This is a genomic window from Sphingomonas aliaeris (assembly GCF_016743815.1).
In the GTDB taxonomy this organism is placed as follows: Bacteria; Pseudomonadota; Alphaproteobacteria; order Sphingomonadales; family Sphingomonadaceae; genus Sphingomonas; species Sphingomonas aliaeris.
In genome coordinates this window covers 1,902,720-2,133,405 of the sequence record NZ_CP061035.1, presented here as the reverse complement: position 1 = coordinate 2,133,405, position 230,686 = coordinate 1,902,720, and the positions used below count along the sequence as shown (strand labels likewise).

Here is a 230,686-nt window from a genome sequence, read left to right as displayed (position 1 = left end):
CGTCACCGACCCGGCCGTTGACCTGGCTCCGCTGGCGGCTGCCAGACCGCGTGTTGCGTCCGCGATCATCGTTGTCGGGGGCGATGAGATTCCGCGTGGCGTGTTCGCCGCGGCCTTGGTCCCGTTCCTGGGTGCAAATTTGGGGAACGGGGATCTTTCGCGACTTGCCGGCAGCGTAGCCGCCGCCGCCCGTGACGCCGGCTATCCGTTCGCAAGGGCTTGGATCGAACCGCAGTCAATGGCGCAGGGCGTCCTGCGTGTCAGCCTGGAAGCCGGCACGCTGTCCGCCGTCCGCGTGATCGGCGCCCACAATCCGCTCGCCGATCGAATGCTTACAAGGGCGCTGGTAACAGGGCGCGCCGTTCGCCGCGCGCAACTGGAACGGGCGATCCTGTTGATCGGCGATATCCCCGGGCTTTCGGTGAAGGAAAGCCGGTATATCCGGCAGGATGGGTTCGGTATTCTTTTGGTCACGATCGCCGAGGATCGGGCCAGTCTGTATGCACAGATCGACAACCGCGGCAGCAAGGAGGTCGGTCCGCTGCGGACGACGCTGCTTGGCAGCCTTCGCAGCGTTCTGAGATCCGGTGACGAACTAGGCGTGGTCTCCGCGCAGACACCTTTTCAGCCGTCCGAATTCTTCTTTCTCCGGGCGCGCTATTCCACGCCCGTGAACGCAGACGGCGCTGTCGTGTCGATTTCCGGTTCCTACGGACGCGCGCATCCTGGCGGAACGCTGCTGCCGTTGCGGGTGATCGGAAAAAGCTATGACGGCAGCCTGTCCTACACAGTGCCGCTGCTTCGCGATCGTCGTCGCTCCATCTGGGCGAGCCTCGATCTGCGTAGCCTGCAAGGTCGTCAGACGCTGCTCGACAGTCCCTTGCGAAATGATCGCCTGACCACTCTCTCCGGCGCGTTGAACGGCAACGGCCGATTGGGGGGCGGCGTCCTTCGTGGCAGTGTGACAATCGTTGCGGGGTTGCCGTTACCGGGCATGACGCACGAAGGCGATCGCCGCATCTCGCGTAGCGACGGCGACGCACGTTTCGTCACACTGAACTACGATCTGGAATGGGCCACGCGCCTGTCTGAGCGATTAAGCGTAGCGCTCACATCGCAGGCGCAGATCGCTTCCCGACCATTGCTTGCCACGACGGAGATCGGCGTTGGGGGCCGGTGTTCGGACGCGGATACGATTATGCGGAACGCACCGGAGACCAGGGCATCCTGGGTGGGGCGGAGCTACGCGCAGACTTCGGCCGGCTCGCGCCCGGCGTGGTGGATCGCGCGCAAATTTACGGCGCCGTCGACGGAGGGTATGTCGGCAACCTTCGCAACGGCCCCGGGGGCGGCTCGCTCCTGTCCACGGCCGCGGGCTTACGGATCGGCCGCGGGCGGATCGACGGGATGCTGGAGGTCGCACTGCCGATCAACCGCGATCGCTTCGACACGAAAGATCGCCGCCCGCGCATCTCCTTCCGCTTGTCGCGGATATTCTGATGCGACCCAAGGCTTTCCGGGCCGCGTTTCAGGCCGCGCGCTTTTCGTCCTGGGCGATCCTGTTTGCGATAGCGCTTCTTGGATCCTATTTGTCGTTCGGAAGCGTGGGATCGGCGCTGGAACGCGCGATCTCGCCCGCCCGGTTCGCGGCGTTCGATCGCCCGCCCAGCGGCAAGGTCGTCATCGTCGAGATGGACGCGCGTAGCGTTGCGGCGATCCGGCGATGGCCGTGGTCGCGGTCGAACTATGCCAAGGCCGTCGATCGCCTCCGCTTGGCAGGTGCAAGCTCGATCGTGTTCGACGTCGATTTCTCGACGCCGTCGGATAATGCTGGCGATACCGCCTTCGCGGCTTCGCTGGCCCGCGCGGAGGGCAGGGTGGCCCTGGCCACTTTCGGGCAGAGCGAAAGTTCGACCGATCAGCGGATCATCGATGCCCTGCCGATCCGGAAGTTCCGGCCACACGTCGCATTGGCTTCGGTCAACATCGCGCCCGACCCGGACGGACAGGTGCGCGCCATGCTTTATGGCACCATGACCGATGGAACGCCGCGTCCGTCGCTTGCCGCCTATATCGCGCAGCGATCCGGCAGCGCGGGGACCGAGTTCGCGATCGACCTTTCGATTGATCCTGCAACGATTCCGCGACTCAGCCTGATCGACGTCATCGAAGGCAGGTTCGATCGTTCGGCGGTGCGCGGCCACGATATTCTGATCGGGGCGACTGCGATCGAAATGGGCGATCGGTACGGAACGCCGCAATGGGGTGTGATACCCGGCGTCGTAATCCAGGCGATGGCCGCGGAGACATTGCTACGGGGGGTGCCGCTCACCGGTTCGGCGTTGACCCTGTTCGTCGTCGGCATGATCGCAACCGGGTTGATCGTCGCGTCCCGCTCGACCGGAATGCTGGTTGCCACGGTTGGCGCGCCGCTGGTCCTGATCGTCATCGCGGCATTGGTGGCGCAACATTGGCTGCTCATTACCTACCCGCTGGTCCCGCCGCTCGGCATGATCGCCGTGGCTGGCATGATCTGCGGCCTGCGCGAGGCTGCTGCACGGTTCCGGCGCCAACGCACGATCGACGAGGCCACCGGGCTGCCGAATAAAAAGGCGATGATCGCGGCAGGGGAGATGGACGCGTCGGCGACGCTGGTTGTGGTCCAGATCGACAATTACGATAGTCTGCAGGCGGTACTGGGCGCCGGTCCGAGCGACGACCTGATCGTTCGCGTCTCCGAGCGGCTGGCGCTGATCGCCCGCGACCGCGCGGTGTTCCGAACCGGGGACCGGCAACTCGCTTTCCGTTTGCCGGCGGATCATTGTCTGGACGACACGCTCGAGGGTCTGCGGATCGTGCTGCGCCAGCCTGTCGAGGTGGCAGGCCGCCGCGCCGACGTCATGGCGTCGGCCGGCGTCGCCTCCGGCACCGATGGCGTGGGAAGCCTGCTGCTCGACGCGGTGATTGCCGCCGAGGAGGCCGTCAGGCTCGGCAAGTTCTGGCATGACGGCGCGCGAGACGGGGCCGGGCGCGACGCCGACATTTCGCTGATGGGCGAATTGGATGATGCGCTCCGCACCGATCTGATCGAAGTCTATTATCAACCGAAATACAGCCTGCGCGAAGACCGAATCGCTAGCGTCGAGGCGTTGGTTCGCTGGAAGCATCCGGAACGCGGGTTTATCGGCCCGGACCTATTCATCCCGATGGCGGAAAAGACGAACCGGATCGAAGCGATGACGCTCTATGTGCTGCACCGCGTCGTCAGTGACCTTGCGATCTGGCGCATCGAGCACCCTGACGTCACCGCAGCGGTCAACATATCTGCCAAACTCCTCTCCGACACAGCCTTCAACACCGCCGTCGAAGATATTCTGAAATCATCTTGCGTACCGACCTCGTCTCTGATCTTCGAGGTAACCGAGTCTGCCGCGATGTCGGACCCGGCACGCGCAATCGCAGCACTCAACCGGTACCGGGAACTGGGCGTCGCCGTGTCGATGGATGATTATGGCACCGGACAATCCACGCTGACCTACATTCGACAGTTGCCGCTGAGCGAGTTGAAGATCGACCGCAGCTTCGTCCAGCACGCCTCCCGCAACGTGAACGACGCGGTTCTCGTTCGATCGACGATCGAACTGGCTCATAAGCTTGGGCTGAAGGTCGTCGCTGAGGGCGTAGAAGACCTGGAGTGCCTGACGTTCCTGAAAGCGTGCGGCTGCGACCTCGCCCAGGGGTATCTCATATCCAGACCGGTGCCGATTTCCGCGCTCACCGAAATGCTGTCGATACAGATGCGTTTCGCGGCCTGACGATCGCTTGTCGTCCTGTTTTCGGGAGAAGAATGGTGGACGCACTTGGGCTCGAACCAAGGACCCGCTGATTAAGAGTCAGCTGCTCTACCAACTGAGCTATGCGTCCATATCCGGGCGGTGTCATTGGCGCTTTGGAGGGCGCCACCGCGTTCGGGGAGGGCGCGAACTACCATCGCCGGGCGGGAATGCAACCCCTTTTTTAATGATTGCGTACCGCTTTTCATCACCAGCGGTTGGTCTGCCGGTTTTGCCGGTCGATCGACATCAAAATGCCGAGACACAGCAGGACGGTGAGCTGGGCCGAGCTGCCATAGCTGATAAAGGGCAGGGGAATGCCCACCACCGGCGCAAGGCCCATAACCATCGACATGTTGATCGCGACGTAGAAGAAGATCGTCGCAGAAAGCCCCGCGGCGGCAAGGCGTGCGAAACGGCTTTGCGCGTTCAACGCGACGCTGGCGCCCCAGAAGATCACGGTTAGAAAAGCGATGATCAGCGCAACGCCGCCGATCAGCCCCCATTCCTCCATCATCGTCGCCAGTGCGAAGTCGGTATGCCCTTCGGGCAAATAGTCCAGATGGTTCTGCGTGCCGTTCAGGAAGCCCTTGCCGAAGACCCCGCCCGACCCGATCGCGATTTTCGACTGGCTGATATGATAACCGGTGCCCAGCGGATCGCTTTCGGGATCCAGGAAGATCAGGATACGGTTCCGCTGGTAATCGTGCAGCACGTAATTGAACACCAACGGCACCATCGCCCCCAGCGCCAGCGTACCGCCGACGAACAGGCGGATCGGTACGCCGGCCAGGAAGACGACCGTAACACCGCCCGCGGTGATCATGAGCGCGGTGCCGAGATCGGGCTGCTTCATCACGAGCGCCGCGGGTATGCCGATCAACAGCGCCGCGGGCCAGATCGCGCCGAAGCGTCGCGTTTCCCCGGGTGGCAGTAGATCGTAGAACTTGGCGCAAGCGAGCACGATGAACGGCTTCATGAATTCGGACGGTTGCAACCGGATGAAGCCAAGGTCGAGCCACCTCTGGCTACCGCCGCGCACCGCCCCCAGAAGCTCGACCAGGATCAGCGCGATGACCAAGCCGGCATAGACAGGCAATGCGACACTGCCCCAGAAATCCGCCTTCACCCGCGACAACAGGATCGCGCAGCTCATCAGCACCGCGAACCGGATGCCCTGGTTGAAGGCCCAGGGTTGCCAGCTGCCCCCGGCGGCCGAGTAGAGGACGATCAGTCCGAAACCGCCGATCGCCGAGACGAGGAAGATCACCTTCCACGGCAATTGCGCGAGCGGGGCGGGAACGAAGTTACGGCTGCTCATCGTGGTTCCGGTGATCCCGTGGTCTGCGCGATGCCGTTGCCGGTCGCGGTATCGTGCGCCTGCGCCTCTGCGGTGGCGTTGGCGGCGGCGGTCGCAGCCTCGACCGCCGGCGCGTCGGTCGGTGCGCCGGCATTCTGTTCGGTGGCCAGCCCGACCGCCGGAGGCGGTGCAGTGGCAGCGGCGCGGTAAGCCGCCGCCTCTGCGGTAGCGCGCGTCGCGATATCACCGCCCCAAGTCGGCTCGACCTCCGCCAAGGATGCCAGCGCGCGCTCGCGATCGAACATATAGGTCATGATGTCACGACCGGTGAGCGGCGTATCCAGATTGGCAACCGTATGGCCGTTATGCTCGAGCACCACCGCCATTGCGTATTTCGGCTTATCTGCGGGTGCAAAGCAGACGAACAACGCGTGATCGCGCATCTTGAACGGCAATTGCGAATTCTTCAGCACCCCGCCGGCCCGCTCCGACATTGTGATGCGGCGCACCTGTGCGGTGCCGGTCTTCGCCGCCAGCGCGACGCCGGGCACGAGCATCCGTGCTCGCCCGCCCGTGCCGCCCTGATTGACCACGCCGAACATCGCCTCGCGAACGACGGCCAGATGCTCCGCCGAATAGGGCAGGGGCTGCGGGTTCGGCGCCGGGCCGCTCATCAACAGGCGCGGGATCAGGTTCTTGCCCGATCCGATCCGCGCCGCCATTACCGCCAGCTGGAACGGATTGGCCAACACGTAGCCCTGTCCGATCGAGGCGTTCAGGGAATCCGCGATCGTCCAACTCGTCTTGTACTTCTTCTGCTTCCACGCGCTGTCCGGCATCGTGCCATAGCGCTGCGATCCGAACGGAAGATCGAACTTCTGCCCCATGCCCAGCGTCCGTGCGACGGGGGCGATCGCGTCATATCCTACGCGGCGCGCCATCTCGTAGAAATAGATGTCGCAGCTTTGCATCACTGCATTCTTCATATCCAGCGGACCGTGCCCGCCGCGTTTGTGGCAATGAAATACGCCGGTGCCCAACCGCATGGCACCCGAACAATTGACGCGCTCGCTCGCGCTCACGCCGGCATTCAACAAAGCCAGCGCGTTCATCGGTTTGACGGTCGAACCGGGTGGATACAGCCCCTGCAGCGTCTTGTTCATCAACGGCACGTGGTCGTTGTCCGACAGCATCTTCCATTCGAGATGGCTGATACCGTCCGAAAAGAGGTTGGGATCGTAAGCCGGCATCGACACCATCGCCAGGATGTCGCCGGTGTCGCAATCGATCATCACGACAGATCCGCTATTCGTACCCAGCCGACGTGCGGCATATTCCTGCAGGCCCGCATCGATGGTCAGCCGCGCTGTCTTGCCCGGCACGTCGGGCCGCGTCTCCAGCTCCTTGACCAGTTTACCGCGCGCGGTCACCTCGACCCGCTTCGCACCCGGCGATCCCCGCAGCGACGGTTCCAGCGTCTTCTCGAGGCCATCCTTGCCCAGCTTGAAACCGGGCGTGACCATCAACGGGTCCTTCGTTTCGCGGTACTGGTCGGCCGACGCGGCGCCGACATATCCCGTCAGATGGGCGACCGCCGCGCCCGCTGGATAGTTGCGCGAAAATCCACGCGTCGGCGCGACCCCCGGCAATTCGGGCAGACGTACACTGACGGCCGCAAACCGCTCCCAGTCTAGATTCTCGATCACCTGCACAGGCTGGAAGCCCGCCGCATGCTTCAGATCGATATTGATCCGCTCGATCTCCTCGGGCGGCAGGCTCAGGATCTGGCCCAGAACCGCGAGCACGCGATCCTTGTCCTCCAGCCTGTCGGGGATGATATCGACGCGAAAGTCGGTCCGGTTGTTCGCGATCGGCGCACCGTTGCGGTCGACGATCCAGCCCCGCCGGGGCGGTACCAGCGTCATGTTGACGCGGTTGCTTTCCGACATCGCCTGATAATGCTCGTTCTGCGCGATCGACAGCCACGCCATCCGCCCTGCCAGCATCAGCCCGACGCCGCCCTGCGCAACGCCAAGCATCACGGCACGACGCGAAAAGCTGTATGATTGCGATTGTTCGGTAACGATCCGCATGGGTCGATCTATGCGCTCTCGCGCTTCTCATCAAGCCAGGCGCATAGCCGCGAGACGACGGGAAATAGCATGATCGTAATGGCGACCTGGACCAACAACACGGTGTCGACGTGCGCGGTGATCGGCGTGGCGAAGAACCTCCCGGTGATCAGGCAGAATGCGATCGCGCCCGACGCGATCAGCCAGTCCTGCCAGAAATCGCGGAACATCAAACGTTGTTCGATCAGGTCGATCGCAAAGAAGCACAGCATCCACAGCAGCATCGAACTGCCGAGCGGCTGACCGCTCAACAGGTCGTCGAACAGCCCGAGCGGCAGCGCAGCCCAGATGTGGAAATTGTCCGACCGCATCAGCCGCCAGCCGAGCAGCATCAGCAGCCCCATCGGCGGTAATACCGGGATCGTCGCGACTAACGGCCAGATCGTCACCAGCGAACCCAACATCACCGTCAGAGCGGGCAGGGCGCGCGACAGCTTGCCGGCGGGCGCGGGATCGAACGGGCCCCGGCGCGGCTGCGGATGGGGGCGCTTCATTTGCCGGCCGGGCGCGATGGGGCGGGAGACGGCGTGGGCGAGCGGGCCGGGGAGGGCGACGGCGTCGGCGATGCTACCGGCACCGGCGTCGGTCCCGCGGCGGGCGGTGGAGGTGGCGGGGGCGGCAGGAAGATGTCTTGTACCAGCGCGAAGTCCAGCGTGTTGGGTCGTGCGAAGCTGCGGGCACGGGCGCTATCCTGCCCGCGCTCGATCACGCGAGCCACCGGAATGCCCGGGGCATATATTCCGCCATTGCCGGACGTGACGAAAACGTCGCCCGGCGCGAGCGAGACGTTCGACAGGGTCCCGGCATTGATCTGCAACAGCCCGTCGCCGCGTCCGTCCGCAAGCGCCACCAGGCCATCGCGCGTGCGGCGTACGGGAACGCGGCTTTCGGCATCGGTGATCAACAAGACGCGCGACGTGTTCGGCCCCGCCTCCAGAATTCGGCCGATCAAGCCATCCGGGCCCCGCACCGGTTGCCCGACCTTGACGCCCTGCCACGTGCCCGCGTTCAGCGTCGCCGTTCGCCGCGTGCTGGATGCAGAGGAATTGACCAGCCGGGCGGCGACGATGGGAACGGCGACGCGTTCGCGGATCTGCAGCAACGCCGTCAACCTGCGATTGTCCCGCGCCAACGTCCGCGCGCGCAGCAGCAACGCCTGCACGTCGTTCAGTTCGCGGCGCAATTCGGCATTCTTGTCGACGGTCGCGAAATGCTCCGAAATGCCTTCGGGTATCGCCGCTATCCCGCGACCGATCCCCGCTACGCCCGAAGAAATCGGCGTCGTGATCTCGGCCAGCGAGGCGCGCATGGCGGCGAATACAGGCGGGTTCATCGTGGCGAAGGCAAGCAGCACCACCGCGACAACCGCACCGGCGACCGCGATGACATATCCCAGGAACAAACCGTATTGCGCCCGTCGCGAAAACCCCGGGCGCCGGTTGCGAGACGGCGCCATTCTATCCCTTCACAAGCTGCGCGATCGAGATGGATCGGGCGGGTTTCGGTGTATCGACGCGTCCTATCATGCGGTGCCGGTCGCTGCGATCCGCATCGCGGGCAATTCCGACACCGGCAATCAGGCGCTGTGCAGCACTCCCCGGAACATCGGATCTTCCAGCGCGCGGCCGGTGCCGAGCGCGACGCAGATCAGCGGATCGTCGGCGATCGTCACGGGCAAGCCGGTCTCGTCGCGCAGAACTTCGTCAATGCCGGACAGCAATGCGCCGCCGCCTGTCAGGACGATGCCCTGATCCACGATGTCCGCCGCCAATTCCGGCGCGGTATTTTCCAGCGCGATCCGGACGCCTTCGACGATCGCCCCGACCGGCTCGGACAATGCCTCGGCGATTTGGCCCTGATTGATCTGGATTTCTTTCGGCACGCCATTGACCAGATCGCGACCCTTGACGTGGATGGTCAGGCCGATGCCATCCGCCGGCGGCTTCGCAACGCCGACCTCCTGCTTGATCCGCTCGGCGGTGGAATCGCCGATCAGCAAATTGTGATTGCGGCGGACATAGGAAACGATCGCCTCGTCCATCTTGTCGCCGCCAACACGTACCGACGTGGTGTACGCCAGACCGCGCAGGCTCAGTACCGCCACTTCCGTCGTGCCGCCGCCGATATCGACGACCATCGACCCGATCGGCTCGGTCACCGGCATGTCCGCACCGATCGCGGCTGCCATCGGCTCCTCGATCAGCCACACCTGCGACGCGCCGGCATTGGATGCGGCGTCACGGATCGCGCGGCGCTCGACCGAAGTCGATCCCGACGGCACGCAGATGACGATCTGCGGCCAGCGCAGGAACGGCTTCTTGCCGCCGTGCACCTTCCGTATGAAATGCCCGATCATCTGCTCGGCCACGTCGATATCCGCAATCACGCCATCGCGGAGCGGGCGGATCGCCTGGATGCTGTCGGGCGTCTTGCCCATCATCAGCTTCGCGTCCTCACCGACCGCCTTGACCTTCTTGACGCCGTTGATCGTCTCGATCGCCACGACGGACGGTTCGTTGAGCACGATCCCGCGCCCGCGAAGATAGACGACGGTGTTCGCGGTGCCGAGATCGATCGCCATGTCGTGCGACATCAGTCTGAACAGGCGCGAGAAGAAAGCCATGAATCGTTCCGTTATTGGCCGCGCCCGAACACGCGATCGTGCGAAGAGGCGGCAGTGCGCGTAGATATCTTGCGCGAAACGGGTAAAGCACGGCGACCTGGGCATGGGTTCCACGCTCAGGTTTGCCGTTCAGTTCCGGGTCGCGGGAAGCCGTCGCTTGGTCTAGAGCAACCCCCATGTCAATACGACGCCTGCCCGAACATCTCGTCAATCGCATAGCTGCCGGTGAAGTGGTGGAAAGACCCGCCAGCGCGCTGAAAGAGCTTGTCGAGAATGCCGTCGATGCGGGCGCCCACCGAGTCGATATCCGCCTTTCTGGCGGCGGGATCGACGGGATCGAGGTGATCGACGACGGTTGCGCCATGAGCCCGGATGACATGGCACTCGCGCTCGAACGCCACGCCACCTCGAAGCTGCCCGATCATCTGCTGGTCGATGGCGCGATCGAAAACGTCGCGACGCTCGGATTTCGGGGCGAAGCGTTGCCCTCGATCGCCAGTGTCGCGCGGCTGACGCTGGAAAGCCGGGTGCGCGGGGCGGAGGGCTGGGCCCGCATCGTCGACAATGGCACTCTGGTGTCGGAAGGTCCCGCCGGTGTGCCGCCTGGCACGCGCGTCCGCGTCGAGGGCTTGTTCGAACGAGTCCCGGCGCGCCGCAAGTTCCTGCGCACGTCCCGCTCGGAATATGCCGCCTGCCTGGACGTGGTGAAACGGCTCGCGATGGCGCGTCCCGACATCGCCTTCTCGGTCGATCATGACGGTCGCCGCGCCTTGCAGGTCGCCGCGGGAGACAGCCTGCCGCAACGGGTCGCCGCGCTTACCGACAAGGGCATGATCGACAATGGTGTCGCGGTCGATCTGCAACGGGAAGGGCTGACGCTCGGGGGTATTGCAGGCCTGCCAACCTTCAATCGCGGCATTGCCGATCACCAATATCTGTTCGTCAACGGACGGCCCGTGAAGGACCGCCTCCTGATCGGCGCGATCCGCGGCGCCTATGCCGAGATGATGCCGCGCGATCGGCACGCAATGGTTGCCTTGTTCCTCGACGTTCCGGCGGACGCGGTCGACGTCAACGTCCACCCGGCCAAGACCGAGGTGCGCTTCCGCGAACCGGCAATGGTCCGCGGCCTGATCGTCAGTGGCCTTCGCCGTGCGCTGGACGAGGCCGGACATCGCAGCGTCCAGCGGCCGGGCGAGGATGCGATGGCCGCGTGGACGTCTGAACCTGCGGGGCCGGGGGCGGAGGCTTCATCGTGGCCCCCCACCGACAGGGCATCCGGATCCAACGGTCACGTCGGACTATGCCCTCTCGGAACGGCAGACACCAAACCTTTGGGACCGCCAATATTCGGTTCAGGATCGCCGCCAGCATTTCACTGCTCCTACGCCGCAGGCGCGCGCCGAACCCGCTTATGCCCCGCCGCCCGAAGTCGCCGCCTTCCCGATGGGGGTCGCGCGCGGGCAGGTTGCCAAGACCTATATCGTCGCGGAGGCATCGGACGGCCTCGTCCTCGTCGATCAGCACGCTGCACACGAACGTCTCGTCCTCGAACGCATGCGCAAGGCGATGGCCGATGGCGGCGTCGCCAGCCAGGCGCTATTGCTCGCCGAAGTGATCGAACTGGACGAACCCGCCTGCGACCGTCTCGAAGCGCGCGCCACGGAACTCAGCGATTTCGGCCTCGATCTCGAACGGTTCGGGCCGCGCGCAATGCTCGTCCGCGCCGTCCCCGCCATGCTCGGCCAAAGCGACGTCACCGGCCTCGTCACCGATCTCGCCGACGAACTAGCCGCCTTCGACGAAGCGCTCAGCCTCAAGGAGCGCCTCGACCACGTCGCCGCCACGATGGCCTGCCACGGCTCCGTCCGCGCCGGCCGCATCCTTTCCGTCGCGGAAATGAACGCATTGCTCAGGGAAATGGAGGTTACCCCGCATTCCGGGCAGTGCAATCATGGCCGGCCTACGTGGGTCAAATTATCTATGACGGACGTGGAGAAACTTTTCGGCCGGAAGTGAACGATTTAAGGGCGCGATAAGGTGCTCGGATACTGAGACTCCGCCAATGGAATGATTGGGGGACGAAGCCCATTGTGGCCATTCGAATCTCAAATCGCCGGTGAATAATCTTGGGTTGAACACAACGGTCATGCCGGCCTTTGAACCGAGGAGGGCTTCCGCATCGCCCTAATGGCATAGACATAAGACACCGCCGCCGCACCCGCGATAGCGGCGCCCCGAAGGTCATCCGGGACAATCAAGTAAGCGGCGTAACAGAGGACAGATCGCAATACGAAGTGGGTAAAGCCCGCCGGATCGTCAGCACCCCATCCAGGAGGAACCCAGACAACGCCTGAAAGAATTGCAAGTCCTAGAATGAGGAGATCAAGCTCGCCAGTCGCTCGGGCGGCGATTATGACGAGCGGGACGAGCAGCCCGACGACGGTGATAAAACGCATAAAAAGCCGGGCGATAGGATTGTCGTTTCCTTCCCTCCACAGGCCCAGCTTTCCACGAAATTTGTCGATCGCAATAGCGATGGGAACGGGAATCGCAGCGGCGATAAAAGGTGCAAAGTAAGGCAGCGCGTCACCAAAAGCGTATGCGGCGACGGCGAGTATCGACCACGCAATGAGCCCGCCGGCTGGCATAGCCGTCGTGCTTGTCGCCAAATAATCCCGCCGGACATCGGCGAAGGGCATCGTCGAATAGTTTCGCATCCCATTAGATCCTGACTATGTCGCCAACGTTGGATGCTGGCTTCGTTAGTTGGCGATATGATGGTACATGAACGATACGAAAGCTCGGCGCCAACAAACGCGAAATTTCCGCTGTCCACCATCCTTGGCGATTTTTGCAACGATACTAATAGGTAAAGACTGGTACAGTTGCGCACGGCAATACCAAAAAGCTGTTCGGGCGGTGAGGATCATCTGTCGATAGCTGCGCACCGCGATGACACACCGTCCGGCGTTCAGCGTAGGGAAACCTTTTCCTGTCGGCGCGTTTTGATGGACAAGTCCTCAGGTAACGAAGTGAATTCCCTATGAAGAGCATCGCCCCGCTTATCTTCGCACTTATCCCGCTCGCAGCCGTCGTCGGCGCTTGCGTCGCCGTACCGTAAGCAAGGTGCTTGTCTTCGATCGAAGGCGAACCCCACCGACAACCAAAGGCCATTCGGATAGCTCCGGATGGCCTTTTCGTTTGCACCCGCCGCAATCATCCAAACAAAAAGGCCGCCCGGATCGCTCCGGACGGCCTTCTCGTAAACGGATTCGAGAGCCTCAGGCCTGGGTCTGCTCGGCAGGTTCGTCGTTCGACGAAACTTCGGCCGTCGCGCCGGGTTCGGCGTTCGGGTCGTAGGCTTCGACGAAGCCGGCCTCGTCCTTTTCGAACATGGCTTCCATGACGTTGACGCCCTGGGCCTGCATCTCGGCCTCTTCAGGCGAGCGTGCGACGTTGACCTTGACGGTCACGGCGACTTCCGGATGCAGCGTGACCTTGACCTCGTACAGGCCGATCGCCTTGATCGGCTTGTTCAGCACGATCGCCGACTTGGCGACCTTGTGGCCTTCGGTTTCCAGTGCGTCGAGCAGATCGCGAACCGCGACCGAACCGTAGAGCTGGCCGGTGTTCGAAGACTGACGGATCAGCGTCAGCGTGATGCCGTCGATCGACTTCGCTTCGATCTCGGCTTCGCCGCGGCGCGCCGCATTGTCGGCCACGATCGACTCGCGGTTCTTTTCGAACACCTTCAGGTTGGCGGCGTTCGAACGCAGTGCCTTCTTGTTCGGCAGCAGGAAGTTACGGGCGAACCCGTCCTTCACGGTGACGACGTCGCCGATCTGGCCAAGCTTTTCGACGCGTTCCAGCAGGATGACTTGCATGGGTCGTCCCTCCCTTACTTAACGATGTAGGGCAGCAGGCCCAGATGACGGGCGCGCTTGATCGCCTGGGCGAGTTCGCGCTGCTTCTTACCGCTCACCGAAGTGATGCGGCTCGGGACGATCTTGCCACGCTCGGACACGAAACCCTGCAACAGACGTACGTCCTTATAGTCGATCCGGGGGGCATCCTTGGCCGAGAAAGGGCAGGACTTGCGGCGGCGGAAGAATGGGCGTGCCATTGTCTATATGCTCCTTATTCGCCGTCAAAGTCGCGACGCGGGCGCTCGGAGCGCTCGGGACGATCGCCACGGCCGCCTTCACGGTCGCTGCGACGTTCGCGGTCACGATCGGACTTGCGCATCATCACGCTCGGGCCCTCTTCGAGGGCCTCGACCTTGACGGTCATGTAGCGGATGACGTCTTCGTTGATCTGCGTCTGACGCTCCAGCTCGGCAACGACCTCGCCCGGTGCATCGATTTCGAGCATCACGTAATGCGCCTTGCGGTTCTTGGCGATCTTGTACGCCAGGCTACGCAGGCCCCAGCTCTCGGTCTTCACGACCCGGCCATTGTTATCGTTGATGATCTTGGTGGCGTTTTCCGCCAGTGCATCCACTTGCGCCTGTGCCAGATCCTGGCGCGCAAGGAACACATGCTCGTACAGAGCCATGTCTCGTCCTTCGTATTGGCCGATCGCTGACCGTCCGCACCATGCGGGGGCCCCTCCGGCTGTCGTCTTCAAAACGACGGGGCGGAAAAGCATTGCGCTTTCCACCCCGACGCGGCGTCCATACAGCAAACCGGGCGGAAGACAAGCTCCCGCCCGATATGGCTTTCTACCGGTCGTGCTTACCGGATCGCGCCGGCGACTACTGCGGCGATCAGGCCGCTGGTGATCCCGACCAGCACCGCATCGTTGCCCGACTGGACGTAGCGGTAGCCGCGCGGGGGCGCCCTCAATCCGCGATACTGGCGATAGTCGATCTGGCGATAGTTGCGTGCCTGACGCTGGTTGAAGCGCTCGCCCTTGCGCCAGTTGGTGCGATATTGCGGCGTCTGCTGACGTGTGACGGTCTTCTTGACGACGGTGCCGTTGCGCTTCTGGACGACGGTCGTCTTGCGCTGCTGCTGATAGGCCTGCGCCTCAGCGACCGTGGCAGCGACTGGGCTCAGGGCGACCGTTGCGGCGACCGCGGCGAGAATGAACTTCTTCATGATGATACTCCCGAAACATCCGGCGCCGTGCTTGGCGTCCTCATCTATCTAGGAGCCGGGTGTCGCAGCCCTGTCCCGGAAGCGGCACGAATTGGTCGCAAATTGTCGCAAGCTTGCCGCGGGCCCTTCGCGTGGCTAGTCCGGCGCGCCTGATTACGGAGCGAAACCCATGCGTGCATTCATCTTTCCCGGACAGGGCAGCCAGGCCGTCGGCATGGGCAAGGCGCTGTCCGATGCCAGCCCGGTCGCCAAGGCGGTCTTCCAGGAGGTCGACGAGGCGCTGGGGCAGCATCTCTTCCGCCTGATGACGGAGGGACCGGAGGATCAATTGGTGCTGACCGAGAATGCCCAGCCCGCGATCATGGCGAATGCCATCGCAACGCTGCGCGTGCTCGAACAGGAAGGCGGCGTCCGCTTGGCCGACAAGGCCGATTACGTCTCGGGCCACTCGCTCGGCGAGTATACCGCCCTGTGTGCGGCAGGCGCGCTGGACCTTTCGACCACCGCCGTGCTCCTGAAGCATCGCGGGCGCGCCATGCAGGCAGCCGTGCCAGTGGGTGAGGGGGCGATGGCCGCTTTGCTCGGCGCCGACGTCGAGAAGGCGCAGGCGATCGCGACCGCGGCGGCAGAGGGCGAAGTCTGCACCGTCGCGAACGATAACGATCCGTCTCAGGTCGTGATTTCCGGTGCGCGGGGCGCGATCGAACGCGCGATTGCGATGGCGAAGGACATGGGCGCCAAGCGTGCGGTCCTGTTGCCGGTATCGGCCCCGTTCCACTGCCCCCTGATGCAGCCCGCCGCCGACGCGATGGAAACCGCGCTGGCCCACGCCCGCATCGCCGCACCTTTGGTGCCCGTTTTCGCCAACGTCACCGCCGCCCCCGTGAGTGACCCGGACACGATCCGCCGGCTGCTCGTCGAACAGGTCACGGGCATGGTCCGCTGGCGCGAATCGGTCCTCGCAATGAACGCCGCCGGGGTCGATCGCTTCGTAGAATTCGGCGGAAAGGTCCTCGCCCCGATGGTCAAACGCATCGCGCCGGACGTCGAAACCACCAGCGTCATCACGATGGACGATCTCGAGGCGCTCGCAAAGGGGCTGTGATGATTTTTCACGCGAAGGCGCGAAGGCGCGAAGGCACGAAGAATGCGCGATATCGAATACATTGCCGCCGATGTGATCGATATCGCGCTGCGGTTGCATCGCGATCTTGGTCCAGGCTTGCTTGAAAGCGTCTACGAACTTGTTCTGGCAGCGAAGCTGCAAGATGTGGGGTACAGGATTGCCCGTCAGGTTCCGATCGATGTCGAATTCGAAGGCATCCGGCTTAACGCCGCTTTCAAGGCTGATCTCATTGTCGATCATCTGTTGATCTTGGAAATTAAGTCCGTCGAACGCCTCAGTGGCGTTCACGCCAAACAATTGCTTACCTATCTTCGCCTGACGAAGCGCCCTTTGGGCCTCTTGATCAATTTCGGCGGCGAAACCCTTAAAGAAGGCCTTCGGCGCGTTGTAAACGGACATACGTCCTTCGCGTCTTCGCGCCTTCGCGTGAACCAAATCCACAGGAGAGTCTAATGTTCGACCTCACAGGAATGACCGCACTCGTCACCGGCGCATCGGGCGGGATCGGATCCGCCGTAGCGCAGGCGCTCGCGGCACGGGGCGCGCGGTTGGCGGTGTCCGGCTCCAATCTCGCGAAGCTCGAGACCTTTCGCGACTCCCTGGCTGGCGAACACGTTGCGCTGCCGTGCGACCTGTCCGACGGCGCGGCAGTCGACGCGCTCGTGCCTTCCGCCGTCGAGGCGCTCGGCAAGCTGGACATCCTCGTCAACAATGCCGGCGTCACGCGCGACAACCTCGTCATGCGGATGAAGGATGAGGAATGGGACACGGTGATCCGCGTGAACCTGGAGGCGGCATTTCGCCTCGCCCGCGCCGCTGCCCGCCCGATGATGAAGGCGCGGTTCGGCCGGATCGTGTCGATCACTTCCGTCGTCGGCACCACGGGCAATCCCGGCCAGGCGAATTATGCCGCGTCCAAGGCCGGGCTGGTCGGCATGTCCAAGGCATTGGCCCAGGAACTCGCCAGCCGCGGCATCACGGTAAACTGCGTCGCCCCCGGCTTTATCACCTCGCCGATGACGGATGCGCTGCCCGATGCGCAGAAGGACGCGCTGAATGCCCGCATTCCCGCCGGCAAGATGGGCGAGGGTGCGGATATCGGCGCCGCGGTCGTCTATCTCGCAAGCAAGGAGGCAGGGTATGTCACCGGACAGACGCTGCATGTGAATGGCGGCATGGCGATGATCTGACGGCATTCCGTTCAGATAGGACGACGCCTGCCCCTTGCGCCGCCTCCAACCCCGTTCTACGTGCGTTCAGGCATTACCCAAACCCCCAGCGATAGAGGGACGATACCATGAGCGAGACCGCAGACCGCGTTAAGAAGATTGTCGTCGAACATCTCGGCGTCGAAGCCGATAAGGTAACCGAGGACGCCAGCTTCATCGACGATCTGGGCGCGGACAGCCTCGACATCGTCGAGCTGGTTATGGCGTTCGAGGAAGAATTCGGCGTCGAGATCCCCGATGATGCCGCCGAGAAGATCACGACCGTCAAGGACGCGATCACCTTCATCGACGAGCACAAGGACTGATCGGCGGGCATGGGCTTCGCGGCTTCCGCGTGTCCCTCGCCCAACGACGTCACGAAGACATGATCGGCTCCCCGTCCCGGCATATCGCACAGGGGCGGGGGGCCGTTCTCATTTGAGAAGATACGGAGAACCACCATGCGCCGCGTTGTCGTAACCGGACTTGGCCTCGTCACCCCGCTCGGCGCCGATGTCGAGACGGCGTGGGCAAACATCATCGCCGGGAAATCAGGTGCCGGACCGATCACGCGCTTCGATGCGTCCGATCAAAAGTGTCTGATCGCCTGCGAAGTTAAGCCGGCCGATCATCCCTACGGCTTCGATCCCAACAAGCGCGTCGATCACAAGATCCAGCGTCAGGTCGATCCCTTCATCGTCTACGGAATCGATGCCGCCGGTCAGGCGCTCGAGGATGCGGGCCTGACCGACATGACCGAGGCGGAGCGGTATCGCGCGGGCTGCTCGATCGGGTCGGGGATCGGTGGACTGCCCGGAATCGAGAGCGAGTCTCTGGTTCTGGCAGAGAAGGGCCCAAAGCGCGTTTCCCCGCACTTCGTGCATGGGCGTCTGATCAATCTGATCTCGGGTCAGGTTTCGATCCAGCACGGGCTGATGGGGCCGAACCATGCGGTCGTCACTGCCTGCTCCACGGGCGCGCATTCGATCGGCGACGCTGCGCGGATGATCGCGATGGACGATGCCGACGTGATGCTCGCAGGTGGCGCCGAAAGCACGATTTGTCCGATCGGCATCGCCGGCTTCGCTGCGGCGCGGGCGCTCAACACCAGCTTCAACGACCGCCCCGAACAGGCCAGCCGCCCCTATGACCGCGACCGCGACGGCTTCGTCATGGGAGAAGGCGCGGGCGTCGTCGTGCTTGAGGAGTATGAACGCGCCAAGGCGCGCGGCGCGAAGATCTATGCCGAAGTCATCGGTTACGGCCTGTCCGGCGATGCCTTCCACGTCACCGCACCGGAACCCGAGGGATCGGGCGCCTATCGGTCGATGGAAATGGCGATGAAGCGGTCCGGGCTGCAACTATCCGACATCGATTATATCAACGCGCACGGCACATCGACGATGGCCGACATGATCGAACTCGGTGCAGTCAAGCGGCTGTTCGGAGATGCGATTTCTGGCCTGTCCATGTCCTCGACCAAGTCGGCGATCGGTCATCTTCTCGGCGGTGCGGGTGCGGTGGAAAGCATTTTCTGCATTCTGGCGATGCGCGATCAGATCGTCCCGCCGACGCTTAATCTCGACAATCCGTCGGAGGGCACGGAGGGAGTCGATCTGGTCCCGCACGTGGCCCGCAAGCGGGAAGTCCGCGCCGTGTTGAACAATTCGTTCGGCTTCGGCGGCACCAACGCATCTCTGGTGATGAAGGCGCTCTGAGGCCTTGCGCAAGTTCGGCTGCCTTGCCCTGTTGCTGGTGCTCGCGGCGATCGCGGGCAGTTTCGTCTTCATCCAGCAATGGGGCAGCGCGGGGCCGCTCGAGCGTAACATCTCGATCGAGATCGCGCCGGGCACCAGCCTCGCCAGCGCGGCGGAGAAGCTCGAAAAGGCCGGCGCCATCAAATCCGCCAGCAACTTCCGCCTGCTGGCCCGGGTTTTCGGCGGCGGGGAAGGGATCAAGGCAGGCGAATATCGGTTGCCGGCGCATCTCAGCCAGTCCGACATCCTGAAAATGCTGCAAGGCGGGAAGACGTTGCAGCGCTTCGTCACCATTCCGGAAGGCCTGCCGTCGGTAATGGTCCGGGATGCGGTGATGAAGGCCGATGGCATGACCGGGCAGGTCGCGGTTCCGGAAGAAGGCTCGATCCTGCCGGACAGCTACAGCTTCCAGCGCGGCGACGAAAGATCGGCGATGGTCCAGCGCATGCAACGCGCGATGACCAAGTATCTCGCCGATGCTTGGGCGAAGCGCAAACCCGGCATCGCGGTCAAGACACCGCGCGAGGCGCTGATTCTCGCCTCGATCGTCGAAAAGGAAACCGGCAAGGCGGCCGAGCGCCGCACCGTTGCCGCGGTCTATTCCAACCGGTTGGAGCGCGGCATGATGCTGCAGGCGGATCCGACGATCATTTATCCGCTGACCAGGGGCCGTCCACTCGGTCGCCGCATCCTCCAGTCGGAAGTGCGCGCGGTAAACGCCTACAATACTTATGCGATGACCGGCCTTCCTGCGGGTCCTATCGCCAATCCCGGCCGCGCCAGCATCGACGCCGTGCTCGACCCCGCGCAGTCCAACGCGCTGTATTTCGTGGCGGACGGCACCGGCGGCCATGCCTTCGCCGACACGCTAGAACAGCACAACGCCAACGTACAAAAATGGTACGCCATCAGGCGCTCACGCGGCGAGATGTGAGCTGCGTCAAGTGTCCCCGGCGCGGGGATGACCGGCTCGCTTTACCGTCCCGGCGAGGTTTACGCCCATTCCCCCGTTCGTCCTGAGCTTGTCGAAGGGCGGAGCATGGGCACAGGTGCTTCGACAGGCTCAGCACGACCGGTTTAAGATGACGCTATCCTGCTTAATCCCTCAACACATTCGCCGCACGTGCCTTGGCCTCGACATCCGCCATCGAGCCCCCGACGACCCAGCTTCCGCCCACGCACAGGACCGGGTCGAACGCCAGCCACTCAGGCGCCGTCGCTTCGCTGATCCCACCCGTCGGGCAGAAGCGGCACTGATAGAAAGGCGCAGCCAGCGCCTTCAGCGCCTTCAGACCGCCCGACGCCTCGGCCGGAAAGAACTTGAAATGAGTCAGGCCAAGGTCCAGCCCGCGCATGATGTCGCCGGCATTGGCGATGCCCGGCAGATAGGGCACGCCGCTTTCGATGATCGGTGCCGAAAGCCGCTCCGTCAGGCCCGGCGACACGATGAATTCGGCCCCGGCATCCATTACCGCCGCGAATTGCGCGGTATCGACGACGGTTCCCGCGCCGACGATCGCCCCCGGCACCTTTTTCATCTCCTGCATCGCTTCCAGCGCGCAGTCGGTCCGCAGCGTGACTTCCAGGACGCGCAAACCGCCCGCCACCAGCGCCTCGGCCAGCGGTCGCGCGGTGCCGATATCGTCGATCACCAGAACGGGGATGACGGCGCTGGTCCGCATGATCTGTTCGATACCGCTCACCGGCTATGCTCCTGTGCGAACGCAGCGGCCGCGCCGAAAAGGCCGGGCTGCGGATGGATGATCAATTTGACGGGCAGGGCTGCCATCAATGTCTGGAACCGGCCTTTCGCCGCAAAACGCTGCGCAAAGCCGGACCGTTGGAAATGGTCCTTCAGACGGAGTCCGAGCCCGCCGGCGATCACGACCCCGCCCGCGCCATGCGCCAGCGCCAGATCGCCCGCCACCGCGCCGAGGCTCAGGCAGAAACGATCCAGCGCAGCGAGCGCCAGACTGTCCGTGCCGTCCAGCGCCATCCCCCAAACTGTCTTGTCGTCCAGCCGTTGCACCGCCCGGCCCTCGATATCCGCAAGCGTTTCGTAGATCGCGACGATACCGGGCCCGGAAACGATCCGCTCGGTCGATACGCGCGTGAACGTCTTGCGCAGCCGTTTGACGAAGGCATCCTCGATCGCATCCAGCGGCGCATAATCGATATGCCCGCCTTCGGTCGGCAGCACGTTATAGCCGGTGTCGGCGCGCAGCACCTGCGCCACGCCAAGCCCCGTACCCGGACCGCAGACCGTCACCACGCCGTTCTCCGGCAACGCCACGTCCGGACCGGCGATGTGCAGCAGATCGTCAGCGCGCGCCTGCGCCACGGCATGCCCCACCGCCCCGAAGTCGTTGATCAGGCTGAACCGGTCGACCTGCAACCGCTCGGGGATGAGCGCCGGCCGGATGATCCAGGGATTGTTCGTCAGCTTGATCACCTCGCCCCCGATCGGCGAGGCGACGGCGATAGCCGCAGCACGGGGCAGGGGCCGATCGGCCCTCGCGCCGAACGCCTGCCATGCCGTCTGGAGGCTGGCGAAATCGGCCGTCTTCAGCGTGACGGGCTCGCCCAACGACACGACCCGCCCGTCATCGACCTCGGCAATGGCGAAGCGCGCATGCGTCCCGCCCAGATCGACTGCGACGACCTGCGTCACCATCCCATCGCCGCCAGCATCGCCGATCCCCCGCGCTCCGCTTCGTTCGCCGTCGTCCGCATTAGCGCGAACATCTCGCGACCCATGCCGATTGCCGGAGCAGGCGCCACGGCGAACTCGCGCGCGGCCCACTCCGCCGGATCGACAAGAGCCATTAACTCGCCCGTCTCGGCCGACAGGCGGATGATGTCGCCGTCGCGCACCTTGCCGAGTGGTCCGCCGCCCAGCGCTTCGGGACTGGAATGGATCGCGCACGGCACCTTGCCACTCGCGCCCGACATGCGGCCATCGGTCACCAAAGCGACGCGGAAGCCCTTGTTCTGCAATACGCCCAGCGGCGGTGTCAGCTTGTGCAATTCCGGCATACCGTTCGCGCGTGGCCCCTGAAAGCGCACGACCACTACCACGTCGCGGTCCAGCTCGCCGGCCTTGAACGCCGCCTGCACCGCCGCCTGATCCGAAAATACGCGGGCAGGGGCTTCGATCGTCCAGCGATCCCGTTCGACCGCACTCACCTTGATGCACGCGCGCCCGAGATTGCCGGCCAGGATCCGGAACCCGCCTTCCGCGGAGAACGGTGCAGTCGCGGGCCGGACGATGCTGTCGTCCTTGCTCTCGCCCGGATCGCGCCAGACCAGCGCATCGCCCTGCATTTCGGGCTTCGTCCCGAAATCCCCCATCGTCTCACCACCGGCGGTCAGCACGTCGCCATGCATCAGCCCGGCCGACAGCAATTCGCGGATCACGTACGGCATGCCGCCCGCATCCTCGAACTGGTTTACGTCCGCCGACCCGTTGGGATAGACGCGCGCGATCAGCGGAACGACCTTGGACAGCCGGTCAAAATCCTCCCAGTCGATCACGATGCCCGCACAGGCGGCAATCGCTGGCAGGTGGATGAGGTGATTGGTCGACCCGCCCGTCGCGAGCAGCCCGATCGCCGCATTCACGATCGCGCGTTCGTCCACGCAGCGTCCGATCGGTCGGTAATCCTCGCCCTGCCAGCCGATCTTTGCGACGCGGTGCACCGCCGCACGGGTCAGTTCCTGACGCAGCTTCGTGCCCGGATTGGCGAACGCTGCGCCCGGAATGTGGAGCCCCATCATCTCCATCATCATCTGGTTCGAATTGGCGGTGCCGAAGAAAGTGCACGTGCCCTTGCCGTGATAGGCCGCGATCTCGGCCTCCAGCAATTCCTCGCGGCTGGCCTCGCCCATCGCATAGCGTTCGCGCACCGCCGCCTTGGCCTTGTTGGCGAGACCCGTGCGCATCGGCCCGCCCGGCACCAGCAGCATCGGAAGATGACCGAAGCGCAGCGCACCCATCAGCAATCCGGGGACGATCTTGTCGCAGATACCCAGCAACGCCGCGCCCTCGAACAGCCCGTGGCTCAGCGCGATACCCGTACTCATCGCGATCGTATCGCGGCTGAACAACGACAATTCCATGCCGGGGTAGCCTTGCGTCACCCCGTCGCACATCGCAGGCACGCCGCCCGCCACTTGCGCGGTGACCCCCGCCTCGCGCGCCCAAACCTTCATCTGTTCGGGATAGCGGTAATATACGGCGTGGGCCGACAGCATGTCGTTATAGGCAGTGACGATGCCGATGTTCATCGCCGAACCCGGCTTCATGACGTCGCGGTCCTCGTCTGTCCCGGCATAGCCGTGCGCCAGGTTCGCGCAGCCCAATGTCGGCCGGTCCAGCCCATTGTCGCGCTCATGCCGGATCAGCGCCAGATACGCGTCACGCGTCGGCTTCGACCGCGTAATGATGCGATCCGTCACCGCGCCGATTTCGGCATTGAGCGCCATCGTCATTCGCTCCAGTGGATATCGACCGGCAATTCCGCATCAGCCAGCACGCGGCCGATCGGATATTTCGACGACGGACCCTGCTTGATCGCGTCCTCGATCACCTTGCGCTTGGCATCACCCGTCACGGCGATCATCAGCGCCTTGGCTGACACGATCGCCGCGCGGCTCAGCGTGATGCGAGGGACAGGCGCTTCGGCCGGCATCGGATCGGGCATGACGCCCAGTGCGCGCCGTTCGTTCGGCCCCGAAATCGCCTCGTCGAAATCCGCACCAGGGAAGATGGAGGCCGTGTGTCCGTCCGCGCCGACACCCAGCAGGCACAGGTCGAGCGGCCAGTGCAGATCCTGCATCAGCGCATCGGCCGATCGGCCGGCCGCCTTGTAGTCCGCCGCCTTGTCGCTGACGATCGGCATGACGCGTGCGCCCTTCGGCAAAAACGTCTTCGCGATCATCGTCACGTTCGACAGTGGATCGCCGAGGGGAACGATCCGCTCGTCCGTCGGGATGATTGTCACGCGCTTCCAGTCCAGCTTCGTCGCAGCTAGCTTGGCGTAAATCGGGATCGGCGTCTTTCCGCCCGACAACGCGATCACGCAAGCACCACGCGCATCGATCGCGCTTTCGATGACAAAGGCGATGTCGCCGGCAACGGCCGCCGCCATCTCCTCCGCATCGTCATAATCCCACCATTCGATTTCGTGTTCGTCGCTCATATTCCGTTCCTTTCTCCCTCTCCCCGCTCGGGGAGAGGGTCGGGGAGAGGGGCAGTGCGCCATACGGACATCCACGACACTGCCCCTCTCCCGCCTTCGCTTCGCTCGGCACCTCTCCCCGCAGGCGGGGAGAGGGAAAGTTCAATCGTCCTGCCAGGTCACGCCGTCGCGCTCGGTCAATGCAATCGCGGTCGATGGCCCCCAGGTCCCGGAAGCATAATTCTTCGGCTTCACCCCGTTCGCGTCCCAGCCGGCACGGATCGCGTCGGTCCATTCCCACTGCGCCTCCACCTCGTCGCGGCGCACGAACAGCGTCGGATCGCCCTCGATCAGGTCGAGCAACAGCCGTTCATACGCGATGCGCCGTCGCGCGCCGGCAAATTCCAGATCCATGCTCAGGTTCAACGGCACCTCGCGAAGACGGATCCCGTCGCGGTCCAGCCCCGGCTCCTTCGCCATGACCAGCAACTGGACATATTCCTCGGGTTGCAGGCGGATGATCAGTACGTTCGGCTGCAGCAACCCACCACGGCCGGCGAACATGGAATGCGGCACCGGCTTGAACTGGATCGCGATTTCGCTGCGTCGCACCGGCATGCGTTTGCCGGTGCGCAGATAGAAGGGTACGCCCTGCCAGCGCCAGTTATCGACATGCGCCTTGATCGCAACGAAAGTCTCGGTAGTGGACGGCTTGCCCAGTTCGTCGCCATAGCTTTTGACGATCTCGCCGCTCACCGCGCCTGCGCCATATTGCCCGGTGACCGTAAGATGCGGCACTTCTTCCGGCGTCATCTTGCGCAACGACCGGAAAACCTTGGCTTTTTCGTCGCGCACCGCCGTCCCGTCGAAGCGGGCAGGGGGCTCCATCGCGACCAGCGCAAGCAATTGCAGCATATGGTTCGTCACCATGTCGCGCAGCGCGCCCGCCGTCTCGTAATATCCGGCGCGCGCTTCCAGTCCGACCGTCTCGGAAATCGTGATCTGGACGTTGTCGATGCCGCGCGCATTCCACACCGGTTCGAAAAAGCTGTTACCGAAGCGCAAGGCGAGGATATTCTGCACCGTCTCCTTGCCGAGATAGTGGTCGATCCGGAACGTCCGGTCCTCGGGAAACGCACTCGCGACGGTGTCGTTGATCTCACGGCTGCTCGCGAGATCGTAGCCCAGCGGCTTTTCCAGTCCGATCCGTACGGTGTTACCGGCCAGCCCGGCGGATTCGAGGCCCTTGATCACCGGTTCGAAAAGCGAAGGAGCGGTCGACAGGAATATGGCGAGCCCGCCCGAAACGTCGCCGACCTTCGTTGCCAGATCCTTGTAATGCGCCATGTCCGTCGCATCCAGCGACTGATAGCCCAGCCGTTCCAGGAACGACTTCATCGCCTTCTCGTCCTTGCGGTCGTCCGGCAGGAATTCGTCGAGCGCCGCCTTCGCAAACTTCCGATAGCTGCCGTCGTCATGCTCCGACCGCGCCGTTCCCGTTATCGTCAGGCCGTCGGGCAGCAGGCCGTCCGCATGCAGCCCATACAGCGACGGCAACAGCATGCGCTGCGCAAGATCGCCGGTCGCACCGAACAGAAGCAGCTTGGCCACGGGATTGCGCGTCATATCGACCTCTTTCCTTGCGTCACAGGTGCCCTAACGGCCACGCGGCACAGGGACAATTGAATACGAACCGATCGCCGATTAATCAGCGATCTACCGGCGCTACAGGATTAGACCCGCAACGGGATCCAGCCCGGCCATGACGTTCAGATTCTGGACCGCGGCGCCCGCGGCACCCTTTGCCCAGATTGTCCAGCGTCGCGATCAGCAGCGCCTGACCAGAGTCCGGATTACCGCAGACCCGCAATGTCAAACGATCCGTACCGGCGTCATTCTCGATCGCGACGGTCGAAACGTCGCCTTCGGCCACGGTGATCAGCGGGAAATCGCGATACGCCTCCGCCAGCACGCCTTCGCAGACATGCAGTGTCGGGCGGCGCGGAAACGCGTGGAGGGGCAGGGGCACCTGTACGACCATGCCGCGATAGGTATCGACTACTGCGGGCGTGAAGATAGGCGCATGTTCGACCCGCGCATGCTTCTGCATTTCCGGCACATGCTTGTGCGCCAGGCCAAGCGCGTAGGCGCGGAATGCCGGCGGGACGGGCGCCGCCTGATATTCCTCGATCATCGATCGCCCGCCGCCGGAATAGCCCGAAACCGCGTTGACCGTGAGCGGCCAATCGACCGGAACCAGCCCGGCCCGCACCAGCGGCCGCACGAGTGCAAGAAAGCCGGTGGGATAACATCCGGGATTGCTCACCCGGGCTGACTCCGCGATCGCGGCCTGCTGGCCCGGCTCCAGTTCGGGGAAACCATAGGTCCAGCCGTCGCCCGTCCGGTGCGCGGTGGACGCGTCGATCACTCGGGTGCGATCGTTCGTGATGAGCGACACTGCCTCGCGTGCAGCATCGTCCGGCAGGCACAGGATTACGAAATCGGCATCGTTCAGCGCCTCGGACCGCGCCCCGGCATCCTTGCGCTTGTCGTCGGGCAATTCGATCAACGCGATCTCGCTGCGTCCAGCGAGCCGGTCACGGATTTCCAGCCCGGTCGTGCCCACCGCACCATCGATAAAGACGTTGATCGTCATTCGACCTTACCTGCTATTGCCGAGGCATTAATGTATCCGACCAATCCGCTGTCGCATGCGATGCCCCAGGCATTCGTTCCCGCAAGTTCCAGCACCTCGAACACGCCACCCGCCGCGACCTCGGTCATCGTCGGCGACGACGCATCAGCGCTTTCACGGACGATAGTGAGTTCGCGAACAGTCACGGGCATCGGTGCGGCATAATGCGGCGCGAACACACGATCCGCCAACCTTACGTCGGCCAGATCGCCGCGAACCGCATGCGTACGGGGATCGAGCGTGACCGAACGGCCGGCGAGCGCGAAGCTCCTACGCGGCGTTGCGGCGTGCTGCGGGTTGCTCGGCGTCGCCGAGGAAATGCCCGAACTCTTCAAGAAACTCTGCCCCTTCAGTCGTGCGCGCGACGAATATGTTCCGCTTGTCGGTGTCGTCACGCTGCCGGCGCAGATAGCCGAGTGCACCCAATCTATTCAAGGCGCGCGTCACGACCGGCTTCGAAACGTTCAGCGCACGCGCCAGGCCGCGAACCGTGTGCGGCCCAGGTTTGAGATATACGACGAGCAGCAACGCCATTTGCCGATTGGTCAGATCCGGTTCGCCTGAGCGTACGTAATCGACCAGCGCCGTCATCCAGGTCGCCAGCGTCGATCCGAGGGTCTTTTCGACGAGTGTTGCCACGATTTCCGTCCGATATTTGCTTGACACACGGGGAGTTGCATCGTGGTTCATAACGATCCGATCGGCATACGGTTTCAGTGCGGACGCGGAATGTTAATATTGTTGCGACTCATTCCCAGTCGCTCCCCGCGCGAGATTGCGCCCGCCCGCGGCGCTGATCCGCGGTTGATCGTTTCGGTCCGCTACCCTATGTGGCCGCTTTCGCACTCCAAAAGATCGCCCGCACCGCTATGTTCACTTTCCTGCTCGTCGTTCACGCCATTATCGCTGCCGTTCTGGTCGGCGTGATCCTGATGCAGAAGTCGGAAGGCGGCGGGCTCGGCACGGGCGGCAGCCCGGGCGGCCTCATGTCGGCGCGTGGCGCGGCGGACTTCCTCACTCGCTCGACGACGGTTCTCGCAACTGCGTTCGTCGGCATGAGCATCCTGCTCGCCGTCATCGCATCCAGCGGCCAGACGGTTACGGTCGATCCGTCGCTCGCAACCAAGCCGGTTGCTGGCAACCTGCCGGCAGCGGCTCCGGTCGATGCCGATAGTGCGGCGGCCGTCGCGGCGAACCAGGTCGCACCGGCAGCCGCGCCGACGAACAACAACGCGGTGCCGCTGGCGCAGTAAGCGCCGCTGCAACCCGGTTCGTCGTATTATTCCTTAAGCACCGGAGTCGCGCGCTTGCCGTGCGGCACCGATAGACGTTAGGCGTTTTCTCCCATGGCGCGGTTTATATTCATCACCGGCGGCGTGGTCTCCTCGCTCGGCAAAGGTCTCATGGCGGCGAGCCTCGCGGCTCTGTTGCAGGCACGCGGCTACACGGTCCGCATCCGCAAGTTCGATCCGTATCTGAACGTCGATCCCGGCACGATGTCGCCCTATCAGCATGGCGAAGTCTATGTGACGGACGACGGCGCCGAGACCGATCTGGATCTCGGCCATTACGAACGCTTCACCGGCGTGCCCTCGCGCCAGTCGGACAACATTACGTCCGGTCGTATCTATCAGCAGATCATCGCCCGCGAACGCCGCGGCGACTATCTTGGCGCCACGGTCCAGGTCGTTCCGCACGTCACCGACGCGATCAAGGAATTCGCGCAGGCGCAGAGCGACGACGTAGACTTCGTGTTGTGCGAGATCGGCGGCACGGTCGGCGACATCGAATCGCTGCCCTTCATCGAAGCGATCCGGCAGCTACGTAACGACCTCGGTCGCGGCAATTCCGTCAGCATCCACGTCACGCTGGTGCCGTACATCGCCGCCGCTGGCGAGCTGAAGACGAAGCCGACCCAGCATTCGGTGCGCGAACTCGCCGCGCTCGGCGTGCAGCCAGACGTCCTCGTCTGCCGCTGCGAACAGCCGCTGCCGGACAGTGATCGCGCGAAGATCGCTCTGTTCTGCAACGTGCCGAAGGACGCCGTCATTCCCGCGCTGGATGCGAAGAGCATCTACGCCGTGCCCGTCCAATATCATCAGGAGGGGCTGGACGACGCCGTCCTCAACGCCTTCGGAATCCTGCCCGGCCGGTCGCCCGATCTCTCGCGCTGGACCGACATCATGGATCGTCTGACCAATCCGGAAGGTGAAGTCACCGTCGGGGTCGTGGGCAAATATGTCGGGCTGCAGGACGCATACAAATCGCTCAACGAGGCGCTGGTCCACGGCGGTATCGCCAACCGCGTCAAGGTCAATATCGAATGGATCGACGCCGAACTGTTCGAAGCCGCCGATAGCGATATCGCCGCAAGGCTCGAACCGCTCCACGCCATCCTCGTGCCCGGCGCATTCGGATCGCGCGGCGCCGAAGGCAAAATCGCCAGCGTCCGCTTCGCGCGCGAGAAGGAAATCCCCTATTTCGGTATCTGCTTCGGGATGCAGATGGCCTGTATCGAGGGCGCGCGCGATCTCGCGTCGATCGAGGACGCCAGCTCGACCGAGTTCGGTCCGACCGACCAGCCCGTCGTCGGCATGATCACCGAATGGATGACCGCGGAAGGCGTCGAGAAGCGCGAAGCCGGCGGCGATCTCGGCGGTACGATGCGGCTCGGCGCCTATGAGGCGAAGCTGGACGGCAACAGCGTCGTCTCCAGCATCTATGGCGGCACGGATATCTCCGAACGCCACCGCCACCGCTACGAGGTCAATACCGCCTACAAGCAGGCGCTGGAAACCGGCGGCCTGGTGTTCAGCGGCATGTCACCCGACGGTATGCTGCCCGAGATCGTCGAGCGGCCCGATCATCCCTGGTTCGTTGGTGTCCAGTTCCATCCGGAACTGAAGTCGAAACCGTTCGACCCACACCCCCTGTTCGCCAGCTTCATTGCCGCCGCGGTCAAGCAGTCCCGCCTGGTCTGATCGCACGCGAAAAGGGCGCCCGGATCGCTCCGGACGCCCCCTCGACCCTGTGACGGGCAAGCGCTTATGCCGCCTGCGGCTCGTCACTGCGATCTTCGACAGCGGCCAGCGGCGCGCCGGTCTTGATCGCCACCGTCTTCGGCTTCATCGCCTCTGGCACTTCCCGCACCAGTTCGATGGTCAGCAGGCCATCGTTCAGGCGGGCATCCTCGACCCGCACGAAATCGGCGAGTTCGAAGCGACGCTCGAAGCTGCGGTTGGCGATGCCGATATGCAGGAATGCACCGGCGCTCGCCTCGTTCGCTGCCTTGTTACCCTTTACCTGCAACAGATTCTGCTGCGCCGTGATCTCGATCTCGTCGCGGCCGAAGCCTGCCACTGCTATCGTGATGCGATACCGGTCGCCATCGATCCGTTCGAGGTTGAAGGGTGGGTAGTTATCGGCACCCGCCGCCTGGCGGGCGCTGGTTTCCAGCATGTCGAACAGCCGGTCGAAACCGACAGTGGAACGCCGGAAAGGGGTCAAGTCGAACTGACGCATGATATCCTCCATTGAGCAATGTTCACGTCTGCAAGATGGGCGCCCGCCACGGCGCGACGCCCGGCTGCACGGCCCTGATCGGCGCCATGCGCGGCAGATTTTGGTAGCGACCCGAACGACGTCAAGATCGCAGCATCGATTTTTAGTACGCAAAAGCTGATGTTTGCCGGTGCCAAGTTTTATCGCCGCGAATTCCCACCGGTTTGATAGGCATTATTCCTCCGAATCGCCCACAGGCGGCAAAAGGGGACGACGATGCTCGCGCACGCTTGGTACGTATTGATGGCTTCCAGCGCGGCGGTTCAGCCCGTCACGCTACCCGAGAGTCAGGTTACGCCCGCGCCCGTCTCCGAACCGACCCCCACGGGCCAGGAAACGTCCGGCGACGTTGTCGTGACTGCCCGCCGCCGCGTCGAACGCGTTCAGGATGTGCCGATCGCGATGTCCGTCATCGGCGGCGAGGATATCGAGAAGACTGGCGCCTTCACCGTCAACCGCCTGCAACAGCAGCAACCGTCGTTGCAATTCTATTCCAGCAATCCGCGCAACTCTGCGATCAATATCCGCGGGCTTGGCGCGCCGTTCGGGCTGACGAATGACGGGATCGAACAGGGCGTCGGCTTCTACGTCGACGGCGTCTATATCGGCCGCATCGGCGCATCGACGTTCGATTTCGTCGATGTCGATCGGGTCGAGGTGCTGCGTGGGCCGCAAGGTACGCTGTACGGCAAGAACACAACGGCGGGCGCGCTCAACATCACCACGCGCCTGCCCAGCTTCACACCCGAAGCGCGGATCGAACTCAGCGGCGGCAATTACAATTTCGTCCAGGCGAAGGGATCCGTCTCCGGCCCACTGACCGATACGCTAGCGCTGCGCCTGTCCACCTCGGCCACGACGCGCAAGGGAACGATCTACAACGTCACGTCCGACGAATATCTGCACCGCCAGCGCAATCTCGGCCTGCGCGGCCAGTTGCTGTGGAAGGCGACGGACGTTCTCGATCTCACTTTGTCAGGCGATTTTAACGTCCAAAGCCCGGATTGTTGCGTCCAATATTACGCCCGCGTCGGGACGACGCAGCGTGCCGCGAACCGCCAATATGCCGCGCTTGCCGCCGCCTTTAACTACAAGCCGCCAAGCTTCGATCCCTTCGATCGCGTCACGGATCTGGATGCCAGCATCAACTCCCGTCAGGAAATCGGCGGCGTTTCGCTCGTCGCGAACTGGGATGTCGGGCCCGCCACGCTGACCTCGGTCTCGGCATGGCGCTATTGGGACTGGCAGCCGCAGAACGATCGCGATTTCACCGGGCTCCCGGTAACCACCGTTTCGCAGAACCCGTCGCAGCAAAAGCAGATATCGCAGGAGATCCGCTTGGCCTCCAACGGCAAGAACACGCTCGATTATACGGTTGGTGCCTTCTTCTTCAAACAGACGATCGATACGCAGGGGTCACAGGTGCAGGGGCCGGCCGCCAGCCGCTACCTGCTCAATCCCGGCAACGTTCCCGTTGGTGCCACCGGATGCGCAACAACGACCGCAAATGCTTGTAATCCCGCGGTGCTTAACGGCCTGACCTCCACCAACACGATCAGCTTTGACAATACGAGCTTTGCTGTGTTCGGAAAGCTGAATTGGGAAGCGGGAACCGGCTTCCATATCCAGCCCGGTCTGCGGGTGAATTACGACAAGAAAAGCGGCTCCTATCTTTCGGTCGTGACGACCGGTACCGGCAGCACGACGTTGAACTCCGATCAATCCGCCACGCTTGCCCCGCAAAGCTACGCGCCCAAATTCAGCGCCTGGAACGTCTCGGGCGATATCACGCTGTCCTACGATTTCGATCGCGATATCCACGGCTATGCGACCTATTCGAAAAGCTTCAAATCAGGCGGCATCAACTTGTCCGGCTTGCCTTTGAACGCGGCCGGCACCGGCGTCGATCTCAGCACGCAGACCGTGAAGCCGGAAAAGGTTGACGCGTACGAACTCGGTCTCAAAACGCAGTTCTTCGACCGCAAGGCGACACTTAACCTCGCCGGCTTCTGGACTGAGGTTCGCGACTATCAGGCGACCGTCAACAATGGCCAGTTGACCGTCATCCGCGGATACCTGGCAAACGCCGGAAAGGTCCGCTCGCGCGGCTTCGAATTCGATTCCAGCTTCCGCCCGAGCAAGCGCGTCAACTTCTACGTCAACGGCGCCTATACCGACGCGACCTACGAACGCTTCACCAACGCTCCGTGCCCGCCCGAACTGTCCGGAGGTACGGTCACGACAGGCACGCCGGGCCCCGCGGGTGTCGCCGGACAGCTTAGCCCGGTCGCATGCAACATCTCGGGTCAGCGCCTGCCCGGCATCTCGAAATGGTCCTTCTCCTACGGCGGCGAATACAACGTGCCCGTCGGGGAATCGGGCGGACAGGTCTATGTCGGTTACGACGGCAATTACCGTTCGCGCTTCTCGTCCAATCCGTCCCCGTCGGCGTACACCTGGATCGAGGGCTATTCGCTGTCCAATTTCCGCGCCGGATACCGGAAGGACGATTTCAACCTGTTCGGCTGGGTCCGCAACGCGTTCGACCAGAACTATTTCGAACTGCTCTCCACCCAGTCGGGCAGCACCGGCCTGATCGTCGGCCAGCCCGGCGATCCGCGCACCTACGGCCTGACGATCAGCAAGTCGTTCTGAACGATCTAACGGCGAGACGGGGGAGGGGTGCTCGCCCCTCCCCCGCTATAACCAGCGTACCCGCTTGAATTGCAGATATAGCCCGACGCACAGGGTCAGGATCACCGCGACCGTGATCGGATAGCCGTAATGGCTCTCCAGTTCGGGCATATATTTGAAGTTCATCCCGTAAATGCCCGCGATCGCCGTTGGAACGGCAAGGATCGCGGCCCACGCGGCAAGCTGGCGGGTGATCTCGCCCTGTCGTTGCTGCTCCAGTAGGGCGCTGACCTCGAACACCGACGTCAGCGCATCGCGCAGACCGCCGACCATATTTTCCACCCGGCGGCAGTGATCGTAGACGTCGCGGAAATACGGTTTCGCCTCGGCGTCGATGCAAGGCATGTCCAGATTGGCGAGTTTGTTGGCCACCTCGACCATCGGTCCTATGATCCGCTGGAACCGGATGACTTCGCGCCGTTGGGCGAACAGATGCGCGGTCTGATCCTTGGTCAGCGAAATGTTCATCGCCGCCTGCTCGGTCTCCAGCACTTCCTCTTCGATCGTGTCGACGATCGGCTGATATCCATCGACGATGAAGTCTATGATCGCGTGCAGCACGTAATCGACGCCCAGTTTCAACAGATCGGGTGCGGCCTCCAGGTGATCGCGCAACTCGGTATGCGCCCGCGCCGACCCGTGCCGAACCGAAATGATATGGTCCCGCCCAACGAAGATCGAGGTTTCGCCATATGCGATCTTGTCGGATACCAGGTGCGCCGTGCGCGCCACGACGAACAACTGGCTGCCATAGACATCGACCTTGGGCAGTTGATGCGCCTTCAACGCATCTTCGACGGCCAGCGGGTGAAGATCGAACTTTTCCTGCAACTTGCGGAGTTCATCCTCGGTCGGTTCCAATAGCCCGATCCACACGAACTCCGAGGTATCGCCACCGCATGGGTTCGCTTCATCGACTGATATATCGCGGATCCGCTTCCCGTCGCGATACAGATAGGCAGCTACGACGCTCAAGACGAAACCCTCATGGCAGTTGGCGACGCCTGCCTAACAAAGCCCGCGCCGTCCGTCGCGTTCGAAAGCGTCCGCCGGGGGCGTCAGTCCTGATGCTGCCGTTCGAGCGAGTCTAGGATACGCGCGCCCGCCATGAACACTGCGATCGGGCAGCAGGCGAACAGCATCCATCCGCCATAGCCCGGATATTGCTGCAGATAATGCACGCCGCGTTCGACGGCACCGAGCCCCAGCCCATAGATCACCAGAAAGGCTTCGAACTTCGTCTTGATGACGAACAGCTTGGCGAATTTGGTCCACATGACCACCGCTCTGCAAACCTTGGGCCAATGGCGGAAAACCGTCGTTTCGGGACAGGAAATAAAGTTAAGTGTAAATGAATTCGACAATCCCCAGCGCATCGAGCAGCGCGGATCGCGCGGCCTCGATCCGGCCGATCAGCGCAGGATCGCCGATATCATCGATCGCGATCGTCTCCGGCCAGTGCGCTGAAACGACGCCCGCAATCAGGTCCAGCCTGTTCTCATCGACCATGAAGCGCGGATCGATCGTCCGGGGATCCGCGACGACACGTAGGCGCAGGCAGGCGGGGCCGCCGCCGTTCGCCATGGATTGCCGCACATCGACCACTTCCAACCGCCGGATCGGGCCGTTGCCGGCGATCATCTCCTGCAACCACGTCCACACCGCGACGTTCTCGCGCGCCTCACCCGGCAGGATCAGCGCCATTCCGCCACGCTGCGGCAGGGTCACGAGTTGTGCGTTGAACAGATAGGACGATACCGCATCGGCCAGGCTCACCCGGTCGGCCGGGACCTCGACGATTACGACTTGCGGGAATTTGGCTCGCAATTCTGCATGGAAGCCGTCGCGGTCCTCGAACGCCTGCTCGTGCGCGAACAGTACGCGCTCGTTCGCCACCGCGACCACGTCGTTATGGAACGCCCCGGCCGCGATCGCTGCGACGGATTGCTGCGCGAAGATCGTGTGCGCGGGGTCGAGCTCATGGCGCCGCGCCACAGTTATGCTCGCCTCGATATGCTGCCGGGCGGGGAAGGGGCCGCCCGAAACGCCATAAACGAACACTTCCACACCCAGCGACCCGTGTTCCGCGCATAACCGCATATGGTTCGCCGCACCTTCGTCGCCGAACGGTGCCGGAACGGGACCGTGTACCGCAAAGGCCGGATCGGCGAAGGCGATCCGAAGCTGCGCCAGCGTTTCCTGCCATTCGTGGCTACGGTGCGGCATCGTGACAAGGTTCGCGACACTCAAATGGCATCGCCCGTCTGCGCTGTCCGTTGCCGGGGAAACCGTCGCTGCATTCGCCGCCCACATCGCCGATGCCGACAGCGCCTGCGCGCGGAGATGTGGCGCCGCGCGTTCGTAATCGGTGGCTAGGCTTTCCAGCCAGCGCCGGTCCGGTCGCCGGTGCGGCAGCAGGATGCCCTGCGCCAGCCCCAGCGCCAGATTGGCGCGCATCTTGGCGATCCCCTCCAGCGCCGCTGCCCGCGGTCGTGAGACCCGCCCGGCATTTCCCGTCGCCGCCAGATTACCAAGGCTTAGCCCGGCATAGTTATGGCTCGGCCCGATCAGCCCGTCGAAGTTGATCTCGACCACCATCAGAGCCGCCCGACATGCACGACGGTATCGTCGGCCGCCGCACCGATCGCATCGGCGCACGCTTTGTCCACGATGATCCCCCCTTCGGCCTGCCGCACGCACCCGAAGGCGCACCGGAACTCCGCCAGTTGCCCAAGCGCGACCAGAGCCTGCTCGCCGCCGTCTTCGTCCACCGCGATGATCCGGTCGGTCTTCGCCTCGCGGATCGATCGCACCCGGTCGGTCTTCGCCGTCATCGTCGGCCCACCATCGAAGATGTCGATGTAATTCTCGAACGCAAACCCTTCGTTTTCCAGCATTCTCATCGCCGCGCGACCGGACGGGTGAGGCAGGCCGATCGCCGCCCGTGCCGTCTCGCTCAACATCGCGGTGTAGATCGGGTGCTTGGGGAACAGATCGGCGATGAACTGGTGCCCGTGGACCGCGTTGAATTGGTCGGCATCCTGGAAATTCATCCCGAAGAAGCGTCCGGCCAGCCCGTCCCAGAACGGCGATCCGCCCGCCTCGTCGATCACGCCGCGCAGTTCCGCAAGGATCCGGTCGGCGAACCGCGCCCGGTGCTGTGCGATGAACAGATACCGGCTGCGCGCTAGCAGCAGCCCCAACCCCCGGCGCGCTCGCCCGGATGCAGGAACAACCCGCCGACCTCGCTCGACCCTTCCAGATCGGTGGCGAGCGAGAGCATGTCCGCCCGAAAAGTCCGGTGCAGCGCCGCGCTATGCTGTGTCAGATTCCCCAGCCGGTAGCTGTAAAACGGATATTTCTGTCCGACATGCGTGAACAACTGGCACGTCCCGCGCACTTCCTTCGTTGCGACATTCTCGAGCACCAGCACGAACAGTTCGTCGCCGGCCGGATCCGTGTTCGCCAACGCTGCCTGGCTCCGCTCCAGCTTCGCCGTAAGCGCGCTCCTATCCGGAGGTAAATTCGTGAAACCACCGCCAGTTAGCTTGGCCATTTCGTACAGCGCCTGAAGATCGCTGGTCCGCGCGGCGCGAATTCGAAAGGTCATAAGCGTCCTGCTTGCGCGATCCGCGCGATGGTGAGTGCGGATAAGGCGGCGCGTTCGGGCAGACTGTCGACGATCAGGAACTCGTCCGGAGAGTGGATCGCACCGCCACGCGCGCCCATCGTATCGACGACGGGCACGCCGCACGCGGCGATGTTGTTGCCGTCGCACACCCCGCCGCTATGCCGCCAGCCGATGTCGAGCCCAAGCGCGGCGCCGCTCGACTTGACCAGTCCGAACAGCATCTCCGCCCCGGCGTCGATCGGCTTGGGTGGTCGGTTGAAGCCGCCATGCACCTCGATCCTGACGTCGTGCTTGGCGGCGACCATCGCCACGGCGCTGTCGATCTGCGCTTGTGCCCGCTTGATCTCGTCCAACGTCGCCGGGCGGAAATTGACGCGCAGTACCGCCAGATCCGGCACGACGTTGTTCGGCCCTCCGCCATCGATCCGTGCGGGATTGACCGCCAGCCTCGGCCCGCGCGCCTCCGCCAGCCGCAGCGCGATATCTGCGGCGGCGAGAATTGCGTTACGCCCATCGTCCGGATTGCGCCCCGCATGCGCGCTCAGCCCCCGTACGACGATCGAGAAGTTGCCGGTCCCCCCGCGAGCGCCGGCCAGCGTACCGTCCGGCAATGCCGGTTCGTAGGTCAGGGCGGCGACCTTACCCAGCGCCATGTCCGCGATCAGCGCGGCCGACGAGAAGGAGCCAGTTTCCTCATCGGAATTGATCACCACGTCATACCCGATCCGCGGGCCGAAGGGCGACGCCTCGATCGCGGTCAACGCGCCCAGCATTAGCGCGAGACCGCCCTTCATGTCCGCCACGCCCGGCCCGTTCAACGTGCCGTCGTCGCGCATCGTCAGCGCCTGGAACGAGTGATCGACCGGGTAAACGGTGTCCATATGCCCGGTGAACAGCATCCGCACCGCCGCATCCGGACGGACGCTCAGGTGCAGGTGCCGGCCATGCTCGATCGCCGAGACTATTCCGTCCGTCCCCACGCTCTCCGCAGGCTCGGGCGCGATCAGTTGGATCTCGCCAGGCAGCACCGAGAACGCGTCGGCCAACTCCGTCGCTACCGACGCCAGCCCGGCCAGATTGCGCGTCCCGGAATTGATCGTGGACCAACGCTCCACCTGCGCCAGCATCGGCTGCGCGCGCGCCATCTCGATCAGCGTCAGTTCGGCGGGGGAAAGCTGGTCCATTCCCGCAAGCCTAGCCGCTCCGGGGCGGCGGCTCCACCCCCTGCAAAATGCATGCGCTGGTAAAGGCGTCGAAGCCCTAGAAGCTGTACACCAGCGACGCCCGGCTGGTCGTATCCGTCCCCACCCGTCCGATTGGCGGCATGCTTTCATATTGCACGCTATACGACAGCTTCGCCGCCAGCGGGCCGATCAGCTTCGCGTTCAGCGCGGTCGTGCCCGTCACCGTGCTGTTGTAATGCTGGACATAGGCGGAGGCGTTCTGCGTCAGCGACACCGCATTCGACAACTTCCAGTCGAAATCCAGCGAACCGCGTGCGGCAAGGCTGCGCTCGTGGGTCGCGTCGGTAAAGGACGTGTGGCGGAATGCCGGGCCGAGTTCCAGGTTCAGCGTCGCGCTTGGCGCCTTGATCGCCGTATAGCCGGCACCGACGGATGCCGAGATGCGGTCGTCATAGCCAAGGAACCGGTCGCTCTCATATTGTGCCGCGCCGTAGACGTAGCCGCGCGGCGAAAATTTGAAGTTCGGCTCGTACGACGCCTGATACCGCTCGCGGCTGACCAAGCCCAAGCTCTCCTGATAATCCGCCGAAACGCGAAGCTTGTGCCGCCAGAACAGGCTTTCGCGAGTCAGATCCAGCGCGCCGGTCACACCGATATTCTCGGTATTGCCGGTGGTCAGATACCCGCCGATCTGGGCGTTCCCCTTCCACAGATCGAACGGACCGGCGGCACGAATCTGCGCTGTGCGTGCCGCCTCGCGATCATGCCGCCACGTATCTGCAACCGCACTGATCGCCTTGGCGCTCTCGGGAACCGCACCGCGCGCATATTTCTCGACGATCGCCACTTCGGACGGGTTTCCGCTCGCGATCGCGGCGTCCAGCATCGCCCGGATCGGCGACGGGATTTCGGTTTCCTCGGCATTGCCGATCAGGCATGGCGCGATCAGAAAAGCGAGCAGGAAGCGGGGCTTGCGCATAACTATTTCGATAGCGTCATAACGACGGCAACGGAACCGGACGAGTCACGACGCGTCGCTCGAACCTCTCGCCTCACCGTTCGGCAAGTGATCCGCGAACGCTTCCAGCACCTGTTCGTACAAATGCCGTTTGAACGGCACGATCACATCCGGCAGCGTCGCGGGGTCGATCCAGCGCCATGTGCTGAACTCCGGATGCGCCGTCGCAATGTCGATGTCGTAATCGTCGCCCAGGAAACGGTAGAGAAACCATTTCTGCGTCTGGCCGCGATATTTGCCCTTCCACACCTTTCCGACCAGTTCCGGCGGAAGGTCGTATCTCAGCTCGCTCGGCGCAGCGGCGATCAGTTCGACTTTGTCAGGGGCGATACCCGTTTCCTCGCCCAGTTCGCGAATGGCGGCCGTTTCCGCATCCTCCCCCGGATCGATCCCGCCCTGCGGCATCTGCCACGCCTCCATCGTCGCATCCAGCCGCTGCCCGACGAACGCCTGTCCTTCGCGGTTGATTAACATGATGCCGGCGCACGGCCGGTAAGGCAGGGTATCGGGATCGGTCATGACGTCATTCCATCTTCCACGGTATCGCCACCGCGGCCCCGGCCATCAGGCCGCAGCCGCCTGTACCATCACCCGGTTGCCCTCGGCCTCCGCGACCACCGCCTTCAGCGCGGCGAGCGCGCCCGCCACGTCGCCCACCGAAGACGGTATCGCCTGGCGCAGCGTGATGAAGCCGTGGATGTTCCCCTTCGCCTCACGGAAAACGACCGGCACACCCGCCTCGGCCAGCGCTGCGGCATAAGCGCGTCCCTGATCGCGAATCGGATCCAGGCTGGACGTGACCACCACGGCGGGCGGCAGGCCGCTCAGATTACCTTTCAGCGGAGACGCGCGGATATGCTCGGCCTCCGCTGCATACGCCGCGTTGAACCATTCCATCCCCGGTCGGGTGAGCAGATACCCCTCGGCGAATTCGCTGTATGACGGATATTCCTGCGTCACGTCGGTGGCGGGATAGAAAGGCAGTTGCGCGATCACCGGCACCTGCGCGGGGTCGTCGCGCAGCGCCATCGCGGTAACGATCGCCAGATTGCCGCCGGCACTGTCGCCGCACACGATCAGGCTGGTCACCGCACGGCCGAGGTCCGCCGGGCTGGTCGCGATCCACCGTGCCGCCGCTTCGCAATCGTCCGGTGCCGCAGGCCACGGTGCTTCCGGTGCCAGCCGATAATCGACCGAGATTACAGGCATATCCATGACGCGCGCTACCTCGGCACAGAAGCTGGCATGCGTCTCGACATTGCCGATCACGAAACCGCCGCCGTGGAAGAAGGCGATGGCCGGCCCCGGCTGGCGGTTGGTGCGCGGGTCGAACAAGGTCGCCGGGATATCCCCGCCCGGCCCCGGTATCGTCAGCGAAAGCCGCGCGCCGAGTTCGCCGACCGGCGGATCTCCCAGATCCTTCATCGCGATATATTGCGCGCGCGCTGCCGGGGCATCCAACTCATGCATCTTCGGACCCGGAACGTTGTTAAGAAACGTCAGGAAGGCTTTGGTATCGGCGCGGACGAACGGCTCGGTCATGTCTATCCTCAATCCCGTTTGACTCGTCCGCCGATGGCGCGGACGTCACTCGATACCTAGGTTAGCAGGATGATCCCACTCGTCCACCACCCGGATTACGTTGCACCGGCGCCGGCCCGCAGCACCTATCAGTGGAACAAGAATGGCCTGATCCGCGATCTTTTGCAGGAGGAAGGGGGGCTGATCGACTGGCATCGGCCCGATCCCGTGCCGCTCCCCTGGCTGGAGGCGGTGCACGATCCCGACTATGTCGCGGAAGTGCTGGAAGCTCGCGTTCCCCGCGAAAAGGAGCGCCGGTTGGGATTTCCCGTCACGGCTGAGGTCGCCCGTCGTGCCCGCATGGTCCCGGGCGGCACTTATCTCGCCGCGCGCCTCGCGCTGTCGAACCGCTTTGCGGCAAACAGCGCGGGGGGCAGTCATCATGCCCTTGCGGATACCGGTGCAGGCTTCTGCGTGTTCAACGATCTCGCCATTGCTGCGGTCCAACTTGAAGCAGAGGGAATACGGACGCTCATCGTCGATTGCGACGTGCATCAGGGGGACGGTACCGCCGCCCTCACGGCAGGGCGTACCGGCATCGCTACCTATTCGATCCATGCCGCCAAGAACTTTCCAGTGCGCAAGGCACGATCGACGCTCGACGTGCCGTTGCCCGACGAGACCGGGGACGATGTCTATCTCGACACGCTACAGGCCACCCTCGCGCCGCTGCTCGACGAATTCGCGCCCGATCTCATTCTCTATCAGGCCGGCGTGGATCCGTTCGGGGGCGACCGGCTCGGGCGTCTATCGCTGACCCAGCATGGCCTCGACAGGCGCGAGGCGCTCATCGCCACGCTGGCGATGTCGCGCGGCCTGCCGCTGGCGAGCACCGTAGGCGGCGGCTACGGCCCTGATGCTCTGGAAATCGCTCGACGCCATGTCCGCGCCATCCTCGTCCTCGGCCGGACTTTCTCCGCGCTGCGAGGCCCTGATCGCAAAGCTTAAAAAGGTCATAATACTTACGCATTAGATGCTTAGCGACCTTTGCGGGCACGGAGAAACGTGCCGTCCGATAAGGTAAAGGGGTCCTATGACATATCTCTCGATCGCCGCTCGCGGCGTCACGGCGGCTGCAATGGTTTTCGCTGCTGCCCCGGCATTTGCCGACAATTATGGCTCGGGTTCGATCGCGCTCGGCGGCACCACCTACACGCAGAATTTCGACTCGCTGTCATCCGGTGTTGCAAGCAGCGGCCTGCCGCGGGGCTGGAGAGTTTCGGAAACCGGCCCGAACCAGAATTCAACGTATTCCGTTGGCACGGGCACCAGCAACACGGGCGACGTTTACAGTTTCGGGTCGGCAAACAGCGCGGACAGGGCCCTCGGTTCGCTGCGTAGCAACAATCTGTTCCCTTCCTTCGGCGCGGTGTTTTCGAACGCTACCGGCTCGACGATCACCGGCCTGAACATCGGCTATTTCGGTGAGCAGTGGCGCAATGGCAGCAATTCGCTCGACTCGCTGGTATTCCAATATTCGCTGACTTCGACGAGCATCTCGGACAACAGCGCGGTATGGATTTCGGTCGCCGCGCTGCAGTTCAGTTCGCTGATCACCAGCCCGAACGGCGCGCTTAACGGCAATCTCGGTGCGAACCGACAGGAACTAAGCACCTTGTTGTCGGGCCTGTCGATCGCCAATGGTTCCAACTTCGCGTTCCGCTGGCTGGACACCGATGTGGCCGGTAACGAAGACGGTCTCGCTGTCGACAACTTCTCGATCAGCGCGGTGACGGCCGCCGGCGCGGTTCCGGAAACCGCAACCTGGGGAATGATGATCGCGGGCTTCGGCCTGATCGGCTTCGCACTGCGCCGCCGCCCGAGCGTCCGCGTTTCGTACGCCGCCTGATTCTTTAACGGATCATGCCAACGGGAGGCCGTCGCCTAGTCGGGCGGCGGCCTCTTCCGTTGGTTACGACGCATCGGAGAGCCACGAAGAATCTTGCTGCAATGTTGGAATATAAGGGTCATCGTATCCCGCTCGTCGGCAATATGGGCAATGGAGCATTGGCGGGTCCAAACGGTGGTGCGTCGATCCCGATATCGAGTGACCTTCTGTGAACTTCGGACGCTTCCGCACGACCGAATGCTCGGTAAAGCGCTCACCGCCCATCTTCTGATCCGGTAGTAGGGGAACGAAGCGCCCCCCATTCGTTTCGAATGTCGTCGAACGACATTACACGACCCGGATGGAGCATGAATTTGAAGGCCGAACCGACCCTCTTGTGGCTCCGTCGCGATCTGCGCGTGGCCGATCAGGCTGCCTTGATCGCCGCCGTCCATGACGGTCCAGTCATCCCCGTCTACATCCTCGATGACGAAACGCCGAAGCATCGCCGAATGGGTGGCGCGTCACGCTGGTGGCTGCATCACAGCCTGATGTCCCTCGACAAGGATCTCCGCAAACTCGGGTCGCGGCTGATCCTCAGGCGGGGCAGGGCGGATACGGTCCTGACCGATCTCGCCGCCGAAACAGGGGCGAAGCGTGTGCATTGCTTGCATCACTACGAACCCTGGTGGCGCAATGCCGAGCACGCGGTGGCGAAAACGCTCGATCTGGTCTGTCATGACGGCAACTACCTCGCACCCCCTGGTACGGTGACGACGGGCTCCGGCGCGCCCTACAAGATCTACACCCCCTTCTGGCGAGCGCTCTCCGCCCACATGCCGCCGCCGCATCCCGTCGCCGCGCCGGATGCGATCCCGGCCCCGGCAAAATGGCCCGCAAGCGATACGCTCGCGGACTGGAACCTCCTCCCGACGAAACCCGACTGGGCGACGGGCTTCGTCAAGGAATGGACGCCGGGCGAGGGCGGTGCGAAGGAGCGGCTCGAAGATTTTCTCCCCCACGCCTCCGGCTACGACATCGGCCGGAATCTTCCATCCGACGAATTGACGTCGCGCCTCTCACCCCATCTGCATTTCGGCGAAATTTCGCCCGCAACCGTCTGGCACCACGTCATCGAGGCGAAGGGCGACGCGACGATCTACCTGAAGGAAATTGCCTGGCGCGATTATGCCCAGAACGTCATCCTGCAATATCCCGATTATGGCCGCGAAAGCGGCCGCCCCACGCTGGACGCGCTGGAATGGCGCACCGGTCCGGACGCAGCCTCCGATTTGAAGGCATGGCAACAGGGGCGCACCGGCTATCCGATCGTTGATGCCGGGATGCGTCAGCTCTGGACCACAGGCTGGATGCACAACCGCGTCCGAATGATCACTGCCTCCTTCCTGATCAAGCACCTCCTCATCGACTGGCGGAAGGGCGAGGAATGGTTCTGGGACTGCCTGGTCGATGCCGACTACGCGTCGAACAGCGTGAACTGGCAATGGACGTCGGGCACGGGGATCGATCCGAACATGTTCGTCCGCATCATGGCCCCGCTCACCCAGTCGGTGAAGTTCGACGCCGCCGGCTACATTCGCGAATGGGTGCCCGAACTCTCCGGCCTCGATGACGCCGCCATTCATGATCCCGACGAATCCGGACGCCGTCCGGAGAGCTACCCCGCTAAGATTATCGGCCACCGCGAAGGTCGTGAACGCGCGCTGGCCGCGGCACGGCGGACGAAATGATTACCCCTTTCGGCACGCTTGGCGTGATGCAATAAGCTGACGGCATGAACGCGGTAACACCGAATAGAGGGCGCCGCTTCGGCATGCCCAAGCGCCGCGGCGGTCCCGGGCGGGAGCGGCGCGCGTCCGTCGATTGGCTGTTGAACCGGTTCCACGGCACATTCCATCGCATCCTGGATCGTATCGATGCCGGACTGGAAGTCGGCGCGATCGAGGCGACCTTGCCGGACGGTACACGGCGCACGCTCGGCGGACGCAAGCCGGGGCCGGTCGCGATAGTAGACATGCCCAGCTGGCGTGCGATCGTGCGTCTCGTCACAGGAGGATCAGCCGGCTGGTACGTCGCTTGGGCGGCGGGCGACTGGTCCAGCCCCGACCCTGTGCCTCTGTTCGATCTGTTCATGCGGAACGCCGTGTCGCTCGGCGAAACTGCGCGGTCGGGCGGGCTGGTCCGGTTTCTCGGTCGCCTCGCGCACCGCCTGCGCCGCAACGACAAGCAGGGGTCGCGCCGCAACATCGAATTCCACTACGATCTCGGGAACGATTTTTACGGTCTCTGGCTCGATCCCGGCATGACCTATTCCAGCGCGATGTTCGACAGCGATGCGCAATCGCTCGAGGATGCGCAAGCGACCAAGCTGAACGCCATGCTGGAACGAACCGCCACCGCGCCGGGCGACACGATCCTCGAAATCGGCAGCGGCTGGGGGTCTTTCGCCGAGGTCGCCGCACGTGCCGGTCGCAAGGTTCACAGCATTACACTGTCGGCCGAGCAGAAGGCCGCGGTCGATCTGCGCATGGCGGAGGCCGGGCTGACCGCCGACGTCATGGTATCGATCACCGACTATCGCGACGTCGCGGGTCAATTCGACGCGATCGTCAGCATCGAAATGGTGGAGGCGGTCGGCCAGGAATATTGGCCGTCCTATTTGTCGGCAATCTCGAAGGCACTCAAACCCGGCGGTCGCGCCGCGATCCAGTACATCCTGATCGATGACGCGATCTTCGATTCTTATGCCCGCAACGTCGATTTCATCCAGCGGTACGTCTTTCCCGGCGGCATGCTCCTGTCCGAAAGCCGTTTCCGTGCACTCGCGGAAGGGCAGGGGCTGGAGTGGCACGACCGCTCAGCCTTCGGACTGGATTATACCGAAACGCTGAAACGCTGGCGCATCGCGTTCGACGCGGCCGTAGACGGTGGGTTCCTGCCGCCGGAGTTCGACCAGCATTTCGTGGATCTGTGGCGTTATTACCTGATGTACTGCGAGGGCGGCTTCAGAGGCGGCGGGATAGACGTAGCGCAAGTGACTTTGATAAAACGATAAAATTGATAATGTTAAGGGGGAGTATGAAGATGGCGAATGCACGTATGATCGTGGGTGTCCTCGCGGCGGTATCGCTTGGAGGATGCGCCACGATGCCGGACAGATCGGCATCCCGGGGGCCGATCCAGATCGCCTCCAATCCCGCCGATTCCGCCCGGCAGCAGCAGATCGGCGCCTCCATCCTCTTCTGGGATCAAGCCAAGCGCGACGCGACCTTCCCGGCGATGGAAACCGTCTTCCCCGGCGATATCGTCAAGCGCGGGTCACGCGTCTATCCGTTGCCGGCAGGCACGCCCTTGCCGATCGATCAAGCGACGGTCGACGGCTATATGGCCAAGTATAATACGGCGGGTTTGATCGTCCTGCAGGACGGGAAGGTCCGGCTCGAACGCTACGCACGAGGCTATTCCGCGCAAGGCCGCTACACCAGCTTCTCGGTCGCTAAATCCTTCACCTCCACGCTTGTCGGGGCGGCCATTCGCGACGGCTATATCAAGTCCGTCGAGGAACCGGTCACCAAATACATCCCCGAACTCGCCGGCAGCGGGTATGACGGCGTCAGCATTGCACAGCTCCTGACGATGACCTCGGGCGTGAAATGGAACGAGGATTACACCGATCCCAAGTCCGACGTCGCCGCAATGTATGCCCGTCCAGTGCCCGCCGGAGACGATCCGACCGTCGCCTATATGCGGACCTTGCCTCGCGCGACCGCGCCGGGGGAGAAGTGGGTCTACAAAACCGGGGAAACCAACCTGATCGGCGTGTTGGTGACCAAGGCGACGGGCAAGTCGCTCGCTTCGTATCTTAGCGAGAAGGTCTGGCGTCCGTTCGGAATGGAACGCGACGCCTTCTGGATGGTCGATCCGTCCGGGCAGGATGTCGGCGGCTGCTGCCTGTCCGTCTCGCTGCGCGATTATGCGCGGATGGGCGTTCTTGCGCTCAGCGGGGGCAAGAACATTGTCGCACCCGGCTGGTTTGCAGAGGCAACCGCGGCCAAGGCCGATGTCGGACGCCCGGGGTTCGGCTATGGATATCAGTGGTGGACCTATCCCGACGGCCGTTACGGCGCGCAGGGCATCTTCGGGCAAAGTATTCTGATTGATCCGAAGCGCCGTATCGTCATCGCGATGTCCAGCGCCTGGCCGCGCGCGACCGGCCCCGATTTGTCCGCGTCGCGGGCGGAATTCCAGCAGGCGCTGATCGACGCGGCGTCGAAATAGCAAATGGCCTGCCGGGTCGAAGTGATGCTTCGACCCGGCAGTTAATCAGCCGACCCGCTCGAAATGTCCGGTCTCGAAATCCTCGATCACCAAAGCCGCAATCCGGTCGCCGACGGTCTCGGGCGGCTTCACCGATGCAGGATCCTCACCAGGATAGGCCCGCTCGCGCATCTTGGTCCGCGTCGCGCCGGGATCGACGATGGCGGTCCGGATGCTGCTGATCCGCTCCATCTCCTCACCGTAAGACGTCAGCAAGATCTCGAACGCCGCCTTGGACGCGCCGTACAGTCCCCAATAAGCGCGCGCCTTGCGCCCGACGCTGGACGTCAGGCCGATCACCCGCGCCCGCTTCGACGCGCGCAGCATCGGATCGAACGCAGTTATCATCGCCGCCTGCGCGCTGATGTTCAGCGTCAGGACTTGCGCCAGTTCCTTCGCGTCGATGCTTGGCACCGGCGTCAGGCTGCCGAGCATCGCCGCATTCAGGACGAGAATATCGAGCTGCGGCCAGCGTTCGCCGATCGCGACCGCCAGACGGCCGATACTGTCCGTCGCCGCCAGATCCAGTGGCGCGATCGTCGCGCTGCCACCCGCATCGAAGATCGCCGTTTCGACCGCTTCCAGGTCCTTCGCGGTGCGCGCGGTCAGCACGACATGCGCGCCCGCGGCTGCAAGCGCCTTGGCGGTCGCCGCGCCGATGCCGCGGCTTGCCCCGGTAACGAGGGCGATCTGGTTCTGGAGGGGAGATCGGTCAAATTGAAATCCGTTCGGCCTGAGCGTATCGAAGCCCCGCCTTCTATCGCTGATTACGCGAAAGGGAAGGTCGGTGGTTCGACACGATCGGTACGAACGCGGCGGATGGTTAGACCATCCGCTCCGCCAGCAAGGCGAACTGATCGATCTGGACCACGTCGTCCTGATCGGTCAGCGTCGTCGGATAATCGCCCGTAAAGCATGCATCGCAGTGGCTCGGCCGGATCGCGTTGCGCTGTGGATCGCCCAGCGCCTTGTACAGCCCGTCGATCGACACGAACGCAAGACTGTCGGCTTGGATATACTTGTTCATCTCGTCGATGTTCATGTTCGCCGCCAGCAATTTGGCACGCTCGGGCGTGTCGACGCCGTAGAAGCAGGAATGCCGCGTCGGCGGCGATGCGATCCGCATATGGACTTCCGCCGCACCGGCATCGCGCATCATCTGCACGATCTTCAGGCTGGTCGTCCCGCGAACGATCGAATCGTCGATCAGGACGATCTTCTTGCCCGCAACGAGTGCTCGGTTCGCATTGTGCTTCAGCTTCACACCAAGGTGACGCACCTCGTTCGACGGCTGGATGAACGTGCGGCCGACATAATGCGACCGGATGATCCCCAACTCGAACGGGATGCCCGATTCCTGCGCATATCCCAGTGCCGCCGGCGTGCCGGAATCGGGAACGGGAATGACCAGATCGGCATCCACCGGACTTTCGATCGCCAATTGCGCGCCGATCGCCTTGCGGACGGTATAGACGCTGCGATCTTCCGAGATCGAATCAGGTCGCGAGAAATACACATATTCGAAGATGCAGGGGCGGGGGCGACTTGCCCGAACGGGCGATGCGACAGGATCTGGTCGCCCTTCACGATCACGAGTTCGCCCGGATCGATCGACCGGACGAATTCCGCGCCGCACACGTCAAGCGCGACGGTTTCCGAAGCGAAGATCACCGCGTCGCCAAGCTTGCCCATCACCAGCGGACGAATGCCGAGCGGATCGCGGCAGGCGATCATGCCTTCGGGCGTCATCACGATCAGCGAATAGGCACCCTCGACCTGCTTCAGCGCGTCGATGAACTTGTCGACGACGGTGCGATAGTTCGACGTCGCGACCAGATGGATGATCGTCTCGGTATCGCTGGTCGACTGGAAGATCGATCCACGCCGGACGAGATCGCGTCGCAGCCGCATCGCGTTGGATATGTTGCCGTTATGCGCGATCGCGAAGCCGCCGCTCGCCAGGTCGGCATACAGCGGCTGCACGTTGCGCAGCGCCGTCTCGCCGGTGGTCGAATAGCGGACATGCCCGCATGCGACGTTGCCGCGCAGCGCGTTGATGATGTCGTCGCGATCGAAGTTTCCGGCAACATGGCCCATCGCGCGGTGCGTATGGAATTCCGAGCCGTCGAAGCTCGTTATCCCGGCCGCTTCCTGGCCACGGTGTTGCAATGCGTGCAATCCAAGCGCGACGAGCGCAGCAGCGCCCTCGCTTCCGGACACGCCGAAAACCCCGCATTCTTCGCGCAGTTTATCCCCGTCTTCGGGGGTATCGAACGGATTGGTCGTCAGCATGGCGCCCTTCGGGGTGTTGCTTCGCCCGTCATATAGGGCCCCGATCCCGCTTTGTCGCGCTTTTGTAAAATTTGTCGGAGCGATCCGTCGCATTGCCCGTTTTCAACGCCTTGTAGAGGAGGATCGGCATGGCGAAGGATCACGGACCGGCGATCAAGGATGACAAGTTATACGAGGATCTGCGCCGCGACGGTGCATCGAAATCCAAGGCGGCGCGAATCGCCAATGCCAAGGCGGCCGGCACGCTGGATCATCGCGGATCGGAACTCGAGGATCGATCAAAGGACGATCTGATGAAGGAAGCCCGCAAGATCGGTATCGAAGGTCGATCGAAGATGAACAAGGACGATCTGGTGAAGGCCATCCGTAAGAGCTGATCGCTTCCCCGCCCGCCGCCGACACGCTAGACGGCGCACATGCACGATCATCGCGACACCGGGCTGTCACTCGACCCCAAATACGACTCGAACGGCCTCATCACGGCGGTGGTTTCCGATCGCACCACGGGCGAAATCCTGATGCTCGCGCACATGAATGCCGAGGCGCTTGCCGCGACGATATCGACCGGGCAGGCGCATTTCTGGTCTCGCAGTCGCGACAGGCTTTGGAAAAAGGGCGAGAGTTCGGGCAACGTCCTCACCGTCACGGAAATCCGGATCGACTGCGATCAGGACGCGATATGGATCATCGCCGACGCCGCCGGCCCCGCCTGCCATACCGGCCAACGCTCCTGCTTCTTCCGCCGCATCGATGGAGATGCTTTGAGTCCGGTCGAATGAAGACATGGTTGGTCCTTGCCGTGTCGCTGGCCGGCTGTTCCGGTGGCGGGACTGGCTCCGAACCGACGGCAAGGCCGACCAACAGCCTGGAAGCCGCCGCGATCGACGCCGGGATGATCGCGGATCCGGCAAGTGTAGACATAACAGGCTTTTATACCCGCGACACGGATCGCATCTGCGTCGTACCTGCACCGCAGGACTATAAGATCGGGATCCTCGTCAATTATGGCGACGATCTGGGTTGCTCGGGCTCCGGCACCGCAAAACGAACAGGGGGCAAGCTCGACGTCCTCTTTCCCGCGGCACCCGGCTGCGGCTTCGAGGCTCGGTTCGAGGGCGACCGCCTCATCTTCCCGGCCAAGGTACCGGCAGCCTGCGCAAAACTTTGCCAAGGCCGCGCATCGATCGCCGCGCTCGACGTAGAGCGAATAAGCGACTCCACATCCGAAGCCTCGTCATTACGCTCGCGGAGCGGACAATTTGCTGTGCGGAGATTGACGTTCACGTAAACGGAACCTATTTTACCGTCATGCCGAACGCCGCCTATGCGCCCGCTTATGTGATCGTCCCTCCCCGCGATGACCGGGAAACCTTTTCGATCTCCGATCTGTCGTCAGAGTTCGACGTGACTGCCCGCGCGCTGCGCTTCTACGAGGATGAGGGGCTGATCGCGCCCGAGCGTCGGGGCACCACGCGCGTCTACTCTCACCGCGATCGCGCACGCCTGGCCTGGATCCTGCGCGGCAAACGTGTGGGCTTCTCGCTCACCGAAATCCGCGAGATGATCGACCTCTATGACATCGGGGATGGCCGCAAGGCGCAGCGCGCGGTCACGATCGAACGCTGCCGGGAACGTGTCGCGCTGCTGGATGCGCAGAAGCGGGACATTGACGCTGCAATCGCGGAACTCAACGAATTCATCACCTTGATCGAACATTCTGAAAACGACTGAAAAGAAGGCCCAGATCCCATGCCGCAATTCACTCCGCCCGTCCGCGATACGCGCTTCATCCTCGACCATGTCGTCGGATTGCAGAATTACGCCAACCTGCCCGGCTTCCAGAATGCCACGCCTGACGTCGTCGACGCCGTGCTGGACGAAGGGGGCAAGTTCGTCGCCGAAGTGTTGTTTCCGATCAACGCCTCGGGCGACCAGGAAGGCTGCACACGCCACGATGACGGCAGCGTCACGACGCCGAAAGGCTTCAAGGAAGCATATGCCGCGTTCGTCGAGATCCGGTTGGGGCACGCTCAGCGCACCCGAGGAATTCGGTGGTCAGGGCATGCCACACGTCGTGTCGACCGCGTTCCAGGAATATATGATCTCCGCCAATATGGCGTTCGCCATGTATCCCGGCCTGACGCACGGCGCGATCGCCGCCCTGCTGGTCAAGGGCACGGACGAGCAGAAGGCGAAGTACGTACCGAAGATGGTCAGTGGCGAATGGGGCGGCACGATGAACCTGACCGAGCCGCAATGCGGCACCGACCTCGGCTTGATCCGCACGCGCGCAGTACCGAACGGCGACGGCTCCTATGCGATCACCGGCACGAAGATCTTCATCTCGTCGGGCGAGCATGATCTCACCTCGAACATCATCCACCTCGTCCTGGCCAAGACGCCGGGTGCACCGGAAAGCTCGAAGGGCATTTCGCTGTTCGTCGTGCCGAAGTTCATGGTCGGCGACGATGGCAGCATCGGCGCGCGCAACAGCCTTTCCTGCGGCTCCATCGAGCATAAGATGGGCATCCACGCCAACTCGACCTGCGTCATGAACTATGACGGCGCGACCGGCTGGCTCGTCGGCGAGGAAATGAAGGGTCTGGCCGCGATGTTCATCATGATGAACGCCGCACGCCTCGGCGTCGGGCTGCAAGGTCTGGGCGTCGCCGAAGTCGCCTACCAGAACGCGGTCCAGTACGCGCACGACCGCCGTCAGGGGCGCGCGTTGACCGGCCCGAAGGATCCGAACGAAAAGGCCGACACGCTTTTCGTACACCCCGACGTGCGCCGCATGCTGATGGAAGCGAAGGCGATGACCGAGGGTCTGCGCGCCTTGTGCCTGTGGGGCGCGGTGCAGGCGGATCTCGAACATGCCGCTCCGACGGAAGAGGAGCGGCAACTGGCGGGCGATTTGCTCGGCCTGCTCACCCCGGTTATCAAGGGCTATGGCACCGACAAGGGCTATGAGATCGCAACCAACGCGCAGCAGGTCTATGGCGGCCACGGCTATATCGCCGAATGGGGCATGGAACAGTATGTCCGCGATGCCCGGATCGCGATGATCTACGAAGGCACAAACGGCGTGCAGGCGATGGATCTGGTCGGCCGCAAGCTGGCGACGAACGGCGGTCGGGCGGTGCAGGCGCTGTTCCGCATCGTCGGCGAGGAGGTCGCCGCTGCCAAGACGAACCCGGAAACCGCCGCCTTCGCCACCGCGCTCGAAAAAGCCAATGGCGAGCTTCAGGCCGCGACGATGTGGTTCATGCAGAATGGCATGCAGAACCCGGAAAATATCGGTGCGGGCGCCTATAGCTACATGCAGATCATGGGCATCGTCGCGACCGGCCTGATGTGGCTGCGCATGACGGCGGCGGCATCTGCGCTCAAGGCAGCGGGCGAAGGCGACGCGGCGTTCCTTGACGCCAAACTGGTCACCGCACGCTTCTTCGCCGAACGGATCATGCCCGACGCCGGTGCGCTCCGCCGCAAGATCGAAGGTGGCGCGGAGTCGCTGATGACCTTGCCGGTCGAGATGTTCCTGGCGGCCTGATCATCGATCGCCGGAAGCTTCCTCCGTCCCTATGGCGGGGGAAGCTTTCGCTTGAAATGGCTCCCCCAAACTCCGCTCATTTCGAGCGAAGTCGAGAAACGGGCCGATCGCTTCCTCAAGACGGTTTCTCGACTTCGCTCGAAACGAACGGCGTGAGAGGAATTATCGGTCGCAACGCACCGTCATCCCAAGCCCTGACTTAAATCGCGCTCAGCGCCCGTCAGGCGTCTTCGTCGGCGTCGGCTTCGTGGAAGGCGCAGGTGACGCCGCGTCGGCACGCCGCCTGACCCCGGATAGCTCGTCCACGATTAACCGCGGCGCGCCCCCGACGGGTACGGGAACACGTGATCCCGGGAGTGTCTCGATCCGAAATGCCTCGGTCGTGGGCCGCGGGGCGGGGACGACTCCGATCACCTGCTGCTTCATGCACTGCGACCGGTCCGGACGGCTGAACTCGGTGCAATTCCACAACGACTTGTCGATATTGCGTGACCGGTCCCGCAGATAGCTGAACGACATTGCGGCCACCTGTGCCTGTTGCAATGGCAACGTGGTGGGCGTCTTCGCCTTGCTGCTCCAGCCCATGAACTTGCAGTGCAGGCGATCGGCACAGGCGGCTGCGGCAAGCGCGGCATAGCGTTCGGGCGGGATCGTCGGGTCCAGCGTTACGAGGAAGCTGTCGGCATCGCCGGGCGTCGGTAACGGCAGTTTGCCCGTCAACGCCGCCGCCTCGATCATCGCGTCCGCGGCTTCCGTCGCGGCGGCCCCGGTGCGGTGCGCGTCTGAATACAGCGCGAGCGCCGGGATCACCGGTTCGCTCGGCGTCAAGGCGCGGCGGAATGCGGGCGGAGTGCCCCACCAACCGGTCCAGCGGAAGAACAGGTGCGTGCGAACCTGCGCGACCTTGTCCAGGCTCGACTGCCAGTACGGCACGACCCAGTCGGTGTGGTAATGCGTGGAATAGCCGACCGGCTTGAACACGCGCCCGGTCAAGGCAAGCCTGGCGGTCTCGCGCGCACGCTGCCACGCGACGTCGGACCATTTGTGATTGATCAGCGCACCGTCGCACGTGAAGGTGAATTGGCACCCCGTCCGTCGTTCGGATCCCTGGAAGACCACGCCGCAGATCGTCTTCGGGAAGGCAGGATGTCGAACCCGGTTGATGACGACCTGCCCGACCGATCTCTGCCCGAGCGTATCGTCTCCCGCCTCGTACAGCATCGCCGTCGCCATACAGTCCAGCGCGCGCGCCTTGTCCTCCGAAGTGCCTGACAGGGCGAACGGCCGGGCGGCGGGGTTGGGATCGGTCGAGAACGGCACGGTCTTGTTGAACGCGCGCGCATCCTGCGGATCCAGATTTTGATAGGCCAGCGGCTCGACCGGCGGCAGTTCGGCTTGCGGGACGACCCGCTGCGGCACGGCCACTACGCGCGCACGCGGCTTGATTGGCGGCGCGACGGACACGACCAGCGCCGGGATGACGATCGCCGAAGCCGCGACACCCGCGAGCAATAGGCGAAGTATCGGAGCGACCGGCTTATGGATGGATTTCGACTGGGGGTTCGACATACGCGAAGGGTTCAGCGGCTATCGGGACGAAAGGGAAAGGGGGGCACATCGCCTCCTGGCAGGACGGGCGACGGCCTGTAGCCTATTCCGCGCGGAAGGGGAAACCGCCGTGATGCATCCGCACTCCGCCGAGTCGCGACAAGCGCCGGTCCGTTATTGCGGCCAGAACCCGGTCGCTTCGCACAGGTCGAAAGCATTCACCGTCTTGGTTTCGCACGCCTTGTCGCCCTTTGCGCAAGCGTTCAGCGTACGGCGATATTCCGCAAAGCAGGCGGGTGGATTGGAGGTTTCCCAGGCACTTGCCGTCCCACGGACTTGATCGACTGCGTTGCCGGCCGCGGCGTGTGCAAGCGGGACGGAGATGTCGGAGGCACTGCGCTGCCCGAAGACCGATGGCCAGACCTGAAGCAGCACCAGCACCGTCATGATGCCGATCATCGCCCTGCGCATTCGAAATTCCCCGAAAGGTGCCCGGCACCGTTTCACCGTTCATAATGGTTACCGCAGCGCAGCGATACCTGATTCTCAAGCTTTTCAGCCGGATTTCGAAGAATTTCTGGCGACATCGAACCCTCCCGGCTGGACCGGAAAGGTTCGATGACAGGCCCAAATTTAGCTCTCGGGAAGGAAGTCCGGTACGGACAGATACCGCTCACCCGTATCGTAATTGAAGCCCAGCACGCGCACGTTGTCCGGCAGGTCGGGCAGCTTCTGGAGGATCGCGGCCAGCGTCGCGCCGGACGAGATACCGACCAGCATGCCCTCTTCGGTCGCCGCACGCCGCGCCATGTCCTTCGCGACGACGGCATCGACCTGGATCGCGCCATCGATCGCCTGCGTGTGCAGGTTCGCGGGCACGAACCCCGCGCCGATGCCCTGGATCGGATGCGGCCCCGGCTGGCCGCCGGAAATGACCGGCGATGCGTGCGGCTCGACCGCATAGACCTTCAGGTTCGGCCACGACTTTTTCAGCGTCTCGGCGATTCCGGTGATGTGCCCGCCCGTGCCCACGCCGGTGATGATCACGTCGATCGGCGTGTCCCTGAAGTCGTTCAGGATCTCCAGCGCCGTCGTGCGCGTGTGCACGTCGATGTTCGCCGGATTCTCGAACTGCTGCGGCATCCACGCGCCCGGCGTCTGTTCGATCAGTTCCAGCGCACGCTCGATCGCGCCCTTCATGCCCTTTTCACGCGGTGTCAGGTCGAACGTCGCGCCATAAGCCAGCATGAGCCGCCGACGCTCGATCGACATGCTTTCCGGCATGACGAGAACCAGCTTGTACCCCTTTACCGCGGCTACCATCGCCAGCCCGACGCCGGTATTTCCACTCGTCGGTTCGATGATCGTCCCGCCGGGCTTCAGGTCGCCGGATGCTTCCGCCGCCTCGATCATGGCCAGCGCGATCCGGTCCTTGATCGATCCGCCGGGGTTCGAACGCTCGGACTTGATCCAGACTTCGGAATCCGGGAACAGCTTCGATACGCGGATGTGCGGCGTGTTGCCGATCGTCTCCAGGATCGTGTTGGCTTTCATAATACGGCCTCCATCTCTTTATCTGCGGCGTCCTGCCGCGTCGTTGGGGGATCGAACGTCTTCGCGCGGCGTATGCTCGGAAACAGATAGGTCCACAGGATCGTCACGACAATCGCACCGCCGCCGCCGACCAGAACCGCACCGACCGGTCCGAGCATCGATGCAAGGAAGCCGGATTCGGCCTCACCCAGTTCGTTGGAGGCGGAAATCGTCAGCTGCGACACCGCCCCGACACGCCCACGCATCTCGTCCGGCGTATACAGCTGGATCAACGACTGACGGATATAGACGGAGAACATGTCCGCCCCGCCGGCAACCGCCAGCGCGCCCACCGCCACTTCGAAGTCGTAGGCGGGGATGATGATATGCGCGACGCCGAAGATCACCGTCGCCGTCCCGTAGATCAGCACGGACACCAGCATTTTCGGGCCGACATTAGTCTTGAGCGGCCGGAACGAGAAGATCAGCGCGACCAAGGCGGCCCCGGCGGCCGGCGCGGCGGCGAGCCAGCTCAGCCCCTGCGCACCGACCTTGAAGATGTCGTTGGCGTAGATCGGCAGAAGGGCGTTGGTCCCCGCAAGGAAGACCGCGAAGAGGTCCAGCGTGATCGTCCCCAGCACCAGCTTGTTCTGGCCGACATATTTCAGACCGTCGACGATCTGCTTGATCGGGCGCGCGGTGGATCTCGGCGGCTGCGCGACCTTTCCGATCAGCATCAGGCACAGCAATGCCAATCCGAACAGGATGGTCGCCAGCCAATAGGCGCCAGAATGCGTCGCGGTGTGCGAATAGAAGAAGCCGCCCAGCGCCGGTCCGATGATCGTACCCACCTGCCACGAGATGGATGAAAGCGCGATCGCGGTCGGCAACACGTCGCGAGGCACAAGATCCGGCGCCAGCGCACCGAACGCAGGCCCGGCAAAGGCGCGAGCGATTCCCAGGAATACCGCTACCGAAAACAGGATCGGCAGCGACATCCACCCCTCATAGGTCGCCAAAGCGAGGATAAGCGCGCTCGCCAGTTGCAGCGTTACCGTGACCCGCGTGATCCACCGTCTGTCGAACCGGTCCGCGACATATCCGGTCACCGGCGTGCTCAGGAACAGGGGTAGGAATTGCAGCAGGCCGATCAGCCCCAGCTGCGCCGCCGCCTGCGGCATCGTCATGGTTTGGCGCGCGATCGTATACACTTGCCAGCCGATCACGATGATCATCGCATTCTGCGCGACCGTCATCGTGAAGCGCGCGACCCAATAGGCGCGGAAGTTGGCGATGCGTAACGGGTGGGGCGATGCGAGCGGCTGCGTATCCATCGCGCATGGCTTTAGTCACCCCCGATGGGCGCGGGCAATCACCGATTGGCTTGGTCGGAATAAACTTCTGTGATGGCGAGCGATTGAAGTTTCGCACAAGAAGGGCTTATACGCGCCCTTCCTCTCCCCCAGGAAACGAGGTTTCTAGCCTGTGGCCAAAGCACCCGCTGCCCGAAAGACCGAAGCGCCCCAATCCGATCCGGCGCCCAACCGCGCCCCCAATCGCGAGCGACCCGGCGAACCGCAATCCTATCGGGCGTCGAAGGACGAACTGCTCGAATTCTATAAGCAGATGCTGCTCATCCGGCGCTTCGAAGAGAAAGCGGGCCAGTTGTACGGCCTCGGACTGATCGGTGGTTTCTGTCACTTGTACATCGGCCAGGAAGCCGTCGCGGTCGGGCTGCAGTCCGCTTTGTCCGACAAGGACAGCGTGATCACCGGCTATCGCGATCACGGACACATGCTGCTCTGCGGGATCCCGCCCAAGGACGTCATGGCGGAATTGACCGGGCGTCAGGCCGGCATTTCCAAGGGCAAGGGCGGCTCGATGCATATGTTCAGCGTCGAGCATAAGTTCTACGGCGGCCACGGCATCGTCGGCGCCCAGGTGTCGCTCGGCACCGGTCTCGGCTTCGCGCACAAATATCGCCAGGATGGCGGCGTCTGCCTCGCCTATTTTGGCGACGGCGCGTCGAACCAGGGGCAGGTGTACGAAAGCTTCAACATGGCCGAGCTGTGGAAGCTGCCGGTCATCTACGTGATCGAAAACAACCAATATGCGATGGGCACCTCGGTCAACCGCGCCTCGTCCGAAGATCAGTTGTACCGTCGCGGTGAATCCTTCCGCATTCCCGGCATTCAGGTCGATGGCATGGACGTGCTCGCTTCGCGCGGTGCGGCCGAGGAAGCGCTCGCCTGGGTGCGCGCGGGCAAGGGCCCGATCATCCTCGAGATGAAGACCTATCGCTATCGCGGCCACTCCATGTCCGATCCCGCGAAATACCGCAGCCGCGAGGAGGTTCAGGCCGTCCGCGACAAGTCCGATCCGATCGAGCATTGCAAGAAACTGCTCGAGGATCAGGGTGTCGGCGAGGCCGAGCTGAAGACGATCGAGCAGGAAATCCGCAAGATCGTCGCCGAAGCGGCCGATTTCGCCGAAAGCGCGCCCGAGCCGGAGCCCGCCGAACTGTATACCGACGTGCTGGTGGAAAAATACTGATGCCCATCGAAATCAAGATGCCCGCCCTTTCCCCGACGATGGAGGAGGGCACGCTGGCCAAATGGCTGGTCAAGGAAGGCGATACCGTCAAGTCCGGCGACATCATGGCCGAGATCGAGACCGACAAGGCGACGATGGAATTCGAAGCCGTCGACGAAGGCACGATCGGCAAGATCATGATCGCCGAGGGTAGCGACAATGTGAAGGTCGGCACCGTCATCGCCACTCTGCTCGAAGAGGGCGAGAGCGCCGACACGGCGGCCGCCGCTCCGGCTGAACGCAGCGGCGAGGGCGCCAATGCGGCCCCGAAGGAAGAGCAGCCCGCCGACAAGGCGCCGAACGCGCCCGAATCCACCGTGCCGCACAAGGTCGAGACCGGCGCACGCCAGCTATACGACGCTGCGAAGCACGATGCCGAAGTTTCCGACCCCGCGATCCCCGAGGGCACGGAGATGGTCAAGATCACGCTGCGCGAGGCGCTGCGTGACGCGATGGCCGAGGAAATGCGCAAGGACGACCGCGTCTTCGTGATGGGCGAGGAAGTCGCCGAATATCAGGGCGCGTACAAGGTCACGCAGGGCCTGCTGGACGAATTCGGTCCGGCACGAGTCATCGACACGCCGATCACCGAATATGGGTTTGCCGGCGTCGGTACGGGCGCGGCGATGGGCGGCCTCCGCCCGATCGTCGAGTTCATGACGTTCAACTTCGCCATGCAGGCGATCGACCACATCATCAACTCGGCCGCGAAGACCAACTACATGTCCGGCGGCCAGATGCGCTGCCCGATCGTCTTTCGCGGTCCGAACGGCGCTGCGTCGCGCGTCGGTGCGCAGCATTCGCAGAACTACGGCCCGTGGTACGCCAGCGTTCCCGGCCTGATCGTGATCGCACCCTATGATGCGGCGGATGCCAAGGGCCTGATGAAGGCCGCGATCCGTACCGAGGATCCGGTCGTCTTCCTCGAAAACGAACTGCTCTACGGCCGTACGTTCGAAATCCCGGCGCTCGACGATTATGTCCTGCCAATCGGCAAGGCGCGCACGATGCGAGAGGGCAAGGACGTGACGATCGTCAGCTACTCGATCGGTGTCGGCCTCGCGCTGGAAGCCGCCGAGAAGCTGGCGGAAGAGGGGATCGACGCCGAAGTCATCGACCTCCGCACGCTGCGTCCGCTCGACAAGGCGGCCGTGCTCAAGAGCCTCAAGAAGACCAATCGTCTCGTCGTGGCGGAAGAGGGCTGGGCAACCTGCTCGATCGCATCGGAAATCGTCGCGATCTGCATGGAGGAAGGCTTTGACGATCTCGACGCCCCCGTCCTGCGCGTCGCGAACGAGGACGTGCCGCTGCCCTATGCCGCAAACCTCGAAAAACTGGCGCTGCTCAGCTCGGCGAAGATCGTCGATACGGTGAAGAAGATCGTTTGAGGCCATGCGACCGCCCTTTGCCCGCGCCGCGGGCAGGGGGTCAGGCCGAATAGACGTTACACTTCGACGGCGTGACGCTCGGCGAGGGGTTGTAGATCTGAGAGAAGAGGCGTCGATCGCGCACGATGAACGACGCGATGTAACGAATACGCGACGACCCCATCAGCCACGTACCGACAATCGGCTGATAATCGTAATTGACCTCGACGAACATCACGCCCGCGCCCTCCGGTGCATTTACCTTTGCGCCGGGATCCCCCATCCCGTTAGGCTGATCCTTCCCCGCATTGGCCGCGCTCCCGTCCGTTCCAGCGTTCGGCGACGTCGAGTCAACCGAGTCGTATTTAGGCCCTGATTTCAGGCCCAGGCACCGCTGCCAATGAATGCGCTGGACTGCGTCGGTGTCGTAGGATTGCTGGATATTTTCCAGGCTGGACACCGTGATCCGGCCATATGTCGTCAGTTTGATTGCCGTCCCTTGATACCGCGCCGCCTGCAGGACGTCGTTCATATCTACTTCGCGCAGTTGCTGCGTGGCAAGTGCGCTAGTGGTCCCGACGCGCGAAGCGTTGTCGGCCAGGTTGAGCGTGATCTGGCTGACCTTCAGGTTGATCAAGGCAAGGTTTGCGGTCTCCATGCCGTACAGGCCAAGCGTCAGGACGACCGGCATGGCGAAGGCGAATTCGAGCATCGCAAGGCCGCTGCGGTCACCGCCGAGGCGGCGCAGGAATTGCGGCAATGGCGCAGAAAGCAGGGAATTCAGGTGCATATCGTGGTCGCCGTAACCGTTTGCTGTGATGCATAAGGCTGGTTCTTCAGCAACGTCTGCGCCGAGATCGTCGCTGATGACGACCAGCCGAGCAGGCCGGCGACTGGGAACAGCCGGGGATAGGTCAGGCTCATCGTGTACAATGTCACGTCGTTTGCCCCGCCCTGGCCAGTCGCACCGGGATCGGCGTCCCACTGTTTGTTGCCGTTGACATCGGTGTAGCACTCGCCCGCGTTGCGCACGCCGTTGCCGTTATTGTCGATGAACGGTTCGGGCGCCACGGCGGCGAAACTGCCATAGCTTTTGCGGGTCGAGCACCATGTCCCGGCGGCAGGAGAGGCCGTGCAGGATTGGGTCGGTGTCTTGGCGACCATACTCGACATCGCGATGACCTGATTGTCGAGTGTCGAAACAAGCTGCGCGCCGCCCTGTATCGCGGAATCGCGCGCCGCTTTTTGGACTGCGCCATTCAGCACCGCCTTGGCATAAAGCTGGTACAGCAAGTCGCCGATGCCCATCATCATCACGATCATCACCGGGGTGATGATGGCGAATTCGATGATGGTTGCGCCTCGGCGATCGCCCGCCAGGCGAACGACGATCCGTTGCCAACGCGCCTTGGACATGGTCCGGACGCCCGTCACTGCGAAATCCGCAGCATCGCGACCTGCTTCGCAATCTTCTGGAACGCCGTGGTCAAGCTGGCATTGTCGCTCGCATAATAGGCTTGCCCGGGCGATGCGCAGGCCGTCAACTGGCTCGTCAGCGTCTGGCCGAAACCGACGACGAACACCGTAATGTTCCGCGACTTCGCGGCCTGACACTCCGCGACGAACCGGGCGTTGTGATAAGCAGTCAGGCTGGGATTCGTAGTGTTGTTGGCGATGCGGTCGTCATAATATTCGATGCCGTACATGCCGTAGATCTGCTCGTTGGGCGACATGTCGCCGTCCGTCATGAATACGATGTACCGGTTTGGCGCATTCCGGCCCGGCCATTCTGCCGTATCGTCCGCGAACACGCCCTTCGGCGCGATCATTCGGGTACCCCAGATCATCCCCGTATCGTGATACGTTCCGCCCTGCGGCTTGAAGTCGGTGGCGTTGACGTAGTTCGAGACCTCCGAACGGCTCATCGTCGTCAGCCGGGACACGGGCTTCCCGCACGAAACATAGCCATAGGCAATGTTATTGTAGTTGCCGAGCGCCGTATACTGTCCGAACTGGCTGGTACTGGTAGAGTCTCCATACGGATTCGCCGAATTGCCAGCATAATCAACCGACGTCGTGTTTCCGCGATAATAGACCACATCGGGCCACATCGGGCGCCACCGTGTTGCATTGGTGGTGGGAAGCCGGTCCGGGTCGAGATCGGCCGGCAAATTGTCTTGGTCGAACGTGCTCACGCCGGGCGTCGTATCCCGCTCTTCGATGCAACCCTGCCATTTGCTCGTCGCACCGGTGATCTTGCTCGGGTCTGTCACCGTCGCACCCGTGACATATTGGCTGACGTCGTAACTGACCTTCGTGTAGCGCCAGTTCGGCTTCAGCGGCTGCGTCGTGATCACGCAGGACGAATCGCTCGTTGCATAAGCCGTGGTTACCAATGTCGCTTGACCATTCGTCGTATACCCCGTCGCCGGGCTCCGGCCGGTGGCCGCCGCATCGCACGCGGCTTTGGTCACCGGTTTCTTGGTTTGCGCAGTCGCACCGCCGTTGTTCGCGTCGCCGATGATCCTGCGGCTATTATACGTCCAGTCGTTGACCATGCTGCCCGCGGGCAGGGCATATCCGGCATTCACCGTGGAGGTGTATGTCACGAACCCGTATCGCACATGCGTCGATGGATCGACGTTAGCCGCGATCGTGTCGTAGAAGTTCATCACGGCGGATCGCAGACCGGACAGCTTCGAACCGCTTACCTCTTGGTTGTAATATCCGGTCGTACCATCCGGGCGCGTATAAGAACCGATCGTCGCGCTGCAACCGGATGTCTGCGACGGCTGACAGGCCATCGAACCCGTCGTGTCGAGGACGAACATGACGTCCGTATCCGCAATGTCGTAGCGCGCTTCGCACGTCACTTTCAGCATGATCGTGGGGCTGCCGAACATCTTCATGATCGTCATCGGCACTGCGGTCGAGGCCGTCCCGGCGACCTGGTTATCCGACGTCTTCGTTGGAACGAAGGGGTAGGGATTCGTCGTGGCGGTGAACGTCGGCGTTCCCATGAATCCGCTGGTAAAGTTGTTCGCGAAGAACGTGCGCGCCTGCGTGATAGCGTTGGTGTCGAGCGCGGTGTCGTCGCTGTCTGCCATGAACTTGCGTCCCGCCAGCGCACCGGCATCGCACGCCTGTTGCAGCCGGACCTTTGTGACATAAAGTCGGCCCATATCGACCGCGGAGCCCGCAAGTCCACATAATGGGATGAGGAACGCGGCCATCATGGCAAGCGTGTTCCCCCGGACGTCGCGCCGCAGTCGCCCGAAAACGGTTCTTGGCTGATGGCTCGTCTGTCGCTGCATAATCCTCTATTTGCAGCCAGAATGGTTTCCAAATCGTGTGTCCGCAGCCATTAAAACGCTATGGAACTCAGCGACCCGACCGACATCGTCAATGCCGAACGCCTACTGGCGCTATCCTACGCCCCGGCAAAGGCGCAGCCCGGCGTCGCGGCGCTGTTTGCGCTCGACCGTACGCTCGCCCGCATCCTGCGAACGACGACCGAGCCGGTGATCGGCCAGATGCGGCTAACCTGGTGGTATGAGGCTCTGACGAAACTGGATCAGGGCAGCGCGCCGGCCGAACCCGTGCTGCGCGCATTGGCGGCGGAGGTCTTGCCGCATGGCGTCACCGGCGCACGGCTCGCCGGGCTGATCGATGCGTGGGAAGTGCTGCTCGATCCCGAAACGCCCGACGACGCCACGCTGGAACGCTATGCCACGCGCGGCACGATCCTGTTCGGCGCGGCGGCGACGCTGATCGGTGCGCAGCCGACGGACCCGATCGCGCCGGCGGGGCGGGGGTGGGCGCTGGCCGATCTCGCGCTCCATGTGCAGGAGGCCGACGTCGCCACGCGAGCGGCGGACTTGGCTCGCACCGGCCTCGACCTTGCAGCCGGCACACGGTGGAGCAGCACCGCTCGCAGTCTGGGGGCGATGGCGCATCTCGCGCGGCTCGATCTCGCGGTTCCACGCGGCCAGCCGATCCGGCGGGGCGCACCGGGTCGCGTATCGCGGCTCCTGTGGCACAGGATGACCGGACGCTAGCTTCCCCCGCGCACCGGTATCCGTTAGTTCCATGGGCGGAACGATCGAGGGGACGGGCATGTGGCGGTATCTGGTGGGTGGCATGGCGGCGTTGTTGCTGATCGCGGCCGGCGTCCTCGTCTTCAAAAGCCCCGCGCGTTCGGACTCTCCATTGCCGCCGGCGCCCGCCGCGATCGTCGGCGAGGCGGAGGAGGGGCTACCCGAAACCATTCCCGAGGCGACGGCCAAGACACGCGAGGAGAAGCGCTTCAATCGCTATGACAAGGACCGTAACGCCCAGATAAGTCGCGCGGAATATCTGGCCTCCCGCACCAAGGCTTTCGCCCGGCTGGACACGAACGGAGACGGAAGACTGTCGTTCGAGGAATGGGCGATCAAGACCAGCACGAAGTTCGCCGAGGCGGACCGGGATAAATCCGGCGCAATGACCCCCGCCGAATTCGCCACCACTGCGCCGAAGCGTCGCGCGCCACGCCCCAACACGCCGTGCCCGCCCGCGACGCCCAAAAGCAGAATCGGACGACGGCTGACCGACCCGCCCAACCGCCAGTAGGGCCTTAAGCCGCCAGCCATTCCCCCAACGCCTCGCGCGCGCGGTCGGTATACATCTTCTTGCGATCGGCCTTCTTGGTCCGGCCTGGGATCGGTGGGAACAGCCCGAAGTTCACGTTCATCGGCTGATACGTCTCTGCCTCCGCCGCGCCCGTAATGTGGTGCAGCAACGCGCCCAGCGCGGTCGCGACCGGGGGCGGGGCCAGCGTCTCGCCCTTCAACTCCGCAGCGGCGAAGCGACCCGCGATCAGCCCGATTGCCGCACTTTCGATATAGCCCTCGCACCCGGTAATCTGTCCCGCGAACCGCACGTTTGGCATGGATTTCAGCCGCAGCGTCGGGTCGAGCAGTTCGGGCGACCTGATGAACGTATTCCGGTGCAACCCGCCCAACCGCGCGAACTCGGCATTCTCCAGTCCGGGGATCGTCCGGAACAGCCGCACCTGCTCGGCATGCTTCAGCTTGGTCTGGAAGCCCACGATGTTCCACAACGTCCCGCTGGCATTGTCCTGCCGCAACTGCACGACGGCATAGGGCCAGCGCCCGGTCCGCGGATCGTCCAGTCCGACACCCTTCATCGGCCCGAAGCGCAATGTTTCGGGCCCACGTTCCGCCATCACCTCGATCGGCATACAGCCTTCGAAATAGGGCGTGTCTTTTTCCCACTCCCGGAACTCGGTCTTCTCGCCATCGACCAGCGCCTGGACGAACGTGTGATACGTCTCCTTGTCCATCGCGCAGTTGATGTAATCCTTGCCCTCGCCCTTGTTCCAGCGCGACTGGAACCATGCGGTGTCCATGTCGATGCTGTCGAAATGGACGATCGGCGCGATCGCGTCGAAGAAAGCGAGCGCGTCCGCCCCCGTCGCCGCGCCGATGCTCGCAGCAAGCGGCGCCGCGGTCAGCGGGCCGGTGGCGATGATCACGGGGCCGTCGGTCGGGATCACATCGACTCGTTCGCGGACGACGGTGATGTTGGGATGCGCCATTATGGCTGCAGTCACCCCTTCCGAGAACGCATCCCGGTCCACTGCCAGCGCGGATCCCGCCGGCACCTTGTGGATATCGCCCTCGCGCAGGATCAGCGACCCCAGCGTGCGCATCTCCTGATGGATCAGCCCGACCGCGTTGCTCGTCGCATCGTCCGACCGGAAACTGTTCGAACAGACCAGTTCCGCCAACCCGTCCGTATGATGCGCCGGCGTCTTCTCACCCGAACCACGCATCTCCGACAGCTTCACGCGGAAGCCAGCTTCCGCCAACTGCCAAGCCGCCTCCGATCCCGCCAGCCCGCCGCCGATAATCTGAATGTCATAAGTCATGCGGCGGCTCTAAGCGCGGCGCGCTATCCTAGCAACCGCATCGGGAATCCTGAAAGGTGGCAGGACCTGCTGCGCCTTCGACGCCAATTCCGGCTGTGCGGCTGCGATGCGCCGCGCCAGTATCCCAAGGCGCCGCACCGGCACTGCGGGGAACAGATGATGTTCGAGGTGCAAGAACATGTTGTAGGTCAGGAAATTGACAACCGCGGAAGACTGCGTGCGGGCAATCTCTTCGTCCGTGCATTCTCGATGCGTGATCCACACCGCGAATAGTGCCGTCAGGCACTGTGCCACGATCATCGCACCGACATGATAGAGCAGGGCCGGGGCCATCGTCGCCAAAGCGGCGCCGGTCAGCATAACATTGGAACTCAGATCGATCGTCATCCGCCGTCGCAGGCTCGCGCCGCCATGGCGCCAGGCTTCCATGTGCATGCGCAGCGGAAAGCACGGCCCTTCGAGAAGAACCTGCCATAGGGTCATTCGCCCGCACGCACCCTCGACATCCTCCGTTGTTCCCAAGTGCCGGTGGTGGCGCAGATGATTGAACGCGACCGCAGTATTCGATCCCAGCATCAGCGCACTCAGTCCGTGCAGGACAAGGCGATGTCCAGACTTGCGAAAGCCCAAATTGCCGTGGATCGCCTCATGGTTGAGCCGCAGTGCGGTAAGAAAGAACATGAAGGAAGCGATCGCCGCAAGCGGCCAGAGCCGTCGGTCGGCAAGGAGAAAACTCGCCGCCAGCCACGGCACCGGATGAAGGCATTCCACCAGTCCGTCGCGTGGTCGCATCCCGATCAGATCGCGCCATTTCACCTTCGCAAGCCGACGCCGATAGGTCGTCACAGTCTGCGGTCCCATGTCCCTTACCTCTTCGTTCCGATTGCATGTTCAAAGCAGCGGGCAGACCAAGGCTAAGGCTAAGGCGGCAGAACCATCTCGATGAACTCCTAGTCATTGGGGCTGGACTTACGTCCTGGGATCAGCCGGGCGACGCTGCCGCCCAGCTTCATCAGCGTGACCAGCGTCGACTTGGGCAGCACGCGGACCTGATCGTACCAAGTGCCGAGCGTCGACAGGAACTCATGCATCCGGCCGATCCGCTCGCGGACATGCGCCGGCGCCGTATCGTCCTTCGCCAGCCGACCGGCGAGTTCGTTCAGCAACGCGATCGTCGGATCGATCTCACGGCGTTTGCGCTCTGCGGCGATCCGCATCAGCATGTCCCACAGATCGGTTTCCGCGGTGAAATGATCGCGGCGGTCGCCCTCAACATGCACGCGCCGAACGATCGCATAATTCTGCAACTCCTTCAGCGCAGTCGAGACGTTCGACCGCGCGAGCCCGAGCGTCTCGACAATCTCCTCCGCATGGAGCGGCCGATCGCTGAGATACAACAGCGCATGAACCTGCGCGACCGATCGTGCGACGCCCCAATGCGTCCCCATCTCACCCCAGTGGAGGACGAAGGCTTTCACATCGGGATGGTCGTACAGTTTCATCGGTCTTCCAATTCTGTAATTACAGAAATGACAGTGTGCAGAGTTTCTGTCAATGGCAATCCGCGCTCGATCCGAACTTCGGTTCCGCCTAACGTGATACTATGAACCGCCTCATCCTTGCCGCCGCGCTGATTGCCGGTATCGGCTTCCAGCTCGTGAAGGATCTCCCGCCAGCCCCGATGATCGTCGCGTGGAAGGGCGCAGGCGTCGCACTTCTCGCGATCTGGGCGGGGTCGCAGGCGCGGGATCGAGACGGATGGCTGATCGCCGCCGCACTCGCGTTCGGCGCATTGGGCGACGTGTTGCTGGAAACCTCCGGCACGGTGCCGGGCGCGCTCGCATTCCTCGTCGGACATGTCGTCGCGATCACCCTCTACCTGCGCTGCCGCCGGGGTTCGATCCGCAAGTCGATCGGCACGGCCACCGGCATCGGACTAATCGTCGCGATCATGGGCTACCTCCTGACCCGCGATCTCGGCGTTGCGGTCTATGCCTTCGGGCTGGGCGCGATGGCCGGCGGCGCCCTGGCCAGCCGCTTCGTGCTCCCGCTCGTCGGCCCCGGCGTCGTCTTGTTCATTGGCTCCGACCTGCTGATCTTCGCGAAGGGCAGCGCGCTTGCCGGCTCCGCCCTGCCGGGTCTCATGATCTGGCCGACCTATTTCGCCGCGCAGGCCTTGATCGCGATCGGCGTCGTTCGCGGATTGCATGGCCATGCGCGCAGGCCCATCTCGGCACGATGAAGATATTCACGATCGGATACGAAGCCACAACAATGGCCGACTTCCTCGCCACGCTCAAAACCGCCGGCGTCCAGCGCGTGATCGACGTCCGCGCGCTGCCGCTCTCCCGCCGCCCCGGCTTCTCCAAATCCTCGCTCGCGGCGTCCCTGTTCGATGCCGGGATCGGCTATGTCCACCTCAAGGCGCTCGGGACGCCCAAGCCGGGCAGGGATGCGGCGAAGAAGGGCGACGTCGCGACGCTGAAGGCGGTCTATGCCGATCAGCTCGAATTGCCGGAGGCGCAGGTCCAGGCCGCGCAGATGCTGGAGCTCGCGCGCGAAATGCCGAGCGCCTTGTTATGCTTCGAGCGCGATCCCTGCCACTGCCACCGCACCTTGTTGCTGGAGGCCGTAGGCGAGGGGGCCGAGGTGGTCGATCTCTACACCTGAGGTTGATGCGATTTGGGACGAAAGTATCAGGGCGGGCTGCTGAAATAAGACGATCAATCCGACCAAGGTATCCATAAAGTAGCGTATAGGACGGTATAGCCCGCCGCCTAGGCCGAACGACGGGCGTCGAACAAAAACGATTGCGCTTGCCGTAAAGGCGCCGGTCCGGAAGCCCGCTGTCGCTCGCACCGCCCTCGATACGAACCGTTCGTGCTGAGCCTGTCGAAGCGCCTGTCCGCCACGACCCGCCCTTCGACAGGCTCAGGACGAACGGTTGGGGCGGGTCGCCTTATGTGTTCATGCTCCGGGCAAAGCAGCGAAGACGATCACGAAAGCTATCGCCGCATGAACCGCCGCGCCAAAACCGGACAGCCGTCGCGATCGATACTTTCGTCGTTTCGGCGCGGAAGAGTGCGCTAGCCCGCAACCGGCAACTTCACCTGCCCGTCGGCCAACCGTTCCAACGGTCCATAGGCGATCACCGTCTCCAGCAGAAGATCGCTGCCATAGATGTGCGGAAACAACTGTCCACCGCGCGATTCCTCCCATCGGATATCGCCGAACGCACCCAGATCGACCGCGGCAACGTGCAGATTATCCTGTCCTGAGAAGTGCTTGTCGATCGTCTCGGCCAGCTGGTCGCAAGTCGACAGATGGATGTACCCATCGGCCAGATCGACCGGCGCGCCCGCGAACCGGCCCGACGTCTCCAGTTCCGCCATCTGCTCGCCCGTCAGCACCTTGTACGCGGTCATCGGCAATTCGCTCATACGCCGTCCTCCGGACCGGCGGCGCTGTCGTCCGCCGTATTGGCATCGTCGTTCGGCGCGATCTCGGGCAGATCCTCGATCCCCCGCACGTCCTCCGCTTCGCCTTCGGTTTCCTCGATCCGCGCAGCCGACACGACATGCTCGTTCTTGCCGACGTCGAACAGCTTTACGCCCGCCGAATTGCGGCTGATGACGCGCAGGCTGCCCAGCGTCGTGCGGATCAACTTCGCCTGATCGGTCACCAGCATCAACTGATGCCCCTTGGCCGCCGCGAAGCTGGCCACGACCTGTCCGTTGCGCGCGATATTGTCGATGTTCGTAATGCCCTGACCACCGCGATTGGTGCGGCGATAGTCATAGGCGCTCGACAATTTGCCGTATCCGTTGGTGCACACCGTCAGGATGAACTGCTCGCTCTTCACCATTTCGTCGAACAACGCCTGATCGTCCGGCGCGCCTTCGCGTTCGGCCTTCCATGGTGCGTATTTCAGGTAATTCTCGCGCTGCTGCGGATCGGCATTCACGCGGTGCAGGATCGACAGCGAGATCACCTCGTCGCCGGCCTTCAACGTCATGCCGCGCACGCCGGTCGAATTGCGGCTCTGGAATTCGCGCACGTCGGTCGCGGCGAAACGGATCGCCTTGCCGCCGCGTGTGGCCAGCAGAACGTCGTCGCCTTCGTCCAGCACCGCCACGCCGATCAGCCGGTCGTCGGCATCCTCGCCTTCGAACTTCATCGCGATCTTGCCGTTCGACGGAACGTTGGTGAACGCGTCCATCGAATTGCGGCGCACGCTGCCCTTCGCGGTCGCGAACATGACGTGCAGCTTGCCCCAATCGTCCTCATTCTCGGGCAATGGCAGCACGGTCGTGATCTTCTCGTCCGCCGCCAGCGGCAACAGGTTGATCATCGGCCGTCCGCGCGTCGCGGCGCCGCCCTCGGGCAGGCGCCATACCTTCATGCGGTACACCTTGCCGTGGTTGGAGAAGAACAGCACCGGCGTGTGCGTGCTGGTAACGAACAGGTTGGTGACGGCGTCCTCGTCCTTCGTCGCCATGCCCGCGCGGCCCTTGCCGCCGCGCGCCTGCGCCCGGAACGTATCGAGCGTCGTCCGCTTGATATAGCCTTGCAGGGTGACGGTAACGACCATCTCCTCGCGCTCGATCAGATCCTCATCGTCGATCCCGTCGGCAGCGGCTGCGATCTCGGTCTTGCGCGGTGTAGCGAATTCGGCTCGTACCGCCGCGAGTTCCTCGCGCATTACCGCATACAGCTTCGCCCGGTTCGCCAGAATTTCGAGCAATTCGGTGATCGAGATCGGCCAGACCCTGCAACTCGTTGCCGATCTCGTCGCGGCCGAGCGCGGTCAGGCGGTGCAGACGCAGGTCCAGGATCGCGCGGACCTGAGCCTCGGACAGGCGATAGACGTCGCCTTCCTGCTTGTCCTCGACCGCCTCGACCAGCCGGATATACGGCGCGATTTCCGCGATCGGCCACGATTTCTCGAGCAGCTTCTGGCGCGCGGCGGCGGGGCTGGAGGATCCGCGGATCATCTTCACCACTTCGTCCAGATTGGTGACGGCGATCACCAGGCCGAGCAACAAATGCGCCCGCTCGCGTGCCTTGGCGAGTTCGAACTTCGACCGCCGCGTGATCACTTCCTCGCGGAACTTGACGAACGCTTCGATGATGTCGCGCAGGTTCAGCGTTTCGGGCCGGCCCCCGCGGATCGCCAGCATGTTGGCCGGGAAGGACCCCTGCGCCGGCGTGTGCCGCCACAATTGGTTCAACACGACGTCGGCCGTCGCGTCGCGCTTCAGGTCAATGACGATCCGCACGCCGAAGCGGTTCGATTCGTCGCGAATATCGCTGACGCCCTCGATGCGCTTGTCTTTCGCGGCCTCGGCGATCTTCTCCACCAAGGCATTCTTGCCGCTCTGGTACGGAATTTCGGTCAGCACGATCGACCGGCGGTCGCCCCGCGCTTCCTCGATCGTGTGGCGCGACCGCACGATGATCGATCCGCGACCCTCGGTATAAGCGGCCTTGCAGCCCGCCCGGCCCAGGATGATGCCGCCGGTCGGGAAATCCGGACCGGGCACGATCTCCATCAACTCGTCGATCGTCAGCGGTTCGCCGCCCTCCAGCGACCGGTCGACATAGGCCAGGCACGCATCGACCACTTCGCCAAGATTGTGCGGCGGAATGTTCGTCGCCATGCCGACCGCGATGCCGCCGGCGCCGTTGACCAGAATGTTCGGGAAGCGCGCGGGCAGGACGGTCGGCTCTTCGCGCGACCCGTCATAGTTCGGCGCGAAATCAACGGTATCCTTGTCGATGTCGCTCAGCAGCGCCATCGCAGCCTTGGTCAGCCGCGCCTCGGTATAGCGCATCGATGCCGGCATATCCGGATCCATCGATCCGAAATTCCCCTGGCCGTCCATCAACATGACGCGCATCGCCCAATCCTGCGCGAGGCGGGCGAGCGCCATGTAGATCGAGCTGTCGCCGTGCGGATGGTAATTGCCCATCACGTCGCCGACGATCTTCGCGCATTTGCGATACGGCCGGCCGGGGACGAAACCGCCCTCCTGGCTGGCGAACAGGATGCGTCGATGCACGGGCTTCAGGCCGTCGCGGACGTCGGGCAACGCGCGCGAAACGATCACGCTCATCGCATAGTCGAGATAGCTCGACCGCATCTCGTCCACGATCGAGATGGGGGAGATATCGGAAGGGTCGGCGAGGATGGTCTCGTCGGTCAAATTTCAGGGCTTTCGGGGTTGGTTTCAGTATCGTGACGGCTTTAGCCGAGCCGTCACCCTATGCCAACCCTGCGCGCCCGCCTGCACGCACCCGCGCGTGCGTACGCGAGAGGGGCGGCCGTCCCATCGCGGGAGCGGGCCGAACGGTACCGCGTCAGGCGGGGATCTCGGCCCCGTCCCAGGCGAAGATCCTGCCGCTGTCGGTGACCTTCAGCCCGTCGATCACGTCCAGCAACTGCACCGCCGCGCGCCCCGTCTCGAACAGCCGGCCGGGCTGCACATTGCCCTGAAACGGTTTGGACAGCGTCGTGTCGACCGTGCCCGGATGCAGCGCGACGACGATGCTGCGGTCGTTGCGCCGCTTCTCCTCGATCGCCAGCGACCGGATCATCATGTTCAGCGCCGCCTTCGATGCGCGATATCCGTACCAGCCGCCCATCTTGTTGTCGGATATGCTGCCCACGCGCGCGGACAGTGCGGCGAAGGTGGATTTCACGCCTTTCTGCCCGAGCGGCAGGAAATGCTTCGCGATCAATGCGGGACCGATCGTGTTGATTGCATAATTCCGCGCCAGCCATTCGGCATCCAGTTCGCGCATCGACTTTTCCGGGCCGCGATCGCCGTCGTGCAACAGCCCGGTTGCGATGATGACGAGGCTGGGGGGCGGGCCCTTCGCGACGGTTTCAGCCGCTGCGGCGATCGTCGTTTCGTCTTCCAGATCGATGTGCTGCGATCTGGACCTCGACCGCGCAAAGCCGTGGACGACGTCGAACGCCTCTTCCTCGATCAACGCCGCTTCCAGCGCCGCGCCGATCCCGCCCGATGCGCCGATGATGACGGCCGAGCCGCTCACGAGCGCATGAACCGCCAGCGATTCTCGCTGCTTTCGGCGGGATCGAAGGCATATCCGTCGCTGTCGAAGCCCTTCATCCCCTCGACATCGTCGATATGATGTTCGCACAGGAACCGAGCCATCATCCCGCGCGCGCGCTTCGCGTTGAAGCTCACGAAGCGCGGGCCTTTCGGGCCGGGCTCGCGGAAGTCCACCTCGATCACCCGGACGCCAGCGGGCAGCTTACCGTCCACCGCATGCCAATATTCCTGGCTCGCGAGATTCAGCACAACGCCCGATCCCTCCTCTTCCAGATCGTCCGCCAGCAGATCGGCGATTCGGCCGTCCCAATACTCGTACAGGCTCTTGCGTCGCGGTGCCCAGCGCGTGCCCATTTCCAGCCGGTATGGCCGCATCGCGTCCAGCGGACGCAGCAGCCCGTATAGGCCGGAAAGCATCCGCACATGCCCCTGCGCGAACGTCACCGCCGCATCGTCCAGCGTCTTCGCCTCCAGTCCGGTATAGACGTCGCCTGCAAAGGCATACAGCGCCGGCCGCTGCTCCTGCTCCATGAACCCCGCGAAACGATCGGCATTCAGTTTCGCCAGCGGCTTCGAAATGCTCATCAGTTCGGACAGCCGCTTTTGGCTGAGGTTCGCCGCCGACCGGGCGAGTTTCTCCGCATCGTCCGCGAAGCGCGGCGCGCTCGGCTTCACCTCCGGAACAGGCGTTTCATAGTCGAGCGTCTTGGCGGGGGAGAGCGTGGCGATCATGCGCGGCGCGTTAGCGATCCGCACCCCTGCGGTCAAAGCGCCGTCGCGACGGAGCCGCGCGCGCATTCAATCGTTGTTCAGGCGCCTTTCGTCATCTGCGGCCTCGCGTCGCTTGACCCGGCCCCGCCGGTGGCTACAGCGAAATCGTTCGGAAACGGCGCGTCGGCGCCGCCCCAGCAGGAGAGTTGCTTCGTGAACACCCGGAAAACATTGCCCCGCGCCGCTTTTGCCGCCGCATTGATCGCCACGACCAGCAGCATCGCCGTCGTGATGCCCGCCGAGGCGAAGAAGAAGGAAGAGGCGCCGGCAGGACCCAAGGTCAGCCCCGAAATCCGCAATTCGGTCGTCGCGGCGCAGGCCGCGCTGACGGCCAAGGACTTCGCCACCGCGGAAACGAACATCGCCGCTGTAGAGGCCGCCGCAAAGACCGATGACGAGCGCTATTTCGGCCAGGTCCTTCGTCTCCAGCTCGAAGCGAACAAGCTCGGACCGACGAGCACGGATGCGCCGCTCACTCCGATGATCGATGCGCTGATCGCCAACCCGTCGACGCCCAAGACCGAGCTCGGCCGCTTCACCTATATGCGCGCCAATATCTCGTACAATGCCAAGCAATATCCGGCGGCGCTCGCCGGCTATCAGCGCGCCAAGGAACTCGGCTACACGACGCCGAACCTGCCGCTGCAGCTTGCCCGCGCGAAGATCCTGAACGGGGATCCGTCGGGCGGAGCCGCCGATCTGGAAGCGATGGTCGCCGCCGAAAAGGCTGCGGGCCGGAAGCCGGACGAGGATCTCTACAAGTACACGATCACCGCGCTGCAGAAGACGACCGATGTCGCCGCGACGCAGCGTTGGACGCGTGACTGGCTGTATGCCTATCCCACGCAGAAGAACTGGCACACCGCGATCTTCGTGTTCGGTTTCCAGGGCGCCAATCAGAAGCTGATCACCAAGCGCGAACGCGTCGATCTGTTCCGCCTCTTGCGTGCTACGGGATCGCTCGCGGGTGAGCAGGAATATCTGGAATATGCCGATCTTGCCGTCGAAATCGGCGTCGCGACGGAAAGCCAGTCGGTGATCAAGGACGGCAAGGCCAGCGGCAAGCTCGCCGCGACCAACGCCAACGTCGCTCGCATCTCGGCAGACGCCGCGTCTCAGCTCGCGAAGGAAGGCTCGGCCGCCGCTCAGGAAAAGACTGCTGCGGCATCGCCGAACGGTCTCTCCGCCGCGGGTACCGGCGACTTCTACCTCGGCAACAACAATTATCCCAAGGCGATCGAGATGTATAAGCTCGCGCTCGCCAAGGGTGGCGACAAGGTGAACGTCGATGAGGTGAACACCCATCTCGGCATCGCCTATCTCCAGTCGGGCGACAAGGCGTCGGCCAAGGCCGCGTTCGCATTGGTCAAGAACGGCCTGCGCGCCCAGATCGCGCAGTTGTGGACGACGTGGGCGGACGCCCCCGGCGCTCCGACCGCCTGATCCGAGGCCAGAGAAACGAGAAGGGGGGCGGCAGCGATGTCGCCCCCTTTTTTAATCCATCCGCACCGGCCCGCTTTTTTATTCCATTCGCACCGGAATGCCGGGCAGTGCCTTCGCCGTCCGGATCGTCAGCGACGTCTTGACGCTCGCGACGTTGGGCGCAGGCGTCAGGTGGGTCGTCAATATGTCCTGGAAACTCTTCAGGTCCGCCGCGACGATCTTCAGGATGAAGTCGATCTCGCCATTCAGCATATGACATTCCCTGATCTCAGGAATCGCGGCGACATGATTCTCGAACGCTGCAAGATCGTGTTCCGCCTGGCTGCGCAGACTGACCATCGCGAATACGGTGATCGGATAGCCGAGCGCGGCGGGATCCAGTTCCGCATGATACCCGCGGATGGCGCCCGCATCTTCCAGCGCCCGTACGCGGCGCAGGCACGGCGGCGCGGTCAGGCCGACACGTTCCGCCAGATCGACATTGGTCATTCGACCATCTTCCTGAAGAAACGTCAGAATCTGTCTGTCGATCTGATCAAACGCCATTACGCAATGCTCCCCGACGGCGCGATTTTACGATCGGCCTTTCGCGATGCGCTATAATATAATTACGGGTGAACGCAATTGTCCCACATTGCAACGTCCCAAAATCTCCGGGTTTGCGCACTTGGCGGGTCAGGTTAAGGAATCGTTACGAAGGCGATCGGTGCTTTCGAACCAAGGAAAGTGATTTGCGCTTCGACGACAGCCTCGAGACGGTCCTATCGGCAGAAATGTCGTCGCCGTTCGGCGCGCAATCGACATGGCGGCAATTGGTGGATCTGATCGGACGGCGTCGGACCCCGGCCACGCCCGACGCGATTGCCCGGCTGCAGTCGATCCGGTCCGACGTGCCGGCGCTGGTCCGCGCCGCAAGTGCGCGCGCGCTGGCCGAAGCCGATCCGCCCGCCGCGCTGGTCAGACTGTTCTGCGACGAGGATATCTCGATCGCCGCCCCCGTGCTTCGCGCCGCGCGCCTGGAGACGGAGGAATGGATCGCTCTCTTGCCGGGCATGTCGTCGGCCGCTCGTTCCGTCCTGCGCCACCGGCGCGATCTTCCGGCGGACGTCGTCCGGGCGCTGGAAGTATTCGGCCCTCAGGATTTCCGCCTGCCGGCGATGATCGAGACCGGGGCCGAAACGCCGCTGATCCTGACCGACTCCCTGCCCGCGGTCGAGGCCGTGCCGGTCACGCCCCCTGAGACCGAGGCTGCTTCGGACACGGCCTTCGTCTCCGTCGGCGCGATTGCGCGTAACCTGCCGGTCTTTGCCGAGGCGCTTCGCCAAGCTGACACCGTCGAACCCGAGCAGCCGGCGCAACCCGTCGAGGAAACCGGCGACGGACCGTTCCAGATCGCGGACCTCGTTGCCCGGATCGACGCCTATAAGCGCAACCGCGACGATCATGCGCCGCATGCCGCGAACGAGGATCGGTCGGATCCGAACGACGCACTTTCGTCGCAATCGCTCGCCTTCCGGTTCGAGACCGACCCACAGGGTATCGTGCGCTGGATCGAAGGCGCGACCCGCGCCGCGTTAATCGGCACGTCGCTGGATTTCGCGACGCATCCCGGCGACTCGCGGGTCGATGGAGTGGCGGCAGGCGCTTTCCGCCGCCGGACGGGGTTTTCCGATGCCCGCCTGCTCGTCGAGGGGCGATCGGACGCCGCGGGCGAATGGCGTATCTCCGGCGTCCCCGTGTTCGAACCGGCGAGCGGGCGCTTCACCGGCTATCGTGGCACGGCACGCCGCCCGCGCATGGACGAAAGTGCGACACCGTCCCGCGCCGATCGGAAGCCGGCCGCTGAATCGCTTCGGCATCTGGTTCACGAACTGCGCACCCCGACCAACGCGATCGCGGGCTTTGCCGAGATGATCGAGACTCAATTGCTCGGCCCGGTCCCGCAGGGGTATCGCGATCAGGCCGCGACGATCCGCCGCCAGACCGCCGATCTGCTGACCGCGATCGAGGATATCGACATGGCGGCGCGGCTCGAATCGGATGCACTCGATCTTCGCGCCGATAGCGTCCCCGTTGGCGATCTCCTGCGACAGGTTGCATCGGATCTCGCGCCGCTCGCCACGCTCCGGGGCACCAGGCTGACGATCGATTGCGAACCGCACGATCTCGCCATCGCCGGGGACGAGCGCGCGGTCGAACGTCTCGTCGGCCGGGTCATGGCGACATTGGTCGCGTCGGGCGGTTCGGGCGAGACGATCGGGATCGCGGCACGCCTGATCGCGGATACGCACGCGATCCTGACCTTCGATCGGCCCAAGACGCTCGCTGCGTTCGGGAACGAGGCGTTGATGTCAATCGATGCCGAAGTCGTCGCCGAGGTCGAGGGCGCACCGCTTCTGGGCACCGGATTTGCCCTGCGCCTCGCTCGCAACCTCGCGATCGAACTGGGCGGAACGCTCTCGATCGACGCGCAGCGCTTGACTTTGCGTCTGCCCGCCGCCGTTATCACGCATGTGGAGCAGGCATCCTCTAGCTGACCGTGGACAGGTCGAGACCTCTCCGGGAGCAGGCGTACCGCGTTCCCCGCCATGTGCGCACGATATGGTGGATTGGCCGGAAGCGTTCGGCACGCGCTTCACCGTGATGGTCGACACGGAAGAGGAATTCGACTGGCGCGCGCCGCTGTCCAGCGCGAACCGTTCCGTCACGGCGATCGCCGCGCTGCCCGAGGCACATCGACGGTTCGCCGATAGCGGCATGCCGCTGACCTATCTGATCGATCACCCCGTCGCGACCGATCCCGCTGCGCTGGAGATTTTGCGCCACTTGATCGAGGACGGGCGATCCGCGGTCGGGACGCAACTTCATCCCTGGGTGAATCCCCCGCACGAAGAGGAGGTCGCACCGCACAACACCTTCGTCGGCAATCTGCCTGCGACGTTGGAAGCAGCCAAGCTCGATATCCTCACGGAGGCGATCGCCACCGGGGTCGGCGTGCGCCCCCGCATCTACCGCGCTGGGCGATACGGCATCGGCCCTGCGACGCTCCGATTGTTATCCGATCGTGGCTACCTGATCGATAGCTCGATGCGTTCGGCTTATGATTACAGCGCCGAAGCCGGGCCGGACTTTACCGCCATACCGAACCACGCGTTCTGGTGCGGCCCCGGCAACGCGATGATCGAACTGCCGTTGACGACGGTCTTCACGGGCGCCGTACGGTCGGGCGGCACGTCCTTGTATCGAACGCTCGGGCACATTCCACGCGGACGCGGCCTGTTCGCGCGAACACATCTGATGTCGCGTGTCGCGCTGACGCCGGAGGATATGCCCGTCGCCGATGCGCTGGAAGCGATCGCGGTCGCGCTGGGGCAGGGCGTTCGTCTGCTAAACTTCGCCTTCCATTCGCCATCGCTCGTTCCCGGACACACGCCGTACGTCCGGGACCAGGCCGACCTGAGACGCTTTCATCTATGGTGGGATATCGTCCTGACCGACCTGGCACGGCGGAATGTGCGTCCGGCATCGCTGGACGACCTGATACACGCCTCTTCAAAGGCCTGATCGACAGGCCTTGCGCCGAAGCGGGGCCTTCCGCTAACGCCCTTTTTGCGTGGGCCTGTAGCTCAACTGGTTAGAGCTGGCCGCTCATAACGGCTAGGTTGCGGGTTCAAGTCCTGCCGGGCCCACCATCACCCCTCGATAAAGTCGAGGTACCCCACAACGTCGTTGCTCGTTTGCAGGAACAGCCCGTCCTGCGTCTGCTCGTCCTGTTGGGCAGCCAGCGAGAGCGCTTCCGACAGCGTTCCGTACATCAGCGTCGCGGCGGTGCCGTCCTCGCCCAGATGATACAGGCGGACCGCGGCGTCCAGGGATGTGGTTCGCATCTGGCTTCTCGATTTTGGCTGGAACGGACACGCGACAGCATCGGTTCACGTGCGGAATGCTATAGCCGACGCCAATCGCCGGGTCACCCGGCCGACAGGAATACCATGATCGCAACACTCGCCTCGATGATCCTAGCTGCATCCGCGCCGCCGGGGCCGCACCGCGCGCGCAGGACGGGCAATGCCATGCCGGCGTCGCGAACGAGATCGCCGTCCGCATCACCGGGTTCCGCAGTCGTGCCGGGCAGGTGCGCGTGCGGTTGTTCGGTGGTTCGCCCTCGACCTATTTCGACAAACGGCAGGCGCTCGTGCGGATCGAGCGACCTGTGCCCAACACCGGCACGGTGACGATCTGCATCGTCGCGCCCAAGCCGGGCATCTATGCGGTGGACGTTCGCCACGACGAAAACGGCAATGGCAAGACCGATCGGTCGGATGGCGGCGGCGCGTCCGGCAACCCCCGGATCAGCTTGATGGACATGCTTTTTTCCCGCAAGCCGAAGCCTGGGGCCGTGCAGTTCACGGTGCGGACAGGGCAGACCGTCGTTCCGGTCACCGTAATGTATCTCAGCGGCGGTTCCTTCAGGCCCGCCGCGGCTGATTGACGGCGCGTTCGGGCGCGGGCAGGGGCAAAGCCGATGCTTGCTCCCCTCATCGCGATCGTCGGTTGTGACGGGTCCGGAAAATCGACGCTCGCCGCCGATCTTGCCGACGTGCTCGGTCGGGATCGTCCGCTGGAGCGGGCGTATCTGGGTCTCGGGTCCGGGGCGATCGGATTGCGGATCAAGCGTTTCCCCTTTATCGGTCCCGTGATCGAGGCAGCACTCGCCAGGCGCGGCACGAAGGCGCGGACCGAGGGGGAGAAAATCCCCGGCCTGCCCACCGCGCTCGTCATCTACGGCTTTTCGCTTTTGCGGCGTCGGCGCTTCCGTCGCGTCCTGGCGCTGCGCGAACGCGGCGTGACCGTGGTCACCGACCGGTATCCGCAGGTCGAGGTCCCCGGTTTCTACGATGGTCCCGGCCTGTCCGCCGCACGATCGGGCAGCCGCGCGGTCGGCTGGCTGGCGGCGCGCGAACGGCGGATGTACGACTGGATGGTGAGCCACCGTCCGACCCTCGTCCTGCGCCTCGCGATCGATGCGGAAACGGCGCATGCTCGCAAGCCCGATCACGATCTCGCCTTGCTCCGCCAGAAAGTCGCGGTGACGCCGTCGCTGCTGTTTTCGGGCGCGCCGATCGTCGAACTGGACGCCCGCGCGCCGTATGCGGAGGTGCGTCGCCGCGCATTGGCCAGCATCCTCCCGGTTCTCGGCTGAGGCGCGTCGATGGCTGAAGAAAGCCTTGCGCCGCTGATCGCGATCGTGGGCTCCGACGGGTCGGGCAAATCGACCGTCGGTGCCGAACTGCTCGCCTGGCTGCAGGAACGGCGCCCCACGGCGCTCCACCATCTCGGCAAGCAGACCGGCAATATCGGCCGCGCCATCGCCCGCTGGCCGATCGTGGGACAGCGGCTCGACAAGACGATAGCGCGCAAATCCGGCACCGCGCGCGATCCAAAGGGCCCGGGTCTGGCCACCGCGCTGCTGATCTACCTCTTCTCGATGCGCCGCGTCCGCCGTTTCAAGCACATGCTGGCGGACCGCCGCCGCGGTATCACGATTATTGCCGACCGCTTCCCTCAGACCGCAATTCCCGGTCCGATGGACGGGCTGGGGCTGGCCAGGGCGGGGGCGGGGGGCATCGTCGGCTTCCTCGCGCGGCGCGAACGCAAGCATTACGAGTGGATGGAAGCCTATCGGCCAACGCTCGTCATCCGCCTGAACGTCGATCTCGCCACCGCACTCGCCCGCAAACCCGACCATCGCCCCTCCTCGCTGAAGACGAAAGTCGAGGACGTTCCCCGGCTGACGTTCAACGGCGCGCCGATCGTGGATCTCGACTCCACCCGGCCGCTGGACGAGGTCATCGCAAGCGCAAAGGCGGCGATCGGGCGAGCATTGTCGCTGTGAAGGACTGGTTCGCCGACGGGGTCTTCCGCACCGTCTTGCGCAATGCCGGCCTTCTGGGATCAGGCAAGCTGGTCGGCGCCGCACTCGGACTGATAGCCTTGGCCTGCGCCGGGCGTGGATTGACGCCCGCCCTGTTCGGCGTGCTGATGATCATCCACACCTATGCGACCGGCGCCGGCGGGATCGTCAAGTTCCAGACGTGGCAATATATCGTCCGCCACGCGACCCCCGCGCTGCATCACGGCGACCGGGACCGGGCACGCGACGTGATCCGCTTCGCCTTCGGGCTGGACCTTGCCAGCGGCATCACCGGAATGGTCCTGGCCATGGCGCTGCTACCGTTCCTCGCGGGCTATTTCGGCATCGGCGCGGAATATCTTCCCTGGGCCATCGCCTATTGCCTGCTCGTCCCGACCATGACCGAGGCAACGGCCAGCGGTTCGCTCCGCGTGCTCGACCGGTTCGACCTGATCGCCGCGCAGCAGGTCGTCACGCCGTTCCTGCGTGGCGGCGGTGCAGCGATCGCCTATTTAGCCGATCTGGGGCTGGGCGGCTTCATCCTCGCCTGGTTCCTCGCCGATCTGGCGGGAGACCTCGTTTTGTGGGGGTTCGCGGTGCGCGAGTTGCGGCGCCGCGACATGCTGGATGCACTGAAACCCGGAATGTTCGGCGTCGCTCGACGCCTGCCCGAAGCATGGAGCTTCGTCTGGACGACCAACGCGGCGCACTCCGTCTATGCGGCGTGGGGGCCGCTCAGCAATCTGGTGGTCGCGACGATCCTCGGCCCGGTCGCGGCCGGTCTGTACAAGATCGCCAGCACGCTGCTCGATTCCGCTACCAAACCCGCCGATCTGCTTCGTCGCGGCTATTATCCGGAAATCATGCGGCTCGATCCCGCGACGACGCGGCCGTGGCTGCTCGGCGTCCGGGCGGGTCTGCTCGCGGGCGGCGTCGGGCTGATGGTCGTGCTGGTCGTGATCTTCGGCGGGAAACCCGTCATCTCCTTTGCTTTCGGTCAGAAATATCTCGCAGCCTATGATCTGCTCCGGCTGATGGTCTTCTCGCTCGCGATCCAGATGGCGACGTTCCCGCTCGAATCGCTCCTGTACATGGCCGGTCGCCAGCGCGCCGCCTTGATCGCTCAGGTCGCCGCGGTCCTCGTCTATTTCGCGCTTCTGGCGACGCTGACGCATCTCTACGGCCTGAACGGCGCCGGAATCGCCTTCCTGTTGGGGACGATCGCGGTATCGATCTGCATGCTGGTCCCGACCGTGATCGCCTATCGTCAGCGATCGACAATCGTCTGGCGCCCCGAGACACCGAAACCGTGAAACAGTTCCCCACGGATCGGTTGGACGCGTTGTTCCAGGCTATTCTCGTCAACGACGTCGTCGATGCGCGGGTCGACCTGCCTTCCGCCATCCGGACCGACTATCCCGCCGCTCACCTCGCTGATGGTTTCGCCATCTCGGCCCAATTGTGGCGCGAAGGGTTCGATCGCACCGAGTTGCTGGCCTTTATCGACCGCCTGCGCCGCGGGGCCGACATGGATCAGACGGACCAGTTGTGGTTCAAGCACGTCCGGGCCAAATTCAAGCATCTGCGCTTCGCCTTCGTCCTCTACGGCGCGGATCACAGCTGCCCGCGACTGTTCAAGTCGATCACCACCAGCATGGGCCTGCTTCAGGACGCATTCCGGAACGGACGACAGGACGCGATCGGGCGTCAGTCGTTCCTGCTGAAACTGATGCTGTCCCGCCCGATGCTCGCCTGGCTTAACCGTGAGGTCGATCGGATCAGGCTCGACACTGGCGCCGGGTTCCGGGACTTCACGACACGTCAGGTCGCCACGTTGCGCGAAACGCTGTCGCAGCCGACGCTCAACGGCCATCGTTTCCACGCCGCGCGGAAGATCGTCAGTCGTCAGGTGTCGTTTCACGACGATATGCGCACGATCCATCCCGCGCCCGAACATCTGATCATGTCCCGCTATCTCAGCGCCATCAACGGTCTGATGGGCAGATATCACGACGAACTGGTCCTGCGCCACGCGCTGGGCGAGCTGGACTATGCCCATGAACAGTTCGCGCTGCCCGCCGACATCAGGCATCGTTTGGAAAGGGTCGCCACGCTCTATCCTTGAGGTTTCGGCACCAGTAACTCGTTGCTGTTCGCAATGAAGACCGTGCGGTAATGCGCGCGGATCGTCGGGATGAGCAAATTCTCCTGCCAACCCGGATTTTCGCTGCGCATCTGGATCAAGGCAAAGTGGCTGCGCGCCAGCGTGGGCACCAGCGCTGCCGCTTCCTTTTGCAGCAGGCGCTGCTTGACCGAGAAGAAGTCGATGGCGCTCTGTCGTCCCGCCCAATAGCAGATCGCCTGATCGTCGCACGCCACCGGCCCGCGCGCTTTGGCGATCGCCGCGATGAACGGCCGCGCGTCTCGAACGGCTTCCTCCCGTCCGGTCAGATCGGCGACCGTCTTCGCAGCGGCGACGGGGACCAGACACAAAGCGGGGAGGGCGGCCAGACCGAGCCAGTGATACGGCACCCGCGACCGGAGAGCGCAACCGACCGGCACCGCGATCGACAATGCCACGATGGCCTCGAAAAAGGCGTTGACGTCCACGCCTGAGCCCGATCGCTGCACGATCCCCAGCGGCACCGATATCGCCAGCAGCAATATTGGCAACGCCAACCGTCCATCGCGCTTCCAAGCGGAGGCGATAGGCCGGATAGCCAGCACGACCGGCAGCATGAGGAGCAGCAGCGGACCGCCTTTCGCCGCCATTCGCGCGACCGAATAGCTCCGTGCCGGCGACAGCACGTCGGTGAAGATCGTCACGCCCCAGATCGCGAACACCGTAGCGATCGCGGCACCACCAATCACCAGACCCGTCACGATCCAGATCTGTAGCGCACGTCGGTCGTGGAACCAGAGCCAGACGGTGATAGCCGCGGGAAATGCGACCAGATTGTGTTTGACCAGCACCCCCGCCACGACCATCGCCGCTGCGGCAATAGTCGCCCCGACGGAGATGCGCTCGCCCCCATTCCGCGGCATCAGCATCACCACGGCCCAACTCATCGCAGCCTGTCCCAGCCACTGCGGATCGTTGATCGCGACGTAATTCCGCAGCAGCGTGACCGAATAGGCGGCGAAGATCATCGCGCCCAACATCGCCCAATTCCGATCGGAAAGGCGTCGGACGATCAAGAACACCGCCATGCCGTTGGCGATCTGCGCAAGTAACGCGACAATACGTCCCGCGATGATCATGTCGCCCGACAACCATCCGATCGCGCCGACGACGAAGAAAGACAGCGGCGGATAGTTGTTAGCGATCAACGCATTCGGATCGGGATAGAGCGGCCCCGCGCCCAATGCTCTTACTGCTTGCCCGGCGTTCCAGCCCTCGTTGACGTTCAACGCCGCTTGCGCGGGTATCCACCACAGATGCCCAAGCGACAGGAATGCGATCAGGACGGCAGCAAGCGCGACGAGCCACGGCCACAAGCGGGCCACAGGCAAGGGCGGACGTCGATCGTTCGAAGCTTCCATGTCACCGCCATAGCCCGAAAATTTGCCCATGAAATGCCTTGTAGCGGCCTTCCATGGTCATCGAATTGACTTATATCTTTCATCAATAAGCATAAATCGGGATCGGCTCCCGGCAACGTTGAGTTTCGGGAGCGTTACGCAACCAAAATGAGACGGAGCCGTTACGGTTCTGTGACATATTGAAAGATGCGTAATTGAAATTCGATCCACGTCCGTTCGGCGCATCCCGCCCAGCGGTCCGTCCGGTTTCTCCGGTCTCGGGAGATACGCTAAAGCGTGAGGTGGGTCGCCCCTGGCCCGCGCCGCTGCGTATCGCCACGCCTGCAGATGCGGAGACCCGCATCGGAATCATCCACAATGCGCGCGCGCGTCACAACTCACTGCGTGCGATGCCGACCGCGCTCGAAGGCTGCGAGCATGCCACGCCTAAGTCGTTCGACGAGCTGGACGCCGCGCTGGCTGCTTTCGCGGCGGCGGGCGTCAATGCGCTGATCATCGACGGCGGTGACGGAACGGTTCGCGATGTCATGTCGATTGCAACGCGTCACTATTCCGGCGTCTTCCCTCGCATCGCCATCGTGCCGTCGGGAAAGACGAACGCACTGGCCCTCGATCTCGGTATCCCGAAGCATTGGACGGCAAAGGATGCTGTCGAAGCGATCCGCTTCGGAGGGATCAAGGAACGCGCGCCGATCGAGGTCTGGCGCCCGAACGCCGCCCAGCCGGAAATGCGCGGCTTCATCTTCGGCGCCGGTGCCTTCGTCCGTGCGACCGCTCTGGCGCAGACGACACATCGTTTCGGTGCATTCAACGGTTTGGCCGTCGCGCTTTCGATCGCGGGCGCAGTCGCCCAGACGCTGTTTGGCGGACGCGACAATAGCTGGAAGCGCGGCGAGCCGATGCAACTCGCAATGGCCGGCGCTGCACCCATCGACGCCGCGCAATATATGCTGCTCGGGTCGACGCTCGTGCACATGCCACTGAAGGTGCGCCCCTTCGGGCAGCCACGCTCGGGCTTCAAGATGCTGCGGATCGAAGGCTCGCCGCGATGCATCCTGTCGGCATTGCCTGCTCTCCTGGGCGGCGGACAGCCGAAATGGCTGGGTCAGGCCGGCTATCATCGCTCCGACGCCGAACGGATCGACCTGTCCCTGAACGGTGATTTCATTCTCGACGGCGAAACGTTCGAGGGCGGTGATCTGACGCTTCGGCAGGGCGTTCCGATGCGGTTCGTCGTCCCGTGAGCGAACGTCTCGCGCGGTTCATCGACCGCGAACTCGCCGCACCAGTCGGACCGGAGATCCGCGCCGTCGCCGATGCCGTGAACGCCCGGCTTGGCGGCATCGCTGTGCTCTTTTACGGCTCGTCGCTGCGAACCGGCGATCTGGAAGGTGTGCTCGACTTCTACGTGCTGACGGAGAATGCCAAGGGAACGCTTCTCCGTCGCGCCGGTATGCGCTGGCTTTGGCCCGACGTGAGTTTCCACGAAGTCGAAGTTGGCGGAAAGATCCTGCGCGCAAAAGTCGCGACGATGCCGCTCGCTACGTTCGAACAGGCCACGCGCGGATCGTTTGTTGACACGACCATCTGGACTCGCTTCGTTCAACCATCCGCTTTGCTGTCGGCAAGCGACCCGCTGGTCGAACGTCGGGTCAAGCGCGCGATCGCTGATGCCGCGATCACGGCGGCAAGCTTTGCGGCCGTCCTCGGTCCCGAACGGGGACGCCCGGCCAACTATTGGCTCGCCTTGTTCCGGGAAACCTATCGCGCCGAGATGCGGGTCGAACCCCCCGGTCGCGAGAAGCAGATCCTCGTCTACGATCCGGCGAGATATGATGCGCTGTTGGGTATTGCCTGGGAAGCGGGTGGAATCGCATTTTCCGCTGATGCCGATTCGGTCGCGCCGTTCATCGCCTTCGCGCCCTATGAAGCGCTGACCGCCGCGTGGATCTCGCGCGTCCGGCTGGGCAAGGCGCTCAACATCGCTCGGCTGATCAAGGCGACCTTCACGTTCGAAGGCGCGGCGCGGTACGGTCTGTGGAAGGTCCAGCGTCATACCGGCGTCGACGTCGCGCTTACCCCGTGGCGCGAGCGGCATCCGGTGCTGGCCGCGCCCGGCGTGCTGTGGCGAGTGCTTCGTACGCAATCGTCTTGATCGAGCGTCCCGATCCGGCGGCCGGCTTCAACGCCCTGATCCTCGCGGGATCGCGTGGCGGCGTTGATCCCGTCGCCGAATATGCCGGCGTCACCGACAAGGCGATGATCGAAATCGAGGGTCAAACGATGCTCGCCCGCGTCGCCGACGCCCTTCGTACCGCCGGAGCGTCCCGCATCGTCGTCGTCGTCTCGTCGCCAACCGTGCGCACGCATGCCGAGGCGCTGGATCTGGAAGTCATCGATGCCGCGGCGGGGCCGAGCGCCAGCGCGGGAGCGGGCTTCGATCTTCTCGGCGCACCGTTGCTCGTCACCACGGCGGACCACGCCTTGCTTCAACCGGACTGGGTCACCCGCTTCGTCGCCGACGTTCCAGCCGGAGCGGATGTCGCCGTCCTGCTCGCCCGCCGGGACGTGATCGAACGCGACGTGCCTGATACCCGGCGCACCTATCTGAAGTTCGCCGATGGCGCCTGGTCCGGCTGCAATCTCTTCTATCTCGCCACGCCGCGCGCGCAGGCGGCGATCACCTTGTGGCAATCAGTCGAGGCGGACCGCAAACGCCCGTGGCGCATCGTACGAAAGCTTGGGCCATCGTTGCTGCTGCGCTACCTGCTGGGCAAGCTGACACTTGCCGCAGGTCTCGCGCAGATCGGCAAGCTCGCTGGGATAGAGGCGGCAATGGTCGCCAGCCCGTTCGGTCTGGCCGCGGTCGATGTCGACAAACCGTCCGATCTCGATCTCGTCAGGCGCCTGACCAGCCGACGCTGAGGCCGCGCCTCAGAAGAACGTCGTCAGCCCGTAGAACAACGCGCCGACCGCCGCCGATGCCGGGATCGTGATCACCCAAGCCGTCACGACGCTTCGCGCCACGCCCCAGCGCACCGCCGACGCGCGCCGTGCCGTGCCCGCACCGATGATCGCCCCCGTGATCGTATGCGTCGTCGATACCGGTATCCCCAGCGCGGATGCCGTGAACAGAATGATCGATCCGCTCAGCGACGCGCTGAACCCCTGATGCTGCGACAGGCGCGTGATCCGCGACCCCATCGTCTCGATGATCTTCCACCCGCCCGTCATCGTCCCCAGCGCGATCGCGATATAGCAGCTGATCGCCACCCAGTGCGGAACCTCGAAATCACCCGTCAGATAGCCGGTCGAATAGAGCAAGACCGTGATCAGCCCCATCGTCTTCTGCGCATCGTTCAACCCGTGACTCAGCGAATAGGCGGCCGACGAGATCAAGTGCAGGACGCGAAAGCTTTTCTCGGCGGTGCGCGCGGTGCTGCGATGGAACAGCCAGCTCGTGATCAGCATGATCAGCATCGCCAGGAACATGCCCAATGTCGGCGACAGCACGATCGCGATCAGCGTCTTGTTCAGCCCGGCCCATTTGATCCCGGTCAGCCCGGCATGCGCGACGCCGGATCCGATCAGGCCACCGACCAGCGCATGGCTGGACGATGACGGAATACCCTTTAGCCAGGTCACCACGTTCCAGAACATCGCCCCGACCAGCGCGCCGAAGATCACCGACGGCGTGACCAGATCCTTGTCGATCAGCCCCTTGCCGATCGTATCTGCTACTGCGTGCAAGGCCGGGAAGGTGAGGGTGAGGAAATAGGCGGCGAAGTTGAACACCGCAGCGAACACTACCGCCTGGACCGGACTCAGCAGTCGCGTAGCGACCACCGTCGCGATCGAATTCGCCGCGTCGTGCAGGCCGTTCAGGTAATCGAACGCCAGCGCCAGGGCGATCAGCGCGACGAGCAGCGGGAAAGCGAGTTGATGCATGTCGGATGTCGATCAGGAATGATCGATGACGATGCCGTCGATCTGGTTCGCGACATCCTCGAACGCATCGACGATCCGCTCCAGATGCTTGTAGATTTCGCGGTCGACGACGAATTTCAGCGTGTCGGTACCGCCATATTCCTTGAACGTCTTCTTCAGCCCCGCCGCGTGGATTTCGTCCGCATGCCCCTCCATCCGTACGAGCCGCTCGGTCAGTTCGTGCAGCCGCGCGCCGTTCGCTCCGACGTCGCGAAGCAAGGGCATCGCTTCGGACAGCACGCGGGCTGCGTCCACCACAATCCCGGCCATGTCCTTCATTTCCGGCTGGAACGTCTGCACCTCGTACAGGTTGATCGCGTTCACGGCGGCCTGCATCTCGTCGATCGCATCGTCCATCGATCCGATCAGATCGCTGATCGCCCCGCGATCGAACGGCGTCAGGAACGTCTTGCGGACGGTCTGCAGCACTTCGCGCGTTATCTCGTCCGCATCATTCTCGCGCTCCGTCACCTCGCGGATATGCTCCGCCGCCGCCGGGCCACCTTCCAGCAGGCGGGCGAGCGCATCCGCCGCCTTCGCGACCGTCGCGGCATGCGCTTCGAACATGCCGAAGAAGTTACCGGTGCGTGGCAAAAGTCGCTGAAACCAGGCGAACATCGATCCTACCTTTGATTGGGTTACTGCGGCGCTGAGGCCGGTACGCCGCGTTGCGGCGGTGAATTCGGAGGCGCCGAACGAGCGGATAAGCTCGCTCAGGTCCGGCTCCTCGACCGCACCCGCGGCTTCGGCCAGCGTGAACCAGCGCCGTTCGCGCTGATGCTGTTCTTTCCAGTTGGGAAATTCACGCGTCACCGCCAACGGGAACACGTCGACGTCGATCATCAGCGACGCGCCGCTGCCACGCTTCTTGCGGTACCGATAGGATCCGAGCGGGGTAGGGCAAACCGGCCCCGAAACGCCCGCTTCCTCCTCCGCCTCCTGCAACGCCGCGGCATGCGGTCCGATGCCGTTCATCGGATTGCCTTTGGGGATCACCCACCGCTTCGTCTCGCGCGACGTGACCAGAAGGATGCGGACGCTGGATTCGGCAGCGACCCCTTCGGTCCGATACGGCAAGGCGGCAATCTGGCGAATGAGCTAACCCCCTGGCAGAGCGACGCACCTTTAGCGCTCCCTTAGCGCCCCCTCAACGCCGATGCACGTCTGAAGACAGATCGGCGCGGAACACAAGCATCGAATGCAACGAAGAAAGGGATGGTCGGGGAGACAGGATGAAAATGCAATAGGGGGATTTCCCCTCGTGCGCCCTCAAACGATCGATTCCCCTTTGCACGAAAACGAAAGTTGCTACAGCACTTGCTACAGCAGTTGCCAAAACAACGGGGTCCCTATGAGCCTTTCAAACTACCTTGTCCAACGTGGAAAACGAGGAATTTGGCAGCTTCGCGTTCCTGTCCCGCGTCCCCTTCAAACCAGCTACGGCAAGCGCGAGCGCGTAAAGTCGATGGGAACCAGCGATAGAGCGTTAGCATCTCGTCTGGCACAACCGGTTCTTGCGGCGTGGCGAGCGGAGTGGGCGTCCTCCGGCCAACCGCAGACGGCAGGCGAGATCGCTTTGCAGCAACACCGGGCTATCTTGGACCAGATAGAGAGCCATCGGCGAAACAGCGGTGACGACGATGCGCAGGACGCGGCGATACGAGGCTGGCAGGGTGAAATGCGTAAGGTCGTTAGGAAACGCTTCGATGGCGACATGGAGAGCTGGTCTAAAATGGCTAACAGGATCATCGCGAACCAAGGCTTCGACATCCGGGCTGGAACGCCGGAATACGATGAACTGGTTGAAGCATTAGCCGACGCGACGGTTGACGCGTTGTCCGTATTCACTCGGCGCCATGAGGGGGAACCAGCCGCCGAACCGCAGAGCAAAACGTTACGCCTCGCCCTACAGCGAAAAGAGACAATAGCGCCACCAGGCGAGACGTTGCTGGAGCTATTTGACCGCTACGCAGAGCAGCGCGCCGCCGAAGGTGCAAAGCGTCCTGACGTTCTGAAACAGGACCGGAAGGTCATGGAGCAATTCGCTGATTTCGTGGGAAAAACACGACGGTTGGAGACAATCGCGCCGGAGGATGTAAGGGCGTTCAGAGACGCTCTGCGGAAGCTTCCCACGCGATGGAGAGAGCGGAAAGAGCTTGCCGGCCTTGGGATGCGTGAAGCCGCCGCGAAGGCCGAAACGCTAAGCCTTCCCCGCGTTACACTCACCACGGTGAACAAATATCTTTCCACTATCTCGCCGCTATTTACCTGGCTGATCAAAGAGCAATACAACATCACAAATCCGGTCGCTAACTTGCTGCACCAGCGGGTTAAAGGGAAGAACCCCCGCCCACCTTTCACAACCGAACAGCTGAACAAGATCCTCGCATCGCCGCTGTTCCGGGGCTTCGAAGCGGACGGGAAGGAACACAAGCCAGGGGGCGTCAAGTCGGACGACTGGCGGCGTTGGCTTCCCCTCCTAGCGATGTTTACCGGCGCCCGCGTCGGTGAGCTGGCACAGCTGCACGTTGGCGACATCGAGCAACATGAAACGGGTGTGTGGTTCGCCACGATCCGGCACGACGACGCGACGGGTCAAACGACCAAATCCGGCCACAGCCGCCCCGCTATCATTCACTCCCGCTTGATCGCCATCGGCTTCCTCGATTTCGTAGACCGCCAGAGGTCGCGTTCCGCGACGGACGGCAACCCGCAGCTCTTTCCGGAGCTGGAGGCAAACAAGCGAGACCAGATCGGTGCAAAGCCCTCCGAATTCTGGCGCGATTACCTCACCGCGATCGGTATCAAGTCCGGTCGCGACGGCTTCGGCGTGCATAGCTTCCGACATACGATGGCAGATCGCTTACGCGAGGAAGCCGGCCTCTTGGATGATCAGATCGAGGTGGCGTTGGGCCACAACCAAAAGACGGTCACCGGAGGATATGGACGCATCCGGCAGGGCACCGTGCCGCTGCTAGGAAGCATGATGGAAGGCGTGACCTTCAAAGGGGTGGATTTTACAGGGATTATCACCGGAGCGGTTTCAAAATCCTGTTGAAATCAGCTACTTACCGGAGATAATTTAGGATATAGGTCAGTATTCCTTACCTGGAACAAAAAATGGTCTCGCCATCATATTACGAAACGAAGTGAGTAATATACTGATTCTAAGATTCTTAGAGATCTCCAAAAGGATTCTTTAACGCGCGTGCGAGCGCGTGCGTGCGCCTAGCGCGCAACACGCGAACCCCTTCCGGTGATTGCGAGCATCGCGAGCATGCTCACGCGCACTCCGTGCGATCCCCGGAGGTCTCGAACACCGTCGTCTCTGAATAGGTCAGTAGTTCTTACCTGGAACAAAAAAGAACCTCGTTCCCATATTACGAAACGTAGTGAGTAATATGCTGATTCGAAGGTTCTTAGAGATCTTTAAAAGGATTCTTTAACGCGTGCGAGCGCGCGTGCGTGCGCCTACCGCGCGTCACGAACCCCTCCGGTAAGCGCGAGCATCGCGAGCCTGTTGCTTTCTAGCCTTACGTCCGGTATTATGTGCATCACCAGGCCATCCCGCTAACGGGGCAACCGCCCGCCATCCCGGCGATGAAAAAGGGACTCGACCCGACGAGTATAGTTGGGAGGTATGCGGCTCACTAAGAGGCTGCGCCCCTCCACGTCTCGGTGTTCCCCTGTCTTCGTCCCTCACTTCGTCCATCGCCTCTTGGCGTCACGGCTCCGCTGGTTTTTTCCAGTTCCTAGAGGATGTGGAGCCGCGCGTTAGGTCGTCCACCGGCGGGTTCATTCCCTACCGGGCCGGGCCTCGCGAGGCAGCAGAGATTGCCAAAGCGCTCGACGGACAGGATATCTCGGTCGCGGTGTTCTGCTGGCCGCGTCGGCACGGCAAATCGGTTACATCCGCCATGATTATCGTTTGGCGGTTCCTTACCCGCCGAACGGAGATGACAGCGGTTGTCGCGAACAGCGAAAAGCAGGTGGTTGATACCGCCTTCCGTTCTATCCGCGAGGCATTCGAACAAACGCCATTCCTCAAGAATTTGACTAAGAGCGGCACTGTCAACGTCCTGGCCGATCGTATCGAGCTGCCTTCGACGGGTTCGACCATCCAGGCGTTCAGCGCTAACCCTGCGGCACTTTGGGGCAAGAAACTGTCCTGCGCCCAGGTGTCAGAGCTTCACGCCGCCCCTCGCGGGGATGAAGTGTTTGCGGCGCTCGCTGGATCGCTTCTCGACACCGCCGGATCGCTGATGCTGATCGACAGCACCGTGTCTGCCAAGTCGTCCAAGCTCTACGAGCTTTACCAAGCGGCGACACACCAGACCGATCCGGACCACTCGATCTCATTCTCGCATATCGAGTATTCAAACCTGGACGATGCGTGTCGCAATGCGCCGCCCTGGATCAACGAAACGAAGCTTCGCAGCCTGGCGCGCCAGATGCTGCCGCATGAGTTCGCGCTGTATCACCTCAACCGCTGGGGCGACGCGGCAAGCACCCTGTTCCCTGCGGACATGCTCGCGGCCTGCACGCACGAATACCCTCTCGATCTCCCATCGCTCGCAGCAGGAAGCGCCTACGTCGTCGGGGCCGGCCTAGATCGTGCGTTCGGCGGGAGCCGGCATGGCGACCGCACGGTGACGGCCTGCGTCGTCAAGATCGTGGTGGACGATGACGAGCACCTTTATGTGCTCGATGCCAACAGCGTGTTCATGAGCCGGTTATCCGTCATTAAGGCCCGCTTCGAAGGGTATCACTGCAACCAGGACATGACCCGCGCTACCCTTGAAAGCTATGGGGCGCAGGATGTCGCTGACTGGTGCGCGTCACAACCCTACGGCTCCGGCGTCGAGACAATCCACCCGTCGCGCAAAAGCAAATACGGCGCGTTTATGGGCCTCTATCAGGCCGCCGCCGAACAGCGATTGCACATCCATCCGGTGTTCAAAGAGCTTCTAGCCGAGCTTGCCGTGTTCGAGGTTCACGCGGACGGCAAGGCAACGGATGGCGAGGCCGCTGTTCCAAAGTTCACCCATCCCAGGGGGGCGCACGACGACTACGTGCATGCGGTAGCTTGGGCGGCGCATTCCCTGCGGCACGTATCGCTGAACCCGTATGAGATCGAAGGCATCCACTGCAATGGTCGCGGACCAGATGTCGCCATGTGTGCGCTTAACGGCGGTGCGCACGTTCCATTGTGCGCTAGGTCGTGCCGGTCGATGCGCGAGGCTTCACGGCTGTTCGACGACTACGTCGATCGCCGTCCAGTGGACGCGCTCGCCTTCCCGGCGTTCCTTGCGAACAAGCTGAAAAATATCGGCGCTCATTCAATACCGCGATGAAATAACGTGTGACTCAAATGTCACATAGTGTTATTATAGGCACAGCAATCGATAGCGAGTTTGAAGTGTCTCTGTTCACCCCTGACGTTCTGCAACTGGTTCAAGGGTCGCGTCTCCGTAAGGATGAAGCGGCACGACGGCTGCGCTATTACTGGGACGAACAATCGCAGGAGACGTTGCAGCTCATCGCACGGAAATGGTCGCGCCCCGAAGATTTCCGTATCTTCTCTATCAACATGGTGCGGAAGATTGTCGATAAGCGTGCTTCGACATACCGCTTGAAACCGCGCCGTAACTTCGTCGGAATGGACCAAGCTACCGGCGATGCAATCTATCGCTCGCTCAATGCTGACGGTTTGCTGAAGAAGGCGAGCCGATATACCAAGCTCCTGAAGACGACCGTTCTGCAAGTCGGTTGGAATGAGGCTACAGGGAAACCAACGCTGAACGTGCTGACACCGAACGTCCTCGACGTTCAGCACACCGGCGATCCGGAAATGCTCACCCGGCTTATCGTCACACACGACGCAGGGAAGGCCGAAGACCGTTGGTATTCTGATTGGACCGCGACGACGTTCAACCGCCGCAACTATCGCGGTGCGCGCATCCGGACGGATGGCAATCAAGGCGGACAAAACCCCTACGGTATCATCCCGTTCGTGCCGCTGTTCGACCGCCTTCCCGACGACCAGTTCTTCCTGCCTGGCGGCGACGACCTGATCGAGGCGCAAACCGCCTTGAATGTCGCACTCGTCAATCTTTGGAGATCGGTTGAGACACAGGCACACGGCCAGCCTTGGGCGACCGGCATCAGCGCCAACGAGGTGCTACAGCTAGGCCCTAACCGCGTTATAACGCTGCCGAATGGCGGCGAGTTCGGCTTCGCCAGCCCGAATGCGCCGATCTCGGACATTCTCGCGGCGATAGAATTTCTGATGCGTCAGACCGCCGCCACGCATGATTGCGGCGCGGATGTTTTCGACCTGTCCACGTTGGCGGAAAGCGGTAGCGCGAAGCACGCGGAACGGATCGAGCTGAAAGAGGCGCGGCTGGACGATTTGGAGCTGTGGCGGCTCGCAGAGCAGCGCTTGTTCGAAGTCGTGAAGGTCGTCGTCAACACGCACGCGCCCGGCACTATCCCGCCTGGGGCAAGCCTGTCTGTCGATTTTGCCGAGCTGCAAGACCAGCTCACCGAAGCCGAAGCGCTGGATAACACGCGCACCAAGATTGAGCTTGGCCTGTGGTCTCCTGTGGACGCGCTCTTGGCGCTCAACCCGGATGGCTTCGCGGATCGAAACGCAGCGCATGCCGAGCTGTCACGCCGGCGCGATGAAAGCGCCGCCCTGGCGCTCCCCCTCTAGATCGAGATTGAACATGGAACCCGAAAACAACGCCGCCGAACTGGAAGCCGTCAAGGCACGGCTGGCGACAACCGAAGCAACCTTGAGCGAGACGGCGAAGGTGATCCTAGCAGATGTGCCGGATCATCTGAAAGGGTTGATCCCGGCCAGCCTGGCGCCTGCCGACCAGATTGCCTGGTTCAAAACCGCCAAAGCAACCGGCGTGTTCAGCAAGCCGATAGTGCCGGCAACGGACGCCGGCACCAAACCTACCATTACGCCGACGACTCCCGATGCATCGGCGCTCCCGACCTTCGCCCGCATGGCGTCGGGCTACCGCAAATAACAACCAAGAGAGGATACCTACGTGCTTACGATTTCCGAATGGGCCAAACTGAACCCCGACCCATTGACCTCCGGTGTTGTCGAAATTTTCGCGACCGAAAACCCGGTTCTGGCTGCGCTGCCTTTCATCAATATCGCCGGCAACGCCTTCACCTACAATCGCGAGGAATCGCTGCCTGGCGTCGCCTTCCGTGGCTTCAACGAGGCGTATCAGGAATCGACCGGCGTCATACTGCCACAGACCGAAACCCTGACGATCTTGGGTGGCGATAGCGACTTCGACGTTGCGCAGATCGCGATGCAGACCGGCGACAACGACACCCGCGCTATCCATGACGGGCTGAAGGCGAAGGCCGCCGCGTTGACCTGGCTGCGCACGTTCTTCGACGGTGACAGCAATGCGCGTCCGAAGGAATTCGACGGCTTGAACCGCCGCCTTACCGGTAGCCAGGTGCTAACCGCCGGCACGAACGGCGCCAGCCTCGAATTCAAGATGCTCGATGAACTGATCGACGCAGTTCGCGGTTCGCCCTCGATGCTGCTGATGAACAAGCCGCTGCGGCGCCAGGTGCGCCAGATGGCGCGGAGCCTTGGCGCGCTCACGATCACGACGGACCAGCTGGGCCGCGAACTGGAAGGCTATGCCGGCGTTCCGTTCGGATTGGTCGAGGAAGACGAAACCGGTGCGGAAATCCTCGGTTTCGATGAGACGCAGGGCACGTCCAACGTGACCAGCTCGATCTATGCGGTTCGCTTCGGCGCCGACTCCTTCCACGGCATTCAGACGAAGCCGATCGAGGCGCGCGACTTGGGCGAAGTGGACGACAAGCCGGCGTTGCGCACGCGCACCGAGTGGTATTCCGGCGTGGTGTTCAAGCACCCTCGCGCAGCCGCCCGCCTCAAAGGCATCAAAGCGGCCTAGTTTCCCCCCGCAGGCATAGGCTCGATCCCGTTGATAGGTGCGCTGGCTAGGGGCCTGCGGCGCGCACCTTAAGGGATACAGCACCGGGGCATCACGTCCCCGGCAACGGACAGTTCGGTGAGTGTCCGTGTCTCAAAACAACCCCGAAAGCCGGCGGCGCCGCACTCCTTGGTGCGTGGCCGGCACCCATTCTTACCAGGTGCTTCGATGCTTGCCGACCTTCTCCCTCTCATGACCGATCAAGTTCAGCACTGGAAGGATCCGTTGCGCGACGTGTTCGGCAAGGCGAGCGATGTTCGCGGCTTTACGGAGCATTCGGCCCGCATCGTCTTCACCCCCGGCGTCCGGCTAGGCGAGGCTTCCCGCCAGAACGTTCCGGACGCCGCTGCCACCATATGGCTGTTCGATCATCCGCGCCCGATCGCGATAGGCGATACCTTCATGCTGGTCAGCTCCGGCGACGTGCTGAAGGCCATCCGGATCGAGCGCCGCGCCATCGCTGGGGCAGCTCTCACCAAGGTATATCTGTCATGAGCGACAACACGACGCCGTTTGCCGTCCAGGCCGGTATCAACTCCTATATCGGGCTTGCCGACGCCAACACCATTGCGGCGGGGCGGCTTTTCGCGACCGGCTGGAACGCGTCAACCGATGAGACCCGCGCGAAGGCGCTTGCCACGGCTACGGCATCGTTGGACCAAATGCGATGGGCGGGGCGCCCGGTTGCCCCGACGCAGCCGCTTGCCTGGCCGCGCGTCCCGGAGCGTTGCCCGCCTGGCTATCCCCTGTCCGCGCCGACGCCGCCGGAGATCCTCACAGCCTGCGTCGAGCTGGCAATCCACCTTATCGCGAACGGGCAGCAATCGAGCGCCCCGGTGCAGATGCGCACGATAGGCGACACGTCAGTCATGTATTTTGCGACGATCGCGGATGAGCTGCCGAAGCATGTTCGCCGGTTGATCGAACCCCACCTGCGAGTTGCGTCGGCACACGTCGCAGAGGTGATGCTGTGACGGACAATATCGAACTAATCGAGGCAATCCACGTCGAGCAGCTTTACATGACGCTGCTGGCGACGATCGAGCGCTTGCGTGCTGAGATAGCATCGGACGCCATCCTAGCCGAGATCGAGCAGCCGACTGAAATCGGCGCGTTCAGCGTTGAAGCGTTGGAAGCGATCCTCGCGCCTCACCGCGAGCCAGATGCGGCCTATCTGGACGATGGCTTAGGCGGCTTCTTTGCTGCCGTGGTAGCACTCGCCGCCGCCGCTGTAGGGCATAGCGGTAGCAGCCGCGATAGCACGATGTTGGCCGAGCGAGATTTGCAGCTCGCGCTCATGCGCACCCGGTTCCTGGCGGATACAGCGCAGGCAGTTCGCGGGACGATCCAACGCATGCGCACCGGTGTAGGCGATATGGCGTCACGCGTGCGCCAGGTTCGCCGCTCGATAGGGCTTAGTCCTGGTCAAGCCGCGTCGTTAGATGCCGCGCGCCAGGCGCTGTTCGCCTATCTTGCGGATCCGGCGACCGCCGCGCCTCGTGCGATCCTATCCCGGCTATCGGCCCGCCTTTCGGGGCCGCAGCGCGCAATGCTGGAAAAGGCCATGAGGCCCGAACTGGACGCGGCGCGGGTTGAAAAGCTGCTGTCGAAGCATGCGAACAGCATGGCGACCTACCGCGCCCGCTCGACGGCGCAGCACCAGACGCACGCCTTTGCCGAACAAGGCAAGCTCACGGCCTGGCGCATTGCAGAGCGCTTCGGCATCCTTCCGCGCGGGCAACGCCGGTTCTGGCAAACCGCTGGCGACGAGCGCGTGCGCCACTCTCATGCCGCTGTGCAGGGCATGAACCGTGCCGGCGTCCCGCTTGATAAGCCGTTCGCAACACCTCTCGGTGAGTGCATGACGCCGCCGCTTGAGATCGGTTGCCGATGCAAGGCGATGTTGAGGCCATCCCTATGACCGTCCGGGTTGATCCGGCGTTTTACGAAGACCGCAGGCCAAGCGGCGAACGTCGATTGTTTCAAGCTGTCATCCTGAACGCGATACGGGAAGCGACAAACCAGTTTTACGCCGGCATCCATCCGATGCTGGAAAAGCGCATTCAGCGCCAAGCCTTGCTCTGGTTCGTTAAGGCCGGCGCAGATTTCCAAGAGGTGTGCCACCATGCCGGATTGGAACCGCAGGGCGTCCGTAAGGCGTCGCTGGCTTACATCACTCACTATAACGCAGACCCATCCAAGGCCGTCCGCCTCGCTAAACTGAACGCAAACGCCAAGCGCGTAAAAAGGCGGGCGTCTAATACCAACGCCGCGATAGTTGCGGGCCAATGCGAGATCCGACTTTGATTACCGAACCAGTTTCCTTCGATCTGGCCGTCGCTGGCCGCAATATTGACGGTCGCACTGTCGAAGCGCGCCGGTTCCGCTCGATCGGCACCGATCTTACGGAGCAATTAGGTCGAACCCCAACCGCGTCCGAACGCCTCATGCTGATGAACGCCGCGACGATCGCCATGCTGTGCGAGCAGACCGCCGCCGACCTTTTGGAAGGAAAGGAAATCGACCAGGCGAACTACCGCCGGAATGTCGACATGCTAGGCCAGCTCCTAATCAAGCTGGGGATGGCGCAGAAAAGCCGGGACATCACGAAGCGGGGGCAGGGGGCAAGCGACCCCTTTGGTGCAGCGCTGATTGAGGCAACCGCAGTTGAGCGCGAATAGCAAAAGGCCGCTATTCATCGTAGATTGCGATGAGGTGATCTTCATCATGCTGTGCCGCTGGCGACATGGCTGATCGAGCGTCACCAGATCGATTTCCCACTAATGCGGGGACGCGCTCGACGCCTAGATGACGGCTCTACCGTATCGCCGCGCCAGTTGAGCGACCTATGCGAGCTGTTCGCGCGCGACGAGCTATTAAGGCAAACTCGCGCGGATGGAGCGCGCGAGGCACTTGCGGCCTTCGCGGAGGCCGGCGACGTGGTGATCCTCACGAACATTCCAGACCGGCATCGAGATGCGCGCGTGCAGCAATTCGCCGCGCACGGCATGCATTACCCTATCCAGTGTAACCAAGGATTGAAGGGTGCCGCTGTGGCGCGCTTGGTAGGCGATCGTCCGGCGGTGTTCATTGATGAAAACGATGCGCACCACGCGGACGTATCGAAGGCCGCGCCACACGTTTCCCGGCTACAGCTTATTGCGGATCCCCGCATCGCTGATCTCACCCCGGCAAGTCACCATGCACACGCGCGCCATAACCGCTGGGACGCCGCAAACACCTATTCCGTTGAGGCTTTGGAGCTTGTTTCAAGATCAACCATGCAAGATTTGGCGAAGGCAAATCCCAACTGAGTTAAGTGCGCCAAATGCAAGCCATATGTCCCCGGTCCGAACGGGGATTGCGGAGCGAAGCTCAAAGAGTGGATGGCAATGGTAGGAGTCGTGAGGGCTATCAAACCTTCTTTGCGGAGCATATCGAAGGATACGTGCTGTTCAAGAAAGAGCGGCTCGTAAAAGTAATAACGGCCATTTTCCTGGTTCAGATAGCCACCTAAAATAGTTGGTCCAAGTTTTGGATGATCTTCAAATACCCTTAGCGTTTCCGCCCAAATTTCATTTGGCAGGGTATATTTGCCAGACGGAACAAGCCAGTGCGGGAATTCATTGGTTTCCGCCGCTTGGGGAACACTCACTGAGCGCATATTCAAATCGCCCGCCCGGTCGATGACAGCTTTCAGGCATCGTGCCTCATCGGGTCCAAACCTCCGCAAAACTTCAATGAATGCGTTTAGATGTGACTTATAATCGGAGAGGCCGGATAGCAGGAGGTTCTCCCACAGTCTGTTCAAGGTCGAACCATCGGCCTCAAGTGATGCAGAATCTGACCAGCTTGCAACGAATTTGACCGGCGCAGGCTTCAGCGGAAGCTGCAGATCCTCCGCCCGTTTCATTGCGGCCTGTATGCGCTTGGTGGTCGCCGCCTCCCGATGACCTCGGATACTATCTCCTAGCATACCGGCGGCTTCGGTGATCGGGCTGACAAGGTCGGCGATGCTTTCCCCTAATCTACGAACAGTTGGTTCGGGGATCGTGCCACTGATGCTTATTGGGAATTGGCTACCTTCGGACATCCGACCGTTGTGCCGTGCGCGCAGCGTTAACGCAATGCACACCTTAACGGCTATCGACAGCGCTTTCGGTTGAGCTAAGCCAAAATGATGTCCACCTCTGACCTCATCGCCTCCGGTGTGCTTGTTACCGGCGCACTGGCCCTTCTTTTAACCCTAGCCGGCGTCATCGTTGCCAAGACCGCGAACGCCATCAATCGCAGTTCCAGCGCGCAACAAATCGCAGTAGCCGAAAGGGAGCTGTATCTAAGCCTGGTCGAAAAGCGGTGGACGTGGATGTCCGGCTATGTCGAGGCATTCATGGAACGCCAGGGTGAATGGCAATCCGAAGCCTTTAGCAAGGCCAACAACGAACCATTCGATACGAAGTGGGAGCGTCGATTGAACGCCCTGCACCTCCAGGCCGAATGGATGTTCGACGGCGAGATAGCTCGTAGGGTCAACCTGATAAAGATGCACCAAGCGAGGGCGGCTAATGACTATTGGATGTGGGTATTCGAGGGAGACGAAACCCTGTTCGATATCAACTTGCCGGCGGACGCGAGAGGGATTGAGCTGGCGCACGAGGAGCTTGCGGAAATGATCGATGATATGAGCCGCTATCTCTATGTAGGGGATATCGAGCGTGCGAGTGCATCCGTAGCTGTATAGGGCGCGCGGTATAAACGGGACCACACGCGCCCGGCAACTTCGCTCCCTACCGTCCGGTCGTCTCCGATCCCTGCCGTCAGAACGTCAATCGTAACACTTGCCAAAGCCCGCCCACCTGTTACAACAGCTGCAACGACGGATGTAGCTAATGGAACGACTCGAATGGCGACCGGAAAGCACGTTGCATACTACCGGGTTAGCACGGCGAAACAGGGTAGAAGCGGCCTAGGTCTTGAGGCGCAGCAAGCGGCGGTGCGAACCTTCCTGAACGGCGGAAGCTGGGAGCTGATAGGGGAGGTCGTCGAGGTTGAGTCCGGTAAGCGAGACGACAATCGACCGCAGCTTCTAGAGGCATTGCGCCTGTGCCGCACGACTGGCGCTACCCTGATCGTTGCCAAGCTCGATCGCCTGTCGCGTGACGCCGCCTTCCTTATGAGCCTACAAAACTCCGGTGCGCAGTTCGTTGCCGCCGACATGCCAGGCGCGAACACCTTTACGGTTGGTGTGATGGCGCTGGTGGCACAGCAAGAGCGAGAGGCCATCTCGTCGCGGACGAAGGCTGCGTTGGCAGCGGCAAAGGCGCGCGGTGTTCGTTTAGGCGGCAATCGCGGACATGAGCTGCCATCTCATCGTGCAGCCGCCGCCAGTGCAGCGGCGCGCACAGCCAAGGCACGCGCCAGTGCCGCTGATATATTGGTGTCGATTGAGCATGCGCGAGCGAATGGAGCAACGTCGCTACGTGAGATAGCCGCAGCCCTGAATGCAGCCGGCACCACCACCCCGCGCGGGGGCAAGTGGCAAGCTTCACAAGTTAAAAGAGTTGTCGATCGTGATCAAGTTTAAGTGTTTGGTTCTATCATATAGCACATGATCAGTGAGTAGATGCACCTGATCGTCGCGCTGACGAAACGCTACATCACCTAGACCTCAAATTTTATTCTTTGTAATTATCGCTCCCCGACGGTTTCGGAGCGGATGACGCTCCAATACAGTAGAAGGCTTTGGATATGCAAAGGGAGCGTCGGAGCAGAGTTCGAGCATTCGGGCTGCTCTGGCAAGATTTCAGTCAATTTTGCTGATCATATGAATAGATTACTCCCAATAGCGCCAAGTCTCCCCAACCAGCTGCTGTCATCACCGTGGCAATGCTACAAAAAAATATCAATAGCTGGATTGAGTCGATCGCCGCTCTTATTCTAAGTTCAAATTCGATTGACTACGTTGCTTAGCAGTTGCCTAATCGAGGATGCAATTCGGTTTAGGAGCAGTTTCTACCTGCTCACTTACGCCGTCCAGGATCGATCTAACCATCCGCCCTCTCAGTTCCCGCTGAGGTTTCCGGCTGACTGCCTCACGAGCAGCCAAGATATAATCATCAGGAAAGTTTGTTGCGAAGTCCATTAAAGCATAACCCGACTGCACTGGGTCTTTTTGCCTTAATGATGGCTGCCGAGCAAGTTCCGAGATAACGGTGAAAAAGTTGGCTTTGTTCCACCAGGGTGATGCAGGCGGAAGCATCATCGAAAAAATGAACTGCGCGGTTTCATCAAGCGTGGAAAGCACCTCATCTCTCTCCGGAAAGGACGTAGAACGTTCATCAAGCATCTTCCTGACTCTATCGTTCCGTTCGTAATAGCCGAGCAAAAATGTGCACATCACATTCAATGTGAACATGAGAGGCACTTTTCTATCAAACTCAAAGGACGTAAAAACTTCGCTTTGTCGAATTAAATTAGAAAAAGGACCTTCCGCGCGCTCAGTCAACCAACGCCAATTGCTATCATCAATTCCAGGATCACGGCTAAAGACGTTAAGAGCAGCAGACTTGGAACTTTCCGAAACTTCTACACCAACCGTGTCTTCATCAGCGATATCAAAATACTCATCGTCTGGTTCACGTCGAAGAATCTCACCGCTCAACAGCCTTGCTAGAAGCATGAAATCCGAGGCCGAGTATTCAGAGGCAAGCTTCTCGATTGAGGAAAGTGAATAATAAGTTCTATTAAGACGATGAAAAACCTCCTTGAGTCTCGGATCCCCTACATCCAAATCAAAGTCTATGACTGGAACCTCATACTTTAGAAATTCCTCGCGCTTTTTGGGCGATAGATCGCTGAAGAAACTACCATTCAAGTCGATTTTGTTTCCCACAAAGTCAAGGATGGTATTTAATCGCTGCTGACCATCCACGACGGCCTGACTGGCTGTCATCGAGTCTAAATCGATGGGCCCTCGAGCTAAGAAGATCTGGGGGAATGGGTAGCCGTTTAAGATCGTGTCGATAAAGTCTTTTTATGGGCGTCTCGCCAAACCAAATTGCGCTGAAAATACGGAGACAATGTGATGCTCGAATTTCGCATCGCCGATATGAGATCCACTATTTCGCGCGAACGCACAGTATATTTTAGTTCGTTTATCATGAGATCACCTGAGTAACGTGCTAAGAGCGCTGTCTTGCTTCCAGCAAAATGCAAACTCGTTCATGTAAATCGCGATGCTTACGTTTTTAAATAGGTCGGCGTTCGCGCGACTAAGGGACCCTTGGAAAGCCGCCCAACTTCGGCTTTTGTCGGACAGGGGCATTGCGTCGATACGTATCATGCCCCTTCTCAATATCTGATCTTTGAAAAGATCAATTTCACTTTTTTCGAATGGCCGAATGGCGTTAAATCCGTGAAAGAGCGCGTGGCTTTGACTACATCCATCCATGCAGACTGGAACAAGTCTGGACTTATGCAAGCGGCATCCAAATCCGAGATTCCGGGCTCGAAAAGCCGGTCCTTGTGGACGCTGAAACCCAATTGTGCCGAGCCAGTGAATGCGACAGCCGAATAAGGAACTGCAAAATGCTCGGATATGGCCGTTCGTATCGCAAATTCTCGTTCACGATGAAAATGCAGTGAAGCCGCCCGCTCCTCGATGAACAAGCGACGAGATCGCTGTTCACGATCTTTGTAATTTCTACTGATCGCTCGCACAGAGCGTTTGAGGAGCTCGACGCTCACCCGCGCACTCTTTCACGTTTCGAGGAAAGCAGCTGCGAGTCTCGTTGATGCATCTTGGTGCGTTAGACTGCTCGCGAATCCGTTGCAATCTTCGGGTCGGCGGGCTGCGCTTTGTGGCGCACTGAGATCGAAAGCGTATGATGTCGGGAACGGTTGGACACCGTTTCGCAGCATGCTGCCGCATGCTGCCGCAGGCTGCCGCCTTAACATCGCATGCAGACCGGCTGTAACGGCCGCTGGAGACGCTGTCCGGCCATTTGGTGCCGTCACCCCATCAAAGTCTGCTCATCTCCTGTCGGGCTTTCAGGGTGAGAACGGGTGGGGGGGCAAAACCGATCCTCGACATGACGAATCACTCGGCTCTCACCACACCACTCTTAATTACTCAGCAAAACTTACGGGTTGATACAGCGCACGATACAGCAGTTGCTACAACACATCGCTGAAACGACGAGCTAACTTGCTGAAACAAAACAATATTAGATAAATGGTCGGGGAGACAGGATTCGAACCTGCGACATCCTGCTCCCAAAGCAGGCGCGCTACCGGGCTGCGCCACTCCCCGACGCGAGGGAGCGCTTAGGCGGGACTGGCCGGGGGCGCAAGGCATATAGCACGTTGCGTGACAGTTTAACGGCAGACTGGCTTATCCGGCTGCGCATCGATCACCACGGCGACCGTCCCGCACAAAGAAAAAGGGCGCCCCCTTGCGGAAGCGCCCTTCGTCCAAAATAAATCCATCGGGCCATGAAGGCCCGACAGAACTTACTTCATGTTGTCTGCCTTCTCTTCCGCTGCGTCGCGGACGTTGTCGGCAGCTGCTTCCATGTTGTCGGCAGCGTTCGTCAGAACGTCTGCAGCAACGGCGTTCGACGAGTTGTCGGCCATTGCTTCCATGTTGTCAGCGGTCATTTCCATGTTGTCTGCGACCACGTCGGCGTTGTTCACGACGGCTTCGGCCTCAGGGGACTTCGTGCAAGCAGCCACGGACATCAGGCCGGCGGCGGCGAGAACAAATGCGATCTTCTTCATGCGGTTGCTCCCAAGCATAGCAAAACTCGCGGCCAGCTCGATTGCCCCCCGCGAAGCCCTGCAAATAACGTCGTTTAACGAACCGTCAATCGCAAACTCCGATCAAGACGGTCGGGATTCAGCTTTCAGCAAGGCGCACGAGAGAATCGGTTCGTCTCATTTGCCCGAAACGGGTCCGATATCCTCCGGCGCATTGGCGACGACGGCCAGCATCGCGGTCCATGCGGCGACGTTCTGCGCCAGCTGCGCGGGATCGATGCGGTCCAGCGTATCCTCGGGCGTGTGGTGATAATCGAAATAGCGCTCGCCGGACTGGTTGAGGTCGATGCCGGCCACGCCCGTCGCCAGGATCGGCTCGACATCGGCACCACCCCGCGCCTTGTCGCGCCCCTTCACGATGCCGAGCGGGGCGAGCGCCGCGCCGACGCGGTCGCCGACTGCTTTCGCCTGGTCGGGCAAATTGGTCGTGAAACGCCAGACCTTGTCCGCGCCGAAATCCGATTCCGCCGCCAGTACGTGGCGGTCGCCCTTATGCGCTGCTGCATAGGCGTCGCCACCGAAGCCGCCGACTTCTTCCGATCCCCACCAGACGACGCGGATCGTGCGCTTGGGACGCGGCCCGTCGAGCAATCGTTTCGCCGCCGCCGCGGTGATCGCCACGCCCGCCGCGTCGTCGATCGCGCCGGTGCCGAGGTCCCAACTGTCCAGATGCCCGCCGATCAGCACGATGCCCGCCTTGGCATCCGTACCGGGTACTTCCGCGATGACGTTGCCTGATTCGTGCGTCCCAGTCTGCTGCGGGGTCAGGACGATCTTCAGCGTGACGGGTTTGCCGCGTGCGACCATGCGCGACAGATTGTCCGCATCGGCCGTCGACAAGGCAGCCGCCGGGATCGGCGCGACACCCGCAGCGAAGGTCGTCAGGCCGGCATGCGGCCCGCGGCCATGATCCGATCCGATCGACCGGATGACGATCGCGGCAGCACCCTTCGACGCGGCGACATTGGGGCCGGTGAAGCGCGCCGCGCCGAACTGGCCATAGGTCGAACCGTCCTGCGTGGCGGTCATCGCATTGGAAACGAACGCGATCTTGCCTTTCAAACTTCCGTCGGGAGCAGCCTGCAGATCGGCAAAGCTCGGGAAATAGACGATCGGGGCAGTCAGGCCCTCCGGCGGCGTCGCTGCGGAGTTACCAAGCGCAGTCAGCTTCAGTTTCTGCGGAAAAGGCGACACGATTTCCGCCGTTTCGGTACCGCGCACCCAGACGGGCATCCGGTACGTTTCGATCCGCACGTTCTTGAAACCCAGCGACTTCAGTTTCGCCACCGACCAGGTCCGCGCCCGCGCTTCCGCCTCGGTCCCGGCGAGCCGCTGGCCGACCTCCGTCGTCATCCCCTCGACGATATCGTACGCGACCTCGTCCTTCAGCGCCGCATCGCGCAGCTTCGCGACCGCCGGATCGACGGGCGTCGGCGCGGGCAGGCTGGTGCGCTCCTACGGGCGCGGCGTTGCGGACGACTGCGCTACGGCCGGAGCGGAAAGCGCGGTCCCGGCCAGGGCTACGATCATCATGGTGCGGTTCATACAAGGATTCCCTTTTGCAGCGGACCGGCCGGCGCCGGTGTTCGCAGTCAGGCTTAAGCGAACCGACGCGGCATGGCATCCCAAAAACCGGCCGGTTCACCCGCCTCGGGAAAATACGATCCTGTCCTACAGACGCGTCCTGGGGCACGGACGGATCATGTCGTTCCGGGCTCTCTTTCCAGTAATTCCGTCGTTCTTTTCCCCGCTCTGTCCGGCGTTGCGGATACCCCCATAGCGTGTGACTTTGTGTGAACTTCGGCTGCGGGCCGGCGCTGCGTGCGAACCTCCCGCGCGGGTTTGCCAATCCGCCTCGCGGCCATTACATCGCGCCCAGCTTTCCCGCACATTATCTCGACAAGAACGGAGCAATTCCCGTGGCCGCTCAATACGCCTTCGTGATGAAGGACATGACCAAGACCTTCCCCGGCGCGCCGAAGCCGGTGCTCAGCAACATCAACCTGCAATTCTATCAGGGCGCGAAGATCGGTATCGTCGGCCCGAACGGCGCCGGCAAGTCGACGCTGATGAAGATCATGGCCGGCGTCGACAAGGATTATACCGGCGAGGCGTGGCCCGGTGAGAACATCACCGTCGGCTATCTCGAGCAGGAGCCCGAACTCGATCCGACCAAGACCGTCCTCGAAAACGTCAAGGACGGCGCCCGCGCGACCGCGGACATGGTCGATCGCTTCAACGCGATCTCCGCCGAAATGGGCGATCCGCAGGACGATACCGATTTTGACGCGCTGATGGAGGAGATGGGCGAACTCCAGGGCAAGATCGATGCGGTCGATGGCTGGAGCCTCGACAGCCAGCTCGAACTCGCGATGGAAGCGCTGCGCTGCCCGCCGTCCGATTCGTCCGTCACCAGCCTGTCGGGCGGTGAAAAGCGTCGCGTAGCGCTGACCCGCCTGCTGATCCAGAAGCCGTCGATCCTGCTGCTCGACGAACCGACCAACCATCTCGATGCCGAAAGTGTCGAATGGCTGGAAAACCATTTGAAGGAATATGCCGGGGCGGTCCTGATGATCACCCACGATCGCTACTTCCTCGACAATGTCGTCAACTGGATCCTCGAAATCGATCGCGGCAAGTATTTCCCCTATGAGGGCAATTATTCGACCTATCTCGAAAAGAAGTCGAAGCGCCTCGAGCAGGAAGAGCGTGAGGAAAGCGGCCGTCAGACCGCGATCCGCAACGAGCTGGAATGGATTCGTCAGGGTGCCAAGGCGCGCCAGACCAAGTCGAAGGCGCGTATCGCCAACTTCGATCGCCTCGTCGAGCAGCAGCAGAACCGCACGCCGGGCAAGGCGCAGATCGTCATCCAGGTGCCGGAACGTCTCGGCGGCAAGGTGATCGAGGTCGAGAACGTCTCCAAGGCGTATGGCGACAAATTGTTGTTCGAGGATCTGTCCTTCACGCTGCCGGCGGGCGGCATCGTCGGCGTCATCGGCCCGAACGGCGCGGGCAAGTCGACCCTCTTCAAGCTGATCATCGGCAACGAAACGCCCGACACCGGCACGATCGACAAGGGCAGCACCGTCCGCCTCGGCTATGTCGACCAGAGCCGCGACCATCTCGACCCAAGCAAGAACGTCTGGGAAGAGATTTCCGACGGCCTCGATTACATGAAGGTCAATGGCCACGACCAGTCGACCCGCGCCTATGTCGGCGCGTTCAACTTCAAGGGTGCGGACCAGCAGAAGAACGTCGGCAAACTGTCCGGCGGTGAGCGCAACCGCGTCAACATCGCCAAGATGCTGAAGCGCGGCGGCAACGTCCTGCTGCTCGACGAGCCGACCAACGACCTCGACGTCGAGACTTTGGGCGCGCTGGAGGAAGCGATCGAGAACTTCGCCGGTTGCGCGGTGGTGATCAGCCACGACCGCTTCTTCCTCGATCGTCTCGCCACGCATATCCTTGCGTTCGAAGGCAATTCGCACGTCGAATGGTTCGAAGGCAACTTCGCGGCGTATGAGGAGGACAAGCGCCGCCGCCTCGGCGATGCGGCCGACCGGCCTACCGCGCTCGCCTACAAGAAACTGACCCGCTGACCGGGCAGGGGCCGTCGGAGCGATCCGGCGGCCCTTTTCCGCTCAGGCGCCGAGCCGCTTGGTGAAGCCCTTCAGCTTCGCATCGTTCGCCGCCTGTATCTCGACATTGTCCACCCGCGCCAGGGCAGGGCCCTCGTGCAGCAGCTCGATCATCTTCTCGACCGCCTCGTCCTCTCCCGAAACGACGACCTCGACCGCCTTGCCGCTGTTGCGGACATAGCCCGTGATGCCGAGGACGCGGGCCCGCGTCACCGTCCAGTTGCGATATCCGACCCCCTGCACCTTGCCCGTCACTAAGATTCGATGCGCCGCCATGTCCTGAATGCCTATGATGTGTCCGTCCGTGCGACCCCCGCCCGGCTCTTCCGCAACGGCTATCAGGTGCGATCGGGGGCGGAAGCCGCGGCTATCCTTTCCGTCCCGATTTCAGCAGCTTCCAGCGCAAGATGAGATCAGGCCGCGACGGGGCGTTACCGCGTGTCATCTTCGCGAAGCTTTGGTCGTCGATCGGACGCCCTGGAATTCCGATCCGGCGCTCCATTCCGGCCAGACGCCGGCCTTCGCCAGTCGCGCCCCCATGACGTGGAACAGGCCGACATCCTCGGCCGCCCCGCGCAGATCCCAGCTTGCGGACCATTCGTCGCACGTCTTGTGATAGCAGGCCATATACCCGTCCAGCCACTTCTGGCCCGCCACCCGGCCACCGGCCTTCAGATCCGGCGCACCGCCAAGCGCCATCAGCAACAGCGACGGCACGCCCTTGCGGACGACGGAGAAATGGTCGGCGCGGTAGAACAAGCCGCGCTCGCTGAACGTCTCCGGTGTGATCGTCCGCCCCTGCGCCGTCGCCGCTTCGGCCAGCAGCGTATCCAGCGTCGAATTACCTGCACCGACGAGGATGACGTCCTTCGCCGGGCCGGCGGTCTGCAGGATATCCAGCGTCAGGTTCGCCACCGTCGTCGCCAGCGGATAGACCGGATGCGTCGCATAATATTCCGAACCCAGAAGCCCGCGCTCTTCCCCCGTCCACAGCGCGAAGACCATCGACCGGTCGGGTTGCGCCCCCGCCTTGAACAATCGCGCCAGTTCCAACACGCCCGCGACGCCAAGCGCATCGTCATTGGCACCGGGGCGGATCGTCTTGCCACCCGCCTCGGGCTGGCCCTTGCCGTACGCATCCCAATGCGCGCCGAACATGACGCTCTCGTTCGGCCGCGTCCGACCGGGCAGCTTCGCCAGCACGTTGGCACTCTCGATGCGGTCGATCTGCACCGGCAGCGACGCCGCAAAGCGCATCGGCAGTTCGACCGGTTTGAAACTCGCGGAACGGGCCGCCACGCGAAGCGCGTTCAGATCCAGCCCGGCGCCCGCGAACAGCCGGTCCGCGACGTCATGCGCGATCCATCCTTGCAACGGCACGCGCCGGTCGTCCGGACCGCGAACGATGTCGTAATTCTCGCCCTGATTGGCGGACACCGTGCTCCAGCCATACCCCGCGCCGCCCGTATCGTGGACGATCAGCGCAGCGACTGCACCCCGCCGCGCCGCCTCGTCGAACTTGTAAGTCCCGCGCCCGTAATAGGTCATCCGCTTGCCGCCGAACCGGCCGGACGCATCATCGCCCGCCGCCGCTTCGAAATCGGGATCGTTGACCAGGAACACGGCGACCTTGCCCTTCAGGTCCACGCCCTTGAAATCGTCCCACTTCGCCTCCGGTGCGTTCACGCCGTACCCTACGAACACCATCGGCGCGCCGGAGATATCGATCTTCGGCGCAGCACCGACCGTCGTCAGGTTGATATCCGCCGGGCGGGCAAGCGGGACGCGCTTCCCGTCGGCACCGATCACCGCGATCGGACCGTCGCCCAACCGCGTGTGGATCATCGGGACGGTCTGCACCCACTTCCCGTCCGGCCCACCGGGTTGCAGCCCGAGCGCCTTGAAGCGCGCGACGAGATACTCGACCGTCTTCGTCTCGCCGGCCGTTCCCGGGTTGCGCCCCTCGAACGCGTCCGACGCCAGCACCTTCACCGTTTCGGACAGGCGGGAAGGGTCCGGCGAGACCGGAGCCTTCGCAGCCCCCAGCAGCGCGATCGCACTCACAGCGAGCAGAACCTTGCGCGTCATCATCGTACCCTCTTCACATACGTCCTGCCCTCGCGCGTCTCGCTGCGGAACTCGGGCAGCGTCGCGATCAGGTCGCCCAGCTTGGCGAACCCATAACTGCGCACGTCGAAACTCGACCGGTTGCCCGCGATGCGTCCCACTTCTGACACGCTGGCAAACCCCTCCGCATCGCGCTTCGCCGCTTTCCACGCATCGCCGAGCAGTTTCACCAGATCCTCTCCGACCGGCAGCGCGACATCCTTGGCCGGCGCAGTTTCCGGCTTGGCTTTCGGCTTTGCGGCCGTCGATGGCGCCGCGCCAGCCGCGCCGGCAGCCTTGGGCAATATGGCGGGCGGAAGCGGCATTTCCTCCTGCACGGCCAGTCCGGTCACGTCGATGAAGCGCGTGCAGGCCTGCCGGAACCCTTCCGGCGTTCGCGAGGATCCGAACCCATAGACCGGCAATCCTTCCTGCCGAATACGCATGACCAGCGGCATGAAATCGCTGTCCGACGACATGATGCCGAACCCTGTCACGCGTCCGCGATACAGCAGGTCCATCGCATCGACCGTCATCTTCATGTCGGTCGCGTTCTTGCCCTTGGTGATGTCGAACTGTTGCTGCGGCTCGATCCCATGCTTCAGCGTCAGCGCGGCCCAGGTCTTGAGTCCGGGTTTGGACCAGTTGCCGTAAGCCCGCCGGACGTTCACCGCGCCCAGATCGGCGAGCACCGTCAGGACGGGGTCGAGCGACGCCGGTTGGGCATTATCGGCGTCGATCAACAAGGCGACGTTGCGTGAAGTATCGTCGCTCATAGCCAACTCCCTGATCTGTCATCGGGAGCGGTATAAGGCGGGCAGGGGGCATGTCACCCCCTCCAGCGTGGCGGTTATCGCCGGCCGCGACCGTCCACGCTCCAGGCGCCGGCCCCGGCGGCAGCGAGATACAGGAAGATGAAGCAATACAGCATCACCGGTTCGCCGCCATTGACCGACGGAAAGATCGACTTCGGCGCGTGGACCATGAAATAGGCGACGGCGGACATTCCCGCGAGAACGAACGCGACCGGCCGGGTCATGAAACCGATCACGATCAGCGCCCCGCCGACCAGTTCCAGCACGCCCGCCACGGTCATCAGTCCGTTCAGCGTCATCGGAAAGGGCGGTATGCCGAAGAACTTCGACGTACCGTGGTGCAGGAAACCCAGCCCCGCGACGATCCGCAACACGGCGAGCAATTTCGGTGACCAACTGGCAGGGATCGGCATGACATCATCCTTATCGTTCAAGGAAGGATCGTTCCATGTCCGTATCGTCGGGTCAATCGTCGGCCCGGAAATCCTCCGGTGACGGATAGGCGATTGCCATCACCTCATACTCCCGTTCGCCGCCGGGCAGTTCGACGCGCCGGACGTCGCCGATCGTCGCGCCGCGCAGTGCGCGGGCCAGTGGTGCGTTCCACCCGATCCGCCCCTCGCCGGCGTCGGTCTCGTCGTCTCCCACGATCGTCAACGTGCGATGATTGTCATCTTCGTCGGCGATGGTGACGGCCGCACCGAAATAGACTTTCGACCGATCGGGCTGCTGCGCCGGATCGACGACCTTCGCAGCCTTCATTCGCCGCGCGAGGAATGCGGCGCGACGGTCGATCTCGCGCAGCCGCTTGCGACCATAGATATAGTCGCCATTCTCGCTGCGATCGCCATTGCCCGCCGCCCAGGAAATGACATCGACCAGCTTCGGCCGCTCTTCGCCCAGCAATTGACGATATTCCGCGCTGAGCACGGCATAGCCCGCAGGCGTGATATAATTGGGGCGATCCATCGCAGGCGATCTCAGCCCGGACGCGCCTTGCCCAGATACCAGCTCAGTTTGTTCGTCGCGCCCGCCGACCGTGCCTGAGCCGGGTTCATCAGATCGTAGACCACCGCATTCTCCAGCACCCGCTGTACGTAGTTGCGGGTTTCCTGCAACGGGATCATCTCGATCCAGTCGACGATATCGACCGTGCCCATCCGCGGGTCGCCGTTTGCGCGGAGCCATTTGTTCACGTTGCCCGGCCCGGCATTATACGCCGCGACCGCCAGCGGATAGCTCGCGAAACTGCCATAGACGCGCTGGAAATAACTCGATCCCAGCTGGATGTTATAGTCGGTGTTGTTGGTCAGCGCTCCGGCATCATAGGACAGGCCCAGCTTGCCGGATTGCTCGCGCGCCGTGCCAGGCATCAACTGCATCAGCCCGCGCGCGCCGACGCGACTGATCGCCGCGCGGTCGAACTGGCTTTCCTGCCGCGCGATCGCGTGAATCATCGACCAGTTCGCGGCTTGATCCGCCGGCACCTTCACGCTCGGAAACGCGACCGTCGTGTAATCCGTCAGGCCGTTCTGCGATGCGCTGCGCCCGACCATGACGCCCAGATCGGGCCGGCCGATGACCTTGGAGAATTCACTCGCCAGCGCATGGTCCGTATCGGATTTCGCATCGATCGCGATCTGGCGGACGAACAGGCTCTGGTCTTCCCACCGACCGGTGGTGCCCAGATACTGCGCTGCGCGCACCACGTCGCGATTGTAGAACGCCTTTCGTGCCGTCGCGTCGATCGGACGGGTCAGCGGGGCGGAGGGCGCGGTCAGCAACAGGCCGAGACGCTCCGTCGCCAATTGGCCGTAGAAAAGGTCTCGGTAACCGGACGCGCGGCTGAAGAACGCCTGCGCGTCGCTCTTGCGACCCGCCGCCTCGGCAGCGCGTCCGGCCCAGTAATAGCCCTTCGATTGCGACTGCGGCGTCTGCGACCCGCGGGCGTAGCGATCGTACATGCCGATCGCATCCGCCGGCCGGCCCGACTTCATCGCCGTCTGCCCGGCGAGCCAGACTAGGCTGGTATAGTCATCGCGTTCCGACAGCGGCGCCTTCGACACGTCGGTGCCAGCGGGATAGGCATCGTCGACCTTGCTCGCGATATCGTAGGCGAGCGTCGACTGGCCGTCATTCGCCGCCTCGCGGGCGATCGTCAGCAGCAGGTCGTACCAGCGGCCGACATCGCCGGGGCGGGACGTCAGCATGCGGGGACGGGCGAGCAGGGCGCGGGCGGCGGCGGGGGCGTTGCCGTTGCGGAACCACGTCGCGCGATCGGCGATGAAGCCGGGATCGTTGCCGGCGAGGAGTTCGACGGACGTTGCCAAAGTTGCCGCAGAGGGCGCGTTGCTGCGTAAGGCAAGGCGCGCCTCGAAAACCGGGCGTTTCAGCGGGCTTACGAAGAAAATCTGGCGTTGCGCCGATTGAAGTGAGTTTTGCCAGAGCAATGCGTCCATCCGCGCGTCATGGTCCAGCGGGCCGAAGGCGGAGGAAAAGTCCGCCTGCAATTTTGCCTCGTCCGTCGCGGCGAGCGGGCCCGAGACCCACGCCTTGCGCGCCGCGGCATTCGCATCGTCGCGATATCCGCCGACCGCGAGTGCGCTGGCGAAGGCGGTGCCGCCTGCGCCCGAACGCGGCGGAAACCGGCGGAAGAACGCGACCACGGTCGATGGCGACCAGCCGCCCTTGGCCAGGGAACGCTCCGCCGTGTCGCGCAGACCGGTCTCGCCCGGCCAGCCGGGATGGGCGAGCAGGAAACGGGCATAATTTTCGAACGGATAACCCGGCGTCTGGCGCAACGATTTCCACTCGACGATCGCGGCGGCAAGCGTCGCGTCCTGCGTCGGGGATTGCCCATCGATCATCTGCTGCACGCGGCCCCAGCCGAGTTGCTCCTGTCCGGCGGTCATCAGGCCGGCGGCGGTGGCGAACATCAGGGCGGTCTTGAACAGCGGTATCATGTGGACAGGATAGGTCATCGCTTCGTATCTGTCGCCCATCAAAAGCGCCGGAGCCGGCGGAATATCGCACCACAGGAGCAGATTAGCCATGTTTTCCGGATCGATACCGGCGCTCGTCACCCCGTTCGAATCCGACGGGTCGTTCGCGGAAAAAGCGTATCGCGAATTCATCGAATGGCAGATCGCCGAAGGGTCGAATGGATTGGTCCCGTGCGGGACGACCGGAGAGGCCGCGACGCTGAGCGCGGAAGAACATTTCCACGCCGTCCGCGTCTGCGTCGATCAGGCGAAGGGTCGCGTGCCGGTGATCGCCGGGGCCGGATCGAACGATACGCGCGTCGCCATCGCCAACATCCGGGCGGCGAAAGACGCCGGCGCCGACGCGGCGCTAATGGTCCCGCCTTATTACAACCGCCCCAATCAGGAGGGCATTTTCCGCCATTTCGAAGCGGTGGCGAACAGCTGCGATCTCCCGATCGTTCTTTACAACGTGCCGGGCCGGACCGTGACGGATATCGCGGTCGAGACGGTCGGCCGGATCGCCAAAGCGTTTCCCAGCGTCGTCGGGATCAAGGATGCGACCGGGATCATCCAGCGCGCCTCGGCACAGCGGATCGCCGCGGGGGCGGATTTCTGCCAATTGTCCGGCAATGACGACATGGCCCTGGCGTTCAACGCGTCCGGCGGGGTCGGATGCATCTCCGTCACCGCGAACGTCGCGCCGCGCCTGTGCGCCGAATTCCAGGCGGCGTGCGCCGACGAGGATTATACGCTCGCGCTGGATTTACAGGATCGCCTTTTCGCGCTGCACGTCGCGATGTTCACCGACGCGTCGCCGGGGCCGGTCAAATATGCGCTCGGACGGGTGAAGCCCGGATGGCCGCTGCATCTCCGCCTGCCGATGACCGAGCCGAACGAGGCGAGCCGCGCCGCAGTGGACGACGCCCTGGTAGCGGCCGGCCTGCTTTGACCCAGGCGGCCTGAGACGGCGCCGATACAGGCAGGAGAACATATATTAGACGGCGTTCGCGACCGGACGCCGTCCATCCACTCTACAAAGAAACGATTGGCATTTTTAGGAATGGGGCTGGTGCCCTGACCCCATTTGCCATCGCATCATCGCAAGGGCTGCGCACCACGTGCCGCCCCCGATGCGGGTGTTCGGAGTAGCTGAAGCGATGAATCTGCGTAATCGGTCGATAACCACCAAACTCATCGCGGCCTTTGCCGTCAACATCGCGATCGTTGGTACGATGATGATGGTCGTGTGGAACACCTCCACCACGGTGAACGAGGCCGCGACCAATTCGTCGCGGGCGCAGGAGATCCACGGGCTGACCCTGGCGTACGAGATGGCGGCGCAGCGGATGAACGCGCAGGTGCGCGGCTATGTCATCACCACTGATGATTATTATGCGGGCATCTACAAGGAGGCGAACGGCCAGATGGCCGAGGCGCTGGCCAAGATGGACGACCTCGTGACCGACCCGGCGGATCGGGCGAAGCTCGTCGAGGTGCGGGAACTGAAAAAGGCATGGGAGCCGTTATGGGCGACCCGGCTGATGACGCTGGCCCGCCAAGGCCGAAACGCCGAGGCCATGTCGATCATCCGCGCCAACAACAAGATCCAGTTGCTGGCCCCGGTTCTCAAACCCTTGCGCGCCATCCGGGCCGAGCAGCTCGATCTGATCGCCGCCTATACCGCTGAACACAATGAAGCGGTCGCCGGCAGCCGCCAGGCCATGCTGATCGGCGGGATTTTGCTGATGATTTCCGTCATCGGCCTGTGCGTATTGCTGACCCGGTCGATCGGCCATCCGATCAAGCGGTTGACCGCCGTGATGAATATGCTCGCGGTCGGCCGTTATTCGGTCGAGGTTCCCGGACAGGACCGCGGCGACGAGGTCGGCCAGATGGCGAAGGCGGTCGAGGTGTTTCGCGGGAACGGCATCGCCAAGGAAGCGGCGGATGCTGCCAAGGCAAAAGCCGATAACGACCAGAAGCTGGTCGTCGAGACAGTCTCGGAGCATCTGTCCGATCTGTCGAAGGGCGACCTTACCGCAGCGATCGTAAGCGAGTTCCCGCCGGAATATGTTGGTCTGAAAAGCAATTTCAATGAAGCGCTGGTCAAACTGCGCGACCTGATCGGTGCGGTGTCGGAAAGCGCGCGGGCGATCCGCACGGGATCCGGGGAGATCGCACAGGCATCGGAGGATCTGGCCCGACGGACGGAGAGCAACGCCGCGGGCCTGGAGGAAACCGCCGCCGCGGTGACCCAGATGGACACTCGCCTGCGCACGTCGGCGGACGCGGCGGCCCGCACCGTGGAACGCGCGGACCAGGCGATCGCGACGGTCGACGGCGGCCGGGTCGTGGCGGAGGAAGCGGTGCAGGCGATGGGCCGGGTGTCCGAAAGCGCCAAGGGAATCGATTCCGTCATCGAAGGCCTCGACAAGATCGCGTTCCAGACGCGCGTGCTGGCGATGAACGCCGCGGTCGAGGCGGGGCGGGCGGGTGACGCCGGTCGCGGCTTCGCGGTGGTGGCCGATCTGGTCTCCGCACTCGCCATGCGCGCCGAGGAGGAGGCCAAGCGCGCGCGCGATCAGTTGACCGTGACGCAGACCGATATCGGCACCGCCGTGCTGGCGGTGACGAAGGTGGACGGCGCACTGTCCGACATTTCGGGCGATGTTTCGCAAGTGCACGAACTGCTCGCCACGATGGCGACGGACAATCAGGCGCAGTCGGCGGCGATCACCCAGATCTCGTCGGCGATCGGAACGATGGACCAGTCGACGCAGCAGAATGCGGCGATGGTCGAGGAAACGTCGGCCGCGGCGCGCAATCTGGCGACGGAGGTCGGTCATCTCGCGGAACAGGCGGGGCGGTTCACGATCGGCCAGGGCGCTGGCCCTGTCTCCGCCCGCAGCAAACCGGACTATGTCACCCCCGGGGCGTATACCTCGCCGATCAAGCCGCTTCCCGCCGCCGCCATCCCGGCGCTGGTCCGCAGCGACGACGACTGGAATTCGTTTTGAAGTTCGGCCTCTTACCGGTGATTGAAGTCCCCTTCGGAAGCCCCGTCACCCCCGGATGAGCCCGGGGTGACGGGTCCTCCGAGCCCGGACCAATCAGCACGGCGCGCACCCGAAATCGTCTCGCCCCCGGTAACGTCACGGACCGACACGATATCTCGGATGCCCGCTTCCCTTCCTTCACGGGCGCGCCTACATCGCGGCTCTCTATGGCCAGACCCAAACCCGCTACATTCGAAAAGACCAAGGTCGTCGCCGAGAACCGGCGCGCGAAGTTCGATTACTTTATCGAGCAGGTGTTCGAGGCGGGGATCGCCTTGATGGGCACCGAAGTGAAGAGCCTTCGCTTCGGCCAGGGTTCGATCGTCGAAAGCTATGCCGAGGTCGCGGACGGCCAGGTCGTCCTGATCAATTCGAACATTCCCGAATTCAGCCACGGCAACCGCTTCAACCACGAACCGAAGCGCCCGCGCAAACTGCTGCTGCACGAACGCGAGATCAAGAAGATGCACGGCGCGGTCGCACGCGACGGCATGACGCTGGTGCCGCTGTCGATCTACTTCAACCCGTCGGGCAAGGCGAAGGTCGAACTCGCGCTCGCCAAGGGCAAGAAGGCGCACGACAAGCGCGATACGATCAAGGAACGCGACTGGAAACGCGAGCAGGGGAGGATCATGCGTGATCGCGGGTGAAACGCCCAAGGTCGCGGTCCAACCGAAACTGTCCACGCGTCTGGCCGCCTGGTGGCGTCGATCGATGCCGACGCGCGAAAGCCTGGAGGGCAATCGCTATCTGAAGCCGGTCGCACACCGCGTACTGGCGCCCGAATTGTGGCGCTTCACCCGCCGTTCCGTTCCACGCGGCGTGGCGCTGGGCATGGTGACCGGCATCCTGTTCCCGGTCGCGCAGATCGTGCTGTCGGCGATCTTCGCGCTACCGTTCCGCGCCAACATCCCGACCGCCGCGGCGACGACCTTCATCACCAATCCGCTGACGACGCCGCCTTTGTGGGTCGCCGCCTACTGGATCGGCAAGACCGTGCTGCGCGTCGATCAGGCGGTGCCGGGCGACCCGATCGCGAAGACGGTCGAGGCGAATACCGACTGGCTGCACTGGCTGTGGGCCGGCGCATTGCCCGCCACGATCGTCGGCCTGATCGTGGTGACGGTGGTGTTCTCCGTCCTTGGCTATGCGCTGACCGCATTCGGATGGCGGCTGTGGATCGCGCACAAATGGCGCAACCGTCACAGCCGGGCCGAGCCGCAGGGCTGATCGGCCCGGGGCGGCTCGCGCTTCGACCCGTTAGAACAGCCCTTCGATCTCACCGTCCGCTCCGAACCGGATCGCCTCCGCCGCGGGTACGCGTGGCAATCCGGGCATCGTCATGATCTCGCCGCAGATCGCGACGACGAAGCCGGCGCCAGCGGACAGCCGCACCTCGCGCACCGGCACGACATGCCCGGTCGGCGCGCCCAGCTTCGCCGGATCGGTCGAAAAGCTGTACTGCGTCTTCGCCATGCAGACGGGCAGGGCGCCATAACCCGCATCCTCCCACCGCTTTAGTTGCGCATGCACGCCCGGATCGGCGATCGCTTCCTCCGCGCGATAGATGCGCGTCGCGACCGTGTTGATCTTCTCGAACAGCGACAGGCCGTCATCATAGATCGGCGCGAATTGCGGCGTCGCGTGGTCGCACAAGTCGGCCACCTTCTCCGCCAGCGCGACGGCACCCGCGCCACCGTCCGCCCAGTGCGTGCACAACACCGCTTCGGAGCCAAGGGCCATCGCAATCTCGCCAATGGCGGCAATTTCGGCCGCGCTATCGCCGTCGAAACGGTTGATCGCAACGATGACCGGCACGCCGAACATCCGCACATTCTCGATATGCCGCGCCAGGTTGACGCCACCGCGCCGCACCGCCGCCACATCCTCCGCGCCCAAATCGGCCTTGGCCACTCCGCCATTCATCTTCAGTGCGCGAACCGTCGCGACGATCACCGCCGCGGACGGCTTCAAGCCCGACTGGCGGCATTTGATGTCGAAAAACTTCTCCGCGCCCAGATCCGCCCCGAACCCCGCTTCGGTCACGACATAGTCGCCCAGCGCCAGCGCGGTGCGCGTCGCGATCACCGAATTGCAGCCATGCGCGATATTGGCGAACGGCCCGCCATGCACGAACGCCGGATTGCCCTCCAATGTCTGTACGAGGTTCGGCTTGATCGCCTGCGCCAGCAGCACCGCCATCGCTCCATCCGCCTTCAGGTCGCGTGCGGTGACCGGGCGGCGGTCCCGCGTATAGGCGACGACGATCCGGCCCAGCCGTGCCTCCAGATCGTGCAGGTCGGTGGCCAGGCACAGGATCGCCATCACTTCCGACGCGACGGTGATGTCGAACCCGCTCTCGCGCGGATAGCCGTTCGCCGGGCCGCCCAGCGACTGAGCGATGTCCCGCAGCGCGCGGTCGTTCATGTCGAGCACGCGCCGCCACACGATCCGCCGTACGTCGATGTCCAGCGCATTGCCCCAATGGACGTGATTGTCGATCATCGCCGCAAGCAGGTTGTGCGCCGATGTGGTCGCGTGGAAATCGCCGGTGAAGTGCAGGTTGATGTCTTCCATCGGCGCGACCTGCGCATATCCGCCGCCCGCCGCGCCGCCCTTCGTCCCGAAACATGGGCCGAGCGAGGGCTCGCGCAGGCACAGCACGGTCTGCCGTCCGATCCGGTTCAGCGCGTCGGACAGCCCGACCGACGTGGTCGACTTGCCTTCGCCGGCGGGGGTCGGGTTGATCGCGGTGACCAGGATCAGCTTGCCCTGCTTGCCGGTCGCCGGCACGCGCGACAGATCGATCTTCGCCTTGAAATGCCCGTACGGCTCGACCGCTGCATCGGGGATGCTGAGCGCCGCCGCGATTTGGCCGATCGGCCGCAACGTGGCGGCGCGTGATATTTCGATGTCTGACTGCATGGCGCCATCCGTAAGCCCGACGGACGCGACCGCAAGCCGAAGCGGTGAATTATCGCTGTCCTACTCGTGACGTTCGTTCTATGTTCCCGGCATGCACTGCCATGTCCTTTTCCGCTCCGCCCTTCATCGTTTTTTCCATCAGGCGGGGGGCCAAAGAGCCGACCGTAGTGTCAACTTCGTCAATTTGTTCGAGTCGAAGTGATGGAGATTTTGCTCGCCGCGATCATCGCGCTGATCCTCGGTCTGGCGGTCGGCTGGCTGTTCGGAAACCGCAATATCGTCCATGCTCGAGCGGAGCGGGATGCGCGGACGGACGAACTGAAACGTGCGATCGTCGATCTCGCTTCGGCGGAGGAACGCGCGCGGGGCGTCGCCGATCTGCGCGAGGAACTGGAGGCGATCCGCGAGGAACGCGACATGGCACGCACGCGGCTCGCGACGCTGACGGCGCAGGCCGAGGCGTTCGAGGCGCGGATGATCGAACAGCGCGACGTTCACAATGCGCGGATGATCGAATTGCGCGAGGCGAAGGACATGATGACGTCGCAGTTCAGCGAGCTCGCCGGCAAGATCCTGACCGACGCGCAGACCAATTTCCTGAAACGCGCGGACGAACGCTTCAAACAGTCCGAGGAAACCGCCGGGCAGAATTTGAAATCGATGCTCCAGCCGGTCAGCGATCGCTTGCTGAAATATGAGGAAGCGGTCTCGAAGGTCGAGAACGAGCGCAAGGGCGCCTTCAGCGAATTGAAGGGCCAGATCGAACAGATGCGGATCGGCCAGGAAAAGGTTTCGAGCGAGGCGGCCAAGCTGGTCAACTCGCTGCGCAACGCCCCGAAATCGCGCGGACGTTGGGGCGAGCAGCAGTTGAAGAACGTGCTCGAAAGCTGCGGCCTGTCCGAACATACGGATTTCCAGACCGAGGTCAGCGTCTCGGGCGGGGACGAGGGCGGGCGGCTACGGCCCGACGCGATCGTCACAGTGCCGGGCGGCCGCAGCCTCGTGATCGACGCCAAGGTGTCGCTCAACGCCTATCAGGACGCGTTCGGCGCGGTCGACGAAGCGGAACGCGCCAAGGGCCTGACGCTGCACGCCGCATCAATGAAGGCGCATATCAATGGCTTGGGCAACAAGGCGTATTGGAGCCAGTTCGCCGATGCGCCGGATTACGTCATCATGTTCGTCCCCGGCGAACATTTCCTGTCGGCGGCATTGGAGCAGGAACCCGGCCTGTGGGACTTCGCGTTCGAAAAGCGAGTCCTGCTGGCGACCCCGACCAATCTCATCGCGATCGCGCGCACCGTCTCGGCCGTCTGGCGTCAGGAACGGCTCGCGAAGGAAGCGCGGCAGATCGGCGAACTGGGCAAGGAATTGTACGACCGCTTGGCGAAGGCGGCGGGCGATCTGCGCAAGGTCGGCGGTGGGCTGACCAGCGCGGTCAACAATTACAACGCCTTCGTCTCCAGCTTCGAAAGCCGCACGCTCGTCACCGCGCGCAAGCTGAAGGACCTCAACATAGAACCCGGCGCGCGGGAGATCGAGACGATGCAGCCGGTCGAGGCACTCGCCCGCTACGGCGATGCGCCCGCCTTGTCGGATGACCGTCCGGAGGCTGGCGGCAAGAGCGACGCCGAGCCGGCAACGGCGTAGCCCGGATGGCCCGCCCGCGTCGGCTGCGTCTCTCGCCACCATACCTCAAGCGGGTCTGGCTGGAGGCCGGTCCGGACTTCGACGCGTCGCAATATCCCTTTTGCCTGCCCATGTTCCGGGACGGCTATTTCGAGCTGAAGTTCGAAGCGCCGATCACGATCATCGTCGGCGAGAATGGTATCGGGAAATCGACCCTGTTGGAGGGACTGGCGGTATTGGCCGGATTCGACGAAGGCGGCGGTGGACCGGGCTACCGCGCCGTGGACCATTCGCGTGCCGTGGAGACCGGCGGCGGGGTGCTGGCGAACGCGTTGAAGGCGAGCTGGCTCCCCCGGATCGCGCAAGGCTGGTTCTTCCGGGCGGAAAGCTTCTTCTCGGTGGCGCGGTATCTGGATGAGATGCAAAGCGATTGCGCCAATTTCCTGTCGCACTCGCACGGCGAAGGATTCATGCGGTTCTTCGAGGAGCGCTGCGAGAGACCGGGCATATTCATTTTCGACGAACCTGAATCCGCGCTGTCGCCAAATCGACAGTTCGATTTCCTCCGCATGTTATCGCGTATCCGGGCGCAGGATCGCAGCCAGGTCATCATCGCCACGCATTCGCCCATCCTGATGGCGATGCCGGGCGCGGTGCTGCTCAGGATGCGCCCTCACGGCCTCGAACAGGTCGCGCTGGAAGATACCGAACACTTTCAGATCACGAGGGAATTCATGCGATCGCCGCACGAATTCGTATCGATGATGCTGGATGCCTGACGAGCCCGTCACCCCCGGCGCTGGGCCAGCACCTCATACGCCATCACTGCCGTCGCCACCGCGGCATTCAGGCTGTCCGCCTTGCCCAGCATCGGGATCTTGACCAGCAGATCGCATTCCGCGGCCATCTCGGCGGGCATCCCCTGCGCCTCGTTCCCCGTCAGCAGAAATGTCGGGGCATCGTATTTGGCGGCGCGATAGTCGTTCTCGGTGTCGAGGCTCAGCCCGACCAGCTGGCCCGGACCGGACCGCAGCCACGGCAGGAACTCGCTCCACTCGGCCATGACGACCGGCACCGTGAACAACGCCCCCATGCTCGCCCGCACCGCCTCGACCGAGAACGGATCGACGCATTCACCGATCAGGATCAGCCCACCCGCGCCGACCGCGTCACCCGTGCGCAGGATCGTGCCCAGATTACCCGGATCGCGCAGCCGTTCCGCCACCAGCCAGATGTCGGCGGACGTTCGGTCCAGCACGCCCAGCGCCCCGGCAAACTCCGCGAACACGCCGACCACCGCCTGCGGATTGTCCTTGCCCGACAGTTTGGACAGGATATCCGGCACCGTCTCGATCGCCTGCCCACCGCTATCCTCGACATCGAAGATCAACGTGCGGACCAACGGATGCCCGGCGCCTTCACGCGAATAGAACAGATATTCGGGAATGCGCCCGTTCTCGCGCGCCTCGGTCAGGATGCGCAGCCCTTCGGCCAGGAACAGCCCTTCCTCGCGACGGTGTTTCTTCTCGCGCAGCGATCGGATGCGCTTGATCAGCGGGTTGGAATAAGCGGTGATTTCGCGGGGCATGGTCGGGCCGATTGCTGTGGGGCGGATTGCCCCCTTATCGGCTGGCGTCGTCCGAAGTCGAGCCGCCTGTGGCTCGCCGCCCGATCAATCTTCCCCGAACTTCGCCTCGACCAGTTCGCACAGCGCGCCGACCGCTGCTTCCGCGCCGTCTCCGTCGGCGGAGATGACGATCGAGTCCCCCATCGCCGCGCCGAGCATCATCAGGCCCATGATCGACGTGCCGGTCACCGATCCCGCGCCGTCCTTCTCGACCGTCACTTCGGTCGGCTGGGTCGATGCGAGCGTGACGAACTTCGCGCTCGCACGGGCGTGAAGTCCGCGCTTGTTAGTGATCAGGACAGTGCGCTGAATGGCCATCAGGCGGCCGCCTCGCCGAGCACTTCGGACGCGACGGTGATGTATTTCCGCCCCGCCTCGCGCGCTGCGGCGACCGCGTCCACGACCTTCATCTTGGAGCGTGCCGAACCGAGCCGGATCAGCATCGGCAGGTTGATTCCCGCGATCACCTCGAACCTGCCCTTTTCCATCAGCGAGATCGCGAGATTCGACGGGGTGCCGCCGAACAGGTCGGTCAGCAGGATCACGCCTTGCCCCGAATCCACGTCGTGGATCGCGTCGGCGATATCCTTGCGGCGCGCTTCCATGTCGTCTTCGGGGCCGATCGCGATCGTCGCGATCCGCTCCTGCTTGCCCACGACATGCTCCATCGCGGTCACGAACTCCTCGGCAAGGCGTCCATGCGTCACCAGAACCAGGCCGATCATTCCAACTTCGTTCCACTGCCAGTGCTGTCTGCCGGTGCGCCCTCCAGACTATCCTGGGGCGCGGCGGCCAGATCACGATGTGCAACCGTGGGGGAAAATGCCGCGTCGCGCAACCGCCGCGCGACCCGTTCGGCGACGTGAACCGACCGGTGTCTCCCTCCGGTACATCCGAATGCGATCGTGACGTAAGATTTTCCCTCCGCTTTGTAGCGCGGGAGCAACAGCAGCAGGAGCGACTCGATCTGCTCCATCGCGGCAGGATAGGCGGTATCCTCCTCGATATAGGCACTGACATCGGCATCCAGCCCGGTTCCGGGGCGCAGGTCGGCAACCCAGTGCGGATTACGCAGGAAGCGCATGTCGAACACCAGATCGGCGTTCCGGGGCAGGCCGCGCGCAAAGCCGAACGAGGTGATCGACAGGGTCGGCGATCCCAGCCGCTCGCCGGAAAACGTCTCGCGGACCTGTTGCGCCAACTGGTTCGCGGTGAGATCGGTCGTGTCGATCAACCGATTGGCCCATCCGCGCAACGGCGCCAGCAATTCGCGTTCGCGCGCGATCCCGTCGCTTGCCGGTCGATCCAGGGCGAGCGGATGCCGCCGCCGTGTCTCGGAATATCGCCGCTCGAGTTCCGATCCCGAGCAATCGAGGAACAACGTGCCGATATCGTGCCCGTGCTGCTCGCGCAGCGTCTTGATCCGCTGCACGATGCGATCGGGATCGAAGTCTCGCGTCCGGGCGCCGATACCGATGGCGAGCGGTTGATCGTCACCGTCAGATCCTTCCGGCAGGGCTGCGCTCAGCAACCGGTCGAGCAGCAGAAGCGGGAGGTTGTCGACCACTTCCCACCCCAGATCCTCCAGGGTCCGCAACACGGTGGATTTGCCGGCACCGGACAGGCCGGTCACCAGCAGGATATCCTTCGGTTCGGCCATCAGAACAATTCCTGTGCAAGCGCCAGTTCCACCTTGATCGGGGCGGAGGGGTGATGTGGGTCGATAGCGATTTCGTGTATCTCACATCCGGCGATCGAACGCACGGACGGGGCCATCGGCATACGTTCGATCCGATCCGTCAGCCGCACGATCATCCCAACCGGAATATCGGCCATGAACGGCACCGTCAGGATTCCCAAACCGCGCACTTCGATCTTGCCCGCGATCGTATCGGGCGCACGAGCGACAAGCGCAGCGCCTTGCCGCGTCAGGATCGTGTAATCATCGCTGACCAGTATAGCGCCGCGATCGATGAGCCGCAGCGCCAGATCGGATTTTCCGGAACCCGATTGCCCCTCGATCAGCACGGCGTGGCCACGGATGGCAACCGTCGATACGTGCAGGACCTCTTGCAACGGCACGTCGGTCACCGGCGATCCGCCAGCGGCAAACGAACGACGAACCGCGCGCCGTTGACCCGATCCTCGCGCGATCTCGATCGTGATATCGCCCTGGTGCGCTTCCACGATGGTCCTCGCGATCGCGAGACCAAGACCGGAATGCTTGCCGAACTCCTCGGATGCGGGGCGCAGCGACTGGAAGCGGTTGAACACCTGTTCGCGCGCATCCTCCGGTACGCCGGGTCCTTCGTCCTCGACCGTAATTCGCAAAAGATCGTTTTCGCGGACGGCGGCGATTGAGATCACGCCGCCGTCGGGCGAGAAGGAGACGGCATTGTCGAGCAGGTTTTCGAACACACGCTCCAATCGAGCGCCTTCGCCCATCACGATCATCCGGTCGCCGTCGCTGTGATCGTAGCGCAACCGGATACCGCGCTCGACGCCACGCGCCTGGCGTTGCGCCAGTAGTCCGGCGATCATCGCGTCCATGTTCAACTGCTCGAACTTCGCGCGACTGAGCTGGCCGTCCAGCCGCGATGCCTCGGATATGTCGGTGATCAGGCGATCGAGCCGATGCACATCGTCGCGAACGATCGCCAACAATTGCGCCTGCAGGGTCGAATCCTTGACCAGCGACAGGCTCTCCACTGCGGATCGCAGCGATGCCAGCGGGTTCTTCATTTCGTGCGTGACATCCGCCGCGAAAGCCTCGGTCGCGTCGATCCGGGCGCGCAAGCCCAGGCTCATGTCGGAGAGTGCGCGCGCCAGCATGCCGATCTCGTCGCGGCGGGAGGGCAGGCGGGGCACCACCACTTCGCGCGCGCGCCCCAATCGTACGCGAACCGCCGCGCGGGCCAGCCGGCGCAGCGGGCGGACGATCGTTCGCGCAAGGAATAGTGACAACAATATGGAGACCAGGGATACGATCAGCAGGACGACGCTCAGCCTGAAGCGCTCGACGCGTACCGTCTGCGTGATATCGGTCGCATTCGCGGTCGTCATGACGATCCCGTGTCCGGCAACGAGCGCGGCGGCCGTCAGCACGGGGGTTCGATCCGGCGCCCGCCAGACGGTCGCGGAGACCACATTGCCGCTGCTTGCCGCCCGGACGTCCGGCCACGAAAACCCGTCGGCGCGTTCGCGGTACAACGGAGGACGCGGTGCGCCGACGACGGTATCGATCATCGCATCGAGGAAGCGTGCGGCCGCTTTGCCGCGCCCCTGCTTGTCGGGGTATCGCAGCACCATGTTCCGAAGCCCGAGGGCTCTCGTATCGACGGAAAGCTTCCCCGTCTGGTCGTATAGCCGCAACCGCGCACCCGTATCCTTGGAGAGCCGGAGCATGAGCGCGTCGCGGCTTTCCGGCTCGACCGACCGCAGCGCTTCGGCAATCAGTCGCGCTTCGCGACCAGCCTGCGCCAGCCGGCTGTCGAGGATCCGGCTGCGATAGGAATCGAGATAGAAGAAACCGCCTGCCAAAAGGGCCAGCGCGAAGATGTTGACCGCTAGAATGCGCGGCGTCAGCGAAACGCGCCCGGACCAGCGCAGGCTCAGTTCGTTGTCATCGTTCATCGTCGCGGGCGTCATTCCTCGGAAAATCGATATCCCGCGCCGTACAGCGTTTCGATCGCGTCGAATTCCGGATCGATCTGCCTGAACTTCCGTCGCACGCGCTTGATATGGCTATCGATCGTGCGGTCGTCGACATAGATGTCGTCCTGATAGGCAGCGTCCATCAACTGGTTGCGCGTCTTGACGATGCCGGGGCGCTGCGCAAGCGTTTCCAGGATCAGGAATTCGGTGACGGTCAGCGTGACGTTCACGCCGCCCCAAGTGACCCGATGTCGCGCCGTGTCCATCGCCAGACGCCCGCGCGCGAGTTCGCCCGCGGCAACCTCCGCGTCACCGGCCGACCCCGATTGTGCCAGTTCGGTACGACGCAGGATCGCACGGATGCGCGCGACGAGCAGGCGCTGGCTGAAAGGTTTGGCGATATAATCGTCCGCGCCCATTGCGAGGCCAAGCGCTTCGTCCAGTTCGTCATCCTTGGATGTCAGGAAGATGACTGGGGTGGACTGCTTCTCACGCAGCCGACGGAGCAGTTCCAGCCCGTCCATACGCGGCATCTTGATATCGAAAATGGCGAGATCCGGCGGGTTTTCGATCAGCGCTTTCAACGCCGTCTCGCCATCGGAATAAACCCGCGTGACGAACCCCTCGGCCTGCAGGCCTATGGATACCGAGGTCAGGATGTTGCGATCGTCGTCGACGAGCGCGATCGTTGCCGTCATCAAATTGGTCCTGCAAACTCGGGATGGCCCAACTAGTCCAAACCCCCGGACGGCTCAACACTTAGCACCTTTGGCGATGTGTTCTGGACACGCGGGCGATCGTGACGATAAGCGCAGATCAACGACTTTAAACGCACACGGACATAACCGTGGCGAAATTTTAGGAGACTTCCGTTGAGCGACCGCATTCCCACTGCCGGACTGGAATCCCAGGGCATTGAAACCCGGGCAAATCTTCACTGGAACCTGGTGACGGCGCGATTGATCGAAACTGCGGTCGCAAAGGGCGAGGGGAAGCTGTCCGCCGATGGTCCGCTGGTCGTTGAAACGGGCGCTCACACGGGCCGCAGCGCGCAAGACAAGTTCATTGTGCGCGATGCCGAGACCGAATCGGTCGTATGGTGGGGCAAAAGCAACAAGGGCATGACCCCGGAGCATTTCGCCGCGCTGAAGGCCGACTTCATGGCCGAGCTGAAGGATAAGGAGGACCTGTACATACAGGACCTGTTCGGCGGGTCGCAGCCCGAGAACCGCGTTCGTGTCCGTGTCGTCACCGAACTAGCCTGGCACAACCTGTTCATCCGCACGATGCTGGTTCGCCCGAAGGAGTCCGAACTGCGCGGCTTCGAGGCCGAATATACGATCATCGATCTGCCGAGCTTCCGCGCGGACCCCGAGAAGCACGGATGCCGCAGCGAGACGGTCATCGCAGTCAACTTCACGGAAAAGCTGATACTGATCGGCGGGACGAAATATGCCGGCGAGATGAAAAAGAGCGTCTTCGGCCTGCTCAACTATCTGCTGCCGGTCGATGGCGTTATGCCGATGCACTGTTCCGCCAATATCGGCCCGAACGGAGATACTGCAGTATTCTTCGGCCTGTCGGGCACGGGCAAGACGACGCTCAGCGCCGATGCCAGTCGCACGCTGATCGGTGACGACGAACATGGCTGGTCCGACACCGCCGTTTTCAACTTTGAAGGCGGTTGCTACGCCAAGATGATCCGCCTGTCCGCCGACGCCGAACCTGAGATCTTCGCCACCACGAAGCGCTTCGGCACCGTGCTGGAAAACGTCGTGATGGACCCGGTCACTCGCGCTCTCGACCTCGAGGATAACAGTTTGGCGGAGAACAGCCGGGGTGCCTATCCGATCGACTTCATTCCGAATGCGTCCGACGACAATATGGGGCCGGTGCCGCGTAACATCGTCATGCTGACGGCCGACGCCTACGGCATCCTGCCCCCGATCTCGAAACTGACGCCCGACCAGGCGATGTACCACTTCCTGTCGGGCTATACCGCGCGCGTCGCGGGGACGGAGATCGGCGTGACCGAACCGGATGCGACCTTTTCTACCTGCTTCGGCGCGCCGTTCATGCCGCGTCACCCATCGATCTACGGCAATCTGCTGAAAAGCCGGATCGCCAAGGGCGGTGTCGATTGCTGGCTGGTCAATACCGGTTGGACCGGCGGGAAGTACGGCGTCGGCAGCCGCATGCCAATCAAGGCCACCCGCGCCTTGCTGAATGCCGCGCTCGACGGGTCGCTCAACGACGCCGAATTCCGCACGGATCCGAACTTCGGGTTCAAGGTGCCGGTCAGCGTCCCGGGCGTCGATAGCGCCATCCTGGATCCGCGTGAAACCTGGGCGAACAAGGCGGAATATGATGCGACCGCGGCAAAGCTTGTCGATCTGTTCGTAGAGAATTTCGCGCAGTTCGCCGACCATGTCGACGAAGGCGTCCGGCAGGCTGCCCCCGGCTCCAAAGCCGCGCAACCGGCGTAATGGCGAGGCCACCGATGGGGGCCATTGCGGCGTTCCATCGGTGGCCTGCCCCGCTACCCACTACGCTTCCGAACTCCGTCGGGCCGCCGCGCCGCGCACCCTAGCGCCGGACGCCCCCTTTGGTTACATGGCACGCCACGATTCCCTTCCCCCGCACTGGAACTGGCTCTTCATGGACATCCGCCTCGGTCTCACCTTCGACGACGTGCTGCTGTATCCGGCGGAGTCCGATATCGTGCCGAGTATGGCGGACACCCGCACGCAACTGACGCGCGGGATAAAGCTGGACATCCCGATCCTGTCCTCGGCGATGGACACGGTGACCGAAGCCGACATGGCGATCGTGATGGCGCAATTGGGCGGGATTGGCGTGCTCCACCGCAACATGGACATCGACGAACAGGTCGCCGCGGTTCGCCAGGTCAAGCGCTTCGAAAGCGGGATGGTCGTCAATCCGATCACCATCGCACCGACTGCGACACTCGCCGAGGCGCAGGCGCTGATGACGCGCAACCGGATCAGCGGCATCCCGGTCGTGGAGCAGGACGGCAAGCTTGTCGGCATTCTTACCAATCGCGACGTGCGCTTCGCGGGCAATCCGTTGCAGCCGGTGGCGGAACTGATGACGCATGAGAACCTCGCGACGGTATCCACCGGCGTCGGTCAGGACGAGGCGCGGCGATTGCTGCATCAGCGCCGGATCGAGAAGCTGCTGGTGGTCGACGAAAGCTACCGCTGCGTCGGACTTATCACCGTCAAGGACATGGAAAAGGCGGTCAATTATCCGAACGCGACGAAGGATGCGGCCGGCCGCCTGCGCGTCGCGGCGGCGACCACCGTCGGCGACAAGGGGTTCGAACGGACCGAGGCCCTGGTCGACGCCGATCTCGACTTGGTCGTGATCGACACCGCACACGGCCACAATCGCGACGTTGCGCGCGCGGTCGAGCGCGTCAAGAAGTTGAGCAATTCCGTGCAGGTGATCGCCGGAAACGTCGCGACGGCAGAGGCGGCGCGCGCGCTGATCGATGCGGGAGCGGACGGGATCAAGGTCGGGATCGGGCCGGGATCGATCTGCACCACGCGCGTCGTTGCGGGTGTTGGCGTGCCTCAACTGACCGCAGTCATGGATTGTGCGGAAGAAGGCCACAAGCACGGCGTACCGGTGATCGCGGATGGCGGCATCCGCACGTCGGGCGATATCGCCAAGGCGCTGGCCGGCGGGGCATCCAGCGTGATGATCGGATCCTTGCTGGCGGGCACCGAGGAAGCGCCTGGCGAGACATTCCTGTATCAGGGCCGCGCGTATAAATCGTATCGCGGCATGGGCTCGGTTGGTGCAATGGGCCGCGGCTCGGCCGATCGCTATTTCCAGGGCGATATCAAGGATCAGTTGAAGCTTGTTCCAGAAGGGATCGAGGGACAGGTGGCGTTCAAGGGGCCGGCCAAGGACGTCATTCACCAGCTGGTCGGCGGCGTGAAGGCCGCGATGGGCTATACCGGTGCGGCGACGATCCCCGATTTGCAACAGCGCGCGCGCTTCGTGCAGATCACCGGCGCCGGGCTGATGGAAAGCCATGTGCACGACGTCACGATCACGCGCGAGGCGCCGAACTACCCGACGCGGTGAGGGTTTCTCCCCTCCCTGAAAGGGAGGGACTACTACAAGATAATTCCCCCTCCCGCTTGCGAGTTCCAGGTCGGTCATGCCCCCGGCATGACCTGAACGACACGGGGTGTCGTTCACCTGGAACTGGGCTAGGGGAGGGCCATGAACACACCTTCCGATATAGCGAGCCCTCCCCGACCCCTCCCGCAAGCGGGAGGGGGGAAGAATGACACCCTCCGCCCGTATCCAGGCCGCGATCGACTTGCTCGACGCGATCACCGCCGCCGCGCGGGACTCCGGAGCAGCGGCAGATACGATCATCGCGAAATATTTCGGCCAGCGCCGCTATGCCGGCAGCAAGGATCGGCGCGCGGTGCGCGAACTTGTCTACGCCGCGATCCGAATGCTCGGCGAGCGGCCCGAGAGCGGCCGGGCGGCGATGCTCGCACTCGCGGAAGGCGATGCGGAGATGCGCGCTCTGTTCGACGGTTCGGCGCACGCACCGGCGGCGATCGGGGCGGATGAAAAAGCCGCCGTGCGCGGCGTCGCCCCTGCGTGGATCGTGAAAAAGCTGCTCGCATCCGGGATCGCGGCGGAAGAATTGCCCGCCCTGATCGACCGGGCGCCGTTGGATATCCGCATCAACCGGCTGAAGCCCGCACCGGCTCCGATCGAGGGCGCGCAGGAAATTACGGCTGTCGATGGCGCATGGCGTTTGCCATCGGGCACGAATGTCGAGGCGCTCGAAGCCTTTCGCGAGGGCGCGTTGGAAGTTCAGGACGCGGGCAGCCAGATCGTCGCGACCGCGGCGGAGGCGTCGGCAGGCCAGCGCGTCGTCGATCTGTGTGCCGGCGCGGGTGGCAAGACGCTGGCGCTCGCCGCGGCGATGGGAAACCAGGGCGTGCTGCTGGCGACCGACACCGATCGCGCGCGGCTGTCGCGGCTCACGCCGCGCGCAGAACGAGCCGGCGCAACGATCATCGAGACCCGGTTGCTCAATCCCGGTCGCGAGATGGAAGCGCTGGAGGATTGGGCCGACAGCGCGGATTGCGTGCTGGTCGATGCGCCCTGCTCAGGAACGGGCACGTGGCGGCGCAACCCGGAAGCACGCTGGAGACTGACGCCGGACCGGATCGCACGTTTGGTACGGGTCCAGTCCGAGGTGATGACCGTAGCCGCCGCGCTGGTGAAGCCGGGCGGAACACTGGTCTATATCGTCTGCTCGCTGCTGGACGAGGAAGGGGCGGGTCAGGTCTCTGCGTTCCTTGCAGCCAATGCCGGTTGGACCATCGACACGCTGGCATTGCCCGCCGGCCGGCCGCATGGCCCGGGCGTGCGATTGACTCCCGCACATGACGCGACCGACGGATTTTTTGTCGCACGCCTTCGGCGCGCGTGCTAGCCCGGCGCCATCGTGGGTAAACTCGGAATATCTGGGCTGGAGAGCATCATGCGTTATTCTTCCGTCGCCGCTGCCGTCGGGCTTACGTTGCTGACGATGTCGACATCATTGCACGGTCAGCGCGCGGACGAGCAGATCGATCCGCGGTCGCTGGCGCTGCTGGCGCAGGGGCGTGCAGCGCAGGCCGCCGGTAATCTGGACGGCGCGACCGACCTGATCGAAACCGCGCTCGCGGTCGATCCGCGCAATCGGGCCGGCTTCGTGACGTTGGGCGACGTGGCGCAGGCGCGCGGCCTGCCGGGCAAGGCGATCCGCCTGTACCGTGAGGCATTGCTGCTGGAACCGAACGACCGGCTTGCGCTGAAAGGTCAGGGCGAGGCACTGGTGATGAAGGGCGCGGTCATGCAGGCCAAGGCCAATCTCGGCAAGATCCGGACGCTGTGCGGCAAGGCGGCATGTCCCGAGGGCACCGCGCTGGCTGCCGCTATAACCAAGGGCCCGCCGGTGCAGACGGCGGCCACAACCGTCGTGCCGGGGAAGATCCCGGATAAGCCGGTGACCGGAAAGCCCTGATGCCGGGCGGGCGGTGCCGGTTTTGCACAGCGTGACTTCGGGCGTAAGCGCGCGACACGCACCGGCGCGCTTCTTTGGCATCTTACCCCGATCCCCCGTTCGTCCTGAGCAACTGTGTTCACGCGGTGCGATATTCGGTATTGTTTTTGACCATCGCGTTGAGGGTTACGAGCAGTTTTCGCATTGTGGCGACGATGGCAAGCTTGAAGGGTTTGCCGGCCTCTCGCAGGCGGTTGGTGGTAGCGGCGAGTTGCCCCTTGCCCGAGCGCGCGATGCTGAGCGCGGCCAGATAGAGACAACGCCTGATGCTGGGCCTGCCGCCCGAGCATCGCCCCGGCCGGCTGGTCTTGCCGCTTTGGCGATCGAAGGGGGCGAGGCCAGCAAGCGCTGCGACCTGTCGACTGGAGAGGCGTCCGAGTTCTGGCATGCGTGCCAGCAGGCATGCGGCAACGACCGGCCCGACGCCGGGTGCTGTGCGGAGCAGGGCTTCGCGAGCGGCCAGATCGGGCGAGGCGGCGATGACGCTGGCAATGGCTTTTTCGATGCGCAGAACCAGGGCCTTGAGCCGTGCGACCTGCGCGACGACGAGGCGGCGCATGGCGGGATCGGCGATGCTCTCCAACTGATTGCCGAACTGGACCGCCTGGGCGACGGCAAGATCGCGCATGCGGACATGCTCGGCCAGCCTCACGGCCTCGGGATCATGGACATAGGGCGTCAGTTCGGGATGCAGTGCTGCCAGACACCGCGCGATGACGGCCGCATCGAGTGGGTCGGTTTTCGCGAGTTGTCGCTCGGCACGGGCGAAACTGCGCACGCGTGCCGGATCGAGGAGATAGGCTGTAACGTCCATCCGATCGAGCAGGATGGCGAGCTTGCGCTCGTAACCGCCCGATGCCTCGAAGCCGATCCGCAGGCACGCCGTACCGGCAAGCCGGACAAGCTTGCGGCCGAGTGCGGCAATGCCGGTCTTGGTATTGGGTACCCGCCAGAGCATTCCTGCCGGATGAGCGTGGATAACGAGTTCGTCCTTGGCAACATCGATGCCGACAAAGAGGTCGGAGTGTGACATGATCCGGTCTCCCAAGCTTGTCATGCGGGGTCCGTAAGCACGGCCCCAGGCAACTGTCCGGGGTTTGGGAAGACGGATGTGGCCCTGCTCAGGAACGGTCTTTGTCGACCGGCTTGTCGAACGGCCTCACATCCGCCGCCTGAGCCGGGTGGCCACCCGGCTCAGGCACCTTGCCGATTACACCATTCCAGACAGACAAGCTTGTCGAAGAGCGTGCCCCGGGGACAGTTGCTTCGATAAGCTCAGCACGAACATATTATCCCGCGCGCGCTATTTGAGCGCGTCCCTACCGGCTCATCACTCGCGCAACCTCGACGAACTCCGCGACGCTGACCGTCTCCGCACGTCGCGTCGCCTCGATCCCTACGGCTTCCAACGCCTCCAGCGCACCGGGCAGGCCCTTCACGCTCTGGCGAAGCATCTTGCGGCGCTGACCGAATGCCGCCGCCGTCAATCGTTCCAGAACCGCGAACTTCACACCCTCGGGTGCTCCATCCGGCGTGATGTGCACGACCGCCGACATGACCTTGGGCGGCGGGGTGAAGGCCGAACGGTGAACCGGCATGGCGAGCTTCGCGGTCGATCGCCACTGCGCCAGCACCGCGAGGCGCCCATAGGCATCGTCGCCGGTATTCGCCACGATCCGATCGGCGACCTCCTTCTGGAACATTAGCGTCAGGCTCTGCCACCAAGGCGACCAGTCTGTGGACAGCCAGCGGACGAGTAGGGCGGTGCCGATATTATACGGCAGGTTTGAAGCGATGTGCGGTTTGCCCACAAACAGGGCGGGCGCGTCGATCTCCATCGCGTCGTCCTCGATCACGCGAAGCTTCCCGGGAAAGGCGTCACTAAGTTCGACAAGCGCCGGGATGCAGCGGCGATCGCGCTCGACCGCGGTGACACGGGCGCCGGCCTGAAGCAGCGCGCGGGTAAGGCCGCCGGGGCCGGGGCCGACCTCGAACACGTCTGCATCCTTCAGGTCGCCGGGGATGCGCGCGATCCGCGCGAGCAACTGCCCATCGAGCAGGAAGTTCTGCCCCAGCGCCTTGCTGGCGTTGAGGCCGTGACGCGCGATGACGTCCCGCAACGCCGGCAACTGGGGCAGGGGGGCGGTGTCGCTCACAATAGTCGCGCGGCGCGGCGCTCGGTGGCGTCCCCGGCCATGCGGATCGCGGCGATCATCGCGCCGGGATGCGCAACGTTCTTGCCCGCAATACCGAATGCGGTGCCGTGATCGGGCGATGTGCGGACGATCGGCAAGCCCAGGGTGAAGTTGACGCCTTCGTCGAAATGCAGCGTCTTCAACGGGATCAGCGCCTGATCGTGATAGCAGCAAACGGCCGCATCATATTGGCTGCGAGCGCGGGCATGGAACATCGTGTCGGCGGCAAACGGGCCGGATGCGTCTATGCCTTCGTCCCGCAATTGCGCGATCGCGGGGATGATGCAGTCGATCTCCTCGCGTCCGATCGCGCCGCCTTCGCCGGCGTGCGGGTTGAACCCGGCAAAAGCGAGACGGGGGCGCTCGATACCGAAGTTCTTCTGCAACCCACGGGCCGTGGCACGGCCCTTTGCCACGATCAGGTCGATCGACAGCATGGACGAGACCAGATCGAGCGCGACATGCGTCGTGATCGGCACGACCCGCAGCGACGGACCGGCCAGCATCATTACCGCATTCTCTCGCGATACGCCGCAGCGTTCGGCGACGAATTCGGTCTGGCCGGGATAGGAGAAGCCGATTTGGTAGAGTTGCGCCTTGGACACCGGCCCGGTGACGAGCGCGCTTGCCGCGTCGGACCGCGCGAGACCGGCGGCGACCTCAAGCGAATGCAGCGCGCATCGGGCGCCGTCTACGTCCGGATAGCCGGGCGAAATATGTCCGCCGTCATCGACGCCCAGCACGGGAAGGCCGCGCGCAAATGCGTCGTTCGCCTCGGCAGGGTCGAGGATCGGGACGACCGGGCCGTCCCATACCGCCGCGACAGCGCGCGCGTCCCCGACCGCGAAGAACGGTGGCAGGTCGTTCGCGCCGCGCTCGGCCCAGGCCTTGGCGATGATTTCCGGCCCGATGCCAGCCGGATCGCCCATCGAGACGGCCAGCGGCGCGACGAAGCGTGCAGCCATTTCGGGCCGGTCCTCAGCGATATTCGACGATCGCATCGCGGCGCAGATCGCGCAGCAATTGCTGGGCGCGCAAGTTTACGCGCTGCTGCTCCATCTGCCCCTGCAAGCGGCTTGCGTCCGGAAGGTCCCCACCGCGCGGTTCTTCCTTGCCGCATAGCACCAGCGCGCGAACGCCGTCCTGCGCAGACCCGAACGGCGGCGTCGACTGGCCGACCGCGAGCTTCAGCATGATCTCCTGCAACGCCGGCGGAAGATCGCGGATCGTCGCACTGTCGCTATCCACCACGTCGCCGCCGATCGTCGACGCGACCTGCGCCACGTCGCCGCACCCACGGAGCGACTTGGTCGCCTCGGCAAAGGCGGCAACGCGCTGGGTCGCCTGCGCCTGCGTCGTGCCGGCGGGGAAACGAACGGTGATCTGCTTCAGCGCCAGGCGAGCGTCGCGCGGGTCCGCGGTCAGCACCTGACGTTTGTCGACCATGTAAATGACCGAGAAGCCTCCGGCGACCGGGATCGGCCCGGCAATCTGGCCCACCTGCATCGTCTCGGCGGCGCGGGCGAGTTCATCGGGCAATTGCGATGCGCGAACCCAGCCAAGATCGCCGTCCACGCTCTTCGTCGTCGCTTCCGAGAAGGTGCGCGCGAAATAGCCGAACGGCGCCTCGCCCTTCTGGATCTTTTCGATCATCTGCCGGATGCTTTCCGCGACCTGTTGCGCACGGTCGGGGGCGGCGCTGATGTAGATTTCGTTGACGTGATACTCGTCGGTGCCTTTGGATTCCTGAAGCCGCTTCAGGATGCCCTTCACCTCTTCTTCGCTGACATTCACGGTCGGTTCGACCTTGCGGCGCAAATACCGCTGCCACGCGAGTTCGCCCTCGATCTGCTTCTTCAGCGAGCGTTCGGAAGAACCGACCTGTCGAAGGTACGTCCGCATCTTGTCCGGCGTCATCTTGAAGTTCTTCGCCACGCCCGTGAAGCTCTGGTTCAGTTCTTCGGGCTTGATCGTGACGTCGCTCGCCTTCGCTTCCTGGATCTGCAGCGTTTCGTCGATGATCTGGTTCAGCGTCTGCGTGCGCAACCGCGCGGTGTCTTCGGCATTCAGTTTCCAGCCGTTGATCGCAACGGCCAAAGCCAGCCGCTGGTCGACATCGGTGCCCGTAATGACGGTTTCGTTCACGATCGCGGTCGGCTTGCGGATGTTGGGATCCAGCTTGCCGTAAACCTGCAGGTTGTCGGGGATGTTCAGTCCGACGTCCGGCACCGACGCATCGGGCACCGTCTGGGAAATGCCGGCGACCGGCGTGCAGGTCACCGAAATCGCCGCGAGCATAGCCACCGCACGGCCGGACTTCACCGCCTTCGTCACAGAAATCATCACGTGTTCAAAAATCCCATATCGTGCGGCCGAACCCAATCAGCGGCGTCACCGGCGGTATTCACATCGGACAGTTCAGGTGAACCCAAGCTTAGCGTCCAAGATTCTTGAACGCCAGCGACAAGAGGAAGCCATTACCGGCGCGCGCGTCGCCGGTCGTCTGGTAATCATGCTTCCACGTCATGCCCAGACGGAGGCAGTCGTCTTCATAAGCGACACCCAGCCGGTGACGGAGCGGCGTGAAACCATCGGAGACAGAGAGCGGATCCTCCTCCCGATCCGTGAGATCGATCAGCGAGGAGCCGAACACCGACCAGAAGCGGGCGAACTGCACACGTCCAGCGACGCGGACTTCTTCACGATCCTGCAGATCCTCGGTCAGGCTGATGTTTCGGTTGAGGCGGATATATCCGAGCAGAAGATAGGTGCTGCGCGATCCGATCGTCGCATCCAGCTCGTTGCGGCGCACCGCGAAATTGTCCTTGTCCAGCCGGTAGCGATGCGTGACGGAGACGAGGTCGCGAAACCGGACTTCGGTGCGGCCGACATAATCGGAGAAGCGATCGTCCAGCCCGGTACCATTCGGGAAGATGTCGCTACGCGTACCCAGCCGGTAGCTCTGGCCGATATTCGTGCTGATCGCGACGCCCGGCAGGTCGAGCGCATAATCCAGGCCGTACGTGAACCGCGTCCCGTCGTCGATCCGGTCGTACCCGGGAAAGCGATTGAGCGCGAACAGGTTGGAATCCTCGAGATCGACCGCGCGCGCATCCTCGTTCGGGATGTCGAAGTTCTTCAGGTGCGGCGATGCCACCATCTGCACGCGCGGCGTGATGCGCTGCATGCCGCCGAGGAACTGCCCGATCAGCGGCCATTTGACGTCGACCGCCACCGCCCCGATCGCACGGCTCTGCCAGCCTTCCTTGCCGCGATACGGTATCACCGCCGTCGCGAGCGTATCGCTGGCATGATAGACGTCGCCGCGACCGAATGCGGTGAACGTGACCTCCTGCCCCCAGCGTGTCAGCTTGCGCAGATCCCAGCGAGCGCTGACGAAGCCGCGCTGCGTATCCTGCCCGTCGCTGCGGGTCAGCGCCAGCGTATTGGCCTGTAGCGACAGCGTCCCGCCCAGCAGGCCGTCGTTCATCCGGCGGCGATAGTCGATCTCCGGAAACGCAACCGGCTGCAAACCTTGGCGATCGTTGACGCGCACCGTCTGCACGGCCCAGCCGGTAATCCCAAAATAGCTTTTGGCATCGATCCGCTCCAGCCGCGCGGTCGATCGCAAACGATCGTCGTACGAAATGTCATAGCGGCGCAGGAACGTGCGGTCGCTGGCGAGGCGAATCGACGCGCTCGCGCTCCAGTTCGGATCGAACTGATAGCGCGCGACGCCGTCGAGATAACCGCGAAACGCGACAGTGGTGTCGGTCGGGTTGAACGTATCGAGATCGTCGCTGCGGCGGCTATAGGTGCCGTAGCCGATCACCCGGAACGCACCCTTCGTATCCAGTGCGGCATAATCCGCCTTCAACAGCGGCAGGGCGTTGGTGAACACGCGCGGCGTCAGCGTCAGCCCGCGATTGGGTGCCAGACGGAAATAGTAAGGCTGGGCATATTCCAGACCATTGGTGCGGCTGTACCGGAAATCGGGCGATAACAGCCCACTATCGCTGTTCCCGCCGACCGGGTGAGAAAAAGCCGGGAGCGGTATCGTCGGCAGGCCGAACAGGTTGATCTGTGCGCCCTTGTAGTAGATCCGCTCCTTGTCGGGACGATACGTCACGCGAACGGCGGTGATCTTCCACGACGGTTCCTTCGGGCATCCCTTGGACGTGGTGACGGCACACGGCGTATAGGCCGCATCCTCCAGTTCGATCTTCTCGTCCGGAAACCGCGTGCCCTTGCGCGCGGCAAGGCGACCGCCGCGTTCCAGCACGACGAGCATGTTGTCGACCATCCCGTCCTTCAGCGAATCGGTCAGTTCGATCGAGATCGCCATAGGCGATGTCGCCGCCGGGATTGGTAATCGCGATGCTTCCGGTCGCGACGACCTTCCCGGTCGTACGGTTCCACACCACCTTGTCGGCACGAAGCTTGTCGCCGCTCCGCGCCATACGGACGTCGCCGGTCGCCGTCACGACCTCGGAGTTGGTATCGTATTCCAGCGCAGCCGCACTGAACGCGACCTGATCCTCGGTCGCGGCAGGAAGGTCCACGGCAGAGGGTGGAGGCGTCGCAGGCGTTTGCAGATCCTGCGCATGCGCCTCCGCGGACAGCAGCAGCAAGGCGGACAGGGCAAGCGTCTGGGCGCAGGTCGAGAGCAGGAAGGAACGCTTCACGTCGGGAAAACACACCCCCAGACGCGCCGGAATGACGCGCGATTGCCCGCCCTATCGCACCAGCGGCCCCGCGCCGCAATCGCCGCTTTCTTTGCCAGCGCCGGGATGCGGGTCTAGAGGATGCGACTCAACGACGATTTACCAAAGCCCGAGGATCTCTATGCATATCGTTCTTTCCAACGCGCCTACCGATTCCGGTACCGCGCTCGCGCTGCCGATCGAGAAGGATGCGCTGGACCGCGCGATGTTCGGCGATCTGGATACCGCGGCAAAGCAGGTGCTCACCGGGGCGGCGAAGGGCAGTCGGTTCGAAGGAGAAGCCGGCGCTGTGGTCGAGGCGTTCGTCGCATCGGGCGACGGGGTGCGTCGCGTCCTGCTGCTCGGTGTAGGTGCGGGCGGCGATGCGGATTACGAGCGGGCGGGCGGCGCGCTGACGGCCAAGCTGCTGACCTCGGGCGCAGACGCGGTAACGGTCGATTTCGGCGGGACCGGTGCCAGCGCGAAGGCGGCGGCACGCTTCGCCGGCGCAGCCGCGCAGCGTGGCTGGCGGCATGACGTGTATCGCACGAAGCTGTCCGAAAAGGCGAAGCCGACTCTGACCACGATCACGTTGGCGGGCGTTCCTGACGGAACCGACGCGGCATGGGCCGAGCAGAAAGCGATCACGGAGGGCATGGAATTGACCCGCACGTTGGTGGCCGAGCCGCCAAACGTCATCTATCCGGAAAGCTTCGTCGCTAAGGTTCTGAAGGAAGTCGAAGGCCTCGGCCTCGAGGTCACCGTATTGGGCGAGCCCGAAATGCTCGAACTCGGCATGGGCGCGCTGATGGGTGTCAGCCAGGGTTCGGTGAAGAACGCGCAATTGCTCGCGCTGAAATGGAGCGGGAAGGGTGCGGGCGATCCCGACCTGGCTTTCGTCGGCAAGGGCGTGACGTTCGACACTGGCGGCATCTCGATCAAGCCCGGCGCGGGTATGGAAGACATGAAGTGGGATATGGGCGGCGCGGGTGCGGTCGTCGGCGCGATGAAGGCGCTGGCTGGACGCAAGGCGAAGGCGAACGTGATCGGCGTGTGCGGCCTCGTGGAAAACATGCCTGACGGGAACGCGATCCGGCCGGGCGACGTGCTGACCAGCATGTCGGGGCAGACGATCGAAGTGCTCAACACCGATGCCGAAGGGCGGCTGGTATTGTGCGACTGTGTCACCTGGGTGCAGCGGACGCATCGCCCGAAGACGATCGTCGATCTGGCGACGCTGACGGGCGCGATGATCGTCGCGTTGGGCAACGAAAATGGTGGGCTGTTCGCGAACGACGATGCGTTGGCCGATCAATTGCTCAAGGCGGGCCTCGCTACTGGCGACAAATTGTGGCGCTTCCCGCTGTCGCCGACCTACGACAAGTTGATCGACAGCCCGATCGCCGACATGAAGAATGTCGGCCCGCGCGGCGCGGGGTCGATCACCGCGGCGCAGTTCATCCAGCGCTTCGTGGATGCAGGCGTGAAGTGGGCGCATCTCGATATCGCCGGCATGGTCTGGTCGGACAAGCCGGGCCCGAACTACGACAAGGGCGCAACTGGCTACGGCGTGCGTTTGCTCGACCGGTTCGTGGGGGACAATTTCCAGGGCTGAGCGGGGTCGGATATCGTCACTGCGCCGTCATCCCCGCGAAGGCGAGAATCCATAGTGGCTGCCGGCCGTGATCAGCGGATGCGTTGGTGATTATGGATCGCCGCCTATGCGGGGATGACGACCGAAAGGGGGGCAGAAACACATGCAGGTCGATTTCTACCACCTCACCGCGACGCCGATCGACCGCGCCTTGCCACAGATTGCCGAGAAGGTTCTGGCAAACGGAGGACGCCTGCTGATCGTCGCGGAGAGCGCGACGCAGCGGCAGGCGATCGACCGACTGTTATGGAGCTACAGCCCCGAAAGCTTCCTGCCGCACGCCGAAGCCGGCGCGGAAACGGACGCGAATCAGCCCATCCTGTTGAGCGGGACGACGATCGCGACGAACGAGGCGCGCAACGTTGCGCTGGTGGACGGCGTCTGGCGCGATGAGGCTTTGGCGTTCGACCGCGCGTTTCATTTCTTCGACGCGGACCGGATTTCGGAGGCGCGCGCCGCGTGGAAGGCGCTGGCCGATCGCAACGGCGTGACACGCAACTATTGGAAACAGAATGAAGCAGGCCGCTGGGAGAAGGCGGCCTGATCGTGCGCCGCCACCGTCCTTCGCTTGCATCGCCAGCGTGGCCCGACTAGGGAACCGCCACTTTCCGCTATTCCAGATTTGAGGAGCTTCACGGTCATGGCCGCGAACCGCACGTTTTCGATTATCAAGCCGGACGCCACGCGTCGCAACATCACCGGCGCCGTCACCAAGATGCTGGAAGAGGCCGGTCTGCGCGTCATCGCCAGCAAGCGCATCCACATGACCCGCGAACAGGCCGAAGGCTTTTACGCGGTGCACAAGGAGCGTCCGTTCTTCGGTGAGCTGGTAGAGTTCATGATCTCCGGTCCGGTCGTCGTCCAGGTTCTGGAAGGCGAGAATGCGATGCAGCGCAACCGCGACATCATGGGTGCGACCAACCCCGCCAATGCGGAGCCGGGCACGATCCGCAAGGAACTGGCCGAATCGATCGAAGCGAACACGGTCCACGGTTCGGACTCGGATGAGAATGCCGAGATCGAGATCGCCTACTTCTTCAAGCCGGAAGAAATTGTCGGCTGATCTGAAATGGCGCGTGCGACGGGCGGGGGCGGATGACGCTGCCCTCCTGTCGCTCGTCGCCAATGCCGCGTTCCTCGATACCTATGCGTCGGCGCTGGATGGCGGCGACCTTCTGGCGCATTGCCTGAAGAACAATTCGGTCGCGACCTTCGACCGCTGGCTGGTTGACGACACTTCCGTGGTGACGCTCGCTCTGGTCGATCCGGGTGGCGCGCCGCTCGGCTATTCCGTGCTGACGGCCCCCGATTTTCCCATCGACATACAGCCGGGCGACGTCGAGTTGCGCCGGATCTACACGCTGCGCCAGACGCATGGCAGCGGCATCGGGCCCGCCTTGCTGGAGCAGGCGCGGATCGACGCGACCCGGTTGGGCGCCGTACGCATGTTGCTCGGGGTCTGGGAACACAACCACCGCGCCCGCGCCTTTTACGAGCGGCAGGGTTTCAGCATCATCGGAACACGCGAGTTCGTCGTGGGCAACGAGATGCACACCGATCCGGTTTACGGGCTGGAGCTTTGAAGTCAGGTTCCTCTACTTCCTCGCGCTAAACTGCGTCGAGGTGACCAGATATCCGAAGCTGCTGGCGGTTTCTGCCAATACACCAAAACCCTACTTACTAGGATTCGGCTTCTCCGTCGCCCAGATCGTGTCGAGCCGCGCAGTCGATTTCGTCCGTTCGCGCAGTTTCAAACCGGTCAGCTTCAACGCGCGACCCTGCAGGAAACGGCCCTCGGTCTTCCACGTAACGTCGTAGATCGCGCTGTCGTGACGCTCGATTTCGGCGTCCCAATAGCTCGAGACGATCAGAACCGGCACGCGGCCTTCGACCGTGTCGGGGCCATTGTCCGTCAGTTTCAGGATCGGTTCGGCAAACCAGTTGGCTTCGATCTTCGGGTCGATCTGCTTCTGCGCTACGACGCCGAGCGACTTGGGAAAGGTCACGTCGATCGATTGCACGTCGTGCGCAGCGTCCGACAGGGTCAGGCGATCGCCGCTGCCCGTCGCCTTCAGCATCACCAGCGTTCGGACCTTTGCCTCGGTCGCCTGCTCGGCCTGTTTCGCGGTTTCGTCGGCGCGGCGGTCCGAATAGGACAGCCACAGCCCGAGCGCCGCGATGACGAGGCCGGCGACCCCGACGAGTTCGGCAAGGCTTACCCAACGACGACGCGTGGCGGCAGCCTCCGCGCGCTCCGCCGCAACCCGCGTGGCAGTCTCCGCCGTGGGCGGAGGCGGAACGATTGCATCCGCCGGCCCTTGCGGCAATTCCGGTGGTGGCCGAGGTCCTGACGGTTCCGGCGGGGTCGGCTCCGTCACCGGCCGCCAGCCTCGAGCAATCGACGCGGCGCGGCGAGTTCCCCACTGATCGCAATCCGGTCCGCGACGCGGTCCCAGTCCATATCCTCGCCGTCCAGACGCATCGCGACCCAGCCGGACGGACCGAGATAGGGTGGGGCGTAATAGAAGGCGGGATCGCCCTCGATCAGCATCTGCTGTTCGTCCAGCCCGGTCGTCTTGACGATCGCTACCGTCTCCCCGTCGCCGTGATGATCGTGCCAGAAATAGGCGAACGCCGCGCCGCCCTCGACGAAGAAGCCGGGCGAACCGTGCGACGGCTTTTCAGTGGTCGAGGGGAGGGCGAGAGCGGCATCGCGCACCTTCGCCAGCGGAATTTCGGGATCTGGGCTCATGATAGCGCGAACTGTGCCAGAACCCGCGGATAAAGGCGATGCTCCTCCGCAAGCACGCGATCGGCCAGCGTGTCCACCGTATCGCCAGGCAGTATCGGAACCTCCGCGTGACCGAGGATCTCGCCCCCGTCCAATTCCTCGGTCACGATATGGACCGAGCATCCTGCCACGGCATCGCCCGCAGCCATCGCGCGCGCGTGCGTGTCGAGGCCCTTATACTTGGGCAGCAACGACGGATGGATGTTGACGATCCGCCCGCGCCATCGCGCGACGAAATCGTCCGACAACAGCCGCATATACCCCGCAAGTGCGATAATTTCGACCCCGGCGTCACGCAGGGCCGCATCGATCCGCGCCTCATACTCGCTCTTCGGCATGCCCTTCGGCGAGTGCGAGAAGGTCGCGACGCCGTTCGCGGCGGCCCAGGCCAGCCCCGCCGCGGCCGGCTTGTCCGATGCGACCAAGGCTATTTCGTATGAGGAACTCTCCGCACGAGACGCCTCGACCAGCGACATCATATTCGAACCGCGGCCCGAAATGAGGATGCCGACCCTCTTCTTAACTCCCCTCCCGCTTGCGGGAGGGGTTGGGGGAGGGGGTCTGCCATCAGCCGTGAACGGTCCCGTTGGCGGTCCGACCCTCCCCCGACCCCTTCCGCCATCGGGAGGGGAGAAGACCCGGCTCAAGCATTATGCGTCGCAGTCCAATCAGCGCGGGCACCCCAGGTTTCGAGGCTCCCGGTGACGGTACAGCCAACCGCGCCCGCATCGATCTGCCCAATCCGGAACACCGTCTCGCCAGCATCTTCGAGCGCCGTCGTCACCGCATCGGCCTCGTCCGCCGATACGATCGCGACCATTCCGATGCCGCAGTTGAACGTCCGCGCCATCTCTTCCGGCTCGATCGCGCCTTGCGCTTGCAGGAACGCCATCAGGCGCGGCTGCGGCCAGGCGTCCGCGTCGATCATCGCATGCGCCCCCTCAGGCAGGACGCGCGGGACGTTTTCCAGCAGACCGCCGCCAGTAATGTGCGCCAGCCCCTTGATCCGCCCCTGCTTCAACACCGGCAACAGGCTCTTCACATAGATGCGGGTCGGCGCCATCAGCGCGTCGATCAGCAAGGTTTCCTGGTCGAAAAGGGCCGGACGATCCAGTTTCCAGCCTCGGTCGGCGGCAAGGCGCCGGACCAGCGAGAAGCCATTGGAATGCACGCCCGAAGACGCCAGCCCGAGCACCACGTCGCCCGGAGCGATATCGCGCCCCGTCAGCACCTCAGTTCGCTCCACCGCGCCGACGCAGAAGCCCGCGAGATCATAGTCGCCCGGGGCGTACATGCCCGGCATTTCCGCCGTCTCGCCGCCGATCAATGCGCATCCCGCCTGCAAACACCCCTCTGCAATCGACGCGATGACCCTTTCGGCGACTGCCGGCTCCAGCTTCGCCGTCGCGTAATAATCGAGGAAGAACAGCGGCTCGGCACCCTGAACGATCAGATCGTTTACGCACATCGCGACCAGATCGACGCCGACGCCGTCATGCGCATCATGATCGATCGCCAGCTTCAGTTTTGTGCCGACCCCGTCGTTTGCTGCGACCAGCAGCGGATCGGTGAAGCCCGCCGCCTTGAGATCGAAGAAACCGCCGAACCCGCCCAGATCGGCATCCGCCCCGGAGCGCCGCGTCGCCTTGGCAAGCGGCCCGATCGCGCGGACCAGCGCGTTGCCCGCGGCGATCGAGACGCCCGCATCGGCGTAGGTATAGGGAGAGTTGCGTCGTGGATCTTCGGCCATCTGCACCGCCTAGCCATATCCTGCTTGGATTTCCACGCCTGCTTCGCCAAAAGGACGGCAATGTCGGTTTCCCATACATCGCGCGGTTTGGCGCTCGCCGTGATCCTCGCGTTGGCCGCGACGGGTGGCGTCGTGCTGGCGCAAGGGGACGACGCGGCGAGCGGCACGGCCCCGATGGCAGCGGCGGATGCGTCGGGCAGCTACGAAGTCGGCGGGATAGAGGTCGACGTCACCGGCAAGACGGCCGAGGCGGCGCGAATGGCCGGCTGGCGTCTGGCGCAACGCAAGGGTTGGACGATGTTGTCTCAACGGCTTGGCGGCAGCGGCGCGGGGCTTTCGGACGGTGCGCTCGACGGAATGGTGTCCGGCATCGTGGTGGAAAACGAACAGATCGGGCCCAACCGGTATGTCGCGAAACTGGGCGTCCTTTTCAGCCGTGCGCGTGCCGGCTCCATTCTGGGCGTCGCCGGTCTCGGGCAGCGTTCTTCGCCGATGCTGGTCGTCCCGCTGCAATATTCGGGCGGCGTGGGGCAGGTGTTCGAACGCCGCAGCGACTGGCTGGACGCGTGGACCCGGTTCCGCAGCGGCAATAGCAGCGTCGATTATGTCCGTCCGGCGGGCACCGGTCCCGATTCGCTGCTGGTCAATCTCGGCCAGATCGGGCGTCCCGGGCGCCTGTGGTGGCGAACGATCCTCGATCAATATGGCGCGATCGACATCCTCGTACCGACCGTCCGGCTGTATCGCCAATGGCCCGGTGGCCCCGTGATCGGCGTGTTCGAGGCGCGGCACGGACCCGACAATCGGATGATCGCGAGGTTCACCTTGCGAGTCAGCAATAACGATGGCCTGCCGGCATTGCTGGACGCCGGCGTGAAGCGGCTGGACGAGGCGTATCAGGGCGCCCTGAAAGATGGTCGCCTGATGACCGACGCCGGCCTGTCCTACACTCCGCCGGATGCGGAACTGCCGGCCGACGATAGCGCGCTGGACGAGGCCGCGGCGGCGGCGGCCGCAGCAGCCGCCACAACCGATCCGGGAAGCACCGCGGTGACGACCAGCGTCATCAGCGTGCAGTTCGACACGCCGGGCGCAAGCGCGGTGTCCAGTGCCGAGGCGGCCTTGCGCGGCATTCCAGGCGTCCGCACCGCGCTGACCAGCAGCCTGGCGCTTGGCGGCGTGTCCGTCATGCGCGTCGGCTTCGATGGCGATCCGGCGGGGTTGGTCGCGGCACTGGAAGCGCGCGGCTGGCAGGTGCAGGGCAGTGGAACCACCCTGCGCATCCGCCGCCCGCTGCTGCCGCCGCCAAGCGTCGGCACGTCGGACAACAGCACGGGATGATGGAAAGCCGATGACTGGCAGTCAGATCGCCCTGCCGTTCGAATGGCCCGCCGATCCGCGCGACGACGAATTCCTGGTGAGCGATTCGAACGCCCGCGCGGTAAAGGTGCTGGAACACTGGGCGTCGTGGCCCGTCATGACGGTGGTTCTGGTCGGACCGCGCAAGTCCGGGCGCAGCCTGCTCGCCCGCATCTTCGCGGCGAAGAGCAACGGCACGATCATCGACGATGCCGAACGCCAGCCGGAAACCACGCTGTTCCACGCCTGGAACAAGGCTCAGGAGGAACGTCACCCGCTCGTCATCGTTGCGGACGCGGCACCCCCGGAATGGGCGATCAAGCTGCCGGATCTCCGGTCGCGGCTCGCGGCCAGCCCGGTCGCGCGGATCGGCGCGCCGGACGATGCACTGATGGCCGCCTTGTTCGAAAGACAATTTCTCCGGCGCGGGCTGGATGCACGCCCCGACCTGATCCAATGGCTTTTGACGCGCGTGGAAAGGAGTCACATTTCGCTGCTACGCGCCGTCGACGTGCTCGATCAGGCGGTGCTGGAACGGCGGAAGCGCTTGTCGATTCCGCTGGCCCGCGCCACACTGACGGAGGCGAGTTTGATGATCGATCCTGCACCGACTTTGCCATTCGAGGTTCAATGACCCGCCCAGCCCATATCGCGCGTATCGCCGAGGATGACGACGAACAATTCGCTACCAACGCCAATGGCGCGGGCGGTGGCGAACGCTACTTCAACCGCGAATTGTCCTGGCTCGCGTTCAATCGCCGCGTTCTGGAGGAGGCGTGCAACCCAGCGCATCCATTGCTGGAACGCGTGCGCTTCCTGTCCATTTCCGGCTCCAACCTCGATGAATTCTTTATGGTCCGCGTCGCGGGATTGAAGGGGCAACTCGTTCAGTCGGTCGATCGGCGGTCCGCGGACGGGCTGACGTCCGGGCAACAACTGACCGCGATCGTCGCGGAGGCGGACGAGCTCATCGAAAGCCAGCGCAACGTCTGGCGCGAGCTTCGCCTGCAATTGAGCGATGCCGGCATCGACGTGCTGGGATCGCGCACGATCGACGAGATCCTCACGATCGACGAAGTCGCGTGGCTGGAAAAACAGTTCCGCGAACAGATATTCCCGATCCTGACGCCGCAAGCGCTGGACCCGGCGCATCCCTTCCCGTTCATGTCGAACAAGGGATTGGCGGTGATGTTCGACCTGGTCCGCGTGTCGGACAATCAACCGATCCGCGAACTGATCATGCTGCCCAGCCAGATGCCGCGCTTCCTGCGCGTGCCGGGCGAACGCGCACGATACGTGGCGGTGGAATCGCTGGTGAAGCGGTTCGCCGCCCTGATTTTCCCGGGCTACACGGTGACGGGCGGGGCGGAATTCCGGGTGCTTCGCGACAGCGATCTCGAAATCGACGACGAAGCTGAGGATCTGGTGCGCTACTTCGCCAATGCGATCAAACGGCGGCGGCGCGGGCGGGTTATACGTCTGGAGCTGGAAAGCGGCATGCCGCACGCGCTGGGTGAGGCGCTGCGCGAGGAACTTGGCGCGGGCCATGCCTTCGTTACCGAAAGTGGCGCGTTCCTCGGCGTAGGCGATCTGGAATCGATCGTCGATGAAGATCGCCCGGATCTCAAATTCCCGCCATATTCGCCACGGTTTCCGGAACGCATCCGCGAATTCGGTGGCGATTGCTTCGCCGCGATCCAGGCGAAGGACATCGTCGTCCATCACCCGTACGAAACGTTCGAAGTGGTACTCGCCTTTCTGAAACAGGCGGCCGCCGACCCTGACGTGGTCGCGATCAAGCAGACCCTGTACCGCGCCGGCAAGCAGCCGGCGGTGATCAACGCGCTGATCGCGGCGGCCGAGGCCGGCAAGTCCGTGACCGCCGTAGTAGAGTTGAAGGCGCGGTTCGACGAGGAGCAGAATATCGTCTGGGCCTCCGCGCTGGAGCGCGCCGGGGTGCAGGTCGTCTACGGCTTCATGGAATGGAAGACGCACGCCAAGATTTCGATGGTCGTGCGACGCGAAGGCGCTGTCTATCGCACCTACTGCCATTTCGGGACCGGTAACTATCATCCTATCACGGCAAAAATCTACACCGATCTCAGCTTCTTCACCGCCGACCCTCGCATCGGGGCCGATGCCGCGCAGATGTTCAATTACATCACCGGCTATGTCGAGCCGGAGGGGATGAGCCTCGTCAGCCTGTCGCCGCGCGATCTCCGGCCCAAGCTGGTGGATTTGATCGATGCCGAGATCGAGAATATTAGATCGGGAAAGCCCGGCGCGATCTGGGCGAAGATGAACTCGCTGGTCGATCCGGCAGTGATCGAGAAATTGTACGAAGCGAGCAATGCCGGTGTCGAGATCGACCTGATTATTCGCGGCATCTGCTGCCTGCGCCCCGGCGTGGACGGCATGTCTGCGAACATTCGCGTCAAGTCGGTGATCGGGCGCTTTCTGGAACACAGCCGGATCTGGGCGTTCGGAAACGGCAAGATGCTGCCCAATGACGACGCGAAACTGTTCATCTCGTCCGCCGACTGGATGCCGCGCAATTTCGATCGGCGCGTCGAATATATGCTGCCGATACTGAACCCGACGGTGCACGACCAGATCCTGGATCAGGTGATGGTCGCCAACCTGATCGACAACGAACAAAGCTGGGATCTGAAGGCGGATGGGAGCTATGTTCGCGAAGAACCGGGTGACCGTCCGTTCAATTTGCACCGATACTTTATGACCAATCCGTCGCTTTCCGGTCGCGGCGCTGCGCTCAAGGGCAAATCCGTTCCGAAGCTGTCGCTGCGACGCGGGCATTGAGCGTGGCATCGCTGTTCCGGAAGGTCCCGGGCGGTGCGGCCAATGGGCTAGTCACCGATTGCGCGGACGAACCGCGCACCGGAATTATCGATATTGGTTCCAACTCGATCCGTCTCGTCGTCTATCAGGGCCCGGAACGCCTTCCTGCGATCCTGTTCAATGAAAAGGTGATGGCGGGGCTGGGGCGTGGGCTGGCGGAGACGGGCGCGATCTCCGCGGATGGTCTGAAAATGGCGAGTGCCGCGCTGGCACGGTTCGCGGCCGTCGCCCGCGAGATGGAGGTCCAGCGGTTGCGCACGGTGGCGACCGCAGCGGTTCGGGATGCCTCGAACGGCGCGACTCTGCTCAAGACGGCACGGGACCTTGGGCTGGACGTCGAACTGTTGTCGGGCGAGCAGGAGGCGATCGCTGCCGGTCAGGGTGTCATGTCGGCTATACCGGATGCCGACGGGATCGTCGGCGATCTCGGTGGGGGCAGTCTTGAACTCGTCCGCGTGCGCAACGGGCAGGTCAGCGATCGTATCTCCTTCCCACTGGGCGTCCTGCGTATTGCCGCAATTCGCGACAAGGGGCCGGGCACGTTGGAGCGGCAGGTTCACCGCATGCTGAAAGCGGGCGGTTGGCTTGGACGCGGTGACGGGTTGCCGCTGTATCTCGTCGGGGGATCGTGGCGCGCGCTCGGGCGGCTGGACATGCATGTCGGCCAGTACCCATTGCCGGTCATCCACCAATATACGATGGAGCCCGCGGCGATCGCGCGACTGGGCCGCACGATCAGCCACGTCAACAAACAGTGGTTGCGCGGCGTGCCAGGCCTGTCTTCGGCGCGTGTCACGACCCTCGGCGACGGCGCGGCCCTGCTGTCCGCGTTGCTTAAGCATCTCGGGAGTTCGACGACGATCGTCTCGGCCTTCGGGCTGCGCGAGGGGCTCCTTTACGGCGCGCTTGGGGCGGAATGCCGTGCGCTCGATCCGTTGATCGTGGCGACGCGTGAGGAAGGGCAACGGCATGGGCGCTTCCCGGAACATGGCGACCTGCTCGACCGCTGGATCGCACCGTTGTTCGATCGCGATACGCCGGCGATGGCGCGGTTGCGGCACGCGGCCTGCCACCTGTCCGACGTCGGCTGGCGCGCCAATCCGGAATTCCGCGCCGAACGCGGGGTCGAGATCGCGCTGCACGGCAATTGGGTCGCGATCGACGCGCGCGGGCGCGCGTTGATGGCGCAGGCCTTGTTCACCTCGCTTGGCGGCGGGACCAATGCGCCGGCACCGCTCGCCGTGCTTGCCCCGGCCGCGGACCTGAAGCGCGCGGTCGCCTGGGGATTGGCGATGCGGCTGGGCCAGCGGCTCAGCGGCGGATTGGCCGGCCCGCTGCAACGATCGCGATTGAGCGAGGATGGCATGCTCGTCGCGCTGCACCTGTCCGATGGCGACCGCGCGCTGTACGGCGACGCGGTCGAGCGGCGCCATATCGCGCTCGCCAATGCGGTTCAGCGGAAGGCGGCAGTGCTGGGATAACGTCAGCGCCGTACGAAGCACTCAGCCGCAGGTGATGCGTTCCGCCGTGCCGTTCGTACTTACCCAGACGTTCACGCGATCGGCACGGAAATCCATCGTCACGCGCATCTCGGGTGTGATCCGGCGTGCCAGCGCCGAACCGGATTGACGGCGGACTTTCTCGACGAAAGACGGACCTGCTGGCTTCCCTATCAACGCCTGGACAGGTGCTGCATCGCAAGCACCTGCTGGTGCCGGCATTGGGGCAGGGCGGCTCTCCATGCACGCGGTCAATGCCAGTGCGCCGAGCGCGATCACAACGATCTTCACGCCTCATCCTCCGTCAGCGTCATCTTAAGCTTGCCGTTGACCACCGCAAAAGCCAGCCGCCCCTCGACCAGATCCAGCGCATCGCGACCGAACTGTTCGAACCGCCAGCCGTCCAGGATCGAAAGCCCAGCACGCGTACCTGCCGCAAGCGCCTCAAGGTCGTCGCTGCGGGCCAGCAGGCGCGGCGCAACGTCGATCTCCTTCGCACGTATCTTCAGCAACAACTTCAGTAAGTCAGCAACCAGCGCGCCGTCCTTGCCGAGTCCTGGCTTGCGATCGTCGCGCTGCGGCATCTCGTCGGCGCTCATCGGCACGGCGGTGTCGAGCGCCGCCATCAGCCGCGCACCGATGTCGTTCGTCGCCCAGGTCGCAGAAAGACCACGAACCTTTGCCAGATCGGCCTGTTTCCGCGGTGGGTGTCCGGCGATATCGGCGATCGTCTCGTCCTTGACGATCCGGCCGCGGGGAAGATCCTTCTGACGCGCCTCCATCTCGCGCCACCGCGCCAGAGCCTTAAGCCGACCCAGCAAATCGGGCTTCCGGCCGGGAACGCGAATGCGCTTCCATGCCTCGTCAGGGTCGTTGGCGTAATTGGCGGGATCGCCGATCCGCTCCATTTCTTGGTCGAGCCACGCGCCGCGCCCGGTTTTCCTCAGGCGCTGGAGCATCTTGGGGAAGATTGCTGCAAGGTGCGTGACGTCGCCGATGGCATATTCGATCTGCCGCGCGTCGAGCGGACGGCGGCTCCAGTCCGTGAACCGCGCGCCCTTGTCGACGACGATGCCGAGATAGGCGTCGACCAGATTGGAGTATCCGATCTGTTCGCCCTGGCCCAGCGCCATCGCGGCCACCTGCGTGTCGAACAGCGGATAGGGCGTCTTGCCGGTGAGATTGTAGATGATCTCAAGATCCTGACCGCCGGCATGGAAGACCTTCAGGACCTCTTGATTCTCGGTCATAAGGTCGAGCAGGGGCTTCATGTCGAGGCCCGGCGCCATCGGATCGATCGCCGCGGCCTCATTCTCGTCGGCGATCTGGATCAGGCACAATTCCGGCCAGAACGTATTCTCGCGCATGAATTCGGTATCGACGCAAACGAAGTCGGCGGTGGACAGGCGAGCGCACAAATTGGCGAGGGTCGCGCTGTCGGTGATGAGGGGGTGGATATGCATCTTGCGTCCATAGCGACAGGTGAGCGGGTTGACAAAGGCGGCATGGGAAGGGAAGCGCACACCCCTTATCCGTGATCCTCCACGGGCGGATCGACGGCAGTTTGGGAATAGATAATGCACGCTTATCGCACGCACACTTGCGCACAGCTTCGCGCCGCCGATGTCGGAAGTTCGGTCAAGCTTTCGGGCTGGGTCCACCGCAAGCGCGATCACGGCAACCTGCTGTTCGTCGATCTTCGCGACCATTACGGCATCACGCAGATCGTGACCGACAGCGACAGCCCGACTCATGCGGTGCTGGACAAATTGCGCGCTGAATCGGTCGTCACGATTACCGGCGACGTGGTCGCGCGATCGGCGGAGACGGTTAACAAGAACCTGCCATCGGGCGAGATCGAAGTGCGTGCGCGTGACGTGGTCGTGCAGTCCTCCGCGCAGGAACTGCCGATGCCGGTGTTCGGCGAGAACGAATATCCCGAGGATATCCGGTTGCGCTACCGTTTCCTCGACCTGCGTCGCGAACGGTTGCACGCGAACGTCATGTTGCGGTCGAACGTCATTTCGTCGCTGCGCCAGCGGATGATCGGGCAGGGCTTCACCGAATTCCAGACCCCGATCCTGACAGCATCGTCGCCCGAGGGCGCGCGCGACTATCTGGTGCCCAGCCGGGTGCATCCGGGCAAGTTCTACGCGCTGCCGCAAGCCCCGCAGATGTTCAAGCAGCTGCTAATGGTCGCCGGGTTCGACCGCTATTTCCAGATTGCACCCTGCTTCCGCGACGAGGATGCTCGCGCGGATCGCTCGCCGGGCGAATTCTACCAGCTCGATTTCGAGATGAGCTACGTCACGCAGGAAGACGTGTTCGCGGCGATCGAACCGGTGCTGCACGGTGTGTTCGAGGAATTCGCCGACTGGCAGGGTAAGGGCCGGAAGGTTTCGCCGCTGCCGTTCAAGCGCATCCCGTACCGCGAATCGATGCTGAAGTACGGCAACGACAAGCCCGATCTCCGCAATCCGCTGATCATCACCGACGTGTCCGAACTGTTCCGCGGATCGGGCTTCGGGCGCTTTGCCTCGATGGTCGAGGGCGGTGATGTCGTTCGTGCCGTCGCCGCGCCTAACACGCATGAGAAGAGCCGCAAATTCTTCGACGAGATGAATTCGTGGGCACAATCGGAAGGCTTTCCGGGCCTCGGCTATGCCACCCAGAAGGACGGCGTGTTCGGTGGCCCGATCGCGAACAATCACGGTCAGGAGGGCATGAAGGCGATCGCCGAAGCGCTGGGCCTCGGCCCCAACGACGGCATCTTCTTCTCGGCCGGCAAGGAAGCGCAGGCTGCAAAGCTGGCGGGCCTGGCGCGGACACGCGTCGCCGACCAATTGGGCTTGATCGACGACAAGACGTTCGAATTCTGCTGGATCGTCGATTTCCCGATGTTCGAATATGACGAGGACGCGAAGAAGGTCGATTTCAGCCACAACCCCTTCTCCATGCCGCAAGGCGAGATGGAAGCGCTGGAAACGATGAACCCGCTCGATATCCTGGCGTACCAATACGATATCGTCTGCAACGGGATCGAACTGTCGTCGGGTGCGATCCGGAACCACAAGCCCGAGATTATGTACAAGGCGTTCGAGATCGCCGGCTACACGCAGGCCGACGTGGATTTGAACTTTGCCGGGATGATCAACGCGTTCAAATGCGGCGCCCCGCCGCACGGTGGCTCCGCGCCGGGCGTCGATCGCATCGTCATGCTGCTCGCCGACGAGCCGAACATCCGCGAGGTCATCACCTTCCCGATGACCCAGAAGGCGGAAGACCTGATGATGGGCGCGCCCAACTTCGCCACCGAGAAGCAGTTGAAGGAACTCAACCTGAAGACGGTGACGCCGATCGGCGTGAAGCCGGTGACCGAAGCGGTTCGGCCGGAATGATATCGAAGCGGCGGTTCGGCGCGATCTGAACTGCCGCGATCTTCGGACGTTCGACTTCCAGAGGCCGCAATCGGGAACCTGCATGACGATCAACCTGTCCGACTTCGAAGACGGCAAGAAATATGACGGCGACTATAGCGACGATCTGATCGCGTTGCAGACCCGGCTGGCGCACATCCAGGTGGCGCATATCGTCCATAAGAAACGCGCGTTGATCGTGTTCGAGGGCTGGGACTCGGCGGGAAAGGGCGGGATTATCCAGCGGCTCACCGCCGAATGGGATCCGCGTAATTTCGAGGTATGGCCGATCAAGGCGCCGTCCGAAGACGAACTGGCGCGACATTTCCTGTGGCGCTTCTGGCAGCGCCTCCCCGCGAACGGCAATATCGGCGTGTTCGATCGCAGCTGGTATGGCCGCGTACTGGTCGAGCGCGTCGAAAAATACTCGACGGAGGCACAGTGGCGCCGCGGCTATGACGAGATCAACGAATTCGAGGGGCAGCAGGTCGATTCCGGAACGACGATCGTCAAGCTGTTCGTGCACATCACGCAGGACGAACAGGACAAGCGGCTGAAGGCCCGGCTGGAGCATCCGTGGAAGCGGTGGAAAACAGGCGCTGACGACTATCGCAACCGGGACAAGCGCGACGATTATCTGGATGCGATGGCGGAAATGTTCCGTCGCACGGATACGCGTTGGGCACCGTGGCATGCGATCGATGGAAACAACAAGAAGGCGGCGCGGATTGCGGCGCTGACGATCATCGCCGATCGGCTTGAGGCAGCGGTAGACATGAAGCCGCCTGAACTTGATCCGGAAATCGAAAAGATCGCGCGCAAAGCGCTGGGGCTTTGACGATAATCGTCTTTCGGCGTGGGTAGTTAACGACAAGACCTGCTTTGCATTTTGAAGTCGTCACCCCGGTAATGGGCCGAGGTGACGATCTTCCAGCGAGACTGGTTCGCTCCGCTTACGCGGCCGGGGCGAATTCTCCGTCATCATCCATGACATGGAGCACACCATCGGCGATCGCGAAATAGGCGCCCCGCAGCCGTAGCTTGCCGGCAGCCTCACGTTCCGGAACGAAGGGGAAAGTGCGCAGATTCGCGATCGAGACGCGAACGGTTTCGAGTTCGAGCGCCCTGACCGCTTCCGGCCCGGTACCGTGCTCCTCGACGATCCTGTCGCGCGCAGCGTCCAGCATATCGACCCAATGCGCGATGAAGCCGCCTTCGCCAGGGGGCTGATCGGCAAACTTGCGCGACAATGCCGCCGACACGCCGCCGCAGGATCCGTGGCCCATCACGAGGATATCAGTCACTTCCAATTGGGTGACGGCAAATTCCAGCGCTGCGGACACGCCGTGGCGACCGTTCGTATCCTCGAACGGCGGCACCAGATTGGCGACGTTGCGTACGACGAACATCTCGCCGGGGGATGCGTCGAAGATCTGCGTCGGATCGACGCGGCTGTCCGAACAGGCGATCACCATCACCTTCGGGCTCTGGCCTTCGCGCAACTGTTCCCAGCGTTCACGTTCCTGCTCGTAATCGTCCGCGCGGAAGCGTTGGTAGCCGGACAGGAGATCGGTAAATTCGGTCATCATTGATCCTCGTTAAAAACTGAGCGGCGAACAGCAGAAAACGCGGTTCGCCGAAAAGGTCCATCGGGCGGCGTGTTGTGTCGGTCGCTCTCCGTCGCTATCTGCACCCCATGAACGAGATGACCCCGCTCGCCGTCCCTGTCGACCCCGTTGCGCCGCGCCAGCGCAAGCCGGACTGGATCCGCGTCAAGGCGCCGACCAGCACGGGCTTCGGCGAAACCAAGGCGATGATGCGTCGTCTCGGCTTGAATACGGTGTGCGAGGAAGCGGCCTGCCCCAATATCGGGGAATGCTGGACCAAGAAGCACGCTACGGTAATGATCCTGGGCGATACGTGCACCCGCGCCTGCGCCTTCTGCAACGTTAAGACGGGTATGCCGCGCAAGGTCGACGTGCTGGAGCCGCAGCACACTGCCGACGCCGCTGCCGAACTGGGGCTGAGCCACATCGTCATTACATCGGTCGATCGCGACGATCTCCCGGATGGCGGCGCTTCGCAGTTCGTGAAGGTCATTCAGGCGCTGCGCCGTACGACGCCCGACACCACGATCGAAATCCTGACACCGGATTTCCGGAACAAGGCGCAGGCCGCGGTCGAGTCGATCGTCGAGGCGGGGCCGGACGTGTACAACCACAATCTGGAAACCGTGCCGCGGCTATACCCAACGATCCGGCCGGGCGCGCGCTATTACGCCTCGCTTCGTCTGCTGGAGAGCGTGAAGCGGCACGATCCGTCGATCTTCACCAAGTCCGGCATGATGATGGGCTTGGGGGAGGAGCGTATGGAAGTGCATCAGGTGATGGACGACATGCGCAGCGCCGACATCGATTTCCTGACGCTCGGCCAGTATCTGCAGCCGACGCCGCGACATGCGAAAGTGATCGATTTCGTCACACCCAAGGCGTTCGATGCTTATGCCGCGATCGCCCGCGCGAAGGGCTTCCTGTTGGTCGCATCCTCGCCACTCACCCGTTCGAGCTATCACGCCGGGGACGATTTCATGCGCCTGCGCGCCGCGCGTGAGGCGAAGCTCGCCAAAGCCTGATGCCGCGTCATTCCGAAACCCGGCGGCTTCCCTATAGCTGCGAACAGATGTTCGACATGGTGGCGGACGTCCGGCGCTACGCCGAATTCCTGCCCTGGGTCACAGCGATCCGTGTCCGGTCGAACAGCGAGACTGAGATGGTCGCCGACATGATCGTCGGCTTCAAGGGGCTGCGCGAGACCTTCACGTCGAAGGTGAAGAAGGAGCGGCCCGGCCATATCGAGGTCGATTACCTCGATGGGCCGTTGAAGTACCTTCGCAACGACTGGACGTTCCGACCCGATGGCGACAGTGCGTGCTTCGTCGACTTCACGGTAGATTTCGCGTTCAAGAACCGCGTGTTCGAAATGCTCGCGGGGCAGGTGTTCGGAACCGCGCTGCGCAAGATGATCGGCGCGTTCGAGGAACGGGCGGCGGTGCTTTACGGGCCTTCCTCGGCGTCGGGCGGCAACAGCAATTCGAGCGCGCATAGCGCAGCCTGAAGGCGGACCCCGCCGCGGCCGAGATCACCGAACTGCTTGCGGTCGGCGACGATATTGGCCGGGTCCGCACCCTTTTCGGCACGCGCGAAGACGACGGTGCCGACCGGCTTCTTGTCTGACCCGCCGTCTGGCCCGGCGATTCCCGTGATCGCGACAGCCACATCCGCGCCGCTTCGTTCCAGCGCCCCTTGCGCCATGCTCCAGGCGACCGCGATCGATACCGCTCCGAACGTTTCGAGCACGTCCGAGCTGACACGCAGCAGATCGAGCTTCGCCTCGTTGGAATAGGTCACGAAACTGCATCCGAGCACTTCGGACGATCCCGGAATTTCGGTGATCGCAGCGGCGACCAGACCGCCCGTGCAGCTTTCGGCGATACTGACACGACGACCGATTGCGAGATTGCGCTCGACCACCTTCCGGGCGGCTTCGACCAGTTCGACCGGCAGCAACGTGTCTATCGTCATCGCTTTGGCTCCGCACAGATCGGCAGTTCGGGAACGTCCTTCACCGCCTTCGCACCGGAGGCCTTACGCGCCTTCAGGTATTGAAGCGAGGTGACGATCAGGCCTGCGGTGTTACGCGGCGGCAAAGGCTGGAGCAATGACGCCAGCCGGTCGATCGTATTGCAATCCGCAACGTCGATCCGTCCGACAATCTGTGAAACGGCAAGAGCGGTCAGCATTTGGCGTGCGATCTGCGTGTTGAGCAGGGGTTCGATCATCGGATCGCTGAGCTTGAGCAGCGCGCGTTGCGCGGCGGGCCAGGCGCGGTCCGCCTCGACCTGATACTTGGCGATCAACGGCGCAGAATTCGCCCGGACGAAAGACGATGCCGGCAAGGTGGTTGCGCAGGTGCGCACGGTCTCGCGCAGGATATCGGGCAACGCCACGAGCGCGAGCGACTCCGCTTCCTGGGGTTGCAGGCAGCGAAGCGGCTGTGCGGCCGCCGGGGACGCGATCAAACTGATGCCAAGCAGTAGGGCCAGAATGGGTTTCATGCCGGGATCCGTATGGTCGCAACGGCCTGTGCCGCAATGCCTTCGCCGCGACCGGTGAACCCCAGGCGTTCGGTCGTCGTGGCTTTCACGCTCACCTGGCGCGGCGTCAGTTCGAGTAAACCTGCGATCCGAGTGCGCATCGCCTCCCGGTGCGGACCGATCTTCGGCGCCTCGCACATCAGGGTCAGGTCGACAAAATCTATCACCCCGCCCTCGGTGCGGACGAGAGTGGCGGCATGCTGCAAGAATTGCGCGGAGTCTGCGCCTTTCCACTGCGGATCGCTCGGCGGGAAATGCGTCCCGATATCGCCCGCCGCAATCGTGCCCAGCAGCGCGTCGGTGATTGCATGAAGCGCGACGTCGGCATCGCTATGACCCGACAGGCCCTTGTCATGCGGAATCAGTATGCCACCGAGCCAAAGCTCCTCGCCCACCTCAAGCCGGTGGACATCGAAGCCGCTCGCACTGCGCGAAATAAGCGGTGGCGGGGCGATGCGCGCCTCGGCGGCGGCGAAGTCGGATGGATAGGTGATTTTTTCGAGCATGGTATCTCCTTCCACCATTGCGACGGTGCCGCCAAGCCGTCGCACCATCTGCGCATCGTCCGTCGGTTCGTCGAACGCCCAATCACGGTGAGCGGCGAGGATGGTCTCGAACCGGAACGCCTGTGGGGTCTGCACCCGCCACAAGCCTTCACGATCGACAGTTTCTCCGAGGACCGTGTCCCCCCGCGCCAGCGTGTCCGCGACCGGCAAAGCGGGGAGGGCGCCGTCCGACGTGTCGAGCGCGGCGACCAGGCGGTCGATGACCGCAGCCGATAGAAAGGGGCGGGCCGCGTCGTGGATCAGGACGGCGCGTGGCGCGTCGGCCGCCAACGCCTCCAACCCCGCCCGAACCGAAAGCCGCCGGGTTGCGCCGCCGGCTACGCCGGTCGCATCGGGGATCGTAGCGGCGAGCATCGCGCCCTGATCGTCACCGATGACAACCACGACCTGACCTATAGCTGGGTGGTCCCGCAACGCACGGTAGCTGTGTGCGATCATTGGCAGGCCCGCGAGTATCGTGAACTGCTTGGGAATCTCGCTGCCGCTTCGTGATCCAGACCCGGCAGCAACAATGATCGCAGCGATACGGGGACCGGCATGTTGGTTTGGCGACGTCATGGCGGCAGGCCTAGACGAAGCGCGAACCGCTCGCCAGCCTTGCCATTTCTACCGATTTCAACTACTGCCCGTTTTTCAGGCATATATGAAAACACTCAGCCCCATCCAGGTCGGACCTGTCCGGATAGATCGCCCCGTCGTGCTTGCGCCGATGACCGGGGTGACGGATCTGCCGTTTCGCACGCTCGTGCGTCGCTATGGCTCCGGCCTCAACGTGACCGAAATGGTCGCGAGCCAGGCAGCGATCCGCGAAACGCGCCAGTCGCTGCAAAAGGCGGCGTGGCACGCGAGCGAGGATCCGGTGTCGATGCAGCTCGTCGGTTGCACGCCGCATGAAATGGGCGAGGCGGCGAAGCTGAGCGAGGATCGCGGGGCAGCGATCATCGACATCAACATGGGGTGTCCGGTTCGAAAGGTGACGAACGGCGATGCCGGATCGGCATTGATGCGCGATCTGGACAATGCCGCTGCGATCATTCGGGGCGTCGTCGATGCGGTCACCGTGCCAGTCACGCTGAAGATGCGAATGGGCTGGTGCCACGACAGCTTGAATGCCCCTGAACTCGCGAAGGTCGCGCAGGATCTGGGCGTAAAGTTGATCGCCGTGCACGGGCGGACGCGCAACCAGATGTACAAGGGCAGTGCCGATTGGGCCTTTATCCGGAAGGTCAAGGACGCCGTCGATGTGCCGGTGATCGCGAACGGCGACATCAACACGATCGAGGATGCGGAAGCGGCGTTGGAGCAATCCGGCGCGGACGGCGTGATGATCGGCCGTGGCGCCTATGGCCGCCCATGGTTCCTGGCGCAGGTGATGGAGTGGTTCTCGACCGGCCGGCGGATCGAGGATCCCAGCCTCGAAGAACAATATGACGTTATTTCCGAACATTACGATGCAATGCTCAGCCATTATGGCAATGAGGTCGGCGTCAACATGGCCCGCAAGCATATCGGCTGGTACACGCGCGGCATTCACGGATCGGCCGAATTCCGCAATCGGGTAAACCAGATACCGGACCCGAAAGTCGTGCAGGCGATGCTCGCTGAATTCTACGCGCCGTACCGCAGCCGCGCCGCGGCGTGATCCACGCCGCATGACCGATCCGGGGGCCGGGGTTCGCCGAATTGTTCGCCGCGCTTCCTGTCGCGGTCATGGTCGTCGATCCTCTCGGCCGGATCGCCCATGCGAATGCCGATTGCGAGACGCTGCTGAACCTGTCCGAACGCGCCATGCTGGGCCAACCCCTCGCATCGATTTTGCGGTCGCCACGCGATCCCGCCAGTCGCGACGATCATGGCTTTGCCGCGTTCGATACGGAGATCGAGCTTGCCCGGGGCGGACGCGTACGCGCGGACTTCATCGAAGCGGCGGTGGCGGATCATCCGGGCTGGCGTACGATCACCTTGCATCATGCCGCCACGTCGCGCCGGATGGGCCACAGCGCCGACCGGGCATCCGCTGCACGCGCCGCTGTCGGCGCGGCCGCAATGCTCGCACATGAAATCAAGAACCCGCTGTCGGGCATTCGCGGAGCTGCACAATTGTTGGGGCGCAGTGGCAGCGCGGAAGGCGAGGAGCTGACGACGCTCATCGTCACGGAAGTCGATCGGATCGCGGCTTTGATCGATCGTATGCAGGACTTCACCGATACACGCCCCCTGAAGCTGGTGCCGGAGAACATCTATCCGCTGCTGGACCATGCCCGCCGCGTGGCACTGGCCGGGTTTGCCGCCAACATGACGATCGAAGAACGGTTCGATCCGTCCCTGCCCCCGGTTCTCGGCGATCGTGATGCGATCCTGCAGGTGATCCTGAACCTTCTAAAGAATGCGTGCGAAGCGATGGCTGGGCAGCCGGACGCACGCGTGACGCTGGCGACTGCCTATCGCCACGGCATGGCGGTCAGCGCCGGGCCGGGCCGGCCGCGCCGCCCGCTGCCGATCGAGATCTGCGTGATCGACAACGGGCCGGGCGCGCCGCCGGATATCGCGGAGCATCTGTTCGACCCGTTCATCAGCGGAAAGCCGGAGGGGCAGGGGCTTGGCCTCGCCCTGGTCGACAAACTAGTGCGCGATATGGGCGGGATCATCCAATATACGCGTGAGGGTTCGCCGGAGGCGACCGTCTTCCGTATCCTGCTGCCGAGAGGGCAATGAGAATGAGGCTGGGATGAGCAAGACGGGCAATATCCTGGTCGTGGACGACGACGCCGCGATCCGTACCGTCGTCGCGCAATCGCTGCGACGCGAAGGGCATAAGGTCACGTCGGTCGCGACCCTGGCCGAGATGGAAGTGCAACTCGCGATCGCGATGCCGGACGTGCTGATATCCGACGTCATCCTGCCCGACGGCAACGGGCTGGACCGGATCGCCCGGCTGACGGTGGACCATCCCAGCCTGCCGGTGATCGTATTGTCGGCACAAAATACGCTCAGTACGGCAGTGCGCGCCACGGAGGTCGGCGCGTACGACTATCTGCCCAAGCCGTTCGATCTCGATGCCTTGTCCCGCGCGGTGCAGGGGGGATTGGCGCGCGATCGCGGCGGGCCGATCGATCCGGTGGGCGAGGACGATGCGACGCTGCCGCTGATCGGGCGCTCGGCGGCGATGCAGGACGTGTACCGGATCATCGCGCGCGTCGTATCGAACGACCTGACCGTATTGATCTCGGGCGAATCCGGCACGGGCAAGGAACTGGTGGCGCGGGCGATCCACGATCTGGGGCCGCGCAAACGCTTCCCATTCGTCGCGATCAACATGGCCGCTATTCCGCGCGAACTGATCGAGGCGGAACTGTTTGGGCACGAACGCGGCGCGTTCACTGGCGCACAGGCGCGAACCGCGGGACGGTTCGAACAGGCGGCAGGCGGCACGTTGTTCCTCGATGAAATCGGTGACATGCCGATCGAGGCGCAGACGAGGCTGTTGCGCGTCCTACAGTCGGGCGAGTTCACGACGGTGGGCGGCGCACGGACGATCCGCGCCGACGTCCGGATCGTCGCCGCGACGAACAAGGACCTGTCGGGACTGGTCTCGAGCGGACAGTTTCGCGAGGACCTGTTCTATCGTCTGAACGTCGTGCCCGTCGCGCTGCCGGCGCTGCGCGCGCGGCGGCAGGACATCGCGCTGCTGGCACGGCACTTTCTCGACCGCGCAGCCGAAAGCGGTCTGCCGCGCAAGCAGTTAGAGCCGCAGGCGATCGTTGCGCTGGAGCATTACGACTGGCCCGGAAACGTGCGCGAGCTGGAGAATATCATGCGCCGTATGGCGGTGCTAGCGCGCGACGAGCGGATCGATGCGGAGGAAGTGCGATCGATGCTGGGGGCCACGATCTCCCGGCCGCTTTTCGACGGCGATCCGGGGATCGAGGCGGCGGTGCAGGCGCGGATCGAGCGGCTGGCGCGCGAGGAGCCCGGTGTGCTTGATGATGGCACGCTGTACGACCGGATCATCGGCGAAGTCGAACGCCCCCTGATTGAAGCGATGCTGGCACGGCACGGCCAGAACCAGCTCCGGGCGGCGCGTGCGATGGGGATCAATCGCAATACGCTGCGGAAAAGGCTGGATACGCTGGGCATCGATCCTGCGTCCGGACGGTCGAGTGAGGCAGTAACGGGGTAGATCGACGTTAAACTGTGTTCTAATTGCCACAATTGCGTTGTAGTACGGCCACGATGAAGGCCGATGCCTCTATAATGGATGCCCCGATAGCGACGAACCGCCGGTTCAGCGTGACGCCCTTCGTCGAACTGCTCGTGCTCGGCGTCGCGCTGGCGATCGCCGTCGGCAGTTACTTCCTGCTGCGATCCAGCGGCCCGTCGCAAAATATCCTGACTCCGCCGCTGGTCGCGTTCCTCCTCGTCGCGAACTTGCTGCCCGACATCGCCTTGCTGGTCTTGCTAGGTCGCCGGATCGCGGTACGGCGGGCAGCACGGTCGCCGATCGGGGGCGCGCGCGATTGCACGTCCAGCTCGTCGCTATGTTCTCGCTGATCGCCGCCGTACCCACGCTGCTGGTCGTGATCTTCGCGTCGCTGCTGTTCCAGTACGGCGTCGAATTCTGGTCGTCGCAGCGGACGGCCGCGTTGGTTGGCAATGCGCGGTCCTTGGTGCAGGAAAACTTCCAGCGCGAGGTCGAACGTGTCGAGGGCAACGCCGTCGCGATGGGGCCGGATCTGGTCGGCTATCTGCAATCGACCCCGATCGAATCCAAGCGTTTCCAGGAATTGCTCTTCCTGCAAACCTATAATCGCGAACTGTCCGAGGCGATGATCGTCCGCAAGGGCGAGGCCAATCCGCTGATCGTGCTGAATCCGTACGGACGATCGACCGAAAACATCATCAGCCGCGACGTCATGGACCGGCTGGATCGTGGCGAGCAGGTCGTTCCCATCGCGGACAGCAAGCGCGTCGGGGCAGCGGTCAAGCTGGCGTACGGCAAGGATACGTACCTCTACACGTCCCGGCTGGTGGAGGATCGGCTTGCCGTCCAGTTGAAGCGCGGCGATGCGATCATCGCCGATTACAGCGCATTGCAGACACGTTCGCGCGCACTGCAACTGCGCTTCAACGCGGCACTGATGGTCGTGTCGCTGCTGATCGTCGGGATCGCGGTGTGGATCGCGCTCGTCGTCGCGGATCGGCTTGTGCGGCCGGTGGGCGAGCTGGTCGCGGCGGCGCATAAGGTCGCGTCGGGCGACCTGACCGCGCGCGTACCGTTGCCGAAGACGAACGACGAGGTCGGCACGCTGGCCAATGCGTTCAACGCGATGACCGATCAGTTGCAGGCGCAGACGGGCGCGCTGGAAAGCCGGCGCGCACTGATCGAAGCGGTCATGTCCGGCGTCAGCGCGGGCGTCGTCTCGATCGCCAAGGACGGCACGATCCGCCTGATCAATCGATCCGCGACCGAATTGCTCAACACCGGCGCGGACAGCCCGGTCGGCCGGCAGCTGGCGGATATCGCCCCGGAACTGGCGGCGTTGATCGATACCGACCAACGCGACGCGATCGTCGAGGTCGATGCGCGCGGCGATGCGCGGACGCTCGCCGTTCGGATAGCGCGCGCGGATGCCGGCCCGATCCTGACCTTCGACGATATCACGCAGCAATTGCTCGATCAGCGTCGCGCAGCCTGGTCCGACGTCGCGCGCCGGATCGCGCATGAGATCAAGAACCCGCTGACCCCGATCCAGCTTGCCGCCGAACGACTCCAGCGGCGGTACGGCAAGCAACTGCCCAATGACGATGGCACGTTCGCCCGTCTGACGGAAACGATCGTGCGGCAGGTGGGTGATCTGCGGCGGATGGTGGACGAATTCTCGTCCTTCGCCCGGATGCCGAAGCCGCTGTTCCAGCGCGAGTCGATCGTGGACATTGCGAGGCAGTCGCTGTTTCTGCACGAAGTCGCGCATCCCGGCGTCCGCTTCGCGCTGGAGCAGGAGGCGGATGCGCTGGACCTCGTCTGCGATCGACGCCAGATCGGGCAAGCGCTGACGAACATCGTCAAAAACGCGGTCGAGGCGATCGAGGCACGCGATGCTGAGGATGGTGAGATCATCATGACGCTATCCGGGGATCCGGCGCGGCAGGTGACGGTGCAGATCGCCGATAACGGGGTCGGCCTGCCGGCAGCGCGCGACCGGATCGTAGAACCTTATATGACGACGCGGGCGCGGGGCACCGGATTGGGGCTCGCGATCGTCAACAAGATCGTGGAGGAGCATTGCGGGACGATGACCTTCGGCGACCGCGAGGGCGGGGGGACCCTCGTGACGATGCGCTTCGACGCCGCGGCGCTCGCGCGGCTCGATACCGGCACCGACAAGGATGCCGACAGCGACGACGACGATAACCGCCGACCGGCGGACCTCAACAGAATACGGACATAAAACATGGCGCTCGACATCCTCATCGTAGACGACGAACGCGACATTCGGGAACTCGTCTCCGGCGTTCTCGAAGACGAAGGCTATCAGGCGCGCACCGCGGCCGACAGCGATGCCGCGCTCGAGGCGATTGCCACACGCCGGCCCTCGCTGGTGCTGTTGGACGTGTGGCTTAAGGATTCGAAGCTCGACGGCCTCGATCTGCTGGACGAGATGAAGCGGCGCGATCCCTCCATCCCGGTGCTGGTCATATCCGGCCACGGCAACCTCGACACGGCGGTCGCGGCGATCAGGCGCGGTGCGGTGGATTTCATCGAAAAGCCGTTCGAGGCCGAACGGCTGCTGTTGATGGTCGAACGCGCGACGGAGACTGAGCGGTTGCGCCGCGAGGTCGCGACGCTGCGCGCCAGCGCCGGCCGTGACGACGATCTGACGGGCAGTTCGACCGCGATCAACGGCGTTCGTGCGACGTTGAAACGGGTCGCCGCCACGGGCAGCCGGGTGCTGGTGATGGGCGGGGCAGGGGTCGGCAAGGAGGTTGCCGCGCGCCTGCTTCATGGCTGGAGCGGGCGGGTCAACGCGCCCTTCGTCATCGTCAGCGCGGCGCGGATGACGCCGGAGCGGGTCGAGGAGGAATTGTTCGGGATCGAGGATCATGGCGGTTTGGTGCGCCCCGGTCTGCTCGAACAGGCGCACGGCGGCACGCTGTTCCTGGACGAGATCGCCGACATGCCGGTGACGACGCAGGCGCGGATCCTGCGCGTCCTGACCGACCAGAGTTTCACGCGTGTCGGCGGCCAGCGCGTGGTCAAGGTCGATGTCCGCGTCGTATCGGCCACCGCACGCGATCTGATGCAGGAAATTGCCGAGGGTCGTTTCCGCGAGGATCTCTATTACCGCTTGAACGTCGTGCCGGTATTGATCCCCGGCCTGGCGGAGCGGCGCGAGGATATTCCCGCGCTCGTGCATCACTTCATGGCGCATTACGCCTCCGAACGCCGCGTTCCGACACCGGAAATCGCGCCCGATGCGATGGTGGCGCTGCAAAGCTACGAATGGCCGGGCAACGTCCGCCAGTTGCGCAACGTCGTCGAGCGGACGATCATTATGGCGCCGGGCGACCGGATCGGGCGGATCGACCTGGACCTGCTGCCGGCCGAAGTGCTTGGCGATCCGGGCGAAATCGGCGGCAGTGGCAATGCGATCATGGGATCGCCGCTGCGCGAGGCACGCGAGACGTTCGAGCGCGAATATCTTCGCGTCCAGATCCGGCGCTTTTCCGGGAACATATCCCGGACGGCGCACTTCATCGGCATGGAGCGTTCCGCGCTGCACCGTAAGCTGAAGTTGCTGGGCATCACGGAAACGCGGGAGGACTGATCGTCCGCGGTCGGGTCGAATAAAGTCTCGTCCGGATACGATCCTTTATCCCATGCTTATGGACGGACAGGGGTTGGCACCCTAGATTGGGTCCGCACGGCAACGCACCTGTGCAATCCGACGCCGGGAAACGGCGCTCAAGCGGGCAATCTCCCGCCAATAACAAAGGATCGACCGATGGCCGACAAGCAAACCTCCCTTCAGGACCTGTTCCTTAACGCGCTGCGCCGTTCGAAGACGCCGGTGACGATGTTCCTCGTCAAGGGCGTGAAACTGCAGGGGATCGTGACGTGGTTCGATAACTTCTCGGTACTGTTGCGCCGCGATGGCCAGAGCCAGCTGATCTACAAGCATGCCATCTCCACGATCATGCCGTCGGGTAGCGTCGATGTCGCCGCGATCGTCAACGCGATCGGAGAGGCGCAGAAGCGCGCGCCGTTGCTGCAGGAGATTTTCCTGAACGCCGTGCGCAAGTCCGAGGACAATGTGACGATGTTCCTGGTCAACGGCGTGATGCTGCAGGGCCAGATCGCCGCGTTCGACCTGTTCTGCATGCTGCTCCAGCGCGATGGCATGTCGCAGCTTGTCTACAAGCACGCCGTCTCGACCATCCAGCCGGCGCACCCCCTTAATCTGGCCGATGAACAGGCCGACGGCGAGGACGATTGAGCATAACGACCGACAATGGCGGCGGTTTCGACCGCGACAAGGACGAATTCGCACGCGGCGCCCGGTGCGTCGTCGTCTTTCCGGAGCATGGCATATCCTCGCGGGACGTCGCCGCGCGTCTGGAGGAAACCGCCGGGCTGGCGATGGCGATCGGTGTGGTCGTGGTCGAGAAGGTCTCGTTCCGCGTCCGCCAGCCGCGTCCCTCGACACTGATCGGCAGCGGCCAGGTCGAGATGCTCGCCGCGACCGTAAGAATGGAAGAGGCGGACCTCGTCGTCTTCGATGCGGCGCTGACACCGGTGCAGCAACGCAATCTCGAAAAGGAACTCGGGGCGAAGGTGATCGATCGCACCGGGCTGATCCTCGAGATATTCGGCGAACGGGCGGCGACGGCGGAAGGTCGTTTGCAGGTAGAACTCGCCCATCTGGACTATCAGGCCGGCCGCCTCGTACGCAGCTGGACCCATCTTGAGCGCCAGCGCGGCGGCTTCGGGTTTCTCGGTGGTCCAGGCGAAACGCAGATCGAGGCCGATCGGCGCTTGATCCGCGATCGCATGGCGCGGTTGAAAAAGGAACTGGAGCAGGTCAGCCGCACACGCGGACTGCACCGCGATCGCCGCCAGCGTGCGCCGTGGCCAGTCATCGCTTTGGTCGGGTATACCAACGCCGGCAAATCCACGCTGTTCAACCGTTTGACGGGCGCGCACGTCGTGGCGGAGGATCTGCTGTTCGCAACTTTGGACCCGACATTGCGCCAGATCAGCCTGCCGGGTATCGACAAAGCGATCCTGTCGGACACGGTCGGCTTCGTGTCCGAACTGCCCACCCAGTTGGTCGCGGCGTTCAAGGCGACGCTGGAAGAGGTGATCTCCGCGGATCTGCTCGTCCATGTCCGTGACATCGCGCACCCCGATACGATGGCGCAGCGCGACGATGTCGAGGCGGTGTTGCGCGACATCGGCGTCGACGAGACCACGCCGCGGATCGAGGCATGGAACAAACTCGACCTGTTGAGCGACGAGGACCGCACCGAACTGGTCGGTGAGGCTGCACGGCGTGAGGACGTCGTGGCGATCTCGGCGCTGGACGGGGAAGGGGTCTCCGATCTGCTCGACACGATCGCGACCTTGCTGACCGCCGGACATCGGCGTTACGTCATCACGCTGGATGCAGGCGACGGGGCGGGGGCCGCATGGCTGCACGCCCATGGCGAAGTACTGGGACAGGAAGTCGAGGGCGACAGTGCGGCCTATGACGTCCGCATGGCACCGCGCGACTACGAACGGTTCCTGCAACGCAGCGCGTGATGGCGGGGGGTGATCGGCGTTACTTTGCCGGGTCGATCTTCGCGCACTGCCACAATCGCTCCATTCCCTCAAGATCGAGGGATTGAAACCCGGCACCAGCTTCTGTTTCCATCGCCTTGAATCGACGCTCAAATTTCGCGTTGGCCTGGCGCAGGGCTGCCTCGGGATCGATCCCGAGGTGACGCGCCCAGTTTACGACCGAAAACAGCAAATCGCCGACTTCCTCCTCGCGCTCGGCCTCGGACGCAGCATCGATTTCGGCAATTTCCTCGATGACCTTCCCACGCGGCCCGTCCGCGTCCGGCCAGTCGAAACCCGTGCGCGCCGCGCGTTTCTGGAGCTTTTCTGCGCGGAGCAGCGCGGGCAGGCCTATAGCGACGCCGTCCAGCGCTCCGACAGGGCCACTGCTCGTGCTTTTGGACGCTCGTTCCGCCGCCTTGATCTCTTCCCACCGGTGATGCCCGCCGGCGGCGTCGTCACCGAAGATGTGCGGATGGCGGCGTTCCATCTTGTCGGAGATGCTCGCGGCAACGTCCTCCAGCGCAAACAGACCGGCTTCCTCGGCCATACGACTATGGAAGACCACCTGAAGCAGCAGGTCGCCAAGTTCGTCTCTCAGATCATCATAGTCGTCGCGCGCGATCGCGTCGGCGACTTCATACGCTTCCTCTATCGTGTACGGCGCGATCGAGGCAAAGTCCTGGGAGCGATCCCATTCGCAGCCGGAAACCGGATCGCGAAGCCGCGCCATGATCGCAACCAGCCGTCCGATGGCCGGATAGACGCGTCGATCCGATGGGGGGGGCTTCCTCACGCTGCATATCAAAGTCCGATAATATACATTATGTTAAATTCAGATCGGCGAAAGATGGGTGGGGTCATTGCCCCGTGGGCTCCATAACCAGCATGTCGTTCTCGACGCGCCACGATTTGAGCCGCGACAGAAAGTTCATGCCAAGCACGTCCGTGTCCCCGAACGCCGGTGATACGACCGCAGGCAGATCCTTTGCCTGGATGCTCCCGATATTCAGCGTCCCGATCGTCGCACGTTGCGCGCTGACCGACCCGTTGGCCGTATTGAGCATCGTCGGCACGATACTTTCATTGAGATCGAGCGCCGCAGCCTCGGCGGTATCCGTCGAAAGCGCCGTAGTCGTCGCGCCGCTGTCGACGAGCATACGCCGCTGGACTCCGTTGACGCTGACGTTCGCCCAGAAATGACCATCCTCCGCCATCCGGATCCGTACCGTCGAACCGGACACCGACTGATCGCTGATCCCCAGCGTATCGGCGATCGGCTGTAGCGCGGGCGCGACGCGGCCCCAATTTCCCACGACGATCATCAGCACGACGAAGATCGCGATCCACGCGAGCGCCATCTTCAGGGTGCTCGCGATCGGCAATCGGCGAGCCGCCAGCGCGGACAAGGGCAGGATGAGCATCAGCGCGAAGTAGAATATATCGAACCCGGTGCCCGTCACGCGACCATCTCCAGACCGTCATATCCGGGCTCGACCCCGACCGGCAGCTCGGCCAGCAGCGCCCTATAATCCATTGAATTGTCCATATGGATCAATGCGGAACGCGCCGGACCCAATTGCTCGATCCAACCGAGAACGGCCGACAACTCGGGATGCGACGGGTGCGGAAAACGCCGAAGCGCATCGACGATCCAGATATCGAGACCCTGATACAGGCTTCGCATATCGTCCGTTAGCGCATGGAAATCCGTCGCATATCCGATCGATGTGCCATCGGCGTCGAACCGTAGCCCCGCCGAGAGGATGTTGCCATGAGGCTGATCGACCGCGCGCACGCGGATATCGCCGATCTTGATATCGTCTGCCAGAGTTTCTGCCGCGACGGTCGAGGGATATCCGGCGCGGCCACTGAAAACATAGGCGAAACGCGTCATCAGCGGCGCCAGGGTCTCCCGTCGCGCCAGCCCGCGAACCGGCGCACCCCGCGCGTGAAATACCTGCCGCAGATCATCGATCCCGTGGCAATGATCCGCATGATCGTGGGTCCAGATGACGGCATCCAGATCGGATATACCGGCCGACAGCAACTGCTCGCGCATGTCGGGACTGGTATCGACCAAAATGCGCGTCGTCTTGGTTTCGACGACGATCGATGCGCGCGTCCGGCGGTTGCGCGGCTCGGCGGGATCGCAGGCACCCCAGTCATTGCCGATCCTCGGCACCCCGGACGATGTTCCCGAACCGAGGATACGAACCTTCATTTGCGGGCCTTCATTCGCGGGCGCTCACGATCGCGTCTTGGCAAAAAGGCTGTGGAAATTGTGGGCCGTCGCCTCGGTCAGATCCTCCAGCCGCTCGCCACGAAGGTCCGCCAGGAACCTCGCCGTGTCCGCGACGAAGGCGGGCTCACCCGTCTTCCCGCGATGTGGAACGGGTGCGAGAAACGGCGCATCCGTCTCGATCAGCAGCCGGTCGAGCGGCAGCCGCGCCGCGGTTTCCTGCAAATCCTTCGCGTTCTTGAACGTCACGATACCGGAAATGGAGATATAGCAGCCGAGATCGAGCGCGATATCGGCGAACGCCCCGCTCGCGGTGAAGCAGTGGATGACGCAAGGGTAAGCCCCCTTCCCCATCTCCTCGCGCAGGATCGACGCGGTATCCTCTTCGGCATCGCGCGTATGGACGACGATAGGCAATTGCGTCTCGCGCGCCGCGGCGATGTGCGCGCGGAAGCTGACCTGCTGCCGTTCCCGGTCGCTATGGTCGTAGAAATAGTCGAGACCGCTCTCGCCGATACCGACGACGCGGGGATGCTGCGCACGTGCGACCAGCTTGGCGGTATCGATGTGCGCGTGCTTGTCGGCCTCGTGCGGATGGATACCGACGGTCGCCCAGACATCGCTCTCCCGCTCGGCGGTGGCGAGTACGTCGTCCCATTCGCTTTCACGTGTCGCGATATTCAGCATCGCCGTGACGCCACGGGCCCGCGCCCGTTCCAGCACCGCTTGCTGATCCTCCGCCAACCCTTTGTAATTCAGGTGGCAATGGCTGTCGGCCAGCATCAGGCAGGTTCCGCCGGAACTTCGAGACGAGGGAATACGCCTTGCGGGGCGACGATGCGGAAGTCGGACGCGGCCAGCATGTCGTACCAACCACTATCGTCCAACGCCGCGTGATCGCGCCCGATTGCGCCGATCTGGTCCAGCACCTTGCCGGCGGACGCCGGAACCGCCGGCAGGATCGTGATCGCCAGATCGCGGATCGCGCGAACGAGCGTGCCGAGTACGGCGTGCATGCGATCGGGATCGGTCTTGCGAAGCGCCCAGGGTGCCTGGACATCGATATACTGGTTGCAGGCGAAGACGCCGCGCATCCATGCCTCGATCGCCTGACTGAGGGCCAGGTCGCTGAATTCATTGCGGAAGATCGTCGTAGCGTCACGAACCGTGGCCAGCAATTCCGCATCCGCCGGGTCCGATCGACCGGGCTGCGGCAAGGCGCCCTCCAGATTCTTGGCGATGAATGACAACGTCCTCTGCGCCAGATTGCCGAAGCTGTTCGCCAGTTCGGCGTTGACTCGCGTGACGATCGCTTCGGCGGAATAGCTGCCATCCTGTCCGAAGCTCACCTCGCGCAACAGGAAGTACCGCAAAGCATCGACCCCGAACGCGTTGGAAAGCTCGATCGGATCGACCACGTTGCCGATCGACTTCGACATCTTCTCCCCGCGATGCAGCAGAAAGCCGTGGCCGAACACCGTCTTCGGCAGCGCCAGCTTCACAGACAGCAGGAAAGCCGGCCAATAGACCGCATGAAAACGCACGATATCCTTGCCGATCAGATGCAGATCGGCCGGCCACCATTTCGTGACCCCATCCATATCGTCGGGATAGCCCGCGCCAGTCAAATAGTTGGTCAATGCATCGACCCACACATACATGACATGGCCGTCGCTGCCCGGAACCTTGACGCCCCAATCGAAGCTCGTTCGCGACACGGAAAGGTCGCTCAGCCCGCCTTCGATGAACTTGACCACCTCGTTCCGGCGGCTTTCCGGGCGGATGAAATCGGGATTGGCCGCGATATGATCCAGCAGCGGCTGCTGATATCTGGAAAGGCGAAAGAACCAGCTTTCCTCCGCGGTCCAGTCGACCGGCGTTCCTTGCGGTGAGAGCTTTGCCCCCCCTTCCCCGTCGATCAGTTCCTTTTCGTCGTAAAAGGCTTCGTCGCGGACGGAGTACCAGCCCTCGTACCGACTGAGATAGAGGTCGTCATTCGCTTCCATCGCTTGCCAGATCGCCTGGCTCGCGCGGTGGTGATCCGGTTCAGTGGTCCGGATGAAACGATCATAGCTGATATTCAAGGCGTCATCCATTGCCTTGAAATGTCCGGACATTTCTGCGGCCAAATCGGCCACCTCGACTCCCCGGTCGCGGGCCGTCTGGACCATTTTCAGGCCATGCTCGTCCGTTCCGGTCTGGAAGCGGACGTCGCGCCCCGCCTGACGGTGGAACCGCGCGATCGCGTCCGCCGCGATCGCTTCATAAGCATGCCCGATATGCGGGCGTCCGTTGGGATAACTGATCGCGGTGGTGATGTAATAGGGTTCGGCCATGCGCGATCCCTAAAGCAAGGCCGGGCGCAATTGAAGCCTCAGCGCGACGTCTCGACCGGCGGCGCGAGCGCGGCGACAAGACCGGCCATCTCGAAGACGGTCGCCTGCGCATCCAGCGACAATCCCCGCGCGCTGGCGGCGAGGGTTCGCGCGGCATCGTAGCTGTCGAGCGCCGTGCGCAATGCCTGACCGTGGCGTCCGGGCGCAGCGGCTGCAATGAAGGCGGGGACGCGGTCCAGGAACGCCTCGTAGCGGGGTTGCGCCGCCTTCAACGCGAGCGATTTGGCGAGTTTCGAGCGTCGGGCGTTGCTCGGATCGCCGTCTGCTGCGATCGACCGCATCGCCGTATCGATCGCGGCCAGATCGAGTCCCGCAAAGCCCAGCGCACGCCCTGGCGAGCCCTGACCGGCCGCGACCAGCGCGTCTATCTCGGCATCCGGTGGCGATGGCTGATGGGTGCGCAACACCGCCTCCATCGTCGGCTCGTCAAGCGACTCGAAACGCAGCAAGCGACACCGCGAGCGGATCGTCGGGAGCAACCGCCCGGGTGCGTGGCTGATCAACAGGAAGATCGTGCCCTGCGGGGGTTCTTCCAAATTCTTCAGCAACGCGTTGGCCCCTGCGCGCTCGAGATCGTCGATCGCATCGATCACGATCACCCGCCGCGACGACATGCTCGGCGTGACCGCAAATAGCGGCTGGAGACTGCGGACCTGCGCGATCGGGATCGATCGGGCCAGATCCTGCCCCGGCTTGTCGGCATCTTTCGGCGCACGGGCCAGCTCGCGATAATCGGGATGCGATCCCGCGGCGATCAGGCTGCGCGTATAATTGTCGGCGGGTACGTCGAAACCCGGCGGAAGCGGGGCCTTCGCGGCGCCTTCCGCCAACAGACGCAGCGCCGCGATCCGCGCGAACGTGCCCTTCCCCACGCCTTCGGGTCCGGCGAACAGCCAGGCGTGGTGCAACGCGCCGTTACGCATCGCCGCCGCAAATGCGGCATGCGCATCGTCATTCCCCAACGGTAGGGTCATGGCAGCATATCGGCGAGACCGGTAATCAACGCCTCGGTCACCGCGTCCGCGCTGGCCGATGCGTCGATCAGCCTGACGCGGTCCGGCTCGTGCTCCGCATAAGTCCGGAAAGCCGCCGCTACGGCCCGATGGAAATCGTCGCCGCGCGCTGCAAACCGGTCCGCCGCCGCGCCGTCGCGTCCTTCGGCACGGGCGCGCCCCTGTTCGACCGGCACTTCCAGCACGAAAGTGCGATCGGGCAAAAGCCCGCGTGAGCCAAAGCCGTGCAGCGCAAGCACGGCTGCATCGTCGATCCCGCCGGCCACGCCCTGATAAGCGCGGCTACTGTCGATGAACCGGTCGCAGATCACCCAGACGCCCGCGCTCAAGGCGGGCTGGATCCGTGTCTCGACATGATCGGCCCGCGCGGCGGCGAACAGCAGCGCCTCGCTATGCGGACTCCACCGGCCGACATCGCCCGACATCAACAGGCCGCGGATCGCCTCGGCGCCATCGCTGCCGCCCGGCTCCCGCGTGACCAGTGTCTCGATCCCGCGCGAGGCCAATGCCTCGGCGAGCCTGCGCACCTGCGTGGATTTGCCCGCTCCCTCTCCGCCTTCCAGCGAGATGAAGCGACCCCTCACCCGCCGAACAGACCCATGAGGCCGGCCCAGGCGCGACCGAAGAACCCGGCTTCCTGGACATCGTTCTCGGCGACCAAAGGAACGCTCTGCGACGGCAGGCCGGGAGACGTCACGACCAGATCGGCGATATGCTGACCGGCCTTGATCGGCGCCTTGATCGGCCCGTCATACACGACGCGCGCCTGCAATTCAGGCGATGCGCCCGACGGCAGCGTAATCGCCAGATCGGTCGGCGCGACGAGCCCGACCGTCGCCGCGTCACCAAGCTGGACGTCCGCCGTCTCGACCTTCTTGCCCTTCTTGACGATCGGCTTGGCCTGCCATGCGCGGAACCCCCAATCCATGAAGCGGACCGACTCCTCGATCCGCTGGTTGGAACTGGTCAGCCCGGCCATCACCATCACGAGGCGACGGCCATTCTGGATCGCGGAGCCGGTAAAGCCGTACCCCGCCTCGTCCGTATGCCCCGTCTTCAAGCCATCCGCACCGGCAACGCGGCCGAGCAGCGGATCGCGGTTCGCCTGTGTGATGTCCGCGCCAGCGCCCAGCGTCTTACCCCAGGTGAAGTTCGGCAGCGAATAGAACTTCTTATACAGCGTGGGATGATCCTGGATCGTCGCCGCCGCCAGCTTCGCGAGATCGCGCGCGGTGACATAGGTCACGCCGTTGTCTGGCCAGCCATTCGACGTTCCGAAATGGCTGTTCGACAGCCCCAGCCGCTTGGCGGCTTCGTTCATCCGATCGGTAAATGCGGCTTCGGTCCCCGAAATCCCCTCCGCGATCACGACGCACGCGTCGTTGCCCGACAGCGTGACGATGCCCTTCAGCAGATTCTCGACGCTGACATTCTCGCCGGTCGACAGGAACATGGTCGATCCCGCCGCGGGCCCATGCCAGCGCTGCCACGTTTCCGGACGGACCGGGAACGTCTGGTTCAGCTTCAACTCGCCCTTTTTCAGCATGTCGAACACGACATAGACGGTCATCATCTTGGCCATCGATGCCGGCGGCATGCGGCGGTCCGCATCCTTCGAGAACAGCACGGCGCCGGTCGACAGGTCGGTCAGATAGGCGACCGGGGCCGGCGTCGGGAAATCGGGCGCGGCCGCAATCCCCGGATTGGCGAGCACCAAAGCAGGCGTAAGGATGGTGGCAGCGAGCAGTTTCTTGATCGGCAGGTTCTTCATCGAAAATCCGTGACGCTTGGGGTGATTCAGTTCGTTTGTACGATCCGAGCATCCCCATAGCCCCGCCTTGCGACGTCGTCACGCGCGGCTTTCGCCAAAGCGCCATTTGCGTACGGCCCCATCTGCACGCGAAAGATCGTACCGACCCTGTGCACGCGCCCGTGAAGCATGGTCGCTAGCGCCTTCGCCCTGCCCTCATGCGACAACGCCGCGACCTGTACGAACGCGCCCGGGGCGGAGCTGGCCTGGTTCGATCCAGCGTTCGGTGCGACCGTGGCGGCTGGCGTTCCAGCGTTCTGTCCAATGCGGTCTTCGCGAGAAGGCGGCGATACCGGAAGTGCGGGAGCATCGAACCGCCCCTTCGATGCAATGGCGACCCCCGCCCGTACCGGCAACTTCCGACGCAATGCCACAAGCAGCGCTTGCGGCGCATCGATCCGCCGTGATGCCGCCTGCCCGCCCCGCAGCGCCATGATGTCGGGAGAATTGGCGGTGACCCGCCGGATCCGAACCGGCGCGACACCGGTAACGCCAAGTGATTGCGCCGCGCCGCGCGACAGGTCGATCTCCAGATCCGGCCGTCCGGGCCCGCGATCGTTGACCAGCGCCAGGATCGTCCGCCCCGTATCCAGCGCAGTGACTTCGACGATCGATCCGAGCGGTAGCGTGCGATGTGCGGCCGTGATGCCAGCCGGATCGAAGGGTTGACCGGACGCCGTGTCTGACCCCTGCATTTCCTCGCCATACCAGGTCGCATAGCCGACCGTGTCATAACGCTGCGACTGCCCCGATGTCCCGCGCGGTCCTTCGACGGAGGCAATATCCGGTGGCAAGTCGGAGTTTTGTACGCGTGCTTCTGGAGGAGTGGACGGCAGCGCATAACTCGCGCCGACTGGATTCGGTGCCGCAGCCTGCGCGTCCCGTGGCGCGCGCGGCGCGACCTTCGAACCGGCGGCAGGTTGTCCAATGCCAGTGGCCAGCCCCGACATCGACGGAGTATCCGCGAAGTTCAATGCGCCGGCATACCCCGCCCCACCAACGCACGCGGCGGCGATCACAATGCAGCCATAACCAATTCTACTGTTCGACAGCATCCGCGAGTAGCCCGACCGACAAAGCGTAAAAGTTCGAGCAATTGTAATCGAGGATAACCCGATAATTTCCGGTTAGCAGATAAGCGGTTTTTCCGGGGCCATCGGGTTCCATCAACGTCGCCATCACGCGGTCGTCGGGCCAGACCCGCGTTTCCGGGCTGATACCAAGCGCGCGCCACTCGGCGATCGTCTTCCACCCGCTATGCCGCGCGAAGACACGCTCGCATCGCGGCGAAACCAGTCGATTGGTGATCCCCGACCGATCGAACCCCGCGGGCACCGTAACTGCCAGACCCCAGGGCTGGCCGGCGCGCCACCCGGCACTGGTGAAATAGTTGCCGATCGAGGCGAGCGTGTCCGCCGGGCTGGTCCAGATATCGGAACGCCCGTCGCCATCTCCGTCCTTCGCCAGACGCAGATAGACCGATGGCAGGAACTGTGGCCCGCCTGTCGCGCCCGCCCAGCTTCCTTTCAGTTGCGAGACGGGGACGCCACGATCGACCATCTGCATCGCCGCGATGAACTCGTCCGCAAACAATTGCCGCCGCCGGCCCTCATACGCAAGCGAAGCCAGCGCGCGCGGCAGGTCGAATCCGCCCATAACCACGCCGTAGCTCGTTTCATGTCCCCAGATCGCGACCATGACCGATTCCGGAACGCCCGTCTGGTCCTCGATCTTTTGCAACCGCCAACGTTGCGACTGATACGCGCTGCGCCCGCGCGCGATGATCGCCGCGCCGACATGTTGCGCTTTATACGGCGCGAAAGCCGGAATGCTCGCATTCGGGTTTGCCGGGCTTCCGCCGGGCTGCGCGCGATCCAGTTCGATGACGCGGGTGTTCAACGTCAATGTCGGCAGCACCATATCGAGCGTCCGGGCGCTGACGCCCTTCGCGATCGCCTGCGCGCGAAGCTGGATCAGATAGGCCTGGAATCCCGCTTCCTCCTGCGCCACCGCCCGTCCGCTGCCGAACCCGCAAACCATTGCGGCCGCCACGACGCCGATCCAACGCTTCATCTTCAATGTCATCTGCATCCGGGGACCCTGCCACACCGCTCGACCCGCATGAACCCCCGGCGGTCGCACCGCTTGCACAAAGCGGCGCAACCGGATTAAGCGATCGACGCGCCGGAAGGGTGGCAGAGTGGTCGATTGCAGCGGTCTTGAAAACCGCCGATGCGCAAGTATCCGTGGGTTCGAATCCCACCCCTTCCGCCAAATTGGCGCGTCGGCCGATGAGTTCGAAGCGCAGGATCTTTTCTGGCCACCGGTGCGGATCTTCCGCAATTCGCCTTGATGCACCTATGGACCAGCGACATTGATCGCGTTCCCGCACAGTCGGTTACGGTCCGCTCTGCACGCCCCGTGGTTTCACCGCCTGGCCAGACTGCACGGGCCGAATAAAATTGTATAAAATCAACTCGTCGTACTGGTCCGTCGATACGACGCACCGCCTTTGCGCTGCATCGCAACATCGACCAAAGCAGGTTAATCGTCATTCGGCGATATGCTCCCAGAAAGGACGCCCATGAGGGTATATATTGCGGCTGGCGCATTGGTGTGCGTCGCTGTTTTCGTGCAGGCGCAGACGGCTTCCGGCTGCGGAACGATCACGTCGTCTTTAAGACTCACCAGCCAGAAGAAGTGCGTGAGCAATGACCAGGCGGCGAATCAATTGACGGTCGTAAACCAGGGTTCGGTGCCGACACCGGCGGCTAAGGGAACGATCATTTCCGGAACGCCAAGTCCTAGCAAGGGTTCGCTTCCCGGGCAGATCGGCGTCAGCGCGGTGCCGGTAAGCTATTACGGAACGGAGCGGATCTGGGCGAACCTCGCCTACCGGGCCAGCGAATGGATGAACGTCGTCGGCGGCCTCAACCAGTATGGCAACCCGAAGACCGCCGGGCGTATCTTCCTCCAGGCGCCGAACGACGTGCTTCTCGGCAAGGCGACCAGGATCACCTGTACGTGGCAAGGCAAGGGCGCGGCCTTCGTGAACGGAAATGTGCCCAACTGGGTCAGGAGCGATACGCGCACGATCAGCTTCGTATGGAAACCTGCGGGACCTCCGGGCAAGCATGGCGGCGTCTGGTTCGATCTGTCGGGAAGCGACGGCACGTTCCGCGATCTCGACTGTCGCGAGCCCGGCGTCGTCGCGAACGGCCGGCTCGACCAGCGCTATGTCGACGACATGAAACTCTACAGCGTCGTCCGCTTCCTCGACTGGTCGACAGCGAACAGCAACGCGCCGATCAGCTGGGCAACACGCTCGCTGCCCAATCGCCAGCGCTCGGGCACCTTTACCGGCGATCAGCCGCTGGAGGACCAGATCGAGATCGCCAATGCGATCGGCGGCGATGCGTGGTTCACGATTCCGTGGAACGCCGATGACGATTACATCCGGCGCATGGCGACGCTTATTCGCGATACGCTGAAGGGCAAGGCCTATTTCGAGACCGGAAACGAGGTCTGGAACTGGATGTTCAAGGTCACGACGCAGGCGCTGAACGAAGGTATCGCGAAGAACCTGTCCCCGAACAAATGGGACAACACGATGCTGCGCTATGCCGAGAAGACGGTCGAGCAAAACAAGATCCTGACCGACGTCTTCAAGGCCCAGCCCGCCCGGCTCGTGCGCGTCGCCTCGTTCCAGTCCGGCAATGTCCGCGGCATCGACCAATTCCTGGACTTCCGTGATACCGCGCAATGGGTCGATGCGATCGCCGATGCGCCCTATTTCGGGGTGGCCGAACTGAACAAACCGGCACGTATCGGTGAAACGCAGTCGCAACTATTCGCCCGGCTGGAAAAGGCACGGCTGGCGGCGATCCAGACGACTACGTTCGTGGCCCAGGCCGCAAAGCGCCACGGCAAGCTGTCGATGATCTACGAGGGCGGCCAAAGCAACATCTCGACCGATGCCAACGCGGCTGTAAATGAGCAGATGCAGCGCAGCCCGCTGATGGAAGCCGCCTACAACCGCTATCTGGCCGACCTGCGCGCCGTCCATACCGGTCCGATCATGCTGTACAATACGACTGGGCCAACCGGCCGGTTCGGCAGTTGGGGACAGCATGAGTTCACCGGCCAGCCGGACGCGGTGGCGCCGAAGCGGCGTGCTATCAGGGCTGCGCTCAGTAAATAGGCTGGTAGTGCTGGATTGGTCTAAGCGGACGGTGGCAAGCCGATTGGCGGAAAATCGATTGCGCCAGCCGTTTGGAATGGTGCGCCCGCGGTCATCCGCCGTCCGCGGGCACGCTATACGATGGTCACGTGCCCAAGTCAGGCTGGATGATTAAACAGCGGCACTCGGCACTCGTCGAAGAAGCTTTCGACGCGTCCATTCATTTGCCGGCGCTTCGACGAGAGAATAACTTATATAGGCCACGATGATCACCACGGCCAGCATTCCCAAAGTAAACGCGTCCCCCATCAAGGGTGTGGCACCGACTGTCTGTTTTCCGTGAACTTTCTGGAGAATATCTTTATCACCGGTGCGATTTTGTATCGCAGCGAACATATTATATGCCCGATAAACAATAAACATGTGAACCATGTAAATAGAATATGAAATCTTGCCTAAGAATTGCGGGAACGACAGCAGCATAAAATTACTAACGAGTCCGGACTGCTGCGCAAATATTATAATGACGATCGCAAACAACGGAGGAACTAACAGAGAGAATGGCCCGGCGCCGGCAAAGGCGATCATCGTAGCTGTGCCTACCACGGCCGCTATTTCAAGCACGGTCGCGGTTGAACGTCTCGGATCGAACGGAAACCGCCGATAGGCGTAGAACATCACAACCCCAAGCGAAAACCCTATCAGGCATCGCGCGAACGCACCGTGGTGAAAGACGTTCAAATACCGGTCGGTGACGAATGGAAGGTAAATGGTGCAAGAAATCGCCAAAACGATGGCGAAAGGAACAATCCATTTCCCCAAAAATCGAAACCCGAAAGCAAAAATAAGATACGCCCAGAGCTCGACCGCAATGCTCCAAGCAAGACCGTTCCACGATACCAAATCTTCTCCAAAGAATGGCTGGACAAGAAACAGGTGAGCGACAAGCGCCTTCACTTGGTAATTTCCGGTAAACGCAATTTCACCCGAAGGCCGTGGCACCCAAAGCACGAATATCTCGAAAGCAACCCAAACTAATAATACCACGAAATGGAGCGGATAGATACGGCCGAGACGAAGTAGCATAAATCGCTTGATCGAAAATGCGTTCGCAAGTTTATCGCCATAACTGGCTGCAATCACAAAGCCACTCAGAACAAAAAAGAAATCAACGAACAGGAACGAGTTCTGGATCAACGCAGTGTTGCTAACGTATCCACTCGTTTGAAAGTGGTAGATTACGACCATACATGCGCATACACCGCGCAGGCTATCGAGAACGCCGAAGCGATGTCTTGTCTTTTCGGCCATATCGCTTTCCGAATCCGTTATCGTCCCGCGCGCTAAACGTCGAGGATTACTAAACCGTCATTACTGGCCGACCAAAACCGAACCGATGCTGGTCGGCCGTCTGTCATTGATATCGATCAAACGTCAAGATCCAGCGGCCAATCCCGGCTGATAGGGCCTCCGCCTCGTCTCCCTGCCTCGCGCAGCCCTCTCAGTCCTTTCCGTTCTGCTCATGTCGCTTCTCCCACAGCGGGAGCAGCGGACGTATTTGACAGCGGTGACAGTCGATCAGATCGGCGGCGCGATAAGCCATTCGCCGATGGTTACTTTCTTGCGCTCTTACGTGCGGGATCGGCGATGACCGTCAGGTCGTCCCGCCGTTGGCGGCGGCGCCCAGCGCGTTCACCGCGGATCATGTGAAGAACCATCGCTTTTGCGAAGATAAGCCCCACAATGGCGATAATCGTGAGCCAGAAGCAGATAACCACCCCGTCCACATGCAATCTCCTCGACGGTTGTTTACGAAAAAAGCCGCCAGTCTATCGACTGACGGCTTCTCGTTCGCATGTAGAAACCGATGTTAGGCGAACTTGACGTTCGTCTTCACCTTGCGGCCGCGTGCAGCGGCGCCGATCATGCCGAAGCCGAGGACCATAAGGCCCCAGGTTGCCGGCTCGGGAACAGCAGCCGCGTTGAAGGCGATGTTGCCGCCATAGGCGCCATTCGTGCCGCGCAAGGTGCCGGTCGTGGTCAACGTGTAAGAACCAATGCCGACGAAAATGTCATCGAACGAGCGAGTCTCGTTGATGTCAGAGTTGCTGGTCGGGGTCAGAACGTACGTCACGTTGCCGGGGCCTGTGATGAAGACGCTCGTGAAATCGACGTCGTTCCTCGAATTTGATCCGCCACCCGTGGTGGAGACGATCGCGCTCAGAAAGCCGCTGGTCGTGGTCGAGAACGTGAACGACTCCGTGAAGGACGGCCGCGCAACGTTCGCGCCGCTGAAACCGATCGAGAAGGAACCGTCCGAATCGGCAGATGAAGGGGTTACCGTGACGGTTGCCGAGGCTGGCACGGAAAGCGCGAGGGCAGCAACTGCGATGGCGGCGCGATAGACATTACGCATTGGGATGAACCTCCGATAAATATATGGCGACAGCGCCCTCACCGGAAGCTTTGCATGATCTGTGCCAACCGCGGTTTTCCGGCATTTCTTCCTAGATGCCGACTTGGTGTGTAAGCAGGAGCGACGGATTTTATCCACCGACCGGCTTGCCCCCGGAGCATGGCTATACCGGTACGTGCCGATGGTTTGGCCAGGCTCCCCGCTCCGACATGGCGCTTGGAACTGTCAGTGGAGATAAGGTCTGGTCGAGGCGTCCGGATCTGGCGTGATAGTTTGTTTGCCGGGAAATGGTCCAACCACATAGGGCCATCACGCGGGCCTTTGCGCCGGCTACGGGCTGCCTGAGTGCCGCTATCGATCGATCCCAGCAAAAAGCCGCCGGCCTTTCGGCCAGCGGCTCAATGTCCCCCGTGGGAGAAGGCTGTTAGGCGAACTTGACGCTCGTCTTGACCTTGCGGCTGCGCGACGCCGCACCGATCATGCCGAAGCCCAGGATCATCATGCCCCAGGTTGCGGTTTCCGGAACGGCTGCCACCTGCGTCGCGAAAGACAGGTTGCCCGTAAACGAAGCGTTAGCGGGCGTAGGCGAACCGGCCTGACCAACGGTACCGGAAACGAACAGCGTGTTCGTGCCGCCAGCAACGATCGTCTGGTTGAGCAGGTTGCGGAACTCTTGCACACCGGACAAGACGGTGTTGAAGTCCTTACCGTTCAACGTCACGGTCGTCAGATCGAGATTCGTTGCCTGGTTATTGCCCGTCAACAGCGACGTGATGTCCGAGCTCGCCAGGTTGAAGCCAGTCGGCGTGGTGAACGTGAAGGTACGTTCGAACGAACAGAAAACCCCACCACCAGCGCACGTCACGTTATCGTCGCCATAGGTGCCGCTGGGCCCCGTCAGGGTCAGGAACTGCGCTGCCTGGGCTGCAGGCGCAGCTGCGAAGGCAACAGTTGCAGCAACGGCTGCGGCGAAAATTTTTTCATGGAAATTCTCCCTCGATCACTACTCGTCGTCGTAGACACTTCAGCTACGACGCGGAAAATTAAGCATGTTTTGTGCCAACGGTAGAATTGCGGGGCTGCAAACCGATCGATTTCCGACCTGTAAGCGGTAGCGACACCCTCCGAGGAATGGAATTTCGCAACGCGAAATTCGACCTCTGTGAAATGCAGGGAGGCGAATTTCGTTCCAACGCGAATTGCACGGAAAGGACGTTGGAAGGGGGGCTCCGATCCTTTGGATAACCGACGAACCGATCTGAAGCAGTGGCGGAAGAATGCGCCGTCAACGACAGGCCAGCGACAAATCGGGGGTCGAACGTCAGGATCAGGGGATGCGCCGTGAAATAACGGCGCGATGCATTTCGAACGCTTGTCACAGTGCCGACCGGCGTCAGCGCCGCTCCGACCACGTTGCGCCGAAATCCCGTACGTTCATCATTCCAGTCCTAAGCGCGCAGCCTGCCTAAGCCTCACACCCATCTCGATCGATGATGGGGGCTTCAAATGTAGCATTATGGCGATGACGCCTGCCGCGCACGTAGCTTCCGTATTCAATAGGCGTCGCAGTGATTACATCGCAGGATGTGTAACGCCACACGCAGCGCCGACCGGTTCTGACATGACCAACGGCGGGCCGTATCGGACGAGACAGCTCGAAAACGCCATGAACGGCGTCAACTGTTCGGCGTCGCCAGCGCAGCCAGTGTTTCATAGGCATCCGCATCCAGCGGATGGCCGAAGCGACAACCGGCTTCATAATCGTCGGCCCACATGACCGTTGCGGCGATTTGACCGATCAAGGGCAGCGTCAGCCAGATCGTGTCGCCCTTCCGCATGGCGGAATAGGTTTGTAGCCGCGCGCCGTGCATCGACAGGTCGGTGACCTTGCACAACGTGCGATAAAATCCGCCGCGGCCCACGCGCGCATTGATCGAGACCGCCGCCCGTGACGTACTCCGGTGGCCGGTTACCTCGGCGGGTTCGAACTCGGCGGCGAACATGGCTTCCCTTTCGTGAACCTCACGAAGGGAAGCCTATGCCCGGATTGCCTAATGCGTCGTTAAGGACGACGCGAAAAAGTCGATTTACTTCTTACCGAACGAAAGGCCGCCAAAACGCTTGTTGAAGCGTGCGACCTGACCACCGGTGTCGAGCATCTGGCCGCGGCCGCCGGTCCATGCCGGATGCGCCAGCGGATCGATTTCCAGAGTCATCGTGTCGCCTTCCTTGCCCCAGGTGGAGCGGGTTTCGTACACGGTGCCATCGGTCATCTGCACCTTGATGGTGTGATAATCGGGGTGAATGTTCTTCTTCATGTTCAATCTCCGTCAGTGGCTGGTTTCCGACCAGCCGGGACAAGCGCGGCGCACTACACGGCGAACCACGTTTCAGCAAGTTTTGTTTCGGCCTGTCAGGCCGCCTTCGGCGGATCGGCGATCATCGCCATGAACTTCGCCTCGGCCGCCAGCTTGCCATCGATCAAGGCGCGACCCGCAAACTTCGTGCTTCGCGAGCTTTTCTGCACGATCTCGACTTCCAGACGAAGCAGCACACCGGGCTCGACCGGCTTGCGGAACTTCACCTCGTCGATCGACATGAAATAAACGAGCTTCCCCGTACCGGCCAGCCCGAGCGATTCCAGCGCGAGAATCCCCGCCGCCTGCGCCATCGCCTCGACGATCAGCACGCCCGGCATGATCGGGCGCCCGGGGAAATGCCCCTGGAAAAACTGCTCGTTGATCGTCACCGCCTTGATGGCGACGATCGACCGGTCGAGGATGACTTCCTCGACCCGGTCGACCAGCAGCATCGGATAGCGATGCGGCAGTGCCGCCATGATCCGCCCGATATCGAGCGGACCAAGCGTCACGGCTTCCGCGGCCGGGGCTGCGTCTTCACTCACCGGGTGGTCGGCTTCTTGGCAGGAGCGGCAGGTGCTGCCTGCTGGGCCGCTGCACCGGCTTGGCCGGGCTGCCAGTTGGCCGGCGGCGTGATGCTGACCGTCGGCACGAGCGTGTCGAGTTCGGTCGTGATCGCAGGCGTCAGGTCCGACGCCGGCTGGGCGAAGACGACCGCATCGGGACGGACGATCAACTGCACGCCACGCTTCGACACGACCGACTGCAACGCGCCTTCATACTTCAGCGCGATCTGTTCGGCGGCATATTGCTGCGCACGGGCAGCCGGTGCCTCCAGGCGGCCGACTTCCTGCTGCACGGCGGTCTGCTTCTGCTGGATCGCAGCAATTTCGGGACGCTTGGCAGCCTGTGCGGCTTCCAGTTCCTGCTGGCTGACCTGACCGTTCTTGTCGGTGTCGAGCGCCAGTGCGAGCGCCTCGATTTCCTTTTGCACGGCGGCACGGCGTGCGGTCGACTGGTCGAGCTGCGCCTTATATTGCGTGCGGATCTGCGTGACGGCGGTGGTGAACGCCTTGGTATTGCCGATCGCGCCCTGCGGATCCGCGACGGCGACGGCCTGTGCATTCGCCTGGGTCGCACCCATGATGGCGGCGGGAGCAACCAGAACGGCTGCGAGCAGCAACTTCTTGTACGTGTTCATCAGAAACTAGTCCCTACGTTGAATGTTACGAGTTTGGTGTCGTCGCCTTTGTCCTTCAGCAGGGCATAGGCCACGTCGATGCGGAGCGGCCCGAACGGCGACGTCCAGTTGACGCCCGCGCCGACGGAAATACGCGGCTTTGCGGAGTCGCCGACAAAGCGTTCGAGGAACGGATCGATCGCCTGGCCGAGCCGGGTATTCGGCACGATCCCGTTGCAGGCCCCCGTGCTGTCGGGAATGCCGACCGGGCACGTCGTCGTGATCTGGCCACCGTCCGCCCGCGTGAACGAATATAATTGCGCACCGGAAGCGTCGAGCGTTGGGATGAACGCCTGCCCGATTGCGCCGTTCGCCAGCGTCGGGAAGCAGCTCGTCGTCGCACCGTTGGCGCAATTGGCGATCGTCGGCAGCGGGCGCGTCACGCCGAACAGAGCACCGGCCTGAACGTAGATGGACGGACGCAGGCCCAGTTCGCGCGCACCCGAACCCAGCGGGATTTCCAGTTCGAGACGGCCGGAATAATAGGCACGACCACCCAAGGCATCATCGACGATATTGTCGCGATTGGTGGTCAGCGTCTGCACGCCGTTCGCGTCCGTGACGTACGGAACGCGCTGCACGCGCGGACCGACGCCGCGAATGTCGAAACCGCGGAAGTCCGGTTCGCCCAGATAGAAGCGATCGGTGATGCGGATTTTGTCGATCCCCACCCCGCGGCTCTTTTCCAGCGACTTGATGTATCCGCCCTCGGCACGGGCCGATGCGATGAAGCCGCCACCGATGCCCCAGAACTTCGAGGCGTTGAACTTCGTGCGGATATACTTCACGTCACCGCCCAGCCCGGCGAAATCCTGGCTGAAGATGAAGTTGTGGCCGGCACTCGGCCGCAAGCGGCTGTTGAGGCTGTCATACACCAGCGAGTAGCCGACCGATGACGTCGCACGGTTGCCGATCGAATCGCACAGGTACCGCCCGGCGCGGATCGGGTCGCAGACGCCGTTCGTATAATAGGTCGACTTGTCGAGCGTCACATTGTCGAAGCTCAAGCCATAACGGCCGGACAGCGACCAGTATTCGGTCAACGGCACGCCGGTACGCAGCTGGAAGCCGGTCGAGACCTGCTGGTATGTCGTGTTGCGATCGCCGCTCGCCGTCAGGTTGAACGAATTGTAATCGCGCCGGAAGATGTCGCCGCCGATCGCGATGTTCTTGTCGAACAGATACGGCTCGGTGAAGCCCAGTTCGATCGACTTGGAATAGCTCGAATAGTTGACGCTGGCGCGCAGTTCCTGGCCCTTGCCGCGGAAATTGCGCTGGCGGATCGATGCTTGGATGATGAAGCTTTCGAGGCTGGAGAAGCCTGCCGACAGCTGCAATTCACCGGTCGACTTTTCTTCGATATCCGCGGTCAGGATCACGCGGTCGGGCGCCGACCCCGGATTCTGCTTAAGCTCGAACTTGTCCTGGAAATAGCCCAGCGAGTTGATGCGATCCGTCGAACGCTTCACCTGGAAGCTGTTGAACGCATCGCCCTCCGCCAGGCGGATCTCGCGGCGGATCACCTTGTCCTGCGTATTCGTGTTGCCGTTGATCTCGACGCGTTCGACATACGACCGTTTCGCCTCGGCGATGTTGAAGTTCATCGACATCGTCAGCGTTTCGCGGTCGCGGTTGAACTCCGGGTTCACCTCCGTGAAGGCATAGCCGAACAGACCGGCCGTCTCGTTCAGCTGATCGACCGAATTCTCGACCTTCTTCGCGTCGTACCAGTCACCCTTCTTGATCGTCAGGCCTTCGGCGAGCTTCTTGTTGTCGAAATCGCGGATCGAACTGTCGACCGTCACGTCGCCGAACTTATAGCGCGGGCCCTCTTCCACCACGTACGTGATGATGAAGTCCTTCTTGTCCGGCGTCAGCTCGGCCACCGCCGATGTCACGCGGAAATCGGCATAACCTTCGGTCAGGTAGAACTGGCGCAGCTTCTGCTGGTCATACGCCATCCGGTCTTGGTCGTAGCTGGTGTTCGAGCTGAGCAGCGTCGTCAGGCGCGCCTGCTTCGTCGCCATCTGTTCGCGCAGCTTGCTGTCCTTGAACACCTCGTTGCCGATGATGTTGATCGCGCGGACCTTCGACTTCGATCCTTCGCTGATCTCGAACACCACGTCGACGCGGTTCTGGTCCAGCGCGACCATCTTCGGCTGGATCGAGGCGGCGAAACGACCCTGGCGGCGATACAGTTCGACGATGCGCGCGATATCCTGCCGCACCGCGGTGCGCGTGAAGATCTGGCGCGGCGCCAGCTTGATCTCTTTCCGGATCTTGTCTTCCTTCAGGCGCTTATTGCCTTCCAGAATGACGCGGTTGATCACCGGGTTCTCACGGATCCGCAGCACGATATTGCCGCTCTCGGCCCCCGCGATCGACACGTCGGCGAAGAAGTCGCTCGAGTACAGATCCTTGATCGCCTGATCCAGCGTCTCGTTGGTGAACGGCTGGCCGACGCGCAGCTTGGTATAGGACAGCACCGTATCCTGCTCGATACGTTGCGATCCCTCCACGCGCAGCGACAGGATCGTGCGCGTCACCGGCGCCGCGACGGGCGCAGGCGTCGCCAGCTGCGGCGCAGGAGCGGCCTGCCCCTGTGCGTGGGCGGCGAGCGGCAGGCTGGACAGCATCGTGCCGGCCAGCAAGACCCTCGTGGCGCGCGCGCCGTATTTAGAAACCAAATTCGCTGTCACTATCCCACCCCAAAACGGAGAAATTACGCAGGCCGATCAAATTGCGCGCCCGCCCTGCCTTACCTGCGTCAACCGATCAACCCGGCGAGGCTCTTCCATATTCCGAACGAACCAAGATCGTTGAACGTCACCATCAGCATCAGCGTCAATATTGCGATCAATCCGCCCCGAAACGCCCACTCCTGCACGGCCGGCGGGACCGGACGCCGCCTGATCCCCTCCAGCGCATAGAAGAACAGGTGGCCACCATCCAGCATCGGAACTGGCAAGATATTGATGAACCCCAAGTTAATCGAAACCAGTGCGATCAACCCGATCAGGTCCGGAATGCCCAGCGCCAGTTGCTCGCCCGATACCTTGGCGATGCGCAATGGTCCGCCCAACTCGCTGACCGGACGCTTCCCGGTGATGATCTGGCCGATACTGTCGACCATCATCGTCAGGATCGAACCCATCCGCTTGACCGCGACGATCGGAGCCTCCGCCACGCCGACCGGAACCCAGACCGGCTTCACCGGGGCGATGCCGAGCAGTCCAAGCTTGAATTCGTTGCCGAACCGGTCGCGCAACATCTGCGATCCGACCGCGGCGTCCGCGCTCACCGCTCGGCCCGACCGCTCGTAATCCACCCGAACCGTTTCGTCGGCCCGCAGCTGGATATATTTCGCGACGTCGTCGAACGTATCGACGCTGCGCCCACCGAGAGCGACGATCCGGTCGCCCGGTTGCATACCGATCTTCGCCGCCGCGCTGCCCGCCACGATCTCGCGCGCGATCGGCGGCGTCCGCCCGTCGCCATAGACCAAAGCGAACCCCATCAGGATCAGGAAGGCGAGTACGAAATTCACGAACGGACCAGCCGCGACGATGATCGCGCGCTGCCACAACGGCTTCGCCTGGAACGTCTGTGCGCGTTCGGCGGCGGGCAGCAGGTACCAGTCCGGATCGGGCTGACTGGCCGGGTTCATGTCGCCCGCGAACTTCACGTATCCACCCAGCGGCAGCCACGCGAACTTCCACCGCGTCCCGCGCTTGTCGGTGATTCCGAACACTTCCTTGCCGAAGCCGATCGAGAAGGCCTCGGCCTTCACGCCGAACCAGCGCCCGGCGAGATAGTGCCCCATTTCGTGCACGAACACGAGCGGCCCGATGACCAGCACGAACGCCAGGATCGTCAGCAATAGGCCGGGGCTTTGGATCAACTCGCGTATTCCTTCACACGTTCAGACGCGATCGCACGCGCCCCCGCGTCGACTGCCAGGACCTCATCCAGCTTCTTCGGCGCAGGCGGATCGTAGCGATCCAACGTATGTTCGACGATTGCGGCAATTTCGAGGAAGCCGATCGATTTCGCGAGAAAAGCTGCCACGGCGATCTCGTTCGCCGCATTCAGGATGGCGGGTCGCGCGCCACCCGCATCCAGAGCCTGTCGTGCCAGCCGCAACGCGGGGAAGCGCATTTCGTCCGGCGCAGCGAATTCCAGCCGCCCGATCGCAATCAGGTCCAGCGGCTCCATCGGGGTCGCCATACGGTCGGGCCAGGCCAGGCAATGCGCGATCGGCGTGCGCATGTCGGGCGGCCCCAACTGCGCCAGCACCGAACCGTCGATATAGTCGACCAGCGAATGGATCACCGATTGCGGGTGGATCACGATCTCGATCGCGTCGTGCGGCACGGGGAACAGCCGCGCTGCCTCGATCAGTTCAAGCCCCTTGTTCATGCACGTCGCGGAATCGACCGATATCTTGGCGCCCATCGACCAGTTGGGATGCGCGACCGCCTGTTCCGGCGTCACGTCGCGCATTCGCTCGCTCGACCAGTCGCGGAACGGCCCGCCGCTGCACGTCAGGATGATCCGCCGCACGTTGCCCGGCCGGCTCGCGTCGAAGCACTGGAAAATCGCATTATGTTCGGAATCCGCGGGCAACAATGTCGCACCGCTATGTTTGGCTGCGTCCAGGATGACGTCGCCGGCCGAAACCAGAGGCTCCTTGTTGGCGAGGACGACGACGCCGCCCTGCTCCACCGCCGCCATCACCGGTTCCAGCCCGGCGCACCCGACAATGGCGCCCATCGTCCAGTCCGCGCCCATTGCCGCCGTTTCCATCAACGCCGATGCGCCGCCCGCCGCCTCGATCCCGCTGCCCGCCAACCGGTCGCGCAGGTCGCCCAGACACGCCTCGTCCGCGACGACCGCGCGCTTCGCCCGCGTCCGGATCGCCGCCGCCGCAAGCTTCTCCGTGTCGCAATTCGCCGTCAGCGCGAGGATCTCGAAACCGTCGGGATCGCGTTCGATCAGGTCCAGCGTGGAACTGCCGACCGATCCGGTCGCGCCAAGAATCGTCACGGTCTTCATGCGTAAAATCTCGGCAGGATCAGGAGGATGGCGGCGATCGGCGCGACCGGCACCAGACCGTCCAGCCGGTCCAGCACGCCGCCATGACCGGGCAGGATCGATCCGCTATCCTTCACCCCTGCCCTGCGCTTCAGCCAGCTTTCGAACAGGTCGCCGCCCTGTGCGATCGCCGCCAGCACCGGGGTCGCCAGCGTCATCCGCCACGGCAGCCCGTATTGGTAATGCATGACGGCCGCGAACAGGCTCGCGGCGATCGTGCCGCCGATCAATCCGGCCCATGTCTTGTTGGGGCTGATCCGGGGTGCCAGCTTCGGCCCGCCGAACGTCCGTCCCGAGAAATATGCGCCGATGTCACACGCCCAGACAAGCGCCAGTGCCCAGAGCGTGAAGACGATGCCGTAATCCTGCCGCCGCAGGAACACGAGCGCCAGCACCGGAAGGCCGCAATACAGGATGCCGGCCGCCAGTTCGCGTTTCCGCGTGACGATCACCGCGAAGAATGCGGCGCCGAACAGCAGGCCCAGCGTGAAGAAATAGTGCACTTCGATGATCAGGGATGCTGGTGCCATCGTCGCCAGCGGAACCGACAGGCTGAACTGCGCAATCCTTTTGTGCGCGGCGGTCGTCCCGACCAGGTCGGCCCATTCGCCCAGCATCACGATCGCCCCGACCACGCACAGCAGCCAGAACCAGATACCGCCGACCCACAGCGCGCTCGCCGCGACCGCGATCATCGCGGCGCCGGTCGCGGCCCTCACCGGCAGGTCGGACCTGCGTCTTCGGCCGGTGTCGGCCGGCGTCACAGGCCGCCGAAGCGCCGTTGACGCTGGCCGAACGTCGCGACGGCCTGTTCCAGGCAGTTGCCGTCGAAATCGGGCCACAGCGTGTCGACGAAGAGCAGTTCGGCATAGGCCGCCTGCCACAGCAGGAAGTTCGACAGGCGGACCTCGCCGGACGTGCGGATCATCAGGTCCAGCGGTGGCAGGTCGCGCGTGTCGAGCGCCGCATCGATCGCCGCCTCGTCGATCGCGTCGGCGCGCATTTCCCCCGGCGGCGACTTTTTCGGCCAGTGTCCGCGCGGCCGCGGCGATTTCTGCCTGCGCGCCGTAATTCAGCGCGATCACCAGGATCGGACCGTCATTGGTCGAGGTGCGTGCGACCGCATCGTCCACCAGCTTGACCAGATCGGGCGAAAACCGCCGGTAATCGCCGATGATCCGCAGGCGCACATTCTCGCGCGACAATTCGTCCAGATCGCTGCGGATGAATACCCGCAACAGCCCCATCAGATCGCTGACTTCCTGTTCCGGGCGTCGCCAGTTCTCCGATGAGAAGGCGTACAGCGTCAGCGCCTCGATCCCCAGCGCGCGCGCGGCACGCGTGACCTTGCGCACTGCCTCGACACCCGCCTTGTGCCCGGCAATCCGGGGTAGAAAGCGCTTTTTCGCCCAGCGCCCGTTGCCATCCATGATGATGGCGACGTGGCGCGGCAGATGTGTCGGTCCGCCCGACGCCTCTCCGACCGCAGCGGGAATCGTGGCCGGCGCCGAACTCACTTGCCGAGGATTTCCTTTTCCTTGGCACTTGCCGCCGCGTCGATTTCGGCGATCGTCTTGTCGGTCAGCTTCTGAACCTCGGTCTCAAGCTTCTTGCGGTCATCCTCGCCGAAAAGACCCTTTTTCTCGTCCGTCTTGAGCGAATCCATTCCGTCGCGGCGTACGTTACGCGCGGCGATGCGTGCATCTTCCGCATATTTGCCGGCCAACTTGGCGAGTTCCTTGCGGCGTTCTTCCGTCAGATCCGGGATCGGCAGGCGCAGCGTCGTGCCGTCGACGATCGGGTTCAGGCCCAGGCCGGCCGAACGGATCGCCTTGTCGCACGGTCCGACGTTCATTTTGTCCCACACCTGCACCGACAGCATCCGCGGCTCCGGCACCGAAACCGTTGCCAACTGGTTCAGCGGCATGTGCGCGCCGTACACCTCGACCGTCACAGGATCGAGCAAAGACGTCGAGGCGCGGCCGGTGCGCAGGCCCACCAGATCGCTCTTCAACGCTTCGACGGCGCCGGTCATGCGGCGTTCGAGATCGGTCTTGTCATATGCGGCCATGTCAGCCCTCCTTCTTGACGGTCGTCGAAATGCCCTCGCCCGCCAGAACCGCGGCAAGATTGCCGTGGTCGCGGATGTTGAACACGACGATCGGAATGTCGTTGTCGCGGCACAAGGCGATGGCGCTTGCGTCCATAACCTTGAGATTGTCAGCAAGCACCGTGTCGTAGCTTACTGTTTCATAACGTTTTGCGGTCGGAACCGTCTTGGGATCGGCATCATACACCCCGTCCACCGACGTCCCCTTGAACAGCGCATCGCATTTCATTTCAGCCGCGCGCAATGCCGCGCCGCTATCGGTCGTGAAGAACGGGCTGCCCGTGCCTGCGGCAAAGATCACGACGCGGCCCTTTTCCAGATGACGCATCGCACGGCGGCGAATGAACGGTTCGCAGACGCTGGCCATCGGAATGGCCGATTGCACGCGCGTCTGCACGTTGATCTGTTCCAGAGCGTTCTGGACGGCCAGCGCATTCATCACCGTCGCGAGCATGCCCATATAATCGCCGGTCGCCCGGTCCATGCCGCGCGCCGCACCGGCCATGCCGCGGAAGATGTTACCGCCGCCGACCACCACGCACAGCTCGAACCCCTGCTCCTTCGCATCGGCAATCTCCTGCGCGACGCGCGCCGTCACCGCAGGATCGATCGCCAGACCACCCTCTCCCATCAGGACTTCGCCCGACAATTTGAGCAGGATGCGTTTGTACGAAGGTGCTGTCACGGGAATCCAATAAATTGATGTCGGGGGCGGCGCGGACCTTAGTGGTGCGGGCGCGGGATTGGAAGCGGGAAGGCTATGCTTTCGCGGCCGGCTGGGAGCAAGTCGGCGCGTTCCCCCGAAACTTCATAACGCGATATCTGATTTGGGGCCGATCGACATTCAGAAGATGACGTGCCGAAAACGGTGGTTTTGCGTGACCCGGAGCGCAGCATACTCTCGGTACGTGAGCACCGGAAGCGCGCGAAACCGCCGTTTGCAGGCCGTCAGGGCTGAATGTCGATCGGCCCGAGGTAAGCTTTTGGATGGGCCAGATGCAGCAAAGGGGCCGCGTCCTGCGACACGGCCCCTTCTGTTCGATCAGGCAGTGCGGCTTATGCCGGCTGCTTGACACCCGATGCGGCGGCCACTTCGGCTGCGAAATCCGAAGCTTCCTTCTCGATGCCTTCACCGAGCTGGAACCGGACATAATCGACCAGCTTGATCGGCGTGCCGGCGGCCTTCGCCGCATTGGCGACGACGTCGGAGATCTTGGTCTTGCCGTCCATGACCAGCAACTGGCTGACCAGAGCGTTTTCCTTGCGGTACTTCGCGATGCCGCCCTCGACCATCTTGGCGATGATGTCGGCCGGCTTGCCGCTCTCGGCTGCCTTTTCGGTGGCAATCGCACGCTCGCGCTCGATCACTTCCGGATCCAGATCTTCCTCGTTCAGCGCCAGCGGGAAAGCGGCCGCGATGTGCATCGCGATCTGCTTGCCGAGCGGCTCCAGAACGTCGGCACCGGCCTCGCTCTCCAGCGCGACCAGAACGCCGATCTTGCCCAGGCCGGTCGCGGCGGCGTTGTGGACGTACGGAACGACCGCACCCGACGTCACTTCCAGACGCTTGGCGCGACGGATGTTCTGGTTCTCGCCGATCGTGGCGATGTTGTTCGTCAGGACTTCCTCGACGGTCTTGCCGGCCATAGGAGCGGACTTGATCGCGTCGATCGAGTCACCCTTTTCGAGCGCGACCGACGTGACGTCGCGGACGAACGACTGGAACTGCTCATTCTTCGCCACGAAATCGGTCTCGGAATTGACTTCGACCGCTGCACCCTTGGTGCCCGAAACCTCGACGCCGACCAGACCTTCGGCCGCGGTGCGGCTGGACTTCTTCGCGGCCGACGCCAGGCCCTTGGCCCGCAGCCAATCGATCGCCGCCGTCATGTCGCCGCCCGATTCTGGTCAACGCCTTCTTGCAATCCATCATGCCTGCGCCGCTCTTCTCGCGCAGGTCCTTCACTGCTGCTGCCGTAATCTCGGCCATGTCTCTCATCCTTCCTTGTGCGACCCGAACGGGCCTTAAATGAACCGTCCGCCCTGAGCTTGTCGAAGGGCTGCCCTGCTCTTGTTGCAAGAGAAAGACAGCGCTCCGACAGGCTCAGCACGGACGGGTATGAGGCTTGTCGAAGCCCTGGAGTTACGCGTCGATCTGGCGCTCGCCCTCGACAGCCGTTTCCGGCTCGCTCGATGCCGCCCGAGATTCCGGATCTGCTGCCGCAAAGTCCGCTTCCCCAACCACCGTATCCGCCGCGACCGAGGGGGGATGCCTCGACCGGTGCAACCGTCAGCGCTTCCTCGACCGGAGGACGCTCCATCGCGCCGACATCGACGCCACGACGCTGCTGCTGCTCCTGTCCGCCACGCGTCGCTGCGATCGCGATCGCTTCGCAATACAGGCGGATAGCGCGGCTGGCGTCGTCGTTCGCCGGAACCGGGAACGCGATACCGTCAGGCGAAACGTTCGAGATCGAGGATCGCGACAACCGGGATACCCAGCGTGTTCGCTTCCTTGATCGCCAACTCTTCCTTGTTGGCGTCGATCACGAACATAACGTCCGGGATGCCGCCCATGTCGCGGATGCCGCCGAGCGAAAGCTCCAGCTTGTCCTTTTCACGGGTCAACTGCAGGACTTCCTTCTTGGTCAGGCCGTGCGTATCGCCCGTAAGCTGCTCTTCGAGCGTCTTGAGACGCTTGATCGAATTGCTGATCGTCTTCCAGTTGGTGAGCATGCCGCCCAACCAGCGATGGTTGACGAAATGCTGGCCCGAACGACGGGCGGCCTCTGCGACCGGCTCCTGCGCCTGACGCTTCGTGCCGACGAACAGCACCTTACCACCAGCGGCGGTCGAGGCTGCAACGAACTCGAGCGCGCGGGCGAAGAGAGGAACGGTCTGCGACAGATCGAGGATGTGGACGCCATTGCGGTCGCCAAAGATGTAAGGCTTCATCTTCGGGTTCCAGCGGTGCGTCTGGTGTCCGAAGTGCGCGCCAGTTTCGAGCAATTGCTGCATCGAGACGACAGGTGCCGCCATAATAATATCCTTTCCGGTTGTTCCTCTGGGAAGCGAGTGATCCATCGGGCGAAGCCCAGGACACCGGCTATGTATGCTTCCCATGCGGTATGAAGGCGCGCCCATTACCGCGGGCCTGTCCAGAAATCAAGCGTTGACAGCAGGAACATGAGTAGAACATAACGGGTTCACAAGGCGGACATGGAACGGAACACGCCGAAGCGAGTTTCTTGTTCCATACTCTAGCCCATGTTCAGGGAGTTTGGGCAATGATGACGGTTGTAGCTTTTTTGGTTTTTGGATCGGCGCTGGCTGTTTCGCTGACGGTGATCGTTCACACGATGGCGCCCGCTATGCCGCGGATCATATCGCTGCTATCTGGACGCGATGATGTCGCTACGATGCGGGCGCTCGTTCTCAGGGACCGACGTCATGCCCTGCGCTCGCGATCGGCGCACTTCCCGGCACCGCAGGCGCAGCGCGCAGCCGCTTGATCCGTGCGTAACTGGCGATGCTGAACGGTATCGATATTAAATAGGCGACACACAGCGCTGAGACCGTGTGCCACGGCGCTGAGATGACGGCGGCTCCGAGCAAAACGACGATCGCAAGCGCTTCGAACCGGATATTACGGCGAAGCTTCATCGATCCCCACGAGAAGGTTGCGACGCTGGATATCATCAGCGTCGCCATCGCCGCCACCCACGGCGCGACGAGGTACGGCGATCGGAACGGTTCTTCCCCGGTCCAAACCCAGAAGAACAACGGCAGCATCGCGAGGGCGGCACCCGCCGGGGCCGGAACGCCGGTAAGAAAGCCGGCAGATTTGTGAGGTTGTTCCTCGAGATCAATCTGCGCATTGAACCGTGCCAGCCGGAGCGCGCAAAATACCGCAAGAACGAGAGCGCAAAGCCAGCCGATTCTCGGCAAGTCTTTCAACGACCATAAGTACAGGATCAGCGCGGGGGAAACGCCGAAGGATATCGCGTCGGCGAGCGAGTCCAGTTCGGCACCGAACCGACTCTCACCGTGCAGCATCCGGGCAATTCGGCCATCCAGTCCGTCCAAGACACCAGCCAGCATGATCATCGTCACGGCGATCTCGAAATCGCCCGAGATACCGAAGCGGATTCCGGTAAGGCCGCAACACAGTGCGAGCGCGGTGATCGCGTTTGGCGCAACCGCACGCAGTGGAAGACCGCGCCGCACGCGCGGCAGTGATCGCTTCATCGCCATGCCGTCATCGTCCCGATCCTGTGGGTGGCCGTCACTGCGAAATACCGCTCGGCACGACGCCGCCGACACGCCCGAGGATCGTTTCCCCCGCCACGGCCCGCTGGCCGAGGCACACCTGGCACTTGAAGTCGTCCGGAAGGAAGACGTCGACACGACTGCCGAAGCGGATTAATCCGACACGCTGTCCCGTCGCGACCGTGTCCCCGGGCTTTACGAATCCCAGGATACGGCGAGCGACGAGACCGGCGATCTGCGTGAAGCCCACGCGACGTCCGTCCTTGCCTTCGACGACGATGTGCTGACGCTCATTCTCTTCGGACGCCTTATCGAGATCGGCGTTTACGAACTTGCCGGAAATATAGACGACCTGACGGATCGTACCTGCGATCGGGGTACGGTTGATGTGCACGTCGAACACCGACATGAAGATCGACACACGGACCAAAGGTGCGGCGCCGAGACCATTCTCGCCCGCCAGTTCAAGCGGCACGGGCATGCGCTGGATCATCGTGATCAGGCCATCGGCCGGCGCGATGATCAAACCATCGCCCTGGGGTGTCACCCGCACCGGATCGCGAAAGAACGCGACGACCCAGGCGGTCACTGCCAAGAGCGGCCAGAATAGCACGTTCGAGATCATCCACGTGCACAGCAATGTGACGGTCAGCGCGATCAGGACGTATTTGCGGCCTTCGGGATGCATTTCGGGGAAACGCCATTTGATCGTGGAGGTTACCACCGGCGGTTTTTCTAGGGATGCCATGCGCCCGTTCTACCGGTCGGGTCGCATGCTGACAACGCTCGTTGGCGCCGCCGCAGCCGATCCGTGCCGGCCAGACGCGCCCAAGAGGTTGATCCGGTCCGCCCTTGCTCCTAGACGCTTCCCCAAACCTCCCCAGAATGGACAAGAGCAACATGGCGAAGATCAAGGTAAAGACGCCTGTCGTGGAGATCGACGGCGACGAGATGACGCGGATCATCTGGCAGTGGATTCGCGAGCGCCTGATCCTCCCCTACCTCGATATCGACTTGGAATATTACGATCTGAGCGTGCAGAAGCGCGACGAGACGGACGACAAGATCACGGTCGATTCCGCCAAGGCGATCCAGAAATACGGCGTGGGCGTGAAGTGCGCTACGATCACCCCGGACGAGCAGCGGGTCGAGGAATTCGCCCTTAAGAAGATGTGGAAGTCGCCGAACGGCACGATCCGCAACATCCTGGGTGGCGTGGTCTTCCGCGAACCGATCGTCATCAAGAACGTACCCCGGTTGATCCCCAGCTGGACGCACCCGATCGTCGTCGGTCGCCACGCGTTCGGCGACCAGTATCGCGCGACCGACTATAAGGTGCCCGGTCCCGGCAAGCTGCGCCTCGTATTCGAAGGCGATGACGGCACGATTATCGATGAGGAAGTGTTCCAGTTCCCGAGCGCCGGCGTGGCGATGGCGATGTACAATCTGGACGATTCGATCCGCGACTTCGCTCGCGCCTCGATGCACTATGGCCTGAACCTGAAATGGCCGGTCTATCTGTCGACCAAGAACACGATCCTCAAGGCCTATGATGGCCGCTTCAAAGACATCTTCCAGGAAGTGTTCGAGAGCGAGTTCAAGGATAAGTTCAAGGAAGCGGGCATCGTCTACGAGCATCGCCTGATCGATGACATGGTCGCATCGGCGCTGAAGTGGAACGGCGAGTTCGTCTGGGCGTGCAAGAACTATGACGGCGACGTGCAGTCGGATCAGGTCGCACAGGGCTTCGGCTCGCTGGGCCTGATGACCTCCGTTCTGCTGACCCCGGACGGCAAGACCGTTGAGGCCGAGGCAGCGCATGGCACCGTCACGCGTCACTTCCGCATGCACGAACAGGGCAAGGCGACCTCGACCAACCCGATCGCCTCGATCTTCGCCTGGACCGGCGGTCTGAAGTATCGCGGCAAGTTCGACGGCACCCCGGAAGTCACGGAATTCGCCGAATTGCTGGAACGGATCTGCGTCCAGACGGTCGAGAACGGCCATATGACGAAGGATCTGGCGATCCTGATCGGCCCGGAACAGCCGTGGATGACGACGGAGCAATTCTTCGAGCAGGTCCGCGTCAATCTCGAAAACGCCATGGGCGCACGCGGTTAAGTCGAACACCCGCCCGCCGGTATCCGGCGGGCGGCACCTCCCGGCGCGAATAAGCGCGTCCGCACGGCGATCAGAGGGCTGACAACGGCTTTCTTTCGCGGTTAGATGACCGCCATGGCCTCCCCCCTCGACAATAGCGGCTTCAGCGACGCCCTCGTCATTCTCGGTGCGGCTGGCATCGTCATCCCCGCATTCGCCCGCTTTCGGATCAGCCCGGTCATCGGGTTCATCCTGGTCGGTCTGCTCGTCGGGCCTTCGGGACTCGGCAATTGGGTGCAGGAATATCCCTGGCTCTATTACCTGACGATTTCCGACGCGCATTCGATCGAACCGTTTGCCGAATTCGGCATCATCCTCCTGCTCTTCTCGATCGGCCTGGAGCTTTCGCTCAAACGCTTGTGGTCGATGCGCTCGCTGGTCTTCGGAACCGGCGCGGCGCAGTTGCTCGCGTCCGGCATGCTGATCGGGATCGGCCTGTACGTTGCGGGACAGGCATCGACCGGGGCCGCGGCGCTCGGCATCGCTCTGGCTTTGTCCTCGACCGCTCTGGTGCTGCCGATCGCGGGAACGAGCAGCATCGTGGGGCGCACCGCGTTCGCGATGCTACTTTTCGAGGATCTGGCGCTCGTCCCGATCATCTTCGTCCTGGGCGCGCTGGCTCCGAGCGCGTCGGGCGACGGGCTGACCAACATCATCGGCGTGCTGGGGCGCGGCGCGATCACGGTTGCGGTGATCTTTCTGGCCGGCCGGATGCTGCTGCCGAAATTGTTCGCGCAGGCCGCCCGGACGAAGAGTCCCGAACTGTTCCTTGCCGCGTCCCTGCTGGTGGTGATCGCCGCCAGCCTTGCCACCACCGCGGCTGGCCTGTCGCCGATCGTCGGGGCGCTGCTGGCCGGCCTGCTGATCGCCGAGACCGATTACCACAGCGAGGTCGAGGTGATTACCGCGCCGTTCAAGGGGCTTGCGCTGGGTGTCTTCCTGATCACGGTGGGCATGAGCCTCAACGTCGAATTGATCGCGGAGCATTGGGTCAGCCTGCTGCTCGCGATCGTCGGGGTCGTCGCGGTGAAGACGGCGGTGACGTTCGGCCTGTTGAAGCTGGCGCGGATCCGCAATGGCGTGGCGGCGGAAGTCGGCGTGATGATGGCCAGCCCGTCCGAGACGACGCTGATCGTGCTCGGCACCGCGGCGCAGGCGCAGTTGATCCAGGCGTCCACGGCGAACTTCTGGCAGACGGTGACTGCGATCGGCCTGACGATCACGCCGTTGCTCGCCCAGCTCGGCAAGCGTGCCGCCAAGCGGATCGAGAAACGCAGCAGCGGTGACGGCAGCGAACTGGAGATTCCGCCCGAAGGCCCCGGCACGGTCGTGATCGGCTTTGGACGCGTCGGCCGGATGGTCGCCGATATGTTGAAGGTTCATAATCAGCCGTTTGTCGCGGTCGAGGCTGATATCGATGCGGTCGCCGCCGCCCGGCTGGAAGGTTATCCCGTGATCTTCGGCGATGTCGCGCGCAGCGAACTGGTCGACCGGCTCAATCTCGGCCGGGCGAAGGCGTTGATCCTGACGATGGATGATCCTGTTCTGTCCGTACACCTGACCCGGCGCGTGCGCGGCTGGGTGCCCGACCTGACCATCGTCGCACGTGCCCGCGACACCGCCCACGCCGCGCAACTGTACAAGGCGGGTGCGACCGATGCGGTGCCGGAAACGCTGGAAAGCTCTTTGCAATTGTCGGAGGCTGTGCTGGTCGACCTGGGGGTCGCCGTGGGGCCGGTGATTGCTTCGATCCATGAAAAGCGTGACGAACTTCGTAAGGAAATACGCGCGGTAGCCGAAATGGACCGCGATCCTAGACTAAAGCGCCTGCGTCGCCAGACGCCGGGGCCGAGTACGCTGGGCGAGAACGTCGCCTGATTCTGGCCGCCATTGCGGTCGGTGTGATCCGGCGGAAGTGTACACTAGAATGCGATGACTTTAAAAAACCCGTTCGTGCTGAGCCTGTCGAAGCACCTGTCCCGGGCCCGCCCTTCGACAAGCTCAGGACGAACGGTAGAGGTAGACCGACCTTATGTCATCATGCACTAAGGTCACACCGGGGTCACACTGTCGGACCCTTTCCACGACCGTTTGCGCCGACCATGTCGAAGCGATGTTCCGGTGGCAGTCGTTAGGTAAGCTAAGTGCGATCCCGACATGGAAAGCGTTGCCAGCACGGGCCGCGGTGAGATCTCGATGATCCGCGCGACCATCGGCCGAAGTTCACAGAAAGTCACACGGTACGGACCGTCTGTCGAGCGCGGCGCGCCCAACCCGATCAGACTTAAACAGCAGCAATGTCAAAGAACCGCAGCGGCATAGCCTGCCGCCGCGGTGTAGGACAGGACGCCGCGGCCGATCAGTTTGCGAGTGCCGCCCGGATTGCGGCGATTGCGTCGTCGCCCTTCGTGCCGTCCGGTCCGCCACCCTGCGCCATGTCGGGACGCCCGCCCCCGCCCTGCCCGCCGAGCACCGCCACGGCGATCCGCAACAGGTCGACGGCATTGTGGCTGCCAGCGAGATCCGGCGTGATGCCGACCGCGATCGAGGCGCGGCCGTCATTGACCGCGACGATCGCGGCGATGCCCGATCCGATGCGCTGCTTGGCCTCGTCCACCGCGCCGCGCAGGCCCTTCGCGTCGAAATCCTGCAACACCTGACCGACGAAGTTGACGCCGCCGACCTGTTCCGGACCAGTGGGCGCGGCCCCTGCCCCGCCGCCCAGCGCCAGCGCCTTCTTCGCTTCGGCCAGTTCGCGTTCCAACCGGCGGCGATCCTCGACCAGGGCCGCAACGCGCGCAGGGACCTCGTCGGGCGTCGATTTGAGTGTCGCGGCGGCCTCGCGCAGCTTTTCGTCGCGCGACGCCAGATATTGGCGCGCCGCTTCACCGGTCAGTGCCTCGATACGACGCACGCCGGACGATACCGCGCTTTCGCCGACGACCTTGAACAGGCCGATATCGCCCAAAGCGGCCACATGCGTGCCACCGCACAGTTCGAGCGAATAGACCTTGCCGTCCGCCTCATCGCCCATCGACACGACGCGGACCTCGTCGCCATATTTCTCACCGAACAACGCCATCGCGCCTTCCTCGATCGCCTCTTCGGGCGTCATCAGGCGCGTCGAGACGGCGCTATTGCCGCGGATCTGGTGGTTGACGTCGGCCTCGACCTCACCGATCCGGGCAGGATCGATCGCGGACGGTTGCGAGAAGTCGAAGCGCAGACGGTCCGGCGCGACGAGGCTGCCCTTCTGCGCGACATGCAGGCCGAGCCGCTGGCGTAGCGCCTCGTGCAACAGATGCGTAGCGGAATGGTTGGCGCGGATCTGGTCGCGACGTGCGGTGTCGATCTGAAGCTTGACCGTGTCGCCGACCTTGACGCTGCCTTGGCTTATATCAGCGTGATGAACGAAAACCCGACCAAGTTGCTTGGACGTTTCAACAACATGCGCATGCAGGTCGTTTTCGTCGGTTATGTAGCCGGTATCGCCAACCTGCCCGCCACTCTCCCCGTAGAAGGGGGTTTGATTAACTATGATCGAAACACTGTCGCCAGCATCAGCTTGTTCAACACGAACACCGTCCTTGACGAGCGCGACTACCTGTCCCTCGCTAGCCGTGTCCCGATAACCGAGGAATTCGGTGCCGCCGGACTGTTCAGCAATGTCGAACCACACTTCGTCCGACGCCTTTGCGCCCGATCCCTTCCACGCCGCACGCGCTGCCTGTTTCTGGCGCGCCATCGCGGCGTCGAATCCTTCGCGGTCGATGCCGAACCCCTGTGAGCGCAGCGCGTCTTCGGTCAGATCGTAGGGGAAGCCGAACGTGTCGTAGAGCTTAAACGCGGTTTCACCCGGCAGGGTGGCGCCCGGCGTCATCCCCGCCGTCGCCTCGTCCAGCAGGCGCAGGCCGTTGGTCAGCGTACGGCGGAACTGCGTTTCCTCCTGCACAAGGGTCGATTCGATCGACGCCTGCGCACGCAACAACTCCGGATAGGCCGCGCCCATTTCCGCGATCAGCGCGGGGACCAGCCGGTGCATCAACGGCTCCTTCGCACCCAGCAGATGCGCGTGGCGCATCGCGCGACGCATGATCCGGCGCAACACATAGCCGCGCCCTTCGTTCGCCGGCAGCACGCCGTCTGCGACGAGGAAGCCGCTGGTGCGCAGATGGTCCGCGATGATCCGGTGGCTCGCCTGATTGTCGCCGGTCGTCGGCGTACCGGTCAGCGCGCCGCTTGCCGCGATCAGCGCCTTGAACGTGTCGGTATCGTAATTGTCGTGCACCCCCTGCAGCACGGCGGCGATCCGCTCCAGCCCCATGCCGGTGTCGATCGAAGGCTTGGGCAGGTCGGCAACGATGACGTTGTCGGCCTGCTCATATTGCATGAAGACGAGGTTCCAGATCTCGACGAACCGGTCGCCATCCTCGTCCGGGCTGCCGGGCGGGCCACCGGGAATGTGATCGCCGTGATCGTAGAAGATTTCGGAGCATGGGCCGCACGGGCCGTTATCGCCCATCGTCCAGAAATTGTCGCTCGTCGGGATGCGGATGATCCGCTCCTCCGGCAGGCCGGCGATCTTGCGCCACAGGTCGAACGCCTCGTCGTCGGTATGATAGACGGTGACGGTCAGCCGGTCAGCGGGCAGGCCCCAGACCTTGGTCAGCAGCGTCCAGGCATGGGTGATCGCCTGATCCTTGAAATACTGGCCAAACGAGAAATTGCCGAGCATTTCGAAGAAGGTGTGATGGCGCGCGGTGTAGCCGACATTGTCCAGATCATTGTGCTTCCCGCCTGCGCGCACGCACTTCTGGCTTGACGTCGCCTTATTGTAGGGGCGGCTTTCCAGCCCGGTGAAGACGTTCTTGAACGGCACCATCCCGGCATTGACGAACATCAGCGTCGGATCGTTCTGCGGCACCAAAGGTGCGGACTGGACGCGGGCGTGGCCGGCATTCTCGAAATAATCGAGGAAGGAGCGGCGGATGTCGTTCGTGGACATGAAGGGTGCGGTCATGGGCAAGCGATCTAGGCGAGCGCGCGGCGACACTCAAGCGACACGGTCGTGCAATATCGGGAAAGGTCGGAGCCGGTGTCAGGCTTGGGGGGCCAGCGGCGGCGCGATGACGGTGAGCGCACCAGGATCGACGCGGAATTCGAGTGGCAGGGTGAGCGTCCGCACCTCGCCGTCCAGCGCGATATCCACGTCGTCCGATCGCCCTGTGACGGTCAGTTCGGGCACGTCGCCGATAGCTGCGAAATCCTCCTGCCGCTTCACCTTGCCGATCGCGGCGCGCAGGGCGAACCCGATCAACGCTGCGCGACCGCGCGATGCGAGCGCGAAGACCGACAGGCGGCCGTCGTTCAAGGCATCGCGCTTGCCGATGCGCCCCGCCTCCAGCGAATAGTGATTGTTGCCGACGAACAGCATCGGCGTCCGGACCTCGCGAGTGGCGGCCGGTGTCCGCAACCGCAAGCTATGATGCCGCAGCCTTTTCAGCGCGGTCCACGATGCGGGGATTGCAGCGATCCATTTTGGCAGGCCGTGCGCCTCCTGCTCCTCCTCACGCTCGCGGACCATCGCGGGATACAGGCCGATCGATGCGTTGTTGATGAAAAAATGATCGTTGACACGCGCGACGTCGATCTGCCGCTTGTCGCCCTTTGCGATCACCCGCGCCGCCTCGTCCAGATCCAGCGGGATATCCAGTTCGCGGGCCAGATGATTGCGCGTGCCGAGCGGAAGAATACCGAGCGCTGCCTTGCCGTTCCGCACCTCGCCCGCCGCGCATCCGATCGTGCCGTCGCCGCCGCCCACGACCACCACCGGCAGGTGCGCGCGTTTCGCTACCGCCTCCTGCATGTCGCAGCCGTCGATCAGATGCAGGTCGATCGTCACCCCGGCGCGATCGAACGCCGCACGGACGGACGGTTCGAGCGTGTCGCCCATCCGTGCCGCCGTGCCTCCGCCGGCATTTATCAGGACCGGCACCGGGCCGGACGCGGGAGCGCTCACCCGAACGGCGCGTCGATCGAGGATGGCGGGCGCGAGAACCATTGCGGTCCGGCGTCGGTCATGTGGAAGCAATCCTCCAGCCGCACGCCGAACCCGCCGGGAATGTACAGGCCCGGTTCGTTCGAAAAGCACATGCCCGCCGCCAGCCGGGTCGTCTCGCCGCGCACCAGATTGACGGGTTCGTGTCCGTCCATCCCGATGCCGTGCCCGGTCCGGTGCGACAGACCGGGAAGCTTGTAGTCGGGGCCGTAGCCGATCGACGCATAATATCGACGGACCGCATCATCGACGCTGCCCGCGGTCGCGCCGATCCTGGCCGCGGCGAACGCGACCTGTTGGCCGCGCGCGACCTGATCCCAGACGATGCGCTGCCGTGCCGTCGCCGAACCGAAGACGAAGGTGCGGGATACGTCGGATTGATAGCCCTGCACGGTGCAGCCGCAGTCCATCAGCACGATCTGGCCGTCCGCCACGACCTGCGGTTTCTTGCTGCCGTGCGGATAGGCGGCGGCCTCGCCGATCAGGACCAAAGCGAATTCCGGACTGCCGCCCAGCTGGCGCGTCGCGGCGTTCATCAGCGCGCCGACATTGCCGTTGGTCATCCCCTTCTCGATCCGGGGATACGTCCAGCGATAGGCGGCGATCGTGACGTCGGTCGCGAGCTGCATCAGCGCGATCTCGGCCGCGGTCTTGATGCCACGGCAGCCGCGCACGACCGGGTTTGCAGAGACGATGCGCGCGCCCGGCAATGCGCGCGCCAGCCCGTTGACGGCGAAGTAGCGGACGGTTTCCTCGATGCCGATCGGCTGCGCTGACAGCTTGCGATCGCGCAGGAAGCCCGCGACGAGGGCGAGCGGATCCTCGTCTTCCTGCCAGACGCGTACGTCCGCTGTGATGCCCAGCGTTTCGCGGACCGATGGCTCCTCGAAAAAGGGCGTGACGATGCACGGCGTTCCCTCGACCGGGATGACGACGCAGGTCAGCCGCTCGCTCCGGCCCCAGCGGACGCCGGTGAAATAGGTCAGCGACGATCCCGCCTCGACCAGCACGGCGCCGATCCCCTGCGCCTTCATCAGCGATTGCGCGCGCGCGATCCGCTGGTTCCGCTCCGCCTGACCGGTCGGTGCCATGCCCTTGGTCATGTCGGATAAACCCGACAGGTCGGGTTCCGCGGCCCGGACGATCCGGGGTATCGTGAGCATCGGCAGTACGGCGGCGGCGGCGATCAGCTGGCGGCGATTGGGCTTGGCATCGGGCATGGCCCAGCGATACGGCGCTTGACCGCGCGCCCGCAATCCCCTTCCTTGGCCGCCACGTACGAACACCGGAGCATTCATGGGCAAGCGCCTTACCTATTTTATCCTGATCGGCCTTGTCGCCGGCATGATCGTGGGCCTCGCGGTCAACGGCTATTATGACGACAATGGCGGCGCGGGCACTAAGTTCGCGGGCGAGATCGCCGGGTATTTCTCGATCGTCACTGCCCTGTTCCTGCGCCTGATCAAGATGATCATCGCGCCTCTGGTCTTCTCCACCCTGGTCGTCGGCATCGCGCATATGGGCGATACGCAGGCGCTGGGGCGCATCGGGTTCCGCGCGGTCGGTTGGTTCCTGTGCGCGAGCCTCGTCTCGCTGCTGCTCGGGCTGGTGCTGGTCAACTTCTTCCAGCCGGGCGTCGGACTGGCGATCCCGATCCCGCCCGCGGAGGCGGCAAGCGGTATCGATCGCGCCGCGTTCAACCTGAAGGACTTCATCACCCATATCGTACCCGCATCGATGGTCGATGCGATGGCCAAGAACGAGATCCTGCAGATCGTCGTATTCTCGCTGTTCGTCGGCGTCGCGATCACCGCGGTGGGCGAGAAGGCCGCGCCCCTGGTCCGCGGGATCGACGCGCTGGCGCAGGTAATGCTGCAGGTGACGAACTATGTCATGCGGTTCGCGCCGTTTGCGGTGTTCGCCGCGGTGGCGGGGACGCTCGCCGAACGCGGACCGTCGATCATCGCCAGCCTCGCCTATTTTATGGGGACCTTCTACATCGGCATGGGCATCCTGTGGTGCCTGTTGATCGGGGTTTGCTTCCTGATCGTCGGGCCGCGGACGACACAGTTGGTGCGGTATATTCGCGAGCCGCTGCTGCTCGCTTTCTCGACCGCATCGTCGGAAGCCGCCTATCCGCGTACGCTGGAGGCGCTGGACCGGTTCGGCGTCCCGCCGCGCATCGCCAGCTTCGTGCTGCCGCTGGGCTATTCGTTCAACCTGGACGGGTCGATGATCTACATGACCTTCGCGACGATGTTCATCGCGCAGGCGTATGGCATTCCGCTGACGCTCGGGCACCAGATCCTGATGCTACTCGTCCTGATGGTCACGTCGAAGGGCGTGGCGGGCGTGCCGCGCGCCAGCCTGGTCGTCATCGCGGCGACGCTCGCCTTCTTCGATATTCCGGAGGCCGGGCTGCTGCTGATCGTCGCCGTCGATCACTTCCTCGACATGGGCCGATCCGCCACCAACGTGGTCGGCAACGCCGTCGCGAGCGCGGTGATCGCGAAGTGGGAGGGGCAGCTCGACCCGCTGGAATCGCCAGTCATCGAACCGCTCCCCGCCCCTGCGGGTACAGGCCCGAAGGTCGATCGCGACAGCTTTCAGGGTTGAGCGAAGGTACGGCCCTTACGCATAGGCGTAGGGGCCGCCCTTCTTGAGCGCGGTCTGGTAGGCTGGGCGCGCGTGGATCTTGTTCAACCATGCGATCGTCGCTGGCCTCGAGCCATCCAGCCCGGCGCGACCGCGTGCCGCCTCCAGCGGGAAACTCATCATGATGTCGGCGGCGGTCAGTTCCTCGCCGGCGAGCCACGGGCGCTTGGCAAGTTCGCTTTCGACGAAATCGAGATGGACGGCGGCCATCGGCTGGACCCGCTTGATCGCGCGCTTGCCGAAGAACGGGATTCGACCGAGGACCAGCAGCAGAAGCAGCGGCGGCATCATCGAGCCTTCGGCATAATGCAGGAACTGCCGGTACAATAATGCCGAATCGCGATGCGCAGGTGCGCCGAGCTTGCCGTCGGCCTTCTCGACCAGATATTCGCAGATCGCCCCCGTTTCGATGATCACGCGACCGCCAGCGGATTCGGTGTCTTCGAGCACCGGCGATTTGCCCAGCGGATGCACGGCGCGCAATTCGGGCGGGGCAAGCATCGTCACCTTGTCGCGTTCGTATCGCTTGATCTCGTAAGGCAGGCCGAGTTCCTCGAGCATCCACAGGATGCGTTGCGAGCGCGAATTTTCGAGGTGATGAACGATCAAGGTCATGGCGCGCTCCGGTCTGTCTGTTCCGGATCGACCCTAATCACGCTGCGGCCGGTAAATCCACTGCAATGCCACGGACATGGCGTGGGTCAGCCCGACGGCGACCGCAAACGCCAACGCGAAAGGCTCGCCAGCGCGGGCGAGCCTTTCCATGTGTGTGCGACGCGCGATACGGGCACGCCGCCGTGTAATTTCCGTCGCGATACCCAGCGACCGATATTCGCTTTATCGCCTTTCGAGGTCACGGAGCCTCGGTCGGCGCGACAGCCGGGGCATCCCGCCGCCCCGTCGGCCGGGCGGCGCTGGACCTCAGACCTCGTCGGTGTCGTCCTCTGGCTCTGGGCCGGCCATCATCTCTTCGGCGACCTTGTCCGTCCGCGTGCGGATCGCCTGTTCCAGACGATCGCACATTTCCGGATTGTTCTTCAGGAACGTCTTCGAATTCTCGCGCCCCTGGCCGATGCGGACGCTGTCATAGCTGAACCATGCGCCGGATTTCTCGACCAGCCCCGCCTTGACGCCCAGATCGAGGATCTCACCAATCTTGGACACACCCTGACCGTACATGATGTCGAATTCGACCTGCTTGAACGGAGGCGCGACCTTGTTCTTCACGACCTTCACCCGCGTGGTGTTGCCGATGATTTCCTCACGATCCTTGATCTGTCCGGTCCGGCGGATGTCGAGACGCACGCTGGCATAGAATTTGAGCGCATTGCCGCCCGTCGTGGTTTCCGGATTACCGTACATCACGCCGATCTTCATGCGCAGCTGGTTGATGAAGATCACCATGCAGCGCGAGCGGCTGATCGATCCGGTCAGCTTGCGCAGCGACTGCGACATGAGACGGGCCTGAAGGCCGACATGGCTATCGCCCATCTCACCCTCGATTTCCGCGCGTGGAACGAGTGCCGCGACAGAATCGACGACCAGAACGTCGATCGCGTTCGACCGGACGAGCGTGTCGACGATCTCCAGCGCCTGCTCGCCCGTATCCGGCTGCGACACGATCAGTTCGTCGATGTTGACGCCCAGCTTCTTCGCATAGACCGGATCGAGCGCATGTTCCGCGTCGACGAACGCGGCAGTACCGCCGGTCTTCTGCGCTTCGGCGATGACGTGCAGCGCAAGCGTCGTCTTGCCCGACGATTCAGGACCATAAATCTCGATCACGCGACCGCGCGGCAAACCACCGACGCCAAGCGCGATATCCAGACCGAGCGACCCGGTCGAGATCGCCTCGACCTGCATCGCTTCCTTCGAGCCCAGCTTCATTGCCGAACCCTTGCCGAACGCACGATCGATCTGCGCGAGTGCGGCTTCGAGAGCCTTGGCACGCTCGTTTGCGGCCTTGTCGTTAGCTGCTGCCATTTTGCTGTCTATGACCTTCAAAGATACCGCCACCAGAAGCCTCCGTCGCTAGACCGAACACCAAATGCATTCAATTGCTGTTGGAGATGTATTGCATTTGTTCCGCCAGAACAAGTGCGGAACAGATGAATTTTTCAGAGGTCGGGAGGCGTTGGAATCGGGGCACAATTCTTGCCGCTAACCGGGTATGCGAAAATTACGGGTGCCGTCGGGCGTTGGATACCCTTATCTTTGCGGCTCGCGTCTCGTCGGCAGCGACGCGATGGCCAAGTGCTTCGACACGCTAAGCACAAACCGTCCGGATAGTGTTCCGAAAGGTAAAGCAGTCAGCGCCCGGGAAACCCCGGCCGTTCAGGCCAGTGCGTCGAGCGCCTTGGAAACGCCGTCCATCGTGAAGGGCTTGGCCAAGGTCGGGCGGTCGCGATGTTCCTCAATCAGGCCGTCCTGCGTTCCGCCGGTCGCGAAGACGAACGGTACGCCGCGTTCCGCGAGCGCGTCGGCGATCGCCCAGCTCTTTTCACCGCCGCGCAGGTTAACGTCGAGGATCGCGGCATCGATCCCGCCGCCATCGACGAGCGCCAGCGCGTCGCCGACATTATCGGCCTGACCCGCCATGTCCTTACCCAGAACTTCGAGGAAATCCTCCAGCATCATCGCGATCAAGGGTTCGTCCTCGACGACGAGGATGCGCTGTGGAGACGTCATGCGACGGCCTTAGCCAAAGCCCCTGCGCGCGCCAACCTATTTCGAAGCCAGAACGGTGCGAGCCGCTTCGGCAAGTTGCTGCACTGAAAAGGGTTTGGCGAGGAACTGGACATTGTCCAGATCGATCGACTTGCGCAGCGTTTCCTCCGCATAGCCGGACATGAACAGGATCGGGAGATCGGGGTACCGCTCGCGCGCCTTCCGCACCATCGTCGGGCCGTCCATGATCGGCATCATCACGTCCGAAATGAGCAGGTCCGGCCGGTCGTTGCGTGCCAGCACTTCCAGCGCGGCCTCGCCATGTTCCGCGGTCAGAACGGTATAGCCCTGGCGCACCAGCGCACGCTCGGCGATCGCGCGCACCATGTCCTCGTCCTCGACCAGCAGGATCGTGCCCGTGCCCCACAGATCGGACGCCTTCTCCTTCACCACCACGGGCGGGCGCACGGGTTCTGGCGCGGCGGTGGCGGTGTGGACCGGCAGGAAGATCGTGAAGGTCGTCCCCGCCCCGCCCTTGTTATTGTCCGCAAAGATATAGCCGCCGGATTGCTTGACGATGCCGTACACGGTGGACAGGCCCAGGCCGGTGCCCTTGCCGACTTCCTTGGTCGTAAAGAACGGCTCGAAGATCTTCGGCAGGATTTCGGGCGGGATACCGGTGCCGGTGTCCGCGATCTCCAGCGCGACATAGTCGGCGATCGGTAGGATATCGTTGCCCATGTGGCGAACCTGCGCCGCGGAAACGCCCTTGGTCTGGATCGACAGGATGCCGCCGCCGCCTTTGGCCATCATGGCATCGCGCGCATTGACCGCGAGGTTGACGACGACCTGTTCGAGCTGCCCCGGATCCGCGCGCACGGCGCCAAGACTGCGCCCGTGCTTGACCGTCAACGTCACCGTTTCACCCAGCAAGCGCTTGAGCAGGTTCGACACTTCGGAGATCACGTCCGGCAATTGCAGCACTTGCGGGCGCAGGGTCTGCTGACGCGAGAACGCCAGCAACTGGCGTGTCAGGCTTGCCGCGCGGTTCGAATTGGCGCGGATCTGCTGGATGTCGTCATAATCACTGTCGCCCGGCGTGTGGCGCATCAGCATGAGATCGCAATGTCCGATGATCGCGGTCAGGATGTTGTTGAAATCGTGCGCGACGCCGCCCGCCAATTGGCCAACGGCCTGCATCTTGGTCGCCTGCGCGACTTCACGCTTTAGCCGCGTTTCCTCGCCATTGTCCTTCAGGCTGAGCAGCACCGCCGCCTCGCCAAGCCCGCGCGCGCCGGCGATCGACAGCGCGACCGGCTCGTCCGGATGATCCTTCAGCCGTACCGCGAGGTCGGTGGAATGCGTCGCGCCGTTGGCGAAGCGACGGATCGCATCCGCCACCACGCCCTTGTCCTCACGCACCAGCAGATCGCCGGGATAGAGCGGCGGCGCGTGCGGATCGACCTGCGCGGCGCGCGCGAACGCGTCGTTCATCTGGATGAAGCGTCCGTCGCGGTCGACCAGCGCCATGCCGAAGGGCATCAGGCTGACGAGACTGCGGACATGCGCCGTCGCATTGCCGCCGATCGCCGGTGTGGCGACATTGGCTTCCTCGTCGAGCAGGGCGACCAGCATCGGCGCGTCGTCCCCTTCGAGGAACGGGATCTGCAGCACGCGTAACGGCACGCCGTTCAGCCCTTCGCGTTCGAACCGCACCTGTCCGTGATCGTCGGTGATCAGGAAACGGGCAAAGTCGCGGCCCGAGGCCGCTCCGTCGTCCTGCCCCATAGCGCGGGCGCGGAACACGCGGTTCGCGCTGCGGATGCGCCCTTCCGGACCGATCAATACGGTCATTATGCCGGCGGAACCGAGCCGGTCGCCGGTCGGTCCGACGATCAGCCCCTCCACCGAGGCGGCCATGTCGAGCCCTTCGGCACCGCGGAAGCGCCAGACGAGCAGATCCTCCGCCTGGCCAGCGCGTTCGACGAATGCGGCGAGCGGCGTGCCGCGGGCCAGCAGCCGCTCGACCTGCGCTGTGCCGTCTCGCCATGCGGCCCGCCCTGCCCCGCTCAGCCGGTCGACACCGTTGTCGTCGATCGGTAGGCCGGGCGGTGTCGGAAAGCCCGCGAACAGTTCCTCGTAGCGATCGTTGGCGCAGATCAACCGGCCGGCCCGGTCGGTGATCGCGACCGCATCCGGGCTGGCGCTGGCCAAAGCGCGCGCGACGCTCCAGTCCGGCTCCGCCGGCTTGCCGCGCGTGGCCGGAAACAGCCGGCGGATTGCGACCAGCGTTCCCGCGACCACGAGCCCCGTCGCGAGGAAAGCCCCGGCGACGACGGGGTTGCCGATCAACCCCAGCACGACCAACGCCGCCGCGACACCGCCGCCCCCGGCGATCAGGGCGGCGCTTCGGGCGGTGTGGTGATCGGAAACTGCGGGGGGGCTGGCCATCACCGGGGTTCTTGGGGGGGCGTGGCGGGGGCGTCAAGGGATTACCGATTCGAAACCGGCCGTTCCGTGCCAAAAGCGGAACCTGCCCCTGAATACCCCCGACAATCCCCCGCGGACGACGGTTGAAAACCCGCTTACCAGACCTTCAACCGGTCGGCGGGCGCCAGGTATAGCTTCTCGCCCGGCTTTGGCTGGAACGCACCGTACCACGGGTCCATGTTGCGGACGATCGACGTACGCTGTTCCGATGGGCTGTGCGGATCGGTCAGCAGGCGCTGGCGCAACGTCGCCTCGCGGTAGCTGCGACGCCAGACCTGCGCCCAGCCGAGATAGAAGCGCTGATCGCCGGTAAAGCCGTCGATCACCGGTGCCTCGGCGCCGTTCAGCGACTTGCGATACGCGTCATACGCCACGGTCAGCCCGGCGAGATCCGCCATGTTCTCGCCCAGCGTCAGCGCACCCTTCACATGCATGCCCGGCAGAGGTTCATAGGCGTCATACTGCGCCACGACCTTGCCTGTCAGTGCGTTGAAGTTCTTGACGTCGGCCGGGGTCCACCAATCGGACAGGGTGCCGGACGCGTCGTACTTCGCACCCTGATCGTCGAAGTGATGGCTTAGCTCGTGACCGATTACCGCGCCGATGCCGCCGTAATTGACCGCCGGATCGGCGGCCGGATCGAAGAACGGAGGCTGCAGGATCGCCGCCGGGAAGACGATCTCGACCATGCCGAAATTGGCATAGGCGTTCACCGTCATCGGGGTCATGCCCCACTCCCAACGCTCGACCGGCTTGCCCAGCTTGCTCGTCTGGTAATCGTGCTGGAACCGGTTCGCGCGAACGTTGTTGCCGAACGCGTCGCCGGCGACGATCTGCAGGCCGGAATAATCCTTCCACCGGTCCGGATAGCCGATCTTGGGGACGAACGCGGCCAGCTTGGCATGCGCCTTCACCTTGGTTTCGGGCGCCATCCATTCCAGCTGGTCAATGCGCGTATCCATTGCGGAGATGATGTTCTTGACGAGGGTATCCGCCGCAGCCTTTGTTTCGGGCGGGAAATACTTCGCGACGTACAGCTTGCTGACCTCGTCATCCAGCGAACCGCTGGTGAACTGCACGGCCCGCTTCCAGCGCTCCTCCTGCTGCGGCGTACCGCCAAGCGTCGTGCCGTAGAAAGCGAAACGCTCGTCATCCAGCGGCTTGGGCAGCACGTCGGCGAAATTGCCCAGCGCCTTGAAAATCAACTGGTCGCGCAGCACGCCGATCGGCGCGGCCGCGACAAGCTTCGAGATCGCGGCGATCGCGGTCGGCTGCGCCACCACGACGTCGGTCACGCCCTGCGCGCCGCCCGCATTGAACATCGCGGCGAAGTCGAACCCGGGCGCCAGCTTCTGCAATTGCGCGACGGTCATCTTGTTATACGTCTTGGTCGCGTCGCGGCTGTCGATCCGGGTCCAGCTGACACGGGCGATTTCCGTTTCGAAATCTACGATCGCCTTGGCGCGGGCCGCCGCATTCGGTTCGCCCGCCAGCGTGAACATCTTCGCGATATGCGACTGATACGCCGTCTTCGCCGCCGCCAGCTTGGCGTCCTTGCTGAGATAGTAATCGCGATCGGGCAAGCCGAGGCCGGACTGATAGATGCCGAAGACATAGGCATTCGGGTTCTTGTCGTCCTGACCCACGCCGCCAGCGATCGGCGCGCCGACGCCGTCGCGCGACAATTCACCGATCAATGCCGAATAGCTCTTCTTGGTCGCGCCCTTGATCCTGGTCATCATCGGCTGGATCGGGGCCATGCCCTTCGCATCGATCGCCGCGCGGTCGAGATAGGTCGCATAGGCGATACCGATCTTGGACGACGGATCCTTCGCCTGCTCGTCGAGAATGCCGCGCGTGCGGGATTCAGACAGGTCGGACAGGATGTTGAACGCGCCGTAATTGGACTTGTCCGCCGGGATCGGCGTGGTCTTCGTCCAGGTGCCGCTGGCATAATTGTAGAAGCTGTCCCCCGGCTGCACGGCGCGGTCCATGCCCGCGGTGTCGAAGCCGAACGTGCCATATGCCGGCTTTGCCGCCGGCGCGGCTGGAGTCGAAGCAGGTGTGTCAGCGATCGGAGCGGCATCGGGCGTTTGAGTCGTCGCGCATCCGGCGAGCGCGGTGGCAGAGAGCAGAATGAAGACGAGCGAACGATTCATAGAAAACGACTCCGGAACGATGGATGCCGTGTGGTCTACCCCGCCAATACGCTTGTCAATTTGTAGTAACCAAATTTACCAGTCTGCGCCCCGCCCCAGGTCGCGGGTATCAAAGCGTCACGGGTCAGGCCGCCTTTCGGGCCTTTGCCAGCTTTTTCATGATCATGTCGCGCTTCAGTTTCGAGATGTGATCGGTGAACAGGACGCCGTTCAGATGGTCGATCTCGTGCTGAATCGCGGTCGCCATCAGCCCGTCAAACTCGCCCTGATGCAAGGCGCCCTTATCGTCCAGCCAGCTGATCGTGCAGCGTGCGGGACGCTGGACCTCGGCATATTGTTCGGGGATCGACAGGCAGCCCTCGTTATAGCTGCCGAGTTCGTCGCTAACGGCGGTCAGTTCGGGATTGATGAAGACGTGTGGATTGCGGACGGGCTTGGCGTCCTCTTCGTCGCTATCGGGTTCCTGCAGGTCGATCACGACGATGCGTTGTTCGATGCCGACCTGCGTCGCGGCGAGGCCGATGCCGCGCGCGTCGTACATCGTGTCGAACATGTCGGACACGATCGCGCGGACCGCATCGGTCACCTCGGGCACGGGCTTCGCGACGGCGCGCAGGCCGGGGTGGGGAACTTCGAGAATGTCTAGGATTGCCATGCGTGCGAGCTAGGAAAGCGATGGCGAGGCGTCAAGTTGACTTGTGGCTTCATAGAGGGTGGCAGGAGAAGATGTGTTCGCGCGGAGGCGCGGAGACGTGGCGAAGAAAAATCGAGGCGCTTCGCGGTATCGCGGCGATAGTGGCTCAGGCGACGGGGCGTCTGGCCCGTAACGCCTGGGCGAGTGTGCCTTCGTCGAGGTAATCCAGTTCTCCGCCGACCGGCAGGCCGTGCGCGAGCTGGGTGACCCGGACGGGGAAGCGCTCGATGCGTTCCGCGACGTAATGCGCAGTTGTCTGGCCTTCCAGCGTGGCGTTCATGGCAAGGACGACTTCGTCCACGCCGCCGGATTCCACCCGGCGAACGAGCGAATCGATCGCCAGATCTTCGGGGCGGATGCCTTCGAGGGCGGACAGCCGGCCACCCAGAACGTGGAAGCGGCCCGGGAAAAGCCGCGAGCGTTCGAGCGCCCAGAGATCGGCGACCTCCTCGACCACGCAAAGCGCACGGGCGTCGCGGCGATGGTCCGCGCAAATCCCGCACGGATTGGTCGTGTCGATATTTCCGCAGTTAGAACAGGTTGCCAGATTATCCTTCACCGCACTCAGAGCAGTGAGCAACGGCGCCAGCGCAGTCTCCCGCTTCTTGAGCAGGTGAAGTACCGCCCGGCGCGCCGACCTGGGGCCGAGACCCGGCAACCGGGCAAGCGCCAGAGTCAGGGCATCGATTTCGGGAGAGGCCATGCAGAACAGATAGGGGGTTGCGCGAGCGAATGCCATGCGGCCAGAGCGTCGGGCATGCGCATAATCTTCATGGGTACGCCCGAATTCTCCGTGCCGGTGCTTCAGGCGCTGGTCGATGCCGGTCACGACGTCGTTGCGTCGTACAGCCAACCCGCGCGGCGTAGCGGCCGGGGCAAGGCGGTGACCCCCTCCCCGGTTCAGGCGCGCGCCGAGGCGCTGGGTATCACTGTGCGGACGCCGTTGTCCCTGCGCGATCCGGAGGCACAGGCGGAGTTCGCTGCCTTCGACGCGGATGTCGCGGTCGTCGCGGCTTACGGTCTGATCCTGCCACGCGCCGTACTGGATGCGCCGCGTCTCGGGTGCCTTAACGTCCACGCGTCGCTGCTGCCGCGCTGGCGGGGCGCGGCACCGATCCAGCGCGCGATCCTTGCCGGTGACATCGAAACCGGCGTGGGAATCATGCAGATGGAGGCGGGACTCGATACCGGACCGGTGCGGCTGGAGGGACGGACGCCGATCGACGGCAAGACGGCCGGAATGCTGACGGACGAGCTCAGCGTGATGGGTGCGGCGTTGATGGTGCGAGTGCTGTCCGACATCGACGCCCACCCCGCAATGGATCAGCCGGACGACGGCGTCACCTATGCGCCGAAGATCGACAAGGCGGAGACGCGGCTGGATTTCATGGCCGATGCGGTGACGGTCGAACGGCAGGTGCGCGGTTTCAATCCGCCGGGGGCGTGGTTCGAATTTGCCGGCGAACGTGTGCGGGTGCTGGCGGCGGAGGTGACGGAAGGTGCCGACGGAACGCCAGGCAGCGTTCTGGACGATCGGCTGACGATACGATGTGGAGACAACTGTATTCGCCCGACTTCACTCCAGCGCGCGGCACGTGGCGTCATGTCGGCGGGTGAATTGCTACGCGGCTTTCCGATCCCGGCAGGGTCGCAGCTTTGACGCGGTTCGCGCTGACCGTCGAGTATGACGGGCGCCCCTTCGCCGGATGGCAGCGCCAGAGCGTGTCGCCAAGCGTCCAGGCGGCGATCGAGGCGGCAATCCTTGCGGCCACCGGCGAAGAGGTTGCGGTGCATTCGGCCGGCCGGACCGATGCGGGCGTTCATGCGACGGCGATGCGGGCGCATGTCGATATCGCGCGCGACATCGCGCCGTTCCGCTTGTCGGAGGCGATCAACGCGAAGCTGCGGCCCGCCCCCGTCGCGATCCTGGAGTGCATGATCGTGCCGGACGATTGGCATGCGCGCTTTTCCTGCATCGGACGGAGTTACGAATATCGCATCGTGCTTCGCCGGGCGCCGCTGACATGGGAGCGCGGGCTGGCATGGCGCGTGCCCAAGGGTCTTGATGCCGAGGCGATGGCGGAGGGCGCCGCGCGGTTGATCGGGCGGCATGACTTCACGACCTTCCGATCGGCGCATTGTCAGGCGAACAGTCCGTTGCGGACGCTGGACCGGCTGGACGTGGTCCGGACGGGTGATAGGTTGAGCGTGTTCGCCTCCGCCCGCTCCTTCCTGCATCATCAGGTGCGCTCGATGGTGGGATGTCTGGCACTGGTCGGGCAACGCAAATGGTCGGCGGACGATCTTGCCGATGCACTGGCCGCGAAAAACCGCACACGGCTAGGGCTGAATGCGCCGCCGGATGGGTTGTTCTTTATCGGGGCGACCTATCCCGACTGACGCGAATCACCGGGAAAATTTTGCAGCGAGTTCAACGTGCGTTGACCAGCGGAACTGGCCGACCGGCTGGATCCATTCCAGCGCAAAGCCACCTTCGCACAAAATTTGGGCATCGCGGGCGAAGCTGCTGGGATTGCAGGATACATAGACGATGACTGGCACCTTCGACGGTGCTGCGAGCAACGCCTGTTCGCGCGCGCCGGCGCGGGGCGGATCGAGCACCAGCGCCTCGAAGCGATCCAGTTCGGCGGTTGTCAGGGCGCGCCGATAAAGGTCGCGGTGATCGGCGAAGATCGTGCGACCTGTCCGCGCCGCAGCCGACTTCAGCGCCAGGATCGCCTCGCGCGCGGCCTCGCCGGCATAGACCTTCCCCGACAGCGCGAAGGTGAACGTGCCGAGACCGGCGAACAGATCGGCGACGGTCGTGGCGCCCCCTACGCCCTCCAGCACAGCCTCGATCAAGGCCGCTTCGCCTTCGCGGGTCGCCTGCAGGAACGATGCGGTCGGCAGAGCGACGGGTACGCCGCTCAGTGAAATGGTGACGGGTTCGGGCTCCCAGCGGATTTCGGCACCATAGCCGCTGTCGATCGCAAAGCGCGCCACGCCATGTTTCTGGCAGAATGCGCTGATCGCCTCGGCGGCGTCGAGCCCTTCGGCCTCGATCCCTTCGACCAGCAGGTCGATGCCCTGATCCGCCTGGGTCAGATGCAAGCGCGCGCGGCGGTTCTTCTTGAGAAAATTTGCGAGCAATGTCCTCAATGGTGCGCTCACCGCAAACAATTCCGGCGTGAGGATCCAGCATTCCTGAATGTCCACCAGCGTATGGCTGGCATTCTCGCTGAACCCTATCTGGACGCGGCCGTTCTTCATTTCCGCCTGCAACGCGGCACGTCGGCGCGTCTTCGGGGGCGACAGCTTCGGCGTGCGGATCTCAGCGGTCAGGTCATGCGCCGCGAGCGCGCCTGCGATGCGATCGACGATGAAGGCGGAATAGCTTTGGTCATCGAGATGCTGGAGCTGGCACCCCCCACAGGTCGGGAAGTGACGGCATGGCGGCGTCTGGTGATGCGGGCCGGGAATGACCTCGAATGCCGCGGTCAGCGTGTCGCCGGGCGCGGCCAGGGGAGCGTGTCGGCCATCGGCGGTGACGCCTTCGCCACGCGCGGCGACGCGGAGGATCGTATCGGTCATAGCGACGCCCTAGCCGCGGTCAGCGCCCGCGCCAAATCATCCGCGACGAACGCCGGGCCAAGGCGGCGAGCGGCGTCGCCATGCAGCCACACACCGGCCGAGGCCGCATCGTACGGTTCGATTCCGGTGGAGAGCACCGCGGCGATCGTGCCGGCCAGCACGTCGCCCGTCCCGGCGGTCGAAAGCCAGACGCTCGCGGATCGGGACACGGTTGCCCGCTTATCCGGCGCAGCGATCACCGTGTCCGCCCCCTTGAAGACGACGATCGCACCCGACCGGACGGCGGCTTGCCGCGCGGCGTCGATCTTGTTGGCGTCGGATCGCCCGAACATCCCGGTAAATTCACCCCCGTGCGGGGTGAGGATCACCGGGGCCGACCGGCGCTTGATCGCATCCGGATCGATCAGGTGGAGCGCGTCGCCATCGATGACGAGGGGACGATCGGTCGCCAACGCCGCGTCCAGCTTCGCCTGTGCCTCCGCATCGCGCCCCAAACCGGGGCCGACGAGCAGCGCCCCGATCCGTACGTCGGACAGCGCTTCTGGGTAGAACGGCTTGTGCACTATTGCGTCCGGCGCGCCTTGCGCATCGCCGAGCAGCAGGACGTATCCGGCACCGGCATGCATCGCGGCGAGGCTGGCGAGGCGAGCGGCCCCCGGCATCGCGCCGCCGATCACCGCGACCATCCCGCGCGTGAATTTATGCGCTTCCGGGCCGGGCGGGGTCAGCGCCGGGCGGTCCAGCACGCGCGCCCTGGAGCGGGTCGGCACGCCGATATCGAGGATGCGGACCTTGCCGCACAGGTTCGCCGCGGGTTGCAGCAGGTGGGACGGCTTGACTGCGCCCAGCGCCAGCGTGACATCGAAGCTCGGTACTTCGGCTAGGATGCATCCGTCGTCGGACGATATCCCGCTCGGCAGATCGATCGCGATCGACAGCGTGGCCGTTTCGACCAGCTCAGCAAATTTCGTTGCCGCGCCCGTTTCGAGCGGGCGCGACAGGCCGATACCGAACAGCGCGTCCACAATGATGGGTGCGGGGGCCGCTTCGGCGAACGGCTCGACCGCTGCGCTCCACCGATGCCGTGCAGCCCTAGAGGCTTCGGTTCGCGGTTCGGAAAGCGCCGCAACGCGCACGTCCAGTCCGGCCTCCTTCAGGAGGCGCGCCGCGACATAGCCATCCCCGCCATTATTCCCCGGCCCGCAGAGGATCAGGATCGGGGAAGCACCGGCCAGACGGCGAACCGCCGTGGCGATTTCACGGCCGGCGCGATCCATCAGGCTTTCCACGGTCGCGCCGCCCGCGATTGCGACGTCTTCGGCGGCGCGCATCTCATCGGCCGTCACTATGGACCGCCCGTCGACCGGCATCATGGCGTCGTGTCTTCGACGGTTGCGGGAAGGCGATAGCGGTCGCCGGCCAACGTGATTTCGGTCTCACCGCCATCGACAATGCGGGCGCTCGCCTGCTGCGCGCCATCCGCGGCCGTGACTGCGCGACCGTCGCCGCCGACCAGCAATCGGCGAAACGCGCCGTCCGGGTGGCGGATCGTGAGGATCACGCCTCCCTCCCCTCGGCTGCGCTCCACCGTACAATCGCGCGTGAGCGGAGCGCCAGGGTGTGCGCATACGATGCGCTCTGCCGGCTGGTCATCCCGACGATCCGGCGTACCTTCACCCCGTTCGCCGCACGCGCCCAGCGCAAGGATGGCGAGACATGCCAATCGTGCGCGACCGCCGATCCTCATGGATGCGCCAGCCGGATCGGTGAAGGCCTCTCCGTCCTAGATATCCGCGTAGACATGGGTTTCGGCAGCGGCTCCGGGATGCGTGACGGCGCCTTTATAAGCGGGGCCGACCGTCTTCGAATAGCGCCACAGTGCGCCCGATTGGTAATCGTTGCTGCGCGGTTGCCATTTCGACCGACGCTCGGCCAGCACGTCCTCCGGCACGTCGAGATCGATCGTCCCGGCTTCCGCATCGATGCGGATGATGTCGCCATCCTCGACCAATGCGATCGGCCCGCCGTCCGCCGCTTCCGGCCCGACATGACCGATGCAGAAACCGCGCGTGCCGCCGGAGAAGCGGCCATCCGTGATCAGGGCGACCTTTTCGCCGAGCCCGAGTCCGTAGAGCGCGGCGGTGGTCGAGAGCATCTCACGCATGCCGGGGCCGCCCTTGGGGCCTTCGTAGCGGATGACGATCACCTGCCCTTCCACGATCTCGCGATTCTCGACCGCGGTGAACGTATCCTCCTCGCATTCGAAAACGCGCGCGGGGCCTTCGAACTGGAGGCGGTGCATCCCCGCGACCTTCACGATCGCCCCGTCCGGTGCGAGCGTACCGCGCAAACCGACGACGCCGCCAGTCGGGGTGATCGGCGTCTTGACGTCGTAGATGACCTTCTGGTCGGGATTCCACGTCACCTGATCGATATTCTCACCCAGCGTCTTGCCGGTGACCGTCAGGCAATTGCCGTCGAGCAGGTCGTTGGCGAGCATCGTCTTCATCAGCATGTAGACGCCGCCGGCCTCGTACATGTCCTTCGCCACATACTTCCCGCCGGGCTTGAGGTCGGCGATGTAAGGCGTTGATTTGAATGCCTCCGCGACGTCGAACAGGTCGAAGTCGATTCCGGCTTCGTGCGCCATCGCAGGAAGATGCAACGCGCCGTTGGTGGAGCCGCCCGTCGCGGCGACGACGCGGGCGGCGTTGATGAACGCTTCCCGCGTGCAGAGGTCGCGCGGGCGGATATTCCTGGCGAGCAACTCCATCACCTGCGCGCCTGCCGCGACTGCGATCTGTTCACGCGTACTATAAGGTGCTGGTGTCATGTTGCTGTTCGGCAACGACAATCCGATTGCCTCGGCGACGCAGGCCATCGTGTTCGCCGTATACTGTCCACCGCACGCGCCGTGGCCTGGGCATGCCGCTTTCTCGAGCGCATGCACTTCCTCGATCGGACAGTTTCCGGCAGCATATCGGCCGACGATCTCGAATACGTCGACGACGGTGACATCCTTGTCGTTGAAGCGCCCGGGAAGGATCGACCCACCGTAAACGAAGATGGAAGGGACGTTCAGCCGCAACATCGCCATCATCATGCCCGGGAGCGATTTGTCACAGCCAGCGAACGTGACGAGCGCATCGTAACAATGCCCGCGCACGCTGAGCTCGACCGGATCGGCGATGACTTCACGGCTGACGAGCGAGGACTTCATCCCCTGATGCCCCATCGCGATTCCGTCGGTTACGGTGATCGTGTTGAAACGCCGTGGCATTCCGCCGCCCTGCATGACGCCGGCGCGCGCCGCGTCTGCCTGAGCATCGAGCCGCGTGTTACATGGCGCGCTGTCGTTACCTGCGCTCGCCAACCCCACGAAAGGACGGGCAATTTCCTCCTCGCTCAACCCCATCGCATAGTAATAGCTGCGATGCGGGGCGCGCTCAGGACCGACGGAAACGTGGCGGCTGGGCAGTGTGGATTTGTCGAAACGGTTGGTCATAGGGCGGGCGTATGTCGCCAGAAGGGCGGTTTGCGCAAGTGTGTTGCGCGCGTTCGCAAAAAAGGGCGACGAACTTGCGCTCGTCGCCCCTGGTTTCGATGACGCACGAAGCCGCCGTGGATCATCAGCGGGCGCGGCGCTCCGAGGCGGCGGACCCGTTCGCCCAAAGGTTCAGCAAGGACGGGGCCAATCGCGGATTCGCTGCGACACGAGGGTTAACGGTGCGCGTAACGTCCCATGACGGGGCGATCGACCGTTACGCGAGTGTCGATTCGAGACACCACCAACCCGGTTCCTCACGCCGGATTTCCATAGCGGCTTCGGCGCGGGCACCCTCGTCGGCATAGAGCGCGAAACAGGTGGCGCCCGATCCGGACATGCGGACGAGCACGGATGACGTGCGGGCAAGACGGTCGAGCACAGAGCCGATCACGGGCGCGATCATGCGCGCGGGCAACTCCAGGTCGTTCCGGCCGGTCCGCGCGATATCCAGCGGCGTCCCGGTGCCGATCGGCCCCGCATCGTGGCCGCTCCACGCCTTGAAGACCGCAGCGGTGGACACCGCTACGCCGGAATTGACCAACAGCACCGGGACGCCCGTCAGGCCGTCGACAGGCGTGAGGTGTTCGCCCCTGCCCCGGCCGATCGCGCTGCGGCCGAAAAGGCAGGCGGGCACGTCGGAGCCGAGCGCATCGGCGCAACCGAACAATCGCGGATCCTCAAGCGGGATGTCGTGAAGTCTGGCCAGCGCGCGGAGGGTTGCGGCTGCGTCGGCGGACCCCCTCCGATACCGGAGGCAATGGGAAGGTTTTTGGTCAGTTTGACGGAATATTGCTCAGCGATTGCAAATGCTTCGGAAAACATCTTGATCGCGCGTGTTACGAGGTTGTCGCCTTCCGTTTCCAGGCCGTTCGCGAACGGGCCATCGATGGTGAAAGAACCGGCGCCGCGTTCGAGAGCGATTTCGTCGCCGTCGCGGAGGAAGGCGAACAGCGTCTCCAACTCATGATAGCCGTCCGGCCGCCGCAAACGGACGTGTAGCGCGAGGTTTATCTTGGCGGGCGCGCGTTCGGTGATGATGTGACTGATCCTCGATTTCGGGCCGAACGGTAGGTCGATAGTCGCTGTCGCCGACCACCGACCGTTCGTGCCGAGCCTGTCGAAGCACCGCTCCGGTGGGCCCGCCCTTCGACAAGCTCAGGACGAACGGGGATGGCAAGCCGGGCCGGTCGGACCGCGGCAAGTAGCGCGCCGCAACAAAGCCGAGTCGTCGGACCGCGCTTCGGCGCCGCCGGCCGGACGCGCCTTAAGGCTTGGCGTAGCTTGCGCTACGCCGTTGCCCGGCGCGTCACATATTCGGATAGTTCGGCCCGCCGCCGCCCTCCGGCACCACCCAGTTGATGTTCTGCGTCGGGTCCTTGATGTCGCAGGTCTTGCAGTGGACGCAATTCTGCGCGTTGATCACGAACTTCGGATCGCCGGTTTCCTCGCCGACGATCTCGTACACGCCTGCCGGGCAATATCGCTGCGCCGGTTCGTCATACATCGGCAGGTCGTATTCCACCGGGATGTTCGGGTCCTTCAGCGTAAGGTGAACCGGCTGATCCTCCTCGTGATTGGTGTTCGACTGGAACACCGAAGACAGGCGATCGAAGGTCAACACGCCGTCGGGCTTGGGATAATCGATCTTGCGGACCAGATCCTTGCGCCACAGCGTCTTGTGGTCCGGGTGATGCTTCATCGTGAAGGGCATCTTGATCCCGAAGCTTTCCAGCCACATCGTCACGCCCGCCAGGCCGGAGCCCATCAGGTCGCCGAACTTTTCGACCAGCGGCAGGACGTTGCGGACGATCGACAGCTCCTTGCGGACCCAGCTGGCGTCGAAAGCCTCCGGATAGGCGGTGAGCTCGTCATGCTCGCGGCCTGCAGTGACGGCTTCGAACGCCGCTTCGGCCGCCATCATGCCGCTCTTCATCGCGGTATGCGTGCCCTTGATGCGGGGAACGTTGAGGAAGCCGGCGCTGTCGCCGATGAGCGCACCCCCGGGGAAGACCAGTTTCGGGATCGACTGCAGGCCGCCGTCGCTGATCGCGCGCGCGCCGTACGACACGCGCTTGGCGCCCTTCAAAATCTCGGCGATCGCGGGGTGGGTCTTCCACCGCTGCATCTCCTGGAACGGCGACAGATAGGGATTGGAATAATTGAGCCACGTGACGAAGCCCAGGGCGACCTGACCGTTCGCCTGATGATACAGGAAGCCACCGCCGTTCGATCCCGTCTCGCTGAGCGGCCAGCCCTGCGTGTGGATCACGCGACCCGGCGCATGCCGTTCCGGGTCCACATCCCACAGTTCCTTGATGCCGAGGCCGTAAACCTGCGGTTCCGCATCGCGCGCGAGATCGAACGTGCGGATCAGTTCCTTGGACAGGTGACCGCGCACGCCTTCGCTGAGGAAGGTGTACTTGGCGTGCAGTTCGAGCCCCGGCGTGTAATCGGGCTTGTGCGTGCCATCGCGCGCGACGCCCATGTCGCCGGTCGCGACGCCCTTCACCGATCCATCCTCGTTGAACAGCACTTCCGCCGCCGCGAAGCCGGGGAAAATCTCGACGCCGAGTTCCTCCGCCTGACCCGCGAGCCAGCGGCACAGATTGCCGAGACTGCCAGTATAGGTATTCTTGTTGTGCATCAGGCCGGGGGTGAAGAGGTGCGGCATGCCGAACTTCTTCTTCTTGGTCATGATCCAGTGCTGGTTGTCGTTGACCAGCACTTCGGCCATCGGGCAATTGCGGTCGCGCCAGTCGGGGATCAGCTCGTCCAGCGAGCGCGGATCGACGACCGCGCCGGACAGGATGTGCGCGCCGACCTCCGATCCTTTTTCCAGCACGCAGACGGCAAGTTCCGCGCCCTTGTCGTTGGCCAGTTGTTTCAGCCGGATCGCCGCCGAAAGACCTGCCGGCCCGGCGCCGACGATCACGACGTCATAAGGCATGGATTCGCGTTCGCTCACATCTCGTCTCCGTCGCGGACGGACGCGGGCGCGCTCGTCGCGCGACAGCACCGTCCTGTCCAAGATGCGGTGCCAGCGAATTGACCTTCGCGTCAACATGCTAGTCTAAGGACCGCATGGGGGCTGACCAAAATTTCGACTGGAAACAGGCCGCCGCGAGCGCGCTGGAGTGGTGGCGCGACGCTGGCGTGGATGCGACGATCGACGAGACGCCGCGCAATTGGCTCGTCCGTCCCGCACCCGCTCCGGCGATCGATCCCGGCGTAACGATCGGCGAGGCCGTAGCGGCATCGGGTGCCCTGCCCGATACGCTCGCGGCGTTCGAGGCGTGGCGCGTCGGGGCCGATGCGCCCGAGGCCGGCTGGCATGGCCGACCGTTCATGGCCGCGGGAAATGCCGCCGCGGAAATTTTGGTCGTCATCGACATGCCGGAACGCGAGGATGCGGAATCGGGGCAATTGTTGAGCGGGGCGGCGGGTCGCCTCTTCGACCGAATGCTTGCCGCGATCGGGCGGGATCGGTCCTCGGTGTACCTCGTGCCCTTATGCGCGGCGCGGCCGGCCGCTGCGCGGATCGCGCCCGAAATCGAGGCGCGCTTAAGCGAATTGCTGTTGCATCACGTTGCGCTTGCCGCGCCGAAACGGGTGCTGTTGATGGGCAACGCGCCGAGCCGTGCGATGCTCGGGTTGGATTTTCTGCGCGCCCGGGGTAGTTTACGCCCGGTTAACCACGAAGCGGGCACTATCCGGGGCAGTTTCGAGGCGGTCGCGACGTTCCATCCGCGCTTCCTGATCGAACAACCGGCAAAGAAGGCCGAAGCGTGGAAAGATTTGCAGATGCTGATCGGGGGATTGCAACAGTGAAGGCAGTTCTGGCTCTGGCCTGTATCGCGGCGGTATCTCCCGTCGCAGCGCACGCGGCGGAACCCGGCGAACCCGCCGCGTCGCCGATCAATACCCAGACCGCGACCTCCGCGTCGCGCACCAAGGATGGTATTCCCGACCAGTTGGATACGACGCAGCGCGAAGAATATCGCAGCGTCTTCGGGATGATCCGCGATCAACGGTGGCAGGACGCACAACTGCTGCTGGCGTCGATGAAGCCCGGTCCGCTCCACGCGATCGCGCGGGCCGAGCTGTTGACGGCAAAGGGATCGCCCAAGGCGGAACTCGATCCGCTGATGCAATTGCTCGCCGAAGCGCCCGAACTGCCCCAGGCGCAGCAAATCTATACGATGGCGAAATCCCGCGGTGCGATCGACCTTCCCGCGCTGCCGGAGGCCAATCGCCTCACCTGGCTGGGGAGCGCGCCGGTGCGTGCCCGCGCGAAAAGCATCAAGAGCGACATGTCCGCTGCGGAACTGGCGATCCGCATGCAGCCCTTTATCAAGGCGGATGATGGCGTCTCGGCACAGGCTTTGCTGGACTCGACGCAAGGCCTGTCACCGGAAGCCTTGACCGAATGGCAGCAGAAGGTCGCGTGGATCTATTATCTGCAGGGCGACGACAACAACGCCCGCACGATGGCCGCGAAAGCCGCAATGGGCGTCGGCGACTGGGCGGTGCAGGCGGAATGGGTCGGCGCGCTGGCCGCATGGCGTCAAAAGGATTGCGCGACCGCGGGCAGCGCGTTCGAACGCGTGTCCGGACGAGCGGGCGATGTCGATTTGCGCGCGGCCGGTCTGTATTGGGCGGCGCGCGCGGACATGGTCTGCGTCCGCCCCGACCGGATCGAAGGCCGGTTGAAAAGCGCGGCGCAGTATAAGGAAACGTTCTACGGCCTGCTCGCGCGCCAGGCTTTGGGCATCAAGGACGTTGCGCCCAAGCCCGACCGGTATGTCGCGGCCGATTGGCAAGTGCTGGGCAACCGCCCCAACGTTCGCGTCGCGGCCGCTCTGGTCGAAATCGGCGAGACGTCGCTGGCGGATGAAGTGATCCGGCAGGAAGCGAAGGTCGGCAATCCAACCGGTTTTGCGTCGTTGGTCCGGCTGGCGGCCACCTTCAATTTGCCGGGAACGCAGGTATGGCTGTCGCAGAACGGCCCGGTCGGCGCTCAACCGTCGCTGGCAGCGCGCTATCCCGCGCCCAACTGGACGCCGGA

At 63.5% G+C, this 230,686-nt stretch carries 205 protein-coding genes, 4 tRNA genes and 13 pseudogenes (2 of these 222 only partly in view); 93 read left to right on the top strand and 129 right to left on the bottom strand.

Going from position 1 to position 230,686, the window contains the following annotated elements; all coding sequences use genetic code 11:
- Positions 1–1,705: the 3' portion of a ShlB/FhaC/HecB family hemolysin secretion/activation protein gene (locus H5J25_RS10120; protein WP_225883037.1), read on the top strand. 155 nt of this gene lie to the left of the window's left edge; only the last 1,705 of its 1,860 coding nucleotides appear in the window; its start codon lies off the left edge, out of view; the stop codon is at positions 1,703–1,705.
- Positions 1,605–3,815 carry a putative bifunctional diguanylate cyclase/phosphodiesterase gene (locus tag H5J25_RS10115; protein WP_225883036.1) on the top strand — a complete coding sequence of 737 codons (2,211 nt, stop codon included), beginning with the start codon at positions 1,605–1,607 and terminating at the stop codon, positions 3,813–3,815. Before H5J25_RS10120 ends, H5J25_RS10115 begins: the two co-directional genes overlap by 101 nt.
- A gap of 33 nt (positions 3,816–3,848) precedes the next feature.
- Here H5J25_RS10115 and H5J25_RS10110 read toward each other — a convergent pair.
- The 6 genes from H5J25_RS10110 to H5J25_RS10085 form a co-directional block, all read right to left on the bottom strand.
- A tRNA-Lys gene (locus H5J25_RS10110) sits at positions 3,849–3,924 on the bottom strand.
- Between the two features lie 117 nt (positions 3,925–4,041).
- A complete protein-coding gene (rodA, locus tag H5J25_RS10105; protein WP_202090607.1) occupies positions 4,042–5,154 on the bottom strand; it encodes a rod shape-determining protein RodA in 1,113 nt (370 codons plus the stop codon).
- Entirely contained in the window at positions 5,151–7,226 is a 2,076-nt protein-coding gene (gene mrdA / locus H5J25_RS10100) for a penicillin-binding protein 2 (protein WP_202090605.1), read from the bottom strand. The genes rodA and mrdA overlap by 4 nt, the downstream gene beginning before the upstream one ends.
- 8 nt (positions 7,227–7,234) lie before the next feature.
- On the bottom strand, positions 7,235–7,759 hold the full coding sequence (mreD, locus tag H5J25_RS10095; protein WP_202090604.1) for a rod shape-determining protein MreD: 525 nt from the start codon (positions 7,757–7,759) through the stop codon (positions 7,235–7,237).
- Positions 7,756–8,667, bottom strand: a complete 912-nt coding sequence (mreC, locus tag H5J25_RS10090) for a rod shape-determining protein MreC (protein WP_318781278.1) — start codon at positions 8,665–8,667, stop codon at positions 7,756–7,758. Before mreC ends, mreD begins: the two co-directional genes overlap by 4 nt.
- 174 nt (positions 8,668–8,841) lie before the next feature.
- Entirely contained in the window at positions 8,842–9,888 is a 1,047-nt protein-coding gene (locus H5J25_RS10085) for a rod shape-determining protein (RefSeq protein ID WP_055779595.1), read from the bottom strand.
- Positions 9,889–10,064: 176 nt separating this feature from the next.
- Here H5J25_RS10085 and mutL point away from each other — a divergent pair.
- Positions 10,065–11,907 (top strand): annotated as a pseudogene (mutL, locus tag H5J25_RS10080) (DNA mismatch repair endonuclease MutL).
- 128 nt (positions 11,908–12,035) lie between these two features.
- On the opposite strand, the gene H5J25_RS10075 reads toward mutL, so the two are convergent.
- The 5 genes from H5J25_RS10075 to H5J25_RS10055 all read right to left on the bottom strand — a co-directional run bounded on the left by H5J25_RS10075 (position 12,036) and on the right by H5J25_RS10055 (position 14,990).
- Positions 12,036–12,608, bottom strand: a complete 573-nt coding sequence (locus tag H5J25_RS10075; protein ID WP_202090602.1) for a DUF7010 family protein — start codon at positions 12,606–12,608, stop codon at positions 12,036–12,038.
- A 564-nt stretch (positions 12,609–13,172) separates the two neighbouring features.
- On the bottom strand, positions 13,173–13,775 hold the full coding sequence (gene rplI / locus H5J25_RS10070) for a 50S ribosomal protein L9 (RefSeq protein WP_202090601.1): 603 nt from the start codon (positions 13,773–13,775) through the stop codon (positions 13,173–13,175).
- Between the two features lie 14 nt (positions 13,776–13,789).
- A complete protein-coding gene (gene rpsR, locus H5J25_RS10065; protein ID WP_034158365.1) occupies positions 13,790–14,014 on the bottom strand; it encodes a 30S ribosomal protein S18 in 225 nt (74 codons plus the stop codon).
- Positions 14,015–14,028: 14 nt separating this feature from the next.
- Complete coding sequence (rpsF, locus tag H5J25_RS10060) at positions 14,029–14,445, bottom strand: 30S ribosomal protein S6 (RefSeq protein ID WP_202090600.1); 417 nt, start codon at positions 14,443–14,445, stop codon at positions 14,029–14,031.
- Between the two features lie 179 nt (positions 14,446–14,624).
- Complete coding sequence (locus tag H5J25_RS10055; RefSeq protein WP_202090599.1) at positions 14,625–14,990, bottom strand: RcnB family protein; 366 nt, start codon at positions 14,988–14,990, stop codon at positions 14,625–14,627.
- 169 nt (positions 14,991–15,159) lie between these two features.
- On the opposite strand from H5J25_RS10055, the gene fabD reads away from it, so the two are divergent.
- From fabD to mltG, 6 genes are all read left to right on the top strand, one after another.
- Positions 15,160–16,095 carry an ACP S-malonyltransferase gene (gene fabD, locus H5J25_RS10050; RefSeq protein WP_202090597.1) on the top strand — a complete coding sequence of 312 codons (936 nt, stop codon included), beginning with the start codon at positions 15,160–15,162 and terminating at the stop codon, positions 16,093–16,095.
- A 42-nt stretch (positions 16,096–16,137) separates the two neighbouring features.
- Positions 16,138–16,569, top strand: coding sequence for a GxxExxY protein (locus tag H5J25_RS10045; RefSeq protein WP_202090595.1), 432 nt, complete (start codon positions 16,138–16,140; stop codon positions 16,567–16,569).
- On the top strand, positions 16,569–17,306 hold the full coding sequence (gene fabG, locus H5J25_RS10040; RefSeq protein WP_202090593.1) for a 3-oxoacyl-[acyl-carrier-protein] reductase: 738 nt from the start codon (positions 16,569–16,571) through the stop codon (positions 17,304–17,306). The genes H5J25_RS10045 and fabG overlap by 1 nt, the downstream gene beginning before the upstream one ends.
- Positions 17,307–17,413: 107 nt before the next feature.
- On the top strand, positions 17,414–17,650 hold the full coding sequence (locus tag H5J25_RS10035) for an acyl carrier protein (protein ID WP_034158361.1): 237 nt from the start codon (positions 17,414–17,416) through the stop codon (positions 17,648–17,650).
- 135 nt (positions 17,651–17,785) lie between these two features.
- Complete coding sequence (gene fabF, locus H5J25_RS10030) at positions 17,786–19,042, top strand: beta-ketoacyl-ACP synthase II (RefSeq protein ID WP_202090591.1); 1,257 nt, start codon at positions 17,786–17,788, stop codon at positions 19,040–19,042.
- Between the two features lie 4 nt (positions 19,043–19,046).
- Positions 19,047–20,015, top strand: a complete 969-nt coding sequence (gene mltG / locus H5J25_RS10025) for an endolytic transglycosylase MltG (protein ID WP_202090589.1) — start codon at positions 19,047–19,049, stop codon at positions 20,013–20,015.
- A 163-nt stretch (positions 20,016–20,178) separates the two neighbouring features.
- On the opposite strand, the gene eda is transcribed toward mltG, so the two are convergent.
- The 8 genes and pseudogenes from eda to H5J25_RS09985 form a co-directional block, all read right to left on the bottom strand.
- A complete protein-coding gene (gene eda, locus H5J25_RS10020; protein WP_202096284.1) occupies positions 20,179–20,763 on the bottom strand; it encodes a bifunctional 4-hydroxy-2-oxoglutarate aldolase/2-dehydro-3-deoxy-phosphogluconate aldolase in 585 nt (194 codons plus the stop codon).
- 17 nt (positions 20,764–20,780) lie between these two features.
- A complete protein-coding gene (gene glk, locus H5J25_RS10015; protein ID WP_202090587.1) occupies positions 20,781–21,755 on the bottom strand; it encodes a glucokinase in 975 nt (324 codons plus the stop codon).
- Positions 21,749–23,566, bottom strand: a complete 1,818-nt coding sequence (gene edd / locus H5J25_RS10010; protein WP_202090585.1) for a phosphogluconate dehydratase — start codon at positions 23,564–23,566, stop codon at positions 21,749–21,751. Before edd ends, glk begins: the two co-directional genes overlap by 7 nt.
- A gap of 2 nt (positions 23,567–23,568) precedes the next feature.
- Positions 23,569–24,282, bottom strand: a complete 714-nt coding sequence (gene pgl / locus H5J25_RS10005) for a 6-phosphogluconolactonase (protein ID WP_202090583.1) — start codon at positions 24,280–24,282, stop codon at positions 23,569–23,571.
- A gap of 141 nt (positions 24,283–24,423) precedes the next feature.
- Positions 24,424–25,887 carry a glucose-6-phosphate dehydrogenase gene (zwf, locus tag H5J25_RS10000; RefSeq protein ID WP_202090582.1) on the bottom strand — a complete coding sequence of 488 codons (1,464 nt, stop codon included), beginning with the start codon at positions 25,885–25,887 and terminating at the stop codon, positions 24,424–24,426.
- Positions 25,888–25,986: 99 nt separating this feature from the next.
- Positions 25,987–26,917 (bottom strand): annotated as a pseudogene (gene argC / locus H5J25_RS09995) (N-acetyl-gamma-glutamyl-phosphate reductase).
- The gene (locus tag H5J25_RS09990) at positions 26,914–27,291 is read right to left on the bottom strand and encodes an SH3 domain-containing protein (protein ID WP_225883034.1); all 378 of its coding nucleotides are present in this window, start codon (positions 27,289–27,291) and stop codon (positions 26,914–26,916) included. The pseudogene argC and the gene H5J25_RS09990 overlap by 4 nt, the downstream one beginning before the upstream one ends.
- The gene (locus tag H5J25_RS09985; protein WP_202096282.1) at positions 27,227–27,547 is read right to left on the bottom strand and encodes a MarR family transcriptional regulator; all 321 of its coding nucleotides are present in this window, start codon (positions 27,545–27,547) and stop codon (positions 27,227–27,229) included. The genes H5J25_RS09990 and H5J25_RS09985 overlap by 65 nt, the downstream gene beginning before the upstream one ends.
- 278 nt (positions 27,548–27,825) lie before the next feature.
- Between H5J25_RS09985 and secG the strand changes: the two genes are divergently transcribed.
- Complete coding sequence (secG, locus tag H5J25_RS09980; RefSeq protein WP_202090579.1) at positions 27,826–28,209, top strand: preprotein translocase subunit SecG; 384 nt, start codon at positions 27,826–27,828, stop codon at positions 28,207–28,209.
- 93 nt (positions 28,210–28,302) lie between these two features.
- A complete protein-coding gene (locus tag H5J25_RS09975) occupies positions 28,303–29,937 on the top strand; it encodes a CTP synthase (protein WP_202090577.1) in 1,635 nt (544 codons plus the stop codon).
- Between the two features lie 64 nt (positions 29,938–30,001).
- Here H5J25_RS09975 and H5J25_RS09970 read toward each other — a convergent pair whose 3' ends face one another.
- Complete coding sequence (locus H5J25_RS09970) at positions 30,002–30,478, bottom strand: Hsp20 family protein (RefSeq protein ID WP_202090575.1); 477 nt, start codon at positions 30,476–30,478, stop codon at positions 30,002–30,004.
- Positions 30,479–30,733: 255 nt separating this feature from the next.
- Here H5J25_RS09970 and H5J25_RS09965 point away from each other — a divergent pair, with 255 nt between their 5' ends.
- A complete protein-coding gene (locus H5J25_RS09965; protein WP_202090573.1) occupies positions 30,734–33,172 on the top strand; it encodes a TonB-dependent receptor in 2,439 nt (812 codons plus the stop codon).
- A gap of 45 nt (positions 33,173–33,217) precedes the next feature.
- Here the strand turns inward: H5J25_RS09965 and H5J25_RS09960 are convergent, their stop codons facing one another.
- From H5J25_RS09960 to H5J25_RS09925, 8 genes and pseudogenes are all read right to left on the bottom strand, one after another.
- A complete protein-coding gene (locus H5J25_RS09960; RefSeq protein WP_202090572.1) occupies positions 33,218–34,186 on the bottom strand; it encodes a magnesium and cobalt transport protein CorA in 969 nt (322 codons plus the stop codon).
- Positions 34,187–34,269: 83 nt separating this feature from the next.
- A complete protein-coding gene (locus H5J25_RS09955) occupies positions 34,270–34,488 on the bottom strand; it encodes a hypothetical protein (protein ID WP_202090571.1) in 219 nt (72 codons plus the stop codon).
- A 64-nt stretch (positions 34,489–34,552) separates the two neighbouring features.
- Complete coding sequence (locus tag H5J25_RS09950) at positions 34,553–35,812, bottom strand: N-succinylarginine dihydrolase (protein WP_202096281.1); 1,260 nt, start codon at positions 35,810–35,812, stop codon at positions 34,553–34,555.
- Positions 35,809–36,821: pseudogene (locus H5J25_RS09945) on the bottom strand (arginine N-succinyltransferase). The gene H5J25_RS09950 and the pseudogene H5J25_RS09945 overlap by 4 nt, the downstream one beginning before the upstream one ends.
- A complete protein-coding gene (locus H5J25_RS09940; protein ID WP_202090570.1) occupies positions 36,818–38,026 on the bottom strand; it encodes a hydrolase in 1,209 nt (402 codons plus the stop codon). Before H5J25_RS09940 ends, H5J25_RS09945 begins: the two are co-directional and overlap by 4 nt.
- Positions 38,027–38,102: 76 nt before the next feature.
- Complete coding sequence (locus H5J25_RS09935) at positions 38,103–39,005, bottom strand: DUF481 domain-containing protein (protein ID WP_202090569.1); 903 nt, start codon at positions 39,003–39,005, stop codon at positions 38,103–38,105.
- A 45-nt stretch (positions 39,006–39,050) separates the two neighbouring features.
- Positions 39,051–39,563 carry an RNA pyrophosphohydrolase gene (locus H5J25_RS09930; protein WP_202090568.1) on the bottom strand — a complete coding sequence of 171 codons (513 nt, stop codon included), beginning with the start codon at positions 39,561–39,563 and terminating at the stop codon, positions 39,051–39,053.
- 45 nt (positions 39,564–39,608) lie between these two features.
- On the bottom strand, positions 39,609–40,586 hold the full coding sequence (locus tag H5J25_RS09925; protein ID WP_202090566.1) for an alpha/beta hydrolase: 978 nt from the start codon (positions 40,584–40,586) through the stop codon (positions 39,609–39,611).
- Between the two features lie 69 nt (positions 40,587–40,655).
- Here H5J25_RS09925 and H5J25_RS09920 point away from each other — a divergent pair, with 69 nt between their 5' ends.
- The 5 genes from H5J25_RS09920 (at position 40,656) to H5J25_RS09900 (ending at position 46,752) form a co-directional block, all read left to right on the top strand.
- The gene (locus H5J25_RS09920) at positions 40,656–41,573 is read left to right on the top strand and encodes a histone deacetylase family protein (RefSeq protein WP_202090565.1); all 918 of its coding nucleotides are present in this window, start codon (positions 40,656–40,658) and stop codon (positions 41,571–41,573) included.
- Between the two features lie 85 nt (positions 41,574–41,658).
- Positions 41,659–42,474 (top strand): PEPxxWA-CTERM sorting domain-containing protein, encoded by an 816-nt coding sequence (locus tag H5J25_RS09915; RefSeq protein ID WP_202090564.1) that lies wholly within the window; start codon positions 41,659–41,661, stop codon positions 42,472–42,474.
- Positions 42,475–42,821: 347 nt separating this feature from the next.
- A complete protein-coding gene (locus H5J25_RS09910; protein ID WP_202090563.1) occupies positions 42,822–44,204 on the top strand; it encodes a cryptochrome/photolyase family protein in 1,383 nt (460 codons plus the stop codon).
- Between the two features lie 44 nt (positions 44,205–44,248).
- Positions 44,249–45,529 carry an SAM-dependent methyltransferase gene (locus tag H5J25_RS09905; RefSeq protein WP_202090562.1) on the top strand — a complete coding sequence of 427 codons (1,281 nt, stop codon included), beginning with the start codon at positions 44,249–44,251 and terminating at the stop codon, positions 45,527–45,529.
- A gap of 29 nt (positions 45,530–45,558) precedes the next feature.
- Positions 45,559–46,752 carry a serine hydrolase domain-containing protein gene (locus H5J25_RS09900; protein WP_202090561.1) on the top strand — a complete coding sequence of 398 codons (1,194 nt, stop codon included), beginning with the start codon at positions 45,559–45,561 and terminating at the stop codon, positions 46,750–46,752.
- A gap of 45 nt (positions 46,753–46,797) precedes the next feature.
- On the opposite strand, the gene H5J25_RS09895 is transcribed toward H5J25_RS09900, so the two are convergent.
- Positions 46,798–47,481, bottom strand: a complete 684-nt coding sequence (locus H5J25_RS09895) for an SDR family NAD(P)-dependent oxidoreductase (RefSeq protein ID WP_225883509.1) — start codon at positions 47,479–47,481, stop codon at positions 46,798–46,800.
- Positions 47,482–47,614: 133 nt separating this feature from the next.
- Positions 47,615–49,083 (bottom strand): annotated as a pseudogene (gene purF, locus H5J25_RS09890) (amidophosphoribosyltransferase).
- 128 nt (positions 49,084–49,211) lie between these two features.
- Between purF and H5J25_RS09885 the strand changes: the two are divergent.
- The 5 genes and pseudogenes from H5J25_RS09885 to H5J25_RS09865 all read left to right on the top strand — a co-directional run bounded on the left by H5J25_RS09885 (position 49,212) and on the right by H5J25_RS09865 (position 52,636).
- Complete coding sequence (locus H5J25_RS09885) at positions 49,212–49,460, top strand: Rho termination factor N-terminal domain-containing protein (RefSeq protein WP_202090560.1); 249 nt, start codon at positions 49,212–49,214, stop codon at positions 49,458–49,460.
- Positions 49,461–49,499: 39 nt separating this feature from the next.
- On the top strand, positions 49,500–49,862 hold the full coding sequence (gene hisI / locus H5J25_RS09880) for a phosphoribosyl-AMP cyclohydrolase (RefSeq protein WP_202090559.1): 363 nt from the start codon (positions 49,500–49,502) through the stop codon (positions 49,860–49,862).
- Positions 49,859–50,371 carry a hypothetical protein gene (locus H5J25_RS09875; protein WP_202090557.1) on the top strand — a complete coding sequence of 171 codons (513 nt, stop codon included), beginning with the start codon at positions 49,859–49,861 and terminating at the stop codon, positions 50,369–50,371. The genes hisI and H5J25_RS09875 overlap by 4 nt, the downstream gene beginning before the upstream one ends.
- Positions 50,372–50,391: 20 nt before the next feature.
- Entirely contained in the window at positions 50,392–50,814 is a 423-nt protein-coding gene (locus H5J25_RS09870; RefSeq protein ID WP_202090555.1) for a MerR family transcriptional regulator, read from the top strand.
- Positions 50,815–50,832: 18 nt separating this feature from the next.
- A pseudogene (locus tag H5J25_RS09865) lies at positions 50,833–52,636 on the top strand (acyl-CoA dehydrogenase C-terminal domain-containing protein).
- Between the two features lie 210 nt (positions 52,637–52,846).
- Here the strand turns inward: H5J25_RS09865 and H5J25_RS09860 are convergent.
- Positions 52,847–54,205: a cell wall hydrolase gene (locus H5J25_RS09860; protein WP_225883033.1), complete on the bottom strand. Its 1,359-nt coding sequence runs from the start codon at positions 54,203–54,205 to the stop codon at positions 52,847–52,849.
- Positions 54,206–54,358: 153 nt separating this feature from the next.
- The gene (locus tag H5J25_RS09855; protein WP_202090553.1) at positions 54,359–54,643 is read right to left on the bottom strand and encodes a hypothetical protein; all 285 of its coding nucleotides are present in this window, start codon (positions 54,641–54,643) and stop codon (positions 54,359–54,361) included.
- Between H5J25_RS09855 and H5J25_RS09850 the strand changes: the two genes are divergently transcribed.
- Positions 54,630–54,806, top strand: a complete 177-nt coding sequence (locus tag H5J25_RS09850; RefSeq protein WP_202090551.1) for a hypothetical protein — start codon at positions 54,630–54,632, stop codon at positions 54,804–54,806. The genes H5J25_RS09855 and H5J25_RS09850 overlap by 14 nt on opposite strands.
- Positions 54,807–54,817: 11 nt before the next feature.
- On the opposite strand, the gene cysK is transcribed toward H5J25_RS09850, so the two are convergent.
- Together cysK and H5J25_RS09840 are read right to left on the bottom strand one after the other, a co-directional pair.
- Complete coding sequence (gene cysK, locus H5J25_RS09845) at positions 54,818–55,738, bottom strand: cysteine synthase A (protein ID WP_202090549.1); 921 nt, start codon at positions 55,736–55,738, stop codon at positions 54,818–54,820.
- Positions 55,735–57,051: an MFS transporter gene (locus H5J25_RS09840; RefSeq protein WP_202090547.1), complete on the bottom strand. Its 1,317-nt coding sequence runs from the start codon at positions 57,049–57,051 to the stop codon at positions 55,735–55,737. Before H5J25_RS09840 ends, cysK begins: the two co-directional genes overlap by 4 nt.
- Positions 57,052–57,202: 151 nt before the next feature.
- On the opposite strand from H5J25_RS09840, the gene pdhA reads away from it, so the two are divergent.
- On the top strand, positions 57,203–58,270 hold the full coding sequence (pdhA, locus tag H5J25_RS09835) for a pyruvate dehydrogenase (acetyl-transferring) E1 component subunit alpha (RefSeq protein WP_202090545.1): 1,068 nt from the start codon (positions 57,203–57,205) through the stop codon (positions 58,268–58,270).
- Positions 58,270–59,697: a pyruvate dehydrogenase complex E1 component subunit beta gene (locus tag H5J25_RS09830; RefSeq protein WP_202090543.1), complete on the top strand. Its 1,428-nt coding sequence runs from the start codon at positions 58,270–58,272 to the stop codon at positions 59,695–59,697. Before pdhA ends, H5J25_RS09830 begins: the two co-directional genes overlap by 1 nt.
- Before the next feature lie 40 nt (positions 59,698–59,737).
- Here the strand turns inward: H5J25_RS09830 and H5J25_RS09825 are convergent, their stop codons facing one another.
- From H5J25_RS09825 to H5J25_RS09815, 3 genes are read right to left on the bottom strand one after another with little or no spacing between them, the layout of a single operon-like run.
- Positions 59,738–60,466: a TadE/TadG family type IV pilus assembly protein gene (locus tag H5J25_RS09825; RefSeq protein WP_202090540.1), complete on the bottom strand. Its 729-nt coding sequence runs from the start codon at positions 60,464–60,466 to the stop codon at positions 59,738–59,740.
- Positions 60,457–61,092 (bottom strand): TadE/TadG family type IV pilus assembly protein, encoded by a 636-nt coding sequence (locus H5J25_RS09820; protein WP_202090538.1) that lies wholly within the window; start codon positions 61,090–61,092, stop codon positions 60,457–60,459. The genes H5J25_RS09825 and H5J25_RS09820 overlap by 10 nt, the downstream gene beginning before the upstream one ends.
- Positions 61,093–61,106: 14 nt before the next feature.
- Complete coding sequence (locus H5J25_RS09815) at positions 61,107–62,990, bottom strand: TadE/TadG family type IV pilus assembly protein (protein ID WP_202090536.1); 1,884 nt, start codon at positions 62,988–62,990, stop codon at positions 61,107–61,109.
- Positions 62,991–63,050: 60 nt separating this feature from the next.
- On the opposite strand from H5J25_RS09815, the gene H5J25_RS09810 reads away from it, so the two are divergent.
- Both H5J25_RS09810 and H5J25_RS09805 read left to right on the top strand, forming a co-directional pair.
- Positions 63,051–63,734 (top strand): squalene/phytoene synthase family protein, encoded by a 684-nt coding sequence (locus tag H5J25_RS09810; protein WP_202090534.1) that lies wholly within the window; start codon positions 63,051–63,053, stop codon positions 63,732–63,734.
- Between the two features lie 58 nt (positions 63,735–63,792).
- Positions 63,793–64,287 carry an EF-hand domain-containing protein gene (locus H5J25_RS09805; RefSeq protein ID WP_202096278.1) on the top strand — a complete coding sequence of 165 codons (495 nt, stop codon included), beginning with the start codon at positions 63,793–63,795 and terminating at the stop codon, positions 64,285–64,287.
- A gap of 4 nt (positions 64,288–64,291) precedes the next feature.
- On the opposite strand, the gene trmFO is transcribed toward H5J25_RS09805, so the two are convergent.
- The 3 genes from trmFO to H5J25_RS09790 all read right to left on the bottom strand — a co-directional run bounded on the left by trmFO (position 64,292) and on the right by H5J25_RS09790 (position 67,110).
- Complete coding sequence (gene trmFO, locus H5J25_RS09800) at positions 64,292–65,608, bottom strand: methylenetetrahydrofolate--tRNA-(uracil(54)-C(5))-methyltransferase (FADH(2)-oxidizing) TrmFO (protein ID WP_202090532.1); 1,317 nt, start codon at positions 65,606–65,608, stop codon at positions 64,292–64,294.
- A gap of 9 nt (positions 65,609–65,617) precedes the next feature.
- On the bottom strand, positions 65,618–66,361 hold the full coding sequence (locus H5J25_RS09795) for a fatty acid desaturase (protein ID WP_202090530.1): 744 nt from the start codon (positions 66,359–66,361) through the stop codon (positions 65,618–65,620).
- A 197-nt stretch (positions 66,362–66,558) separates the two neighbouring features.
- Positions 66,559–67,110 carry a GbsR/MarR family transcriptional regulator gene (locus tag H5J25_RS09790; protein WP_202090528.1) on the bottom strand — a complete coding sequence of 184 codons (552 nt, stop codon included), beginning with the start codon at positions 67,108–67,110 and terminating at the stop codon, positions 66,559–66,561.
- A 101-nt stretch (positions 67,111–67,211) separates the two neighbouring features.
- On the opposite strand from H5J25_RS09790, the gene H5J25_RS09785 reads away from it, so the two are divergent.
- A complete protein-coding gene (locus H5J25_RS09785) occupies positions 67,212–67,850 on the top strand; it encodes a lysoplasmalogenase family protein (protein WP_202090527.1) in 639 nt (212 codons plus the stop codon).
- Entirely contained in the window at positions 67,847–68,278 is a 432-nt protein-coding gene (locus H5J25_RS09780; RefSeq protein WP_202090524.1) for a DUF488 domain-containing protein, read from the top strand. The genes H5J25_RS09785 and H5J25_RS09780 overlap by 4 nt, the downstream gene beginning before the upstream one ends.
- Before the next feature lie 416 nt (positions 68,279–68,694).
- Here the strand turns inward: H5J25_RS09780 and H5J25_RS09775 are convergent, their stop codons facing one another.
- The 4 genes and pseudogenes from H5J25_RS09775 to yaaA all read right to left on the bottom strand — a co-directional run bounded on the left by H5J25_RS09775 (position 68,695) and on the right by yaaA (position 73,419).
- Positions 68,695–69,048, bottom strand: coding sequence for a DUF952 domain-containing protein (locus H5J25_RS09775; protein WP_202090522.1), 354 nt, complete (start codon positions 69,046–69,048; stop codon positions 68,695–68,697).
- Positions 69,045–71,814 (bottom strand): annotated as a pseudogene (gene gyrA / locus H5J25_RS09770) (DNA gyrase subunit A). Before gyrA ends, H5J25_RS09775 begins: the two are co-directional and overlap by 4 nt.
- Before the next feature lie 154 nt (positions 71,815–71,968).
- Positions 71,969–72,667 (bottom strand): SDR family NAD(P)-dependent oxidoreductase, encoded by a 699-nt coding sequence (locus H5J25_RS09765; protein ID WP_202090520.1) that lies wholly within the window; start codon positions 72,665–72,667, stop codon positions 71,969–71,971.
- Entirely contained in the window at positions 72,664–73,419 is a 756-nt protein-coding gene (gene yaaA / locus H5J25_RS09760) for a peroxide stress protein YaaA (protein ID WP_202090518.1), read from the bottom strand. Before yaaA ends, H5J25_RS09765 begins: the two co-directional genes overlap by 4 nt.
- A 192-nt stretch (positions 73,420–73,611) precedes the next feature.
- On the opposite strand from yaaA, the gene H5J25_RS09755 reads away from it, so the two are divergent.
- Positions 73,612–74,901: a tetratricopeptide repeat protein gene (locus H5J25_RS09755; RefSeq protein WP_202090516.1), complete on the top strand. Its 1,290-nt coding sequence runs from the start codon at positions 73,612–73,614 to the stop codon at positions 74,899–74,901.
- Between the two features lie 78 nt (positions 74,902–74,979).
- Here H5J25_RS09755 and H5J25_RS09750 read toward each other — a convergent pair whose 3' ends face one another.
- Complete coding sequence (locus H5J25_RS09750) at positions 74,980–75,447, bottom strand: Lrp/AsnC family transcriptional regulator (RefSeq protein WP_202090514.1); 468 nt, start codon at positions 75,445–75,447, stop codon at positions 74,980–74,982.
- Positions 75,448–75,632: 185 nt separating this feature from the next.
- Between H5J25_RS09750 and H5J25_RS09745 the strand changes: the two genes are divergently transcribed.
- The 3 genes from H5J25_RS09745 to H5J25_RS09735 all read left to right on the top strand — a co-directional run bounded on the left by H5J25_RS09745 (position 75,633) and on the right by H5J25_RS09735 (position 78,593).
- Positions 75,633–77,438 carry a sensor histidine kinase gene (locus tag H5J25_RS09745; RefSeq protein ID WP_225883031.1) on the top strand — a complete coding sequence of 602 codons (1,806 nt, stop codon included), beginning with the start codon at positions 75,633–75,635 and terminating at the stop codon, positions 77,436–77,438.
- 64 nt (positions 77,439–77,502) lie between these two features.
- A complete protein-coding gene (locus tag H5J25_RS09740) occupies positions 77,503–78,465 on the top strand; it encodes a polysaccharide deacetylase family protein (protein ID WP_202090512.1) in 963 nt (320 codons plus the stop codon).
- A 51-nt stretch (positions 78,466–78,516) separates the two neighbouring features.
- Positions 78,517–78,593 (top strand) — tRNA-Ile (locus H5J25_RS09735).
- On the opposite strand, the gene H5J25_RS09730 is transcribed toward H5J25_RS09735, so the two are convergent.
- Positions 78,594–78,788, bottom strand: a complete 195-nt coding sequence (locus H5J25_RS09730) for a hypothetical protein (RefSeq protein ID WP_202090510.1) — start codon at positions 78,786–78,788, stop codon at positions 78,594–78,596. It lies immediately after the preceding tRNA gene.
- Positions 78,789–78,928: 140 nt separating this feature from the next.
- Here H5J25_RS09730 and H5J25_RS09725 point away from each other — a divergent pair, with 140 nt between their 5' ends.
- Genes H5J25_RS09725 through H5J25_RS09705 form a run of 5 tightly spaced genes read left to right on the top strand, consistent with a single transcriptional unit; the run spans position 78,929 to position 82,940 of the window.
- Positions 78,929–79,393, top strand: coding sequence for a DUF2141 domain-containing protein (locus tag H5J25_RS09725; RefSeq protein ID WP_404829609.1), 465 nt, complete (start codon positions 78,929–78,931; stop codon positions 79,391–79,393).
- Positions 79,394–79,426: 33 nt separating this feature from the next.
- Positions 79,427–80,104 (top strand): nucleoside/nucleotide kinase family protein, encoded by a 678-nt coding sequence (locus H5J25_RS09720; protein WP_202090507.1) that lies wholly within the window; start codon positions 79,427–79,429, stop codon positions 80,102–80,104.
- A gap of 9 nt (positions 80,105–80,113) precedes the next feature.
- On the top strand, positions 80,114–80,797 hold the full coding sequence (locus tag H5J25_RS09715; RefSeq protein WP_202090505.1) for a nucleoside/nucleotide kinase family protein: 684 nt from the start codon (positions 80,114–80,116) through the stop codon (positions 80,795–80,797).
- Positions 80,794–82,128, top strand: coding sequence for a lipopolysaccharide biosynthesis protein (locus H5J25_RS09710; protein ID WP_202090503.1), 1,335 nt, complete (start codon positions 80,794–80,796; stop codon positions 82,126–82,128). Before H5J25_RS09715 ends, H5J25_RS09710 begins: the two co-directional genes overlap by 4 nt.
- A complete protein-coding gene (locus tag H5J25_RS09705; RefSeq protein WP_202090501.1) occupies positions 82,125–82,940 on the top strand; it encodes a hypothetical protein in 816 nt (271 codons plus the stop codon). Before H5J25_RS09710 ends, H5J25_RS09705 begins: the two co-directional genes overlap by 4 nt.
- On the opposite strand, the gene H5J25_RS09700 is transcribed toward H5J25_RS09705, so the two are convergent.
- Positions 82,931–84,388, bottom strand: a complete 1,458-nt coding sequence (locus H5J25_RS09700) for a glycosyltransferase family 39 protein (RefSeq protein WP_202090499.1) — start codon at positions 84,386–84,388, stop codon at positions 82,931–82,933. The two genes, H5J25_RS09705 and H5J25_RS09700, sit on opposite strands and share 10 nt — an antisense overlap.
- A gap of 251 nt (positions 84,389–84,639) precedes the next feature.
- On the opposite strand from H5J25_RS09700, the gene H5J25_RS09695 reads away from it, so the two are divergent.
- The 3 genes from H5J25_RS09695 to H5J25_RS09685 are packed head-to-tail and all read left to right on the top strand — an operon-like array spanning position 84,640 to position 87,283.
- Complete coding sequence (locus tag H5J25_RS09695; protein WP_202090497.1) at positions 84,640–85,602, top strand: diacylglycerol kinase family protein; 963 nt, start codon at positions 84,640–84,642, stop codon at positions 85,600–85,602.
- On the top strand, positions 85,599–86,513 hold the full coding sequence (locus H5J25_RS09690) for a hypothetical protein (RefSeq protein WP_202090495.1): 915 nt from the start codon (positions 85,599–85,601) through the stop codon (positions 86,511–86,513). Before H5J25_RS09695 ends, H5J25_RS09690 begins: the two co-directional genes overlap by 4 nt.
- Positions 86,510–87,283 (top strand): nucleotidyltransferase family protein, encoded by a 774-nt coding sequence (locus H5J25_RS09685; protein WP_225883030.1) that lies wholly within the window; start codon positions 86,510–86,512, stop codon positions 87,281–87,283. The genes H5J25_RS09690 and H5J25_RS09685 overlap by 4 nt, the downstream gene beginning before the upstream one ends.
- Before the next feature lie 9 nt (positions 87,284–87,292).
- Here H5J25_RS09685 and H5J25_RS09680 read toward each other — a convergent pair whose 3' ends face one another.
- Positions 87,293–88,306, bottom strand: a complete 1,014-nt coding sequence (locus H5J25_RS09680) for an inorganic phosphate transporter (RefSeq protein ID WP_202090493.1) — start codon at positions 88,304–88,306, stop codon at positions 87,293–87,295.
- Positions 88,307–88,318: 12 nt separating this feature from the next.
- On the bottom strand, positions 88,319–89,422 hold the full coding sequence (locus H5J25_RS09675; protein ID WP_263973926.1) for a DUF47 family protein: 1,104 nt from the start codon (positions 89,420–89,422) through the stop codon (positions 88,319–88,321).
- Between the two features lie 274 nt (positions 89,423–89,696).
- Here H5J25_RS09675 and H5J25_RS09670 point away from each other — a divergent pair, with 274 nt between their 5' ends.
- The 11 genes from H5J25_RS09670 (at position 89,697) to H5J25_RS09620 (ending at position 99,659) form a co-directional block, all read left to right on the top strand.
- Positions 89,697–91,403, top strand: coding sequence for a DUF6538 domain-containing protein (locus H5J25_RS09670; RefSeq protein ID WP_202090491.1), 1,707 nt, complete (start codon positions 89,697–89,699; stop codon positions 91,401–91,403).
- A 703-nt stretch (positions 91,404–92,106) separates the two neighbouring features.
- The gene (locus H5J25_RS09665) at positions 92,107–93,699 is read left to right on the top strand and encodes a terminase large subunit domain-containing protein (RefSeq protein ID WP_202090489.1); all 1,593 of its coding nucleotides are present in this window, start codon (positions 92,107–92,109) and stop codon (positions 93,697–93,699) included.
- A gap of 65 nt (positions 93,700–93,764) precedes the next feature.
- Positions 93,765–95,060: a hypothetical protein gene (locus H5J25_RS09660; protein WP_202090487.1), complete on the top strand. Its 1,296-nt coding sequence runs from the start codon at positions 93,765–93,767 to the stop codon at positions 95,058–95,060.
- A 13-nt stretch (positions 95,061–95,073) separates the two neighbouring features.
- Positions 95,074–95,385: a hypothetical protein gene (locus H5J25_RS09655; RefSeq protein WP_202090484.1), complete on the top strand. Its 312-nt coding sequence runs from the start codon at positions 95,074–95,076 to the stop codon at positions 95,383–95,385.
- 21 nt (positions 95,386–95,406) lie between these two features.
- Positions 95,407–96,306, top strand: a complete 900-nt coding sequence (locus H5J25_RS09650; protein WP_202090482.1) for a major capsid protein — start codon at positions 95,407–95,409, stop codon at positions 96,304–96,306.
- Positions 96,307–96,537: 231 nt separating this feature from the next.
- Positions 96,538–96,840 (top strand): hypothetical protein, encoded by a 303-nt coding sequence (locus tag H5J25_RS09645; protein WP_202090480.1) that lies wholly within the window; start codon positions 96,538–96,540, stop codon positions 96,838–96,840.
- Entirely contained in the window at positions 96,837–97,319 is a 483-nt protein-coding gene (locus tag H5J25_RS09640; protein ID WP_202090478.1) for a DnaT-like ssDNA-binding protein, read from the top strand. The genes H5J25_RS09645 and H5J25_RS09640 overlap by 4 nt, the downstream gene beginning before the upstream one ends.
- Positions 97,316–98,266 (top strand): phage minor head protein, encoded by a 951-nt coding sequence (locus H5J25_RS09635; RefSeq protein ID WP_202090476.1) that lies wholly within the window; start codon positions 97,316–97,318, stop codon positions 98,264–98,266. The genes H5J25_RS09640 and H5J25_RS09635 overlap by 4 nt, the downstream gene beginning before the upstream one ends.
- Complete coding sequence (locus H5J25_RS09630) at positions 98,263–98,652, top strand: hypothetical protein (RefSeq protein ID WP_202090474.1); 390 nt, start codon at positions 98,263–98,265, stop codon at positions 98,650–98,652. Before H5J25_RS09635 ends, H5J25_RS09630 begins: the two co-directional genes overlap by 4 nt.
- A complete protein-coding gene (locus H5J25_RS09625; protein ID WP_225883029.1) occupies positions 98,649–99,026 on the top strand; it encodes a hypothetical protein in 378 nt (125 codons plus the stop codon). The genes H5J25_RS09630 and H5J25_RS09625 overlap by 4 nt, the downstream gene beginning before the upstream one ends.
- 51 nt (positions 99,027–99,077) lie before the next feature.
- Positions 99,078–99,659 (top strand): HAD family hydrolase, encoded by a 582-nt coding sequence (locus H5J25_RS09620; protein ID WP_202090472.1) that lies wholly within the window; start codon positions 99,078–99,080, stop codon positions 99,657–99,659.
- Here H5J25_RS09620 and H5J25_RS09615 read toward each other — a convergent pair.
- Complete coding sequence (locus tag H5J25_RS09615) at positions 99,587–100,438, bottom strand: Abi-alpha family protein (protein WP_202090471.1); 852 nt, start codon at positions 100,436–100,438, stop codon at positions 99,587–99,589. The two genes, H5J25_RS09620 and H5J25_RS09615, sit on opposite strands and share 73 nt — an antisense overlap.
- An 87-nt stretch (positions 100,439–100,525) precedes the next feature.
- Between H5J25_RS09615 and H5J25_RS09610 the strand changes: the two genes are divergently transcribed.
- Both H5J25_RS09610 and H5J25_RS09605 read left to right on the top strand, forming a co-directional pair.
- Entirely contained in the window at positions 100,526–101,086 is a 561-nt protein-coding gene (locus H5J25_RS09610) for a hypothetical protein (protein WP_202090470.1), read from the top strand.
- Between the two features lie 162 nt (positions 101,087–101,248).
- Positions 101,249–101,929 (top strand): recombinase family protein, encoded by a 681-nt coding sequence (locus tag H5J25_RS09605; RefSeq protein WP_202090469.1) that lies wholly within the window; start codon positions 101,249–101,251, stop codon positions 101,927–101,929.
- 393 nt (positions 101,930–102,322) lie between these two features.
- On the opposite strand, the gene H5J25_RS09600 is transcribed toward H5J25_RS09605, so the two are convergent.
- The 5 genes from H5J25_RS09600 to H5J25_RS09580 form a co-directional block, all read right to left on the bottom strand.
- On the bottom strand, positions 102,323–103,369 hold the full coding sequence (locus H5J25_RS09600) for a DUF262 domain-containing protein (RefSeq protein ID WP_202096273.1): 1,047 nt from the start codon (positions 103,367–103,369) through the stop codon (positions 102,323–102,325).
- A gap of 326 nt (positions 103,370–103,695) precedes the next feature.
- A complete protein-coding gene (locus tag H5J25_RS09595; protein ID WP_202090468.1) occupies positions 103,696–104,091 on the bottom strand; it encodes a hypothetical protein in 396 nt (131 codons plus the stop codon).
- Between the two features lie 488 nt (positions 104,092–104,579).
- A tRNA-Pro gene (locus H5J25_RS09590) sits at positions 104,580–104,656 on the bottom strand.
- Between the two features lie 200 nt (positions 104,657–104,856).
- The gene (locus tag H5J25_RS09585; RefSeq protein ID WP_202090467.1) at positions 104,857–105,123 is read right to left on the bottom strand and encodes a hypothetical protein; all 267 of its coding nucleotides are present in this window, start codon (positions 105,121–105,123) and stop codon (positions 104,857–104,859) included.
- 156 nt (positions 105,124–105,279) lie between these two features.
- Positions 105,280–106,605, bottom strand: a complete 1,326-nt coding sequence (locus H5J25_RS09580; RefSeq protein ID WP_225883507.1) for a M20/M25/M40 family metallo-hydrolase — start codon at positions 106,603–106,605, stop codon at positions 105,280–105,282.
- A 476-nt stretch (positions 106,606–107,081) separates the two neighbouring features.
- Between H5J25_RS09580 and ettA the strand changes: the two genes are divergently transcribed.
- Positions 107,082–108,761, top strand: coding sequence for an energy-dependent translational throttle protein EttA (gene ettA / locus H5J25_RS09575; protein WP_202096272.1), 1,680 nt, complete (start codon positions 107,082–107,084; stop codon positions 108,759–108,761).
- Positions 108,762–108,803: 42 nt separating this feature from the next.
- Here the strand turns inward: ettA and H5J25_RS09570 are convergent, their stop codons facing one another.
- From H5J25_RS09570 to H5J25_RS09545, 6 genes are all read right to left on the bottom strand, one after another.
- Positions 108,804–109,076, bottom strand: a complete 273-nt coding sequence (locus tag H5J25_RS09570) for an acylphosphatase (RefSeq protein ID WP_202090465.1) — start codon at positions 109,074–109,076, stop codon at positions 108,804–108,806.
- 165 nt (positions 109,077–109,241) lie between these two features.
- A complete protein-coding gene (locus H5J25_RS09565) occupies positions 109,242–110,891 on the bottom strand; it encodes a M28 family peptidase (RefSeq protein ID WP_404829526.1) in 1,650 nt (549 codons plus the stop codon).
- On the bottom strand, positions 110,888–111,682 hold the full coding sequence (locus H5J25_RS09560; RefSeq protein ID WP_202090464.1) for an NYN domain-containing protein: 795 nt from the start codon (positions 111,680–111,682) through the stop codon (positions 110,888–110,890). Before H5J25_RS09560 ends, H5J25_RS09565 begins: the two co-directional genes overlap by 4 nt.
- A 74-nt stretch (positions 111,683–111,756) precedes the next feature.
- Positions 111,757–112,155, bottom strand: a complete 399-nt coding sequence (locus tag H5J25_RS09555; protein ID WP_225883027.1) for a DoxX family protein — start codon at positions 112,153–112,155, stop codon at positions 111,757–111,759.
- 31 nt (positions 112,156–112,186) lie between these two features.
- Positions 112,187–112,690 carry a transcription elongation factor GreB gene (greB, locus tag H5J25_RS09550; protein ID WP_202090463.1) on the bottom strand — a complete coding sequence of 168 codons (504 nt, stop codon included), beginning with the start codon at positions 112,688–112,690 and terminating at the stop codon, positions 112,187–112,189.
- A gap of 11 nt (positions 112,691–112,701) precedes the next feature.
- A complete protein-coding gene (locus H5J25_RS09545; protein WP_202096269.1) occupies positions 112,702–114,684 on the bottom strand; it encodes a lytic transglycosylase domain-containing protein in 1,983 nt (660 codons plus the stop codon).
- An 88-nt stretch (positions 114,685–114,772) separates the two neighbouring features.
- On the opposite strand from H5J25_RS09545, the gene dapA reads away from it, so the two are divergent.
- The 4 genes from dapA (at position 114,773) to H5J25_RS09525 (ending at position 118,991) form a co-directional block, all read left to right on the top strand.
- The gene (gene dapA, locus H5J25_RS09540) at positions 114,773–115,654 is read left to right on the top strand and encodes a 4-hydroxy-tetrahydrodipicolinate synthase (RefSeq protein ID WP_202090462.1); all 882 of its coding nucleotides are present in this window, start codon (positions 114,773–114,775) and stop codon (positions 115,652–115,654) included.
- Between the two features lie 208 nt (positions 115,655–115,862).
- A complete protein-coding gene (locus tag H5J25_RS09535) occupies positions 115,863–117,722 on the top strand; it encodes a methyl-accepting chemotaxis protein (protein WP_225883026.1) in 1,860 nt (619 codons plus the stop codon).
- A gap of 206 nt (positions 117,723–117,928) precedes the next feature.
- On the top strand, positions 117,929–118,411 hold the full coding sequence (gene smpB, locus H5J25_RS09530) for an SsrA-binding protein SmpB (RefSeq protein WP_202090461.1): 483 nt from the start codon (positions 117,929–117,931) through the stop codon (positions 118,409–118,411).
- A 64-nt stretch (positions 118,412–118,475) separates the two neighbouring features.
- Complete coding sequence (locus H5J25_RS09525; RefSeq protein ID WP_202096267.1) at positions 118,476–118,991, top strand: DUF2062 domain-containing protein; 516 nt, start codon at positions 118,476–118,478, stop codon at positions 118,989–118,991.
- A 30-nt stretch (positions 118,992–119,021) separates the two neighbouring features.
- On the opposite strand, the gene H5J25_RS09520 is transcribed toward H5J25_RS09525, so the two are convergent.
- On the bottom strand, positions 119,022–120,686 hold the full coding sequence (locus H5J25_RS09520) for a formate--tetrahydrofolate ligase (protein WP_202090456.1): 1,665 nt from the start codon (positions 120,684–120,686) through the stop codon (positions 119,022–119,024).
- 201 nt (positions 120,687–120,887) lie between these two features.
- On the opposite strand from H5J25_RS09520, the gene rmuC reads away from it, so the two are divergent.
- Positions 120,888–122,336 carry a DNA recombination protein RmuC gene (rmuC, locus tag H5J25_RS09515; RefSeq protein ID WP_202090455.1) on the top strand — a complete coding sequence of 483 codons (1,449 nt, stop codon included), beginning with the start codon at positions 120,888–120,890 and terminating at the stop codon, positions 122,334–122,336.
- A 5-nt stretch (positions 122,337–122,341) separates the two neighbouring features.
- Positions 122,342–123,094 carry an AAA family ATPase gene (locus H5J25_RS09510; RefSeq protein ID WP_202090454.1) on the top strand — a complete coding sequence of 251 codons (753 nt, stop codon included), beginning with the start codon at positions 122,342–122,344 and terminating at the stop codon, positions 123,092–123,094.
- An 8-nt stretch (positions 123,095–123,102) separates the two neighbouring features.
- On the opposite strand, the gene H5J25_RS09505 is transcribed toward H5J25_RS09510, so the two are convergent.
- The 7 genes and pseudogenes from H5J25_RS09505 to H5J25_RS09475 form a co-directional block, all read right to left on the bottom strand.
- Positions 123,103–123,903: a TrmH family RNA methyltransferase gene (locus H5J25_RS09505; RefSeq protein WP_202090453.1), complete on the bottom strand. Its 801-nt coding sequence runs from the start codon at positions 123,901–123,903 to the stop codon at positions 123,103–123,105.
- Positions 123,904–123,987: 84 nt separating this feature from the next.
- Complete coding sequence (locus tag H5J25_RS09500; protein ID WP_202090451.1) at positions 123,988–124,260, bottom strand: HPr family phosphocarrier protein; 273 nt, start codon at positions 124,258–124,260, stop codon at positions 123,988–123,990.
- The gene (locus H5J25_RS09495; protein WP_202090450.1) at positions 124,260–124,667 is read right to left on the bottom strand and encodes a PTS sugar transporter subunit IIA; all 408 of its coding nucleotides are present in this window, start codon (positions 124,665–124,667) and stop codon (positions 124,260–124,262) included. Before H5J25_RS09495 ends, H5J25_RS09500 begins: the two co-directional genes overlap by 1 nt.
- Entirely contained in the window at positions 124,664–125,602 is a 939-nt protein-coding gene (gene rapZ, locus H5J25_RS09490; protein WP_202090449.1) for an RNase adapter RapZ, read from the bottom strand. Before rapZ ends, H5J25_RS09495 begins: the two co-directional genes overlap by 4 nt.
- Positions 125,602–126,003 (bottom strand): annotated as a pseudogene (locus tag H5J25_RS09485) (HPr kinase/phosphorylase); the annotation flags it as partial. The gene rapZ and the pseudogene H5J25_RS09485, both read right to left, overlap by 1 nt.
- A 26-nt stretch (positions 126,004–126,029) precedes the next feature.
- Positions 126,030–127,590, bottom strand: a pseudogene (locus H5J25_RS09480) (stimulus-sensing domain-containing protein).
- Positions 127,587–128,294 (bottom strand): response regulator transcription factor, encoded by a 708-nt coding sequence (locus H5J25_RS09475; RefSeq protein WP_202090448.1) that lies wholly within the window; start codon positions 128,292–128,294, stop codon positions 127,587–127,589. The pseudogene H5J25_RS09480 and the gene H5J25_RS09475 overlap by 4 nt, the downstream one beginning before the upstream one ends.
- 174 nt (positions 128,295–128,468) lie before the next feature.
- Here H5J25_RS09475 and H5J25_RS09470 point away from each other — a divergent pair, with 174 nt between their 5' ends.
- The 4 genes from H5J25_RS09470 to H5J25_RS09455 all read left to right on the top strand — a co-directional run bounded on the left by H5J25_RS09470 (position 128,469) and on the right by H5J25_RS09455 (position 133,666).
- On the top strand, positions 128,469–130,082 hold the full coding sequence (locus H5J25_RS09470; protein WP_202090447.1) for a phosphoenolpyruvate carboxykinase: 1,614 nt from the start codon (positions 128,469–128,471) through the stop codon (positions 130,080–130,082).
- Between the two features lie 172 nt (positions 130,083–130,254).
- Positions 130,255–131,712 carry an IMP dehydrogenase gene (guaB, locus tag H5J25_RS09465; RefSeq protein WP_202096264.1) on the top strand — a complete coding sequence of 486 codons (1,458 nt, stop codon included), beginning with the start codon at positions 130,255–130,257 and terminating at the stop codon, positions 131,710–131,712.
- A gap of 205 nt (positions 131,713–131,917) precedes the next feature.
- Positions 131,918–133,093 (top strand): RsmB/NOP family class I SAM-dependent RNA methyltransferase, encoded by a 1,176-nt coding sequence (locus tag H5J25_RS09460; RefSeq protein WP_202090446.1) that lies wholly within the window; start codon positions 131,918–131,920, stop codon positions 133,091–133,093.
- Between the two features lie 48 nt (positions 133,094–133,141).
- Positions 133,142–133,666 (top strand): hypothetical protein, encoded by a 525-nt coding sequence (locus H5J25_RS09455; RefSeq protein WP_202090445.1) that lies wholly within the window; start codon positions 133,142–133,144, stop codon positions 133,664–133,666.
- Between the two features lie 118 nt (positions 133,667–133,784).
- Here H5J25_RS09455 and H5J25_RS09450 read toward each other — a convergent pair whose 3' ends face one another.
- The 5 genes and pseudogenes from H5J25_RS09450 to H5J25_RS09430 all read right to left on the bottom strand — a co-directional run bounded on the left by H5J25_RS09450 (position 133,785) and on the right by H5J25_RS09430 (position 140,585).
- Positions 133,785–134,738, bottom strand: a complete 954-nt coding sequence (locus H5J25_RS09450; protein WP_202090443.1) for an IS110 family RNA-guided transposase — start codon at positions 134,736–134,738, stop codon at positions 133,785–133,787.
- 286 nt (positions 134,739–135,024) lie between these two features.
- Positions 135,025–135,861 carry a 16S rRNA (adenine(1518)-N(6)/adenine(1519)-N(6))-dimethyltransferase RsmA gene (rsmA, locus tag H5J25_RS09445; protein WP_404829525.1) on the bottom strand — a complete coding sequence of 279 codons (837 nt, stop codon included), beginning with the start codon at positions 135,859–135,861 and terminating at the stop codon, positions 135,025–135,027.
- Positions 135,858–136,865 (bottom strand): 4-hydroxythreonine-4-phosphate dehydrogenase PdxA, encoded by a 1,008-nt coding sequence (gene pdxA / locus H5J25_RS09440; protein WP_225883025.1) that lies wholly within the window; start codon positions 136,863–136,865, stop codon positions 135,858–135,860. The genes rsmA and pdxA overlap by 4 nt, the downstream gene beginning before the upstream one ends.
- 13 nt (positions 136,866–136,878) lie before the next feature.
- Complete coding sequence (locus tag H5J25_RS09435; RefSeq protein WP_202090438.1) at positions 136,879–138,243, bottom strand: peptidylprolyl isomerase; 1,365 nt, start codon at positions 138,241–138,243, stop codon at positions 136,879–136,881.
- A gap of 91 nt (positions 138,244–138,334) precedes the next feature.
- Positions 138,335–140,585: pseudogene (locus tag H5J25_RS09430) on the bottom strand (LPS-assembly protein LptD).
- Between the two features lie 160 nt (positions 140,586–140,745).
- Between H5J25_RS09430 and H5J25_RS09425 the strand changes: the two are divergent.
- The 4 genes from H5J25_RS09425 to H5J25_RS09410 all read left to right on the top strand — a co-directional run bounded on the left by H5J25_RS09425 (position 140,746) and on the right by H5J25_RS09410 (position 143,840).
- On the top strand, positions 140,746–142,218 hold the full coding sequence (locus H5J25_RS09425; RefSeq protein WP_202090436.1) for a leucyl aminopeptidase: 1,473 nt from the start codon (positions 140,746–140,748) through the stop codon (positions 142,216–142,218).
- Between the two features lie 142 nt (positions 142,219–142,360).
- The gene (locus H5J25_RS09420; RefSeq protein ID WP_202090434.1) at positions 142,361–142,801 is read left to right on the top strand and encodes a DNA polymerase III subunit chi; all 441 of its coding nucleotides are present in this window, start codon (positions 142,361–142,363) and stop codon (positions 142,799–142,801) included.
- A gap of 96 nt (positions 142,802–142,897) precedes the next feature.
- Entirely contained in the window at positions 142,898–143,320 is a 423-nt protein-coding gene (ndk, locus tag H5J25_RS09415; protein ID WP_202090432.1) for a nucleoside-diphosphate kinase, read from the top strand.
- Entirely contained in the window at positions 143,310–143,840 is a 531-nt protein-coding gene (locus H5J25_RS09410; protein ID WP_225883024.1) for a GNAT family N-acetyltransferase, read from the top strand. Before ndk ends, H5J25_RS09410 begins: the two co-directional genes overlap by 11 nt.
- A 90-nt stretch (positions 143,841–143,930) precedes the next feature.
- Here the strand turns inward: H5J25_RS09410 and H5J25_RS09405 are convergent, their stop codons facing one another.
- The 4 genes from H5J25_RS09405 to purM all read right to left on the bottom strand — a co-directional run bounded on the left by H5J25_RS09405 (position 143,931) and on the right by purM (position 146,798).
- Complete coding sequence (locus H5J25_RS09405) at positions 143,931–144,635, bottom strand: hypothetical protein (RefSeq protein ID WP_202090430.1); 705 nt, start codon at positions 144,633–144,635, stop codon at positions 143,931–143,933.
- Complete coding sequence (locus tag H5J25_RS09400) at positions 144,632–145,009, bottom strand: MmcQ/YjbR family DNA-binding protein (protein ID WP_202090428.1); 378 nt, start codon at positions 145,007–145,009, stop codon at positions 144,632–144,634. The genes H5J25_RS09405 and H5J25_RS09400 overlap by 4 nt, the downstream gene beginning before the upstream one ends.
- The gene (purN, locus tag H5J25_RS09395; protein ID WP_202090426.1) at positions 145,006–145,527 is read right to left on the bottom strand and encodes a phosphoribosylglycinamide formyltransferase; all 522 of its coding nucleotides are present in this window, start codon (positions 145,525–145,527) and stop codon (positions 145,006–145,008) included. The genes H5J25_RS09400 and purN overlap by 4 nt, the downstream gene beginning before the upstream one ends.
- Positions 145,528–145,691: 164 nt before the next feature.
- The gene (purM, locus tag H5J25_RS09390) at positions 145,692–146,798 is read right to left on the bottom strand and encodes a phosphoribosylformylglycinamidine cyclo-ligase (protein ID WP_202090423.1); all 1,107 of its coding nucleotides are present in this window, start codon (positions 146,796–146,798) and stop codon (positions 145,692–145,694) included.
- Positions 146,799–146,858: 60 nt separating this feature from the next.
- On the opposite strand from purM, the gene H5J25_RS09385 reads away from it, so the two are divergent.
- The 4 genes from H5J25_RS09385 to H5J25_RS09370 are packed head-to-tail and all read left to right on the top strand — an operon-like array spanning position 146,859 to position 152,497.
- Positions 146,859–148,139 (top strand): heavy-metal-associated domain-containing protein, encoded by a 1,281-nt coding sequence (locus H5J25_RS09385; protein ID WP_202090421.1) that lies wholly within the window; start codon positions 146,859–146,861, stop codon positions 148,137–148,139.
- 10 nt (positions 148,140–148,149) lie between these two features.
- Positions 148,150–148,791: an HdaA/DnaA family protein gene (locus tag H5J25_RS09380; RefSeq protein WP_202090419.1), complete on the top strand. Its 642-nt coding sequence runs from the start codon at positions 148,150–148,152 to the stop codon at positions 148,789–148,791.
- Positions 148,788–150,977, top strand: a complete 2,190-nt coding sequence (locus H5J25_RS09375; RefSeq protein ID WP_202090417.1) for an RNA degradosome polyphosphate kinase — start codon at positions 148,788–148,790, stop codon at positions 150,975–150,977. The genes H5J25_RS09380 and H5J25_RS09375 overlap by 4 nt, the downstream gene beginning before the upstream one ends.
- An 11-nt stretch (positions 150,978–150,988) precedes the next feature.
- Entirely contained in the window at positions 150,989–152,497 is a 1,509-nt protein-coding gene (locus tag H5J25_RS09370; protein WP_202096257.1) for a Ppx/GppA family phosphatase, read from the top strand.
- A gap of 21 nt (positions 152,498–152,518) precedes the next feature.
- Here H5J25_RS09370 and H5J25_RS09365 read toward each other — a convergent pair whose 3' ends face one another.
- Together H5J25_RS09365 and rnd are read right to left on the bottom strand one after the other, a co-directional pair.
- Complete coding sequence (locus H5J25_RS09365) at positions 152,519–152,806, bottom strand: I78 family peptidase inhibitor (RefSeq protein WP_202090414.1); 288 nt, start codon at positions 152,804–152,806, stop codon at positions 152,519–152,521.
- Positions 152,803–153,978: a ribonuclease D gene (gene rnd, locus H5J25_RS09360; RefSeq protein WP_202090412.1), complete on the bottom strand. Its 1,176-nt coding sequence runs from the start codon at positions 153,976–153,978 to the stop codon at positions 152,803–152,805. Before rnd ends, H5J25_RS09365 begins: the two co-directional genes overlap by 4 nt.
- 114 nt (positions 153,979–154,092) lie before the next feature.
- Here rnd and aspS point away from each other — a divergent pair, with 114 nt between their 5' ends.
- Both aspS and H5J25_RS09350 read left to right on the top strand, forming a co-directional pair.
- The gene (gene aspS, locus H5J25_RS09355; RefSeq protein WP_202090410.1) at positions 154,093–155,913 is read left to right on the top strand and encodes an aspartate--tRNA ligase; all 1,821 of its coding nucleotides are present in this window, start codon (positions 154,093–154,095) and stop codon (positions 155,911–155,913) included.
- 82 nt (positions 155,914–155,995) lie between these two features.
- Positions 155,996–156,769: a polyphosphate kinase 2 family protein gene (locus tag H5J25_RS09350; protein ID WP_202090408.1), complete on the top strand. Its 774-nt coding sequence runs from the start codon at positions 155,996–155,998 to the stop codon at positions 156,767–156,769.
- A 115-nt stretch (positions 156,770–156,884) separates the two neighbouring features.
- Here H5J25_RS09350 and H5J25_RS09345 read toward each other — a convergent pair whose 3' ends face one another.
- Positions 156,885–157,517, bottom strand: a complete 633-nt coding sequence (locus H5J25_RS09345) for a carbonic anhydrase (protein ID WP_202090406.1) — start codon at positions 157,515–157,517, stop codon at positions 156,885–156,887.
- Between the two features lie 110 nt (positions 157,518–157,627).
- On the opposite strand from H5J25_RS09345, the gene lipA reads away from it, so the two are divergent.
- Together lipA and H5J25_RS09335 are read left to right on the top strand one after the other, a co-directional pair.
- Complete coding sequence (lipA, locus tag H5J25_RS09340) at positions 157,628–158,563, top strand: lipoyl synthase (RefSeq protein WP_202090404.1); 936 nt, start codon at positions 157,628–157,630, stop codon at positions 158,561–158,563.
- Positions 158,563–159,045: a type II toxin-antitoxin system RatA family toxin gene (locus H5J25_RS09335; RefSeq protein ID WP_202090402.1), complete on the top strand. Its 483-nt coding sequence runs from the start codon at positions 158,563–158,565 to the stop codon at positions 159,043–159,045. The genes lipA and H5J25_RS09335 overlap by 1 nt, the downstream gene beginning before the upstream one ends.
- On the opposite strand, the gene H5J25_RS09330 is transcribed toward H5J25_RS09335, so the two are convergent.
- From H5J25_RS09330 to H5J25_RS09320, 3 genes are read right to left on the bottom strand one after another with little or no spacing between them, the layout of a single operon-like run.
- Positions 158,985–159,512 (bottom strand): CinA family protein, encoded by a 528-nt coding sequence (locus tag H5J25_RS09330; protein ID WP_202090400.1) that lies wholly within the window; start codon positions 159,510–159,512, stop codon positions 158,985–158,987. The two genes, H5J25_RS09335 and H5J25_RS09330, sit on opposite strands and share 61 nt — an antisense overlap.
- The gene (locus tag H5J25_RS09325; RefSeq protein ID WP_202090399.1) at positions 159,509–160,045 is read right to left on the bottom strand and encodes a hypothetical protein; all 537 of its coding nucleotides are present in this window, start codon (positions 160,043–160,045) and stop codon (positions 159,509–159,511) included. Before H5J25_RS09325 ends, H5J25_RS09330 begins: the two co-directional genes overlap by 4 nt.
- Positions 160,042–161,208: a bifunctional 2-C-methyl-D-erythritol 4-phosphate cytidylyltransferase/2-C-methyl-D-erythritol 2,4-cyclodiphosphate synthase gene (locus tag H5J25_RS09320; protein WP_202090397.1), complete on the bottom strand. Its 1,167-nt coding sequence runs from the start codon at positions 161,206–161,208 to the stop codon at positions 160,042–160,044. The genes H5J25_RS09325 and H5J25_RS09320 overlap by 4 nt, the downstream gene beginning before the upstream one ends.
- An 85-nt stretch (positions 161,209–161,293) precedes the next feature.
- Here H5J25_RS09320 and dusB point away from each other — a divergent pair, with 85 nt between their 5' ends.
- The 7 genes and pseudogenes from dusB to hflX all read left to right on the top strand — a co-directional run bounded on the left by dusB (position 161,294) and on the right by hflX (position 170,452).
- Positions 161,294–162,292: a tRNA dihydrouridine synthase DusB gene (gene dusB, locus H5J25_RS09315; RefSeq protein ID WP_202090396.1), complete on the top strand. Its 999-nt coding sequence runs from the start codon at positions 161,294–161,296 to the stop codon at positions 162,290–162,292.
- A 68-nt stretch (positions 162,293–162,360) separates the two neighbouring features.
- Positions 162,361–163,365 carry a two-component system sensor histidine kinase NtrB gene (locus H5J25_RS09310; protein ID WP_202090395.1) on the top strand — a complete coding sequence of 335 codons (1,005 nt, stop codon included), beginning with the start codon at positions 162,361–162,363 and terminating at the stop codon, positions 163,363–163,365.
- A 13-nt stretch (positions 163,366–163,378) separates the two neighbouring features.
- Positions 163,379–164,830, top strand: coding sequence for a nitrogen regulation protein NR(I) (ntrC, locus tag H5J25_RS09305; protein ID WP_202090394.1), 1,452 nt, complete (start codon positions 163,379–163,381; stop codon positions 164,828–164,830).
- 74 nt (positions 164,831–164,904) lie between these two features.
- Positions 164,905–167,099, top strand: a pseudogene (locus tag H5J25_RS09300) (sensor histidine kinase).
- Positions 167,100–167,102: 3 nt separating this feature from the next.
- Positions 167,103–168,476 carry a nitrogen assimilation response regulator NtrX gene (gene ntrX / locus H5J25_RS09295; protein ID WP_202090393.1) on the top strand — a complete coding sequence of 458 codons (1,374 nt, stop codon included), beginning with the start codon at positions 167,103–167,105 and terminating at the stop codon, positions 168,474–168,476.
- A gap of 177 nt (positions 168,477–168,653) precedes the next feature.
- On the top strand, positions 168,654–169,145 hold the full coding sequence (gene hfq / locus H5J25_RS09290; protein WP_202090392.1) for an RNA chaperone Hfq: 492 nt from the start codon (positions 168,654–168,656) through the stop codon (positions 169,143–169,145).
- Positions 169,142–170,452, top strand: a complete 1,311-nt coding sequence (hflX, locus tag H5J25_RS09285; protein ID WP_225883023.1) for a GTPase HflX — start codon at positions 169,142–169,144, stop codon at positions 170,450–170,452. The genes hfq and hflX overlap by 4 nt, the downstream gene beginning before the upstream one ends.
- Before the next feature lie 19 nt (positions 170,453–170,471).
- On the opposite strand, the gene mazG is transcribed toward hflX, so the two are convergent.
- From mazG to H5J25_RS09235, 10 genes are all read right to left on the bottom strand, one after another.
- Complete coding sequence (gene mazG / locus H5J25_RS09280; RefSeq protein ID WP_225883022.1) at positions 170,472–171,266, bottom strand: nucleoside triphosphate pyrophosphohydrolase; 795 nt, start codon at positions 171,264–171,266, stop codon at positions 170,472–170,474.
- A 64-nt stretch (positions 171,267–171,330) separates the two neighbouring features.
- On the bottom strand, positions 171,331–171,933 hold the full coding sequence (locus tag H5J25_RS09275; RefSeq protein WP_225883021.1) for a retropepsin-like aspartic protease family protein: 603 nt from the start codon (positions 171,931–171,933) through the stop codon (positions 171,331–171,333).
- Positions 171,930–172,694, bottom strand: coding sequence for an MBL fold metallo-hydrolase (locus H5J25_RS09270; RefSeq protein ID WP_202090390.1), 765 nt, complete (start codon positions 172,692–172,694; stop codon positions 171,930–171,932). Before H5J25_RS09270 ends, H5J25_RS09275 begins: the two co-directional genes overlap by 4 nt.
- A 24-nt stretch (positions 172,695–172,718) precedes the next feature.
- On the bottom strand, positions 172,719–173,495 hold the full coding sequence (locus H5J25_RS09265) for a TatD family hydrolase (RefSeq protein WP_202090388.1): 777 nt from the start codon (positions 173,493–173,495) through the stop codon (positions 172,719–172,721).
- Positions 173,495–175,048 carry a methionine--tRNA ligase gene (gene metG, locus H5J25_RS09260; RefSeq protein WP_202090385.1) on the bottom strand — a complete coding sequence of 518 codons (1,554 nt, stop codon included), beginning with the start codon at positions 175,046–175,048 and terminating at the stop codon, positions 173,495–173,497. Before metG ends, H5J25_RS09265 begins: the two co-directional genes overlap by 1 nt.
- Positions 175,049–175,086: 38 nt before the next feature.
- Positions 175,087–176,082, bottom strand: a complete 996-nt coding sequence (locus H5J25_RS09255; protein ID WP_202095827.1) for an AAA family ATPase — start codon at positions 176,080–176,082, stop codon at positions 175,087–175,089.
- Positions 176,079–176,705, bottom strand: coding sequence for a dTMP kinase (gene tmk, locus H5J25_RS09250; protein ID WP_202095823.1), 627 nt, complete (start codon positions 176,703–176,705; stop codon positions 176,079–176,081). Before tmk ends, H5J25_RS09255 begins: the two co-directional genes overlap by 4 nt.
- Positions 176,702–177,892: a D-alanyl-D-alanine carboxypeptidase family protein gene (locus H5J25_RS09245; RefSeq protein WP_202095821.1), complete on the bottom strand. Its 1,191-nt coding sequence runs from the start codon at positions 177,890–177,892 to the stop codon at positions 176,702–176,704. The genes tmk and H5J25_RS09245 overlap by 4 nt, the downstream gene beginning before the upstream one ends.
- Before the next feature lie 26 nt (positions 177,893–177,918).
- Positions 177,919–178,725 (bottom strand): septal ring lytic transglycosylase RlpA family protein, encoded by an 807-nt coding sequence (locus tag H5J25_RS09240; protein WP_225883464.1) that lies wholly within the window; start codon positions 178,723–178,725, stop codon positions 177,919–177,921.
- Between the two features lie 244 nt (positions 178,726–178,969).
- Positions 178,970–180,022: a lytic murein transglycosylase gene (locus H5J25_RS09235; RefSeq protein WP_202095817.1), complete on the bottom strand. Its 1,053-nt coding sequence runs from the start codon at positions 180,020–180,022 to the stop codon at positions 178,970–178,972.
- A gap of 95 nt (positions 180,023–180,117) precedes the next feature.
- Between H5J25_RS09235 and H5J25_RS09230 the strand changes: the two genes are divergently transcribed.
- Positions 180,118–180,205, top strand: a tRNA-Ser gene (locus H5J25_RS09230).
- A gap of 430 nt (positions 180,206–180,635) precedes the next feature.
- Complete coding sequence (locus H5J25_RS09225) at positions 180,636–182,132, top strand: hypothetical protein (RefSeq protein ID WP_225883463.1); 1,497 nt, start codon at positions 180,636–180,638, stop codon at positions 182,130–182,132.
- A gap of 150 nt (positions 182,133–182,282) precedes the next feature.
- Here the strand turns inward: H5J25_RS09225 and H5J25_RS09220 are convergent, their stop codons facing one another.
- The 19 genes and pseudogenes from H5J25_RS09220 to H5J25_RS09130 form a co-directional block, all read right to left on the bottom strand.
- Complete coding sequence (locus H5J25_RS09220) at positions 182,283–183,422, bottom strand: acyltransferase family protein (RefSeq protein ID WP_202095813.1); 1,140 nt, start codon at positions 183,420–183,422, stop codon at positions 182,283–182,285.
- 302 nt (positions 183,423–183,724) lie between these two features.
- Positions 183,725–183,898, bottom strand: a complete 174-nt coding sequence (locus H5J25_RS09215) for a hypothetical protein (protein ID WP_202095811.1) — start codon at positions 183,896–183,898, stop codon at positions 183,725–183,727.
- Positions 183,899–183,981: 83 nt separating this feature from the next.
- Positions 183,982–184,569, bottom strand: coding sequence for an FxDxF family PEP-CTERM protein (locus H5J25_RS09210; RefSeq protein WP_202095810.1), 588 nt, complete (start codon positions 184,567–184,569; stop codon positions 183,982–183,984).
- 382 nt (positions 184,570–184,951) lie between these two features.
- On the bottom strand, positions 184,952–185,503 hold the full coding sequence (locus H5J25_RS09205; RefSeq protein ID WP_202096248.1) for an FxDxF family PEP-CTERM protein: 552 nt from the start codon (positions 185,501–185,503) through the stop codon (positions 184,952–184,954).
- A 700-nt stretch (positions 185,504–186,203) separates the two neighbouring features.
- Positions 186,204–186,530 carry a PilZ domain-containing protein gene (locus tag H5J25_RS09200; RefSeq protein WP_202095809.1) on the bottom strand — a complete coding sequence of 109 codons (327 nt, stop codon included), beginning with the start codon at positions 186,528–186,530 and terminating at the stop codon, positions 186,204–186,206.
- Between the two features lie 84 nt (positions 186,531–186,614).
- Complete coding sequence (rpmE, locus tag H5J25_RS09195) at positions 186,615–186,845, bottom strand: 50S ribosomal protein L31 (RefSeq protein ID WP_202095808.1); 231 nt, start codon at positions 186,843–186,845, stop codon at positions 186,615–186,617.
- Between the two features lie 95 nt (positions 186,846–186,940).
- Positions 186,941–187,432 carry a 3-hydroxyacyl-ACP dehydratase FabZ gene (gene fabZ / locus H5J25_RS09190; protein ID WP_202095807.1) on the bottom strand — a complete coding sequence of 164 codons (492 nt, stop codon included), beginning with the start codon at positions 187,430–187,432 and terminating at the stop codon, positions 186,941–186,943.
- Positions 187,429–188,088, bottom strand: a complete 660-nt coding sequence (locus tag H5J25_RS09185) for an OmpH family outer membrane protein (RefSeq protein ID WP_202095806.1) — start codon at positions 188,086–188,088, stop codon at positions 187,429–187,431. Before H5J25_RS09185 ends, fabZ begins: the two co-directional genes overlap by 4 nt.
- Positions 188,088–190,829 carry an outer membrane protein assembly factor BamA gene (gene bamA / locus H5J25_RS09180; RefSeq protein WP_225883504.1) on the bottom strand — a complete coding sequence of 914 codons (2,742 nt, stop codon included), beginning with the start codon at positions 190,827–190,829 and terminating at the stop codon, positions 188,088–188,090. The genes H5J25_RS09185 and bamA overlap by 1 nt, the downstream gene beginning before the upstream one ends.
- Before the next feature lie 65 nt (positions 190,830–190,894).
- On the bottom strand, positions 190,895–192,028 hold the full coding sequence (locus H5J25_RS09175; RefSeq protein ID WP_202095805.1) for a M50 family metallopeptidase: 1,134 nt from the start codon (positions 192,026–192,028) through the stop codon (positions 190,895–190,897).
- Positions 192,025–193,182, bottom strand: a complete 1,158-nt coding sequence (locus H5J25_RS09170; protein ID WP_202095804.1) for a 1-deoxy-D-xylulose-5-phosphate reductoisomerase — start codon at positions 193,180–193,182, stop codon at positions 192,025–192,027. The genes H5J25_RS09175 and H5J25_RS09170 overlap by 4 nt, the downstream gene beginning before the upstream one ends.
- Entirely contained in the window at positions 193,179–193,985 is an 807-nt protein-coding gene (locus H5J25_RS09165) for a phosphatidate cytidylyltransferase (RefSeq protein ID WP_202095803.1), read from the bottom strand. The genes H5J25_RS09170 and H5J25_RS09165 overlap by 4 nt, the downstream gene beginning before the upstream one ends.
- Positions 193,982–194,651, bottom strand: a pseudogene (gene uppS / locus H5J25_RS09160) (polyprenyl diphosphate synthase). Before uppS ends, H5J25_RS09165 begins: the two are co-directional and overlap by 4 nt.
- An 83-nt stretch (positions 194,652–194,734) precedes the next feature.
- Entirely contained in the window at positions 194,735–195,292 is a 558-nt protein-coding gene (gene frr, locus H5J25_RS09155; protein WP_202095802.1) for a ribosome recycling factor, read from the bottom strand.
- Position 195,293: 1 nt separating this feature from the next.
- Entirely contained in the window at positions 195,294–196,016 is a 723-nt protein-coding gene (pyrH, locus tag H5J25_RS09150) for a UMP kinase (protein ID WP_202095801.1), read from the bottom strand.
- Positions 196,017–196,387: 371 nt separating this feature from the next.
- Positions 196,388–197,321: pseudogene (gene tsf / locus H5J25_RS09145) on the bottom strand (translation elongation factor Ts).
- A 292-nt stretch (positions 197,322–197,613) separates the two neighbouring features.
- Positions 197,614–198,370, bottom strand: a pseudogene (gene rpsB, locus H5J25_RS09140) (30S ribosomal protein S2); the annotation flags it as partial.
- 396 nt (positions 198,371–198,766) lie between these two features.
- A complete protein-coding gene (pssA, locus tag H5J25_RS09135; RefSeq protein WP_202095800.1) occupies positions 198,767–199,585 on the bottom strand; it encodes a CDP-diacylglycerol--serine O-phosphatidyltransferase in 819 nt (272 codons plus the stop codon).
- A gap of 31 nt (positions 199,586–199,616) precedes the next feature.
- Entirely contained in the window at positions 199,617–200,348 is a 732-nt protein-coding gene (locus H5J25_RS09130; protein WP_202095799.1) for a phosphatidylserine decarboxylase, read from the bottom strand.
- Positions 200,349–200,500: 152 nt separating this feature from the next.
- Between H5J25_RS09130 and H5J25_RS09125 the strand changes: the two genes are divergently transcribed.
- Positions 200,501–201,721, top strand: a complete 1,221-nt coding sequence (locus H5J25_RS09125; protein ID WP_202096244.1) for an NADP-dependent isocitrate dehydrogenase — start codon at positions 200,501–200,503, stop codon at positions 201,719–201,721.
- Between the two features lie 114 nt (positions 201,722–201,835).
- Complete coding sequence (locus tag H5J25_RS09120; RefSeq protein WP_202096242.1) at positions 201,836–203,638, top strand: cation:proton antiporter domain-containing protein; 1,803 nt, start codon at positions 201,836–201,838, stop codon at positions 203,636–203,638.
- Between the two features lie 481 nt (positions 203,639–204,119).
- Here the strand turns inward: H5J25_RS09120 and alaS are convergent, their stop codons facing one another.
- From alaS to H5J25_RS09105, 3 genes are all read right to left on the bottom strand, one after another.
- The gene (alaS, locus tag H5J25_RS09115) at positions 204,120–206,780 is read right to left on the bottom strand and encodes an alanine--tRNA ligase (protein WP_202095798.1); all 2,661 of its coding nucleotides are present in this window, start codon (positions 206,778–206,780) and stop codon (positions 204,120–204,122) included.
- A gap of 78 nt (positions 206,781–206,858) precedes the next feature.
- A complete protein-coding gene (locus H5J25_RS09110) occupies positions 206,859–207,779 on the bottom strand; it encodes a diacylglycerol/lipid kinase family protein (protein WP_202095797.1) in 921 nt (306 codons plus the stop codon).
- Positions 207,776–209,038 (bottom strand): M24 family metallopeptidase, encoded by a 1,263-nt coding sequence (locus H5J25_RS09105; RefSeq protein WP_202095796.1) that lies wholly within the window; start codon positions 209,036–209,038, stop codon positions 207,776–207,778. The genes H5J25_RS09110 and H5J25_RS09105 overlap by 4 nt, the downstream gene beginning before the upstream one ends.
- A gap of 76 nt (positions 209,039–209,114) precedes the next feature.
- Between H5J25_RS09105 and H5J25_RS09100 the strand changes: the two genes are divergently transcribed.
- Positions 209,115–210,434, top strand: coding sequence for a dicarboxylate/amino acid:cation symporter (locus tag H5J25_RS09100; RefSeq protein WP_202095794.1), 1,320 nt, complete (start codon positions 209,115–209,117; stop codon positions 210,432–210,434).
- Between the two features lie 15 nt (positions 210,435–210,449).
- Here H5J25_RS09100 and H5J25_RS09095 read toward each other — a convergent pair whose 3' ends face one another.
- The 7 genes from H5J25_RS09095 to recR form a co-directional block, all read right to left on the bottom strand.
- Positions 210,450–211,088, bottom strand: a complete 639-nt coding sequence (locus tag H5J25_RS09095) for a glutathione S-transferase family protein (protein WP_202095792.1) — start codon at positions 211,086–211,088, stop codon at positions 210,450–210,452.
- A 306-nt stretch (positions 211,089–211,394) separates the two neighbouring features.
- Entirely contained in the window at positions 211,395–212,489 is a 1,095-nt protein-coding gene (gene recA, locus H5J25_RS09090) for a recombinase RecA (protein WP_404829598.1), read from the bottom strand.
- 318 nt (positions 212,490–212,807) lie between these two features.
- Positions 212,808–213,161 carry a response regulator gene (locus tag H5J25_RS09085; RefSeq protein WP_202095790.1) on the bottom strand — a complete coding sequence of 118 codons (354 nt, stop codon included), beginning with the start codon at positions 213,159–213,161 and terminating at the stop codon, positions 212,808–212,810.
- A gap of 36 nt (positions 213,162–213,197) precedes the next feature.
- The gene (locus H5J25_RS09080) at positions 213,198–215,591 is read right to left on the bottom strand and encodes a hybrid sensor histidine kinase/response regulator (protein WP_202095789.1); all 2,394 of its coding nucleotides are present in this window, start codon (positions 215,589–215,591) and stop codon (positions 213,198–213,200) included.
- Between the two features lie 134 nt (positions 215,592–215,725).
- Positions 215,726–217,789 carry a M13 family metallopeptidase gene (locus H5J25_RS09075; RefSeq protein WP_202095788.1) on the bottom strand — a complete coding sequence of 688 codons (2,064 nt, stop codon included), beginning with the start codon at positions 217,787–217,789 and terminating at the stop codon, positions 215,726–215,728.
- Between the two features lie 124 nt (positions 217,790–217,913).
- Positions 217,914–218,444 (bottom strand): peptide deformylase, encoded by a 531-nt coding sequence (gene def, locus H5J25_RS09070; protein WP_202095787.1) that lies wholly within the window; start codon positions 218,442–218,444, stop codon positions 217,914–217,916.
- A 145-nt stretch (positions 218,445–218,589) separates the two neighbouring features.
- Entirely contained in the window at positions 218,590–219,186 is a 597-nt protein-coding gene (gene recR / locus H5J25_RS09065) for a recombination mediator RecR (RefSeq protein ID WP_202096224.1), read from the bottom strand.
- Between the two features lie 54 nt (positions 219,187–219,240).
- Here recR and fmt point away from each other — a divergent pair, with 54 nt between their 5' ends.
- Together fmt and truA are read left to right on the top strand one after the other, a co-directional pair.
- A complete protein-coding gene (fmt, locus tag H5J25_RS09060; RefSeq protein WP_202095786.1) occupies positions 219,241–220,143 on the top strand; it encodes a methionyl-tRNA formyltransferase in 903 nt (300 codons plus the stop codon).
- Complete coding sequence (gene truA / locus H5J25_RS09055) at positions 220,140–220,883, top strand: tRNA pseudouridine(38-40) synthase TruA (RefSeq protein ID WP_202095785.1); 744 nt, start codon at positions 220,140–220,142, stop codon at positions 220,881–220,883. The genes fmt and truA overlap by 4 nt, the downstream gene beginning before the upstream one ends.
- Before the next feature lie 6 nt (positions 220,884–220,889).
- On the opposite strand, the gene H5J25_RS09050 is transcribed toward truA, so the two are convergent.
- From H5J25_RS09050 to H5J25_RS09025, 6 genes are all read right to left on the bottom strand, one after another.
- Entirely contained in the window at positions 220,890–222,074 is a 1,185-nt protein-coding gene (locus H5J25_RS09050) for a class I SAM-dependent RNA methyltransferase (RefSeq protein ID WP_202095783.1), read from the bottom strand.
- Positions 222,071–223,447, bottom strand: a complete 1,377-nt coding sequence (locus H5J25_RS09045; protein ID WP_202095781.1) for an NAD(P)H-hydrate dehydratase — start codon at positions 223,445–223,447, stop codon at positions 222,071–222,073. The genes H5J25_RS09050 and H5J25_RS09045 overlap by 4 nt, the downstream gene beginning before the upstream one ends.
- Positions 223,444–223,635 carry a hypothetical protein gene (locus tag H5J25_RS20665; protein WP_225883461.1) on the bottom strand — a complete coding sequence of 64 codons (192 nt, stop codon included), beginning with the start codon at positions 223,633–223,635 and terminating at the stop codon, positions 223,444–223,446. The genes H5J25_RS09045 and H5J25_RS20665 overlap by 4 nt, the downstream gene beginning before the upstream one ends.
- A gap of 222 nt (positions 223,636–223,857) precedes the next feature.
- Complete coding sequence (ilvD, locus tag H5J25_RS09035; protein ID WP_202095780.1) at positions 223,858–225,579, bottom strand: dihydroxy-acid dehydratase; 1,722 nt, start codon at positions 225,577–225,579, stop codon at positions 223,858–223,860.
- 256 nt (positions 225,580–225,835) lie between these two features.
- Positions 225,836–226,288 (bottom strand): hypothetical protein, encoded by a 453-nt coding sequence (locus tag H5J25_RS21345; RefSeq protein WP_318781360.1) that lies wholly within the window; start codon positions 226,286–226,288, stop codon positions 225,836–225,838.
- Positions 226,289–226,927: 639 nt separating this feature from the next.
- Positions 226,928–228,586: an electron transfer flavoprotein-ubiquinone oxidoreductase gene (locus H5J25_RS09025; protein ID WP_202095779.1), complete on the bottom strand. Its 1,659-nt coding sequence runs from the start codon at positions 228,584–228,586 to the stop codon at positions 226,928–226,930.
- 116 nt (positions 228,587–228,702) lie between these two features.
- Here H5J25_RS09025 and H5J25_RS09020 point away from each other — a divergent pair, with 116 nt between their 5' ends.
- Together H5J25_RS09020 and H5J25_RS09015 are read left to right on the top strand one after the other, a co-directional pair.
- Complete coding sequence (locus H5J25_RS09020) at positions 228,703–229,449, top strand: uracil-DNA glycosylase (protein ID WP_202095778.1); 747 nt, start codon at positions 228,703–228,705, stop codon at positions 229,447–229,449.
- Positions 229,446–230,686, top strand: the 5' portion of a protein-coding gene (locus H5J25_RS09015) for a lytic transglycosylase domain-containing protein (RefSeq protein ID WP_225883460.1). The gene runs 556 nt beyond the window's last position; the window shows 1,241 of its 1,797 coding nt (coding positions 1–1,241); its start codon is at positions 229,446–229,448; the stop codon falls past the right edge of the window. Before H5J25_RS09020 ends, H5J25_RS09015 begins: the two co-directional genes overlap by 4 nt.

Bases quoted from the DNA above. Each gene is read 5' to 3' on its own strand.
- H5J25_RS09910 (WP_202090563.1), top strand. From the start codon at position 42,822: ATGAATTTGAAGGCCGAACCGACCCTCTTGTGGCTCCGTCGCGATCTG.
- H5J25_RS09510 (WP_202090454.1), top strand. From the start codon at position 122,342: ATGGCCCGCCCGCGTCGGCTGCGTCTCTCGCCACCATACCTCAAGCGG.
- H5J25_RS09985 (WP_202096282.1), bottom strand. From the start codon at position 27,547: ATGACGGCGCTGGTCGATTACGTACGCTCAGGCGAACCGGATCTGACC.
- H5J25_RS09435 (WP_202090438.1), bottom strand. From the start codon at position 138,243: ATGATTTCTGTGACGAAGGCGGTGAAGTCCGGCCGTGCGGTGGCTATG.
- H5J25_RS09655 (WP_202090484.1), top strand. From the start codon at position 95,074: ATGGAACCCGAAAACAACGCCGCCGAACTGGAAGCCGTCAAGGCACGG.
- H5J25_RS09535 (WP_225883026.1), top strand. From the start codon at position 115,863: ATGAATCTGCGTAATCGGTCGATAACCACCAAACTCATCGCGGCCTTT.
- H5J25_RS09320 (WP_202090397.1), bottom strand. From the start codon at position 161,208: ATGACGTCGCCAAACCAACATGCCGGTCCCCGTATCGCTGCGATCATT.
- H5J25_RS09420 (WP_202090434.1), top strand. From the start codon at position 142,361: ATGCAGGTCGATTTCTACCACCTCACCGCGACGCCGATCGACCGCGCC.
- def (WP_202095787.1), bottom strand. From the start codon at position 218,444: ATGGCAATCCTAGACATTCTCGAAGTTCCCCACCCCGGCCTGCGCGCC.
- H5J25_RS09830 (WP_202090543.1), top strand. From the start codon at position 58,270: ATGCCCATCGAAATCAAGATGCCCGCCCTTTCCCCGACGATGGAGGAG.
- purN (WP_202090426.1), bottom strand. From the start codon at position 145,527: ATGATGTCGCTGGTCGAGGCGTCTCGTGCGGAGAGTTCCTCATACGAA.
- H5J25_RS09855 (WP_202090553.1), bottom strand. From the start codon at position 54,643: ATGATCGGCATCATGACGGTGCTGGTGCTGCTTCAGGTCTGGCCATCG.
- H5J25_RS09265 (WP_202090388.1), bottom strand. From the start codon at position 173,495: ATGCTGGCCGACAGCCATTGCCACCTGAATTACAAAGGGTTGGCGGAG.
- H5J25_RS09955 (WP_202090571.1), bottom strand. From the start codon at position 34,488: ATGTGGACCAAATTCGCCAAGCTGTTCGTCATCAAGACGAAGTTCGAA.
- mrdA (WP_202090605.1), bottom strand. From the start codon at position 7,226: ATGCGGATCGTTACCGAACAATCGCAATCATACAGCTTTTCGCGTCGT.
- recR (WP_202096224.1), bottom strand. From the start codon at position 219,186: ATGGCCTCTCCCGAAATCGATGCCCTGACTCTGGCGCTTGCCCGGTTG.
- mreD (WP_202090604.1), bottom strand. From the start codon at position 7,759: ATGAAGCGCCCCCATCCGCAGCCGCGCCGGGGCCCGTTCGATCCCGCG.
- H5J25_RS09495 (WP_202090450.1), bottom strand. From the start codon at position 124,667: ATGATCGGCCTGGTTCTGGTGACGCATGGACGCCTTGCCGAGGAGTTC.
- H5J25_RS09670 (WP_202090491.1), top strand. From the start codon at position 89,697: ATGAGCCTTTCAAACTACCTTGTCCAACGTGGAAAACGAGGAATTTGG.
- H5J25_RS09185 (WP_202095806.1), bottom strand. From the start codon at position 188,088: ATGAACACGTACAAGAAGTTGCTGCTCGCAGCCGTTCTGGTTGCTCCC.
- H5J25_RS10045 (WP_202090595.1), top strand. From the start codon at position 16,138: ATGCGCGATATCGAATACATTGCCGCCGATGTGATCGATATCGCGCTG.
- H5J25_RS09815 (WP_202090536.1), bottom strand. From the start codon at position 62,990: ATGCAGCGACAGACGAGCCATCAGCCAAGAACCGTTTTCGGGCGACTG.
- trmFO (WP_202090532.1), bottom strand. From the start codon at position 65,608: ATGACTTATGACATTCAGATTATCGGCGGCGGGCTGGCGGGATCGGAG.
- smpB (WP_202090461.1), top strand. From the start codon at position 117,929: ATGGCCAGACCCAAACCCGCTACATTCGAAAAGACCAAGGTCGTCGCC.
- H5J25_RS09940 (WP_202090570.1), bottom strand. From the start codon at position 38,026: ATGGACCAGCTTTCCCCCGCCGAACTGACGCTGATCGAGATGGCGCGC.
- ilvD (WP_202095780.1), bottom strand. From the start codon at position 225,579: ATGACCAACCGTTTCGACAAATCCACACTGCCCAGCCGCCACGTTTCC.
- H5J25_RS09450 (WP_202090443.1), bottom strand. From the start codon at position 134,738: ATGTCACACTCCGACCTCTTTGTCGGCATCGATGTTGCCAAGGACGAA.
- greB (WP_202090463.1), bottom strand. From the start codon at position 112,690: ATGGATCGCCCCAATTATATCACGCCTGCGGGCTATGCCGTGCTCAGC.
- H5J25_RS09630 (WP_202090474.1), top strand. From the start codon at position 98,263: ATGACCGTCCGGGTTGATCCGGCGTTTTACGAAGACCGCAGGCCAAGC.
- H5J25_RS09500 (WP_202090451.1), bottom strand. From the start codon at position 124,260: ATGGCCATTCAGCGCACTGTCCTGATCACTAACAAGCGCGGACTTCAC.
- secG (WP_202090579.1), top strand. From the start codon at position 27,826: ATGTTCACTTTCCTGCTCGTCGTTCACGCCATTATCGCTGCCGTTCTG.
- glk (WP_202090587.1), bottom strand. From the start codon at position 21,755: ATGGTGACGCAGGTCGTCGCAGTCGATCTGGGCGGGACGCATGCGCGC.
- H5J25_RS09345 (WP_202090406.1), bottom strand. From the start codon at position 157,517: ATGACCGAATTTACCGATCTCCTGTCCGGCTACCAACGCTTCCGCGCG.
- H5J25_RS09615 (WP_202090471.1), bottom strand. From the start codon at position 100,438: ATGTCCGAAGGTAGCCAATTCCCAATAAGCATCAGTGGCACGATCCCC.
- H5J25_RS09505 (WP_202090453.1), bottom strand. From the start codon at position 123,903: ATGCCCCGCGAAATCACCGCTTATTCCAACCCGCTGATCAAGCGCATC.
- rodA (WP_202090607.1), bottom strand. From the start codon at position 5,154: ATGAGCAGCCGTAACTTCGTTCCCGCCCCGCTCGCGCAATTGCCGTGG.
- H5J25_RS09900 (WP_202090561.1), top strand. From the start codon at position 45,559: ATGGCGAATGCACGTATGATCGTGGGTGTCCTCGCGGCGGTATCGCTT.
- H5J25_RS09045 (WP_202095781.1), bottom strand. From the start codon at position 223,447: ATGATGCCGGTCGACGGGCGGTCCATAGTGACGGCCGATGAGATGCGC.
- fabG (WP_202090593.1), top strand. From the start codon at position 16,569: ATGTTCGACCTCACAGGAATGACCGCACTCGTCACCGGCGCATCGGGC.
- H5J25_RS09080 (WP_202095789.1), bottom strand. From the start codon at position 215,591: ATGGCCAGCCCCCCCGCAGTTTCCGATCACCACACCGCCCGAAGCGCC.
- ntrX (WP_202090393.1), top strand. From the start codon at position 167,103: ATGGCGCTCGACATCCTCATCGTAGACGACGAACGCGACATTCGGGAA.
- H5J25_RS09570 (WP_202090465.1), bottom strand. From the start codon at position 109,076: ATGGCGGCGCATCGAATCTTAGTGACGGGCAAGGTGCAGGGGGTCGGA.
- H5J25_RS09640 (WP_202090478.1), top strand. From the start codon at position 96,837: ATGAGCGACAACACGACGCCGTTTGCCGTCCAGGCCGGTATCAACTCC.
- metG (WP_202090385.1), bottom strand. From the start codon at position 175,048: ATGGCCGAACCCTATTACATCACCACCGCGATCAGTTATCCCAACGGA.
- H5J25_RS09100 (WP_202095794.1), top strand. From the start codon at position 209,115: ATGGGCAAGCGCCTTACCTATTTTATCCTGATCGGCCTTGTCGCCGGC.
- H5J25_RS09375 (WP_202090417.1), top strand. From the start codon at position 148,788: ATGACCCGCCCAGCCCATATCGCGCGTATCGCCGAGGATGACGACGAA.
- H5J25_RS10085 (WP_055779595.1), bottom strand. From the start codon at position 9,888: ATGGCTTTCTTCTCGCGCCTGTTCAGACTGATGTCGCACGACATGGCG.
- alaS (WP_202095798.1), bottom strand. From the start codon at position 206,780: ATGACCGCACCCTTCATGTCCACGAACGACATCCGCCGCTCCTTCCTC.
- edd (WP_202090585.1), bottom strand. From the start codon at position 23,566: ATGGCGCTCAATGCCGAAATCGGCGCGGTGACGGATCGCATCATTACG.
- H5J25_RS09810 (WP_202090534.1), top strand. From the start codon at position 63,051: ATGGAACTCAGCGACCCGACCGACATCGTCAATGCCGAACGCCTACTG.
- rmuC (WP_202090455.1), top strand. From the start codon at position 120,888: ATGGAGATTTTGCTCGCCGCGATCATCGCGCTGATCCTCGGTCTGGCG.
- H5J25_RS09425 (WP_202090436.1), top strand. From the start codon at position 140,746: ATGCATATCGTTCTTTCCAACGCGCCTACCGATTCCGGTACCGCGCTC.
- H5J25_RS09730 (WP_202090510.1), bottom strand. From the start codon at position 78,788: ATGCGAACCACATCCCTGGACGCCGCGGTCCGCCTGTATCATCTGGGC.
- H5J25_RS09020 (WP_202095778.1), top strand. From the start codon at position 228,703: ATGGGGGCTGACCAAAATTTCGACTGGAAACAGGCCGCCGCGAGCGCG.
- H5J25_RS09925 (WP_202090566.1), bottom strand. From the start codon at position 40,586: ATGACCGAGCCGTTCGTCCGCGCCGATACCAAAGCCTTCCTGACGTTT.
- H5J25_RS09790 (WP_202090528.1), bottom strand. From the start codon at position 67,110: ATGAAACTGTACGACCATCCCGATGTGAAAGCCTTCGTCCTCCACTGG.
- H5J25_RS09970 (WP_202090575.1), bottom strand. From the start codon at position 30,478: ATGCGTCAGTTCGACTTGACCCCTTTCCGGCGTTCCACTGTCGGTTTC.
- H5J25_RS09565 (WP_404829526.1), bottom strand. From the start codon at position 110,891: ATGATGACGCGCAAGGTTCTGCTCGCTGTGAGTGCGATCGCGCTGCTG.
- H5J25_RS09330 (WP_202090400.1), bottom strand. From the start codon at position 159,512: ATGACGATAGACACGTTGCTGCCGGTCGAACTGGTCGAAGCCGCCCGG.
- H5J25_RS09380 (WP_202090419.1), top strand. From the start codon at position 148,150: ATGACTGGCAGTCAGATCGCCCTGCCGTTCGAATGGCCCGCCGATCCG.
- H5J25_RS09460 (WP_202090446.1), top strand. From the start codon at position 131,918: ATGACACCCTCCGCCCGTATCCAGGCCGCGATCGACTTGCTCGACGCG.
- H5J25_RS09385 (WP_202090421.1), top strand. From the start codon at position 146,859: ATGTCGGTTTCCCATACATCGCGCGGTTTGGCGCTCGCCGTGATCCTC.
- H5J25_RS09170 (WP_202095804.1), bottom strand. From the start codon at position 193,182: ATGAAGACCGTGACGATTCTTGGCGCGACCGGATCGGTCGGCAGTTCC.
- H5J25_RS09220 (WP_202095813.1), bottom strand. From the start codon at position 183,422: ATGGCCGAAAAGACAAGACATCGCTTCGGCGTTCTCGATAGCCTGCGC.
- H5J25_RS09975 (WP_202090577.1), top strand. From the start codon at position 28,303: ATGGCGCGGTTTATATTCATCACCGGCGGCGTGGTCTCCTCGCTCGGC.
- H5J25_RS09780 (WP_202090524.1), top strand. From the start codon at position 67,847: ATGAAGATATTCACGATCGGATACGAAGCCACAACAATGGCCGACTTC.
- ntrC (WP_202090394.1), top strand. From the start codon at position 163,379: ATGAGCAAGACGGGCAATATCCTGGTCGTGGACGACGACGCCGCGATC.
- rplI (WP_202090601.1), bottom strand. From the start codon at position 13,775: ATGCAAGTCATCCTGCTGGAACGCGTCGAAAAGCTTGGCCAGATCGGC.
- H5J25_RS09700 (WP_202090499.1), bottom strand. From the start codon at position 84,388: ATGGGCAAATTTTCGGGCTATGGCGGTGACATGGAAGCTTCGAACGAT.
- H5J25_RS09085 (WP_202095790.1), bottom strand. From the start codon at position 213,161: ATGACGTCTCCACAGCGCATCCTCGTCGTCGAGGACGAACCCTTGATC.
- pgl (WP_202090583.1), bottom strand. From the start codon at position 24,282: ATGAGCGACGAACACGAAATCGAATGGTGGGATTATGACGATGCGGAG.
- H5J25_RS09075 (WP_202095788.1), bottom strand. From the start codon at position 217,789: ATGAATCGTTCGCTCGTCTTCATTCTGCTCTCTGCCACCGCGCTCGCC.
- aspS (WP_202090410.1), top strand. From the start codon at position 154,093: ATGCACGCTTATCGCACGCACACTTGCGCACAGCTTCGCGCCGCCGAT.
- fabD (WP_202090597.1), top strand. From the start codon at position 15,160: ATGCGTGCATTCATCTTTCCCGGACAGGGCAGCCAGGCCGTCGGCATG.
- H5J25_RS09805 (WP_202096278.1), top strand. From the start codon at position 63,793: ATGTGGCGGTATCTGGTGGGTGGCATGGCGGCGTTGTTGCTGATCGCG.
- guaB (WP_202096264.1), top strand. From the start codon at position 130,255: ATGGACATCCGCCTCGGTCTCACCTTCGACGACGTGCTGCTGTATCCG.
- H5J25_RS09605 (WP_202090469.1), top strand. From the start codon at position 101,249: ATGGCGACCGGAAAGCACGTTGCATACTACCGGGTTAGCACGGCGAAA.
- H5J25_RS09050 (WP_202095783.1), bottom strand. From the start codon at position 222,074: ATGACCGATACGATCCTCCGCGTCGCCGCGCGTGGCGAAGGCGTCACC.
- fabF (WP_202090591.1), top strand. From the start codon at position 17,786: ATGCGCCGCGTTGTCGTAACCGGACTTGGCCTCGTCACCCCGCTCGGC.
- H5J25_RS09915 (WP_202090564.1), top strand. From the start codon at position 41,659: ATGACATATCTCTCGATCGCCGCTCGCGGCGTCACGGCGGCTGCAATG.
- yaaA (WP_202090518.1), bottom strand. From the start codon at position 73,419: ATGATCGCCACGCTCTCCCCCGCCAAGACGCTCGACTATGAAACGCCT.
- H5J25_RS09520 (WP_202090456.1), bottom strand. From the start codon at position 120,686: ATGCAGTCAGACATCGAAATATCACGCGCCGCCACGTTGCGGCCGATC.
- H5J25_RS09610 (WP_202090470.1), top strand. From the start codon at position 100,526: ATGTCCACCTCTGACCTCATCGCCTCCGGTGTGCTTGTTACCGGCGCA.
- H5J25_RS09740 (WP_202090512.1), top strand. From the start codon at position 77,503: ATGGTGGATTGGCCGGAAGCGTTCGGCACGCGCTTCACCGTGATGGTC.
- H5J25_RS09120 (WP_202096242.1), top strand. From the start codon at position 201,836: ATGGCCTCCCCCCTCGACAATAGCGGCTTCAGCGACGCCCTCGTCATT.
- hisI (WP_202090559.1), top strand. From the start codon at position 49,500: ATGCACGATCATCGCGACACCGGGCTGTCACTCGACCCCAAATACGAC.
- pssA (WP_202095800.1), bottom strand. From the start codon at position 199,585: ATGGCGATGAAGCGATCACTGCCGCGCGTGCGGCGCGGTCTTCCACTG.
- H5J25_RS10075 (WP_202090602.1), bottom strand. From the start codon at position 12,608: ATGCGAAACTATTCGACGATGCCCTTCGCCGATGTCCGGCGGGATTAT.
- H5J25_RS09720 (WP_202090507.1), top strand. From the start codon at position 79,427: ATGCTTGCTCCCCTCATCGCGATCGTCGGTTGTGACGGGTCCGGAAAA.
- H5J25_RS09130 (WP_202095799.1), bottom strand. From the start codon at position 200,348: ATGGCATCCCTAGAAAAACCGCCGGTGGTAACCTCCACGATCAAATGG.
- rpsF (WP_202090600.1), bottom strand. From the start codon at position 14,445: ATGGCTCTGTACGAGCATGTGTTCCTTGCGCGCCAGGATCTGGCACAG.
- H5J25_RS09920 (WP_202090565.1), top strand. From the start codon at position 40,656: ATGATCCCACTCGTCCACCACCCGGATTACGTTGCACCGGCGCCGGCC.
- pdxA (WP_225883025.1), bottom strand. From the start codon at position 136,865: ATGGCTGCACGCTTCGTCGCGCCGCTGGCCGTCTCGATGGGCGATCCG.
- H5J25_RS09325 (WP_202090399.1), bottom strand. From the start codon at position 160,045: ATGAAACCCATTCTGGCCCTACTGCTTGGCATCAGTTTGATCGCGTCC.
- dapA (WP_202090462.1), top strand. From the start codon at position 114,773: ATGTTTTCCGGATCGATACCGGCGCTCGTCACCCCGTTCGAATCCGAC.
- cysK (WP_202090549.1), bottom strand. From the start codon at position 55,738: ATGAAAGCCAACACGATCCTGGAGACGATCGGCAACACGCCGCACATC.
- H5J25_RS09965 (WP_202090573.1), top strand. From the start codon at position 30,734: ATGCTCGCGCACGCTTGGTACGTATTGATGGCTTCCAGCGCGGCGGTT.
- H5J25_RS09750 (WP_202090514.1), bottom strand. From the start codon at position 75,447: ATGGCGTTTGATCAGATCGACAGACAGATTCTGACGTTTCTTCAGGAA.
- frr (WP_202095802.1), bottom strand. From the start codon at position 195,292: ATGGCCGCATATGACAAGACCGATCTCGAACGCCGCATGACCGGCGCC.
- H5J25_RS09840 (WP_202090547.1), bottom strand. From the start codon at position 57,051: ATGGATACGCAGCCGCTCGCATCGCCCCACCCGTTACGCATCGCCAAC.
- H5J25_RS09825 (WP_202090540.1), bottom strand. From the start codon at position 60,466: ATGCACCTGAATTCCCTGCTTTCTGCGCCATTGCCGCAATTCCTGCGC.
- rapZ (WP_202090449.1), bottom strand. From the start codon at position 125,602: ATGGCCGAACCGAAGGATATCCTGCTGGTGACCGGCCTGTCCGGTGCC.
- lipA (WP_202090404.1), top strand. From the start codon at position 157,628: ATGAACGAGATGACCCCGCTCGCCGTCCCTGTCGACCCCGTTGCGCCG.
- H5J25_RS09850 (WP_202090551.1), top strand. From the start codon at position 54,630: ATGATGCCGATCATCGCCCTGCGCATTCGAAATTCCCCGAAAGGTGCC.
- H5J25_RS09455 (WP_202090445.1), top strand. From the start codon at position 133,142: ATGCGTTATTCTTCCGTCGCCGCTGCCGTCGGGCTTACGTTGCTGACG.
- rnd (WP_202090412.1), bottom strand. From the start codon at position 153,978: ATGCATATCCACCCCCTCATCACCGACAGCGCGACCCTCGCCAATTTG.
- ndk (WP_202090432.1), top strand. From the start codon at position 142,898: ATGGCCGCGAACCGCACGTTTTCGATTATCAAGCCGGACGCCACGCGT.
- rpmE (WP_202095808.1), bottom strand. From the start codon at position 186,845: ATGAAGAAGAACATTCACCCCGATTATCACACCATCAAGGTGCAGATG.
- H5J25_RS09775 (WP_202090522.1), bottom strand. From the start codon at position 69,048: ATGAGCGAATTGCCGATGACCGCGTACAAGGTGCTGACGGGCGAGCAG.
- H5J25_RS09820 (WP_202090538.1), bottom strand. From the start codon at position 61,092: ATGTCCAAGGCGCGTTGGCAACGGATCGTCGTTCGCCTGGCGGGCGAT.
- H5J25_RS09335 (WP_202090402.1), top strand. From the start codon at position 158,563: ATGCCGCGTCATTCCGAAACCCGGCGGCTTCCCTATAGCTGCGAACAG.
- H5J25_RS10035 (WP_034158361.1), top strand. From the start codon at position 17,414: ATGAGCGAGACCGCAGACCGCGTTAAGAAGATTGTCGTCGAACATCTC.
- fmt (WP_202095786.1), top strand. From the start codon at position 219,241: ATGCGCATAATCTTCATGGGTACGCCCGAATTCTCCGTGCCGGTGCTT.
- H5J25_RS09125 (WP_202096244.1), top strand. From the start codon at position 200,501: ATGGCGAAGATCAAGGTAAAGACGCCTGTCGTGGAGATCGACGGCGAC.
- H5J25_RS09255 (WP_202095827.1), bottom strand. From the start codon at position 176,082: ATGACCCTACCGTTGGGGAATGACGATGCGCATGCCGCATTTGCGGCG.
- H5J25_RS09270 (WP_202090390.1), bottom strand. From the start codon at position 172,694: ATGAAGGTTCGTATCCTCGGTTCGGGAACATCGTCCGGGGTGCCGAGG.
- H5J25_RS09860 (WP_225883033.1), bottom strand. From the start codon at position 54,205: ATGTCGAACCCCCAGTCGAAATCCATCCATAAGCCGGTCGCTCCGATA.
- H5J25_RS09875 (WP_202090557.1), top strand. From the start codon at position 49,859: ATGAAGACATGGTTGGTCCTTGCCGTGTCGCTGGCCGGCTGTTCCGGT.
- H5J25_RS09350 (WP_202090408.1), top strand. From the start codon at position 155,996: ATGACGATCAACCTGTCCGACTTCGAAGACGGCAAGAAATATGACGGC.
- H5J25_RS09475 (WP_202090448.1), bottom strand. From the start codon at position 128,294: ATGACGGCAACGATCGCGCTCGTCGACGACGATCGCAACATCCTGACC.
- purM (WP_202090423.1), bottom strand. From the start codon at position 146,798: ATGGCCGAAGATCCACGACGCAACTCTCCCTATACCTACGCCGATGCG.
- H5J25_RS09400 (WP_202090428.1), bottom strand. From the start codon at position 145,009: ATGAGCCCAGATCCCGAAATTCCGCTGGCGAAGGTGCGCGATGCCGCT.
- H5J25_RS09245 (WP_202095821.1), bottom strand. From the start codon at position 177,892: ATGAAGAACCTGCCGATCAAGAAACTGCTCGCTGCCACCATCCTTACG.
- H5J25_RS09885 (WP_202090560.1), top strand. From the start codon at position 49,212: ATGGCGAAGGATCACGGACCGGCGATCAAGGATGACAAGTTATACGAG.
- H5J25_RS09680 (WP_202090493.1), bottom strand. From the start codon at position 88,306: ATGCATCAACTCGCTTTCCCGCTGCTCGTCGCGCTGATCGCCCTGGCG.
- dusB (WP_202090396.1), top strand. From the start codon at position 161,294: ATGAAAACACTCAGCCCCATCCAGGTCGGACCTGTCCGGATAGATCGC.
- zwf (WP_202090582.1), bottom strand. From the start codon at position 25,887: ATGACGCGCAATCCCGTGGCCAAGCTGCTTCTGTTCGGTGCGACCGGC.
- H5J25_RS09870 (WP_202090555.1), top strand. From the start codon at position 50,392: ATGCCGAACGCCGCCTATGCGCCCGCTTATGTGATCGTCCCTCCCCGC.
- eda (WP_202096284.1), bottom strand. From the start codon at position 20,763: ATGCGGACCAGCGCCGTCATCCCCGTTCTGGTGATCGACGATATCGGC.
- H5J25_RS09525 (WP_202096267.1), top strand. From the start codon at position 118,476: ATGCCGACGCGCGAAAGCCTGGAGGGCAATCGCTATCTGAAGCCGGTC.
- H5J25_RS09645 (WP_202090480.1), top strand. From the start codon at position 96,538: ATGACCGATCAAGTTCAGCACTGGAAGGATCCGTTGCGCGACGTGTTC.
- H5J25_RS09785 (WP_202090527.1), top strand. From the start codon at position 67,212: ATGAACCGCCTCATCCTTGCCGCCGCGCTGATTGCCGGTATCGGCTTC.
- H5J25_RS09235 (WP_202095817.1), bottom strand. From the start codon at position 180,022: ATGCAGATGACATTGAAGATGAAGCGTTGGATCGGCGTCGTGGCGGCC.
- H5J25_RS09935 (WP_202090569.1), bottom strand. From the start codon at position 39,005: ATGCGCAAGCCCCGCTTCCTGCTCGCTTTTCTGATCGCGCCATGCCTG.
- H5J25_RS09560 (WP_202090464.1), bottom strand. From the start codon at position 111,682: ATGAGCGACGATACTTCACGCAACGTCGCCTTGTTGATCGACGCCGAT.
- H5J25_RS09105 (WP_202095796.1), bottom strand. From the start codon at position 209,038: ATGCCCGATGCCAAGCCCAATCGCCGCCAGCTGATCGCCGCCGCCGCC.
- rpsR (WP_034158365.1), bottom strand. From the start codon at position 14,014: ATGGCACGCCCATTCTTCCGCCGCCGCAAGTCCTGCCCTTTCTCGGCC.
- H5J25_RS09930 (WP_202090568.1), bottom strand. From the start codon at position 39,563: ATGACCGATCCCGATACCCTGCCTTACCGGCCGTGCGCCGGCATCATG.
- H5J25_RS09095 (WP_202095792.1), bottom strand. From the start codon at position 211,088: ATGACCTTGATCGTTCATCACCTCGAAAATTCGCGCTCGCAACGCATC.
- H5J25_RS10055 (WP_202090599.1), bottom strand. From the start codon at position 14,990: ATGAAGAAGTTCATTCTCGCCGCGGTCGCCGCAACGGTCGCCCTGAGC.
- hfq (WP_202090392.1), top strand. From the start codon at position 168,654: ATGGCCGACAAGCAAACCTCCCTTCAGGACCTGTTCCTTAACGCGCTG.
- H5J25_RS09715 (WP_202090505.1), top strand. From the start codon at position 80,114: ATGGCTGAAGAAAGCCTTGCGCCGCTGATCGCGATCGTGGGCTCCGAC.
- H5J25_RS09200 (WP_202095809.1), bottom strand. From the start codon at position 186,530: ATGTTCGCCGCCGAGTTCGAACCCGCCGAGGTAACCGGCCACCGGAGT.
- H5J25_RS09310 (WP_202090395.1), top strand. From the start codon at position 162,361: ATGGTCGTCGATCCTCTCGGCCGGATCGCCCATGCGAATGCCGATTGC.
- H5J25_RS09585 (WP_202090467.1), bottom strand. From the start codon at position 105,123: ATGAAGAAGATCGCATTTGTTCTCGCCGCCGCCGGCCTGATGTCCGTG.
- H5J25_RS09545 (WP_202096269.1), bottom strand. From the start codon at position 114,684: ATGATACCGCTGTTCAAGACCGCCCTGATGTTCGCCACCGCCGCCGGC.
- H5J25_RS09905 (WP_202090562.1), top strand. From the start codon at position 44,249: ATGAACGCGGTAACACCGAATAGAGGGCGCCGCTTCGGCATGCCCAAG.